This is a genomic window from Dyadobacter sandarakinus (assembly GCF_016894445.1).
Lineage (GTDB): Bacteria > Bacteroidota > Bacteroidia > Cytophagales > Spirosomataceae > Dyadobacter > Dyadobacter sandarakinus.
The window spans coordinates 2,772,247-3,002,932 of sequence record NZ_CP056775.1 but is presented as its reverse complement, the minus strand read 5'-3'; the positions used below and the strand labels follow the sequence as shown (position 1 = coordinate 3,002,932).

At 45.2% G+C, this 230,686-nt stretch carries 189 protein-coding genes, 1 tRNA gene and 1 pseudogene (1 of these 191 cut by a window edge); 92 read left to right on the top strand and 99 right to left on the bottom strand.

The window, feature by feature from the left end:
* Window positions 1–609: the final stretch of a BamG family beta-barrel-assembly machinery protein gene (bamG, locus tag HWI92_RS11980; protein ID WP_229249335.1), read on the top strand. Its footprint begins 684 nt before the window's first position; only the last 609 of its 1,293 coding nucleotides appear in the window; its start codon lies beyond the left edge, outside the window; the stop codon is at window positions 607–609.
* Window positions 610–679: 70 nt separating this feature from the next.
* Window positions 680–1,198, top strand: coding sequence for an LPS export ABC transporter periplasmic protein LptC (gene lptC, locus HWI92_RS11975; protein ID WP_204664504.1), 519 nt, complete (start codon window positions 680–682; stop codon window positions 1,196–1,198).
* Here lptC and HWI92_RS11970 read toward each other — a convergent pair.
* The 11 genes from HWI92_RS11970 to HWI92_RS11920 all read right to left on the bottom strand — a co-directional run bounded on the left by HWI92_RS11970 (window position 1,192) and on the right by HWI92_RS11920 (window position 10,607).
* A complete protein-coding gene (locus tag HWI92_RS11970) occupies window positions 1,192–1,605 on the bottom strand; it encodes a c-type cytochrome (RefSeq protein ID WP_204664055.1) in 414 nt (137 codons plus the stop codon). The genes lptC and HWI92_RS11970 overlap by 7 nt on opposite strands.
* A gap of 10 nt (window positions 1,606–1,615) precedes the next feature.
* Complete coding sequence (locus HWI92_RS11965) at window positions 1,616–2,275, bottom strand: SCO family protein (RefSeq protein ID WP_374757888.1); 660 nt, start codon at window positions 2,273–2,275, stop codon at window positions 1,616–1,618.
* 7 nt (window positions 2,276–2,282) lie between these two features.
* Window positions 2,283–2,714, bottom strand: coding sequence for a viral A-type inclusion protein (locus HWI92_RS11960; protein ID WP_204664053.1), 432 nt, complete (start codon window positions 2,712–2,714; stop codon window positions 2,283–2,285).
* 18 nt (window positions 2,715–2,732) lie between these two features.
* On the bottom strand, window positions 2,733–4,388 hold the full coding sequence (recN, locus tag HWI92_RS11955) for a DNA repair protein RecN (RefSeq protein WP_204664051.1): 1,656 nt from the start codon (window positions 4,386–4,388) through the stop codon (window positions 2,733–2,735).
* Between the two features lie 104 nt (window positions 4,389–4,492).
* Entirely contained in the window at window positions 4,493–4,717 is a 225-nt protein-coding gene (locus HWI92_RS11950; RefSeq protein ID WP_204664049.1) for a hypothetical protein, read from the bottom strand.
* Between the two features lie 21 nt (window positions 4,718–4,738).
* Complete coding sequence (porD, locus tag HWI92_RS11945; RefSeq protein ID WP_445447113.1) at window positions 4,739–5,650, bottom strand: type IX secretion system protein PorD; 912 nt, start codon at window positions 5,648–5,650, stop codon at window positions 4,739–4,741.
* Window positions 5,650–6,855 (bottom strand): bifunctional phosphopantothenoylcysteine decarboxylase/phosphopantothenate--cysteine ligase CoaBC, encoded by a 1,206-nt coding sequence (gene coaBC, locus HWI92_RS11940; protein ID WP_204664044.1) that lies wholly within the window; start codon window positions 6,853–6,855, stop codon window positions 5,650–5,652. Before coaBC ends, porD begins: the two co-directional genes overlap by 1 nt.
* 129 nt (window positions 6,856–6,984) lie before the next feature.
* Window positions 6,985–7,296, bottom strand: a complete 312-nt coding sequence (locus tag HWI92_RS11935) for a DNA-directed RNA polymerase subunit omega (protein WP_204664500.1) — start codon at window positions 7,294–7,296, stop codon at window positions 6,985–6,987.
* A 47-nt stretch (window positions 7,297–7,343) separates the two neighbouring features.
* Complete coding sequence (locus HWI92_RS11930; protein ID WP_204664042.1) at window positions 7,344–8,252, bottom strand: outer membrane protein assembly factor BamD; 909 nt, start codon at window positions 8,250–8,252, stop codon at window positions 7,344–7,346.
* A gap of 73 nt (window positions 8,253–8,325) precedes the next feature.
* A complete protein-coding gene (locus HWI92_RS11925; RefSeq protein ID WP_204664040.1) occupies window positions 8,326–8,937 on the bottom strand; it encodes a T9SS type A sorting domain-containing protein in 612 nt (203 codons plus the stop codon).
* A gap of 167 nt (window positions 8,938–9,104) precedes the next feature.
* Entirely contained in the window at window positions 9,105–10,607 is a 1,503-nt protein-coding gene (locus tag HWI92_RS11920) for an OstA-like protein (protein ID WP_229249333.1), read from the bottom strand.
* 213 nt (window positions 10,608–10,820) lie between these two features.
* Here HWI92_RS11920 and tilS point away from each other — a divergent pair, with 213 nt between their 5' ends.
* The 4 genes from tilS to HWI92_RS11900 all read left to right on the top strand — a co-directional run bounded on the left by tilS (window position 10,821) and on the right by HWI92_RS11900 (window position 15,142).
* Window positions 10,821–12,167: a tRNA lysidine(34) synthetase TilS gene (gene tilS, locus HWI92_RS11915; protein WP_204664036.1), complete on the top strand. Its 1,347-nt coding sequence runs from the start codon at window positions 10,821–10,823 to the stop codon at window positions 12,165–12,167.
* 68 nt (window positions 12,168–12,235) lie between these two features.
* Window positions 12,236–12,320, top strand: a tRNA-Ser gene (locus HWI92_RS11910).
* A gap of 251 nt (window positions 12,321–12,571) precedes the next feature.
* Complete coding sequence (locus tag HWI92_RS11905; protein WP_204664028.1) at window positions 12,572–13,798, top strand: site-specific integrase; 1,227 nt, start codon at window positions 12,572–12,574, stop codon at window positions 13,796–13,798.
* Window positions 13,799–14,089: 291 nt separating this feature from the next.
* On the top strand, window positions 14,090–15,142 hold the full coding sequence (locus HWI92_RS11900) for a DUF932 domain-containing protein (protein WP_204664026.1): 1,053 nt from the start codon (window positions 14,090–14,092) through the stop codon (window positions 15,140–15,142).
* 740 nt (window positions 15,143–15,882) lie between these two features.
* Here HWI92_RS11900 and HWI92_RS11895 read toward each other — a convergent pair.
* The 10 genes from HWI92_RS11895 to HWI92_RS11850 are packed head-to-tail and all read right to left on the bottom strand — an operon-like array spanning window position 15,883 to window position 22,465.
* On the bottom strand, window positions 15,883–16,155 hold the full coding sequence (locus tag HWI92_RS11895) for a helix-turn-helix domain-containing protein (RefSeq protein ID WP_204664024.1): 273 nt from the start codon (window positions 16,153–16,155) through the stop codon (window positions 15,883–15,885).
* Between the two features lie 19 nt (window positions 16,156–16,174).
* Window positions 16,175–16,465 carry a hypothetical protein gene (locus HWI92_RS11890; RefSeq protein WP_204664022.1) on the bottom strand — a complete coding sequence of 97 codons (291 nt, stop codon included), beginning with the start codon at window positions 16,463–16,465 and terminating at the stop codon, window positions 16,175–16,177.
* Window positions 16,466–16,468: 3 nt separating this feature from the next.
* A complete protein-coding gene (locus HWI92_RS11885) occupies window positions 16,469–17,263 on the bottom strand; it encodes a hypothetical protein (protein ID WP_204664020.1) in 795 nt (264 codons plus the stop codon).
* A 28-nt stretch (window positions 17,264–17,291) separates the two neighbouring features.
* Window positions 17,292–18,119, bottom strand: coding sequence for a conjugative transposon protein TraN (gene traN / locus HWI92_RS11880; RefSeq protein ID WP_204664018.1), 828 nt, complete (start codon window positions 18,117–18,119; stop codon window positions 17,292–17,294).
* A gap of 28 nt (window positions 18,120–18,147) precedes the next feature.
* Window positions 18,148–19,455: a conjugative transposon protein TraM gene (traM, locus tag HWI92_RS11875; protein ID WP_204664016.1), complete on the bottom strand. Its 1,308-nt coding sequence runs from the start codon at window positions 19,453–19,455 to the stop codon at window positions 18,148–18,150.
* A complete protein-coding gene (locus tag HWI92_RS11870) occupies window positions 19,430–19,855 on the bottom strand; it encodes a hypothetical protein (protein ID WP_204664014.1) in 426 nt (141 codons plus the stop codon). The genes traM and HWI92_RS11870 overlap by 26 nt, the downstream gene beginning before the upstream one ends.
* A gap of 3 nt (window positions 19,856–19,858) precedes the next feature.
* Window positions 19,859–20,476: a conjugative transposon protein TraK gene (gene traK / locus HWI92_RS11865; RefSeq protein WP_204664012.1), complete on the bottom strand. Its 618-nt coding sequence runs from the start codon at window positions 20,474–20,476 to the stop codon at window positions 19,859–19,861.
* A gap of 12 nt (window positions 20,477–20,488) precedes the next feature.
* Window positions 20,489–21,610, bottom strand: a complete 1,122-nt coding sequence (traJ, locus tag HWI92_RS11860; RefSeq protein ID WP_204664010.1) for a conjugative transposon protein TraJ — start codon at window positions 21,608–21,610, stop codon at window positions 20,489–20,491.
* Window positions 21,611–21,620: 10 nt separating this feature from the next.
* The gene (locus HWI92_RS11855) at window positions 21,621–22,220 is read right to left on the bottom strand and encodes a TerB family tellurite resistance protein (protein WP_229249331.1); all 600 of its coding nucleotides are present in this window, start codon (window positions 22,218–22,220) and stop codon (window positions 21,621–21,623) included.
* 41 nt (window positions 22,221–22,261) lie between these two features.
* Window positions 22,262–22,465: a hypothetical protein gene (locus tag HWI92_RS11850; protein ID WP_204664006.1), complete on the bottom strand. Its 204-nt coding sequence runs from the start codon at window positions 22,463–22,465 to the stop codon at window positions 22,262–22,264.
* Between HWI92_RS11850 and HWI92_RS11845 the strand changes: the two genes are divergently transcribed.
* Window positions 22,429–22,911: an SOS response-associated peptidase family protein gene (locus tag HWI92_RS11845; protein ID WP_262897699.1), complete on the top strand. Its 483-nt coding sequence runs from the start codon at window positions 22,429–22,431 to the stop codon at window positions 22,909–22,911. The two genes, HWI92_RS11850 and HWI92_RS11845, sit on opposite strands and share 37 nt — an antisense overlap.
* A gap of 33 nt (window positions 22,912–22,944) precedes the next feature.
* Here the strand turns inward: HWI92_RS11845 and HWI92_RS11840 are convergent, their stop codons facing one another.
* From HWI92_RS11840 to HWI92_RS11830, 3 genes are read right to left on the bottom strand one after another with little or no spacing between them, the layout of a single operon-like run.
* Window positions 22,945–23,685, bottom strand: a complete 741-nt coding sequence (locus HWI92_RS11840; protein WP_204664002.1) for a hypothetical protein — start codon at window positions 23,683–23,685, stop codon at window positions 22,945–22,947.
* Between the two features lie 27 nt (window positions 23,686–23,712).
* Window positions 23,713–24,285, bottom strand: a complete 573-nt coding sequence (locus HWI92_RS11835; protein WP_204664000.1) for a hypothetical protein — start codon at window positions 24,283–24,285, stop codon at window positions 23,713–23,715.
* 44 nt (window positions 24,286–24,329) lie between these two features.
* The gene (locus HWI92_RS11830) at window positions 24,330–25,214 is read right to left on the bottom strand and encodes a HEPN domain-containing protein (protein WP_204663998.1); all 885 of its coding nucleotides are present in this window, start codon (window positions 25,212–25,214) and stop codon (window positions 24,330–24,332) included.
* A 508-nt stretch (window positions 25,215–25,722) separates the two neighbouring features.
* On the opposite strand from HWI92_RS11830, the gene HWI92_RS11825 reads away from it, so the two are divergent.
* The 8 genes from HWI92_RS11825 (at window position 25,723) to HWI92_RS11790 (ending at window position 37,419) form a co-directional block, all read left to right on the top strand.
* On the top strand, window positions 25,723–26,043 hold the full coding sequence (locus HWI92_RS11825) for a DUF6660 family protein (protein WP_204663996.1): 321 nt from the start codon (window positions 25,723–25,725) through the stop codon (window positions 26,041–26,043).
* Window positions 26,044–26,129: 86 nt separating this feature from the next.
* Window positions 26,130–30,521, top strand: coding sequence for a CusA/CzcA family heavy metal efflux RND transporter (locus tag HWI92_RS11820; protein ID WP_204663994.1), 4,392 nt, complete (start codon window positions 26,130–26,132; stop codon window positions 30,519–30,521).
* 37 nt (window positions 30,522–30,558) lie between these two features.
* Window positions 30,559–31,767 carry an efflux RND transporter periplasmic adaptor subunit gene (locus tag HWI92_RS11815; RefSeq protein ID WP_204663992.1) on the top strand — a complete coding sequence of 403 codons (1,209 nt, stop codon included), beginning with the start codon at window positions 30,559–30,561 and terminating at the stop codon, window positions 31,765–31,767.
* 3 nt (window positions 31,768–31,770) lie between these two features.
* Entirely contained in the window at window positions 31,771–32,391 is a 621-nt protein-coding gene (locus HWI92_RS11810; RefSeq protein ID WP_204663990.1) for a hypothetical protein, read from the top strand.
* Window positions 32,392–32,404: 13 nt separating this feature from the next.
* On the top strand, window positions 32,405–34,420 hold the full coding sequence (locus tag HWI92_RS11805) for a heavy metal translocating P-type ATPase (RefSeq protein WP_204663988.1): 2,016 nt from the start codon (window positions 32,405–32,407) through the stop codon (window positions 34,418–34,420).
* 134 nt (window positions 34,421–34,554) lie between these two features.
* Window positions 34,555–35,751 (top strand): di-heme oxidoredictase family protein, encoded by a 1,197-nt coding sequence (locus HWI92_RS11800; RefSeq protein WP_204663986.1) that lies wholly within the window; start codon window positions 34,555–34,557, stop codon window positions 35,749–35,751.
* 1 nt (window position 35,752) lies between these two features.
* Window positions 35,753–36,196, top strand: coding sequence for a QcrA and Rieske domain-containing protein (locus HWI92_RS11795; RefSeq protein ID WP_204663984.1), 444 nt, complete (start codon window positions 35,753–35,755; stop codon window positions 36,194–36,196).
* Window positions 36,193–37,419, top strand: a complete 1,227-nt coding sequence (locus tag HWI92_RS11790; RefSeq protein ID WP_204663982.1) for a hypothetical protein — start codon at window positions 36,193–36,195, stop codon at window positions 37,417–37,419. The genes HWI92_RS11795 and HWI92_RS11790 overlap by 4 nt, the downstream gene beginning before the upstream one ends.
* Window positions 37,420–37,573: 154 nt before the next feature.
* On the opposite strand, the gene HWI92_RS25715 is transcribed toward HWI92_RS11790, so the two are convergent.
* The 5 genes from HWI92_RS25715 to HWI92_RS11765 form a co-directional block, all read right to left on the bottom strand.
* Window positions 37,574–37,918, bottom strand: coding sequence for a four-helix bundle copper-binding protein (locus HWI92_RS25715; protein WP_204663980.1), 345 nt, complete (start codon window positions 37,916–37,918; stop codon window positions 37,574–37,576).
* 23 nt (window positions 37,919–37,941) lie between these two features.
* Window positions 37,942–38,565, bottom strand: a complete 624-nt coding sequence (locus HWI92_RS11780) for a DUF305 domain-containing protein (RefSeq protein WP_204663978.1) — start codon at window positions 38,563–38,565, stop codon at window positions 37,942–37,944.
* 90 nt (window positions 38,566–38,655) lie between these two features.
* Window positions 38,656–40,713 carry a heavy metal translocating P-type ATPase gene (locus HWI92_RS11775; RefSeq protein WP_204664498.1) on the bottom strand — a complete coding sequence of 686 codons (2,058 nt, stop codon included), beginning with the start codon at window positions 40,711–40,713 and terminating at the stop codon, window positions 38,656–38,658.
* Between the two features lie 42 nt (window positions 40,714–40,755).
* Window positions 40,756–43,050, bottom strand: coding sequence for a multicopper oxidase domain-containing protein (locus HWI92_RS11770; protein WP_204663976.1), 2,295 nt, complete (start codon window positions 43,048–43,050; stop codon window positions 40,756–40,758).
* Between the two features lie 96 nt (window positions 43,051–43,146).
* Window positions 43,147–44,007, bottom strand: coding sequence for a DUF3347 domain-containing protein (locus tag HWI92_RS11765; protein WP_204663966.1), 861 nt, complete (start codon window positions 44,005–44,007; stop codon window positions 43,147–43,149).
* A 648-nt stretch (window positions 44,008–44,655) separates the two neighbouring features.
* Between HWI92_RS11765 and HWI92_RS11760 the strand changes: the two genes are divergently transcribed.
* From HWI92_RS11760 to HWI92_RS11745, 5 genes are all read left to right on the top strand, one after another.
* Window positions 44,656–45,627: a sialidase family protein gene (locus HWI92_RS11760; RefSeq protein WP_204663964.1), complete on the top strand. Its 972-nt coding sequence runs from the start codon at window positions 44,656–44,658 to the stop codon at window positions 45,625–45,627.
* Window positions 45,628–46,032: 405 nt separating this feature from the next.
* On the top strand, window positions 46,033–46,416 hold the full coding sequence (locus HWI92_RS11755; protein ID WP_204663962.1) for an ArsR/SmtB family transcription factor: 384 nt from the start codon (window positions 46,033–46,035) through the stop codon (window positions 46,414–46,416).
* Window positions 46,417–46,436: 20 nt separating this feature from the next.
* Window positions 46,437–47,027, top strand: coding sequence for a mercuric transport protein MerTP (merTP, locus tag HWI92_RS11750; RefSeq protein ID WP_204663960.1), 591 nt, complete (start codon window positions 46,437–46,439; stop codon window positions 47,025–47,027).
* 1 nt (window position 47,028) lies between these two features.
* Window positions 47,029–47,238 (top strand): GDCCVxC domain-containing (seleno)protein, encoded by a 210-nt coding sequence (locus tag HWI92_RS25325; RefSeq protein WP_229249329.1) that lies wholly within the window; start codon window positions 47,029–47,031, stop codon window positions 47,236–47,238.
* A gap of 11 nt (window positions 47,239–47,249) precedes the next feature.
* Entirely contained in the window at window positions 47,250–47,987 is a 738-nt protein-coding gene (locus HWI92_RS11745; protein ID WP_204663958.1) for an ankyrin repeat domain-containing protein, read from the top strand.
* A gap of 144 nt (window positions 47,988–48,131) precedes the next feature.
* Here HWI92_RS11745 and HWI92_RS11740 read toward each other — a convergent pair whose 3' ends face one another.
* The 3 genes from HWI92_RS11740 to HWI92_RS11730 form a co-directional block, all read right to left on the bottom strand.
* Window positions 48,132–50,300, bottom strand: a complete 2,169-nt coding sequence (locus tag HWI92_RS11740) for a TonB-dependent receptor (RefSeq protein ID WP_204663956.1) — start codon at window positions 50,298–50,300, stop codon at window positions 48,132–48,134.
* A gap of 74 nt (window positions 50,301–50,374) precedes the next feature.
* A complete protein-coding gene (locus tag HWI92_RS11735) occupies window positions 50,375–50,689 on the bottom strand; it encodes a hypothetical protein (protein WP_204663954.1) in 315 nt (104 codons plus the stop codon).
* Between the two features lie 144 nt (window positions 50,690–50,833).
* Window positions 50,834–51,535 carry a low molecular weight phosphatase family protein gene (locus HWI92_RS11730; protein ID WP_229249327.1) on the bottom strand — a complete coding sequence of 234 codons (702 nt, stop codon included), beginning with the start codon at window positions 51,533–51,535 and terminating at the stop codon, window positions 50,834–50,836.
* Between the two features lie 108 nt (window positions 51,536–51,643).
* On the opposite strand from HWI92_RS11730, the gene HWI92_RS11725 reads away from it, so the two are divergent.
* Genes HWI92_RS11725 through HWI92_RS11685 form a run of 9 tightly spaced genes read left to right on the top strand, consistent with a single transcriptional unit; the run spans window position 51,644 to window position 58,168 of the window.
* A complete protein-coding gene (locus HWI92_RS11725) occupies window positions 51,644–51,976 on the top strand; it encodes an ArsR/SmtB family transcription factor (protein WP_204663952.1) in 333 nt (110 codons plus the stop codon).
* Window positions 51,977–52,030: 54 nt separating this feature from the next.
* Window positions 52,031–52,588, top strand: a complete 558-nt coding sequence (locus HWI92_RS11720; protein ID WP_229249325.1) for a DUF6428 family protein — start codon at window positions 52,031–52,033, stop codon at window positions 52,586–52,588.
* Between the two features lie 16 nt (window positions 52,589–52,604).
* Window positions 52,605–53,054, top strand: a complete 450-nt coding sequence (gene arsN2 / locus HWI92_RS11715) for an arsenic resistance N-acetyltransferase ArsN2 (RefSeq protein WP_204663950.1) — start codon at window positions 52,605–52,607, stop codon at window positions 53,052–53,054.
* A complete protein-coding gene (arsB, locus tag HWI92_RS11710; RefSeq protein ID WP_204663948.1) occupies window positions 53,051–54,088 on the top strand; it encodes an ACR3 family arsenite efflux transporter in 1,038 nt (345 codons plus the stop codon). The genes arsN2 and arsB overlap by 4 nt, the downstream gene beginning before the upstream one ends.
* Before the next feature lie 14 nt (window positions 54,089–54,102).
* Entirely contained in the window at window positions 54,103–55,161 is a 1,059-nt protein-coding gene (locus tag HWI92_RS11705; protein WP_204663946.1) for an ArsO family NAD(P)H-dependent flavin-containing monooxygenase, read from the top strand.
* Entirely contained in the window at window positions 55,158–55,934 is a 777-nt protein-coding gene (locus HWI92_RS11700; protein ID WP_204663944.1) for a metallophosphoesterase family protein, read from the top strand. Before HWI92_RS11705 ends, HWI92_RS11700 begins: the two co-directional genes overlap by 4 nt.
* Window positions 55,931–56,680: a metallophosphoesterase family protein gene (locus HWI92_RS11695; RefSeq protein ID WP_204663942.1), complete on the top strand. Its 750-nt coding sequence runs from the start codon at window positions 55,931–55,933 to the stop codon at window positions 56,678–56,680. The genes HWI92_RS11700 and HWI92_RS11695 overlap by 4 nt, the downstream gene beginning before the upstream one ends.
* Window positions 56,681–56,690: 10 nt before the next feature.
* On the top strand, window positions 56,691–57,038 hold the full coding sequence (locus HWI92_RS11690; protein ID WP_204663940.1) for a hypothetical protein: 348 nt from the start codon (window positions 56,691–56,693) through the stop codon (window positions 57,036–57,038).
* Window positions 57,035–58,168 (top strand): MFS transporter, encoded by a 1,134-nt coding sequence (locus HWI92_RS11685; RefSeq protein ID WP_204663938.1) that lies wholly within the window; start codon window positions 57,035–57,037, stop codon window positions 58,166–58,168. The genes HWI92_RS11690 and HWI92_RS11685 overlap by 4 nt, the downstream gene beginning before the upstream one ends.
* A 1-nt stretch (window position 58,169) precedes the next feature.
* On the opposite strand, the gene HWI92_RS11680 is transcribed toward HWI92_RS11685, so the two are convergent.
* The 4 genes from HWI92_RS11680 to HWI92_RS11665 all read right to left on the bottom strand — a co-directional run bounded on the left by HWI92_RS11680 (window position 58,170) and on the right by HWI92_RS11665 (window position 60,976).
* On the bottom strand, window positions 58,170–58,847 hold the full coding sequence (locus tag HWI92_RS11680) for a TIGR04282 family arsenosugar biosynthesis glycosyltransferase (RefSeq protein ID WP_229249323.1): 678 nt from the start codon (window positions 58,845–58,847) through the stop codon (window positions 58,170–58,172).
* Window positions 58,798–59,844, bottom strand: a complete 1,047-nt coding sequence (gene arsS / locus HWI92_RS11675; protein WP_204663936.1) for an arsenosugar biosynthesis radical SAM (seleno)protein ArsS — start codon at window positions 59,842–59,844, stop codon at window positions 58,798–58,800. The genes HWI92_RS11680 and arsS overlap by 50 nt, the downstream gene beginning before the upstream one ends.
* Before the next feature lie 38 nt (window positions 59,845–59,882).
* Window positions 59,883–60,215: an arsenosugar biosynthesis-associated peroxidase-like protein gene (locus HWI92_RS11670; protein WP_204663934.1), complete on the bottom strand. Its 333-nt coding sequence runs from the start codon at window positions 60,213–60,215 to the stop codon at window positions 59,883–59,885.
* 68 nt (window positions 60,216–60,283) lie between these two features.
* Complete coding sequence (locus HWI92_RS11665; RefSeq protein WP_204663932.1) at window positions 60,284–60,976, bottom strand: TIGR04283 family arsenosugar biosynthesis glycosyltransferase; 693 nt, start codon at window positions 60,974–60,976, stop codon at window positions 60,284–60,286.
* 155 nt (window positions 60,977–61,131) lie between these two features.
* Here HWI92_RS11665 and HWI92_RS11660 point away from each other — a divergent pair, with 155 nt between their 5' ends.
* The 4 genes from HWI92_RS11660 (at window position 61,132) to tnpB (HWI92_RS25620) (ending at window position 63,903) form a co-directional block, all read left to right on the top strand.
* The gene (locus tag HWI92_RS11660; protein ID WP_204663930.1) at window positions 61,132–61,905 is read left to right on the top strand and encodes a DUF547 domain-containing protein; all 774 of its coding nucleotides are present in this window, start codon (window positions 61,132–61,134) and stop codon (window positions 61,903–61,905) included.
* A 20-nt stretch (window positions 61,906–61,925) separates the two neighbouring features.
* Window positions 61,926–62,915: a phosphotransferase gene (locus HWI92_RS11655; RefSeq protein WP_204663928.1), complete on the top strand. Its 990-nt coding sequence runs from the start codon at window positions 61,926–61,928 to the stop codon at window positions 62,913–62,915.
* A 365-nt stretch (window positions 62,916–63,280) separates the two neighbouring features.
* Window positions 63,281–63,559 carry an IS66 family insertion sequence element accessory protein TnpA gene (gene tnpA / locus HWI92_RS11650; RefSeq protein ID WP_204663926.1) on the top strand — a complete coding sequence of 93 codons (279 nt, stop codon included), beginning with the start codon at window positions 63,281–63,283 and terminating at the stop codon, window positions 63,557–63,559.
* Window positions 63,559–63,903 carry an IS66 family insertion sequence element accessory protein TnpB gene (gene tnpB, locus HWI92_RS25620; RefSeq protein ID WP_374757887.1) on the top strand — a complete coding sequence of 115 codons (345 nt, stop codon included), beginning with the start codon at window positions 63,559–63,561 and terminating at the stop codon, window positions 63,901–63,903. The genes tnpA and tnpB (HWI92_RS25620) overlap by 1 nt, the downstream gene beginning before the upstream one ends.
* Before the next feature lie 198 nt (window positions 63,904–64,101).
* Here the strand turns inward: tnpB (HWI92_RS25620) and HWI92_RS11640 are convergent, their stop codons facing one another.
* The 3 genes from HWI92_RS11640 to HWI92_RS11630 all read right to left on the bottom strand — a co-directional run bounded on the left by HWI92_RS11640 (window position 64,102) and on the right by HWI92_RS11630 (window position 66,379).
* Window positions 64,102–64,395, bottom strand: coding sequence for a putative quinol monooxygenase (locus HWI92_RS11640; protein ID WP_204663924.1), 294 nt, complete (start codon window positions 64,393–64,395; stop codon window positions 64,102–64,104).
* A gap of 58 nt (window positions 64,396–64,453) precedes the next feature.
* Window positions 64,454–65,104: a TMEM175 family protein gene (locus HWI92_RS11635; RefSeq protein WP_204663922.1), complete on the bottom strand. Its 651-nt coding sequence runs from the start codon at window positions 65,102–65,104 to the stop codon at window positions 64,454–64,456.
* 111 nt (window positions 65,105–65,215) lie between these two features.
* Window positions 65,216–66,379, bottom strand: a complete 1,164-nt coding sequence (locus tag HWI92_RS11630; protein ID WP_204663920.1) for a glutathione-independent formaldehyde dehydrogenase — start codon at window positions 66,377–66,379, stop codon at window positions 65,216–65,218.
* Between the two features lie 382 nt (window positions 66,380–66,761).
* Between HWI92_RS11630 and tnpB (HWI92_RS25615) the strand changes: the two genes are divergently transcribed.
* Together tnpB (HWI92_RS25615) and tnpC are read left to right on the top strand one after the other, a co-directional pair.
* Window positions 66,762–67,100, top strand: coding sequence for an IS66 family insertion sequence element accessory protein TnpB (gene tnpB / locus HWI92_RS25615; RefSeq protein WP_374757886.1), 339 nt, complete (start codon window positions 66,762–66,764; stop codon window positions 67,098–67,100).
* Between the two features lie 45 nt (window positions 67,101–67,145).
* The gene (gene tnpC, locus HWI92_RS11620; RefSeq protein WP_204663916.1) at window positions 67,146–68,630 is read left to right on the top strand and encodes an IS66 family transposase; all 1,485 of its coding nucleotides are present in this window, start codon (window positions 67,146–67,148) and stop codon (window positions 68,628–68,630) included.
* Here tnpC and HWI92_RS11615 read toward each other — a convergent pair.
* On the bottom strand, window positions 68,544–69,572 hold the full coding sequence (locus HWI92_RS11615) for a transposase (protein WP_204663907.1): 1,029 nt from the start codon (window positions 69,570–69,572) through the stop codon (window positions 68,544–68,546). The genes tnpC and HWI92_RS11615 overlap by 87 nt on opposite strands.
* A gap of 545 nt (window positions 69,573–70,117) precedes the next feature.
* On the opposite strand from HWI92_RS11615, the gene HWI92_RS11610 reads away from it, so the two are divergent.
* The 3 genes from HWI92_RS11610 (at window position 70,118) to HWI92_RS11600 (ending at window position 73,963) form a co-directional block, all read left to right on the top strand.
* Window positions 70,118–71,338 carry a site-specific integrase gene (locus HWI92_RS11610; protein ID WP_204663905.1) on the top strand — a complete coding sequence of 407 codons (1,221 nt, stop codon included), beginning with the start codon at window positions 70,118–70,120 and terminating at the stop codon, window positions 71,336–71,338.
* A gap of 358 nt (window positions 71,339–71,696) precedes the next feature.
* On the top strand, window positions 71,697–72,614 hold the full coding sequence (locus HWI92_RS11605) for a hypothetical protein (protein ID WP_204663903.1): 918 nt from the start codon (window positions 71,697–71,699) through the stop codon (window positions 72,612–72,614).
* Between the two features lie 203 nt (window positions 72,615–72,817).
* Window positions 72,818–73,963: a cysteine desulfurase family protein gene (locus HWI92_RS11600; protein ID WP_229249321.1), complete on the top strand. Its 1,146-nt coding sequence runs from the start codon at window positions 72,818–72,820 to the stop codon at window positions 73,961–73,963.
* Between the two features lie 328 nt (window positions 73,964–74,291).
* Here the strand turns inward: HWI92_RS11600 and HWI92_RS11595 are convergent, their stop codons facing one another.
* Genes HWI92_RS11595 through HWI92_RS11575 form a run of 5 tightly spaced genes read right to left on the bottom strand, consistent with a single transcriptional unit; the run spans window position 74,292 to window position 81,661 of the window.
* A complete protein-coding gene (locus HWI92_RS11595) occupies window positions 74,292–75,308 on the bottom strand; it encodes a protein kinase domain-containing protein (RefSeq protein WP_204663901.1) in 1,017 nt (338 codons plus the stop codon).
* A 1-nt stretch (window position 75,309) separates the two neighbouring features.
* Window positions 75,310–76,431 (bottom strand): DUF262 domain-containing protein, encoded by a 1,122-nt coding sequence (locus HWI92_RS11590; protein WP_204663884.1) that lies wholly within the window; start codon window positions 76,429–76,431, stop codon window positions 75,310–75,312.
* Window positions 76,432–76,445: 14 nt separating this feature from the next.
* Entirely contained in the window at window positions 76,446–77,549 is a 1,104-nt protein-coding gene (locus tag HWI92_RS11585; protein ID WP_204663882.1) for a phosphoadenosine phosphosulfate reductase family protein, read from the bottom strand.
* A complete protein-coding gene (locus tag HWI92_RS11580; protein ID WP_204663880.1) occupies window positions 77,539–80,799 on the bottom strand; it encodes a hypothetical protein in 3,261 nt (1,086 codons plus the stop codon). Before HWI92_RS11580 ends, HWI92_RS11585 begins: the two co-directional genes overlap by 11 nt.
* Window positions 80,777–81,661 carry a DUF4007 family protein gene (locus tag HWI92_RS11575; protein WP_204663878.1) on the bottom strand — a complete coding sequence of 295 codons (885 nt, stop codon included), beginning with the start codon at window positions 81,659–81,661 and terminating at the stop codon, window positions 80,777–80,779. Before HWI92_RS11575 ends, HWI92_RS11580 begins: the two co-directional genes overlap by 23 nt.
* Before the next feature lie 527 nt (window positions 81,662–82,188).
* Between HWI92_RS11575 and HWI92_RS11570 the strand changes: the two genes are divergently transcribed.
* The 6 genes from HWI92_RS11570 (at window position 82,189) to HWI92_RS11545 (ending at window position 86,315) form a co-directional block, all read left to right on the top strand.
* The gene (locus HWI92_RS11570; RefSeq protein ID WP_204663876.1) at window positions 82,189–82,587 is read left to right on the top strand and encodes a hypothetical protein; all 399 of its coding nucleotides are present in this window, start codon (window positions 82,189–82,191) and stop codon (window positions 82,585–82,587) included.
* Window positions 82,577–83,275 carry a P-loop NTPase family protein gene (locus tag HWI92_RS11565; protein WP_204663874.1) on the top strand — a complete coding sequence of 233 codons (699 nt, stop codon included), beginning with the start codon at window positions 82,577–82,579 and terminating at the stop codon, window positions 83,273–83,275. The genes HWI92_RS11570 and HWI92_RS11565 overlap by 11 nt, the downstream gene beginning before the upstream one ends.
* The gene (locus tag HWI92_RS11560) at window positions 83,268–83,786 is read left to right on the top strand and encodes a hypothetical protein (RefSeq protein WP_204663872.1); all 519 of its coding nucleotides are present in this window, start codon (window positions 83,268–83,270) and stop codon (window positions 83,784–83,786) included. The genes HWI92_RS11565 and HWI92_RS11560 overlap by 8 nt, the downstream gene beginning before the upstream one ends.
* A gap of 204 nt (window positions 83,787–83,990) precedes the next feature.
* A complete protein-coding gene (locus HWI92_RS11555; RefSeq protein ID WP_204663870.1) occupies window positions 83,991–84,653 on the top strand; it encodes a plasmid mobilization protein in 663 nt (220 codons plus the stop codon).
* On the top strand, window positions 84,650–85,495 hold the full coding sequence (locus HWI92_RS11550; RefSeq protein WP_204663868.1) for a relaxase/mobilization nuclease domain-containing protein: 846 nt from the start codon (window positions 84,650–84,652) through the stop codon (window positions 85,493–85,495). The genes HWI92_RS11555 and HWI92_RS11550 overlap by 4 nt, the downstream gene beginning before the upstream one ends.
* Before the next feature lie 262 nt (window positions 85,496–85,757).
* Window positions 85,758–86,315 carry an antirestriction protein ArdA gene (locus HWI92_RS11545; protein WP_204663866.1) on the top strand — a complete coding sequence of 186 codons (558 nt, stop codon included), beginning with the start codon at window positions 85,758–85,760 and terminating at the stop codon, window positions 86,313–86,315.
* Window positions 86,316–86,803: 488 nt separating this feature from the next.
* Here HWI92_RS11545 and HWI92_RS11540 read toward each other — a convergent pair whose 3' ends face one another.
* The 13 genes from HWI92_RS11540 to HWI92_RS11480 form a co-directional block, all read right to left on the bottom strand.
* Entirely contained in the window at window positions 86,804–88,132 is a 1,329-nt protein-coding gene (locus tag HWI92_RS11540) for a hypothetical protein (RefSeq protein ID WP_204663864.1), read from the bottom strand.
* Window positions 88,129–88,503, bottom strand: coding sequence for a hypothetical protein (locus tag HWI92_RS11535; RefSeq protein ID WP_204663862.1), 375 nt, complete (start codon window positions 88,501–88,503; stop codon window positions 88,129–88,131). The genes HWI92_RS11540 and HWI92_RS11535 overlap by 4 nt, the downstream gene beginning before the upstream one ends.
* 1,121 nt (window positions 88,504–89,624) lie before the next feature.
* A complete protein-coding gene (locus tag HWI92_RS11530; protein ID WP_204663860.1) occupies window positions 89,625–91,964 on the bottom strand; it encodes a GMC family oxidoreductase N-terminal domain-containing protein in 2,340 nt (779 codons plus the stop codon).
* Complete coding sequence (locus HWI92_RS11525) at window positions 91,921–93,708, bottom strand: metallophosphoesterase family protein (RefSeq protein ID WP_204663859.1); 1,788 nt, start codon at window positions 93,706–93,708, stop codon at window positions 91,921–91,923. The genes HWI92_RS11530 and HWI92_RS11525 overlap by 44 nt, the downstream gene beginning before the upstream one ends.
* 19 nt (window positions 93,709–93,727) lie before the next feature.
* Window positions 93,728–95,119, bottom strand: coding sequence for a patatin-like phospholipase family protein (locus HWI92_RS11520; RefSeq protein WP_204663856.1), 1,392 nt, complete (start codon window positions 95,117–95,119; stop codon window positions 93,728–93,730).
* Window positions 95,091–95,405, bottom strand: a complete 315-nt coding sequence (locus HWI92_RS11515; RefSeq protein WP_204663854.1) for a DUF4345 family protein — start codon at window positions 95,403–95,405, stop codon at window positions 95,091–95,093. The genes HWI92_RS11520 and HWI92_RS11515 overlap by 29 nt, the downstream gene beginning before the upstream one ends.
* 109 nt (window positions 95,406–95,514) lie before the next feature.
* Window positions 95,515–95,892: a patatin gene (locus HWI92_RS11510; protein WP_204663852.1), complete on the bottom strand. Its 378-nt coding sequence runs from the start codon at window positions 95,890–95,892 to the stop codon at window positions 95,515–95,517.
* Window positions 95,876–96,358: a DUF1772 domain-containing protein gene (locus tag HWI92_RS11505; protein ID WP_204663850.1), complete on the bottom strand. Its 483-nt coding sequence runs from the start codon at window positions 96,356–96,358 to the stop codon at window positions 95,876–95,878. The genes HWI92_RS11510 and HWI92_RS11505 overlap by 17 nt, the downstream gene beginning before the upstream one ends.
* 1 nt (window position 96,359) lies before the next feature.
* A complete protein-coding gene (locus tag HWI92_RS11500; protein WP_204663848.1) occupies window positions 96,360–97,250 on the bottom strand; it encodes an acetoacetate decarboxylase family protein in 891 nt (296 codons plus the stop codon).
* A gap of 8 nt (window positions 97,251–97,258) precedes the next feature.
* On the bottom strand, window positions 97,259–98,269 hold the full coding sequence (locus HWI92_RS11495; protein WP_204663846.1) for an alpha/beta fold hydrolase: 1,011 nt from the start codon (window positions 98,267–98,269) through the stop codon (window positions 97,259–97,261).
* Between the two features lie 262 nt (window positions 98,270–98,531).
* Window positions 98,532–102,608, bottom strand: a complete 4,077-nt coding sequence (locus tag HWI92_RS11490; RefSeq protein WP_204663844.1) for a cache domain-containing protein — start codon at window positions 102,606–102,608, stop codon at window positions 98,532–98,534.
* A gap of 9 nt (window positions 102,609–102,617) precedes the next feature.
* Window positions 102,618–103,415, bottom strand: a complete 798-nt coding sequence (locus HWI92_RS11485) for a peptidoglycan recognition protein family protein (RefSeq protein WP_204663842.1) — start codon at window positions 103,413–103,415, stop codon at window positions 102,618–102,620.
* Window positions 103,412–104,665 (bottom strand): hypothetical protein, encoded by a 1,254-nt coding sequence (locus tag HWI92_RS11480; RefSeq protein WP_204663840.1) that lies wholly within the window; start codon window positions 104,663–104,665, stop codon window positions 103,412–103,414. The genes HWI92_RS11485 and HWI92_RS11480 overlap by 4 nt, the downstream gene beginning before the upstream one ends.
* Before the next feature lie 2,041 nt (window positions 104,666–106,706).
* On the opposite strand from HWI92_RS11480, the gene HWI92_RS11475 reads away from it, so the two are divergent.
* The 3 genes from HWI92_RS11475 to HWI92_RS11465 are packed head-to-tail and all read left to right on the top strand — an operon-like array spanning window position 106,707 to window position 109,121.
* The gene (locus HWI92_RS11475) at window positions 106,707–108,098 is read left to right on the top strand and encodes a serine hydrolase domain-containing protein (protein ID WP_204663837.1); all 1,392 of its coding nucleotides are present in this window, start codon (window positions 106,707–106,709) and stop codon (window positions 108,096–108,098) included.
* A gap of 1 nt (window position 108,099) precedes the next feature.
* A complete protein-coding gene (locus tag HWI92_RS11470; RefSeq protein ID WP_204663835.1) occupies window positions 108,100–108,579 on the top strand; it encodes an RNA polymerase sigma factor in 480 nt (159 codons plus the stop codon).
* On the top strand, window positions 108,576–109,121 hold the full coding sequence (locus HWI92_RS11465; protein ID WP_204663833.1) for a hypothetical protein: 546 nt from the start codon (window positions 108,576–108,578) through the stop codon (window positions 109,119–109,121). Before HWI92_RS11470 ends, HWI92_RS11465 begins: the two co-directional genes overlap by 4 nt.
* Window positions 109,122–109,166: 45 nt before the next feature.
* Here the strand turns inward: HWI92_RS11465 and HWI92_RS25610 are convergent, their stop codons facing one another.
* From HWI92_RS25610 to HWI92_RS11455, 3 genes and pseudogenes are all read right to left on the bottom strand, one after another.
* Window positions 109,167–109,358: a helix-turn-helix domain-containing protein gene (locus HWI92_RS25610; RefSeq protein ID WP_374757900.1), complete on the bottom strand. Its 192-nt coding sequence runs from the start codon at window positions 109,356–109,358 to the stop codon at window positions 109,167–109,169.
* Window positions 109,335–109,472, bottom strand: a pseudogene (locus tag HWI92_RS25605) (recombinase family protein); the annotation flags it as partial. The gene HWI92_RS25610 and the pseudogene HWI92_RS25605, both read right to left, overlap by 24 nt.
* Window positions 109,473–109,669: 197 nt before the next feature.
* Window positions 109,670–110,044, bottom strand: a complete 375-nt coding sequence (locus HWI92_RS11455; RefSeq protein ID WP_204663831.1) for a hypothetical protein — start codon at window positions 110,042–110,044, stop codon at window positions 109,670–109,672.
* 325 nt (window positions 110,045–110,369) lie between these two features.
* On the opposite strand from HWI92_RS11455, the gene HWI92_RS11450 reads away from it, so the two are divergent.
* Both HWI92_RS11450 and HWI92_RS11445 read left to right on the top strand, forming a co-directional pair.
* Complete coding sequence (locus tag HWI92_RS11450; RefSeq protein ID WP_204663829.1) at window positions 110,370–110,624, top strand: hypothetical protein; 255 nt, start codon at window positions 110,370–110,372, stop codon at window positions 110,622–110,624.
* Window positions 110,625–110,802: 178 nt separating this feature from the next.
* Entirely contained in the window at window positions 110,803–111,162 is a 360-nt protein-coding gene (locus HWI92_RS11445; protein WP_204663827.1) for a hypothetical protein, read from the top strand.
* A 648-nt stretch (window positions 111,163–111,810) separates the two neighbouring features.
* Here the strand turns inward: HWI92_RS11445 and HWI92_RS11440 are convergent.
* The 3 genes from HWI92_RS11440 to HWI92_RS11430 all read right to left on the bottom strand — a co-directional run bounded on the left by HWI92_RS11440 (window position 111,811) and on the right by HWI92_RS11430 (window position 115,183).
* Window positions 111,811–113,118, bottom strand: a complete 1,308-nt coding sequence (locus HWI92_RS11440; RefSeq protein ID WP_204663825.1) for a hypothetical protein — start codon at window positions 113,116–113,118, stop codon at window positions 111,811–111,813.
* Between the two features lie 248 nt (window positions 113,119–113,366).
* Window positions 113,367–113,837 carry a hypothetical protein gene (locus HWI92_RS11435; protein WP_204663822.1) on the bottom strand — a complete coding sequence of 157 codons (471 nt, stop codon included), beginning with the start codon at window positions 113,835–113,837 and terminating at the stop codon, window positions 113,367–113,369.
* A 719-nt stretch (window positions 113,838–114,556) separates the two neighbouring features.
* Entirely contained in the window at window positions 114,557–115,183 is a 627-nt protein-coding gene (locus tag HWI92_RS11430) for a hypothetical protein (RefSeq protein WP_204663820.1), read from the bottom strand.
* 491 nt (window positions 115,184–115,674) lie between these two features.
* Between HWI92_RS11430 and HWI92_RS11425 the strand changes: the two genes are divergently transcribed.
* Both HWI92_RS11425 and HWI92_RS11420 read left to right on the top strand, forming a co-directional pair.
* Window positions 115,675–116,217 (top strand): FG-GAP repeat domain-containing protein, encoded by a 543-nt coding sequence (locus HWI92_RS11425; RefSeq protein WP_204663818.1) that lies wholly within the window; start codon window positions 115,675–115,677, stop codon window positions 116,215–116,217.
* Between the two features lie 380 nt (window positions 116,218–116,597).
* Window positions 116,598–117,260 carry a spheroidene monooxygenase gene (locus tag HWI92_RS11420; RefSeq protein ID WP_204663815.1) on the top strand — a complete coding sequence of 221 codons (663 nt, stop codon included), beginning with the start codon at window positions 116,598–116,600 and terminating at the stop codon, window positions 117,258–117,260.
* 33 nt (window positions 117,261–117,293) lie between these two features.
* Here HWI92_RS11420 and HWI92_RS11415 read toward each other — a convergent pair whose 3' ends face one another.
* Window positions 117,294–117,947: a carotenoid biosynthesis protein gene (locus tag HWI92_RS11415; protein ID WP_204663813.1), complete on the bottom strand. Its 654-nt coding sequence runs from the start codon at window positions 117,945–117,947 to the stop codon at window positions 117,294–117,296.
* Window positions 117,944–119,413, bottom strand: a complete 1,470-nt coding sequence (gene crtD, locus HWI92_RS11410) for a 1-hydroxycarotenoid 3,4-desaturase CrtD (RefSeq protein WP_204663812.1) — start codon at window positions 119,411–119,413, stop codon at window positions 117,944–117,946. The genes HWI92_RS11415 and crtD overlap by 4 nt, the downstream gene beginning before the upstream one ends.
* 287 nt (window positions 119,414–119,700) lie before the next feature.
* Between crtD and HWI92_RS11405 the strand changes: the two genes are divergently transcribed.
* The 3 genes from HWI92_RS11405 to HWI92_RS11395 are packed head-to-tail and all read left to right on the top strand — an operon-like array spanning window position 119,701 to window position 122,171.
* Entirely contained in the window at window positions 119,701–120,837 is a 1,137-nt protein-coding gene (locus HWI92_RS11405) for an acyl-CoA dehydrogenase family protein (protein WP_204663810.1), read from the top strand.
* Entirely contained in the window at window positions 120,828–121,574 is a 747-nt protein-coding gene (locus HWI92_RS11400) for a PIG-L deacetylase family protein (protein WP_204663808.1), read from the top strand. The genes HWI92_RS11405 and HWI92_RS11400 overlap by 10 nt, the downstream gene beginning before the upstream one ends.
* Before the next feature lie 3 nt (window positions 121,575–121,577).
* On the top strand, window positions 121,578–122,171 hold the full coding sequence (locus HWI92_RS11395) for an SAM-dependent methyltransferase (RefSeq protein WP_204663806.1): 594 nt from the start codon (window positions 121,578–121,580) through the stop codon (window positions 122,169–122,171).
* Here HWI92_RS11395 and HWI92_RS11390 read toward each other — a convergent pair.
* Window positions 122,110–123,336, bottom strand: a complete 1,227-nt coding sequence (locus tag HWI92_RS11390; protein WP_204663804.1) for a glycosyltransferase family 2 protein — start codon at window positions 123,334–123,336, stop codon at window positions 122,110–122,112. The two genes, HWI92_RS11395 and HWI92_RS11390, sit on opposite strands and share 62 nt — an antisense overlap.
* 799 nt (window positions 123,337–124,135) lie before the next feature.
* Here HWI92_RS11390 and HWI92_RS11385 point away from each other — a divergent pair.
* From HWI92_RS11385 to HWI92_RS11350, 8 genes are all read left to right on the top strand, one after another.
* Window positions 124,136–126,196, top strand: a complete 2,061-nt coding sequence (locus HWI92_RS11385; RefSeq protein ID WP_204663802.1) for an Ig-like domain-containing protein — start codon at window positions 124,136–124,138, stop codon at window positions 126,194–126,196.
* A gap of 282 nt (window positions 126,197–126,478) precedes the next feature.
* Window positions 126,479–128,377, top strand: coding sequence for a T9SS type A sorting domain-containing protein (locus HWI92_RS11380; RefSeq protein ID WP_204663800.1), 1,899 nt, complete (start codon window positions 126,479–126,481; stop codon window positions 128,375–128,377).
* Window positions 128,378–128,758: 381 nt separating this feature from the next.
* Window positions 128,759–129,253 carry a hypothetical protein gene (locus HWI92_RS11375; RefSeq protein ID WP_204663798.1) on the top strand — a complete coding sequence of 165 codons (495 nt, stop codon included), beginning with the start codon at window positions 128,759–128,761 and terminating at the stop codon, window positions 129,251–129,253.
* 190 nt (window positions 129,254–129,443) lie between these two features.
* Complete coding sequence (locus HWI92_RS11370; protein WP_204663796.1) at window positions 129,444–131,315, top strand: CBM96 family carbohydrate-binding protein; 1,872 nt, start codon at window positions 129,444–129,446, stop codon at window positions 131,313–131,315.
* A gap of 184 nt (window positions 131,316–131,499) precedes the next feature.
* Window positions 131,500–133,302 (top strand): T9SS type A sorting domain-containing protein, encoded by a 1,803-nt coding sequence (locus HWI92_RS11365; protein ID WP_204663794.1) that lies wholly within the window; start codon window positions 131,500–131,502, stop codon window positions 133,300–133,302.
* A gap of 284 nt (window positions 133,303–133,586) precedes the next feature.
* Window positions 133,587–133,814: a hypothetical protein gene (locus HWI92_RS11360; RefSeq protein WP_204663792.1), complete on the top strand. Its 228-nt coding sequence runs from the start codon at window positions 133,587–133,589 to the stop codon at window positions 133,812–133,814.
* 44 nt (window positions 133,815–133,858) lie between these two features.
* On the top strand, window positions 133,859–135,781 hold the full coding sequence (locus HWI92_RS11355; RefSeq protein ID WP_204663790.1) for a CBM96 family carbohydrate-binding protein: 1,923 nt from the start codon (window positions 133,859–133,861) through the stop codon (window positions 135,779–135,781).
* A 157-nt stretch (window positions 135,782–135,938) separates the two neighbouring features.
* Window positions 135,939–139,541 carry a T9SS type A sorting domain-containing protein gene (locus tag HWI92_RS11350; RefSeq protein ID WP_204663788.1) on the top strand — a complete coding sequence of 1,201 codons (3,603 nt, stop codon included), beginning with the start codon at window positions 135,939–135,941 and terminating at the stop codon, window positions 139,539–139,541.
* 286 nt (window positions 139,542–139,827) lie between these two features.
* Here the strand turns inward: HWI92_RS11350 and HWI92_RS11345 are convergent, their stop codons facing one another.
* Complete coding sequence (locus tag HWI92_RS11345) at window positions 139,828–140,031, bottom strand: hypothetical protein (protein WP_204663786.1); 204 nt, start codon at window positions 140,029–140,031, stop codon at window positions 139,828–139,830.
* Window positions 140,028–140,222, bottom strand: coding sequence for a hypothetical protein (locus tag HWI92_RS11340; RefSeq protein ID WP_204663784.1), 195 nt, complete (start codon window positions 140,220–140,222; stop codon window positions 140,028–140,030). Before HWI92_RS11340 ends, HWI92_RS11345 begins: the two co-directional genes overlap by 4 nt.
* Before the next feature lie 52 nt (window positions 140,223–140,274).
* Between HWI92_RS11340 and HWI92_RS11335 the strand changes: the two genes are divergently transcribed.
* Together HWI92_RS11335 and HWI92_RS11330 are read left to right on the top strand one after the other, a co-directional pair.
* Window positions 140,275–140,691 carry an EVE domain-containing protein gene (locus tag HWI92_RS11335; protein ID WP_204663782.1) on the top strand — a complete coding sequence of 139 codons (417 nt, stop codon included), beginning with the start codon at window positions 140,275–140,277 and terminating at the stop codon, window positions 140,689–140,691.
* On the top strand, window positions 140,654–141,385 hold the full coding sequence (locus HWI92_RS11330; RefSeq protein WP_204663780.1) for a type II restriction enzyme NmeDI-related protein: 732 nt from the start codon (window positions 140,654–140,656) through the stop codon (window positions 141,383–141,385). Before HWI92_RS11335 ends, HWI92_RS11330 begins: the two co-directional genes overlap by 38 nt.
* A gap of 162 nt (window positions 141,386–141,547) precedes the next feature.
* Here HWI92_RS11330 and HWI92_RS11325 read toward each other — a convergent pair whose 3' ends face one another.
* On the bottom strand, window positions 141,548–143,119 hold the full coding sequence (locus HWI92_RS11325) for an SIR2 family protein (RefSeq protein ID WP_204663778.1): 1,572 nt from the start codon (window positions 143,117–143,119) through the stop codon (window positions 141,548–141,550).
* A gap of 176 nt (window positions 143,120–143,295) precedes the next feature.
* Between HWI92_RS11325 and HWI92_RS11320 the strand changes: the two genes are divergently transcribed.
* From HWI92_RS11320 to HWI92_RS11310, 3 genes are all read left to right on the top strand, one after another.
* Window positions 143,296–145,374, top strand: coding sequence for a RecQ family ATP-dependent DNA helicase (locus HWI92_RS11320; RefSeq protein ID WP_204663776.1), 2,079 nt, complete (start codon window positions 143,296–143,298; stop codon window positions 145,372–145,374).
* The gene (locus HWI92_RS11315; protein ID WP_204663774.1) at window positions 145,371–146,651 is read left to right on the top strand and encodes a DNA-processing protein DprA; all 1,281 of its coding nucleotides are present in this window, start codon (window positions 145,371–145,373) and stop codon (window positions 146,649–146,651) included. Before HWI92_RS11320 ends, HWI92_RS11315 begins: the two co-directional genes overlap by 4 nt.
* A 485-nt stretch (window positions 146,652–147,136) precedes the next feature.
* Window positions 147,137–147,370: a hypothetical protein gene (locus HWI92_RS11310; protein WP_204663772.1), complete on the top strand. Its 234-nt coding sequence runs from the start codon at window positions 147,137–147,139 to the stop codon at window positions 147,368–147,370.
* 79 nt (window positions 147,371–147,449) lie between these two features.
* Here HWI92_RS11310 and HWI92_RS11305 read toward each other — a convergent pair whose 3' ends face one another.
* The 9 genes from HWI92_RS11305 to HWI92_RS11270 form a co-directional block, all read right to left on the bottom strand.
* The gene (locus HWI92_RS11305) at window positions 147,450–148,361 is read right to left on the bottom strand and encodes a helix-turn-helix domain-containing protein (RefSeq protein WP_204663770.1); all 912 of its coding nucleotides are present in this window, start codon (window positions 148,359–148,361) and stop codon (window positions 147,450–147,452) included.
* A 107-nt stretch (window positions 148,362–148,468) separates the two neighbouring features.
* Entirely contained in the window at window positions 148,469–149,227 is a 759-nt protein-coding gene (locus HWI92_RS11300) for an SDR family oxidoreductase (protein WP_229249318.1), read from the bottom strand.
* A 900-nt stretch (window positions 149,228–150,127) separates the two neighbouring features.
* A complete protein-coding gene (locus HWI92_RS11295) occupies window positions 150,128–151,303 on the bottom strand; it encodes an acyltransferase family protein (RefSeq protein WP_204663768.1) in 1,176 nt (391 codons plus the stop codon).
* On the bottom strand, window positions 151,287–153,533 hold the full coding sequence (locus tag HWI92_RS11290) for an alpha-N-acetylglucosaminidase (protein ID WP_229249316.1): 2,247 nt from the start codon (window positions 153,531–153,533) through the stop codon (window positions 151,287–151,289). The genes HWI92_RS11295 and HWI92_RS11290 overlap by 17 nt, the downstream gene beginning before the upstream one ends.
* A 62-nt stretch (window positions 153,534–153,595) precedes the next feature.
* Window positions 153,596–155,212: a RagB/SusD family nutrient uptake outer membrane protein gene (locus HWI92_RS11285; protein WP_204663766.1), complete on the bottom strand. Its 1,617-nt coding sequence runs from the start codon at window positions 155,210–155,212 to the stop codon at window positions 153,596–153,598.
* Window positions 155,213–155,227: 15 nt separating this feature from the next.
* On the bottom strand, window positions 155,228–156,094 hold the full coding sequence (locus tag HWI92_RS25320) for a SusC/RagA family TonB-linked outer membrane protein (protein WP_229249315.1): 867 nt from the start codon (window positions 156,092–156,094) through the stop codon (window positions 155,228–155,230).
* Window positions 156,095–156,107: 13 nt separating this feature from the next.
* Entirely contained in the window at window positions 156,108–158,492 is a 2,385-nt protein-coding gene (locus HWI92_RS11280; RefSeq protein WP_229249314.1) for a SusC/RagA family TonB-linked outer membrane protein, read from the bottom strand.
* 247 nt (window positions 158,493–158,739) lie between these two features.
* Complete coding sequence (locus tag HWI92_RS11275) at window positions 158,740–159,930, bottom strand: FecR domain-containing protein (protein ID WP_204663764.1); 1,191 nt, start codon at window positions 159,928–159,930, stop codon at window positions 158,740–158,742.
* Between the two features lie 233 nt (window positions 159,931–160,163).
* Window positions 160,164–160,787: an RNA polymerase sigma factor gene (locus HWI92_RS11270; RefSeq protein ID WP_204663762.1), complete on the bottom strand. Its 624-nt coding sequence runs from the start codon at window positions 160,785–160,787 to the stop codon at window positions 160,164–160,166.
* 390 nt (window positions 160,788–161,177) lie between these two features.
* Between HWI92_RS11270 and HWI92_RS11265 the strand changes: the two genes are divergently transcribed.
* The 11 genes from HWI92_RS11265 (at window position 161,178) to HWI92_RS11215 (ending at window position 184,263) form a co-directional block, all read left to right on the top strand.
* A complete protein-coding gene (locus tag HWI92_RS11265; protein WP_204663760.1) occupies window positions 161,178–164,213 on the top strand; it encodes a CBM96 family carbohydrate-binding protein in 3,036 nt (1,011 codons plus the stop codon).
* A gap of 759 nt (window positions 164,214–164,972) precedes the next feature.
* Window positions 164,973–166,181: a phage tail-like protein gene (locus HWI92_RS11260; protein ID WP_204663758.1), complete on the top strand. Its 1,209-nt coding sequence runs from the start codon at window positions 164,973–164,975 to the stop codon at window positions 166,179–166,181.
* A 13-nt stretch (window positions 166,182–166,194) separates the two neighbouring features.
* Window positions 166,195–167,631 (top strand): T9SS type A sorting domain-containing protein, encoded by a 1,437-nt coding sequence (locus HWI92_RS11255; RefSeq protein ID WP_204663756.1) that lies wholly within the window; start codon window positions 166,195–166,197, stop codon window positions 167,629–167,631.
* A 291-nt stretch (window positions 167,632–167,922) separates the two neighbouring features.
* Window positions 167,923–169,311 carry a CBM96 family carbohydrate-binding protein gene (locus HWI92_RS11250; protein WP_204663754.1) on the top strand — a complete coding sequence of 463 codons (1,389 nt, stop codon included), beginning with the start codon at window positions 167,923–167,925 and terminating at the stop codon, window positions 169,309–169,311.
* A gap of 184 nt (window positions 169,312–169,495) precedes the next feature.
* Entirely contained in the window at window positions 169,496–171,388 is a 1,893-nt protein-coding gene (locus HWI92_RS11245; protein ID WP_204663752.1) for a T9SS type A sorting domain-containing protein, read from the top strand.
* Window positions 171,389–171,531: 143 nt separating this feature from the next.
* The gene (locus HWI92_RS11240; RefSeq protein ID WP_204663750.1) at window positions 171,532–173,697 is read left to right on the top strand and encodes a CBM96 family carbohydrate-binding protein; all 2,166 of its coding nucleotides are present in this window, start codon (window positions 171,532–171,534) and stop codon (window positions 173,695–173,697) included.
* 69 nt (window positions 173,698–173,766) lie between these two features.
* Entirely contained in the window at window positions 173,767–176,385 is a 2,619-nt protein-coding gene (locus tag HWI92_RS11235; protein ID WP_204663748.1) for a CBM96 family carbohydrate-binding protein, read from the top strand.
* Window positions 176,386–176,544: 159 nt separating this feature from the next.
* Window positions 176,545–178,425 carry a T9SS type A sorting domain-containing protein gene (locus HWI92_RS11230; RefSeq protein ID WP_204663746.1) on the top strand — a complete coding sequence of 627 codons (1,881 nt, stop codon included), beginning with the start codon at window positions 176,545–176,547 and terminating at the stop codon, window positions 178,423–178,425.
* 285 nt (window positions 178,426–178,710) lie between these two features.
* Window positions 178,711–180,921 (top strand): CBM96 family carbohydrate-binding protein, encoded by a 2,211-nt coding sequence (locus tag HWI92_RS11225; RefSeq protein ID WP_204663744.1) that lies wholly within the window; start codon window positions 178,711–178,713, stop codon window positions 180,919–180,921.
* Between the two features lie 183 nt (window positions 180,922–181,104).
* Window positions 181,105–182,991, top strand: coding sequence for a T9SS type A sorting domain-containing protein (locus HWI92_RS11220; protein ID WP_204663742.1), 1,887 nt, complete (start codon window positions 181,105–181,107; stop codon window positions 182,989–182,991).
* Between the two features lie 201 nt (window positions 182,992–183,192).
* Entirely contained in the window at window positions 183,193–184,263 is a 1,071-nt protein-coding gene (locus HWI92_RS11215; RefSeq protein ID WP_374757899.1) for an alpha/beta hydrolase-fold protein, read from the top strand.
* A 106-nt stretch (window positions 184,264–184,369) separates the two neighbouring features.
* Here HWI92_RS11215 and HWI92_RS11210 read toward each other — a convergent pair whose 3' ends face one another.
* Window positions 184,370–186,979, bottom strand: coding sequence for a CBM96 family carbohydrate-binding protein (locus tag HWI92_RS11210; RefSeq protein ID WP_204663738.1), 2,610 nt, complete (start codon window positions 186,977–186,979; stop codon window positions 184,370–184,372).
* Between the two features lie 463 nt (window positions 186,980–187,442).
* Here HWI92_RS11210 and HWI92_RS11205 point away from each other — a divergent pair, with 463 nt between their 5' ends.
* From HWI92_RS11205 to HWI92_RS11200, 3 genes are read left to right on the top strand one after another with little or no spacing between them, the layout of a single operon-like run.
* A complete protein-coding gene (locus HWI92_RS11205; RefSeq protein WP_310589531.1) occupies window positions 187,443–188,303 on the top strand; it encodes an NAD(P)-dependent alcohol dehydrogenase in 861 nt (286 codons plus the stop codon).
* Window positions 188,300–188,482 carry a hypothetical protein gene (locus tag HWI92_RS25485; RefSeq protein ID WP_310589530.1) on the top strand — a complete coding sequence of 61 codons (183 nt, stop codon included), beginning with the start codon at window positions 188,300–188,302 and terminating at the stop codon, window positions 188,480–188,482. The genes HWI92_RS11205 and HWI92_RS25485 overlap by 4 nt, the downstream gene beginning before the upstream one ends.
* 9 nt (window positions 188,483–188,491) lie before the next feature.
* On the top strand, window positions 188,492–189,388 hold the full coding sequence (locus HWI92_RS11200; protein WP_204663736.1) for a helix-turn-helix domain-containing protein: 897 nt from the start codon (window positions 188,492–188,494) through the stop codon (window positions 189,386–189,388).
* 168 nt (window positions 189,389–189,556) lie between these two features.
* On the opposite strand, the gene HWI92_RS11195 is transcribed toward HWI92_RS11200, so the two are convergent.
* Complete coding sequence (locus HWI92_RS11195; protein ID WP_204663734.1) at window positions 189,557–190,462, bottom strand: alpha/beta fold hydrolase; 906 nt, start codon at window positions 190,460–190,462, stop codon at window positions 189,557–189,559.
* Between the two features lie 428 nt (window positions 190,463–190,890).
* Between HWI92_RS11195 and HWI92_RS11190 the strand changes: the two genes are divergently transcribed.
* A complete protein-coding gene (locus HWI92_RS11190; protein ID WP_204663732.1) occupies window positions 190,891–193,449 on the top strand; it encodes a galactose oxidase in 2,559 nt (852 codons plus the stop codon).
* On the opposite strand, the gene HWI92_RS11185 is transcribed toward HWI92_RS11190, so the two are convergent.
* The 4 genes from HWI92_RS11185 to HWI92_RS11170 all read right to left on the bottom strand — a co-directional run bounded on the left by HWI92_RS11185 (window position 193,446) and on the right by HWI92_RS11170 (window position 200,899).
* Window positions 193,446–194,741 (bottom strand): glycoside hydrolase family 99 protein, encoded by a 1,296-nt coding sequence (locus HWI92_RS11185; protein WP_204663730.1) that lies wholly within the window; start codon window positions 194,739–194,741, stop codon window positions 193,446–193,448. The genes HWI92_RS11190 and HWI92_RS11185 overlap by 4 nt on opposite strands.
* 271 nt (window positions 194,742–195,012) lie before the next feature.
* Window positions 195,013–195,702, bottom strand: coding sequence for a DUF3823 domain-containing protein (locus HWI92_RS11180; protein WP_204663727.1), 690 nt, complete (start codon window positions 195,700–195,702; stop codon window positions 195,013–195,015).
* Between the two features lie 185 nt (window positions 195,703–195,887).
* Complete coding sequence (locus HWI92_RS11175; RefSeq protein ID WP_204663725.1) at window positions 195,888–197,780, bottom strand: RagB/SusD family nutrient uptake outer membrane protein; 1,893 nt, start codon at window positions 197,778–197,780, stop codon at window positions 195,888–195,890.
* Window positions 197,781–197,791: 11 nt separating this feature from the next.
* Window positions 197,792–200,899, bottom strand: a complete 3,108-nt coding sequence (locus HWI92_RS11170; protein WP_204663723.1) for a SusC/RagA family TonB-linked outer membrane protein — start codon at window positions 200,897–200,899, stop codon at window positions 197,792–197,794.
* A gap of 226 nt (window positions 200,900–201,125) precedes the next feature.
* Between HWI92_RS11170 and HWI92_RS11165 the strand changes: the two genes are divergently transcribed.
* Entirely contained in the window at window positions 201,126–202,211 is a 1,086-nt protein-coding gene (locus tag HWI92_RS11165; protein WP_204663721.1) for a T9SS type A sorting domain-containing protein, read from the top strand.
* Window positions 202,212–202,284: 73 nt separating this feature from the next.
* On the opposite strand, the gene HWI92_RS11160 is transcribed toward HWI92_RS11165, so the two are convergent.
* From HWI92_RS11160 to HWI92_RS11150, 3 genes are all read right to left on the bottom strand, one after another.
* On the bottom strand, window positions 202,285–202,620 hold the full coding sequence (locus tag HWI92_RS11160; RefSeq protein ID WP_204663719.1) for a hypothetical protein: 336 nt from the start codon (window positions 202,618–202,620) through the stop codon (window positions 202,285–202,287).
* A gap of 195 nt (window positions 202,621–202,815) precedes the next feature.
* Window positions 202,816–204,078 carry an NAD(P)/FAD-dependent oxidoreductase gene (locus tag HWI92_RS11155; RefSeq protein ID WP_204663717.1) on the bottom strand — a complete coding sequence of 421 codons (1,263 nt, stop codon included), beginning with the start codon at window positions 204,076–204,078 and terminating at the stop codon, window positions 202,816–202,818.
* 1 nt (window position 204,079) lies between these two features.
* A complete protein-coding gene (locus HWI92_RS11150; protein WP_204663715.1) occupies window positions 204,080–204,796 on the bottom strand; it encodes an SDR family NAD(P)-dependent oxidoreductase in 717 nt (238 codons plus the stop codon).
* Window positions 204,797–205,318: 522 nt separating this feature from the next.
* Between HWI92_RS11150 and HWI92_RS11145 the strand changes: the two genes are divergently transcribed.
* Complete coding sequence (locus HWI92_RS11145) at window positions 205,319–205,774, top strand: hypothetical protein (protein ID WP_204663713.1); 456 nt, start codon at window positions 205,319–205,321, stop codon at window positions 205,772–205,774.
* A gap of 182 nt (window positions 205,775–205,956) precedes the next feature.
* Here HWI92_RS11145 and HWI92_RS25600 read toward each other — a convergent pair whose 3' ends face one another.
* The 3 genes from HWI92_RS25600 to HWI92_RS11130 form a co-directional block, all read right to left on the bottom strand.
* Window positions 205,957–206,043: a winged helix-turn-helix transcriptional regulator gene (locus tag HWI92_RS25600; RefSeq protein WP_204664482.1), complete on the bottom strand. Its 87-nt coding sequence runs from the start codon at window positions 206,041–206,043 to the stop codon at window positions 205,957–205,959.
* A 166-nt stretch (window positions 206,044–206,209) separates the two neighbouring features.
* On the bottom strand, window positions 206,210–207,118 hold the full coding sequence (locus HWI92_RS11135) for a helix-turn-helix domain-containing protein (protein WP_204663711.1): 909 nt from the start codon (window positions 207,116–207,118) through the stop codon (window positions 206,210–206,212).
* A 34-nt stretch (window positions 207,119–207,152) separates the two neighbouring features.
* Window positions 207,153–207,968: an SDR family oxidoreductase gene (locus tag HWI92_RS11130; RefSeq protein WP_204663709.1), complete on the bottom strand. Its 816-nt coding sequence runs from the start codon at window positions 207,966–207,968 to the stop codon at window positions 207,153–207,155.
* Window positions 207,969–208,282: 314 nt separating this feature from the next.
* Between HWI92_RS11130 and HWI92_RS11125 the strand changes: the two genes are divergently transcribed.
* From HWI92_RS11125 to HWI92_RS11110, 4 genes are all read left to right on the top strand, one after another.
* Window positions 208,283–209,239 carry a cation diffusion facilitator family transporter gene (locus HWI92_RS11125; protein ID WP_204663707.1) on the top strand — a complete coding sequence of 319 codons (957 nt, stop codon included), beginning with the start codon at window positions 208,283–208,285 and terminating at the stop codon, window positions 209,237–209,239.
* A gap of 364 nt (window positions 209,240–209,603) precedes the next feature.
* Window positions 209,604–211,778 (top strand): CBM96 family carbohydrate-binding protein, encoded by a 2,175-nt coding sequence (locus tag HWI92_RS11120; protein WP_204663705.1) that lies wholly within the window; start codon window positions 209,604–209,606, stop codon window positions 211,776–211,778.
* Window positions 211,779–211,882: 104 nt separating this feature from the next.
* Window positions 211,883–213,856, top strand: coding sequence for a T9SS type A sorting domain-containing protein (locus tag HWI92_RS11115; RefSeq protein WP_204663703.1), 1,974 nt, complete (start codon window positions 211,883–211,885; stop codon window positions 213,854–213,856).
* Window positions 213,857–214,013: 157 nt separating this feature from the next.
* Window positions 214,014–214,568: a DUF1572 family protein gene (locus HWI92_RS11110; protein WP_204663701.1), complete on the top strand. Its 555-nt coding sequence runs from the start codon at window positions 214,014–214,016 to the stop codon at window positions 214,566–214,568.
* A gap of 133 nt (window positions 214,569–214,701) precedes the next feature.
* Here the strand turns inward: HWI92_RS11110 and HWI92_RS11105 are convergent, their stop codons facing one another.
* The gene (locus HWI92_RS11105; protein ID WP_204663699.1) at window positions 214,702–214,887 is read right to left on the bottom strand and encodes a hypothetical protein; all 186 of its coding nucleotides are present in this window, start codon (window positions 214,885–214,887) and stop codon (window positions 214,702–214,704) included.
* Window positions 214,888–216,094: 1,207 nt separating this feature from the next.
* Between HWI92_RS11105 and HWI92_RS11100 the strand changes: the two genes are divergently transcribed.
* Window positions 216,095–216,367: a hypothetical protein gene (locus HWI92_RS11100; RefSeq protein WP_204663697.1), complete on the top strand. Its 273-nt coding sequence runs from the start codon at window positions 216,095–216,097 to the stop codon at window positions 216,365–216,367.
* Between the two features lie 15 nt (window positions 216,368–216,382).
* Here HWI92_RS11100 and HWI92_RS11095 read toward each other — a convergent pair whose 3' ends face one another.
* Together HWI92_RS11095 and HWI92_RS11090 are read right to left on the bottom strand one after the other, a co-directional pair.
* Window positions 216,383–219,400: a T9SS type A sorting domain-containing protein gene (locus HWI92_RS11095; protein WP_204663695.1), complete on the bottom strand. Its 3,018-nt coding sequence runs from the start codon at window positions 219,398–219,400 to the stop codon at window positions 216,383–216,385.
* A gap of 258 nt (window positions 219,401–219,658) precedes the next feature.
* On the bottom strand, window positions 219,659–221,431 hold the full coding sequence (locus HWI92_RS11090; RefSeq protein ID WP_204663693.1) for a tetratricopeptide repeat protein: 1,773 nt from the start codon (window positions 221,429–221,431) through the stop codon (window positions 219,659–219,661).
* Between the two features lie 391 nt (window positions 221,432–221,822).
* Here HWI92_RS11090 and HWI92_RS11085 point away from each other — a divergent pair, with 391 nt between their 5' ends.
* Together HWI92_RS11085 and HWI92_RS11080 are read left to right on the top strand one after the other, a co-directional pair.
* Window positions 221,823–223,274 (top strand): hypothetical protein, encoded by a 1,452-nt coding sequence (locus HWI92_RS11085; protein ID WP_204663691.1) that lies wholly within the window; start codon window positions 221,823–221,825, stop codon window positions 223,272–223,274.
* A 51-nt stretch (window positions 223,275–223,325) separates the two neighbouring features.
* A complete protein-coding gene (locus tag HWI92_RS11080; protein WP_204663689.1) occupies window positions 223,326–223,775 on the top strand; it encodes a D-Ala-D-Ala carboxypeptidase family metallohydrolase in 450 nt (149 codons plus the stop codon).
* Window positions 223,776–223,881: 106 nt separating this feature from the next.
* Here HWI92_RS11080 and HWI92_RS25450 read toward each other — a convergent pair whose 3' ends face one another.
* Genes HWI92_RS25450 through HWI92_RS11065 form a run of 3 tightly spaced genes read right to left on the bottom strand, consistent with a single transcriptional unit; the run spans window position 223,882 to window position 228,969 of the window.
* The gene (locus HWI92_RS25450; protein ID WP_204663687.1) at window positions 223,882–224,415 is read right to left on the bottom strand and encodes a phospholipase effector Tle1 domain-containing protein; all 534 of its coding nucleotides are present in this window, start codon (window positions 224,413–224,415) and stop codon (window positions 223,882–223,884) included.
* A gap of 17 nt (window positions 224,416–224,432) precedes the next feature.
* Window positions 224,433–225,083 carry a phospholipase effector Tle1 domain-containing protein gene (locus HWI92_RS25445; RefSeq protein WP_262897698.1) on the bottom strand — a complete coding sequence of 217 codons (651 nt, stop codon included), beginning with the start codon at window positions 225,081–225,083 and terminating at the stop codon, window positions 224,433–224,435.
* Between the two features lie 28 nt (window positions 225,084–225,111).
* On the bottom strand, window positions 225,112–228,969 hold the full coding sequence (locus HWI92_RS11065) for a cache domain-containing protein (RefSeq protein WP_204663685.1): 3,858 nt from the start codon (window positions 228,967–228,969) through the stop codon (window positions 225,112–225,114).
* 475 nt (window positions 228,970–229,444) lie between these two features.
* On the opposite strand from HWI92_RS11065, the gene HWI92_RS11060 reads away from it, so the two are divergent.
* Window positions 229,445–229,831 (top strand): VOC family protein, encoded by a 387-nt coding sequence (locus HWI92_RS11060; RefSeq protein WP_204663683.1) that lies wholly within the window; start codon window positions 229,445–229,447, stop codon window positions 229,829–229,831.
* Window positions 229,832–229,840: 9 nt separating this feature from the next.
* On the opposite strand, the gene HWI92_RS11055 is transcribed toward HWI92_RS11060, so the two are convergent.
* Window positions 229,841–230,245 carry a hypothetical protein gene (locus HWI92_RS11055; protein ID WP_204663681.1) on the bottom strand — a complete coding sequence of 135 codons (405 nt, stop codon included), beginning with the start codon at window positions 230,243–230,245 and terminating at the stop codon, window positions 229,841–229,843.
* A gap of 50 nt (window positions 230,246–230,295) precedes the next feature.
* A complete protein-coding gene (locus tag HWI92_RS11050) occupies window positions 230,296–230,652 on the bottom strand; it encodes a winged helix-turn-helix transcriptional regulator (RefSeq protein WP_229249312.1) in 357 nt (118 codons plus the stop codon).
* Window positions 230,653–230,686: the final 34 nt, after the last annotated feature.

The window sequence follows — 230,686 nt, the reverse complement described above, 5'->3', positions numbered from 1 at the left end:
GTTCCATTGAAAAAAAATAAGGTGAACCTGAACCTGGGCGGAGCATATAGTTTTGGTGCAAATATCAATTCCAACCAGACAACCTCTTTTGAGGTTACCCAGAATTCCTTTCCTGTTTTACAGCCCGATACATTGTCGAATAACTTAGGCGGCATTCTTAAAACACCTAATCAGTTTCAGGCTGGTGCAAGTCTCGAGTGGCCATTGAAATTTGTCATTTCAGCCGACTATAACAGACAGTACTGGTCGCAATACCGGGGATTTGCTGGTGCCGACGATAACCTTCGTGATGTTGGCCGCATTAATGTGGGTGCCGAGTGGCTTCCTAAGTTTACCTCTCTGAAATATCTGGATATCGTACGTTATCGCATAGGTTTCAGTTATGGATCTACTCCTTATATGATCAACAATCGAGACATAAAGGATGCGAGCGTGAGCCTGGGAATTACATTTCCGATGGGCCGGGGTTATCAGAACCTTATTTCGTTTGCCTTCGTCGGCGGACAGCGCGGAGGTACCGGCTCAGGTTTGATACGCGAGCGATACGGTCGCGTGGTGTTAGGAATTACCCTGTTGGAAAGATGGTTCCAGAAACAGAAAATTGACTAGAATGCATTACAGGTCAGATTTTATACAAGCATGGAAAGAAGATAAATTTTTATCTTCTTTTTGTATTTTGATGGTACTGAGTTCGGTCTTTTTCCAGTCGTGTACCGAAAAGCCGAATAAAGAAGGTGCTGTGTATACGGGACCTATCGAAATCATCAACAACGTAGAGGTCAAATACAGTGAGCAGGGTAAATCCAAGGTGGTGGTACGGACACCACGTTCATTTGGTTATCAGAATGAATCCAAAGTATTCCCGGATACCATTAACATCAGCTTCTATGATACACTTGGGACGGTACAAACTACGCTGCGCTCCGACTCTGGCCGGTACGACCATAATGCCGACGTGTACATTGTAAAAGGAAATGTGCGGGTTGTAAAATCAGAGACACAGGAAATACTGACCACTTCGGAGTTGTTCTGGAGTCCGCGAACCAGGAAAGTATTTACGGAAAAAGCATTGTCCGTCAGAAACAAGAGGACGGCAGAAGTGACCGATGCTATCGGCATGGATGCAGAGCAGGACTTTACCCGTATCAAATTCAGGAAAGCTACCGGCGTGTATAAATTTTCCGGAGTACCTCAGTAAGGTTTGCAGGCAGCCAGTGCAGTCGTAACCTGATCGACGGGCGTGTACAGGCTGTCTTTTCCCCACTTCATATTCACGTAAGTGATAATTTCTGCAATTTCAAGGTCTTTCAGGCGTGGGTTGGCAGGCATTGGACGATTAAATGGTTTTCCATTTACCGAAATGGTACCCTGCATTCCATTCCGGATAATGCATGCGAGCTGCGCCTTGCCAGCAATTATATTCGAGCCGGAAATGGGCGGATACAAGTTAGACATTCCCTTTCCATCAGCCTGGTGACAGTTTGCACAATGCGTAGTAAAAAGCTGGTAGCCTTCCGCAAAGTACTGTTCACTTTTCAGCTCTTCTTTGCTTTGGCAAGCGTAAACAAACGGGCATAACAGTAAGAAAAATGCTCTTTTTATCATTATACCGACGTTATTTACTGTACTCTACCCGTAGCTTTTCAATGTCAGCAATCAGCTTCTGCGCGCCTTCGTCAGTAGTGCCGTCGTACATGCCACGTACTCGTTTGTCTTTGTCTACCAATACAAACGCACCGCTGTGGATGAAGCCTCCTTCTGCGGTTTTATCCTCTTTGAGTGTCGACAAATAATGTTTTTCGCCTATTTCATACACCTTCTCCTTCGGCCCGTTCAGGAATTGCCACTGGGTACCGGTAATCCCCAGGTCCGTAGCATACTTATCGAGCACCTGCGGCGTATCATGTTCAGGATCAATGGTATGTGACAGGATCATGACATCCGGGCTGCCTTTGATTTTATCATAAACTTTAATCATCTGCCTTTTCATAATCGGGCAAATGGTTGGGCAACTCGTAAAAAAGAAGTCGGCTACGTAAATTTTGTCTTTAACAATTGCCTCCGAAACCGTATCTCCTTTTTGATTGACGAATGAAAATGGCGGAATGGTATTGTAAATGGTATCCGTAACTTCCTTGCCTTCAGCATTATTTTTAACCACATCCCGCTCGCCATAGATCGGGAGCTTATTATCGGAGCCGCCACAGGAAAATAGCATGATCGCAAGCGCCGGCAGTAGCAGGAAAGGCATGAGCCTGTGAACCTTGAAATACATAATTTATTTACTCTAAAAAAGTTTTTGCGTCCTGTACGGACTTCAATGTAACTTGTTTGACTTGCAGGATTTTTTCTCTTTCCTTTTCAAAATAGGCAGTAGCCTCAGCTCCTTTCAGCTTTTTAGCTGAATCACCCCGGTACGCATGCATCCAATCCATCATAAGTTTATCAGCGTCACTTAATTTCTGGTTCAAATCCACAGCCTTTATGCGTTCTCCGGCAACCGTATTGCTGCTGATACCTTCATTCTGCAGACTGTCCATATTCTGAATTTTCTTTGACAGTTTGGCTTTCAGCGACATGATAGCGTCCATTTGCGGCATTACCTCGTCGTGGATTGCCAGTACTTCTGCTTCCAGATCCGCAACTTTGTCTTTCTCGGCCTGGTTGCTGCAGGCCAGTGTTGTCATCAGCAGGAGGGGTAATATTCTTTTCATTACAAAATGTTCGTTAGGCTATTCTTTTAAAATCATTTCGCGCGCATTAGTCAGGACTGCCTGGGACGGATTGTGACCGCCGATCATCTGCGCTATTTCCTGAACGCGCTCTTCGATTGTAAGCTTACGGATATTGCTGACCGTTTTATCTGACGAATGATCTTTATATACAAAGTAATGGGCAGTTCCGTTGCTGGCAATCTGATGAAGGTGTGTGATGGCGATAATCTGGTGCTTACCGGACATGTTCTGCATCATTTTACCCATTTTCTTCGCAATTTCTCCCGAAACGCCCGTATCAATTTCGTCAAAAATGATGGTCGGAAGCTGACGTTTGTCGGCCAGTATGTATTTAATAACCATCATGAGGCGGGAAAATTCCCCGCCGGATGCTATAAATTTCAATTCTTGTGGCGCAATACCCTTATTGGCACTGAAAAGCAGTGAAACGGAATCAATTCCGTGTGATGAAGGTGCAATTTCAGTGATATGCACCGAAAGGGAAGCATTCGGGATGCCTAGCTCTATCAGGCGTTCCAGTATCTGTTTTTCGATCGCGGCCGTAACCTGATGCCTTTTGCGGGACAGGTTTGCTGCACTTTTGAGCATAGCTTCCCGGGCAGATAGCGCCGCTTTCTCGGCTTTCGCAAGTTCTTCATCCAGGTTCAGTACAATGCCGATTTTTTCTTCGAGTTGCTCCTGAATCGCGATCAGTTCCTCGACGGCGCTTGCCTGGTGTTTTTTCAGCAGGGTATAAATGGCATTCAGCCGTTCCTGTACAATATCGGCCCGCGCCGGATCTACGTCTACGGCGTGATTCGTCTGGTCAATTTCATCAGCAAGGTCACGCAGCTCGATCAGCGCACTTTGCGCCCGCTCGCGCAAGGCATCGTACGACGGAACAAGCCGGGCAGCCTGTCCGAGCGCACTGACTGACGATTTCAGCAGTTCTAAAATTGCATTCTCGGGACTGTCCAGGTAGGCATGTGCGAGTTGTAAGCGCTCTTTGATCTCCACCGCATTTTCGAGCAGTGTCAGTTCCTGTTCCAGTTGCTCCTGCTCGCCGCTGCGTAAATTGGCATTGCTTAGTTCCTGGTACAAGAATGTATCATAATCCGACTCTTTCCGTAGTTGATGTGCTCTGCTTTTAAGCTGTTCAAAAGCCTTTGCGGCATCCTGGTATTTCCGGTATTTTTCAGAATATGACCTGACCAGCTCACCGTTTCCGGCAAATGTATCGACTACCTGCAACTGAAATTCGTTGTTCCCCAGCATCACCGAGTCGTGCTGGGAATGGATATCGAGCAGTTGCCCGCCTACACGTTTCAGCGTGTCGAGATTTACGGGTGTATCATTGATAAATGCGCGGGACTTACCCTGGGCGGAAATTTCACGCCGGATAATGCATTCACTTGTAAAATCAAGATTCTCGTCCTCGAAGGAGGCACCCAGGTCATAGCCGGAAAGGTCAAAGTAACCCTCAATCACGCACTTTTCACTTTTATCATAAAGTGCTTTTACGTCGGCCCGGTTGCCCAGAAGCAGTCCGATTGCGCCCAGCATAATGGACTTACCTGCTCCTGTTTCGCCTGTGATAATGTTTAGGCCGGGATCCGGGGACATTTCCAGGTGCTTAATGAGCGCGTAATTTTTAATCAGCAGATTCGAAAGCATATTGATATAGGAGAAGCGGCCGGTGTGCGACGACCATTACCATCGCTGGCCATTGGGTACGAATATAATCAGCGTATTCGTATTTCAAAATTCCTTTTCATACCTCATGCTTCCACCTTGTCGTACACAATCTCATAAAGGTCGGTAAAAGCAAAATAATGCTGATGAAATCTGGTGTCGGTCAGGGTTATACCACCCACTTGTACCGATTCTATTTTTCCAAAAACCGAATTTCCCCGGCGGGTCACGGCGTGGACCATAATAGGCGGAAGTTCGCGAAGTGCATCGTGAAAGCCGGGGGCAGAAATCCTGACTAATCTTTTACTCATAAGTTATCAGATACTCCCTGCTTACAGCGACAGGCGCTCGTAAAGCTGGGTTTTGGAAGGATCAAGGCTTGTTAGTATAGCATAGGCACGGTTACGTTCTTCCTGCTGTCCCTCAATCATAATCTTGAACAGTTCTTCCGATTTGGCATCAAAAAAAGAGTTTACCACCACGCTCGCCGGCCTGAGTCTGGCGACTTCCTGTACAATGTTGAGAAAGTCCAGTACGCGTGTCCGGGTCTCTGCCGGATTTTGCGTTGCCACGTCAAGCCCCAGCCTGTAATATTGGTAAAGACCTTCACGGAAGGGGGTAAACTGCTGGCTCATCAAGTTCTCTACCAGCCAATACCTGTTTTTTGAATCACCATTGGAATCCCAGCCTCTTTTTGCCGGTGACGAGTTGCGGGCCTGATTTACAAGGTTAAATGCCTTTTGAACATAAGGACTCCCGCCCAGGTTGCTGAACGAATCATAATCGAAAATCAGAGCTACATTGGCGTAAAATGCAAGGATGTAAGGCAGCTCTTCCGTGTAGGTATTTTCATTAAAGTACAGCTGTGTATTAGGCAGATATGTAAATGTGAAGTTCTTATCTACATACGTGAAAAGGACGGTTTCGTAGTTGGAGTTATAAACAGGCCGTGAAACGATCAGCTGCGCATTTCCTTCATAATTTCCCTGACTTACCGAGCGGGTAAGGTTGACATTGAGCTTGCACTTGATCTTCTCCTCTTTCCCGAACTCATCATTGGTCCACCGGGTATTATTCAGAAAATCGTTCATGTAGGTTTGCAGCTGACCCATGGATTGCGGGTCGGTTTTCTGCTGCGATACCAGTTGTTCGTAGTTCAGGTTTACAGTAAACTGAAATTCCTGTCCTATCGCATTGATTTGCCATGCAAACATGCTGATACAAGTCAATAGCAGCTTTTTCATCATGCTTCGCTCCATTTTTCCAAAACTATATTCAGGATATCCAAGGCTACTTCATCTTTCGGTTTCAAGCTGAAATGCCTTACATTTTCATTCCTGTCAATAACGGTAATTTTGTTGGTATCGTGTATAAATCCTGCACCAGGGTCGTTGAGTGAATTTAAGATAACATAATCAAAGTTTTTGGCAGTGAGCTTGCGCCTGGCATGTTCCAGCTCATTTTCGGTTTCGAGTGCAAATCCAATGATCAGCTGACCTTGTTTTTTCTGCTTGCCCAGTGTAGCCGCAATGTCGGGGGTGCGTGTCAGTTCCAGGCTCATCATTTCTTCCGATTTTTTGATCTTCTGCACAGCGCGATGGGCGGGCTTATAGTCTGCCACGGCGGCCGCAAAAATAACCAGGTCACTTTGGTCAAAGTGGCCCTGTGCAGCGTCAAGCATTTCGTCCGCACTGTTTACGTTAACCACATTCACATTTTCCATACTTGCTTTCACGGCTGTAGGGCCGCTGATCACGGTAACCTGTGCACCCGCGGCTGCAAATGCATCGGCAATTGCATAACCCATTTTTCCTGAAGACCGGTTGCTGATAAACCGAACCGGATCGAGGGCTTCCACCGTCGGGCCTGCGGTGATCAGGACACGCTTGCCAGCTGCCACTGTTTGCCGGGAAAAAAAAGCATTGAGCTGCGATACAATGGACTCCGGTTCAGCTAGGCGGCCTTCGCCGGATAATCCGCTGGCAAGTTCTCCCGCGCCCGGGTGGATCAGATAATTGCCAAATGAAAGCAGATTTGCAATGTTTTGCCTGGTGGAGGGATGCTGGTACATGTCCAGATCCATAGCAGGCGCAAAAAAAACAGGGCATCTCGCGGAAAGATAAACCGCTGTGAGCAGATCGTCGCAATGACCGGTAGCACAGCGGGACAATGCTTTTGCGGTTGCCGGAGCAATCACCATCACATCTGCCCAAAAGCCCAGCTCAACATGGTTGTTCCAGGTGCCGTCTTCATTGGCAAACTGGCTGGATACCGGATTTTTGGAAAGTACTGAGAGCGTGAGGGGAGTGATAAAGTCCTTTGCCGCCTCCGTCATGATGACTTTCACCTCGGCATGTGCTTTCACAAGCAATCGTACCACCAAGGCAGCTTTATAGGCAGCAATGCTTCCGCAAACGCCAAGCAGAATTTTCTTTCCCTGAAGATTCAATGTAGAAATGCGATTTCAATGGATCAATTAGGCAGGAAAGTTAATCAAGTAATCGTGAATGCATTGCTACAAAAAGCAAAAAACCAGCTGCAATTAGATTACAGCTGGCTTTCGTAGATGTTGGTTCAACTACTCTTCGGTTTGTTCGCGGTAGTTAAAGTACGTTTTTCCCTCGATAAACTCATCAATGGCGATGCTTCCCGCTTTCGGCATTCTTTCGTAGAATTTCGAAATTTCAATTTGCTCACGGTTTTCAAATACTTCTTCCAGGTTATCCACGCCTGATGCAAATTCAGCAAGCTTGTTGTTAAGCTCTTCTTTCATTTTGCTTGAAATCTGGCGGGCCCTTTTAGAAATCACTGAAACTGATTCGTAGAGGTTACCGGTAACATCCGCGATTTTATCAGTATCGCGAGTTATAATGGATGGATTGGTGGCCATATTCACTTCTTTCTTGTTTAATGTCATGTCAGTTGGTTTTCAGTTGTCTAAGGAGTTGCAGGAGTAGTCACCTTGGTAGGTCTGTTGGTGGAATCCGGCTGCGTTTCTTTTTGCTTAAGTTTTTCAACTTCTACTTTCGCGATTACGTCCAGGTGTTTCTGGCTGTCATCGAACATCTTCTCGGCATCCCGGTTGTACTTACCAGTCGGGTATTTATCGATCAATTCCTGATAAAATTTTACAACTTCCTGGTAGCGCTCTTTCTGCTTATCAACAAAACTGTTGCTGGCCAGATTGTATTGTGAATCCACTTTCAAAAAGGCAAGTTCCTCATTGAACTGTGAATCAGGAAAGTCCTTACGGAAATTGTCAATTGAGATCACCGCCGATTTCAGCGACATCATATTAAAGTCACTCACTTTATGATAAAGCTTTGCCTTTTCGTAGGCTTTCCTTTCCAGCTTGGCCCTCAGGTCGAGGATGTAGCGTGTACACTCTTCACGGAAAGGACTTTCGGGATATGTATTGATAAAGTCCTGCATAGCTGCAATGGCAGTATGCGTGCTGGTCTGGTCCAGTGTGTAGGGTGCGGAATCTTTATAAAGTGAAAAAGCATGCATGTACAACGCTTCCTGCGCATAATCGCTTCGGGCGTAAGTATCATAAAACTTTTTGAACAAAAACTGACTCGTGTTATACTGGCCCTGATGGTACTGGGAATATGCATAGTAGAACTGCGCCAGCTCGGACTCGGTACTTCCTTTCAGGAGGGGGATAAGCTCTTCGAAAAGCAGGCCGGAGTGATAGAAATCACCCTTTTTGTAGTACGCCATGGCAGCGTCATACTTCTGCTGATCTGTACCGGTTTTCTGCAGCTTGGAAAATTTACTGCATGATGTAATCGCAACAACGAAGAGGAATTGCAAGAAATAACTTGCCGGACTGTTTTTTCGCATATTAATGCAAAGATAATAAAAAAGCTACACCATCCATAACGAATGTGTAGCCTGTATAGTGTTAAATCTAAGCCTATTGCTGGTGTCTGACAAGCATTTTTTTGGTAGCTACCTTCTGACCATCCAGTGACAATTGGTAAAAGTAAAGTCCGGTAGGCATGTCCTTTGTGTTTACCCGCAGCTTGCGACCACTTTTATTTAGCGGAAGTTCTGCCATTTGAGATCCCAGCACATTGTAAATGATCAGCTTTGCATCCCGAACATTCGACATAATGTTATAATCCACATCAGCAAACTCGCTGGCAGGATTGGGATAAATATTGGACACTGAAATTTTTTCGTTTGCATATAGCTGCTCGTCAGCCCTGACCTGTCCTTCGGGAGATATATTTCTTCTTTCAGATGTTTTTTCAACAACTTCGGATGTGTTCACGCCCGTGCTTTCCGGAGCAGGTGTCGAAAACAGGATTGAGCGATAAAAATTGTTCAGAACGCCCGGGTTTTGAAGCGACAGCGGCTTGTAGCTCATACCAGAAGCAAGACCAGAAAATTTAACTTGGCCTGTTTGTGCCGCTTTTTTCTGGCCGGCCATATTCAGGCGGCTGCCTCCCGACACTGCCTGAGCACTAAGATCCAAGGAGATCATAGCCGAGATAAACATTAAAAAGAGTATAGTTTTTTTCATAGCGTATTATCAGGAATTCAGCACTTTACGTCATTTTTCAGTATAAGTGCACATTACAAAAATATACAGAAATAATTGTATGTTCAAAACATATTGTGCGAACAGCAAACTTTATTTTCTATCGGTAAAAAATCGTGCCTGCGCGCACCTAACTTGTTCTGTTTCACCTACGGCTCCTGCCACATGGTTTTTGCTTTGGTCGGCTTGTCTTTAATGCGCCAGTTAAACCCTTCCAGTTCCCGCTCCGTCTGTTTGATCTTAGAAGGTGGAATGAGGCGGCCGTCTGGCTTGCCGATGAATGCAATGCGACTTACTTTGCTATCCTGAAATAACAGGTTCATTCTTCCGCATTCCACCCGGTTTAATCCAATGCTTTTATTCTTATTATCAATCGCATAGTAGGCACTTTCTCCATTACCATCCACCAGAACCTGTTTCAGCTGATTATTTTTCTGAAAATAGGCATTGATGGTCCTGCCTTTTACCTGATTAAACTGCCGCACCAGCGTGTCTTCACTGATGACGAAGGACTTACTTTTAAGCAGCATGCGGTTGATCGCATTGTTGACCAGAAAAGCAGTAATCGAGTCAGCTTCCATTTGATAATGCTGGTCGCTCCAAAGCACAGGCTTCTGAAAAAACCGGATAACGGAGTCGGCCGAAGTATAGCTGATCGAATCACATTTGCCCTGAAAATCAGACTTGTAAATAAAAACATTCTTATGGCCAACAAGCTTACGCGTGCTGTCAACCTTGTTTTCGTACGAATAAAGCGTATCCGCCCGGATGTACAGCGTATCCTCTGAAACTACATTTCTCACGTATGCATGTCCAAATATTTTAGAAAAACCTTCGGCTTTCCAGTAGTATCCCTGATCTCCGTTGAGTACTGTTTTGTCTTTCTTGGCAACAATTACTACGTTGCCCTTTCCTTGCCCGTTGTTGCTTTTTCCATCCACTACCAGCGAATCTGCCGTAAGCGTGTAGGTTTCATTATCCACGGTGGTCCGGTTATGGAATGCAGATTCGGCGGATTCGGTATTGTACCTGCCCCGGGTTCCGGTTACTGTCCCATCCTTGTTGACAATTTTGGTCGCTCCGTTGAAGTATGACCATTTTGTAATGGAGTTGTAAAGGAGGGTATCCGTGGTAAGTGTATATTTTTTATTTACCAGCCTGACATTCTTGTAGTATGTGAATTCCTTCGTCTGCGTATTGTAGAATCCTTCTTTGCTGGTAAGTATATTTTCTTCGTCCACTGTACGTCCCGGCAGCTTGTAATTGGCAATACCCGACGCCATATTGTATTCAATTTTGCGCGTAGTCAATGTACGTTTACGATCTTTCATAATCGTTTTATTGCCACTCACGATCGCCAGGCGTGTGTTTCCATAGTAAAAAAGCGTATCGCCCGTGATTGTCACGGTATCACCCTGTACAATCTTTACATTCCCAAAAGCCTCAATAACATTCGTGTTGATGTTCTGAATTGCGAGATTGCTATACAACATCGCCCCCTTGTGCCTGAACACACCGTTTGTCACGCGTCTGGAGTCCACACCATTTTCATTAATGATTTCCAGCTCGTCTGATTTCAGGATTTCCACAAGATCCTCGTTCTTGGTTTGAGCTAGTACATTGGCGTTGAACCAGAAAGGAGATAAAAACATGAAAACAAAGAACGCCTTTTGCAAAATATTACCTTTGATAAGGATGACGCACAAATGTTTAAAAGGGTTGCACTTTATGTTGTAATTTTTTTGAATCATATCGCTTTACTTCTCTTTACCTTTGCCACATCAAACAACTTTTCCGCACTTCCGGAAGGACTTCAGATCAAACTTATATACGTCAAAAGTACAGTCAAATACGTCTTTTCGGCCATGCTGGATTCATTTTTAACTTTTATTAACCAATATGCTATCAGCCTTCGGGGACAACGTTGCCTGCTTACTGTCAGCGGCGGAATAGACTCTGTTGTGCTGGCGAATTTATTCTACAAATCGGGAATTCAAAGCGTAGTAGCGCATTGCAATTTTGGATTGAGGGGGGAGGAGTCGGAGGGGGACGAATTGTTTGTTCAGGAGCTTTCCGCGCAGTATGGTTTTTCGTTTTATGTAAAACATTTTGAAATTAAATCCTATGCCAAGTCGGAAGGTATAAGCACCCAGATGGCGGCACGTACACTCAGGTACGCATGGTTTGAAAGTCTTCGGCAGGAGCTGGCTTTGGACTGGATTGTGACAGGGCACCATTTGGACGATGTCCTTGAAACAACGCTTTTGAATCTTACGAGAGGGACGGGGATAGCGGGACTGCCGGGGATTGCGCCCGTTCATGGCGCGCTGCTAAGGCCATTGATCAATAGTTCGCGCGAGGAGATCATGCAATATGCATTGGAAAACAAACTTGTATGGCGAAACGACAGCTCGAATGATTCGGATGCATATCATCGTAATAAAATCCGCCACCATGTAGTACCGGTAATGAAAGGTGTCAATCCGTCATTGCAATCAACCTTTCTGCAGACGGCCAATCGTCTCCGCTCAGCGACTGCATTGATAAAGGAATTACTGGAAGCATGGAAAACAGCAGCGGTGCGGATAGAGAAGGGCAAAATAAAGATCTCCATATACCAACTTACAACAGCCAGTGAAAACGTATATAGACTATGGTGGGTTTTAAACGAAGTGGGTTTCACCTACGTCCAATCACAACAAATTATCAGCAGTCTTGAATTTTCCGGCAAAACCTTCATATCGCAATCGCATATACTGCTGGTAGACCGCGACGATCTGATCGTTAAGAAAAAAGAAAATTCTTCTCAGACATTGGAAGTGCACATCAATGACGTGGAGGCTGAGTACTTAGCAGGAAAATGGAGCATTTCCATTAAAAGACAGGAGAACCCGGCCGGCGAGATCGGGCGGACGAGCCATACCCTGTACATTCCCTGGAACAAGCTGATATTTCCGCTTCATGTACGTCGGTGGAAAGAGGGTGACCGGTTTGCGCCGCTGGGGATGGGCGGTAAGACGAAGAAGGTAAGTGACCTGCTGACCGATATGAAAGTGGACCGGTTTGCCAAGGAAGAGGTGTTTGTTTTGGTAAATGGAAATGCTGATATCATGTGGATAATGGGGTTTCGTTCCGATGAACGCTACAAAATGTCGGAGCAAACCAGTGAAGCGGCGGTAATCCGTATTTTGGAACATACTTCAAATTTTTAGTAGAGAGTATTGCGCCTGAACAAAATGTTTTTAATTTTGCACCATGATTCGCACACGGCGAAACAATTAGAGAGATGGCAGAGTGGTCGATTGCGACGGTCTTGAAAACCGTTGACTGTAACAGGTCCGGGGGTTCGAATCCCTCTCTCTCTGCGGAAATCAATAAAAAAACACATCAAAAGTCTGCAAATCAACGATTTGCAGACTTTTTTTCTTTCCGCGCTATGCCAAAATGTTCAAAAAATCCCAATATGTTGGTGAGCAGTTCGGTGAGCAATTTGAGAGATAGAAAAGTGCTCACCAGAACTGCCGTAACATGCTAATTACGAACCTGTTCACGGCGTGTACATCTTGATTTAGATAAGCTGTAGTCATATTTTTAATCACTTAAAAAACTGATTGCTATGTTATCAAAAAGCTTCACGTTGCTGTTTTACCTTAAGAAACGCAACAACTATGTCAAAGGAGGATTGCCAATCTATATGAGATTGACGATTGATGGTCAACGGATTGAAATCAGTACCAAAAGGGACTGTGAACCCGAAAAATGGAATTCCATCGCTGGGAGGAAGAATGGAGTCAAGGAAGATGTCAAACTTCTAAACGCCTATTTGGACACCCTACAATCGAAAGTTTACGAAGTCCACAGACAATTAATTGAGTCTGGTCGACAAATTACCGCTGAGTCGGTAAAAAATTTGCTTGTCGGCAATACTGTTAAGCCAAGGATGATCTTGGAGATTTTTCAGGAGCACAATGAGAAGATGGCCAAACTTGTGGGGCTAGATTATGCTCCCGGGACTCTCGAAAGGTATAAAACCTCGTTTGAGCATACGCGTGACTTTATCAAATACAAATATAAAGTTACTGACCTCGCCATCGAAAAATTAGACTATGAGTTCATAGCTGATTACGAATTCTGGATGAAGACAGTGAGAAAATGCAGCCACAATACGACGATGAAATATTTGTCAAATTTCAAGAAAATCGTTCTGCTATGTATAAAAAGAGGATGGATTGCACGGGATCCATTTCATGCCTACAAAATGACCAAGCACGAAGTTGACCGACAGGCTTTGACGGCCACAGAATTACAATTGATAGCCAACCGTGATTTTGGGCAGGGGCGGTTGGATCAGGTGAGGGATATTTTCTTGTTTTGCTGCTATACGGGATTGGCGTACGCAGATGTACATAAGTTGAAACGATCGGAGATTGTAGAAGGCGGTGATGGCGAAAAATGGGTAGTCATTAAACGACAAAAAACAGATTCTCCTTCGAGAATACCACTTTTGCCTCAGGCTTTGTCGATAGTCTCAGAATATGATGAGCATCCTCAATGTGTTAATCAAGACAGGGTCTTACCCGTTCTATCAAACCAAAAGATGAACTCATATCTAAAAGAAATTTCTGATTTGTGCGGTATTGCGAAACCGGTCACATTTCATCTTGCGAGGCATACATTTGCCACGACTGTAACTTTGACAAACGGCGTTCCGATCGAGAGTGTTTCGAAAATGTTAGGACATCGAAATATTAAGACCACACAGCTTTATGCCAAGATCGTTGACAAGAAAATTGGTGATGATATGAGAAAGCTAAAAGAGGTACTGGCGGATACGCATATTTGATTGTTTGACAACCAAACTCGGAAAAGCGCAGCTAAACTAGTGGCCCTATGTTCCGCAGATTATTAAAAGCCGCCAAAAGCTTACGGCATAATGGCGGCTTTTCTATTGTTTTAGGTTTCGCAAATTCAGCCGCCAGCCTATCGGGCACTTATTCCGTTTCCTTTTGGCTTATTCAGGGCCACTGTTAGAAGGGCTTTCTTTTTTCTCGTTTTTTCTTTGTCAAACATTCATTTTAAAGGAAGCGAGAGGAAGAAGAAAGAGAGTTATTTCCAATTTCTAACATGTAAGATCATGGCTCACAACATCAGTTTCAACGAAAACACCGACAGATATAGCTTTTTTTCTGTCAAAGAAAAAGCCTGGCACGGGCTCGGAGAAATAGTCAATCAGTACCCTAACAGCCGAGAGGCTATCGTTCATGCCGGATTAGATTACCAAGTTGAAAAGACCAAGCTTTTTACCGAAAGGCTCCTTAAAAATGAAGGACAAGATATGCCTGTAGTTTCAGTCCCCGGCTACTTCGCGACAATGCGGACGGATAACAATGCTGTTCTTGGAGTAGTAGGTAAGGACTATCAAATTGTTCAAAACCGCGACGCATTCACTTTTTTCGATAGCATTATTGGCAGCGATGGCATCATGTATGAAACAGCCGGGGCGTTGGGCAAAGGCGAGCGAATTTTCATTACTGCTAAACTGCCTGGATATATCAAGGTCGGTAATGACGATTTGATTGAAAAATATTTGTTCCTGACAACTTCCCACGACGGTAGCGGAAGTATTACAGCTGCATTTACGCCTATTCGCATTGTCTGCGCAAACACATTAAATGCGGCTATGAAAAATATGACCAATGTTGTCAAAATCAGGCACACTAGCAACGCTGCTGAACGGTTGAGAACGGCACATAAAGTGATGGGCATAGCGAGCCGGTTTAGTGACGAAATTGGCGAAACTTTCAATCAATGGGTAAAAAGGCCAATCGCTGATCCGCAGCTTAAAAAGCTGATTGAGATTGCTATGGCACCTAATAAGGAAGTGTTGGGAAATTTGAAAGATGGGAAAGTAAATGCTCTCTCAACCCAATTTTTAAATATTGTCGAGGATGTTTATGAATATGCCCTTTCTAATCCAACCCAGCAATTGCCCACCACGATGGGTACCCTGTTCGGTGCATACAATGCTGTTACTGGCTATTTTCAGAATGTCAGAAAGTTTCAAGACGAGGAAACAAAACTAAAATCGATAATACTCGGCGGCACTGCCCAGCTCCGTGCACAAGCTGCCTTCAACATTTGCGCCGAATTTGCTCGTGTTGGGTCAGCGGCCCTTAGTCTCAATTAGGTTGGGGGGGCTTGTCTCCCCTTTTCCCTTTGATCATCAAAGCCGACCGCCGCGGATGTGAAGCTGATTGAAGCTTCGCATCCGCGGCGGTTAACTGTTTAAGATAATAGTAGTTTAATTTACTGTCGATTGTTGAAAAGCTCAATAATGGTTAAAAATATCCCTGATACTATTGCCAACGCTGAGATAATCATCAACAGACCTTCCATAGTTGACGTTACAACTGCCGACCAGTAGCTACTATATTGTTGTGTCCCCCCAATGCCTCTTCGGCTAAACCTGCGTTGCCCCACAAAGAACCGCAGTCCTACGCCAACAAAAATCAAAACCGCTCCATAGATCGTCACCGACGTGATGCCAAATGCTAGAATCATAGCCTTAATATTTATTAATGAATGATTAAGACAAATTTGAAGATTGTTGGCAGAATGATCAAGATCTGATACAGGCCTGCACGGAATTTCATTCAACTAGCCAGATCTTACTTCCTTTTTTAGGATGATATGAAGGCAAGTATTTGATGTAGCCGAGCATCTCAAGCTCCTTCAAATACTTATGATATGTCATCGCACTTCGGGCTCGGGATAGTTGCATGATCGTCCTACGGCTTACCTGGAAAGGGCTTGACTGTCTGTTTTTATCCCAAAGAAGCACAAGAGCAACGTAAGTCCCGACGTGCCAGATCCTGACCCTTTGGTCTGTAAGGATCCGGTTGAAAAATTTTGAAATCGATTTTTCCATCACTTTGTTCGTTTTGTATCACCCAGCATCAATAATTGGATGTCTTGAAATGCATAATAAAATGATCCACCGATCTTGCTAGGTTTTAGTTGTCCGTTTATTCTCAGATTTTGTAGCGTACCAGGCGAGATGTTCAGCATTTTCCTCACATCAGCGCTCCGTAGCCATTTTTTAGGTTCTTGTTTTGAGCTGGACAGAAATTGCTTTAGATCTTCAAGCAGTTCTCTCCGTAGGACTTGCAAGTCTTCCTTGGTTATTACCTCAATATTCATCTTTCAAAAATTTTGTTGATTAATAACTAGACTCCGGCAGCGAAATTCTGCTTGGTTTGTTTTTCTTGAATGATGGCTCATAATTGATATAACCAAATTCATTGAGTTCGCGAACCGCTTTGTAGTACGTTTTTCCGCTTGATATTTTAGCGACCTGCATCAATTCAAAACCAAACATTGATATATGGTCTGTTCCCAGTCTCCGCAAGCTTTGGAGGATGGCAGCGTAGACGCTAATGTGAGTCACTGTTACGCGGGCGTCTACACTGATGTCCCTGAAAAACCGGTCAAGGTGCGTTGCAATATCCATAGCTTATTGGCTTATCGACATACCTTTTTCTTTCTTGGCTTTCTTTCCGGAATGGTGATCCCTCTCTTCATCCCCCGCAATCTCCGGTCCATTTTTCTGTTCCTGCTTGTTAGCATTTGACTTCTGTACCTGCTGAGATTGCCGGTTATGGATTTTGTGCATGCTGGCATCATAGACTGTCACAGATTTAAACTGCGGGTTAGCCTCCATGTAGCGGCGCTGCTCATTGCCGTTCTCGATAAAAGTTACTGCCTGGCGGTTCCCCTTTTGAAGCGAATCCAGAAGCCTGGATTTGTCCTGCGTATTTTGGAGCTCCTTGACAGGATGCTTAGAAACCTCTTTTTCAAGGTCAAACCCATAGTTTGAGTGAAATTGTTTGAGTTTGAAGTTTCCCGCGTTATCCGTCTGCTTGAAATCCATTTGAAGCCAGGCATTATAAATCTTTCCTTCTTTATTAGTTAAGTCTTTGTTGATTGCCCGGCCATTCATCAGGTTATAACCTTCTTTCAAAGTAATGTTGTTGTCTTTACCTACATAAAAAGTCTGGTTCATTTTCTCGGTCGCCTGTTCCTGTTTCATGGAGGCCATATAGCTATTAAAGAAATACATATCAGTCGTGGCCGAACGCTTGAAGTGCAGAGCGCTGTTGACTTCATCTTTGCCGAACGTGGCCTGGTGTTGAAGCGAAAATTCAGGCGGCTGCCTTTTGATGTTTTCTTTTAGCTGGTTTTCCAGACCTTCGCCAAAGCCGGAATATTTGACTTGATCGCGCAGATATTCGAAGTTTTTTTCATTCATGATTTCTAAAATTTAGTTGGTTGGATGATTATTGACGGATTGGAAGGGCTTTAAGAAGGTGTCGGTTTCTGACCTTCAGGGTCATGTGTCTACCCCCATTTTTTTCCTGGACCTGGACGGCCAGGTATTTTTTGTTTGGGATAGTCATTTTAGGAAGAACGAAGACGAAAGTTTGCGACGTTTGAGGTGAGACAGCACTGGTATCACCAAGAATATGAAGCAGGGTTATCCCAGTTTCTTGGATCGCCGTTCGTTTGCGGTACTTTTTGTCCCTGACGAAAAACCTCAGGTTTTCAATCTCGTATTTTAATGCAGAGTTATTAGAAAGCTCAATTCTGTATAGTAGCAAATCGTCATCGACAAAAATGCTTGACAGTACTAGTTCTGACTGCGACGATCTGTCTTTGACGGAAACATTATGCGCTGGATTGCGCTGTGCTAAAAGTGCTGACTGAGCTACCCTGGCATCATTGAGATCTCCATTTCCAAAGGTTGCAACATCGACAGCGGCACTATTGATTCGAATGTTCAGCGATAACGGCTGATCCGCATAGCCAACCAAAAATGAAAACAGCTTTCCATCGGTTGTGATAACTGTCAAGTTGGTCGTATCGAAATCAACTTTCGCAGCTTTTACTTGCAATATATTCTCGACTCCAGTCGCCTTTTGAGCGATAATGTCGCGGCTTCCCCGGTCTACGGTTTTGATCCCGAATGGAAAGATCAGATGGGTGGTCTTAGTTGTCGTCACTTCCAGTGGGAAGGGATCAATGACGCTGGTTCCATTAACCTGGCAGAAGCCTTGCATCTGAAAGAACGGGCAAAGCAGTAGCTGGCACAGAAGAAAAATTCTCATGATAATAGTTGATTAGGACGTAATTGAATTAGATTGACTTCGCGTTAGTGTCTTTGAGGAGCACCTTGTAACCAGCTTTCACACCAACTTGTATGAGTTTGGTTTTCCTGCCCAAGAATGTTTTCGCCGCTTCAATCCCGGCGCTGGCAGCCTGGGCACCGATTGATGGATCAATGATTGGAATATTTACGCTTTGGATAGCGCGGTCAGATGATTGCTTGCCGACATCTCTTGAGAGTGCGCCCGGAATGTAGATGCCCTCAATGCCGTCCATATCGTAAACCGACAAATCAACTGGTAACAGGGTATTGTTCAACCTGATCGACTCGATGTTAACCCGCAACCGCTCTTGGTTTAAACTGACCTTTCCATACAGAAAGCTTCCTGCCAGCACACGATTGCCCGCAATGAAAACATCGGTAGCCAATCTAAGCTTGATCGTTGCGCCGGTTACCAAAGTCTGATTTTGATCAATGACAGCTTCAATCGCATTCTGAGTTACGGCAACTGACTGTTGGTCATCAAGAGAATAAAAGCCGGTCACTGAGGTGACACTGTTCTGTAAAGAATCCGAATCTGGTTGTGCGCTCGTCAGCACTGTGTAATTGACATTTTCGCCAGCAGCAATCACTGGAAAAACTTGCTTTGCATTTGCCAATGATTGCACTTTTAACTTTTCCTCAGCCAAGGCCGGATTCTGAATTTGCATGATTTTGTCAAGCATCCCACTGAGCTCAGTTATTTCCGGATCTTCTTCCGTTGTCGGCTCTTCCAATTCTAATCCTGCCATCATCTGCTCCAAGCGCATCATTTCAGGGCTTAGGTTTTTCTTTTCGCTTTCCGATAGCTTGTCTGATTGTGAATCAAATTTCGGGTTACTGGTTTGCGAAAGAACTTTGTCAAGCTCTTTTAGCTTTTTATGCACCTGTTGGTCTGGTTTTTCGGAGCTGTCCGTCTGAGCAGACTGTCCAGAAGCTCTGCGCCCTTTACCTGGCCCGTCCAAATCTTTTAATGGTACTCCTAGCGGTCCAGTCTTGGAAGCAAGTAAAGTATCCTGGTAATACGGATCCTTCTCGATGAGATCGCGAAGACGTGCCGAATCCTCGGCGGCTTTCTTGTAATAACCCAGCTTATTTAAATCTTTGTCATCCTTTAAAAATGCTTCCGGCAATTTCAGGATCAACCCTTTTTGATCGTTACCCTGGGCTGCTGTCCCATTATTTTTGCGAATCAGCATCCAAAAAAAGATTGTTAAAAAAGGCAAAACGATTAGCGGTAGGAAGGTGTAAAATTTGCGCTGCTGCAAAAACTTACGGGTGTATGCTTTTTGGTGCATGATCTTCGATGGTTTGCTGTGACTGAAATAAACTGTCTGCGACCAGTGCCCTCTCTAAACTATCCAGGTACTGCTGGAAGGCCTGTTGCTTTGGGCTTGGCTCCGCCGCATGAATTGTTTGGGGAGAGCCCCTTAATTCTGCCAGTAAATATTCACTTTGTTGTAAGAAAGAATGAGGCAGGATTAAGTTGATGCAGTATCCTGCTCCAAATCCCAATGCAGCTAAAAAGATGGGTAGCCGCAGGCTGACTGGCACTCGGAACATCTTACGGATCATCCGGCTAGTTAAGCGCCGCTGACATTCTCTTCTGTGCTCACGATATTTTCTTACCAATTCCTCCATTGGAACGGCTTTTGACTCAGTGGCTTGCTGTTTGTGCCTATTGAAATTGTAAAACATAGCTTACCTGTTTTGTACATTGATGTCTTTGTTTTCAAGTGTTGTCCAGCGTTCGATCAGAAACCCGTGAGGGTTATTGTCGCTACGGGATACGGTTCTGAGAAATCCTTCTGTCACTAGCCTTCGGGTGACAATGCTGGTTGATCGGATGATTCGCTGGGATGCTACGCAGTGAAAGCGGTATGGATAATCGTTCGTTTTAACTTCGACTGTGTCCACGCTGATCTGCTGACTGATATTTCCGGAAATAATGCTGGAATAGAACCCTGACTCTTTCAGGTTTTCATACTGGGCTTTCGCAGATCCATCGGCCAGATACAGTGCTTTGACCAGGTTAGACTGGATCACTTTGTCATCAGGGTCGAGTGTAAAGAAGAAGCGGTGAAAAGTGGCAACATGATCGCGGGCTTCGACCGGAATGTTCTCCTTTCGCTCTGAGGCATAAGCATCGAGCACTTTTCCGCTTGCCAGGATGTACACTTTGTCCTGCGTTTCATCCACGAGCTGATAGCTTTTATAGATGGCGAAGCAGCAGAAACCTATACAGCCGATGATCACAAGCAATGTAAAGCTGCGCACATGTCGGAATGCGGTTTCCAAATTTTTGGCTTTCGTAAACATAACATTGTTTGGTTATTGGTTTTGAGATTTTGGTATCGCTGTGTTTCTCGGTAGTGAGCCAAAGCCACCACTCGCTGGAAAGGCCCGGTTGCCAAAGCCAGTGGCGGTTTGCGAAAAAAGGGTCGTAATTTTGTAAAGGAATGGATTACCACCTCCCGCCTGAATGATGAAGTTGGCCGTCGCTGGCACTGCGAAGTACCCCACGATGCCAATGACCAAGAAGATCAGGTAAGCCATATCTGTGGAGCTAAAGAAAGTTTCGCCCGAGCCTTCTACCTGGCTTATATCCAGGGTAAGCATCATCTCCTGAATCTTGCCAATGATTGCGCCGAAAATGTTGGCGACAGGTAGCCACAAAAAGATATTAATGTAGCGGGCTATCCAACCAGTGAGCGTGTGTTGGAAACCATCGAAAACTGAAATCCCAAATGCAATCGGGCCAACAATGGCAAGGACGATCAATTGAAATGTGCGGAGCGTGTTGATACAAAGTGCCGCCGCTTCAAATAGCAGCCTGAGTATTTCGCTCATCCATTCTTTGATGGAATTCCGGAAATTGTAGGATGCCTTGGCCATTGAAAACTTGATGTCATTGCCAACACTTGCCATGATGCCTTCACCAGATGGATCTTCATTTCCATGCGTGTACTTGTACCATTTGTCCCGATCGCCATTCCCAGTTGCGCCGACATACATTTGCCAGGCATTAGTCTTCATAATCGCCTCTTCTTTCTTCTTCAACAGCAAAGTGATTGCCTCGTTCGATCCTTCGACCATCGCAGACGTAGCTCGGACGACTGGAGACATGACGCCGTTGATCATGGCCAGAACTGACGGAAAAATTAGGATAGCAAAGCCTATTACAAATGGCCTGAAAAGCGGATAGAAGTCAATCGGCTCCGCGTTAGCCAGGTGCCGCCAGATCCGTGAGGCGATATACCATATTGCTGCAAAGCCAGCGATACCGCGTCCGACGCTAATCAACTTCGCACACATGGGCATCATCTCGTCGTAGAGTTTGTCAAGCACACTATGCAGGCCGTTGATCTGTTCCGGAAAACCTTGCGCAAAGGAAAGTTGGGGCAAAGCGGTAGCTAACACCGCTATCAAAGCGGCTCTTTTAAATGCATTCATAATTTTGAGATTAGAGCTGGATGCCGTTTAACTGTGCGCTCGATTCAACTTCAACCGAAACTTTGGCACGTTGCATGCCAAGTGTTGCCGCGGTGGAATTGAAGTGACGCAGGAAGACAAGCTTGTCCTGCATTTCTTCGTGGATTTTGTCAATGGCTGACAGACGTTCATCGTCAGACATTCTCATTTTCTTGGCTGTCACGACCATAGTTAGAGCATCCAGATTTTTCAAACTTTGGTTGATTAACCGGGCATAGACACGCTCCATATAATCAAGTTCATCCTTGTTGAAGTATTTCCCAGATTGAAAATGGCCGAACGCTGCCCTATATTCGGAGACCAGTTTTAGTTGAAAGTCGATGATCTCGGCAATCCTTTTGTAGCGTTTTACGGCTGGGCTCACTTCCAGTAATCCGTCCAGAAAGGCTTCGTGCAACTTGAAGTTCCCTTTCGAAATATCCTTGATCGTTGTGTAACCTTTGAAGAGAATATCATAACCCGCTTTCAGCTCTTTCAGGATTTTCCGAAGTTGGTTTAGCTTCTGGATATTCAGAATTAGCTGAGTGACTTCCGGTGTCTGGGCTGATGCTCGATTTAGGGAAATAAGCATCGTGCCCAATAGAATAAGTATCAATAAATGTCTCATTGCTTTCAATTTATGCCGTGCAGTCTCCGGCCGGTTGTCGCATCCTCTTTCTCCTTCATTCTGGCAGCCGCCAGTACCGCCGACTCGTTACAAAATGCCTTGGAAAACGCGAGGTTAAACAGCGTTTGCTGATACAGCGCCTCGATTCGCTTTACCCGCTCATCGTCGGTCATTGCCAGATTGCAGTCAATGGTCACTTCTTTTAACATGCCGGAAGTATGCGAATCACAATCGCTGCCTGGTGCTCTGTACGGGATTTTTCGAGCCTCACTATCCGGATTTGAACAACAAGAAGAATTATGAATCCTGGTACATCAAACCATTGGAAAAAAAGTTTTTCGCTATGGGGGGGATCTACTCGACCTGGAAGGGTATGAATACTTTTGCCATTGTCACGCAGGACGCGAGTCCTTTGCTCGGAGCGATACATAACGATGGGAAGCGACAGCCACTGATTTTGAAAGGTGACGCTGCACTGTCCTGGATGATTCCCGGTTTGAATGAAAATGAGATTATGGATTTGACATATTTTCAGTATCCTGATGATAAGCTTTCGGCCTATCGGGTGATTGATGGAGTTTACAGCAACCAGATAGATACTAATTTGCCTCAGGTGTTAGATCCGTACCGATATCCACTAAAAAAGGCTGCTTGATTTTATGCTGCAATCCGTCTGGATTTTGATAGGTTATTCAGCTATACTGCCCTCAATTTTACTTTGAAGATATAAGTTAATGTGATCTAAAATTGAAGTTAAATATTTGTAAGTTAATAAATTATCAGTAAAAATTGGCTTATCATAACTAACATATTTGAATGAACCTGTCTGAGATTTAATTCTTAGCACCGGTATGAAATCTGGCGACAAAAAGAACAAAATTCCATGTGTAAAAGAGTCTCTATCTTCTATGTAGTTCTTGTAAACCGTTGTATAGTTTTTTCTGTCTTCCTTTGATTTAAGTCCTTCAAAAACTTGCAAATCTGGATCCGTTTTAATGATACAACTTAGAATGTTTCTAAGATTGCCAAATGTAAGCTTGGAAAAGTTTTCTTGTATGTTATACTCTCGTAACACTCGACAGTCAGCATTTCTATCCAGAACTTCATCAACTGGATGGATTGCGAAGTATCTTTCTATAACACCTATCAGTGTGTCTAAATTTAACTCTGCGAGTCGATTTAATCTCGCAATGCTATTACTTCGGAGAACAAAATTTTTGTAAATATCCTCATCAAACATTTGTGAGCTTATTGGAAGTTCAGTTACCAACCCTTCGAATCCGTCTGGTAATACAAGAGTAGGTGCGATCAAGATGTCGAGCAAATTGTCTTCGTCGTCATAAATAAATGTGGGCACGGATAATTCTACCCTCACTTTTAGATCATTAAATTCTATATTTTGAGGACGCCTAATGTCTTGGTGTTTCATATATTTAACGATAATTATTCCAAATTACTATAAGTTTGAAACTCGTTCCAATTCTTGTTGTCTAAGTACTTCTTTAAGCTCGCTGATCTTTGATTCAGTAAATCCAAGCCGCCGAACTTGAAACTGATAATAAGAGTTCATATTTTGTATTAACTCAATTGTTTTGTCGATAAAATCGCAAAAAAAGTTAATCATTTCTAGTTGGCCAATTTCGGTATAGAATTTTTCTATATGAAGCTTAAAATATTTATGAGCTAAATAATTTCGTTTTTCTAATAAATTTGACAATAATTGAGCATGCCCATTCTGAATGGCGTAAGCTTTCTTTACTTCATTTATTAATTGTCCCATAGTTTTTTTTGACTTATCCATTTCAGCGTTAATCGCCTCAACATCCTCTTTCGAAGATGGTTTATTATTAATGATACGATTCGTCCATAACATCAAGGAAAATTCTTCTTCCAGGCATTGGGCATAATAGATCGCAAGCCCAAAATATGCGTAAACCAGGCGATGTTTTCCATCGTCATTCTCTCTAACAAATTCCAGCTTTGCATCGATAAAGCGTTCTTTTAAATTGTTTGAAATGATATTAGCCATTAAATTGAATAAATTTGAGGTTTATTAAAGCTATTACTCCCAAATTAAGATTTTGGGTAAAACTCGGGACCAAGAAGCCGAATCCGCTCTCGACAAATCCGCTCCGTCAAATCTCTCAACAAAGCCACCCGACTCCCCAAAAACTCCAACTCCGACTTCTCAATCTTGTAATTCCGGTTATACCTCGCATCTATATACGCCTTTTTGAGAAGCAAAAACAGCCGCTTCTCCTCCTCGGTATACATTGGAAAGACACTCGCGAGCTCGGCGTGTTGCTTAACGACCTGATTTCCCAGTATCTCAATGTCATGGATTCTTGGCTTGTAGTCGGTGAAGACGAGCAAAATCGCTGCATAAAATCTTTCAGTGGCTTGATGAAGTTGAAATGCTGAGATTTTATAATAGTCTACATCAGTCTCACCCTTTGTAACGAAAATCTCGTAAGCTTCTAAAAAGTGTAAAGCAGATTTGAACCAATGCTCAAATTCCTCAGTCGATTTTTCAACTCGTTGAGTCGGATTAAGATCTTTTGGCTCAGATAAGGTGAATTTTCCAGAATCGAAAAGCATGACACCTTCTTTCAGAATATCGACAAAGAAGTAGTAATTCCGCTCGATCTTGTCGTTTACAAAACCAATGCTGTGATATATGATGCTCGTTCTCGTGATTTCTTCATTGGCCATCAGTTCCTCTTCCAGCTCCCGCGATTTCTTGACTTGCTTCGCTGAATTTTTGTCTTTGGTGACAATCAGAATGTCGAAGTCGCTTACATACTCGTATTTCTCCTGATAATCCTCGACCCAGTCACCACGGGCATAGCTGCCGAATAGAATGATCATTTCAGCCGCGACTTTGTCGAGTACAATTTGGGTTAGCGCTCTTAACTGGTCTTGTTTGTTTTGTGGTAGATGAAAGAGGGAGGTCTTCATTCGTGTGTGGGGATTTTGAAATTTTGGTAAGATACAAAATTTCAAAAATCATTGATGGCATACCCGATCGCTCAGTCACCTTCGGAGAGCCAGCTTACATCTGTGTGCATGTAAATTGATCCGCCGTTTTTCAAAGTCCTGTAACAGCTGCCACAGCAGTGTTTGACATTTCATGAGAGTGTTGGTTCTCAATGAGCAATAAAGTAATGCCTTATTCTCAAAATGATCGCAGCTAAAAGCAAAGAACCTACTATGCCGTAAAGGATCATCATCAAAACCGATGGTCTGGATGATTTTGAAACTTTCATAAATGAGCGGTATGGAGACTTCGCCGGTTTATTACGATTAAGTGAGTTTGGGATTACCTTTTTGCTTCTCATGTGACTCAGCAGTAGAAATTCGCCCTATTATTATAGGTGGTAGGGTGCTAGACTTACAAAGATCGCTCGAATCTTATTTTGTTTTTGCCTACCTGTTGCACTTTTAATTGAGCTAATTTTGCAGTATTATGAGATTAGCTCTTTACATATTAGCTTTTTACACGGTAGTACTTTCCTGCATTCCATGCCAGGACGAAGTATTGCGTGTCTCATATGAGCAAACTACGACTACCCTCAATACCAATGCCGATCATCAGGATCAGGGCATTGTTGACCTTTGCTCCCCATTTTGTATTTGTGCATGCTGTGCTGGCATAACGCTCCAAGATCCGGTTATGTCTTTGCCGGAAGTAGCATCTACTGCTTTTTTTAGTGACCCGGATTTTACCTACGCCGCTCGCAATGATGGCGGTGAGATGAAATCGATCTGGCAACCTCCCAGGATTTAGTGTAACCCATTATTTATGGTTTGCCTTGTTGCTGTGTCTTTTAAAGTCACGGTTATAGGCTCATTCTACACTAATTCTAAGTCCAGATGTTAGATAAGGTCATTCATTTTTCAATTCATAATAAGCTTGTTATCTGCATATTTACCCTGGCACTTATCGCCTGGGGCATTTATTCGCTGACTCAGCTGCCCATTGATGCAGTGCCGGATATTACCAATAACCAGGTACAAATCATTACAAGCAGCCCTTCCCTGGCCGCGCAGGAAGTAGAACGTTTAGTTACGTTTCCTGTTGAGACGGCCATGGCCACCATCCCGAGCACGGAGGAAATTCGCTCAATTTCAAGGTTTGGACTGTCAGTCGTAACCATCGTTTTCAAAGATAATATTGATGTTTATTGGGCGCGGCAGCAGGTCTCAGAGCGCCTGCAAAGTGCTGTGGAGCAGATACCGCCAGGCGCCGGATCGCCCGAGCTTGCGCCGGTAACAACCGGTCTTGGCGAAATATACCAGTATGTTCTGCACACCAAAAAAGGGTACGAGAAGAAGTACCCACCTATGGAGCTGCGGAGCATCCAGGACTGGATTGTCAGAAGGCAGCTTTTGGGCACCGAAGGGATTGCAGACGTAAGCAGCTTTGGCGGTTTTTTGAAGCAGTACGAGATAGCAATCGACCCTTTCAAATTAAGAAGTGCCCAGATCTCGATGGCTGAGATATTCTCGGCACTTGAACGCAACAATCAAAATACCGGCGGGGCTTACATTGACAAAAAGCCCAATGCCTATTTTATCAGAAGCGAGGGACTGATCACAAACCTGAAAGACATTGAAAGTATCCAGGTCAAAGAAACTTCAAACGGTCTTCCCATACTGATCCGCGATATCGCAACGGTGCAGTACGGCACCGCCGTGCGGTATGGCGCAATGACCCGCAACGATGAAGGCGAAGTGGTAGGCGGGCTGGTATTGATGCTTAAAGGAGCAAACGCTGCCAAGGTAATCGGCAATGTAAAGGAAAGGATAGAGCAGATCAGCAAATCGCTTCCGGAAGGCGTAGTCATCGAGCCTTTCCTGGACCGCACCAAACTGGTCAACAATGCCATTGGCACCGTTTCAAAAAACCTGATCGAAGGTGCTCTTATTGTCATTTTCGTGCTGATCCTGCTGCTAGGTAACCTTCGCGCCGGGCTTGTAGTTGCTTCGGTAATCCCGCTGGCAATGCTTTTTGCGGTCAGTATGATGAACCTTTTTGGTGTGTCAGGTAACCTGATGAGCCTGGGCGCAATTGATTTCGGCCTGATTGTCGATGGTGCCGTTATCATTGTTGAAGCCACCCTGCACCACATCATGGGAAAGAAATATACCCACCGGCTTTCCCAGCAGGAAATGGATAATGAGGTCTATGAATCCGCTTCCAAGATCAGGAACTCGGCTGCATTTGGTGAAATTATTATCCTGATTGTTTACCTGCCGATCCTTGCCCTGGTAGGCATTGAAGGAAAGATGTTCCGGCCCATGGCGCAAACCGTAAGTTTTGCCATACTCGGCGCTTTCATTCTTTCATTGACTTACGTGCCGATGGTGTCAGCTTTGTTTTTAAGCAAGCAAAATGAGCATAAGCCCAATATTTCAGACCGCATTATTGCCTTTTTTCACCGGCTCTACCTACCTGCATTAGCCTTTGCACTTCGTAGAAGGGTGATTGTGGTCGCGAGTGCTTTGACACTTTTTGGTATCAGCCTATGGATGTTTTTGAATATGGGTGGCGAGTTTATCCCACAGCTCGACGAAGGTGATTTTGCTGTCGAGATGCGAGTGCTGACGGGTAGTTCGCTATCTGAGTCCGTGGATGCCGTCCAGAAGGCGGCTGGCGTGCTGCGAAAGAATTTTCCAGATGAAGTCGTGGAAGTGGTTGGCAAGATCGGTGCTTCGGAGATCCCCACAGACCCCATGCCGGTAGAAGCCGCAGATGTAATGGTCATATTAAAAGAAAGATCCATGTGGACAAAAGCCAAAGGAAGGGAAGAGCTCGCAGAAAAAATGCAGGCCACCCTTACCCAGACCATCCCAGGCGTAACATTTGGTTTTCAACAGCCTATCCAGATGCGGTTCAATGAGCTGATCTCAGGTGTAAAACAGGATGTCGCGATCAAGATATTTGGAGAAGACCTGGATGTACTGGCCCAGCAGGCAGCCAAGATAGGCAAACTGGTTGCTTCTGTTGAAGGTGCCGAAGATTTGTATGTGGAAGAAGTAAGCGGTCTGCCACAAATCGTGGTTAATTTTGACCGTGCCCGTATGTCGCAGTTTGGCATCAGCATTGAAGATGCCAACCGCACCATTAATACGGGCTTTGCTGGAAGCAGTGCAGGCCTGGTCTATGAAGGTGAAAAGAGGTATGATTTGGTAGTCAGGCTTAAAAGCGAAAACAGGCAAGCCCTTGAAGATGTGCAAGCCTTATTTGTGACTACACCGCACGGAGAGCAAGTCCCGCTGAGCCAGATTGCTACCGTAGAGATGAAAACAGGCGCTAACCAGATCCAAAGGGAGGATGCAAAACGGCGGATAACGGTGGCATTCAATGTCCGTGGCAGGGATGTAGAAAGCATAGTAAAGGAGCTTCAAACTAAAATTGATAACCAAATTAAACTGCCTACGGGTTACTATACCACCTACGGGGGCCAGTTCCAAAACTTGCAGGAGGCCAACACCCGTTTGGGTGTTGCAGTGCCGATCGCGCTGTTGCTAATTTTTGTCCTGCTCTATTTTACATTTCACTCGCTGCGCCAAAGCCTGTTGATCCTTTCAGCGATCCCGCTTTCAGCAATTGGCGGTATCATTGCCCTTTCACTACGGGGAATGCCTTTCAGTATTTCAGCTGGCATCGGCTTTATCGCCCTTTTTGGCGTGGCCGTATTAAATGGCATTGTGCTGATCGCAGAATTTAATTCTCTTCGTAAAGACGGAATGACCGACTTAAGGCAGGTAATTTTTCAAGGAACTGAGACCCGTCTTCGCCCGGTATTGATGACTGCTCTGGTGGCATCACTTGGATTTTTACCAATGGCCCTATCTAACAGCTCAGGGGCGGAAGTGCAACGGCCACTGGCGACCGTGGTAATCGGGGGCCTCGTGTCGGCAACACTTTTGACGCTGCTGGTACTTCCTGTACTCTACCTGATCGTCGAGAAGCGTTTCGGTGGTGCTGCCATTAAACAGACCGGGGCACTTCTGGTTGTTTTTGCGGCATTTACCTTTTCCGCCCCAGCAGCCCAAGCACAGGATTCCACACTTGCGAGCAGGAAAATTTCACTGGAAACAGCCATTAAAGAAGCAACCGACAAAAACCTGGAAGTAAAGGCGAGTATTTACCAAATCGATTACCAACGTTCATTGGTTGGTACTTCTGTCGAAATTGCAAAAACGGATATTTCCTGGATGGGCGGGCAATACAATAGCAACAGGTTTGATAACCAGTTCAATATTTCCCAAAGTTTGCCCCACCCGAAGGTCGGCAACAAAAGAAAGGCACTATTGTCCGCTCAGATCAACGGTGTACAAGCCAGGCTTGAAGTGACTAAGGCCGAGTTAATCCGGCAAATCAAAAGCAATTATTATCAGCAGGTACGCTTCAAACAGCAGCAACAGTTGCTGATTGCCGAGGGCCTGCGGGCAGACCGGTTTGTCAAGGCCGCAGCTCTGCGTTTCAAGACCGGCGAAACAAGCCAGCTTGAATATTCGGTGGCCGAAAGTGAGCAGGGGGAAATCCAGGCACAGATTATTCGAAACCGGGGTAATTTGTTAGTCTTACAACGGCAACTGCAGACGCTTGTCAATGGCACGGGGTTGGTGGAAGCCAAGACAGACACGCTGGCAAGACGTGAGTTTGGTCAGATACTGACAGATACATCGGGTATTAGTTTAAATCCCTATTTGCAGTATCTAAGCCAACAAGTTGCCATCGAAAAACAGGCAACAGCCGTTGCGCGTACCAGTCTGCTACCTGATTTCAGCATAGGATACTTCAACCAGTCTTTAATTGGGGGACAAAATATCAACGGGACCGAAGTTTTTTATGGGGCTGGAAAGCGTTTCCAGGGTTTTCAGCTTGGCGTGTCAATCCCCGTGTTTAACGGTGCCTCCAGAGCACGCATTAAAGCCTCGGAGCTCAATGAAAAGGTGGCGCAGAACCAAGTGGATCTTGCCAGGTTGCAGCTACAAGGCAGTTTTCAGCAGGCAGTTCATACCTACCAGAGCGCGAGCCAGAGCCTGGCTTTATATGAGCAAAAAACACTGGTTTTGGCCGGTGTCATTGCAAGCAATGCCACAAAGGCTTATGAAGCAGGCGAAATTGGCTATGTTGAATTCTCGCAGGCACTCACAAGGGCTTTAAACATCAGGTCTACTTACCTGGACTTACTTGACAGTTATAACCAGTCGGTCATAGAAATTGAATTTCTGCTCGCTGGGCGGCAATGACTCTTTTAAATTATCAATCATTACAATGATCCATACAATGAAAAACATATTAATTGTCTTGTTTCTTCTGACAGGGATTTGGGCCTGTGGTAAGAAACAGGAGGAAAAGCAGCAGGAGGCAGAGACAGCCCATCAGGACGAAGAGCACCATGAGGGCGAAGGCAATGTGGTCGAGCTCACAAAAGCACAGTATGAGACGGCAGGTGTTGAGCTGGGCACAGCCAGCACCCGTAATTTGAGCGCTGTTGTCACGGCTAATGGTGTGATCGATATCCCACCCCAAAATCTTGTGAGCATATCAGCACCATTGGGCGGATTTGTAAGAAAAACTGAGCTGTTACAGGGTATGCACGTCAGGAAAGGCCAGGTGCTGGCCACAATCGAAAACCCTGACTTTATTCAAATCCAGCAAGACTTTTTGGAAACGGAAAGTAAACTCGAATATGCGCAGCAAGAGTACAGCCGTCAGCTGGAATTGAGCAAGGAAAATATCAACGCTCAGAAAGTATTGCAGCAAGCAACATCGGAGGTAAAGACCCAGAAAGCACGACTGGCGGGCCTAAAAGAAAGGCTTGTTACGGCAGGTATAAACCTGAGTACTTTACAGAAAGGCACCATTGTCAATAGCGCGACAATACATTCCCCTATTAGCGGATCTGTCACGACTGTGAATGTGAACCTTGGTAAGTATGTAAACCCGACCGATGTCATGTTTGAAATCGTTGACACCGACCATTTGCACGTGGAGCTTTCCATTTTTGAGCAGGATATCCCTAAAATCAAGTTGGGCCAGCTGGTGCGCTTTACGGTTAGTAACAACCCTGGCAAAGAGTACCTGGCAAAAGTTTACCTGATCAACCAGAAAATCAATGAAGACCGAACCGTGCGTGTGCATTGCCACCTTGAAAAAGACGAGCCAGGCTTGTTGCCGCAAAACTTTGTGAAGGCAGTGATTGAGATAGGAGCAAATCCAGTGCTTGCCCTTCCTGATCAAGCCATTGTTGATTTTGAAGGTGCATCCTATGTTTTCATACAGCGCCCGGAAGCCGCTGGCACTGATAGTACTTCCAAGGAATCTGAGGGAACGACTTTTGAAATGATCCAGGTGACCAAGGGCGTATCAGAAAACGGGTATACCCAGATCAAATCCCCGCAGGGCTTTGAGAGCCAGAAGATTGTGCTTAAGGGAGCCTATGCGCTGCTGTCAACACTTAAAAATTCTGAGGAAGAAGAAGGAGGCCACTAACCTATGAACCAGATCATTCTTGGCAGTATAGCACTTAGCCTGATACATGCGCTGATCCCCAGCCATTGGCTCCCTTTTGTGACCATTGGCAGGTCTATGGGGTGGAACAAAAGGCAGGTTTTAAATACGACCTTTTTGGCCGGGGCGGCGCATACATTAAGTACGACCATCTTTGGTTTGATGGTCAGCTTTGCAGGCTTTCAGCTTTCAGAGAACCAAAGCGTTATTGCAAGCAAAATTGTACCCTTGTTTTTACTGCTCTTGGGAACTTGGTTTATCATGCAGCATTACCGGCAACAGGCACATAGCCATATCGATGAAAAGTTATTGAAATATGGCAGCCACCGCAGGATACTTCTGTCACTGATGCTGATGATGTTCTTGTCACCCTGTTTTGAGATCAATGCCTATTTCTTAAACGCGGGGGCAATTGGATGGTATGCGGTTTTGACAATTGTGTTGATCTACAATGTGCTGACCCTGTCAGGTATGATGCTGATGGTGAGTCTGGGAAGCAAAGGGATTAAAAGTATCAATATACACTGGTTAGAACACTACGAGCAGCTCATCACCGGGCTGACTCTCATTGGCCTGGCCATATTAAACTTTATTGTAGAAATCTAAAAGGGACTATATCATGGAAAAAAGCCAAAACAAGGAGCCTGAAAAGCAGGAGCCAATTGATACAGAATTAGCAAAAAAACAACAACACGAAGGCCATGATCATGCAGAAGGGGAAGATGATGATGACCACGACCACAGTGAAGGCGACGGGCACGATCATAGCGGTCAAGGGGGTAGCGAGAGCCTGATTAAAAGCCGCTGGGCATTATGGCTGAGCCTTGTAATCCTGCTTGGTTTTTTGCTGGTAAGCAAAGTGCTCGAAATCCCGGTGGCAAAGCCCGTCGAGATTGGGTTAATGGTGGCTGCCTATGTGCTGGCAGGCTACAAAACAATTCAAATTGCGTTCAGAAGGGTCAAGCGCGCAGATTTTTTCAACGAATTCACCTTGATGACAACTGCCACGCTTGGGGCGTTCTATATTGGCGAGTTTGCCGAAGGCGTTGCTGTGATGATCTTTTACGAGCTGGGCGAGCTCTTTCAGGATCTGGCTGTTAACCGATCCAAACGTTCTATCAAAGCATTGCTGGACGTTCGTCCCGATAAGGTGACAGTCAAGAGAAGCGAGGGCAATAAAGTCATTAACCCATCTGATGCTGCCATAGGCGATATCATCATGGTCAAGCCAGGTGAGAAAGTTGCCCTTGACAGTGAATTGCTGACGGAATCGGCCAGTTTCAATACTGCTGCGCTGACGGGCGAGTCCAAGCCGGATACCAAAGAAAAGGGAAGCGCAGTGCTAGCCGGGATGATCAACCTGGACAGGCCGATCGAACTAAAAGTGACAACTGCTTTTAAGGATTCGAAGCTTTCCAGGATACTGGAAATGGTGCAGGATGCTACGGCCAGAAAAGCGCCGACACAGCTTTTTATCAGCAAGTTTGCTAAAATTTATACGCCAATTGTTTTCTTTTTGGCGCTGGCCATTACGGTGCTTCCCTACTTTTTTGTAGATGACTATGTGTTCAATCAATGGCTTTACCGAGGTATGGTGTTCCTGGTTATTTCCTGTCCATGCGCGCTGACGATTTCTATTCCCCTGGGCTATTTTGGCGGCATCGGCCTGGCTTCCCGGAATGGAATTTTGTTTAAAGGCTCCAATTTCCTGGATGTGATGACCAAGGTGGACACCATTGTCATGGACAAGACGGGTACACTTACCAAAGGGGTATTCAAAGTACAGCAGGTTGTTAGTGATATGGACAAGGAAGAATTCCTAAGATTGACCGCATCATTGGAGAATGTATCCACGCACCCGGTGGCAAGGGCGGTTATCGAGTACCAGCAAAGTAAAAAATTGGAAGATCCTACCGATGTAGAAGAGATAGCTGGGCATGGCTTAAAGGGCAAGGTTGCAGGTAGGGAGCTGCTAGCCGGTAATCTGAAATTACTAGATAAATTCTCAATCTCTTACCCTGATGATATCAAGCAGATTCAGGAGACAATCGTCGTTGTAGCAGTTGACGGCAAATATTCTGGCTACATCACCATTGCCGATGAAATCAAGGAAGATGCCGCGCAGGCCATCAAGGATATGCATGCCTTGGGCATCAAGACGGTAATGCTTTCTGGCGACAAGAATGCTGTTGCCCAGAAAGTGGCCAAAGAACTGGGCATCGATGAAGCATATGGGGATTTGTTGCCGGAAGGCAAGGTTGAGAAAGTACAGGCCTTCAAAGATGCGGGCAAACGCTTGGCCTTTGTCGGGGACGGAGTCAATGATGCCCCCGTTGTCGCCCTTGCCGATGCGGGCATTGCCATGGGCGGGCTGGGATCTGATGCGACTATTGAAACAGCGGATGTGGTTATCCAGAATGATCAGCCATCCAGGATTGTTTCTGCCATCCGGGCTGGTAAGATCACGCGCTCTATTGTTTGGCAAAACATTATCCTTGCTATGTCTGTAAAGGCAATCGTCCTGCTTTTAGGTGCAGGCGGGATCGCAACTTTGTGGGAGGCTGTTTTCGCTGATGTTGGCGTAGCGCTACTGGCGATCTTAAATGCTTTCCGCATTCAAAGAAAAAATATCTAACCTACTCTGATGCAATAGCAAACCTCCGGGCTCCATCCGGAGGTTTTTTTATGCCAAATATTTGCATTGTAAAAATTTAAACTACCTTTATAAAAAATTTAGGCTTATCTAAAACTTTGTTAAGAATAATCTAAATGAATAGACGGTTACTTATTTTCACAATCATTCTCGAAGCCATCTTGATCGTATCGTGTGAGCGTATCACGCCAAGTGTACCAGCTGACGACCAGATCCTGGACGGCCCGATTGATGGGCTTTCATCAGCGGAAAAGACCCGGTTTTTAGCAGGCGATGCGGCTTTCAACGATGAAATTTTTACCAGGGAGACCGGTTTAGGTTCTGTCTTTGTAGCCACAAGCTGTGGAAGCTGCCATGCAGGTGATGGAAAGGGTACATTGTTTACGACCCTGACCAGGTTCGGGCAAACGGATGAAACAGGCAATAAATTCCTGCATTTGGGAGGGCCGCAACTTCAAAACAGGGCAATCCCTGGCTATACCCCTGAGTCGATCCCAGCCGGGGCTACTTTTTCCAGATTTACGCCTCCTTCTAATACAGGACTTGGGTTTATTGAGCTGGTTTCCGATGAAGATATTTTGGCGATGGCCGATCCGTCTGACATAGATAAAGATGGGATATCAGGCGTGCCTAATTATAGTACCCTGCCATCATTTATAAATGCCTTGCCCAATGCAGTCCCCAAGAATGGCAAATACATCCATCGTTTCGGCAAGAAAGCAGCGGCTTATAGTCTGCTTCACCAGACCGTAAATGCATACAGCCAGGATATTGGGATCAGCTCTGCTTTTGCACCCAATGATGTCTACTCAGGCCAAGAAATAGATCCCGAAATTTCAAACCTGACGATTAACAATGTGGTCTTTTATTTACAAACCTTAAAAGCGCCTATCCAAAGGGACCAAAACGACACGCAGGTACAGCAGGGAAAGCAAACGTTTATAGACCTGGGTTGCCAGGGTTGCCACAAGCAAACCCTAAAAACGGGGCTTTCCCCGATAGCAGCCCTTTCCAATAAAGCCTTTCATCCCTATACCGATCTGCTACTTCATGATATGGGCAGCGGACTCGATGATGGTTATACTGAAGGGAGCGCAAAAACCGCCGAATGGAGAACGCCACCACTTTGGGGGCTTGGTCTGTCGCCTAACTCGCAAGGTGGGCAGTACTTTCTGATGCACGATGGCAGGGCAAGAAGTATCGAGCAGGCTATCGAAATGCATGGTGGGGAAGCGGGTGCGAGCCGGGACCGTTTCAAAAAGCTGGCTCAGGGTGAGCAGGCAGATCTTATCAAATTTTTAAAATCCCTGTAAAATGGACAGAAAGCAATTCATTACGGCCTGCGGAATTTCATGCCTTGGAATCTCAACCGCAACTTTTTCCCTAACCGGATGCGCCAGCGTCTATTCGGTGCAAGGCGCCGTTTCGGACAAGACCATTTCTTTTCCCAAGGATTCATTTATTCAAACAAAAAAGTCAGGTGAGAAACTAGCACGTCAGGTTGTGGTTGTCAATGTGGAAAACCTGAAATTTCCTGTGGCCGTTTATGACGACGGTAATGACAAATACACCGCAGTTTGGCTCAAATGCAGCCATCAAGGTAATGAAGTCAGCGTGCACGGTGACTCGCTTTCATGCTCTGCACATGGCAGTGAGTACGACCGCAGTGGAAAGGTGACTAAGGGTCCTGCAAAAGAGGATTTAAGAAAATTCAGCGTCCGTAGTGATGAAAACTCGATCTACATTCTATTGGCATGAAGAAACATCTATTTTCCCTTTATCTGATCTTTATTTGCCAGGTCGTTTACGGGCAGACCGATACCAGTTTTTTCTTTACCCGCGTCAAGCAGGATTCCAGCAAGCTAAAACTGAATATGGACGCGGTCTATAACCGGCCGTTCTTACAAATGGGAAAGTTGCCCGTTTCGCTAGGCGGGTACCTGGAAGCCAACAGTAGCTATTTCAGCACAGATGGGGTAAGTGATGGCCTTTCTTTCCAATTGCCACGGCTTACGATGTTCATGTCCGCAAGTATCCGGCAGCGCATCAAGTTTATGACTGAAATTGAATTTGAGGAAGGAGGCCGAGAAATCAATATCGAATTTGCTGCCTTAGACCTGGAATTTAACCCGCTATTTAACCTGCGGGGCGGGGTGATCATGAACCCGATCGGCTCTTTCAACCAAAACCATGACGGCCCCAAATGGGAATTTGTAAGCCGACCGGTCTCATCGACAACCATCATTCCCAGTACGTGGAGCAATGTGGGCTTTGGGGTTTTTGGCAAGTATTCAAGAAAGAACTGGGTTTGGGCTTATGAGGCCTATCTATCCAACGGGTTTGATGACAACATTATCAACAATAATCAGAACCGGACTTGGTTTCCGGCCAGTAAGGCCAATGGGGATCGGTTCGAAGAAAGCTTTAATGGAGTTCCATTGAAGACCATCAAAATGGCTTTGAAACATAGGAAGATCGCGGAGATTGGGATATCGTGGATGGGAGGAGTCTATAACAAGTTCAAAGATGACGGAATTATCCTTGACAAGAAAAGGCACCTTAACTTTATTGCCTTAGATATCAATTCGACAATTCTGAAAGACACCTACCTGAACGGTGAATGGGTTTGGGCATATGTCGATGTTCCCGATACTTACATCCAGCAATTTGGCAACCGTCAGCAAGGTGGGTTTCTGGATATCGTCCAGCCAATAAAAAAAGGTAAAATGCTGGGCTGGTCTGAAAGTGTGCTCAATATTGCCCTGCGCCTGGAATATGCAGATTACAACGTAGGAAATTTTCAGGAGCTTGGGCTCAGAATAGCTGATCACATGTATGCACTGGTTCCGGCTATCAGTTTCAGGCCATCGGCGCAAACAGTTATCCGGGCAAATTACCGGTATGAACGGCATACAGATTTATTAAGAAATCCGGCCTCGCAGACTGCCGGATTTCAATTTGGATTCTCAACGTATTTTTAAATCAATTAATGAGACATAATTGCTGATTGGCCTTTTTAGCAACCAGTAATTTCATAAGTACCATGAATTATTATTAACATTCAATTACTCAACTATCGGCTCTGGTTACTTTAGTCAGATCGCATAGTTGTTTTAGTAGCTACGAACCAGGGTTTCAGACCGGAGTAGCCATTTCTTCACAAACCTGAGCACACTTGCGGCAAGCTTCTGCACACTGGCGGCAGTGATCCATGCCCATTTCCGCATGTTTTTCGCATTCTTCTGCACAAGCATTGCAGGCATCTGCACATACACGGCATAGGTGCGCACTAAAACTGCTGCCAAGGCTCATTACTTCGGCTGCACCACGGCAGATAGCGGCGCACTCTAAATCAAGTTGGATGCACTTTGCCATATGTCCTACGTGCTCTTCTTTCAAACATTCAGTTGCACAGTGGCTACAAGCGATAGCGCATGCCACACAAGCATCGATACATTCTTTAAATTGTTGATGTGCCATAATAATTAAGGTTAGATTCGTGGTTAATTATTTCTATTAGTCAGCAGCCAAGTCTGGAAATCGGCTATTTCTTTGTTCTGCTCTTCAATGATCATGGAAGACATTTCTTTCAAGCCAGCATCTTTCCCCATTAATAAGTGCATCTGTGCCATTTCGGTAGCACTTTTGTGATGTTCGATCATTAAGGTTGCAAAGTCCTGGTCTATATTCCCATTGATGATTTGAAGGTCCGATTGCTTGCCCATGCGGTTCATTCCTTCCATCATTTTCATATGAAAGTCCATGTTCATGGTAGTGGGCTTAGCGTTTGCAAGGAAAGAATCAAATTCTGATATTTCTTTCTGCTGGGCATCAATGATTGCCTGGGCTTTTGCCTTCATTTCGCTATTGCTCCCGGACTTCAATTCCAGCTCTGCCATGTCGATAGCACCCATGTGATGCATTCTCATCATACTTGCATAATCGATATCGGGATCTTGCGTCACTTTCATGGTATGCATCTCATCCATCATCTGATGCATAAGTATCATCATTTGATTTTCGTCATGGGCCTGAATGGAAATTTGATTGTTATCGTCATCATCCGAACAGGCAGTCGAAAAGGCTATCATTGCAGCGAGTCCTAAAATTTTGTACGTTGGTTTCATGTGTTTGCTATTTAAATAAGTGGTTTATTTTGTTGAAATTCAGTGGGATGTACTTAAAATTTTTATGCCATTATGTATTAAAAACTTTCCTTAATTCACTTTAAGCAGTTTTGCATTAATGGCCACGACAATGGTGGATGCACTCATTAAGACCGCACCCATTGCCGGGCTTAACATGAAGGATGGGTATAAAACACCGGCAGCCAATGGAATGGCTATTACGTTGTAGCCAATGGCCCAAGCTAGGTTCTGCACCATTTTTCTGTATGTCGCCCTGCCAAAGGTGATCATTTGCACTACGTCCATGGGGTCACTATTGACCAGGATGATATCAGCTGTTTCAGCGGCTACATCGGTTCCCGAGCCAACGGCAATGCCTACATCCGCCTGAGCTAGCGCAGGGGCATCGTTTACACCATCCCCTGTCATGGCCACAATCTCGCCTTTGTTTTGAAAATCTTTGACTTTGTCCTGCTTTTGATGTGGCAGCACACCTGCCAGATAACCGTCCATGTCCAGCTTTTTGCAGACCGCTTCGGCAATCTTCTCATTGTCGCCAGTCAATAGGAATGATTTGATGTTCATCTTTTTCAATTCAGCAATAGCCTGGGCCGCATTCTCCCGGATGCTGTCTGCAAAGGTGATCAGACCAACCAGCTTGCCATCAACAAGTACGAAATTCAACGTGTCGGTGGCCTGATCAACCTGGTCTGGAATGGCAGGTATTGGTTTACTTTCATGCTTGAAATAATTAGGTCCGGCTGCTACCACTTCCTTTCCATTTACGATGCCGGTCACGCCAATGCCCTGCATGTACTTGAAATCGGTAGACCCCCAGAGTTCAAGCTTTTTTTCTTTCAATTTCCTGATCACCCCGTGGGCAATGTGGTGTTCAGAATTTTGTTGTACCGCTGCGGCATACTGCAAAATCTGGTCTGATGATAGCTGATCATCAACTGGTATAATCTGTTGAATTTCATGAGAGCCTTTGGTAAGTGTGCCCGTTTTATCGAAGATGATTGTTGTTAATTTACGGGCATTCTCAAAGGCCGTGCGGTTGCGGATCAAAAGGCCATGTGTTGCCGACAAGGTTGTTGAAATAGCGATTACAAGGGGAATGGCCACGCCTAATGCATGCGGGCAGGAAGTTACCATCACAGTAACCATTCTTTCCAGGGCAAATGCAAGATCCTGACCGCCGGTATACCAGACAATGAAAGTAACGATACCAACTGTAATTGAAACCAATGTTAGCCAGCCAGCCACCCGGTCTGCCAGATTCTGTGTATTTGATTTAGCACCCTGGGCAGTTTTGACCATATTGATCACCTTTTGCAGGTAACTATCATTGCCTGCACCGGTGACCTGGACTTTTATTACACCGTCACCATTGATAGCGCCGGCAATCACTTTACTGTCCTTCTGCTTTTGAACAGGCACACTTTCGCCGGTGAGCATGCTTTCGTTCACAAAAGAGATGCCATCAATGACCAATCCGTCAGCAGCTACCTTTTCTCCTGGTTTGACAAGTAACGAGTCCCCGGTGCGAAGGTCTTTTAAAGGGATATCAGTTACCTGGTTGTCCTTTTCTACATGGACAACTGAGGGCAGCAAGGCTACCAGGGATTCCAAGGCTTTTGAAGCAGCCATCTGGGATTTCATTTCCAGCCAATGCCCAATGAGCATAATATCAATCAGGGTTGCAAGCTCCCAAAAGAAGTCCATGCCTTCCAGTCCAAACACGACGGCCGAGCTATATAAGTAGGCCGTCGTGATGGCAACCGCTACCAGCGTCATCATGCCTAAGGTTTTACTTTTCAGCTCCCTGACAAGACCGGTTAAAAATGGCCACCCTCCATAGAAGTAGATTATGGTGCCAAGGGCCAGAAGCACATATTTGTCACCAGAGAATGTCCAGTTAAAACCCGCCCACTGCTGGATCATGTGGGACAGCAACAGGATCGGGATGGTGATGACCATACAAATCCAGAAGCGTTTTAAGAAATCTTCAGTATGGTGCCCTGCATGTTTGTCATGGCCGCCATGGTCATCGGCATGCCCATGATGATGCTCATGAGCTTCTTTCATTGCATGCACATCTTCCGGTTTGTTTTCCGGGTGATGGCCGTGGTGATGTTGGTTTTCCATTGTCACTGGTTTTATATGGTGCCTAAGTAATCACATCTACTATCAGTAATTTAAAGTCAATCCAACCCCAAATCCCATATCGCTGTCATAGTGCGCCGTGGCGCCAACATATCTGGTAAAAATGTACCGGAGTGCGGCCATGTATTCCTTATCGGTGTTGACCATTAGGTTCATTCTCAGACGTTTGGAAACAGGTATATCCATTCGTTCCAACTGAAAACGAAGATTGCCATCTGTAAAGATTTCGGCTTGTGCTGTCACGAGCATGGGCAAAACATAGTTGACACCAGCGCTAAACACGGATCTTTGGTCCTTGGTGTTGCGCTGGCCAAAAAGGTTGGTTTCTACTTCGTCCATTCCCATTTTGCGGTATCGCCAGTCAAAACCGATAAAAGGCATCAGCCACTGCATTTTGCCAATGTAGCGGCCTAAATGCGTTTCAACCTCATAACCGTGGTGGTCATTATAGCCTAGCCTCCATTCAGAACCAATACTCCACCGGGTGCTTTGCAGCATGGCTTCACCATCGTTTCCGTTAGTAGCAATATCATTCTCGGCCATAAAATGGAACGCGCGGTCGTCGGCAAACAACTTACGCTGAGCTAAACGTGGATTAGGTATTTCCGGGTTAGGCGGGGAATTCTCATAGGAGAAAATTGCGCCCATACCACTCATCATATGGTAAAGGATATGGCAGTGAAAAAACCAGTCACCACTTTCGGTTGCGGCAAATTCCAGCGTGTCGGTTTCCATGGGCATGATGTCAATGATGTTTTTCATTGGTGCATTAATCCCCTTGCCATTTAGTACCCTGAAATCATGGCCATGAAGGTGCATCGGGTGCCGCATCATCGAATTGTTGTAAATGATCATGCGGACGTTTTCCCCTTTTTTAATCAGGATCTTATCGCGTTCAGAAACTACTTTGTTGTCCATGCTCCAAACGTACCGGTTCATGTTGCCAGTCAATTCAAAGCGAAGCTCTTTCACTGGTGCGTTTTTTGGCAAAGAGGTGTTACCGGGTGATTTGAGCATGGCATAGTTCAGGGTAGTAATCGATGACAATGCATTGCTGTTGTACATATTATGACCGGCATGCTCATTTCCACCACCCTTCTTTTCATTCATTTTCATCTCACCCATATCCATCGACTTGCCTGCGTCCTTCTTCTTACTTTTTAAACCCCCGGTAATTTCCGGGTACATCACCACGTTCATATCCATCTGGTTCAGGCTCATATTCATGCCCATGTCGTCCAAATCACCATTCATTTTCATCATGCCATTCATCATCTTCATGCCCTCAAAGTATTTAAGCCTGGGCAGCGGTGACGCTAGTTGTCTTACTCCTTTACCCAGGTACAGGGAAGTAGATTTGGTCCGGTCTTCTGACGTAGCAAGGAACTCATAGGCAGTTGGGGCAGATCCAGCTTTAACAGCTGGAATGGTAACGATCACATCGTAGGTTTCCGAAACGGCTATAATCAGCCGGTCTACTTCTACCGGCTCAACATCATTGCCATCATTTGCGACGACAGTCATCTTACCACCTGCGTAGGTAAGCCAGAAATAAGTAGAAGCACCACCGTTAGAGATCCTTAAACGTACCTTGTCGCCTGGCTTGAATTGAGAAAGCTGGCTTTCATTTTTCCCATTAATAAGAAACCGGTCATAGTACACATCACTGACGTCCATGGCAGTCATCCGCTTGAATTCATTCCCTACTTTGGTCTTAAAGTAGCCCTGACTAATTGCTTCTGAGTAGCTTTGGGTCGCGCCCTTTTTGATGGCAAACCAGTCATTGGCATTATGCAACATCCGGTGGACATTTTTGGGGTTCATATCTGTCCACTCGCTTAGTATGATAGGCACCGTGGGGATAGTTGGCTCTTTTTTCTTGTTCAGGATCATCGATCCATACATGCCTATCTGCTCCTGTAACTCGGTATGGCTATGGTACCAGTGCGTGCCATTCTGAATAATAGGGAACCGGTATAAGTGCGTTGTATGAGGCTTAATAGGCATCTGTGTCAGATTGGGTACCCCATCATACTTATTGGGCAAGAACAGTCCATGCCAGTGCAGGGATGTTTCTTCGTCCAGCTCATTGTGCACATATATTTCGGCAGTGTCCCCTTCTGTAAAAGTCAGGGTAGGCATGGGAATTTGCCCGTTAACTGCAATTGCGCGTTTGGGTGTCCCTGTAAAATTTACTGTTGTGTCTTTGACGTATAGGTCATACCGTACGATCTTTTGGCCGTAAATGTGATCAGAAAATAATAACAGAAAGAAAGCAGGGCAAATGGCTTTCAGTACAGGGATCTTAAGAAAATCCATTGTGTGATTTTAGTTAAATGAAATGAGAATGCTGTCCTGAACCACACGACTGCCAGTCGCTGTTAGTATATTGATGTACGCCCAGGACAGCAATAACTATTTAAGTGTTTCAGTGGTTTTGCCGCAGTTTAGCATTTGGGCACCATAGTAGGGGTTCTTGATTTCCGACACCTGACTGAGCCAGTTAGCACCTTTTCCCTCTTTGGCCATCGGGCAATGTTGATAATAGACCGCTTGTGCAGGTTTTGCAGACTTGATGAGTTTATACATGTTCTCGGAAAGAGAAGAGAAATGATCTCTTTGGTGAGATAGATCTTTGGTTTCTTCAATATGTTCGGCATCAAAGTTCAGGTCTTTCATCACCTTCATCCAGACCATGTGCTGCTCACTGCCCAGCTCGTCCATTTTAACTGTTTTGAGCGCCTTTACAAGGCTTGTTGCTATTGCAGAAGTGGCATTTCCGTCAGAACTGACCAAAGCATCCTTTACGGCATAGTAAGCATCCAAAACTGGTTTCAACGGGTCTGCGTCAGCCGAAGCAGGCTTCGTAGCTGTTTCCATTGAAGCTGCACCATGCTCATGCACAGTTGTTTTCTTTTCAGCCACCAGCTGATTTTTCCCAATGCGCTCATAACGGCAGCATTCTTCCAGTTTGGCATATGCATCATCGGGTGCTAGATAGGCTTTGTTATCGTAGCCTGCTAGCGCAATCTTTTTCAGGATTGCATCCAAGGAAGTTTTTTTGCTGTCGTAAGTGACAGCGGCAACCTTCGTTTCTTTATCCCAGTCTGCTTTCGAAATGTTCTTCTCAAATGCAGCGGCTTCAATCCCTTGTTTGCACTGGGCGCATTTTCCGGCTACTTCTACATTCTCTGTGGTGACATTTTTGATTTCTGCATAGGACAGAGTAGTGGACAGCAATAGCAGGATTGCCATCAATATCTTCATTGATTTCATCGGAATGGAATTTGGATTTAAAATAAGTTTTTTGTCCGAAGTGAAAAGAGCTCCGGAGGGACGTACCTGTGGCTACAGGGGACTTATCAACCTATATTGGGGGGCATCCACAGTGCAAGGTACACTGGCTTAGGAGAAGTTTCCTGGAAGAACCAGGAGGTAGAATTATCAACAGCAGCAAGGGTTTTTTGGATTAACCCTGTCGGCTGGACTTTTAATGCAAAAACGGGAAGTGAGTGGGCGCAATCACAGCCAGATTCATTACAGCTATGGCTGCATTTATTATCACTGTCTCCTGATCTATGGTTTCGGTGCCTGATGCAGCACGCTTTTTTATGGGTAGCCACATGTTGATGGGCAGCGATATGCCTCAATTCTTTTTTTGCAGGAATGTGTTTGCTACCGCACGCCTGACTAACACCCGCTGGTAGCAGCAGGCATATTATCATCAGCAGCAATAAAACACAACCTTTCATATCAAAATATACGGTTTTAGGCACCACAAAGATTGCCGGTTCCTGTGGGAATTTTCTACATAATTATTACTACGGATTGCATAATTATGGAAGTCAAGAGTTAAAAAAGGTAAATCGGTGTGTTTGCACCTTTTAAAACTGTGTATCTCATTATCGATTTAAATCTATAGTTATGTTATTAAAATTATATACCACCGTTTTTGCCCTTCTTGCAATTTGGACAGGTGGCAACGCTTTGAAGCAGGATAACCTTGCCCCATCCCAGCAGACATTCTGGACAGGTAGCCAACCGGAAATAAGTGTTGATCAGAAAGGGATCATACATATTGTATATGGGACCAAAGCCGGAAGAGAGCGGGATCTGTACTATTTATCATCAAGCGATGGTGGCAAATCGTATTCAAAACCTTTGCTGCTGGGCAGCTTCTCCCAGATGGGCCTGGGGATGGGCAGGGGGCCACAGATTACAACAACAATGGAGTATACCGTTGTTACAGTTGGTGACCATCATGGAGACTTGTTTGCCATGCGACTTTCCGCTGAAAACAATCAATGGTCTTCCCCTGTAAAGATCAATGATGCCGATACAACCGCCAAAGAAGCTCTTTCCGGACTAAGTGCTGGAAAAGGCAACGATGTATATACCGTTTGGCTGGATACCAGGCTGGGAAACAACAATTTGTATGGTGCCTTATCCAAAGATGGCGGGTTAACATGGGGTAAGAACCAACTGATCTATCAAGGTGAGCAAAACGGGATTTGTGACTGCTGTAAACCATCGGTTGCGATAAGCCGGAACGGTGATCTGCATGTTATGTTCCGTAACAAGGTCAGTGGCGCTCGAAATATGTACCTGACTAGCTCAAAGGACTATGGCGGGCATTTTGATAAGCCACAAAAGATTGGAACCGGGGACTTCATGATTGATGGATGTCCTATGGATGGCGGAGATTTATCAGCTGATGCGACAGGCAAGGTTACCACCGTATTCAGACGTCAGATGGAAATCTATGTAGCTGAGCCTTCCAAACCCGAGATAAAACTGGGCAGTGGCCGTACCCCTGTAATCTTGCAAACCAGTCAAGGGCCAGCAATTGCTTGGGAGCAACAAGGGACAATCCAATTTCGTAGTCCTAATGATTAAAAAGCCGTAACGCTCGCAAAGGGGCAATATCCTAAGCTGGCACTAGGTCCAGACAGAGAATCAATTTTTTGTGTGTATGAGGTGGATGGTCAGGTTATGGTAAAATCAATCCCGCTATAAGGAGTGCTGCAGCTAACAGTTGGGTTTTCCTATTTGCTAGTATCCAAGTAGTTTGCATGAAGTGGTTCACGGAAATTGGTTGCATATTAGAATGCTATGCAGAGCAAAAATTTATGGGGCGAACTGAATAGCTGATAGAATGACAAGGATTGCCAATGGCACAGAAAGCGGTAGTTAAGACTTTATAACAGTTGCACCATACAGGGAAGGATAAGAATTAAACTGTATTTAATCATTTGCTTAAATACTTAATTGTTGTGTATCTTAGCAGTCTAAATAATGTAAATGAGCGATCAGCAAAGTTGTGTCCGGCTTTTTGAAGATCAAGAAAAAATCCAGCAGTACACAGAAACCATAAAGGAATTTCAGCCATCCTTCGCACGGCTGGCCCAGGTGATGGACTTGGCAGGAAATGAAAACCGTTTAAAAATCGTTTATCTTCTGCGAGAGGAGAACAATCTATGTGTCTGCGATTTATCCGACATTTTAAGCATGAGTATTCCGGCCGTTTCCCAGCACTTACGTAAGCTTAAAGATGCACAACTGATCCAGGCCAGAAAGGACGGGCAAACCGTTTTTTATTCCCTGAGGGAAGAATCCTCAGATATTTTGAATTTGATTTTAGGACACCTCACCACTTTACAAAAGTCGTCAGAGCTAGGGGTTTAGCCTGAGTTAAAAATTGAACTATGAGAACGACAGGATTGATTGGACTTTTTACTGCATTTGCTTCTTCGCTCTGCTGCACAATTCCGCTATTAGCTGTAATTCTGGGTACTTCTGGCTCGGCGAGTGGTTTCGCGTGGCTGGAATCTTTTCGTCCATATAGCATTGCTCTGACGATTGGAGCATTAGGTTGGGCCTGGTATGAACAATTTAAATCCAAAAAAATGAAAGACTGCGCTTGCGATACAGACAAAACCTTCTTTTGGCAAACAAAGGGGTTTTTAGGCATGATAACAGCAATAGCGCTGCTATTAATAACCTTTCCATCCTATTCAAATCTGCTTTACCAAGAGAAGGTTCAGCAAGTTTTACAACCTGCACAGGATGGGCAGCAAAAAGTGGTGTATGTAACCATAAAAGGGATGTCCTGTGAAAGCTGTGAGCATCACGTCAAAAAGGAGGTTGCTAAATTGAAAGGCGTTTCACAGGTTGATGTTTCGTACGCAAAAGGGGCGGCCACTGTCAAATTCGATAATAAGAAAACCTCGATTGCTGACATTAAAAAAGCCGTCGATGCGACCGGTTATAAAGCAACAAGCACAAAAACACTATAAAATGGTTGCCATACTTGAATCCGTAATTAAATGCCCGAACTGTGGGCATCAAGAAGCAGAAACGATGCCAACGGATGCATGCATGTATTTTTATGAATGTGCTTCCTGTAAGATCGTATTAAAGCCTCTAAGCGGTGACTGCTGTGTGTTCTGTTCATATGGATCTGAAAAATGCCCGCCTATTCAGGAGCAAAAAAGCTGTTGCAAATAAGCCTATAATCAATGAACTATATTGATACCCGTGATCCTATTGCGGTTGCAGTAGTCAACGCTATTCAAACAGGCGATATCCCGACCCTTACACAATTACTGGCCGATAATCCTGGATTATCAAAAGCGAGGCTTGGTGATAATGACCCTTGTGGCATGTCGCGTACGTTACTACACGTTGCCACAGACTGGCCTGGCCACTTCCCTAATGTAGCTCAGACGATCAAAACGCTTGTTGAAGCCGGAAGCGACGTGAATGCACAATTCACCGGTCCACACATTGAAACTCCCCTGCATTGGGCGGCCAGCAGCAATGACATCGAGGCGCTTGATGCTTTGATTGATGCCGGAGCCAATATAGAAGCCGAAGGCGCAGTCATTTCCGGGGGAACCCCGCTTACTGATGCAAGAGCTTTTGGACAATGGAAAGCTGCACACAGGCTTGTCGAGCTCGGCGCACGAACTAATTTAACGGATGCCGCTACCCTTGGCTTGATGGATCGATTAGAGGGTTATTTTACTGAAAATTCAAGACCCGAAAAGGAAGAGATCGACCGCGCTTTTTGGGGCAGTTGTCATGGTGGACAAAAAACAGCAGCTGCTTTCTTACTTGAACAGGGCGCCAACATCAATTGGATTCCGGAATGGGAGAATCTATCACCGCTAGACGCTGCACACCGGGAAGAAGCAAACGAGTTGGTTGAATGGTTACGTAGTCAAGGGGCAAAATCGGCAAAGGAGTTAATTTAACTGTTAGATTTCTACGTTCGGCTGAATAGCACAACTCCTTTGGAAATTTGATGGTAGATAATTAATGGTTCTCTCAATATAGCTACATATCCCGGTTCTGTGTTTTTCAACGAAGGACCGGGATATGTAAGCTCAAATGGATTACTACAAATTTAGTTTGATACCGCCATTAACCACAAATCCATCCAAGGGTGCATAGATATCCTTAAAAACTGGGTTAGTAACCGTACCGCTGTAAATGGAGCCGAAGCGTGTCTGCCGGGTATCGGTAAAGTTTTCGAAATTGACGAACAATGAAAATTTCTCCCAGATCCGCTCGGCCATGAAACCAGTGATCCAATATGGTTTACCGACCGTCCCATCGCTGAGCGTTTGTTTGCTGTAATAGTAAGCTTCCAAACCTATTTTCCATTTGTCTTCCACTTCGTACATCAGCACATTGTTAAGCCGGTGTTTGGCTGTCAATGGGTTAACACGTTTAATGCCGCCCTCATTGAGCTGGGCACTTGTGAGTGTATAACCAACAAAGAGCTTGAAGTCGCCATAGCCTAATTTCAAATTCGTTTCAGTCCCCTTTGTGTCAACAAAGCCATCGGCATTAAGCAGTTTGGTGACGGCGGGGTCACGGGTGGCTTCCAATAGGAGCGGGTCATTAATCCGCGTGTAGAAGAACATTTGGTTCAAACTAAAACTGAGCTCACCAAAATGAGTTGAGTAATTTATGTCAAAATTAGCACCGTAAGATTTTTCCAGCTTGTTGTCGTCTGGATTGGTCGGAAGTACTGCGCGGAACTGCCTGCGCTCGGTTTCCTCGGTGAAAATAGTAGGTGCTTTATAACCCAAGCCGCCGCCGAGCCGAGAGCTCAACTTGGGTGTAATCTTAAAAAGCCCTGAAATGCGCGGAAGCAGGACAAATCCGTAGTCAAACACATAGTCTCCACGAACACCAGTTTCGATGGAAAGCCAGGGGGCAGTCTGCCAGGTGTTCTGAACAAAGCCACCAAGCGTGCTCTGGGTATAATCCCTTTTTACAAAATTGTCGGAGGGCGATTCACGGAACTGATCGGTGTACAGGTTGACGCCAGTCACCCAGTCGGAGCGCTCATGATTGCTGTTGAATGCAACTTCTGAATATGTCGAAAGCTGCTTTCCGTCAAAAACATAGCCCGGAATGCTGATCCGGCGATCAAAACTGTTGACCGAATTCTTGAAGGTCAACCGGTTTTGTTCACTGAAGTCATGCTCGAAGCTTATCTGCGTAGAAAAGCGGCTGCTTTTGTTTTTTTCAAAATAGCTGTGCACCGCATCGCCTTCGTCCTTAATGTACTTGATATCCCCACCAATTCGATTTTCAAAGACCGTATTCAAGCCAACGTTCAGGCGCGTCCTGTCGCTGAAATAGACGAACAGTTTTGGGTTGAAAACATAGCGCTCGGTTTTCGGGATGGCCGTGAAACCTTCATCGGAGGGATCATAGGGTCGGCTGCTATTTCGGGAAGCAAAAAGCGTGAGCCCTACTTTATTAAACTTCTGGCTGTAAAACCCATTCACATCCAGCCCACCGGCCGACGTTCCATTGATCAGAAAGCGCAGCTCGCGCTCGTCGGTGGGAACCTTGGAAACCAGGTTTACTAGTCCCGCGATTGCGCCGCCCCCATACAAGGTTGAAGACGCGCCCTTGATGACTTCGACCTGTTTGAGGTCCAGGGGCGGAGTTTGTAACAGACCCAATCCGCCTGAAAACCCAGCATAAAGTGGGAAGCCGTCTTTGAGTATTTGGGTATACCGCCCATCGAGCCCCTGGATGCGGATACTCGAATTGGCCGAAGTGGCCGAGACCTGCTGGGTCTGGATGCCCGTACTTTCATTGAGCATCATCCGGATATCGCCCGGCTTCATGTTACCTTTTTCTTCGAGCTCTTCTCCGCCGATCAATTCCACGCGGGTAGGAATACTCTGGATCGTGCGCGAGCTTCGGGTAGTAGTGATAACTACTTCTTCGAGCTCTTCATCATCGGCCGCTAGCAAGACAATTAGCGTGTCACTTGCAGTAGGGAAAATGATATTTTGTTCTTGCGGCTCATAGCCGACAAAACTGAAACTGAGCTGCTGACTGCCTGCGAGTATACCTGTCAGGTTAATTATACCTTTCTCATCAGCTGTAGCGCCGATGCCGGTGTTTGAAATCTTTGCAGTTGCGCCAGGGAGTGGCTGATTGCTAACCGCGTCGCGGATAATTGCTGTCAAAGTATACTGCGCCGTAGCTACACTGCTAATCAGCAGCAATAGCACAATGCCAAATGCTTTTTTCATTTGAATTATTTGTAAATAAATAGAATAGCTAAATATGGGCGCGAAATCAGCCCGAGAAGTTGAAAGTGAAATTATTAGCTTATCTGCGGCGGTTGCCAGATCCAGCCTGGCGCATTGGTCCAGGCCGTTTCGAGGTAGTAAAAAGGCACGCTGTCGATGGCTGACACTTTTTCAGGCAAACTAACTAATATTTCATTTGGCAGAATGCTGTTGCAAGCCCCGCAGGCCAGAAACGGGACACACGTGCCATGCGTTTGATGTTCGTCGCCGTGATGAGTGGAGCTCGATTGCTGAGTCCGCTGATCACTACAGCAGTCACTGTCACCTTCGCAAGTAAAGCCTGAAAGTGTCAGCAGGTAAAGTGAGAACAAGTAAACAAACCACTTCATGCTTCAAAGCTAAGGCAGAGTTGAGTAACTGGCAACTTTTTTCCAACAACAAAGTCCTTACATGTCCTTTCGCAAATTAAGATCTAGCCAGGCATTATCATTATTCACAACCATTAAGTTGCTGGTCGAAGGCTAATAATGAGCTCAGATTTTCACTTTTGAAAAAACATACATTGTTTCGGTTGCGATCTGTTTGCAGCGCTCATCATATTTTACTGTTTCCTGCGATGTACCATCGAAGGCTTTCGGGTCATCATAAGGAACAGCAACCCTGGCAGCTGCGCCTTTCACAACCGGGCACGCTTCATCAGCCTGGGAACAGGTCATAATAGCACAGAAATTACTTTGAGGGTTGCGGGCGTCGTCATATTTTTTTGAAAAAGCTTTCATGGGTTCAGCTCCGGCCCCATAGCTTACATGATAGATTGGGTTTTTGCCATCTGATGTTTTTGTGATATCAAAACCAGCCCTTTCGCAAGCAGCAACCGCCCGCTCGTTGAATGCGGTGGCCTCAGTACCGCCAGAGTATGTTTTCACATTAGGGATGTCGTAATATGCAGCAGCAGTAGCAGCCCAAATTTGACCGAAATGACTGCGGCGAGAATTGTGGGTACAAATGTAAGTGAGCTGTACAGGCTGGCCGGCTTTAACCTGCTTTTGGATAAATGCCGCTATTTTGTCAAGCTCTTCTCTTCGCTCGTCTGGAATTTTTGAAATGTCGTCTTTAATCGTGTTGATGTAGGAAGAGAGCTTTGGGTTTAGTGCTTTTTTGTTGTCTAAGTTGCTAGCTGGCATGATTGCGGCAGTGGTAAAAAAGGTTATTAGTAAAATTTGGATCAGGCTCATATTTATCAGGTAAGTTGTATTCTATCGTAAAGATACGATAGAATTTATCAGACAAAAAAATATTAATCGTAATATTGCAATTGAGAGAATGCTATCTATATTTGCAGCATGGGAGTAACTAAAACTGAAATATTCACAGAGCAGCAGAACCGTATTGCAGATTTGGCAAAGGCGTTTTCGCACCCAGCCAGGGTTGCGATCTTGCAACTGCTGATTTCCAGAAAAGCATGCGTTTGCGGTGATTTGGTGGATGAGCTCGAACTTGCCCAGGCAACTGTTTCTCAGCATTTGAAGGAGCTTAAAAGGATAGGGATAATCCATGGAGAAATCAATCCACCAAGGGTATGCTATTGCATAAACCCAGTCGTGTGGTCAGAAGCGCAGAAAACTTTCGGTGCGTTGCTTGATACATTTGCCCTAAGTGAATCCTGTTGCAATTAGCAGGGCTTTTTTTGATAATATCAATCGCAATAATACATTTAACCAATAGAAACTATGAGCCAATCTAATCCGATGAGCTGGGGTGATTTCAAAAATACCCTTAAACAAAATCCTGATCTGCACCTGCGATTCCAATATGAGGAAGGCAAGTTTGTGGACAGCTCTTACCACATTACCGAGATCAAACAAGCACCCATCGTTTCGGTTGATTGCGGCGGGGTAATGAATAGCTGGACAGAAGTGATCGTGCAGCTATGGGAAGCCTCAGAGAAAGAAGTAGACCGTTCAATGAAAGTTGACAAAGCGCTAAAGATTGTCGACCTGGTTGAAAAATCGCTTCCCCTGAACCCTAATGCAACCGTTAAAATTGAGTTCGGTAATTCCAGGTTTGATACACGCCAGATGTACCCCGGAGAGTTTGCTTCCGATGGGGAAACGTTTACCGTTAACCTGGTTCCGGACTTCACCCAATGCAAGGCACTTACCCGAAACCAAAGCTGCGGCACACCGTCAGCAGAAACTTCCTGCTGCGCGCCTGCCCCTGTCAAACAGGAATTGGAACTGGTCACCTCCGATGGTGACAGCTGCAAGCCAGGCTCTGGGTGCTGCTAATCAAAAACAACCAGCTATGAAACTACAAATTGATAAAGCAGTGGCAGCAGACAAGGAAGTCGTAACCAGCCTGCTGAAAGAAGCAGACCTTCTTACGGAAGACTTGCCTGCTGGGTTGTCCAATTTTCTTTTAGCAAGAGAAGAAGGGTCACCTGTTGGTGTCGCTGGAATGGAGCTGTATGAAGAAGTTGCACTATTACGCTCAATTGCAGTTAGCCCTGATCATCAAGGTAAGGGCATTGCTCGAAAATTGGTCGAGCAGCTTCTGGCAGGTGCTGACAAACAAGAAGTTCAAGCAGTATACCTGATCACAACTACGGCTGACCATTATTTTGACCGTTATGGTTTTGCGGTAGTAAACCGTGAGCAGGTGCCGGAAGCCATTCAGCAAACCAAGCAGTTTAGCAGCCTTTGCCCAACATCTGCTGTAGTTATGAAAAGAGACTTAAAGCATACAACCGCATGAATAACCCACGTCTTTCTTTTTTAGACCGTTACCTGACTTTATGGATCTTTTTGGCCATGCTGATCGGTGTGTCAATCGGCTATTTCTTGCCCGGCACGCCTGATTTCATCAACCAGTTTAATTCGGGGTCAGGTGTGAACGTCCCATTGGCCATTGGCCTTGTGCTGATGATGTACCCGCCACTGGCCAAGGTACGCTACGCAGAGCTGCCAAAGGTGTTCAGCAACACCAAGATCCTGGGGCTTTCCCTGCTTCAAAACTGGATCATTGGCCCGCTGCTGATGTTTGGCCTAGCCGTTATCTTCCTTCCTGATAAGCCAGAATACATGACTGGCCTGATCATGATTGGCATTGCCCGCTGCATTGCCATGGTCATTGTCTGGAACGACTTGGCTAATGGTGACCGTCTGTATGCGGCAGGGCTGGTGGCGTTCAACAGCATTTTTCAGGTCTTGTTTTATTCGGTCTATGCCTATGTATTTGTAACAGTATTGCCACCGCTCTTTGGACTAAAAGGATTTGAAGTGAATATTACGATTGGCCAGGTCGCCCAAAGCGTCTTTATTTATCTGGGCATCCCGTTCCTGGCTGGCATTATTTCCCGGATCGTATTAACAAAGCTGTTTAGTAAGCAGTGGTATGAGAACAAATTCCTTCCAGCCATCAGCCCAATCACTTTAATTGCCTTGCTCTTTACGATTGTGGTCATGTTCAGTTTGAAAGGTCAGCTGATCGTGAGTATCCCCTTTGATGTGCTGCGCATTGCGCTGCCGCTGACAATCTATTTTGTAATCATGTTTTTCTCTGCTTTTTATCTGTCCAAACGTGCAGGCGCTGATTACGCCAAATCAACATCGCTGGCCTTCACCGCCGCAGGTAACAACTTCGAGCTTGGGATAGCGGTTGCTATCGCGGTTTTCGGGATTGATTCGGGGGCTGCATTTGCTGCTGTCATCGGCCCACTAATCGAAGTGCCGGTATTAATCCTGATGGTGAATTTTGCACTCAAACAGCAAAAGAAGTTTTCTGTATAGCCCGCTGATCAGAAATGGAATTATACGACCTGATTATTATTGGTGGCGGGCAAAGTGCCTTGGCTTGCGGCTATTTTCTGCGCAGGGCCAAAGTGAAATATATCATCCTGGATGACCAACAGCATAGTGGTGGCGCGTGGCAACACGCCTGGGATTCGCTTACCTTGTTTTCGCCTGCTGAGCAGAGTTCCTTGCCCGGTTGGATGATGCCTAAATGCAGGGAAGGTTTTCCATCAAAGCAGCAGGTGCTGGACTATTTGAGGGCTTATCAGGATAGGTGCCAGATACATATACAGCATGGTACAAAAGTAACCGGCGTAAAAAAAAAGAATGGCATTTTTATAGTATCCTCTGGTCAGGGTGAATATCAGAGTAAGACAGTTATCTCAGCTACAGGTACTTTTCAAAATCCATTTATTCCACAAATTCCAGGAAAGCACTTGTTCAAGGGCCAGCAGCTACATTCATCCAAGTATAGAAATGCTCTCCCGTTTGAAGGTAAGTCGGTGTTGATAGTAGGCGGTGGGAATTCCGGGGCGCAAATCCTGGCCGAAGTCTCCCAGGTGGCAGCCACGATCTGGGCAACAGCCAAAACGCCGCAATTCTTACCTGATGATGTGGATGGCAGGGTACTTTTTGATGTGGCATCGGCTAAATACCATGCAATGAAGGAAGGCAAGGAGTTTAGTGCTGCCCAATACAACATTGGCAATATTGTCATGGTACCACCGGTAAAACAAGCGCGCGAACGTGGCGTGCTCAAATCCCAGGAAACCTTTAAGGAGTTTTATGAAGACGGTGTCATTTGGCCCGATTGCAGCAGCCAACCATTTGATGTAGTGATCTGGTGTACCGGGTTTGGCTTTGCAACAGGGCACCTGAAAGAGCTGGGAATCATACATGAAGACGGAAAAGTTGACTGTGAAGGTACGAAGGCCTTAAAGGTAAGTGGGGTTTGGTTGGTCGGTTATGGAAGCTTCACAGGTTTTGCATCCGCCACCTTAATTGGCGTTGGCCGCTCTGCGCGTCAGACAGTCAATGAGATTATCGAATACTTAAATAACGATTTATGAGAATTGCCCTTTTTTCAGACATTCACGCAAACCTACCAGCATTAGAGGCGTTTTTTAAGGATGTTGATTCAAGAGACACTGATGCTATTTATTGCCTGGGTGATCTGGTTGGTTACAACATCTGGCCAAACGAAGTAATCGATCAGATCAGGAAACGTGGCATCCCTACCATTGCCGGAAATTACGACTTCGGGATCGGAAGGAGCAGTGACGATTGTGGCTGCGCTTACAAAACGGACGATGAAAAAGAGAATGGCAAGGTATCGATTGCTTATACAAACGAAATTGTAAAAGATGACCAGCGTGCTTATCTAAGAACGTTGCCGGCACACATTCGTTTGGATTTCCAGTTGAACGACAAACCTCTGTCAGTTCTTCTGGTGCATGGTAGCCCACGCAGGATCAACGAATACTTGTTTGAAGACCGAGATGAAAAAAGTTTGCTACGAATCATGGAGCAGGCCACGGCTGATGTGATGCTTTTCGGCCATACCCACAAACCATATCACCGGCTCCTGAACTCCGTGCAAACAGATGGCACAGACCATTTCCGGCATGCGATCAACATTGGTTCCATCGGTAAGCCGAAAGATGGTGACCAAAGGGGCGGCTATGTGATCCTGCACATTGATGCAGATGCACTGGCATCAAGCAAGGAAAGCATTACAGTAGAGTTTATACGTTTTGAATATGATGTAGAAGCAGCAGCCAAAGCCGTAGAAGGCAGTATCCTTCCGAATGCATATGCAGAATCATTACGCCGGGGAAAATGAAAATAGCATTACTCTCTGATATCCATGCAAACCTTCCCGCTTTTGAGGCGGTATTGGAAGATCTGGAAAAACAACAACCTGATGCTGTTTATTGCCTAGGTGATCTTGTAGGCTACAACGTTTGGCCTAACCAGGTAATTGGTCTGGTACGTAAGTATGGCATTGCGACCATTGCAGGAAACCACGACCTGAAAGTTTCTAAGATAATGCCTTCCGAGGGTGATTGCAGCAAAGAAGAAAGCAGTGAGTATGCCTACAGGCTGGTAGGGAAAAAGGAAAGGGACTACCTGTTAACACTTCCCAGGCATTTGCGAATAGAGTTTCAGCTTAATGATCAGCCATTGAACATGCTGCTTGTCCATGGAAGCCCACGAAGCATCAATGAATATCTTTTACATGATCTGCCAGAGCAGTACATGCTGGAACTAGTCAGGGAATTTAAAGCGGATATCCTTTGCTTCGGACACTCGCACAAGCCATATCACCGCGTTATTAATTCTGGCGAGAACAGCATTGAGCATTTTCATCACCTGATTAACACTGGTTCTGTCGGTAAACCTAAGGATGGCGACGCGCGCGCTTGTTACGTACTCATCACGATTGATCAGACAGCTAGTACAACAACTCAAGATGCTGTTCAGGTTGAATTTGTAAGGGTCAAATACGATGTAGAAAAGGCGGCAAAGGCCGTAGAGCTTAGCCTTCTTCCTAATGCTTTTGCAGATAATTTAAGAAAAGCATATTAACTTTATCCAGATGAAAGGCTTGATAGTTTTGTTTTTGATCTTCCTTCCCATTGTGTCATCGGTCTATTCTTTTGGAGCACGGGAACAGCCAAAGGACATAGGCAATCAATTATCCCACCTTCTTGACTATCCTTCTGTTCTTGGTGAAACTGGCGGAATCGTTGTAATTCAGTTTTCTATTGGCGAAGGTAGCGCCATAGGTAAAGTGAAAGTATTCACCCATGATGATAAGCTTAATAACGATTTGATCCGGCAGCTGACTGGAAAGAGGGTATTTTTGCCTGATCGTCATCCAGCCGCAAACTATACCGTTAAATTAAGGTTTATAAGGCTAAATAAACCGCTTGGGAAGGAATGAGAAAGCATATTGCCGAAATGAAATTACCCATGTATGCGTCTTTCAGCCTGAGCTTCGCTTTAATGGGTGATGCATTTCTATATTCTTTTCTGCCAATAAATGCTTCCAGCATCCACGTTCCATTCATTTGGATAGGAACAATCTTGTCAATCAACCGCTTTACACGGATTTTGCTTAACCCACTTATTTTGCGCGTTTTCAGTCTTGTGGGCTTTCGTATACCTATAATCGTTGCGGCAACTGTGTCCGTATTGGCCACGGCTGGCTATGGTGCAGGTTTTGGCATTGCGATTTTAGTACTGCTTAGGATCTTGTGGGGCATATCGTATTCTGTCCTTCGCGTTGGGGCAATTACCTATGCCATGGATTACCCTAAGAAAGGCTTTGCACTAGGAATGAGCCAAAGCATCATCGAATCAGGCCCACTACTAGCATTGTTGGTTGGCCCACTGCTTTTTGAAGAGATCAGCCCTAGCTCGATTTTTTTAGCAATTGCGCTCCTCTCGACGCCAGGAGTTTACTTCGCGTTTAAACTCAGAGAAAGGGATCAGCGGCCTGCCCAGCAATTTAGCTTCCAAATATCATTTCCATCAGTCTTTAACCGGTTAGCTTTTTTGGCAGCTTTTGCAGTGGAAGGTATGCTTGTGGTTTTAATTGGAGCGCTGTTAATGGATGCACACCCCTATTGGTCGGCAGTTGAAATTACTGCCACTGTCGCCGGATTTCTTATTTTCCGACGGATTTGCTCGCTTTTAATTTCACCTTTTGCGGGTTGGTCCGCTGACCGGTATGGGCTTGCTAACATATACTCAGGGTCAATTCTCTTGATCTGCCTGGGTGTGCTGCTGGCAACAAGCGGCTGGGTAATGCCGGGATTAATCCTTGTATTTACCTTTTATAATGTTAATGCATCGCTAGCAGCTGGCGCGGCATCAGCTGGGAAAGACGATGTGACTCGCGCTGTCTCAATTAATGCCACTTTCAGGGATGCTGGTTCCGCATTTGGCGCATTGGCGGGCGGCTTTTTATTGACCAATAACCATTTGAGCCTGATCTTTACTGCTCTCACTTTGCTTCTAATAGTTCATACCTGGGTTTATCAAAAACGAAACAAGACATTACTTGTATAGATCATGATTCTCTGGACTGATTAATTTTTATCCATTCATTCCATGAATTCAGATCACTTTCATCATCTATGTCCGAAAGTTCTTCGAGGAGCGTATAACTAAGCCCATGCATGGCGCATTTTTGAAGCGTTAACTCCAGGACACTTGAAGTACTCCATGGTACATCTTCGAAAAGAAAGCTATGGAAGCGGCTCATTCCAAGAAGATAATAACCTCCGTCGTTTGCTGGCCCTATCACAACTTGCTGCATATCAAGTGCATCAAAAGCCTGCTCGATAATAGATGCATCCAGTCCAGGACAGTCAGTTCCTATAATAAGTACTTTCTCAGCAGACGACTCGAAGACTTCTTTGAAAGCATTTGACATTCTCTCTCCCAGGTCGCCCCCGTGTTGCTGGCGAAGCAGAAAATCTTGTCCAATTACAGGCAGGTCACTATGCAGGTTATCGGAAAAGTAAAGCAATTTCTCATGTTCAGTCCTGCTTACCTGCTTGAAAGTATGTTCAACAAGTTGGCTATAAATTTCTAAGGCCTTCTGGTCGCCAATGGTAGCCGCCAATCTGGTTTTAACTTTTCCAAGCGTTAAATTCTTCAAAAAAACAATTACAGCGTTGTTCATGGGAAACGGGCTAAATCGTATTGCCGCCACAGCTTGAACCAGCACCAGCTGTGCAGCCATAGCAATGCTGGCCAGTCTTAATTTCACGGTTATCGATCAGCTCCTGGTCATAGCGACTAATGTGGTTGTATGCAGGATCAAACTGCATATCCAGCATTTGATTAAAATCACAATCATATAATGAGCCATCCCAACCGACCGAAACCATTGACCGGCACATGACACCGCTTGCTGCTATGGGATTGAAGGCGTTAACAAGTTTTTCCATGTAGCCATCATAATTTCCCGAGCTGATCAGGTAATCCAGGTACCGGCTGACAGGAATATTGGTTATTGCAAAAAGCTCATTGAATACAATACCGAATTCGTCATGCAGTGCCTTTTTGAATTGGCGCTGCAAGCCCTGTTGTGGTGCAGGCATGAATGCCCCATTTGGGTTGTAAACCAAATTAAGGATGAGTCCGCTGCCTTCCACTCCATAGCCTCTCGTATTTAGCATTCTTAGTGCCTTCACAGAATCCTCAAAAACGCCTTTTCCTCTCTGCCGGTCTGTTTTGTCGGCGTTATAGAAGGGCAGCGAGCTGACTACTTCAACCTGGTGCTGCTTAAAAAAGTCAGGCAGGTCATGATATTTTGGGTTGGCTACGATAATAGTCAAATTGCAGCGGACAATAACCTGTTTACCAATTGCAGTCAGCTCTGCAACAAACCAGCGGAAATCGGGATTCATCTCAGGTGCCCCTCCCGTAAGATCGACGGTAGTAATTTCAGAACCCGCAAGTTTATCTAGGCACTGCTGCATGGTGTGCCTGGTCATAATCTCCTTCCGGTCAGGACCTGCATCCACATGACAATGTTTGCAAATCTGATTGCACATTTTACCTACATTAATCTGCATGGTGGTGGTGCGGGCCGGTTTTAAAGGATACAGGGATGCAGCCTCCATTTTTTGATCAAAAAGAGGAAGCTGCAACTTATCAAACACCTGGTCATGCAAGGTCTTGATCTGCGATGCAGAATCCGAGAGCAAATGCCCGCTTGCCTTGAGTGATTTCATTGCTTTACTGGGGTTACTGGTGAAACGCCGACAATCGCTTACATGGAAAGATCTTTTGCTTTATTCATCATCTGGACACCATGTACCAAAGTCGCTCCACCTTTTATAGCGGCCGCCACATGCACAGCTTCCATCATTTCTGCTTCCGAACACCCTTTTTCCAAAGTATCTGTCGTGTAGGCATCAATGCAATAAGGACACTGGACAGTATGGGAAACAGCCAGTGCAATCAGCGATTTCTCCCTGGCTGTGAGTGCACCTTCGGCAAATACAGAACCATAATAAGAGAAAAATTTATCAGCCAGTTCTTTTTGAAATTCACCAATTGAACCAAATTTTTTTAGGTCTTCGGGATTATAATAGGTATTCATCTTTGGCAGGTTAAGGTTGGCATTTATATACGATGATCAGAATAGCAAAGATTAAGGGGCCCCGTGGCTCACCGGTAATCCAGCATGGATTTATATTTTAAGGCAATGCTAGATGGTTCTCTTTTTAAATAAAACATGGTAAAAGCAGTTAAGTTAGCAATTTGGACACGCAGCCAGCTATTGTTCTGGTACTTTCTGGCAGAAACGGTTACCTCTTTTGGGATGATCTTAAACCGGGCTACTTTCCAGATCCTGATGATGATATCATAATCCTCCATAATGGTATAATATTCATCAAAGCCATTTAGCTGATCAAACAGCTTTCTGGTTACAAAAAGGGTTTGATCGCCACCGCGGCACATCAGCCTGTTAAAACGGGTAAAATAACTGTTGATTTTAAGGATTGCCCGGTTTGAATCAAAGCGGAACCGGTAACAGCCCGCTTCAAACCCATCTGACACAGCCCGCTCAATGTCTTTAAAATAATCCCGATTTATGCCAACATCGGCGTGAACAAAGTAAAGCACATCTCCATTTGCAAAACCAGAAGCATAATTCATTTGTGCTGCCCTGCCCGGCCTGGGAGATTTGAGCACGCTTGCACCGGCTTGGAGCGCTATTTCCAAGGTAGCATCTTTGCTTCCGCCATCCGAAACAATGACTTCAATCGACTGATCGCCTGAATATCTGAACAAATCCTGTACCAGGCGTGCAATGTTAGTTGCCTCATTGTAGGTTGGAATGATAATACTGAGCTTCATAGGGATAGGCACGATTTCAGTGAGCAATCTAATTAATTTCACTACGCGTATGTACGGGGACAAGAAGTAAACAGTTTTGTTACCAGGGTCACTTCTAAAAAATTATGTCGAGTTAGTTTCCTGCGTGATATATTGATGGTTTAATGGCAAAAAGAATGAAATGGATATTGGTAATAGCAGGCCTTGTTTTGGTTATATGGGCAGTTGGATTACTACCCGTTGCCGGCCAATCGAACAAAGAACCTGATCAAAAGATGATTGCACTATCAGGAAAGCTACTCATGCAGGTGAAGATGGACGAGCCGGTAGATAGTCTTCGCAAGGCTTTGGCAACGATCAAAACCGATAGCCTGATTTCTGGATTGGCTGACGATGATGCACGTAAAACATTCTGGATCAATATCTACAATGCTTATTTTCAGATCCTTGCTACAAAGGAAAAGAAAACCAGGCCAGCCATTTTTGAGGAAAAACTGATAACGATCGGAGGGGTAAAACTGAGCCTTGACCAGATCGAACATGGTATCCTCAGACGTTACCGGGCGAAATTGAGTCTGGGGTATCTGCCCCAGTTTTTTCCTGGAAAAACTATTAAACAATTAGCTGTTTCTAAAATAGATTATCGCATTCATTTTGCCCTTAACTGTGGTGCGACCAGTTGTCCTCCAATCGCTTTCTATGACTATGGTAAAATCGACAAACAACTCAGCATTGCAGCATCATCGTTTTTGAAGACGGATACACAGATCAACCCGCAGAAAAAAACAGTAATGGTTAGCCGGATATTGCAGTGGTTCAAAGCAGATTTTGGTGGAAACAATGGCATTAAGATAATTTTGGAGAAATACCTGGGTGAAGACTTTTCAGAATATTCCTTGAAATTCAAAGAGTATGACTGGACGCAAAAAATGAAAAACTTTGATTCATAATTTATCCTAAACAGCTGTACATGTTTATTCTAAGTGCAAACGACATTGCTACGCTCGAAACTTACCTGCAAAACCAGGGCTGGTTAATAAATGGGGAGCGGGTCAGTCAGGTTTCCGTGCCGGGAGAAGGAAATATGAACTATGTTCTCCGGATAACTACCGCGGACAGATCCTTTATTGTCAAGCAATCCAGGGGATATGTCGAAAAGTACCCGCATGTGAGTGCTCCCGCTGACAGGGTCTTAATGGAAGGTGTTTTTTACAAAACGACAAGCGTTGACCGATTGATTGCAGACTTCACCCCGGAGTTGATTGGCATTGATCCGGTAAACAATGTTATGGCCTTAGAAGACTTGGGCACGGCCAGCGATTTTATACCACTATATAATTCGCTCAAAGCTCTTGAAATCACCCAAGTCGCACAGTTGACAGATTTTTTAAGCACGCTTCATACACGTTTTTCCTGCGAATCGCCTCCAGATTCGCTCAAAAACAAAGCTATGAGGGCGCTGAACCATCAACACATATTTGAATACCCGTTTATGAAAGAGAACGGGTTTGATCTCGATACGGTCCAGCCAGGATTGCAAGCTGTCGCTACTGTTTACAAGAGTGATGATGAACTGAAAACTCAGGTGGCACATTTGGGGCAAACCTATCTTTCTGATGGAAAATGTCTTTTACATGGAGATTTTTATCCAGGAAGCTGGCTTGATACGACGCAGGGAATAAAGATTATTGACCCTGAGTTCTGCTTTTATGGGCCTGCCGAGTTTGATCTGGGCGTTATGATCGCGCACCTACATCTGGCAGGTCAAAATAAAGCAATGGTAGATTTTACACTAGACAGGTATAGCTCTATCAATCAAATAAATTACAATAGTCTGAACGGATTTATTGGGATCGAAATCATCCGGCGGTTAATAGGATTGGCACAACTGCCTCTGCAAAGAACGTTACAGCAAAAGCAACAGCTATTAAGATTTGCGAGAACTCTAATAATGTCATAGGTACTTACACTGCATATCTTTAATTTATAAAGCGTATCAGGTTTAAGCGGCCCGCAACTATGTATTCTCCAAAACCTTCGACAGGCTTGGCCTAATTTTGGATACGGATTCAATACAATTCCATTGCAGCTAAGATAAACTGGTACATCTGATGGGCATTGTCAGCCCTAGACGATTGCTAGTAATGACTTAGACTAAGCCGCTTAAACCCGTCATTGGCTCCTTAAACGCTATGTTGTTATTGACACAGGAAAAGACCCTGTGAATGAGTTTGTTTCTTATTGCATTGAGAACGTATCCGGCCTACCAAGCGCATATTTTCCGACTAAGCACTGATAGTTATTTTTGGCAAAAAACAATCAGTTATGGATCTGTCAGAAAAGATGTTCGAATTAGTCCGGTTATGGCGTGAAAGTGGTCTTAGCCAGAGAGAATTTTGCAAACAACACCAAATCGGTATGGCCAAACTTGGCTATTGGGTCGGAAAAGAGAAACAATCCGTTAATGGGGTTGGATTTTTAGAGCTATCTGCTCGGCATAGTACACCAAGTGTAGGTTATGAAGTTGTCTATCCCAATAGTGTGAGGGTGAGTTATCAGGGTAACGATCTTACTATACTTTCACAACTGATCCGCCTTTACTGATGTTTGGTCTGGGCTCATCCCACCAATATTTTCTTTATCGAGGGAGTTGCGATATGCGCAAGGGCTTCGATGGACTTTGTGGCATAGTAGACTCTGAGCTTGGCCGAGTGGCCACCAGTGGGGAAGTCTTCATCTTTGTCAACCGCAGGCGCACGCAGCTAAAAATGCTTAGATGGGAGCCCGGAGGCTTCATACTATATCATAAAAGACTTGAAAGTGGGACATTCCCAATACCCAAAAAGGTCTCCTCGGGTAGCATCTTCTGGGCAGATTTAGTTCTGATGATCGAGGGAATCCAGATACTAAAAAGCCGCCGAAGAAAGCGGTTTAATTTGCAGCAATAAGTCTCTTTTTTAGCTCCAGTGGCAGTTTTTTCGTACTTTTAAAGGAATGGCTACCGTAAACATCTCGCTGTAATTTTTTATGGGAAGTTTTATTAAGTTGATCGACGATCGCCATCAAATGCCCGTGACGTGACGGGCATCTATACTTTCCATGAAGAGCCAAAAAATAATTAATGTGAAGGGTAGTATTTTATTGTTTTACTTGACTGCCAGCAAGTCGACCATTTCAAGGACCGGTTCAACTGCAAGCAGGTCCGGTGCATTTGCCATCAATGCTTTGGCGATCGCGCCGCCTAAATGTGCCTCTCTGCCCTCCTGAGTTTCGAATGTATCGAAGATCCCGAATGTGGAAGGACCTATTTGCAGGGCAAACCAGTTGATGGTACCTGCTTCCTCCATCGCCAAAGGCAAGGCACCTTTGAGAAAGTCCGCGACGTCTTGTTCTTTACCTGGCTTAGCTTCGAGCCTTGCCAGAATTGCCAATTTTACCATAACTGTTTGATTAGTTTAAATGAAATTAATACATTCTTGTGATGGAATGGTATTTAAGTTAAGCGTTAATCTTTGGAATTATACTGCTGGTATTGGTCTTCTTGTCATTTATCTTTTTTTCACTAAGACGTGGCAGGGCGAAATAAATGTATAACAATATAATAGGTATAATACTTAGTGCTACACTCCACAAACAAATGATCAAGGCAGCCAAATGCAGTGCGGGGGCAATTGCATATTCCCTGGTCAGCAGTTGAATGAGCCTTGGATCGGCATTTTCTTCCAAAAGGTCTTTCTTTTTGATTGCATACCACCAGACGCAGTTATAAAGCAATGTCATAAGCACCAATGTTGTGTGATAGATTAATGCTGCCGTTCGTTCGTCCGGCTTACCTACCTGGCGGGCCAATAATCCTGTGGTGAAAGATTGCAGCGTTACGAACATTAAAAACAAGACATTCAATATAAGTAGGTGCTGATTGGTCTGTTTTATATAAATATACATGTTGTGATGGTTGGACCAGGCAATGCATATAAACAGGAAAGACGCGGCGAATGCAGCATAGTGAGGCCACTCTTTGATAAGTTCCTGCAGTAAGTCGGTTCCGGCTTCAGGTTTGGGCAATTCCGTAGCAAGCAACGTTGCCGCTATAGCTAAAACAGCGTCGCTAAAATATTCGAGTCTGTCAGTTGGCCGGTGATTGTGCATAAGAATTGCTGAAAAATTCAATTAAACAGGAAAGTCTGTATTCCTGAGTATCAGGCTTTCCTGATTTATAAACCGCAGTTACTTTTTTATACAGTTACTGACTCTCGTTCTTCAACTTGTTTTTTTTGCAACGCCTTGCTTACCCGGTTTCAAGATCACCTTCGTCCAACCTGAGTCGCGTGCATCAAAATGCTGGTAACCATCCGGTGCTTCGTCTAATGAAAGCTCATGCGAAATAATGACAGATGGTTTGGCTTTGCCCGAAGATATCAAACCGCAAAGCTGACGGTTATAGGATTTGACGTTTGCCTGACCTGTTGCAATGCTTTGGCCTTTCAACCAAAAATTACCAAAGTCAAAATCCATGTGGCCTTTTTTCGCAAGAGGGTCTTCCGCTTTTGGGTCTGGTGCCACAAAAACACCTACGACACCAATGGAACCTGTGAACTTAACGGCTTGCACGAGTTCGTTCATTGTTATATTATTATGTTCGTGCCCGTGCTTATCACAACACTGGTAACCTACGCATTCGCAACCTCTGTCAGCGCCGACACCATCGGTTAATTCAAGGACCTGGTCAACTGCTGGTGCTTTTGAAAAGTCAATAGGTATGCCGCCCAATTCTTCGGCCAGTTTCAGCCTGTCAGGATGGTCATCTACCACCATTATTTTGTTTGCACCTTTTATCCCAGCCGAAATCGTTGCCATTAGGCCCACCGGGCCGGCACCATAAATGACCACATTATCCCCGGGCTTAACGCCTGCCAACTGAGTTGCATGAAAGCCGGTAGGGAAAATATCAGATAGCATTACGTAATCGTTTTCCTTCTCTTTGGCATCTTCGGGAAGTTTTAAACAGTTAAAGTCCGCAAATGGCACCCGCAGGTATTCAGCCTGTCCTCCGTTGTAGGGGCCCATTCCGGCAAAACCGTAAGCGGCACCTGCAAACCCGGGGTTCATGGTTAAACAAAAGGCGGTGAGTCCACTTTCGCAATTCTTGCAATGACCGCAGCTAATATTAAAAGGCATACACACCATGTCACCGACTTTGATGTTGACCACCGCATTACCTACCTCAACTACTTCCCCGAGATTTTCGTGGCCAAAAATCCGTCCTTCTTCCATATTGGTCCTGCCTTCGTACATATGCAGGTCCGAGCCACAGATGTTAGTCGTTGTGATCCTCACCAATACGTCAGTAGGTTGTTCAATTTCCGGGTCCGGCATCTCTGCTACTCTTACGTTTTTAGGACCGTAATACACTAGTGCTTTCATGATAGTTTTGATTAAGTGAATAATTTATTCTTTTGTTTGTTGCCATCGCTTTTGATTTAAGTAAGTGGAAAGCGCAACGCCAAAACTGATTTGCACCTGATGATAAAGCCGGTGCAGATCCGGCAATCGCTGCATGAAGTATTGTAGGACCGTGGCTAAAAAAACTGAATCCCAGCCAATTCAAGATTGGTACGCGAATTTCTGAGGTCTTAGTTAGCTGTATATTAATATGTTAAGTAATTACCCAATTGTTTCAAGTAGACATAATTCCCTATTCCGCCGTTAAAAATGCCCCTTAGATTATCTGGCTCGGTTGCACTGAGGTTTGCTACAAAGCCTTGCGTCTGGCAAATGATACGCACAATCCAAGCTGTACAATACATTGCAAACTGTACAGTACCAATATTTTCTTTATCGAGGGAGTTGCGATATGCGCAAGGGCTTCGATGGACTTTGTGGCATAGTAGACTCTGAGCTTGGCCGAGTGGCCACCAGTGGGGAAGTCTTCATCTTTGTCAACCGCAGGCGCACGCAGCTAAAAATGCTTAGATGGGAGCCCGGAGGCTTCATACTATATCATAAAAGACTTGAAAGTGGGACATTCCCAATACCCAAAAAGGTCTCCTCGGGTAGCATCTTCTGGGCAGATTTAGTTCTGATGATCGAGGGAATCCAGATACTAAAAAGCCGCCGAAGAAAGCGGTTTAATTTGCAGCAATAAGTCTCTTTTTTAGCTCCAGTGGCAGTTTTTTCGTACTTTTAAAGTATGCAAACGGCTCTGGAATCGCTGGAAAAAGAAGAGTTGATCGCCCTGGTCAAACAGCGGGAGCAGGAGAACGCCTACCTGAAATCTCAGATAGAAATGTACCGCCGGATGCAGTTTGGCCAGAAGCGCGAACGTTTCGAAGGTGACCCGGCACAGATTGCGCTTCCCTTTGAAGCCACTACCGAGCAGACTGCTGAGCAAGAAGAAATCCTGCAAGAAAAAATCAACTATATCCGTAAAAGGCCTAATCATAAGGGCCGTGCGGCGCTGCCCTCTCATTTACCTGTCGAAGAAATCGAGATTTACCCCGCTGGTGATCTTTCTGAAATGGTATGTATCGGCAAGGAAGTTACCGAAGAGCTCGATTATGAACCTGCCCGCTTTTTGATCAAAAGATATATACGCTATAAGTATGCGCCTAAAAACGGTGATGGTGTCAGAATCGGTCAGCTTCCGGAGCGGGTTATCGACAAGGGGATACCATCTGCCGGACTGCTAGCCAGCATTTTAACCGATAAATATCAAGACCACCTGCCACTTTATCGCCAGAAGCAACGTTTTGCCCGGGACAGCATCCAAATTGCTTCATCAACCATTGAAGGCTGGACCAAAGAAGCCCTGACCAAGCTCGAACCGCTCTACGAGCGACTGGTCTTCGATATCAAGACAAAAGGATATCTTCAGGTGGATGAGAGTCCAATAAAAGTACTGGAAAGCGAGAAGAAGGGCGCTTGTCATCAGGGATACTATTGGGTGTACCACAGCCCCTTGGATGGCGTAGTTCTCTTTGATTATCAACCCACAAGAGGATCAGCAGGAGCGAAAACGATGCTAGAAAGCTTCAGAGGCTATCTGCAGACGGATGGGTACGCAGTTTACGAAAAGCACGGAAAACGGAAAGATGTTATCCATCTTGCTTGCTGGGCGCATGCGCGAAGAGAATTTGAACGAGCCCTGGATAATGACAAAACCAGGGCACAAATAGCACTATCGATGATCCAGCAATTATACGTTGTGGAGCGGAAGGCCAGTCAGCTGATGCTGGATGCTGCTAAAATCAAAGAGCTGCGGCTGAAAGAATCCCTTCCGGTTATCAACGAGCTGGGCAAATGGATCTTCGAACAAATTAAAAGCACGCTCCCAAAAAGCCAGATTGGAAAGGCGATGCAGTACAGTTATGGTCGCTGGGATGCGCTCAGTGCGTATTTACATGATGGAAATCTGCTGATCGATAATAATCAAATTGAAAATTCCATACGCGGCTTGGCCCTGGGTCGAAAAAATTACCTTTTTGCCGGATCACACGAAGCAGCACAGCGAGCTGCCATGATATACTCTTTCTTTGCTATCTGCAAAAAACACAATGTCAATCCCTACAATTGGCTAAAAAGCACCCTGCTAAACATCTCCACAATCAATCATAAAAACATCACTGACCTGTATCCGCAAAACTTTAACAAAGTTCAGCAATTGACAAATATGTAGTTGATAGGCCGGATACTTGAGAACACTCATTTTATTTTTCCCTTCTTTCACCTTTCTTTGATAATAGCCAGCCAATGAGTATCCTCCATATTTCACATTCCGCATCGCAGCAATATGAAGTAGAGCTTTGATTTCCCTGTTTGCGTAGAAAGAAATTTTGTTTTTTCCGGCTACACTGATTCCAGACGACCAGGGGAATGGCGCCACTCCGCAGAAGCTAGCAAACTTTCTTGCATCCGTGAAGTCCTTAAATTCATTTGTATGGATGATTAACTGGTTTCCGATGATCGTGCCAATGCCAGGAACAGAAGTAACCAAATCAAATAGATGCTTCAAACGTTCATCCGAATGTATGATCGATACCATCTTGTATTCCACATCCATAATGTCCCTGGTGACAGCGTCCAAACTACGAGAGCTATATTCTGCCAACGTGCTAGCTGCTGTTGAATCAAGGTAAAACTTTTCAATTTTCGAATTACCCTTCAAGATCACCTTAATCTTCAAAAGGCGTTTTCTGATCGCGTGCAGATCTTTCAATTCATTTATGCATGGCCTTGGTGGTTCCCATGCTTTAAGGGTAGGAAGATTTTTTCTTGCGTATTGAGCAATTCGTACAGCATCTGCCTTGTCGGTCTTACCTCGCTGTAAGCCAAGGGATCTTTTTATTTGTAATGCCGATTCAAGGAATAAAGTCACCCTGAGCTTTAAGAGGACATCAGTTAAAAACTTGCCATACAACCCCATATTTTCTGCACAGAAGGCGAGGTCGGAATAACGCAGTTTGAATTTTGTTTTGACTTCTTTAACCAAGTCAAGAATCTCAGAATGGTTATTGGCAATCTTGTAGGACAATATTTCACTACTCTCTGAGATTAACGCAATATCCAGAGTATGTTTTGAGATATCAACTCCTGCAATGATCTTGAACTGGGTTTTCATGATCGTAATGCTCTACATACTCATTTAAGCAAAATACATGCCGAACACAACTTCGTTTAGCATATTTTACCAATGTATTATCCGAACGTGAGTTCTGTCCCTGGAACGCGATAGTTTAAGAGTAGAGATTGTCGGTAGTAAACTTGTTTGCCTTTCTATCAAATCATCACTAAATTTGTGCGAAGTTGCAGCCCAAATAAAATCAAGGTGAGCAAATCGGTGAGCAGATTTTTTATGTTTTTATATAGATTTGGTTTTCAGTTAGTTAGAGGTAAGTTTCATGTCCCTCTCTCTCTGCAGGACATGATGTCAAAACATTCAAAAACCCCGTTTAAACGCTTTAAACGGGGTTTTTGCGTTTTTGGGCTATGCCAAAATATTCAAAAATTGCCGATTAAAATGTAGCGATTCGTGGAAGTAGGTTAACTCAAAAAAACTTCCACGATTAGGTGCTTAACTAGCTGGTTAGCAACCTGTTTACCCCGTAAACATCTTGCGTTTCAATGGTAACAATTCGATTTTTGTTCATCTTAAACATTTTTACCATGTTAGAAACAAGCTTCGGGTTGATTTTCTTTTTGAAAAGACCCAAACCAGAATTAGCGGAGGGAATGCGTTACGTTTACTGTCGCGTCACCGTCAACGGCATTCCGAAGGACATCTCAACCAAACGCATTTGGCATCCGTCCAAGTGGAGCGTAGGTGCCGGCCGGGCGACCGGAAACAAGGAGGACACTAAAACATTGAATGCCTACCTCGATACGCTCACGTCCAAAATTTACGAGGCAAAGCGATCCTTGATTGAGGAAAATAAAGAAGTCACCTCGGAGGCTATCAAGAATATTCTTCTCGGAAGAACGGAAGGTGGCAAAACCATACTACCCATCTTCCGCGAGCACAACGATCAGATCGCGGCTTTGATCGGAGCAGACTTTGCATCCGGCACCTTAGAGCGGTATGAGACTTGCATGAAACATACTCGTGATTTCATCAAATGGAAATATCAGACAGATGATTTTGAAATCAAGAAACTGGACTACGAATTCATATCGCAGTATGAATTCTGGCTTAAAGCAGTTAAGAAGATCAGCCATAACACTACGATGAAATATCTAGCGAACTTTAAGAAGATCGTTCTTTTGTGTGTTAAAAGAGGATGGCTCCTACGTGATCCATTCTATGCTTTCAAATTTTCGAAGCGAGAGGTAGACCGACAGGCATTAACTGAGGCCGAGTTGAAGAAGGTATGGGAGAAAGATATGGGTGACGGTCGCCTTGCTCTTGTCAAGGATATTTTCCTTTTCTGCTGCTACACCGGCCTTGCTTACGCAGATATTTATAAATTGAAGCGGACTGAGGTTGCGGAAGGGGTAGATGGAGGAAAGTGGATAACAACTAAGCGCCAGAAGACTGATACTCCCTCGCGGATACCTATATTGCCGATGGCGATGGAGATCATGGAGCGGTATGAGGATCATCCTCAGTGCGAGAATGAGAATCGCGTGCTGCCAGTGCTTTCGAATCAGAAAATGAATGCATACTTGAAGGAGATTGCGGATTTGTGCGGGATTAACAAGAATATTACTTTCCACTTGGCCCGCCATACTTTCGCTACCACGGTCACTTTGACTAATGGGGTGCCGATTGAGAGCGTTTCTAAGATGCTAGGGCATCGGAATATTAAGACTACTCAGCAGTATGCGAAAATTGTCGATAGGAAGATTAGCGATGACATGGCGAGGTTGAAGGATATTTTACGAAAATGATTTGTCCGGATCCTGAGTATTGGTTTCAGTGGGATCACGGGATTCTTTAAACTATTGCCCTGCAAGACAATCACTTGCAGGGCGTCTTTTCTCACCGGTACAACAGCCTCGGACCCTTTGCAGTATAAGCATATTAATTAAACGGACAGGGTTCTCTCGGGGCGTATTAGGGCGAAACGTCCAAGGTTTCAATGCATGTTGATATATTGCTTCAATTGAATTACGTACTTTTCAGTTTCATTTCGGGCAATCAATAAAACTGCATTGTAACCGATTAATGGCCCAACTGAGTGGTTGTGATTGTAAGGTCGTCTGAAGATTAGGAGAAGCTTTCGTCAACACTAAACCCTGATAGAATATGAAGATCTATTTACGCGGTACGTTCCTGCTAGACTTAAGAGACGATGCGTCTATTGAATTCTGTCCATTTGATTCTTTAACCTCAAAAGACGGCTGTAAACTCTCTTATTACATCGAAACCGGTTCATTTGAAGTTAAGCGAAGTATAGACGGTGACCAAAAGTGGATAGAATATTTACAAGACAAAGACGTTTTGCTTGCTAAAAATTCACAACACGACAGCGTGATAGCATCACTGAAGAGTTTTATGATTTTATTCATAGAACATATAAAATATTTTTTTGGTGTTGAGGAAATCGACGAATTTCTTTCAACGAAGGAAACTTTTGAGTGGTCTATTGATCAAACATCTTGGCAAACTATACCCGATAGAAGAGAAACTATGTGGGTTGGCACTGGAAAAATGTATTCGGTTGATGGAACTTTTACGTCGTGGATACCATGGCTTCTTGAAAATAATATCAGACCATTTTTTGCATTCCACCACCTACACAAGGCGCTCAGTGAAGACGACACAAGACACAAATGGATCAATGCTACGATAGCTGCTGAATTAGCATTTAAAGAGTTTTTATCAACACTCGATCCAAAAACATCAGCCTTAATTATAAATGTACCTTCACCACCATTGAAAAAGCTCTACAAAGACGTCCTAAAAGAATATACGGGATTCGAATCACCGATGGCAAATGCACTTGAAAAAGGGTCGGCGACGAGAAATTCATTAGTGCACAAAACGAACTTCGCGCGTCCAGGGCTATACGATACAAATGTATACGTTGCGCAGGTGCAGGTGGCTATCTTTCACTTGTATACTTGCCTGTATCCTGATAACGATTTCTTTCTTGGATTACTGAATGACGCCGATTCAAAGCTAGCACAAATCATTTGGGAAAAAAGAGCTTTCACCTCGTGAAAGGCAAGCAACATCGTTCCGGCGTAGTCTAACATGCTTTGCGCTAAGAACCTCTGTCAACCACCTTGGCACTATTCCATTACAGCCATCGAGACAAGGCTTCTAATAGTATGGGGCGAGTGAGCAAATATAAAATTGGTATACCTGGTTTGATGTTTACTATCCAAACCGTGGAGTAATATTCTAATTTCGCCAGTCACGCAATGGACGATAAGAAAATGATCTATTTAGACAACAATTCAACCACTCAACTTGATCCACGAGTTTTGGAAGTAATGATGCCTTTTCTTACCTCAGAATTCGGGAATGCAGCAAGCAGCCATACATTTGGCCGACGAATTAATAATCATGTAAAGTCTGCAAGGGAAAATATTGCAGCGTTGTTGCAGTGCGATCCCGGAGAAGTCGTCTTTACCTCGGGTGCAACAGAGGCGGTAAATTTAGGCTTAAAAGGCGTTGCAAAGAATTACAGAAGCAAGGGAAATCACATCATTACAGCGAACACCGAGCATCCGGCAGTACTAGATACCTGCAAAAGCCTAGAGGCAGATGGATACGACATTACTTATCTTCCAGTGGACCGAGATGGTTTGATCGACTTAATGGAGTTAAAAGCTGCAATTAAGGAAGCAACTATTCTTATTTGTGTCATGTATGTAAACAATGAAACCGGAGTTATTCAGCCAATAAGTGATATCGCTGACACCGCTCACGAGCACGGTGCGTTATTTATGTGTGATGCGACACAAGCTATTGGAAGGATTCCGATCAATGTTTATTCTCTAGGAATCGATTTATTAGCTTTCTCAGCTCACAAGTTCTACGGCCCAAAAGGAATCGGTGGCCTTTTCATACAGCATAAGCAACCCAAAGTCAAGATGTCACCTATTCTTCATGGCGGTGGGCACGAACATGGCTTACGCAGCGGGACCCTCAATGTTCCGGGAATCGTGGGAATGGCGATGGCGGCACAGTTAGCGATGAATGAGATGCAACGGGACGCCGATCATGTCACAATGTTGAGAACCTATCTCGAGGAAAGTCTTTTGAAAGAAGAAAACGCTTTTCTCAATGGCAGCTATGACCACAGGCTTTATAATACTGCCAACTTAGGATTTAAAGGCATTGATGCAAACGTAGTAATTGGAAGACTACAAGGAATAGCTTTATCAAACGGCTCTGCATGTACATCTGCAATTATGGAACCTTCGCACGTCCTCAAAGCTATGGGGCTGAGCAATGAAGACGCTTATTCGTCTATCCGATTTAGCTTGGGTCGATTCAATTCCCTTATGGACATTGAGACAACCATATCAACAATAAAACCACTTCTAGTAAACGCATTTTAACATTTGTAATAAATAAGAAGGCCTCCTAAACCCGGGCTCTTCAAAATCAATATTAAATGCCATAAAACAAATAGTTTATAAAAGAACTAGAACAAGTCTTTCTTTAATTCGTTGACATGCTCGCAAAATATGCTATAATACCCCCGAATATCTGGACAGCTACTTAAATTTTTAAATTAGTGAATCGATTTTAATCTCTTCGCTTTCCTGTAAGTCGATTTCTTCCATTTCTAATGAATTCTCCACGATCTTTCTATCATTGCTTGAAAGCATGGGACAACTATCCGAATATTTTGTAAACTCTCAGCCTGCCCAGCTTCCTAAGTATCTATGCCACCAATTGTCTAAATGCCTTTACCTCGCAAGTTTTTAAAAGCTTGATAATTTCATCAATATTTTTATATCGTTTAGATTTTGAATGACTTAGCATAGTCTTTAATATGCTGTAAATCACAGAGTTTCTTACCTGGAAATCACTCTCTTTCACTGATCCTATTGGAGCATTATGTTGAAAAATGTACCAAAATACCTTACCAAGCTGAAAAATGTCAGATTGATGATCGATGCAACAATTGTGCTTGTATCTGAATCCCTTTCCTTCACATAAGTATTTGTTCATTGCCTCAGGTGACATCCACCCTTTTGGACCAATGAAATCTGCTATTCTATCAACTTCCTCAACACCATCCCGCTCGGATATTAATCCTAGATCACCAATTTTCCATTCACTCCCGATTATGAAAATGTTGTCTGGCTTTATATCCCGATGATAATAGCCGACCGTATAAAGTTCTTTTAATCCCTCACAAAGACTTAAACAAAGTCGTATCTTTTCATCAGTGCCCATTTCTCGGTTGTTTTGCTCGATATAAGATTTCAGGTCGGCTTGGGCAAACTCCATGGTGTAGAATTGGTGTTGATCGTACCCATTTCGCCACTGATTCAATATTCGGCAAACACCAGATTGAAATATATTTATCACATTCTGAAAACTCTTCTCATTACATCTTTTGAGAGCATCAATTTCCTTTGTAAATCTCTTTTCAGAGTTATTAGGAAATTTGGTTATCTTGCTCTTCGATATCTTCAGAATGCGTTCCGGCTCTCCGTATTCAATATCATCCGTGTCAAAAAATTGACTTTCATACAGTTTCAAAATTATGGAGTTACCTCCTTTATTGCCAGACGTGGAACCTAAATATGTATAGTAATAGCTGATACCATTGATTTCTATTAAGTTGTCTTGTGGTACGAGTGTATTTATATCAACAAAAGTATTTCTCGGGCCGAAGTTTTTAAGAGCGCCATTGACGATAGTAGCGTTGTCAGGGAAGGTGAAGCTCATTCTAATTCTCTTTTAAGGAATCTACATCTAGTAAGTTATAGTTTCCTATTGTTTTAAAATTGATTCGCTCTTCCCCATAGACTGAGGACAGATAAGTTAACACATCTACTAAGGTATCATTTCCGTTATCTACCGTATTTTTAAGAATCGAATTAAAGAAAGACAACCTTCGATCTCGAGCGTATTTAGAATTTGATTGTGTTATGCAGTTGTTTGCATACTCCTTAAGAGCCAAACACTCCTCATTAGACGGTCGTATAAATTGCCTCCCCTCATCATCCCTTCCGTCGAGAATTAGTAAAATTTCATATTGATATTCGAGAATATCCCGGCTATCCTCCGACTCATTGATAAAAGAAAACAAGGTGTAAAAGTCATTCTTCTGCTTGTACCTTGTTTTATCAATTGGATGTTTAGTATTGAGATGATGAATCTCATCAATGACTCTTTTGAATTGTGTACTAAATATTTCATACTCTTCATGAGAGATGTCGGAATTAAATAGACTAGCAACAGCCTTCTTTTTATCTTTTGCCGCGCCGGAAATTAAATAACCAAGCAGCTCCTCGACATAGGCTCTATCATTCATCCTCTTGGTAGCCGCCTCTGTAAATAAATTCAAATCAATAAAGTTTTGATAAGAAAGAAGATCGTTAGCTAAACGCAGGAAATTCGTATCGTGGAATTCAGACTTATTTACCTCCGCTGTATTTAGATGGACTCCTTTTTTATTAATCAAGACATAAAAATCTTGCAGGGAGTCGCTGGGTAAAAGGTTCTTAATTACTATAATGGATAGTCTATAAGCGAGAAATCGAGTCGTATCAATATCATTAAATGACACACCACCGAACAATTTCGATGATGTTATAATACCTTTAATAAATCGATATATTGTTTTTGTTCTTTGCTGTCCATCAACCATCTCATAATTACCGTCGCCCTTGGCGTACAAAAACAACGATGGCAGTGGATATCCTAGCAGGATCGTGTCGATAAGTTCTTTTTGATTTATTGTGGACCATATAAAATTTCTTTGATAAGAGGGATTCAGATCTATCTTGTCTTTATCAACAAGATCATATAACTGTTCTATAGGGAATTCAGAAACATAATATTCCATCGTAAAGGGTTTTGTTATATAAAGCAGCTAGCGCATCCTTCGCCATCTGACTCGTCTAAGATGTCGATAAGATAAGAAGATTTTTTATTATTTGCTTTGCTAGCCTTTTTTATCTGATCTTCCTTAATCTGCCGAATACGATCAGGTCTAATAATGTCTTCGAGTCGCTCATCCTGCATCCACGTATATCCATCCTTTTCATATTCCATAGCTAATTTGAATTTCTCCGGATGTTGTTCATACAACCATACCCATTCAATCTTCTGCTGGAAAAAGCAAAAATAACAACCCGAACGACTTCGGGCATACTCTCCCTTCTGACCATTTACTTCAAAACTTACCTTTTCATAGTATTGAGGAACGCCAACGCCGCTATCCCGTAAAACACGGAAAATATCCTCGCGTATTAATACCTCTTCATTATCCGTCAACTCAAACTCATTGCAGTTTGACAGCGGATAATGGGTGGTTTTCAAATACTCAAATACCATCTGGTTGAAAGCGCGGGTGTCCAGATCAAGCAACGCATCTAATTTTTCGTTTTGAGTAAATTTACCTGATATCGGCTCCTCTACAATTTCTAGTATTCGCGGTAGTTTTCCTGCTCCGGTTAAGGCGTACCAATTAGCCATGTTTGAGATCTGCTCATTTTTCAACAACTTGCTAATTACGTCTTCACTCCAGATGTTCTTACGAAATGGGAAAATTGATTGGATGTTTGTCTTTTTAGAAATGTATCCTTCTCGACTTTCGTCACCACGAATACCCACGTACGAGATCACAGGATCGTCCCCGACCCATTTTTCAAAGGGATCTAACTTCAGTTTCCGTGTACACCACCGAGAACCTGAGGACGGTAAGTATCCGCCGTAGAGCTTTAGAAAATGGTCAAAAGGGTCTTCATGACTCTTGTTTGCTGCCTCAAGAAGAATTATCTTCTTACCAAGGTATATTTCAAGATTCTTGATTAGTTGATAAGTTGCTTCTAGCTCTTTGCCAGTATCACAGGTATAATACTCGATATCGAGTTGCGGATATTTATTAAAAAGATATATAGCAAGTGCTGCACTATCCTTGCCTCCAGAAATACCTAAAACGTGCCTTACTTTATTTTTCATCTTTCAAAAGCTCTTCCAGCAATGTTGCTAAGGTGGCAATATTGAGTTGTCTGTCGTTGGTTAGTTTTGACTTCATGACACTCTGTAATCGAACAAAATCTTTACTCTTTGTCTTAGGGAGTCTTACAAGGTTGCTTTGTAAGCCTTTGACAAAAGAAGTGACTTCAAGCTTGAACGCAATTTCTTTGTTTTCATCGAAACCACTCATACTTATCTCACACAGATTATCTAATTCATGTATAGTGTCTTTGAATTTTTCAAAAAGCAAATCTTTATCCTCATCCTTAATAGCGTCTAACGCCTTACCGATACAAGCTTGCGCAATTGAGTTGAGCCATGCGTTCCGATCATTTAGCTCCGAATTTATACGTTGTATAAAGACACGTTGATATGAAGATAGCAAATGACGCTTTATCTGATTAAAACGCTTTTGCAAATTCATCTTATAAGCTGGAAACTCTTCTTGATCACCTGTCGCTTCCTCCCAGATGAAGCTCTCGAAATCATTTAACAGCTCGTCATAGGCACTTCGAATCTCTTTGATCCCCTCTTTCAATTGGTGAACAAACAATTCCAGCTCGCTCTCACTTTTTTGCAGTTGCGGTATAGTAAAGCCTAGCGCCTTGGGAAAGTGATCAAAGAACGTTTCCTCAGGATCCTTTGAAAAAGCAATGGCTTGTCTGATAGCAATCGCACTTTTACTTATTCTGTTTGTTGCCTTCGCATAACCTGGCAAATCTCGATAGAAAGTAAGAAACGGCCTTATGGTCTCGATGAAAGTTGTCCCTTTTGGATTCTCATGTTCTGCCTGATTTAGCAAGACGCGATACCTGTTAAAGATGTTGAGTTTTACTCCTTCAATATCAAATGATTTGATGGTATAATCGCCTGGCGCCCTGCTCACAAGGTCTAACGTATCACCAGTGAGTTTCGGGATATACCCATCACGTCCAAAAAGTGCAAAATCATCACGACGGGAAAAAAGGAAAATGGGAATCCAAAAGTCTACAAAGCCCTTTTTCAGTTTAAAAGGCCGCGCGAGCAAAATTTCGGATAATTCCCTAACATCCCGTTTTCCGCTTCTAGCGCTGTTCAAGAAGTCAGAGCTGGCACGCCACAATTCCGAGAACGTATCGTCATCGGGCTCAGAAAGAGTAAAGCCTTCTAGAAATTCGCGATGAATGCCAGTTTCTCGGAGCAAAGAAAGGTAAACTGTTTTTTCAGGTGGAAATTTGTTCGCCTCAAAACCCAAGTCGCGCTTGTTCCAATTTTCGGTGAGATTTCTCAGCAAATTTTTCTTAGCAACAGAAAGTGCTCCGGAAAGCCTAGTTTTGTTAACCATCTCGTTTCGGTACGCTGGCGTACAGGGGTATACTTCACGACATATCTCTGATAATAGCCGGTTGAAGGATTTCTGACCTGTTACGTCCTGCCTTACACCATTAAAGTACCATGTAATAGAAGACTTTTGGGCGTAAATATTTTCCCATACGAAATGATTCAACAGCTTGATCTGATGTTGCAATATTCCGTCTAACTCACGTATTGCCACTTTATCATCGATATTGTTTTGCTTCACCTTTTCAATTTTTTCTATCTCGAAGAGGAGGTTGCGTATGTCGTCGGTATTTTCATACAATCCATACAAAACTGCTTCTTTATTCTCGTCAGAGACCTCCCTGAGATCTCTTTCGGACACAAACTCGGAGAAGATAAGATTTATAAATCCATCAACTTCTCCAGAAGGAGACAGTTTCTCCGGAAACTCACTTAAATGAAAAGCAAAGAAACGAGGGGTACCGTTTTCATAGAAAATAGCCTTTGCTGCGAGATAAGGAAATTCAAAGTGCTTGTTTAGATGGTGAACTACATTTGTTACCCTCTCTACAAAATTCCCTGCCTCGTCAATCGCCAGTTCAATATCAAGGTCAGTCCCTTCGAAGAGAATATACTTACTGCTGTACTTTACAAAGCGGATAATCCTAAGCCCTTCAAGCTTCTTTATCGTTTGCTCAGGAGATGATACACCAAGGCTTTGCTTCGCATAGTTTGTTAAAAAATCTTGGTCGATGCGCGCCGAGGCAGACGCAAATATATTGAGTAGACCAATGGTCTTTACAAGAGCAATCGCGGAGTTCACACCCTCGGTGAATGTACCTTCAATCCTCTCAACAGCGACACGTATGGCTGCCCAATGTGCGTAATGCGGATTATATTTAGTGGTAATGAAAGAATAGTGGCTATACATCAGATAATCATACACACACGCCAGGTTATAATACGGAGCCTTTTCCGCGCTAAAGTCGCGTACACCGAAATGATCATTCGACTCAATAAACGAAAAGAGGGAGCGTTCGTTCTGCCCGTATTTCTGCAAACTTAGGGTCAGTACTGCTGCTGAGAGGATGTCAAAAGGCAAAAGTTTCTCAGCAACAGATTCTGAAAAGTAATCTCTTAACGGAAAGGCTTTTGAAGCTTCGATTGTTTTGAAAAGCTTCGAAAAAGTAGCAGTCTTTTTTGATATTCCTAACTCTGGCAACCGTTCCGACGCAAGAAACAAAAGCTGTTCTACCGGCTCATTAAAAGTAATTTCCTTCAGACGTCCTTTGACTTTGTCCCACTCTTTTTGCTGCCCTGATGTCAGTGCCCGTGAGTAACCGTTGAAATCCTGGTGAAGTGTTGTAATGAAGAAAATGTTCTTGGAAGAGTCGTTAACAAATTCTGCTAATTGCTGGATAAAATAAAGTTCAATTTCTGGATTGTTGCTAGCTGCATATTCTAAAAACTTGCCAAACTCATCTATGACAATTACTAAACCTTTTTCTGATTCGATTAAAGATTGATGGTAATTTTCCAGTGCAGAGAAAACGTCGTTTGAAGCGTAATCATCTTTATTAACTCCCATTTTCGCAGCGAAAGCTGATCTCACTGACCCGAAGTCTCCAATTATCCGAACGACATCGAACTTTTGCAAACTAGAAAGACCGTTCTTCGAAACCGGAAAATACTGCTTCTTGCCGTTTAATGTTTGTTCAAATGCCCAAAGAAAAGCTGACTTTCCAATTCCGTAGGCGCCTACAATTGCAAACGACCGGACACCTATATGGTAATCATTAATAAGTTGATTATAGGCCTGTCTAGCATTAGGGGTGGCGATATAATTCAGGGTAGTATCAGCATCCCTAATAATGTTCACCGATGGCGAAAAGCTTATTGTTTGTTTTTTCTTAGTATTGTTGATAGTAGTCATTCAGAATGTCAAACTTGTTAGGCAATGTTTTGAATTGCAGCACTTGATTTCCTGCCGTCTCTGTATAAGTAGCCGGTTTGTAATTTTCTGATATTTGTTTGAGTTTGTGATATAGGCCATCGGCATTAAGAGCAAATACTGCCCCGGGCGAATTACGCCCCACAAGCAACTCTTTGAAAGTGATTGACTTTTGCTCGGCGTAATTGTCCAAAATTGCAAACAAGACAAGCTGATAAGGCAATCCTACACGGTCCTCGGACTCAATTTTATACCATTCTGTTAGTTTGCCATCTAAGCCACGTTGTTTATATCGTTTTATCAACTCAAGGTCAATAAGTACGCCAGTGAAATCATCCTCGATTTCAATATTCTCGCCTCGTTGCGGCTTCGAATACATTCGAATGAACACATTTGCATCCCGGTCAATACTGTTCTCATTATCGGTATTTGATTCGTACTCTTTCGCCTTTCTGAGTAAGAAATTTGCAAGTTGCTCCTTAGTGAACTCAATTCTGTCTTTACGGAACTCGTTAAAGACCAACGATGCAGCCGAGAATCGGTTAGTTTTAATCAAATAATAGTGAAGTAACCAGATTGTCGCAAAATCCTCGAGGTAGACATCTTGTCCCGCTTCACCAAAGATATATTCAGCTATCTGCGTGGGCTTATCGTTCTCGTTGATCGTGCCAAAAGCTCTTCCCCAGTAACGCAGGGAGGCAACCATATTTTTACCAACACCTAACTCAACGACCGCTAAATCGTCCCCAAACGTCCTGTGAGTGCTGGTATAATCAAATATTTTCCTAAGCCAAAACTGCTTGCAGATGAACGACTCATGACCAGAAAATGATATCTTATCCATAAACTGAAGGTAGTAATATTAATGTAAAGGTACAATGCCAGCAGCAGATAAACATTGTCATCTCTCATCATCTCGCAGAACTTATCTGAGTACTAGTCGCCCGTTGTTAATCGCTACTGGCCGCATACTAACGGGGTCAAAAACACGCAACACCGTGCTGCAATGATCCTAAATTGCGTTGGCACTTGTTGTAAGAGCTTAACCTTCTATGTACAAATCCAAACAAAGTCCAGCTTTCTGAAGGACTGTATCGTGGTCGATCGTCAGTGCCGTTTGCATTTAACCCTCAAGACTGTAACCTGTCCACCAGGTAAACATCTTGATTTTCAATAACAACAATTCGACTTTTGTTCCTCTAAACAACAATGTTATGCGAGGAAACAAATTCGAGTTGATCTTCTACTTGAAGATCTCAGATTTCATCGGTGATGGTGGCACGAGAGCGATCTATTTGCCCAAAACGGTTAGTCGTCCCAGAGATATTGCCGGTAAGCAACGCCAGCAATTATTCAAACTGAGTCTGCGCTGTGAAGGTCGATAAGAATATCCTCATTGACCTTTTCGAAAGGAAGGACAAGAAACGGCGGAAGATTTTGTATGAGCTCTATGCGGAGCTAGTAATGACATCGCTTTCGGCTTACTACGTCGCTGAGATGATCTGTTCAGATTTGCAAAAGCCCGAGCTGGTCGATGCTGATGACGTGCGGTATTGTCGATTCTATTTCCGCAAAAAGCCTAAGAGGCATTCAAGTGCTCCGATGAGGGAGGAGCAGCTTCTTTCTTCACCAGCTCCTAAACGAGAGCAGCTGGTTACTCAGGAAAAAGTTAAAGACTTATCCAAGGCGGTATGGTCGGATGGGGAGATGATGGATATGCAAGACAATTTTTTTAGAGGAACCAAACTATGTAAGAAAAATGAAACGTAGATTCAATTTAATACTTCAAGCAAAGGGTGGAGTCGGCAAAAGTCTGCACACCTATCTGCGAGCCTTATCCGAGAAGGATAAATCTTCGCTTTTTGTCGATCTCGACAGTTCTACACAAACATCTACGAGACAGCTCGCCTTTTTGGGCAACGACCGACTAGAAACCGTGTCACTGATTGACAACCGCGATATGCTCGTTCGGGATATTTTTGTCGGGTATATAGAGAGCTTGATGGAGGCACCCTACAGTGAAATCTACTTCGATTTTGGGGCACCAGAGAGTGAACAATTTCCTGCACTTATTTCGCGTGACCTGGATTTTGAGGAATGGTGCGAGGAAGTAGACGCCGAAGCGATTTTCCATATCGTGATAGGGGGCGGTGGAGCCTACCGGCCAAGTGTCGAATACCTACAAAAAATGATCGAGGTGCTCAGAGACAAGTTTCGAATTTTGGTGTGGGAAAATGTTTTTAGTTTCAGACAATTCCCGAAGCTTTCTGATGAATTAGCCGCCAACTGTGCGACACTGGGATTGGAACATGTAGGGTTTGGCGATTTCGAGGCTAACTCTTTGCTGGGTAGCCAGATTTTAGATGGTATCCGGAAAGGCTTTCCTTTGGAGAATTACGGCCCTGGGGCAAGATTGAGGCTGAAAAAGGAGATCCGTGAAAACTTTTGCCATGACTGATAGAGCTGAATTGAATCATATCAAAGGAAAATACGTGCAAAAGTATGCGCAGGAAATCGATGACTGGTCTGCGTTGTTGCTGGCCGAAGTCGAGGAAAACTTTGACCGCATGAAGTCAGATCTGGATCAATCCATAAATGCAATTGACAAAGCGGCTGCTGCAATTAAAAGCAATCAGCGTCCGGTACATTTTTCTGACAAAAAGCTAGCTTTCTGGCATGGCTTGGCAGTGAGTCTTCCGTGGTCTATTGTCGCTATTGTTTTGTTGTGTCTGTTTTCCTGGCTGATATCAACCGGCGAGGAGTATCGCGAGCTTCGCAGAATTGTCGACGCCTACAAGAATGCACCACATTACCGACTGTTAATGGAGAACGGAGAGATCTTGCAGAAAGATGGCAGCAACTATTTGAAGCTCCGACCTCAGGCGAATAAAGAGGATTTGCTGATCGGGCGAGAGTATATTTTTGACAAGAAGAGCAAGGAGATGCTTGTTCCACTTGGACGGAAATAACGCATTGTGTGTTGGAGATCAGACTTTCGAACATTTTCAAACAAAGACAAACAAACTCAAACATTTTCGGGAACCACGGTGGTTTTTCCACAGCCAGCTATCGCCGGTACGTCGCAAAATGCGACTACCCGGCGGCTGGCCATGGGAAAACCCCTGGACCCCTGCTATTCGCCTCGCGGCTCATAGCTCAACTTGGAAGATAATATGGAAAGTAAAAGAAAAGGAAGACCACCGAAAGAGGAGAAGGTTGTGCGAAGGGACCACTTTTCTGTATGGGTTACGAAAGACGAAAAAGCGAGGATCAACCAGTTGATCGAGAATAGTGGACTTTCTGCAAGTCAGTTCTTTCTGACACTTGCTTTGGATACGCCCATCAAACGACCGCAAAAAAAGACACTCCCCGCCAGGACGGCAGAGATGATCCGGACGCTTGAACAGCTCAGCGGGATTCTGTCGCTTGCGGTTTTGAAAACGAAAGATCAGCAAATGCAAAGTCAACAATGGATGCAAAGCAGTCGGTACGTGCGGCTACTTTCACAAATCATAACCTTGTGGGTGTTTGAAGATTTTGAGATCAGGACGTTCTCAAAGACGCTCAACAAAGTTCAAGAATGGATGCGTCAGCTAGGGTTATACATCCGCCGCGTGTTGCCGGACTCTCATAACAAAACAAGCATTATGGATACGACCGAGAATCTGTTCAGTAGTGTTAAGGAGCTGCTAGCAAAATATGAGCGCCACTACCAACCAGCTGAACTGACCGCCCAGCTTTCGTCATGGAAATCTGATACATCGAGCAATCCGGATCGAGTGCATCGGATGATTGAAGAACAGGTTACGGCAATGCTTAAACGTCTTGATGCATGATAGGAAAAGTCGGACTGGGAAATTTCGCGAAAGGAATATTGAGCTATTGCTACTATGAAAAGGAATTGTCGGCAAAACAAGCGAATAAAATGACGCTCGGCGATGTTCGAGGAGAGCTCATCTATATCCAGCATCTTGGCATCAGCACATTGAAGGACGGCAGACTGGATTTGGATTATCTGGCAAAGCAGATGTTGGACAATAGGGACAAGAACAGAAACCTGAATAAATATGTATGGCATCAGTCGTTCAGCTTTCCACCAGGCGAAGATCCGCCCAAAGAGAAGTTGACTACTCTGGCGCAGGAGTTTGCAAAGGAATTCGGTTTCTCAGAAAATCAAATGCTTGTATTCCGGCACAACGACACGAAACACAAACATATCCACATTGTGGCCAACCGTATCAACTACAATGGCAAAAACACCGCAGATCATTTCAAAAACTATGCACGGACGGGTGAGTTCTCAAGAAGAATGGAGATGGAGCTCGGGCTGACCATAACTCCTGGCATGAGCCTGAATCAAAAAGGGAAGCAGCAAGCGCCAAGACAGGATGCCGCAATCTTCAACCTCAGGAGTTTGATAGATCAAGTTTTATCAAAAACAACTTCGATTGACGAGTTCGGAAAGCAAATGCAATCATGCGGATTCAAGACGTATATAGGAAGAGGTATAGCTTTTTTTAATATGCAGAATCGGATGAAGGTGAAAGGTTCTGACCTGGGTAAGGACTACTCATTGCAGAATCTTGAAAAGCGACTGGGGTTGGAGATGTCGCAGGCTTTTGTGCCTGTAAAAAAGAAGAAAAAGTCTCGCCGGAAGCGACTAGGATTAAGTATCTAACAATTTGCAGTAGACAGGCAGCTGTTAATATGCATTACTGAGTTTAAAACCACGCACACACTTGTCAGTCAGTGCAACGAAAGTTACGAAGCAAAAAGTGACGCGTGCAAAGTTTCCGGCTATTTACCGCGGCAATTGCCGCTCCTTAAACCGCCTCCCGACTTTGCACCCAAGGGGCAAGCCCCGTCACTTTTTCTTCGATAGGAGAAGGCGATTGCCCTGAGCACAAAGCCGGGGCTCGTAACTTCAAAGACTTTCAATCATGAAATCATTAGAAAATGCTCCAAGAATCTATGTAGGTACTTACGGAATGTACAACAGCGGTTCACTCTTCGGGAAATGGTTTGATTTGACAGACTATGCTGATGCAAAGGAATTTTACCAGGATTGCTATGAATATCATCGGAATGAATTCGATCCAGAGCTGATGTTCCAAGACTGGGAAAACATTCCGGATTTCCTGATTTCCGAGTGCAGCTTGGATGATATGGCGTTTGAGTACTTCCAGGCGCTGGACGAAATGGATGATGATACAGCGGAAGCTTTCAAGATTTACTGCGAACAAGTTAGGTCCTGGCCTGGGAATGGGAAGGCATTAGACGAACAAATCGAGAGTTTTCAGGAGAGCTATCGCGGGTACTTTCGTGGATCGATGAAGGACGCGAAAATAGAGTACGCTTACCAGTACGTTGATGAAACTGGAATGCTGGCTAACACCCCTTCTGTGCTCGAACGGTATTTTGACTATGACGCTTTTGCTCGGGACTTATTCCTGGAAGGATATACTGAGGTGGACGGGTACGTTTTTGCTGACTACTAAGTTTTTATAGCGATATAACCGGTTAACCGGTTATATCGCTATAAATTAATCTCTTTAAGCTTTATCAGAGTGGGAAAAGCGATCTCGAGACGTGAATCATGGATTACAACTTGTTTGGGACTTGAACTGGTTGACGAGCAGCTGATTGATTTTCTCGTTCCAATCCCCGCTGCCACGATATGACACTAACAACCCGGTACCGTCAAGATTGCTGCAACACCTGAGGCAATGATCCAAGCCAATTCAATCGATGATTGATTAATGAAGACTAAAGGCGGTGGCCAGCAATCACTACGAAAACCTGGGTATTAGTTGTTGATTGCAGAATTATTTTTATATTTTCAATAATGGCAAGGGTTAGTTTATTGCTTCCGAGCCGCTGTTCGAGCATGATTATCAAGCGATTTTGATGATCGATGGCACATTGTTTGTTAGGTCAAAGATATCATGATTTGTTTAAAGTCTAAAAGCTCATAAATCCCTCCCTATCACCACCCTAATAGCGATGTGATTGAATAACGGGTGACTAGTCCGAACTGAAACCTTTTTATGGCACGAGACGGTGCAGTTTTTTCCAGTAGCTCCGTCACTTTTCCCGACGTATCAGGTAACTGAAAATAAAGTCCTCCCAAAAATTTCCCATCGTTTTTGTGCAAATACACGCCCAACCCAAAATCCGATCTATTCGGATATCTAACTTTGTCCTCCGATCCAGCTGTGAAGCGTCCGTATAAGTTAATAACCATCATGTCACGAGGCGAAAGTGGAGCATAGCCAATCAAGTCAACGTTTACCTCCTTTGCTTTTATGCGCTGAAAATCGCCCTGGTATGCAGTAATTTTTTTCTCACTAACAAGAACTGCTTTCCCATCGTCCTGAGTCGTCGTGGTTCGTAGGGTGTATTCAACCTTGTCTATATATTTAAAATTTGACGTCTTAACAAATGCAAGCGTCGATCCGAGCTGCAAAAATGCTCTGCGTAAATTGAAGCCAACTCCATAATCATAGCCACGTAACATCTTATCTTCAAAGTTTCCTGACAGCTTTTTTGTGTCTGTGCCCGATGCTAATTTGAATGATGAGCCAGTGAGGCCGTAAAATGCGAAGGGGATAAATTCAATGTAAGGGTCTTGATCAGGATTGTCAGCAAAAATGAGTTTATCGATTCGCTCATTCAAATCCGCAAAGTCATTCTTCCCTTCATTGATGACAGGTGTAAGTAACGTTTCAAAAACTTTTTTTGCTTGTTGAACCTCGGCTGGATCGCCATTCTCAATCTTAAAAATGCCCAAGATTGTAAGCACCTTATTATTTCCATTCAAAAATGCTTCAACTGCATCGATCATTTTCTTCTCTGCTGCTGGATTTAAATTCTGCCTTGATGTCTTTATTCGATTTCGAATTTTATCCTTTAAGTCATTCTCGAGATCTACAAATTCAACTGTCAACTTACTCTCTATTTCTTTTACACCGGATTCGGCTGACTTAGGAAGTCGAGCGTTACTCCATCTCCAACCAAGATTAAGCCTCCCGACTGCACCGGCAGCAGGTATTCCCTCGGAAAAAATATTGACAATTCCTTCCTCGCTTTTTCCTTGTAGATATCCACCATATACAAAATTGCTCGTCTCTGTTATGTTTTTAAGAGTTAGATTATTAATTCCGAGTGAGACTTCGGGTTTCGTAGGGTCCAAGCTGATATACGTACCATGGTTTAAGATCGTTCCCTTACCCGTAGCGTCCTGAGTAGTTGGCTGGCCAATAATTTTGATGGAATTCATCATTAGGATGATGATTAAAGTGACCAAACTTTTCATGGTAGTTCTACGGTTTCTGCTCCTTCAAAACGCCCATCCGACTTAATTCTAAACTCTATTGGGTTCTCTGGAAATTTTTCGTCATTCAATTCGAGAGTGAAGGACCAAGATCTAAATGGCGTGCCTACGGACTTAACTCGTACCCTCACTGTGTCGTCGAGAATAATCACATCTTTCATTGTTCCTTCAATAATATCCGGATCATCATTTTCATCAAACAATTGCTCCATTTCATCAGCATCGAAAAATGCATTGTTGATACCGAACAGAGTAATCCCAGCGTGACCGTTTAGGTTAATGGTAAATTTTACATCAGTTGTCATAATTTTGATTTTTTGTAATGGTTCGAAATAGCTTATTACCTTGCGCATTTTGCACATTAAAAGTTAACCTCTTACACTTTAAAGTAGAAGGGATTTTTTATAAAACTATCGAACGATCTCTTTTTGGAAGAAAGCTTATTGAATAAGATGTCATGAATTCTCGATACACGAAGACTTTGTTAGCATGTCTATGTCTAAACACTAGTTAGGATACAAATTTTACTTCCCCAGGGTTTTGAAATAACTTATTCAAGCGACTACCATAACTATCGTGTCTTAAATGACGATAACTTCAAAATTTTTACCAGCTATTTGAGATCTTCGAATACATTTGTAGCTACTTTTCAAAAAGTTTTAAGATATCGTAGCCACTAAGTAATTCTCTAAGATAAAATTGTAGATTGACACAACCTTGATTTTTCGTCACTACATTTGGTGCCGATGTGATAAGACATCGGCTAAGGCAAACCGATGAGTATTTCCTCGACCTCTCTTCGTATTGCCTTCTTTTCTTACCACGTATGCCGAGTTGATTCAAATTATCCCCGCACCCCGTAGTTAGTCAGATGGATTTCTAAGAGTAAAATCATCTGTAATTCGCTACGACAATTCCATCCAAATTATTAAAACGGATTTCACCAAAATTCACGCAGAAAAATTAGTAACTTAACCTATGTCCGATCGACAAAGTGAAAATTCAACAATATGCCCATCATGGGTCATCAGTTCAGAACCAGAATTTCAATGATTAGTTAAAGCGGGCCGATAGATTTCAAGTTGATTGGTAGCGTTTCAACGAATAGTAGATCTTTACTTCTAAGCGTAAATATAATTGTTTGCTGGTAAAATTAATATTTGAGCACTTGTTCTACGAGTTTATAATTACTATTTGAGTTGTTTAAAAAAAAACTCTACTATTAATTTCAAGCAAGGATATGATTCTAAAAAATAAGAGACCGCTAAGACACGCTGAACGGTTATCCAGCTTTCGGAATATAGCTAAATATTCAAAATTTACATTTTAAGAATATAGCCCATTTAGAGTAATAATATAATTAGTTACCTAATCAAGCAGTCTGAGTCTGAGAATATTTCTTAAAATAGAGTGACAAACTTTCCAAAAATGTAAAGTATAATACTTAAGTGCTACCATCGAATCAGTTGAATTGTTATAAAATACTTTGGCAATACGTTTGTAAAATATTCTGACCGAAAAACTGGCTGAATATTGTTATTGCTTCGAGAGATTGGTATGGAGTTGTTGCGTTTAGCGCACGCACGGTTGCAATTTGGGTTACAAGATCGGAAGGGACAATTTGGAGGATGCCTTTTCCAATAAGGTCCCCCCCAGGCGCCATTCCCTTGTATAAGGTGACGAAAAGTTTTGTGGTATCATTCCAGACATCCAGCCCTGGATCATTATGCATTAATTTATATCCGACGAAATAAAATTGTTCTCCGTTATGACTATTCAAAACCATTTGATATTGCATTAATTTATCGGTTGAAGTAGTAGATTTATCGATCATCAAATTAAATATACCATCACTTGTTGTCAGAGGTTCAGACGAAAGTGCGGGCGCAATAACAGTTCCGGCCATCCGACCTTCATGCATTGGATTTGACACAAAACTCTCAATATCCCCGGTCTGGATTGTGAGCGTAAACAGCATTGGAGAGCCGGCCTCTTTTCCCTTTAGAAAAGCTTCGTCGAACCCGCTTTTTTCCACTAGGCTGAAATAACCACGCATGGTTTCAGTAAATTGTACAGCAGGTAGCTTTTGCTCCTCTTTAATAATCGGTGTCGGTGAATCGTACATTAGCGTTCTTCCCGTTTTTTCAATAATGATTTTACAGGCTCGTTCCGTTAATGCCGAAATGGTTAGTAATGGATTGGTGCCGACCGGGCGCGGTATAATAGCACCATCCAAAACATATAATCCGGGATGTACCTCATCATTTGTATTGCCCGAAAATACATTACCGATATGATTGGTCACACCGGAACTGCCGCTTTCGGACATGCAACATCCTCCGAGTGGATGTACGGTCACCAGTCCGTGTTTCATGCGTTCGTTCCAGATACTGCTTCTGATAAAAGTTCCGCCCAATACCCTGGTTGCTTCCAGCATTTTTTCATTTGCCAATTCAAAAACAGGCTGGCTGCCCACGCCAGGCCATTTTATATCCAGCTTATTGTTTTTTAAAAATAATTGCCCCTTTCCGTCATCGTGCGACATGATCAAAAAAGTTTGCATTTTATTTGTTGCACCTGCGTAAGGTCCTTCGATCAGACTCACCACCTCGGCAGCGGATTCCCTTAACCAGTCCGAGAAACCGCCATCAGTATCAATGCCAATCTGGTTTTCGAGGGATAACATACTGATATTGATCATGTCAGCAATCGCCCCAGGCACACTTCCTTCTTCAAGCGTTATGCCTTTTTCAAGTTGCTCTTGATGGCGCATGTCCACGATCGATGTAATGCAGGGCCCAACCCCGCCGACGGCTTCTTTATTTTGTTTGAGAAATTTGCCGGTTCCGATTCCTGATATGGGTTTTTCACAGTTATAAGCAAAGCCAAGTACATCACCATTGCCCGTGAACCTTTGCCCCAATTGTGCCGATAAAGGCAAACCGTTTTGGCCCGATCGCAGCAAAATTTCAGTACTTCCCAAAGCACCACCGGAAACAATGACGATGGCAGATTGACAAAAAAGAAGCGGAGCCTTGAACTTTTCACGGAACGAATCAAATACTTCGTAATAGACCAGCCATTTATCACCCGATTTCGAGATATGACTTACGTCGATATTGCAATAAATTTCAGCACCGTATCCGACAGCATAGGGAAGATAATTCATTAGAAGTGTATTTTTTGCGTCAGAATTACATCCCGTAACGCAATCACCGCAGTTGTTACATTTATTTTGAAACACGCCGACATGGTTGGTTCCGGTTTCAAAATTGACATTGATTTCTGCAAGTTGGAACGGCTCGTCCAGGGCGCCCGCTATTTCCCGCATAGCTTCTGTTTTGGGAAGCACAGGATAACCATGTTTGCCTTCAGGATATTTCGTTGGGCGAAGCATGTTTCTGGCACGCTCAAATCCATCATTTAATGATGTAAGATCTTCGCGAATTTCGGATGGCCAGGTAACGTCTGTAAAAACTCTGTCCTCAGGACGAATGGATACGTTTGCATTAACAAGCGATGTTCCTCCCAAACCACAGCCTTTGAATACTGAAATATTTTCACTGAAATGGAAGTCGTAAAGCCCATTGGTCCGCGCTTCAAAGAAATCCGAATTAATCTGCATTTCCTTTGCGGATGATTCGATGGTATCCGGAAATTTTCCGGATAAAAACTCCTTACCTCTTTCCAAAAGACAGACCCTCATTCCCGAGCTCGCAAATCTTGCTGCTGCAATGCTTCCTCCATAGCCACTGCCAATGACAATGACATCATAGCTTGCTTTTATCTCCGTAAACGGCCTTGATAGTTTCATTTTCTTGAAAGGTTATTTTGATAGGATCTGATATGAGCACGCACTCCGGCAATTCTCCTTCGAAAGCCGGAGTGCCGTTTTGCATACGGGTTTTCCATTTCTTTGTCACTTTTCTTATGCCGATAGGATAAATGGTAAGGGAATCGGACGAGATTTTTAATCTCAGAAAATTTTTAAAATCTTCACCAATCAATGCAGAAGACGATTCGTCAATGTGTGTTTTGAAAATACGGTTCGAGATAAATAGGTACAAGCCCATGATAGTACCTGAGAAGAGGGTACCGGTCAGCCAGATTGTACCTACCAGAAACAGCCATTCCACCTGCTTTATGGAATACTCTTCCAATGTCAGCTGAATACTGGTGTAAATGGCCATGAGAACAGCGACTAATTCAATAAGGCCGTGTAGTAGTCCCCATAGTTTAGCAAGCCAGGATATTTTGCTGCTTCTCACGTCGGTAAACAGGAAGAATCCGGAGACGAGCAGTAAAGCAATTAGCATGGATGCCGGAGAATGCAACATACTTGTGTAAACAATGTGCAAGTAGATTGGTATACTTTGATTGATAGCGCTCAGTAAGAAATTGGAACCTTGCAGTGGGCCGTGTGAATTATTAATCAGAAACCAGAAAAATAATACGTGAAAGCCCCCAATCAATGCGGAAAAGTAAAAATTGAAGCCGGCGAAAAATAGTATTTTCCATGTCATATTCTCCGATTCATTTCTTGACGGAAATGCTTTTTTAAAACTTAATGTTCCTGCTTCTTTTAAGATTGACTGGTCGGGCAAATTATTGGTAAGATGCATGAACGCACCACCACCACCCGCCACAAAGTAGTGCAGGTCGCCCCACTTGCCACCAATGGATTCATAGTGTGAATAGTGATGCAGGTCGCCGGTTAAAACTACTGCCAGCTTATGTTTATTCCCATTTTCATAATCTTCATTTCTAATGTATTTGCTAATGAAAAATTCCAGCCTTTCAAATGACGTATCGTCGGAATGCAGCATATTGTAAATCCACGCGGGCTCAGAAGTGCACAGGATCACTTTGCTGCCATCATTCATTTTTTCTCTGGAAACGTTTTTAAAGTAGTCGAGCTGTGGCTTATCTATATCTTCGCTTAACTGGATGTCAATTGCCCACAGCCAATAGTCGTGCGGCAAGGGAATAGCAAAGTAACTTCTTAACTGATATGTCTTCCAATTTCCTATCCAGCGTTGCTGACAAAATACTTTTAAGAAATTACCCAGGCCATCATACCAGTCATGGTTTCCTGGAATTGCGTAGAGATGTGCCGGCTTTTCGCCTGGTTCACATTTTGGAAACGCGGCCTCGAAGGGTACCTTAAATTTGTTTTCATAGCCTTCTTTTGTGGGTGTCGGATAAATCTGGTCGCCGCCCAATATGAGAATATCACCGCGTGGAATTTCCGTGGAAGTTTCGTTTACAATAAAGTTTAATAAGGGTTGCGCCGCAGTGACGGCCACAGAATAGGTTGCATTAAATCCATCCCCGGTGTCGCTGATGTAGTCGACCCAGATTTCATCCATGTTTTTGTATTCGTCGGTGGCTTTATTCCATTCTAACTGTGCTGCGGGGTCATCCAGCGTTGCCAGAATTTCCCGGCGATCAGCATAATTACCAAATAGTTTTGACACGACGGATTTTATTCCCGATCGCGCAAGGATAGAAGGATAAAACCAATTGATCATTGGTGCCTGGCGGTATTCATTTTCCATACTTTTATTGTCGTTAATTTCAGTGACTACATATAATCTTGAATAATCGGATCTTCGCCTTCATGCCAGCCAGCCAGCTGCTTGCACCAGAGACATTTTGATAAAACAAGTTTCTGATGCGGTCCCGGATTGGCTGAGTTAAAACATATTCACTTGTGTTGCCGTTTTCAGATTTTAATGTGGCGTGTGCTGTTTTGAACGCCAATCCAGTCAGCATATCAAATAAATATGGCCGCTCGAAAGCTAGTGATACGTTCAGAATCTCTCCGGAGCATTTAAATTTCATTGTACAATGCAGATCTGATTTGTTGCAGGTAATGGAATTGTCGTAACCAGAAAGGACAAGTTCGTCTGACAATTGTATCGAAGATGACGAGTCGGTTTCAATCTTGCCATTCGCTTCTCTGATAACCATGTTTAGATGTACCTTAGCGGGCCTTTCGGCATTATTGAAATAGATATTACCGGTAAATTCGTGGGAGAAAGCTACGGATATGCCCGGCTCCTCCATGGACGTAGCGGTCGGTATGTTATCCCAGTTTGAAAAGGGTTTTCTGGATTGTAGCATTCGCACAGTATCCGCATATCCCCTGTTGATCAGCGTGTCTGCATTGACCTTATTAAAGAAAAAGTCGGGATCGAGTTCCTGTGGATATTTAGGTTTAATAATATAAATAGCTATTGGTTTTAAATTCTTTTCTAATCGGTTTTCATTTTCCTTTTTTATAAGTTCCAGATCAGCAAATAATCCGCTGTTCGCGCTGATTTCAATCATATTTACATACTGCCGGAAGGTCCCGTTGGCGTATTCGCTTGTATTGCCAATGCACCAGACGAGCCATATTTCATCTGCGCCCTGTCGGATTGCTTCGGACATATTGGCATCTTTTATCCATACCGCATCAGTGTACCAGTAGTCACCTATTTTTATAGCGGGCATAAACATCGGAAGTGACATTCCTGCCAGTAAATGGTTTTCAGTCACGATATTATTACTGATCGATTCCAGGTTTTTCCGAGAGAAATTACAGACATTGAAGGTGGCAGTGAATGCACTGTTTGCGTTAATGGCCGCAATGTCAATGCCAAGTGCCGGAAATATTTTTTTGCGGATCCCGTCTTCACTTGCCATGGCGGGAAGCTGCGAGATATGCAGGTATTTACGAAAGGGTAGAAAAGAAACGAATCCCATCAAATTGAGTGCGCGCCACCGTTTGGCTATTTCAACCGGCCGTATACCCGATGCGAGCATAGCGGTACCAAATATCCCGCCGGATGTGCCATCAATATGGTTAAACTCAATCGCTGCTTCCTCCAAAGCCATGAGGACGCCGGCGTGATATGCCAACCTGATGCCGCCGCCTGCCAATACCAGGGAACGATTATACTGCTGCGTGTCTGCCTGAGCCATAAAGCTTATGTGTATCAAGAAGTATCACTGCTATACCGATTAATTCATATCCCCAGAAAAAGTAGGAGAGTCGTGATGGAGCGCCGTCCATGATCATTCCAACAGCTCTTGCTAAGACTCCCGAAGTCATAATGCACAGAAATATGAAATTCATGTTCTTTGTGTTGAGAATCTCTTTTGCCCGGATAATTGAGACCACACCAAATCCAAGCTCCAATGCCCTGAGAAATCTGTATTGACTTAAAAGTGTGTTTTTTTGAAGATCAGTTAACTCGGACACTTCCATCTAAAAAGGATTCTGAAATCATAAACGGGATTAATGAATGCTCCCCAAAAACCGGCCAGGACAACTGTTCCGATATACGTATAGAAGAAAAATTTGCCGATCGCGTGTATCATGCCCGTTTGCTCGATAAGTAGTGGTATGCGATCAGTATCCCTGAAAAGAAGTCAAAAATGGCTACGGCCAATGCGAGGAAGTTGAATAACTCCCTGTGCACCCCATATATCACTGCCACACATGCGCCAAATTTCTGAACTGCGCACCATAATACTGCTGCCCGGTTTGGAAAGGGGCTGTACAATGCATGCAGTAATAATGTGCCGAAAATAGCCATGAACATGCCGATCGTAGCAAATAACTGCCCGTCCAGTGTACTGTTTGTAAGACTGATCTTGCTTAGGACAAAAGCTGGTGCAATGATCTGAGCAATACCGGACGCAATGGTGATCAGTGATATTGTAATCAGGAGGGGATTAATGAGTTTTTTCATATCGAAAGACATTTATTGAAAAATAGAACATTACCACCAGCCACTGTACCGTCCAGATCGCTACCCTCAAAATGTTCAGATCAATCCAATCGTTGAGTACAATCTGTAATTCATTGATTTCTTTGATCCCGGAAGACATTTTTTCATTATATGGAAATATAAATTTCATTGTTAGAAAAGTCGAAGCCAGGATGCATATCAAGCCGGTGATAGGAACCCATTTTTCTCTGCTTCGCCATTTTTCGATAATGAATATGCCGTAACAGGCGATCATCACCATTGTCATATAAGTGAAGAAATGCGTAGCGGCGGTAACTTGTGGTACAAATTGTAAGTAGTAGTTGTCCGGCGTCAGTGATTTTGCAATTGGAAATGAGAACAGGACAAGCGACCAGCCTGTGCCGAAGTACATTGAGCATGCAGCAAACAATAAACCTTTCGCAACAGCATAGAAAATATTTTTCATATCAGATTTTGAATTTCTGGTAATCTGTGAATTTGGGTGGAGCAAGCCATTCTTCGTTTAATTTTAGATTTACTATACTGTCGAGGCCATCAGATTTCATCGTAGCCGGCATACTATCATAGGTGACGAACCAGCAGTCAAAATGATCATCAAGGACACCATGTATTTCGGGAAGGTACATCGTGAAGAAAGGGCTGCTTTCTATTTTTAGATCGCGTAGGTATCGGGTACGCGGATGATCGCCGACATAAATACTGCCGACCGCGCTTTTTCCTATTTGTAGTCCCGCCTTGCTTTTAAAATAGATGTACGAAGCAACCAGCATATTCCTGAAATGACTATAATTCACACTTGCGAGGGACACTGGCAACCATATTTTCTGAGGCTTTTCGATTTCAATCCGAAATGCAAATTCGCCGTCCTTTTCGTACTGCGACGATATCTGGTTTGCCTCTATTTTAAAGTCCAGTGATGCCTGGTGTTTAGGCATTCCCCATATACCTTTGCCGCCTTTTACCGATATTTCTGAACTGACCGGAAGATCCAGAACATACTGACCTGTACCATAGGATTTCATAAAAACTGCCGGTAATAATTTAGGACCCGGGCGCGCGCCCTTAGTGCATGCGATGGCCAGACTGTACTCTATATATTTTCCTATCGTTGTCACACGATAATCGATTACCGTGACGATAAACAGCGCCTTTCCATTTATATACTTGAAAGGGTGTAACTCATTCCCCGGCATCAGTTCGGTGGCTTTTTCATAATCGCAAAAGAAGCCGGCCATAATTGCTGGGGACTTCGTGGCTTCAACGGGAAGGGTAAACGGGATGCCGTCAACTAGGGACTTTTTGCCTGTGTAATCCCTGATCCTTTTTGGAATCTTCATATCAGCATTTATTGGTTTAGCTCTTTAATAATGTCACTGAAAATATCCGAATTGGCTTCCTCCCCGAAAAAGACGTCAAGGTGGCTGTAAGTAGGGTAAAGATATAATTGATGAAAACCGCTTCGAAAACCGTTGAAGTACTTGTACGTTTTGACCTGGCTTTGGTAGCTGAAACATTTATTTAGTTTTCCGGCAAAAAATGCGAACCGGCTATCTGTTAATGGTTTAACTGTCGCATAAGACTGGCTTCCGTTGAAGGATACCAGCTCACCTGCATTAATGCATTTCTTAATGTGCTTAAAAAATGATAGTGGCACTTTCCCGAATTCACCCCTGATCCAGTCAATTGTCGTTGCAGATAGATTGGGTAATTCCCACAGCGCAGGATATCCACTTCCGTATATGATGCTGACGATTTTTCCGATATCCGAATCGTGCTCTCTATGACTTATTTTAGCCAAAATCCGAAACAAATGACCAACGCCACCTTCCGGGTTTTCACCCCATTGCGGATCCAGGTATTTAACAAATGGTTCGAGCAGCGGGACAAATGCATTAATTTTAATATTGGCAGCGGGTGACACTATTGGATGGAGGGAAACCGCATTGGACACAATTGTTTTGACGTCGGGCAACAATCCCTGCACAGCGGCAATCATAAAGCTTGTGGATCCCTGGCAATGGACGATTGCTTTGATGGACTCGGCCCCGGTTTGCGCACGTACCTCTCTGACTGCCGCCGGATGGTCAAACATTGCAACCTGGTCAAGGTCCCATTCATTGGCTTTGCACGCGATACTTCCCCGCCAGTTACTAAGCCAGACGTCATAGCCCTGTTCTGCCAGAGCGGACAACAGATTGAATCGCGTTGGGGGATTGAACAGGTTGCTTCTGACTCCCGCCCCGTGCACGAGCAATACCGGCCCACGTAGCGCCGGGCTGCTCCGTTTGAGTCGCCAAAGTGAACAGGCAAAACCGTCCAGTGCCGCAAATGGGTATATCTCGAATTCGATCGCCATATCAATAAATCCAGTAATATGTGAGCTAATGTTATCCTTTCAGGTAGCTAACATTGTAATTCCGATAAGAATGTAGTGAGATCTTCGTATGGTGGTACCGGCATTCAAATGCCAGTCTAAAGTGTTAAAAATTAAATATATACGAAGTGTAAAGCTAACTTTTCCTGAAAATTTGAGTATTCGGTAAAGTCATTTGCGAGGAAACAAATTAGGCGATAAAATGAGACCGATCTATGTGTCAAATGTTTGGTGTTTCATCAACCTAGCTTGTGTTACTTTTTCGATCGCCCAATAAGTTCTTTGCTGCAAATACACTTTCCAATGCTCCGAATATTTTGTAAACTGTTGGTACTACGACTGTAATGACCCCGACGTATTTAATTATCTCTGAATAAACTTCGTTTTGAGATGCGTAAAGAAAAACCAGCACCGCCACAGCGATTACGGTCAGTGGCGTTTTCAGCTTACCCCAGTTTCCACTTTCCCTGATCTGATTTCGGATGAGCCTCACTTCAGAATTCCCAATAGCCGTTAGGATAAAGTTTCTGAACCCCTCATTGAACAATTTTAATAGCCCGTTTTTCCGGATGATCAGCCCTTTACTGATCAGAATGGTAATGTTATAATCGTCGTACGGATTAATCAGCCCATCTTCGGCCAGATCATACAGCAGGAATTTCTCTTCTTTTGTGAGCGATTGCCATACATATGTATAAAAGTAGTGCGCAGATATGCCGATTTTTGCCGCCACCCCGCTTCCTTCCGCATTGGTGAGAGCCGTCATTTTTTTAAATTCTGTTTGGATCGGATCCTGCATTTTAACCAGAAAGTGACCGTGGTTCGTTTCCTCGGACAATATCCGAAGTCCCTGCGGGTAGGTTATTGCGTCCTCCCATGTGCCGACTTTGAGTTGATGAACAACAATCCTGAAATGTCCGAGAATCACCTGCCATCTTTCGCGGTCATTCTGAGTGAGGCTTTCACTAGGTTTCCCGGGTTGAAGCTGATTACTGAGCGAATCTAAAAAATGCATCGGATGAACCGTAGAGACGATCATAATCTTTGAGTCTTTCTTTTGCATCAGCTTTTCAAGAAGTTCCAGCTTATAATGGTTGGTTGCCGGATTTTTAATGTCATACTCAAAGTGATTGACGATGATAAGGGGTTTTTCGGACAGGTAAACTCTGCTAACACTTTTCTTCCACTCCTTTACTTCCTCGTCATCTAAATTTTCCGGGATTTGAAATAAGTCCAGCTCCTCATAATCATCGCAAGTTACGGGCACTGACTTAAATTCATCAGAATCTTCTTTCTTTACCAGGCGAGGAAACTTGTTATCAGCCAGCATTTTCTTAATAACTCTCATTTTCCCCGAACCAGGTGCGCCTAATATAAAAAGCAGTGAATTGAGATCCGGTTTGCTTAGGATAAGGTCATCAACCTTGTTCCAGTAATCCTGTGCAGGAAAGTCCATTGCAAATAATTTTCTTAGAATCTGATGCAGAATGGCCCAACAAGCGAAGAGAGTTAATGCAAACACCGACAAGTACAAAAGCGCGTTTTTCTTGTTATTTGCAATATCCAGTGAGTTCTCATATTGCAAGCGGGTCGACGTTATGCGTAGATAATTTCCGGATTGTAAGCGCAAATAGGTAATGTTTAATCCATCATCATAATAGTAGGAATAGCCCGTTGAACTTGAATGGTTAAACTCGCTTAAATTAGGCGTTACATCGGCATGGTATGGTATGAGCTGATAATACATAGTGTCTAAACGAGCCTTCTCAACAAATTCCGTGTCGCGGGATGTCTCGAAATTCAACGTGTTGACAATGGCAACATCTTTAATCCAATTACCGTCAGAAAACGCATTTGGAATCTTGATTTTACTGGATTTTGCCGCAGGTTGCACATCCATATAGCCTAGGGTCGGGTACTGTCTGATGAGCTCATCTGCAAATTGCTTATGCCGATATCTGGCCAACATTTTAAGCTCCTGGGTGTTCGAAACTATAAAAAGCACAGCAACCGGAATTCCGCTGGTAATAATCAGGGCGGAAAATACCATGACGGAAAAACTGTGACTTAAATCCCTGACTGGTTGGAACCTCCATCTCTTATCCAGGATCCACTCCCACTTGTACCTGGATACCCTTATAATGCCGATAAGCATAATAAGACAGAGCTCGTATATAAGTAGGGAAACCGGACACTTGGGTAAGAAAAACAGGGCAATTAATGTGATAAAAAGGATCATGCCGATCAAAGCCCACGAAACCCAGGTTTTGAATTTCGCAGTATCTGCCTGCTTGTTCTTGTAGAAGAACTGATATTGATAATTCAAAAAAAGAACAATGGTTGTAACCGATACTAACTGGATTGCCAGAAATTCTAGAAAATGAACATAATTATAAATCACCCACAATAGCAGAATATTCAAGATATTCCAACCAATTGAAAGAACATATTGGTTATGAAACCGTACGTCCGGGCCGATCCATGAAATATCGAAGTAATGTTTCTTGAAATAAGAACTCTGATAAGAAAGCAAGAAAACCAACAGCAACTCTACAATAATGATCAAGAATAAAACCAGCAGCATGAAAAAGCAGAAGTAGGAAACGTTCATATCCCTGTTGACCTTCATTTGTGTATCCTCGAAAACAACGACATAAAATGGGAGGTTATCGAATGATTTTGCATAAATGTCATATCTTTTACCGCGGTAGCTGGACTTGAAAAACACATTGCTTCTTGCCAGTACCGAAGATCTCAGCGTTTCTGGCTCCGTCAATTCAGAGAACAGATCTTCGTTCAGGTTTCTTGAAGAATTGGAATGATAGAGCACTTTGCCTTTTTCGTCAATGATGCAATACGAAAGCCCCGAAGGAAGAATGGACTGATCTGAAGTTTTTAGATTGAAAGACATTGCTGCAATCGTATCTTCGCCGGACGGTTTTGAAATAGCCGAAACGAATTTTCCTGAAACCCAGGAAATTACAGGTTCAAGATACATGGAGGATTTTTCGCCTTTTTTCAGGAAGAAAGGTTTGCCAACTTTGATATTCTTAAAATATTCTCGATTTGAGAAAATACCTGCTGGGGCATTTTGGGCAAATGATGTCCAACTGGCTAATTCATGACCTGAACCGTCCAGCCAGAATACCCTGTCGATATTCCTTTCGTTGAATATTTTTTTGATCATCCCCAGGCCTGGAATTACGTTTTCGCCGGTAAGCGATTCTTTTCTGCTGCATTCGCGAAATCGTTTATCCAGTAGTGTCAGGTCATTATAGGCTTGTTTTACATCCCTCATAAATGCACTTTCCAGTTCGGCTGCCAGCTTTTTCTTACTATCCTCAGAATTAGGCCTGGCACGCCCGAAACCGAAATTGTATTTGAATGAGGTGAAGAAGAGAATTGATATAAATAGCATGGCGATTGGGAACGTCAGCATTCCGTCCGCAGCGGTAAGCCGGTCCTGTCCGCCTATCTGATACAATTTGATCCAGGGCAGAATCAGGATTGTGGTTATTGAAATGATCATCAGAAAAATAACCACATTACCCGGTAGCTCATTCTTTTCTTCCTGATAAGTCTGTTTTTTCAGCAAGCCAATTACAGTGAGCACCGATGCTTTGTCGAGGTTCAACTGTTGCGCAAACAGCTTGTATTGTGTACCCCCGATGACTACATCTTTTACCTGATCTCTAGAAAAAGCACCTTGTCTAGTAGGCAAAGAGTCCGCCTGGATTTTAGTGATACCAGTCTCAAACGTCTGGTAAATGATCGAAGTGTCGAGCAACACCAAGTATTGGTCATAAGTATCAAGAGGCAGCAACGTGCCAAAAAATTGATTCAAGGTGTATTTCATTCCAATGCTGTATTCACCTTTGGTAAGGAAAATATTGAGCTGGTCATGAATCAGTGTAATCATTACATTGTCGGCGTACTTTGCGTCAATCGCTTCAAGGGTATGGTCTGGAATATTTTTGATTTCTGTATCAATTCCCGGCACACCTTTGGCAGGACTGGGCTGCATCAAGGTGAAATTGTCCATGGAGTATTCGGAGATGTAGTTCCGAAGAGTACGCCTGTCGTAATTTTCTCTGTTCAGCATATGGGTCACCAGCAGGTTTTTCAGCAGTGCAACCGAATTGTCCCTTTTAGCCTTAATATTGGCCTGTACATTTTGTAAGCACCTGAACCTCAGCTCTTCAACTCTTCTTTTGTGGTTTGGGATATATATAAAGATGTACGCTGCGCCCAAGATCAGCATGACTGACACGGTGATTATGATAATTACTTGAGTCCGGCTAAAAGAGAATAGTTTGCTCATCAGCGGTGCTTAGGGCTGTGAATCGAGTAATGCCCACGTTTTCGGGCCGACAATGCCATCAGGAACTAACCCGTTTTTTAATTGAAATGCGCGCGCGGCTGCCTCCGTTTTTGGTCCAAAATCACCGTCGACTGTTATATCAAGTTTCGTTTGCAGTTCGATAATTAAATTTTCAGGGTAGTCACCTCCTCTTCTGATGGTCCGCTTACCGGTTGTATTTGCTGCTGGTATGAGTACGGGTGCAGGTGCTCTACCACTCAGAATTGCAGCCACGTGCGACCGAAAGATGTCCATATCCAGGCTTGGATCAGGTTTTCGTCCTTTTGGTAAGGCGTATTCTTTATGCCCTGCACAGAATTCGGCACCTTTTCCAACATGCTTTAATATCGCTGCTACTCCTCTGTGATATGCGTCCAATTGCACTGCTGGCCAAGGGAAGTCATCGGCACCGCCGGTGTTTTCAGCTTCTATACCAATGAAATTAGAATTGCCATTGGAAAAATTCTGCCAGATACCTCTTCCCGCATGATTGCATCTACCGGCGGAGATGATATAATAAGTTCCATCACGACCCAAGCCTAATTGTGATAGCGGTCCTGGTAGCGGGTGCGTTCCGCCAACCCGACCATTGACAAGCACGTTGAGGCTTGGCATGTTGCCTGTTTTCGGCCCCACCGTATTGTGACAGATCACACCGAAGATATTCCCCACATCACGACTACCACGGGTTTCCCACCCATCTACCAAAGCTATTTTAAGGTCCGCTGCGGCAAGCACATCGGGTAACCAGATCAGTGAATGGCTCATTTTGCTACACCTCCTTGTGATTGTGGTAAATCATAATCCTCTGTGACTTCTGCTACTGTTAACGCATGGTTGTGCCCATCGCACGAATCAATTGTACTCTCATCATCTGGAGGAGTAGGTACGGAAATCATTTGCTGGCGATCAGGATATCTTGGAAAACCTAATCCGGTGCCCTGATTTGAACCCGGTTTCGGCTCGGATCGATATCGTTCGTTGCCGGATAACTGACGATCTTCGGAATCCTCTTCCAGACTCTTCTCATGAGGTTTTACAGTCGACCTGATCACCATGAATTTGTTAAGAAGGTCGAACCAAAAGGGAGCTCCCATTGTAACTGCTAATGCCGTTAAGAGCCAGCCCAGTAGCGGTAGCACAACGTAGTCCCACCAGCCCCGTTTAACACCGACTTTTGTCCATATCCCGCCTGTTTTAATGTAGCTTTTACGAACGGTACCAGGAAAACCGATATCAACACGATCCCACCCAAGTGGCAGTGAAAGTGAATTGAGTTCACTCATAGCTTGCCGATAACCTTTATTGATATACGTTTGGTCTTTAGCTGCTTCTTCCACCCGCGCTATAAGTGCCTGCCGTGTTGGCTTGTCGCGGTAAAGATGATTGGCAACGGTAATAATATTGACATTTAAAGAAACTGAGACGAAAAGCCCTATCCAGAAAAGAACCCAACCTGTAGATCGTTTATACCATCCTGAAACTCGGTCCATACCACTGTTATACCATTCTTCTATGTTCGTCTGCATCACATTCAAATCGCCGCCCGCAGAATCCAGCGCGATCAGCAATATCCTCTGAACACCAGGATTACCAAGATTGAGGATATTCATCCGGATGTTCTGCGGCGACAGTATTGGCGAGTTAGGATCACTGCTTACTACGCTTGTCTCTGGCCCCCTCGCGGCCATATCCATTAATGCCCTTGCAAAATTTTTAGAAGGAATGTAAGAAGGAAGATTCCGGCCGCTGGCCAGCAAACCCGGCTTTTCGCCTTTGTCCTGCGGCGCATAGCTTTTTGCAAACAAACTATATATCAGCGGGTGTTCAAAAAAGTGCTTCGCAAGACCCGTCGCATCGGGATCATGCAATAACTCCCTGATACCATATTCAAGGTAAGCCGCACGTGTCTTAAACCAACCTTCTAGGCCTTCGCGAATTGCCGAACATATCACACTAACGATTAGGAAAACAAAAATGATTCCTATCGCGACGTCCAAAGTTTCAGAGCCGAGCATATTTATGCTGTTTAAAGTTCCATAGATTCTGATCCTACCAATGGTAATCTCTTGAAAATGTTAGTGTGTCAGATGGAGAACTTTACTTAGCTTATGATGAAGGATAAACTTCCTATTAGATTAGGTTTTTTGGAAAGATGCATAAGTGTGCGTGTCAATATTTAGCGGCTGCGGCTCCTTATTTTGAATTGTTAATTTAGAGAAAAATAGATTGATACTGCTGTCAGTAATCCAATATATCACGAAAAGTTATTTACCGGTTGCGTTGAATCGGTAAATCGTGAAAGTGCTGCTTATGCTGCGCAATTATTGGTTACTATCAGTCACGCAATGCCACAAACATCTTGCTGCCTTTTCATACTCCCGGCGAATGCTTTTAATACTGGGGCCAGCTTCACCATCTTGCCATTGTCGGCACACTCAATCATTCGGATACATGGAAATAAGTTAATTATCCCGTCACCGGTAAACTCTCGTGGACCTGGTATCGTCGTAATTTACAGCGGGATAAAGTTTGATCATTGAGTAGGAAGATTTTGCAATCCAGTAGATTTTTGATTCCTAGCCAGCAATCTAGTTTTGATCTGTGAAGGATATCTACCAGCTCGAAAGTTTCCCAGTTTACCACCACATTTCCTTAATGAGCACAATATCCTTTTACAACAGCCTCGTCTAATCGCTTTTATGAACGACGCGCAGTGCTTAGATTACGATGGCAAGATCCTATACTAAAATCTGTAAATTCACAATACGGTCAAGTTTTACCAAAGTCCAACTTTTGTAAGTATTCTGACACTAACAATCTTTCTTAGGGCGTGGTGTAACGTTACTATCCGTAAGCACTAACCTAATCACTGTCTTGTATCAGTACAATTCACCGTGCATAACTTAATTTTGTTGATTATCGTTGTTTGATCAAGTTTCTATATTTGATGGATCTTTTATAGGTACCAAGAGCTCATTAATTAATTTACCTCTTGTATTACCAAGTGGGTATGAAATCGATGAAAAAGTAGTAGATATTACTTTGGCCATGGAATCTGCGAACATTATCTTTGGCAAACTTCTGCGAATGGAACATCCTTAAACCGATTCAATAGATGTATGAGATTATGAATAATTTACAAATAGAATAAAAAGTTTCCACGAATCACGCAAGGCTTTTTGAAGTCAAAAATCAAGTCATTAACTTTACAAACATAGAGAATTGTTTGCTATTGATAATCAGTTAGTTAGAAGAATAGCATTTATCGGAATTTTGGACGCTTCGTTCATCATGGAAGGGACTCTTGAAAACAAATATTAGTCTGATTCTCAGAACATTAAGTCAATCGTTCGAATCCCTCTCTCTCTGCTGGGGGCATAAGTGATTAGAATTCAATTAGTTATAGCGGAGGCGTTTCCTCCGCTATAACTGTTTTAAGGCATTTAACTACTTAACTGTCAATATTGTTTTTGACGCTCCATGTTAAAAAGTTGTGCGAATTGGTGAGCAATTCGGTGAGCATTTTGCTGGAAAGTCAAGTGCTCACCGGAAGAGAAACCTGTGCTTTCAGTGCTGGTAAGTGACGTGATTAGCGATAAGACCTGCAAGAAGACTTCAGTTAAACCAAGTTCCTAAACCCTTATCATCCATTGCCTGTCATTTCAGGAGACTTACATTCAAGATAGGGAATGGGTAGTATGAGTTTACCGTTGCCAAAACTCATACCTTCCTGAGCTATCTCAAAGTTCAAAACTCTGCATGCTTTGATTTAGGAAACCTGGCTCAAAAAATAGGTTCAGTCAACATTTTGATTTCACATTTGTGAGACGAACTTTTTGATACTAGTCATGACGAGTAGGTGGTAAGTCTTATGGGGAGCTGCCAACATTTGTACGAAATTTCCCATCAACTTAATTTAAATCTGGAATTTGATTGTTAAGTTTCATCAGATCGTACAGGTCCAGTAATATTTGTATTCAGTAATTAAATATTTCTTTACTACCTGTCATCTTTTTCAATAAATCGCTACTAATGGTGCTGATTAAAAAGAAAAAGATGAACAGACTACAAATATTTATACTCGTTTTTATTTGTTTGCCAGGCTTTCCCACCAGGTCCATAGCCCAGATTCAAAAAGAACGGACAGACTTGATTGACCGTTATTTGAGCGTACAGCAGCAATTAATCGGCTTTAACGGTACAGTCATGATTGCCGGCAATGATAGTGTAATCTATCGACGGTCCGTAGGAAAAGCATCATTTGAACTTGACGTAAATTTTTCCGCAGATCCTGTTTTTCGAATAGCATCAATCACCAAACAGTTTACTGCTATGTTGGTTGTTTTGGCCGCCGAAGAGAACAAGTTAGCACTTGGCGATCAACTCAATAAATATTACCCCCAACTCGGTCAATCAGATTGGAGTAATATAACTATCAGGCAATTGCTTACCCACACCTCCGGCCTTCCGCACAACGAAGGGATAGCAAATTACTGGCAGGAAGTTTCGTTTCTTCCACTCTCGGACCGGCAGGCCACGGACGAGATTTTCAAACTAAAACTATTGTCTGTTCCAGGGACAAAGACGCAATATTCCAGTCCTGGATACTTTATTCTGGCAAGTATTCTGGAAATCATTTACCATAAAAGCTATGGTGCCATCCTAAGGGAGAAAATTACACATCCATTGCGTATGGATCACACAGGAGTAAGCAATGCAGCAGACGTTATCAGTGGAATGGTTTCCCCTTATCATCAATTAGCAGATCGACTTATCGCGACACCACATCGAGACTACGCTTTAATGAAGGGATCAGGCAACCTGTATTCAACTGTGAGCGATCTATTAAAATGGAACAATGCCATAAATGGTGGCCACTTCAACAAAATGGTCACAGACCAGCTATTCGCAATTCAAAATTCACAACCGGTTAATGGACGTAGCGAATCTTATGGTTATGGCTGGTTTCTTAGGAGAACTTCAAACCGAGAAAGAGATTTTAATTTTACCGGTGGGGGTACTTTTGGATGTTCTGCTATTTCGGGATACTATCGAAATGCAAAGATTTCTGTGGTTATCCTAAGTAATGTTTCCACTTTGCCTGTCGGGGAAATGCAGTCTAATATTGAAAGCATCGTTTTCGGAGACAGGTTTGATATGCCGGTTTTACGTACCTCTATAATAATGGAAGAATCGCAGCTTGATAAATTCCAAGGAACATACACTGCGGACAATGGCCACCAACTAGCGATTTTTTTAAAAGGAGCACAGCTCTATGCGAAAATGGGCCAAAATCCATTCTTTGAATTGTATCCTTCGGATAGCTCTGTGTTTTTTGGCAAAAAGGTATCAGTGCAGATTGAATTTGAAAAAGATTCAGATGACACCATTAAAGGTTTCAAAGCCAACCTAAAGGGACAATCAATTCATTTTGTCAAAAACAAATAGCATGGAAAAACAGTTTTTGGAGATGATCGCCATGCATAAAGCCACCATTCACAAGGTGTCACGACTTTACCGGGACAGCCCTGAGGATCGAGAGGATCTTTTTCAAGAGATAGTTTTACAGTTGTGGCAGTCTTTCCCAAAATTCGAGGGAAAGTCCAAGCAAAGTACTTGGATATACAGGATCGCCCTTAACACCGCAATGGCATGCTATCGAAAGAAGCGTATAATTTTATCATTTACCGAGCGGTTACCGGATAAAGAAGACAGCAACATTGATTGTGAAAACCGGGAAAGAGAAGAGCAGCTGTTTATGATACTAAAAAAGCTAAATGAAGCAGACAGGGCTTTACTAGCATTGTATTTTGAAGACGTCGACTACCGCGAGATGGCAGAAATTACAGGACTGAGCGAAAATCTTATTGCCGTAAAGATGGGAAGAATAAGATCCAGGTTAAAAAAAATCTTAAATCCAGCAAAATGAATATAGATGAACTTAAAAACGATTGGAAAAACCTTCAGCCAGACAATACCGGCATGAAAGAACAGTCAATGCTAAAAAACGGAAAAGGAAATAGTCAGTTAAATGCTATCAGACTGCGGCTTGCGATAGAAATGGTGTCTTACGTCTTATTTCTGGCTGTTTACTATACGATGTTTGATGGGGACAAAAAACCATTATACGCCAATTTGTTACTTGTCGGATCTTTTCTCATGGTCATCATCCATAGCTTGACAGGCTACCTGGCCGCAAAAAACATCATATCCGGAAAAAATATTTTACAGTCAATGAGCAGATATCACAAAAAGCTTAAAGGATACGCTATGGTATCTTTGCTTACACGGACGGTCTCATTGATTTGTCTGTTAATCTTCTTTGTTTCCTCCATTGAGCTCAATACTACGAAAAGCTGGATGCTTGTTGGTTTGGTCTTGCTCGTCGCCACTCAGGCTTATATAAATTATAACATTTGGTCAGCCAGAATAAAAAAAATAGGTGATTGCATTGAAAATTGGCAATCCTAAACATAAAACAATAGGCAACCATATCAACTACGCATTGATCGTAAACTACTGTTTTGGGTTTGCCCTTATGTATGCGTAAAGGGTAGGCTTACTGATCTCAAGCATTTCACATATTTTTTTGACAGATGTCTTTTTAGCTTCATAAAGCTGAATGGCCAGCTGCTGTTTATCTGCATTAAGTGTTTGGGGGCGCCCTCCCAATCGGCCCCGGGAACGGGCAGCTGACAATCCGATCATGGTTCGCTCCTGGATCAGGTTGCGTTCAAATTCAGCAAGAGCTCCAAAGAGGTGAAACACCAATTTGGCCGTCGAAGTGGATGTATCAATAGATTCGTGCAGGCTACGCTGCGCTACACCTTGATTTTTTCAGGTAGGCCACCCAGTCAATCAGGTCTTTCAGTGATCGACCCAGCATATATAGCAATTCAAAGACGCGACTCGTATAACTTTTGCTATGCTAAATAGATATTTATGGTTTTCGCTTTTTAGGTCACCCACCCTGCACACTTTTTTCATTAGTGGAAACCATTGGCTGCATAAGTCATGAGTTAATTGCCATTCGCTAAAAGCAGCGTCTCGTATCTGGCCACGGTACCAACATTGCGGATCAGATAATTGTCACCTGTAAGTAAGACTTCAAGATTTTGCGTGCTGTAAGGCAGCATAAGCATATCACTGCCAAACCTTTCAAGATCAAATATAAATTTGGCCAACATATCCTTGTCAGTACACTGAAAGCACGAGAGATAGAATGTTGCTCGGTCCCGGCCAGGAAATACCCTGATCAAATCTCTGGATCCAGGTTCAAGTAAGAACCAATATGAAGACGGCTCACCAAGCCTGCTTTGATTCCGCCGGAGCATTAAGGCATCTGGCCAGAACTGCCTTATAGCAATTTCAAGCCTGCTGATAACTTCGTTCATTGTTGCCAGTGAGTTTACGCTTGTCAATGAAGTCTTTTGCTTCCCTGCCTAAAAGTTCTTTAAAGTGTTTCGTTCTGTGCTGGTCATAGTAGTACAGCCAGACCATTTCTCTGAAACAATAGTGTAAAATAACTCTTTGCCATTTGCTGTCTCAACGTAACAAATATATGGAATATATCCACTAGTGTGGATATATTCCATATTAAAGATGCATCCAAGTCACTGTTTACCCGCAGGATTTGTCTGGATATATAACAAGAATCTGATACCAAATACCTTGGTTATAAAGCATTTAAATTGCCATCTTGCGAGAAATATGCGTGGTATGGAGGAATACAAATTTCTAGAAGAAGTCCGTGATGTTGATCTTGACGATTACATCGGCCTGATTGGATGGATCGGCAACAAGCCGAAAAAAATTTATGCATCGAGCGATTACCAATCTTTCTTCCTGCATGACGAGATAATTGACCGATTTTTCAAATTCGAAGCTGAGCTGGCCAGTGTTCGTGGCAAAGGAAAGTATGGAAGCATAATTAGGGCCTACGAGGGATGTTCTCAGAAAAAGAGGGTTTTATGAAACTACCAATTTATTGTCAAGCAACTATATTGTTATAGTTAGTAAGCTAACACAGAACGAGAGGCTATTTGGGGTATTGTAGAAGTTATTGGTTTTGTACAATGAAGTGACACTTGCTTGAAAATTCCAACCATTTTGTTTTAGCGGGGTCATCGTTGTTGTATCTAACTAACAATTTATGCATTCAATCTTTAAAGCCGCATTCCTCATCTTACTAGTTTCGTTGTTCGCCTTATCATGCTCAAAAGAAAATATAGATGAAGATTGCGGGTGTGGTGGTTCAACAAGTCAGGTTCTAGAAAATCGAAAAGCCAGATATATTGGTGAAGGCACTTTTTTTGTCCCTGATACATTAACTGGCGGCTTGAGCGTACATGCTTGTGATGTAGATGCTTCTTGGGAAATAGGTAAGGATGAAAATACCTGGAATTATACAATCTCCGGCAATATTAAATCCACGTGTCTAGGCCCTAATCCAGAGTTAAGACTTCGGGCTCCTGGGGGACCAATACAGATTACGAGCATCAAAGAAATGTGAGTACTGTCTTATAAAACCTCCCAGATATGTGGCGGATCTGGGCAGTCAGTGAATGGTACTAGTCGTCTTACGAAGGAGCGTTATTTGCGATACTTTTGGTGCTAACGATCAGACTGTAAACGTTTACATAAAACTCAGGTTTTGTTTAAATAACCCTTTTTATGTTAAATGACGAAACATAGAACAAGCGGGAAAATCGACTTTTAGGGAAGTTCTTCGAATAGTGCAAGAAGAACGCACTCTTCACTTTGCGATCTAGGATTCGTCGCATACAAGACTACGTATATTAACCATGATCACCCGCGGCAAGAAAAACAACATAACCGTCTATTTATTAATTGGCTACAGATAACGGTTGATACATGAACTATTAGCCTAGACAAAGACTGATCGCAGGGTTGCGCACTTACAAATGTGTTTTTCAAATGAATGTTATTTGTAACACCATCGCTTGTTAAAGATCCTTTAATAAGCTTTTAGGTAAACCATTTAAGAAGTCATAGCTAATCGCGGCTACATTTTTGGATCAATCATGAAGAACACTGCGAATCGCCCATCAAAATAACGTCTTTCGTAGAAGGGGATTTTTGTCACCATTAATGCAGGGAAGAATACTTCTGGATTAAATTGATAATCCATTACAATGAACTACGGATTGTTTGCTTTTGCCCACTTGGCAAAGCCATCTGAACTCATATTCTGTTTATGGCAATAAAGTTTATAATTCTCGTGAGCTAGTAACCTTGTAAATTGATTGTAATCATTGTAAAAAAAGGTTAATGGAACAACTCCAAGGGAGGATTTTGGCAGTTGCTTTGAGATCTCATGGTAAGTATTTGGTAAATAACCTAATTTCCAATTTTTATACACCAACTGGCCCGATCCATAAATTCCAATTGTAAAGTATAAAGCAAGCATCCATTTGAAATTGGGGGTGATTGGGCTTAGGATGTATAGTTCATATATTGATACAAGCATTAATGGAATAAATAATACCAAGTACATGCCTGCATTTGCCTTTGATACTATCCAAAATGATGCAATTAGGAGAACCGTATACTTGCTTAAAAATGCTGGAAGCATAGCCAGCATTTTCCGTCTAAGCCATAAAAAATATACAAGCAGAACAGAAAGTGAAAGCTGTTCAGGCGATTGAAAAAACATCCGAGGATATGTCACGATCTGAATAAGTTTTTGAGTAAAATTGAATGAAGCTTGGGTTGCAGGATCATTTCTAAATTGAAACCACCATGTTGACATTCCATTGTCAACCGATAAAATATCAATCAAATACATGGAGCCGCTTAACGTTGCTCCTAGTAAAAAAAAGCACATTCGACTAATCTTGATTGGGCGTCCCCACAACGCAAGTACGCCTGCTATGACGTAGATGACTCCATTAAGGTGAGTTAAGAAAGAAAGGCCTGCTAGAAATCCACTAAGTAATACAAATGTTCTTTGCTCCCGCTTGAAGTTCAGTAACAGAAACGATCCAAATCCAAATGCTGCAACCATCATTTCAGGTCTGTTCTCAAAACTCATTTTAATGAGCAACCTATTGCTAAATACCAGAATAAGTATTGCTACAATGTAATGACAAAGGTTTTGTTTCTCTCTTTGACGGATATAAGCAATCAACTCAATAATTAGTATGAGGAAAAAGAAGAAACCAGAGATTTTTAAAATTGGCAAGTCATAACCAAACCAACTTATAAGCATTGAACCAAAGGCAAGGAACAGCTTATGGCTGACCAAAAGGCCATTTTCCCACCCAGCAATTCCCCGAAAGAATTCCGACCTAATAATACCTTGGTGGTAAAGCCAATAAGATTGTTCCGCGAACCACCCGTCGTCGCCAGTGGGGAATCTGTTAATGTAGGTTGCAATAGTCAAGGCAACAAATGACAAAAGAATGATTAATAGAGTGTTAACTCGATATTTTGTGATTGGAAGCATTAATTGGCAAATTGATGTTAAATGCGAAAATACTCACTTCTAGAATGAAGGCGCAGCCTTTCTTATATTTTGAAATTTTGTAAAACGTCCGTTTTGTGAGATTGCAGCTTGGATATTATTATTTCAGGATAAGTGACTTTTTAAGATTCAAATAGAGCCATATTCAGAGGGATAACCATCGATGTGCCAAATATAATTTAGACTCTACGCTCTATCTACACATTAGCAACTGCACGAAACCCGAAATGCTACGGTTTTTGACGGATAGCAACTATGCTCTTTTGCAAATTTGCAGGATTCTTTGTGCTGTCTGGTATACCGCTCAGGTGTAATGTATCATCATGCATTGTAAAATCAAATTTACCTATAATGTCGTTGGAGAAGAACCAACTTTGGCCGTTTAAGCTTCCAGCGTCTTCACAACCCTTTTCACTACTTGTAAATTGCACTGTTGCCTCGGTTTCATTGACAGCAATTGCGCCGGCACAGCCGCATTCGGGTCGGTTGAAATTTACGCCCTCGATTTCAAATTTTATAGTATGTTTTTCTGTGGGGTATTCGGGGTCAACATTGCCTGATCCATCAAGACCAACATAAGTAACTTCCCCAATGTAAACTCCTGAAAGTGGGTTGTATAGGGGCACAGGGATGGAGTTTTCTTTTTCGCATCCAGTTAGTACTGTTATTGATGCTAACAACATCATAGGGTAAATTTTCATGGCTATACCAAGTTTCGAGTAAATACGGTTAGATATTTTCTATATTACTATAATAAATTGATCTACGTTGCAATTTCGTTAAAACGAACTGCTTTCACATATATCTTACTTACTTTGATGTACTAGTAGTAACTATAATTTAAAGTACAACTATGGAAGACCATTTTGATAGATCTAGTATGGAACAGTCTGATCAAAACTCAGATCGGATTACTTATGCGTGTATGGCCCTTCTTCTCGCTGTCAACCTTGGTTTGTTATTATGGGTATCGTTATGAACTCGAACGCCTAAGTACAGGTCATTTTTACACGTATCTGAGTACTCTATCTTTACTTCGTTTAACTCGTGCTCTCCAAGTTTATTGTGTGGCCCGCACAAATCAAATTGCACCTGTGATCGTAAGTTGTGCAATGCCCACGTCACTTCTGTGGTATTAACGTTGTAGCTGATTGCAGTAGTTTAAAACGAGGGTTTTATGAGAAAAGATGCTATCTTCTGACCATACAAATTCATTTCAAGCAAATAACAAAATATTACTATTTTTATGGTATCTCGAAATTGTATTTTTACAGTATGAAGCAAGTGCTTCCCAAAAGGGAAATATTGAGTATACCTTCCAACTCCATACTTTTAAGGCTTCCTCCCAATCGAATCATCGTTCGATTATGTGATTTATCACTATTTTATCGTTTGATCGAATAAGAAATGATTTGATATCTCAAAATTGAATACAATCCCCAGTCCTACTATATACCCTGTCTGATTTTATTTGAAAATCACCATTGTACTTAATACTAAATAATATCGACTCAAATGTTTCAGGGCAATTGTTGTACTTTAAAAGCTTCATGGCATACCCGAACTTAGTAGCAATGTAGGATCCTCCTTTTTTGTTTCGTGTATCGATCGATAGACCTTCCGCCATTCCTATCAATATCGCCTCTGAGATATTATCCACATGTCCTATAAATTTTTGGAATGAATCTTTGTCAGAGACATAATGTAATCCACTGCTGTCAGCGTAAACTATATATGAGTAACTAACCACCATGTGGCCGTTATCAAAAAAGCCCTTATTCGGATCTTCTATTGTATAAGCTGACAAAGTTGATTTGTCGCCAGCCTCTCGAATAATCATATTTGACACTTTGTCAACATACCTCCAATAACGCACAGTGGTATCTGGGATAATATTTTTAACCAGGTAACTCCTGTCCCTATATTTTCTGCCAATTCGTTCTTTGTCCTGCTGTTCTTCATTTAATAATCTAACTACAAAAAAAGCAGCCGCAAGACAGCTTGCGACACAATAGAAGTACAGTAATTGTGTATGTCGATCAGTCATCACACATTCCTTTTAAAGTGGAATATACAGATAAATTATATATACTGATTTATTTTCCGAAAAATAGTTTAAAATAACGCCCGTTTTCTGCGGCACTAGCCGTCAGCCTCTTTTTACCGCGGAACCAGGGCATTTACCCTCTCAAATCGTCATCTCACATTTATATGTAACATTTTTAAACCTTTGCCTGAGTACGTGAGACAAAACCTATGATTTTTGGATATGTCAGGGTGTCATTTTGTTTGATGACTCACTACTTCTATTCCTGAACTACGCTAATATTCCGCACTATCTGGTGATTTGCATTAATATTCATCCTTAAAAGGGCAGTTAAGCCTTTTCCACCCCATTTCTTCTTTTACTCAAGTTTAGCCAACAACATTTAAGAGTAGAAATACCTTTAAATATCACATGTAATTACTATTTATGTTTATGTGTGATACTACCAACAAACATTATACATTTTGATGCGACAATTTTATTCGTTCCATATGACTTTCCAGATCAAGCCGTTTTATGCTACCCTCTTGGTAACCCTTTTCTGTACTGGCTTGCAGACACGAGGCCAGGTAAAATTTGTACAGCAACCGCTACCAACAGGCTTAGAATACACACCACAACCCGGAACTGGCTTTGTTCAGGTAGCTGATATCAATGGTGACGGCTTTCCTGATGTTTTATATACGGCCACAACGGCAGGAACATTGGTTTACTTGCAGAATAACAATGGTGAATCCTTCGGCACTCCGCAGCCTAATCCCTTTGCTGACTTTGTTTCATCTACTCCGCCGGGATTTGCATTAAATATTTCGTGCAGCATTGCTGATTTTGATGGCGATGGCGATCTGGATATATGGAACAGGTTACCTGGTGCCAGTAACGATAATTACTTACTCAATGATAAAGGTGTATACCACATCAGTCCAGTTCCACAAGGCATGGAATTTACATTGGGCGGTGTTGGTTTTGTCCAGGTAGCTGACATCAATGGAGATGGCTATTTTCTACTACTTCTAAGAAATTGCAATATGTAAGTGCAGCTACTGATCAGCTAGGCCTCCTTGTTGTTGGACGACATGGGAGAGATTGAAAACAGTAAGGGTTATATAAAAGCATTACCCATTTAACATCATTTATTTGAAGGAAAATGGTGGTATTTTGTACTCTTCGATACATTGGCTCGTCTCAAAAGGTATGATCATTACTTATTTCAAAGGAAATGCTGTCAGCATAAAAGTAAGGACCACATCTAAGGCAATTTTTGATTCCGTAAACTTCTCTGAGTACGTTTGCATGGTCAATTATTTTTTATCTTAATGCAAATGAAATCTAGTTTGTATCGGTTGCTTTGCCATTTCTAATGAGTTCCATCACTACGCTTACTTTGTTTCAGTTTCACAATTCACGATCTAAAATGTGGGCTTTCGGACAAATGCAGTTTGCACATGCTCATATCAGTAGAACGCCCGGGTTGCAATTTTACAAACTCATGGGTAGCGGTCGCGAGCCAGGTTTTAGCCCATTGCCCGACTGGGGTGTATATGCCATGTTGGGTGTTTGGGCCAACGAGCAAAGCGCTGATCAGTTTTTCAAAAATGCTGAAATTTTTAAGCGATACCAGGCGAAGAGCAGTGAACAGTGGACCATTTATATGAAACCCAAACAGGTAAAGGGCCTTTGGTCGGGCTGTAATCCATTTACCCCCTCTACTGATTTGGATAGTGACAACCCGCTGATTGCAGTCATTACGCGTGCGACCATTAAGGCGGGTAAACTGATAAGATTCTGGGACTACGTACCAACGTCGCAGAGGCCTATCATGCAAGGTTGTAAAGGACTGATTTATACTAAAGGAATTGGAGAAGCACCACTGGTTCAGATGGCCACGTTCAGTTTATGGGAAAATATAGATGCGCTGAAAAACTATGCCTACAATAGCCCCGAACATCAGGAGGCCATCCGGAAAACCCGGAAAATAGATTGGTACAAAGAAGAGTTATTTGCGCGCTTTCAGCCTTATCGTTCCGAAGGAACCTGGGGTGGTAAGAATGTTTTGGCTTCCTATTTGAACCAATGACGCTTTGCTTAATCGATTTTGGCTATCTCGTAATTATCTGTTGATTGCATAGAAGAAAACAAAAAACAAAACCTGAGATGCAAAGTGGTGTAGCGGAAGCGGATACTTTGCTTGCGGTACGTAATCTCTTACAAGCACCTGAAATACTAATGAAACTACAAACCAGTCTATGTAGTTGCGTAACGGTGCGTAACCTGCATTCCAATGCCAGTAATCAAATAGTGAAGCCACGGGTTCAATAAAAAAATCGAGCGCAACCATTAGCGCAGCTCCGAAAACAGGTGCCATCCATGGGCTACGTATAAAACGTTTTGCGATAGTGGCTGTTATAAAAGTAAGCACCACCCAGTTGATGCCAATCAGCAAGGGAACATTACCTAGTTTAGGCCCCATATTTTCACCGTACCAATAGTTTCCGAAAAGCAAGCCTGTGTTTACTCCAATCATTTCAACGCCCATACCGGTGATGTAAACAAGTGACCAGATGAAGATGCCTGGCCAAACATTCTTAAGCGGAAAATTCCAGTACAAAAGCACTACGCCAAGCAGCAGGTTAAATGGTGTTTTTGGTAAAAACCAAGCGCCATAACCCAGCCAAATGCCTATCATGCCTGAAATGGTTACCAGCCATATAGCAAAAATGGAACTGTTGCTTTGCACAACCGAAAATGAAAGTTCTTTATTCATAAAGCCGAAATGATGAGCTTTGAAGTAATCTTTGCCGAATGCATGCACAAAGGAATACCGCCACCGGGGTGGACGGATCCTCCGCAAAAATAGAGCTGTTTTATTTTATTTGAAAAATTGGGGTGTCTAAGGAAGGCCGCGAGTTTAGAATTGCTTGCCGCACCATATAATGCGCCACGGTAACTGCTCGTCCGTTTTTCAATAAGCGGGGGTGTCAGCACATCTTCTGCCATGATGCGTGGGGCAATGTCAGTGCCTAGCAGGCGGTTTAATTTGCTGATGATATTCTGGCGCGCCTGTGCCACCAATGTCTCCCAGTTTTGACCATAGTCGCCCGGTGCATTAATCATCACAAACCAATTTTCGCATCCCTCAGGTGCATCACCCGGAGTTTCTTTACTGGTAATGTTTACATAGACCGTAGGATCATTGAAAAGACTTTTGTGTTCGAACAAATGCGCAAACTCCTGCTGATAATTGCTGCTGAAAAATATGTTGTGCAAGTCCAACTGCGTAAAACTGCCGCGAATGCCCCAATAAAATATTACTGCCGAACTTGATCGTTCCTGCCTAAGCGTACGCTCGGGGTGCGGTTGTGATGCCAACAGTTTTTTGTAGGTAGAAAATACGTCCATGTTTGACACGATGCAATCTGCAAAATGCTGGTTGCTTGCCGCTTTAACCCCAATTGCTTTATTCTTCTCAACCAGTATTTGTTCTATTTTTTGATTAAAATGAAATCGGATGCCTTGCCGAAGTGCCAGTTGATACAGACTGGTAGTGATACTGTGCATACCACCATTTGGATAATAAGCGCCCAGGTAAAGTTCAAGATGTGGGATCATACTCATGATACCCGGTGTGAGGTATGGCGATGAGCCGTTATAGGTAGCATATCGGTTAAACAATTGAACCAGATGTGGCTCACCGATAGCCGCTTCATTAAGCGCATCCAAACTAGTGCCCAAATTCATTTCTGATAGGTGAGCCATGGCCTTGAGCGTCTCCACAGAAAGATAAGTGCCCATTTTATGCAACGATTTCTCAATGAATAAAGGAGCGGTTAACTCATATTTCTTCTGGCCGTTTTTCAAATAAGATAGTATCGCTGTGGCTTCAATTCCAAATTTTGCTGCGGCCTCTTCTGCGAAAACGTCGCGATCGGCATCAACAGTAAAGCGCATGCCGTCTTCCCAAAAATAGTTGCACACTGATTTCAGGCGGTGATACTGAAAAAAATCTGTGGGTTGTTCACCAAACAATTCGAAAAGCTCAGTGATAAGCTGTGGCATGGTGAAGAGCGAAGGCCCGGCATCAAAACGATAGCCGTTTACTTCGAAGGCATGTAGCTTGCCTCCGGGATAATCGTTGCTCTCAAATACATCCACTTCAAAGCCTGCGGCCCGTAAATGCAGTGCAGTGGCCATGCCGGCAATTCCTGAACCAATAATAATTGCTGATGGCATTTTACAGATGTAATGTTATAATTAGTTTTTGATTTGTTCGAAGTGTATAAATGTACGAAAGAGCTGCATTGTAAGCTCCCCTGGAATTGTAAGCTTTCCTGAAATTGTAACCTTCCCCGTATTTTTAAATGAAGCTCTTACCATCATTTGTCTGATCTGTAATTTAGAGTGAAGCTAGTCACAGGGATAGCAACATGGTTTTGACCGATAAGCTAGGTTCCTGGTACACTTTTAACAGTTCTATGATGAGCCCCGCTAAAATGCGCTATCCGGGATAATTCGGCATAATGATCAACACAACAAATTCTACAATTCAGGATCAATTATATAATGAACGGTTATTTGCAGAAATCGCAGCAGCTTCGGCTGCATCTGATTATGACGGAGGTTTTCCCGCTCACGAATTTGCGTTGCTAAGAGCCTCAGGGCTACTCACCATCACACTTCCCGGACAAGCCTTGTGTTATGATAAAGCCAGCACACCTGGTTTGCTGCAGCTTTTGAAAAACATTGGTAAGTCGAGCTTGCCTGTCGGGCGGATTTATGAGGGACATATCAATGCATTGCTGCTGATCGCTTCGTTTGGCAGCCAGGATCAGAAAAGCAGGTGGTTTGAAGATGCCGGAGCTAATTTGTTTGGCGTTTGGAACACGCAGGATGCCGGCGGTCTGGAAATTGAGGACACAGGAAATGGACGTTACCGGTTGACCGGATCAAAAACCTTTTGCTCAGGGGCAGGATGGATCGGCAGGCCCCTTGTCACGGGCAAGCTGATTTCGCCTGAAAAGTCAGGCTGGCAGATGTGCATTATTCCCACGGAGACTGTAAAGCCCATCCTGGCGGACAGCAGTTTCTGGAAGCCGCTTGGCATGCAGGCTTCGGCCAGTTACCGGATGGATCTGACAGGAATAGAGATCGGTGAACAGGACTTATTGGGCTTACCCGATGATTATTACCGGCAACCCCTCTTTGGCTCGGGGGCTTTACGGTTTGCTGCCGTACAGTTAGGCGGAGCAGAAGCAGTTCTCGAAGAAACACATCGCCTGCTTAATGATTTCAAGCGGACAGAGGATCCCTTCCAACAGTCCAGAATCGCAGAAATAAGCTATTTGATTGAAACCGGGAATCTGTGGCTCAATCAGGCAGGTGAGCTTTATGACCGGTGGCTGCATATGCCGGGTTCGGCTGAGAAGTTGATTGCCTATGCGAACATGACGCGCACCATTATTGAGGATGCGTGTCTTCGCTCCATGCAGCTGGCAGAACGCTCGGTAGGCTCCCGGGGGTTGATGCGACCGGGCATATTGGAGCGCATGCATCGTGACCTGACTACCTATTTACGTCAGCCTGCCCCGGATGCTATCCAGGCATATGTTGGAAAATATGTGCTTGACCAACAAAATACGACTTCATTGTGGACTTAACAGAAGCAGATCGCCTGGTAAAATATGCCCGGCAGCACGCTGGTAGCGAGCTGTCGATGTGGGGTAAGACATTAGTTGTTGCACCCCATCAAGATGACGAGTCACTGGGCTGCGGAGGAATTATTTACCTGCTTACTCAGCTCAAAATGCCCGTGCATGTGGTATTTGTGAGTGATGGTAGCATGTCTCATCCGAACTCTGCAAAATTCCCTTCTCAAACATTGGTTGTGCTCAGGGAACATGAAGCTGTAAAAGCATTGGCTATCCTTGGGGTGGATCAGGAAAACATTACTTTTCTCAGGTTAAAAGATAGTCGGCTTCCTGATGGCGGAGCTCCTGATTTTGATGCTGCAGTTCGTGTATTGGCTCCTGTACTATCCGGTTTTGAGCCTGCTACCATTCTTTGTCCCTGGCAGCGGGACCCGCATAAGGATCACCGTGCTACCTGGCAGATCGTGGATCAGGCAATTGCAAAGCATACCGATACCGTACGAAGGTTTGAATATTTTGTGTGGCTTTGGGAGCGGGCCAAGCCGGGCGACCTTCCCGATGTTGACGAAGGGCTGATCTGGAAAGTGAATATTGAAAAAGCAAAGGAGCTGAAAAAGAAAGCGATCAGTGCACATATTTCCCAGACAACATCTCTGATCGACGATGATCCGGAGGGCTTTACATTGTCAGATGAAGTGCTGGCGCATTTCGATACCGATTTTGAAATAATATTTGAAAGAATATAGGACATGGCTGACCAGATGGAAACATTAACCGAAGAGTATTTTAATTACGTTTACCAAAACAGCCATGATCCCTGGAACTTCGAATCCAGTGAATATGAGCTGAATAAGTACGCGGTAACCATCAGCTCGCTGATTAAAGAACGCTACGGGCGTGCATTTGAAATCGGTTGTTCAATCGGTGTGCTGACCCAAATGCTTGCTGTCCGGTGCAATACGTTGCTGTCGGTGGATGTGGCCGAGGCCCCGCTTGTAAAAGCACGAAGCAGGCTGAGCGAATTTCCGCATGTAGAGATTCAAAAAATGACTGTTCCTGCGCAATTTCCTGAACAAAGCTTTGATCTGATCGTGATGTCGGAAGTAGGTTACTACTTTACAATGCCCGATCTGTTGCAATTACAGCAGCGGATACTGGACCACCTGGAAGAAGGCGGACAATTACTGTTGGTACACTGGACCCCCGAAGTTCATGACTACCCCTTGACCGGAGACCAGGTCCATGAGGCATTCTTATCTTTGAGTAAAGACCTGCAGCCTCTCAGATTGGTGCAAAGTTTGCGGGCGGAAACCTATCGGCTGGACTCTTTTGTGAGGCGTTAAGGGCCGGATCTTTTACAAACTTCCGCAATTGCATAATTGCCTGTTTGATGGGCTGAAAAGTGACAGTCCGGTTCTGGCTGTGGGCAGTCACCTGCAAGAGTGTATGCCAGAATTGCCCGAAGTACGCTGATTCCACCATCAGGTTTTCAAGCTTTGTTAAATCCATTTCAAGCATTGATGCAGCCTGCCTCACATCGTGCGGATGTACGATCCTGGTTTGTTGATAGGACGACCACATTTTACGCAATATACTTCTGGTCTGATACATATGAAGCAGTACCTGCACGTCTTCAACCATTTGCATCTGATACAGTTTCTCATCGTGCTGCCATCGCCGGAGCTGCTCGGAAAAACCAATATGAACACGCCCGTCCCTGCGCGAAGATGTATATACTTTTACATCGAAGGAATTTCGGATTCTGGCATCATGGCTGATCAAAGCTTTGTGAAATGCAACATCTTCCAGAAAAGGAACGATGGGAAGCCTTCCTGCCTGCGCATACATTTTTGCAGTAACAGCAAAATTGGCGCCAAAGTACTGGTGATGACATGGATACGGATTGTGTGCCAACGGATCTATCATGCATTCGGCCTGCGCCAGTAAACAGCGGTATGTAACATCTCTCAAATGATAAGCCCGACCATCCCCGCGCTCCGGCCTGGTCAGTATTCTGCCTCCCACAGCATCATTACCCCTGTCTATTTCGGCAGTAATACGCGTAATCCAATGTTTGTCAACCATTGTATCGCCATCAGTAGAGGCAATAATGCCGCCCTTCCGGCAGGACTTGGTAAGGCGGGTGTAGGCTTCATCCATCAGTAATCTTCTGACAGTGCCGATGTGCGCATCCGCGTCTGTTAGATCAATGTTGGCTACTGACATGGCAAAATCAGGGAAGGTGTCTGCATACCGGCGGGCAATCGCCAGGGATTCATCCGAGCTGTTATTGACCAGTACAAGAACTTCGTAGCTGTCTTGCGGTAATGGAATCTGATCGGCACCAAGCTGAATTCTTAGTGCTTCCAGCGTTTGATGCAGATGGTCTGCCTCATTGCGAACAGGAACGATCACGCAAACTTTGTAGGCAAGATTAGTGTCGTACTTGCTTCCGGAGTAGAAACTTAAAGTCGTATTTTCAACTAGTAAATTCTGAGGTTCGGGCACGTAAGTCTGGGATGAAGGATCTTTGACCTACTACTATATAACCGTACCTGATCGTTTTGCCCTTGTATTTCCCCAGAAGTCGCCAATGCGATTCCAGATATAGTTTTACCACTGGTAGAGTACTTTACTGATTGACCCTTGAACAGTACAGCGGCATCTTGCAACAGCAAACTGGTTAGAACAACCAAAGGCCAGAGTTTGCTGTATACAAATGCAATACGAAAATGAATAGTAAGGATTTATTCAGGCATCGATAAATCTAAGGCTTTTGTCTTACCGCTGCACGATGCTTTACAAACAACGCACTCACTAGCAACAGCGAGGATGAAACATCGGAGGAAGAAAAATTGGCTGCCGTAAAGCGCATTGCCGAGGACTATGAACATGACCTCCGGATATCCATAATGGCAGTGAACCTCTTACCTGTCTGTCAGGACATTAATTGCCACGTTTCCAGGCTTAGGCATCATAGATCATTCGTAAATCTTTCAGCGCCTTACGCACCTTTGATTTTACATTCCCAAGGGAAGCCATAGGTACTTGGCTGTCTCTTCATGTGTGTATCCTTGAAAATAGACCGTTTCGATTAACAGGCATTTTTAGTGGGTGAGGCTATACACAAAGAAATGCAGGTCCATATTGATCATTCTAGACGAGAGCGTATCTAAAACCGTGATATATCGCTTCCGTTTGGGATCCATTAGTAGATAGTTCAAAAAATAAAATAAATGATTGATATCAAATACAACAAAATCACCAAATAGAATTAGTTTTATATCTTATATAAACATCTAGTTACATGAAAAAACGTTACTTCACAAAGAAGCTTTACAAGTTTTTATTTATTGTACCTATACTCTTTGTAGGCATATCTAACGTTAAGGCTGCCTTGTCAGCGGGCGACCTTGCTGTTATCGGGATGAATGGCGATACCGATCCGGCAACTTCGATACGCAGTTTCGCAGTTGTTGCATTGAATGACATTGCCGCACAAGAGGTGATATATTTTACTGATCGTGGCTGGGTCAATGCTTTTGACGCCACACCGGGGCATTTTGTTGGTGCATTGGGAAATCCGCCACTTTCAGCAACCTATACTAATGAAGGGACATTTCAATGGAAACCGTCGGCAAGTATTCCAAAGGGTACTGTCATTGTATTCAAAATAGACCTGGCCACAAGGACTGTATCGGGTATGACCGGTGGTGGCACAGCACTTCCATCACCAGACCTGATGATACAACCCGGTACCTGGATCAATACCACTCTTTCTGCTAACCCATGGCCGGCAACGATTGGTGATCAGATATTGATATACCAAGGGACAATAGGCAGCCCATCCTTTATTTTTGCGTTTAATAATTTGAGGTCTACTGCTACAAACGTATCAAATGGATGGTATGTCAATCCTGACAATACCGAACCAACAACAAGCTTCCCAATATACTCGGAGTTACCAGCAAGCTTGCCAGCTAATTGCTCCCTTGGTTTTTTAACCAACCCAAACACCAATCCGCGCTATCCTAATGCCAAATATAATCCTGGATTAAAGACAAGTGGTTCAAAAGCTGATTGGTTAGAAGACATTACCGATCCAACCAACTGGAACAATACGACCACCGCGAATACACCATATAACTTTCGCCTGGGTTTTGGATCCGGGAATTTAACGGAGTTTGGCTTTCCTGCCGCAGCCCCTGTTGTTACTGCATCGAATATTAGTATTAGCGGAGCTACGGGGACAAATGGTGCATTCAGAATAGGCGATGTTGTTACGGCTACCTGGAATAACACAGCAAATGGAGACAATAATACCGGTATTACAGAGGTAACCATAGACTTTGGTCCATTTGGTGGAACATCTGTCTCAGCGACAAACAATGCTCAGACGTGGACTGCAACCTACACTATCATCAGCGGCGATATTAACGGCGTATCTAATTTAAATGTGTCAGTTACCGCTGCTGCCGGGGCAGGAAATAGCAGTACTGTATCCGGGGCATCAAATGAAACGGTTGACAATCAAGCGCCATCTGTTGCAATTACCAGTAGCGCAGGCGCGTCGGGCGGATTCACATACAATTCACCTATTCCGGTAACCATTACCTTTTCTGAGACAGTAACAGGTTTTGATGCCAATGATGTTTTAGTTAGTAACGGTGCAATAAGTGGATTTTCAGGAAGCGGGACAACCTACACTTTTGATCTGATCCCTGCCACGTATGGTATTGTGACAGTTAATGTTGCCGACAACGTCGCTGATGATCCCGCTGCAAACGCAAACACTGCTGCACTTCCATTTGAAATTGACTATCAGGTTAACCTGCCAGTTTCACTAATCCGTTACACGGCCATTGCAGAAGGTAATGCAGCTAAGATTGAATGGTCCACAGCTACCGAAACGGATAATAGTCATTTTGAAATAGAGCATGCAACAGATGCTAAAAATTTCACAGTTATTGGATTGATAGAGGCCAGTGGGAACTCAATGGTGAATCGAAATTATTCGTGGTATGACAAATCGCCAGCAAACGGCAAAAACTATTACAGACTTGTCCAGGTCGATTATGACGGAACTACCACCAGGTATGGGATCAAATCACTGACCTTTGGTGCTTCTAACGAAGTTTTGGCAAAAGTCTACCCTAATCCGGCAGTTGAGAAGGTGATGATCGCATTGCCAGAGAATACCCGGATCGCCCAACTACTGGACGCATATGGTAAAATTCTTTGTAACCTTGCCACTGATGCAAATCAGACAGAAATCACCGTCCCGGTAGATAACTTGTCGCCAGGCATTTACCTGATTCATCTGATAACAGCTAGCGGCATACAATCAGGCAAATTTGTGAAATTTTAAGTCAGTGGCACGTTTTTAGAAGCCGTATGATTTTGATCATACGGCTTTTTCTTATAAAGCTTAACTGATTCCGGATTGCAGAATACACCAACCCCTTTGCCAATACTTTCCCATCCAAGGTAGAGCTGGTGATATCATTGATGGGATTTGTATTATTATTTTTTAAATCCCAGTTTAAACAATTAGTATTCAGCACTGTAAGGCGGGTACAGGTGATTGTTTCCAACCTTCTGTCTAAAAGTAAATTGACGTTCATTTTACATACTCAACAACTATCTACCTATGATAAAATTTTTGCTTCAAATTGTTTTGTTGACTATGGGCTTCCCAACAGACCTGTTGGCACAACTCATTATTAAATCGCAGAAAAGCTTTGGAACTACGGTTGAATATCAATATACCCTGAATCCAATAGTGCACAGGATCTCGGACGGCAACTTCATTATGTTAGCAAAATCCACCGGGCCGGCCGGAGGTGATAAGTCCCAGGATGGCGTGGGAGACTCTGACCCCTGGATCGTCAAGTTTTCCCCAGAGGGCGCAAAATTATGGGATCTTACGCTGCGTGCCGATTATGCTTATGGTGAAAGGGGGGATATCAAAGAGACACCTGATGGAGGGTTCATCATTTGTGCATCAAGTTCAGGTGGTGCATCCTGGGACCAAAGCGAAGCGACTCATGGATTAGGCGACTACTGGGTTATTAAAATAGATAAGAATGGTCTGAAAGAATGGGATATCGTGCTTGGCGGCTCAGAAACAGATGAAGCTAGTTCCATTGTACTGACTGCAGATGGGGGATACCTGGTTGGTGGAAAGTCCACTTCTGGAATTAGTGGTAATAAAACCACTGCCGGACAAGGTGATTATGATTACTGGATAGTGAAACTGACTTCGACCGGGCAGAAAGAATGGGACAAATCATTTGGAGGAACAGGTGCCGATAATTTGAAAGAAATTGTAAAAAGCGCTGACGGTGGGTATATGCTGGCAGGAGACTCAAATTCGCCTGTGGGCAAGAGTAAGGCCGAGTCGAAAGGCTTTTATGACTTTTGGGTTATTAGCATTGATAGCCTGGGAAATCAGCTTTGGGAAAAAACGCTGGGCGCAACCAGAGATGAAACGCTTCAATACGTATATAGCTACCCGGACGGAAGCATCGTTTTGCTGGGAAGTTCTTGGTCCGAAGCCGGATTTGATAGAAGCGAACCATCAAGGGGTGCCGAGGATGGCTGGATGGTAAAACTAGGTTCTAATGGTGTCAAAGAATGGGACAAAAGATTGGGCGGTTCCGGCCGGGAAAATTTTTTTTACATCGAACCTTCACTTGATGGAGGATATTTACTCTCGGCGTTTAGCACATCCCCGGCAGGTGGAGACAAAACCGAGCCTAATAAAGAATACGCAGATTCCGACTACCAGGGTGACTTTTGGTTCATAAAGTTGAATGAAGCTTTTGAAAAAGTTTGGGACAAAACAATCGGGGGAAGCGGAATTGATATTTTGTTGTATACAACGGAGACCGAGCAAGGGAAATATTTACTTCTGGGGGAATCAAATTCTTACACAGGTTATAAGCCACAGGACAGAACTGCACCTTTAAAAGGTAGCTCAGATATCTGGATGGTGTTTGCTGAGCAACAGCCGCTACCAGTTATTCTATCAAAATTCGCCGCCGAAAAAGAAAACACCACTGCGCTGCTTACCTGGCAAACCACCTCGGAAACGCACAGCGATCGCTTCGAAGTTCAGCACAGCACAGACGGCAAGGCCTGGAATTTATTAGCCATGATCAATGCGGCAGGGGAAAGTACAAAATCGAAAACTTACCACTATTCACATACTAACCCTGTTTCGGGAGACAACTATTATCGCCTGAAAATGGTGGATGCTGACGGAGCTTTTACCTATTCAAGAGTGGAGCATCTGAAATTTGATCAAGGTGTTTCTGTATCAGTATACCCCAATCCTGTCACAGAAACTATTCATTTGCAAACTGCTCACTGGTCAAAAGTAAAAGGCTTGCAGATCCTCAACAACCAAGGGAAAGAGCTATATAGCTCAGGAAATAAGCCTTCTCAGGATATTAATGCCAGGTCACTTAAACCGGGCTTGTACTTTATCAAATTAACCCTGACAGACGGCACGGAAACAACCCGAAAGATTGCGGTAGGGCAGTAATGCAGAGGGCTACTTAATCAGTAGCCCTTTTTCATTGCCTGTATACTTGATTGATATAAGCCTGGATTACCTCCTCCGGTCTCATCTCCTTTCCTTCTTCTCTGTCATAAACGTATATCAATGAGCCTATCAAGCTGCTAAGACAGTACAGGCTCGTCTGCGCTGTTTAACTGGTAAATTCAGGGATCTCTGAAACTATTTTCATGCCCGGCAGTATCTAGGTGAATTGTAGTCTAATGGTTAAAAATGCCCAATGGTACCTTCAACCTCTTACACCCGATGAGAAAATTTTTTCTTCACTTTATTATTCTTTTTTCATGTTTTTCCTCCACCCTCATTGCACAGCCAGCAATTCAGTAGGATAAGACATTTGGCTCTCCGTTGAATACCGCCTCATTCAGCAGACCTAAGAACAAGATAATTGAGCAAACTAATGATGGAGGATACATTTTAGTATACTTATCCAACTCTCGTATTGCAGGTGATAAATCTGAAATCAGCCGCGGCGGCTCTGATTTCTGGATAGTCAAAATATCGGCGACCGGAACAAAAGAATGGGACAAAACAGTAGGCGGCCCAGGTGCAGAATATGACCCTTCGATTCATCAAACCTCAGATGGGGGTTATATTATAGGCGGCACATCAAGTTCATCGGCAGGCGGTGAAAAGTCAGAAAATCTCCGAGGTGCTTTAGATTACTGGATAGTAAAGCTAGACAAAAATGGTAACAAGGTGTGGGATAAAACCATTGGAAGCACTTATGACGACTATCTGGTCGATGTGCAGCAAACGGTTGACGGCAACTATATATTGGCAGGATGGTCAATTGGGGGGTATTGGAGGCGAGAAGACAGAGCCTTCACTAGGAGGAGATAAGGATTGGTACCCGAGCATGTTTGATTATTGGATTGTAAAAGTATCGGCTACTGGCAGTATTATTTGGGACAAGACCCTAGGAACGCCGGACTGTGACCACATGCGATGTATAACACAAACCTCTGATGGAGGCTTTGTTTTGGCGGGTGGGGATCAACAATTTGAATATGGAGACAGTGGCTATAACCTTATGAAAGTATCTGCGAATGGTACTAAAATGTGGGAAAGGATTATCCAAGGGACTGGCGGTGCGGAAATTTATGATATAGAGCAAACACCCGATAACGGGTTTATCCTTGGCGGCGTATCTAATCAACGCGCCGGCGGAGATCAGACAGAAGATTCAAGTGGCGGTGATTACTGGATTGTCAAGTTAAATGCAGACCTCAGTATTGCTTGGAACAACGTATTAAATACACTTTTTTACGATAATGGAAGAGGACAAAACACTTTCACGGACCTTACCCAGACCCCTGATGGCGGATATGCTGTGCTTGGCTATTCAAGCGAACCGGGTTTAGGGGACAAATCAGAAGATGCTCACAACGAAAGTGCCGATTTCTGGCTTGTAAAGCTCAATGCATCCGGTACTCAGGTTTGGGATAAGGTAATTGGTGGAGCCGGAAACGAGTTTGATGGTTCAATTGCCAGCACATCCGATGGCGGTCTAATAATCGCAGGAAGATCTAGTTCAGATATAAGCTTCGACAAAACGGAAAATAAGAAAAGTAATTCTGATTTTTGGATTGTTAAACTCGCGCCCGAATACGTAACGACCACACCAACTACAATGCGCATCAACTCGGGCGGGCCAGAATTCACAACCGCTACAAAAAAGACATTTGTTTCTGATAAGTATTATTCAGGAATTGACCGTACCAGCTCCATTCCTTCCGGCGACATTTTGAACACAACCAATGACGTACTTTACCGCTCGGGCCGGAGCTCGCCTTCATTCAGCTATAATATTCCGGTAGTGAATGGACAGGTAAACGTTACCCTGCACTTTGCCGAGGTTTACTTTGGGGCGCCGGGCAAGAAGGGTGGAACAGGCAGCCGCCGGTTCCACGTCAACATGGAAGGCAGCCGCAAGCTGACCAACTATGACATCTTCGTCGCGGCAGGCGGCGCGCTGCGCGCCAACCAGGTTACTTTTCCGGTTATGGTGACTGACGGTGTATTGAACATTGATTTTCTGACAGGTGCGGCAGACCAGCCCAGGGTTTGTGCCATTGAAGTAGTTCCGGTCAGCGTTACGCTCACGCCGGTTGCTGATGCTTATGTGAGGGGCGGAAGTTACAGCGTGACCAACTTTGGGCTCACTGGTAGTCTGGAAGTGAAGTCGCTGTCCACTGATCCTGCGGTGAACCGTGCCTTCTATCTCAAATTCCAGCTGCCTGCGCAAACACCCGTAGTGTCTGCCAAGTTGCGCGTGTATGGCCGTAACCATGAAAACACAAAACCGATATCCCTTCACGCTTATGGGGTTAATACTGACACTTGGGCAGAAAGCGCCATTAACCAATCAAATGCCCCGGCCGCATCGACGGCCTCGCTTGGATTTGCGGCAGTAAATAATGTTTACCAATACTACGAAATCGATGTGACCAGCTACGTAAGAGCCCGGCAGCAGGCCGGTGAAGCTTTGGTCAGCCTGCTTTTAAATGACCCCAACAGTCGCAATACCAGGCTAATCTTTAATAGCCGGGAAGCCGCCTCCAATCCGCCCCAGCTAGTGATTCAAACTACAAACCCCGGCGCACGTTTCGGCCTGGAAGAGGTATTCTCAGAAGCAGCAGAAAAGCAGCCGTCAACTGTTTACCCCAATCCGGTAAAAGATCAGTTCACGGTATCGCTTTCTCCGGAACATGGCGGACAGATTTCTTTTGAAATGATCAATGCAGCTGGTAAAAGCCGCTCTGTCCCGGCACCTCGGAACATCAAACCGGGTGAAAACACAGAACTTAACATTGCCGGACAATCATTTAACACCGGCATTTATTCATTGAAAGTAAAATCGGACGCATTTACTGAAGTGATCAGAATTCTCATAGCAGAGTGACAGCTTAAGTAAATAAATCAGCTTTCAACCCAAAGAAGCCGCCTGTCAGGTAAGATGAGGTGGCTTCTTCTCTTACAAGCCTGAGTTGATTCTGGAATTTTTCAAAGAATTTACTATTCAATGCAGTATCTACCCTGAGGTACTGTCTAACAGGATTTAAATGAAACATCTTAAACCAAGAGAAATGAAATACATTTTACTCAACGTCGCTATTTTCTTCCTTGCTATGACAAGTCTGCTTGCACAGCCAGCCATACAGTGGGACAGCGCACTCGGAATTGGTGTTCCCACTGTTGTAATTAATACGGCTGATGGCGGTTACCTGATTGGTGGCAGTTCAAATGCTGGTGCCAGTGAACATAAAACAGAAGCCTCACGGGGAGAGGATGATTACTGGCTTGTAAAAGTTTCAGCAGCCGGAACCAGGGAGTGGGATAAGACAATTGGTGGCACGAAATCTGACTTACTTAGAAGTGTTCGTCAGACCTTGGACGGAGGCTACGTTCTTGGAGGCCTCTCGTACTCGGATGCCGGAGGTGATAAAACACAAGATAACAGAAGCACGCCAAGCCCGTTCAGTGAAATTGGTGATATGTGGATCGTTAAATTGTCTCCAGACGGAACAATAGAATGGGACCGGACACTCGGCGGAAATAACTCAGATCGTTGTGTTTCCGTACATCAAACCCCCGATGGCAGCTTTATCGCTGCTGGTTACTCTGATTCCGACATCAGTGGCGAAAAATCACAAAGCCGATTGGGTTCCTACTATGATTTCTGGATCGTAAAGTTAGATGCCGCAGGAAACAAAATCTGGGACAAGGTAGTATATCCGGGTAATCTCAGAGCTGTGGAACCCCTGCAGGACGGAGGGATGCTTATGCTCGGGCGACCATCAGAGACCCATATTATCAGGGTATCGGCAGAAGGCGAGCTGATTTCCGACCTGTCTGTTCCAGGTCTCGACTATGAAGCAACAACCTTTCATCAAACTGCTGACAAGGGCTATATTCTGGGCGGGGAGCTTATTGGTGATTATCGTGTGACGAAAATTGATGCTGATGCTGCCATACAATGGGACAAAACGCTAACTGGCGCTCTTACAGAGGATCCATGGGGAGGAGCTTACGGACGCGACCAGCTTACTGATGTTGTCCAGACAGCATCCGGCGAATATCTAGTAGGTGGAAGCAGCGGCAGCGGTGCCGGATTTGACAAAATGAGTGATAATACTGTGGACAAATTTGAGAGTGACATCTGGTTAGTGAAGCTGGCCGCTGACGGTACAAAGGTATGGGATAAAAATGTGGGTGGTTCCAGTTACGATGGTTTAGAAGCACTGGTAATTGCTAAAGACGGCGGTCTCGTCCTGGCAAGCTACTCTTTCAAGGAAGGTGTGACAGGGTTTGATGCAGGCTACTGGCTTGTCAAACTTGCACCGGAAAATCCACTTCCCGTAATCCTAAAAACTTTTTCAGCGTCCAAAGAAAGCGAAACCGCAGCTCTTACCTGGGAAACAACTTCCGAAACCAACAGCGACCACTTTGAGATACAGCACAGCCTGGACGGTAAAGCTTGGGAGATGCTAGCCATGATCAATGCACAGGGGGAGAGTAAGAAAATGAGCTTCTATAACTATACACACACGACCCCTGTGCTTGGATCAGACAACCTTTACCGGCTTAAAATGGTAGATGCGGATGGGACTTTTGCTTACAGCAAGATCCAGCATGTAAAATTTGAGGAAGACTTTGCAATTACCGTCTATCCTAATCCGGCAGTGGAGAATATTCATTTAAAGGCAGCCGACTGGTCGCGAGTAAAAGGCTTGCAGATCCTCAACAACCAAGGGAAAATGCTTTACAGCGCAGAAAATAAGCCGTCTAAGGATATCAACGCGAGATCACTTCGGCCTGGGTTGTACTTTATCAAATTAACTCTTGTGGATGGTACGGAGACGATTCGGAAGATCGCGGTAGGGCAGTAACATTGAAGGGCTACTTAATTAGTAGCCCTTTTTTGATTCTCTCCCAAGCAAATTTGCGCTGAAATGTTTCTTTACTGCAAAAGCTTGAGACAGCCGGAATGGAAGATTTACTATTTTCAAGAGAGCCGTTATTTCAGGTAGTACAGGAATATTGAGGCGATTCGAAGTGTAGCTGTAAGACAGCAGAAAAAATAATCTTCATTTGTACAGTATCTAGCATGAGCTGTTGTCTGATAGCAATAACTAACAACCGTCTCAACTAACCGAACAACCTAATTTATTTTATGAAAAAGATTTTACTCATCGTCTTATTATTTGCATACTCGACCGTTATCACACGGTCGCAGACATGCAGTGTTGCAGCACTGAAAACCCAGGCCGAGGTTGATAATTTCAGCACTACTTATCCGGGCTGCAAGGTTATCAGCAGTAATCTGCAAATCACTTCGCCTGAGATCACAAACCTGGACGGTCTGCGAGGTATCACCCGCATTAACCTATCTCTAAAATAGAGGGTAACCCCAATCTGACCAGCATAGCAGCGCTGTCTTCTCTTGTGCAAGTCGATGCGAGTATCAGCATTACCAGCAACAACGGCCTGCTTTCGCTGGAAGGGCTTCAAAATCTTGTGACTTTGCAGGGTAGCCTGAACATTGCTAATAATAACAAGCTCATTAATCTGAATGGCCTGAGGGGCATGACCCGGATTTTGGGAAATTTATCTGTTGGTTCAAACGGATCCTTAACCGCTTTGGAGGGCCTGCACAATTTAAGCCGGGTCCGGGGTTCTCTAACGATTTCATCAAATGGAAAAATTGCGGATTTGAACGGCCTGAGAAGGCTCAGGGAAATAAACTGGTGGAGCAAAATAAGCAACAACCAAAGTCTCAAGAGTCTGAAAGGGCTGGAACGCCTTAAAATTGCGGAGGACGAGCTTGAAATTACCGGCAATCCGGCATTGACCAGTATTTCGGAACTGGCCCAGTTGAAAACTGCATCACAAATAACCATTACCAATAATCCTCTCTTATCCGATTGTGCAATTAAAATTGTTTGTGAAAGGATTGCATACGGATCAGCTACTATTTCCGGGAATGCTGCGGGATGTGCAAATACTGAGGAAGTAAGGCTCACTGCAACGTGTTCGCCGCAAACACTGGTTCGCATCAATGCAGGCGGGCCGGATTTTACAACAGCAACCCAAAAATTGTTTGTCGCAGATCAATACTACGCCGGCATTGATCGCACGAGCTCGATTGCATCGGGCGACATTCTGAACACTACCAACGACGTACTCTACCGCTCCGCCCGCAGCGCTTCGTCATTTAGCTACAATATCCCGGTCGTCAATGAGTTGGTGAACGTAACTTTACACTTTGCTGAAACTTATTTTGGGGTTCCGGGCACCAAAGGTGAAAAGGGCGGGCCAGGCAGCAGGCGATTCCATGTCAACATAGAGGGAAGTCGTAAACTGACTAATTACGACATCTTCACCGAGGCTGGCGGGGCACTGCGCGCAAATCAGCTGACCATTCCTGTCACTGTCACCGACGGGATACTGAACATTGACTTTCTTACCGGCGCGGCTGATATTCCAAGGGTTTCGGCCATTGAAGTTACTGCAAGCCCAACTTTGATCCCAGTTGAAGATGGCATGGTGGCATCTGGTAGCAATACCAACTATGTGGATTCTGACAATCTCTACGTCAGGGAGGGACCCTATAGAGATTATCCTACTTTGCCCTGGCATTCATATTTTAAATTTCAGCTGCCTGCCGGAAAGGCGGAGATAACTTCTGCTAAACTGCGCGTTTACGGGCATAATAACGATGTCTACGGGGATAATACCGATAATAATCCAAATACTGAAATTCATGTATATGGCGTCAATGACGATTCCTGGACTGAGAAAGCGATTACCGGTGCCAACGCGCCTGCCGCATCACTGCCGTCACTTGGATCTGTGGGAGTCAATGATGTTTTAAAATATTATGAAATTGATGTGACCAACTATGTAAATGCGCAACGCCAATCCGGTGATCAGATTATCAGCCTGATGTTGGGTAATCCTGCAAATCAAAGTACAGCAGTAACTTTTAGCAGCAAGGAAGGCGGTTTTTATCCGCCGCAGCTGATTTATCAGACTACAAAAATTTTTCAGCCGACCAATATGACCGCGCGCATCGGGCAGGAAGAAGTATTTCCAGAAGCCCAAAAAAGGCAGCAGTCAACCGTCTATCCAAATCCAATTCAAGATCAATTCACTGTTTCAGTTTCGCCTGAACATACCGGTCCGATTTCATTTGAAATGATCAATACAGCCGGGAAAAGCCATTTCATTCCGGCACCTCAAAATGCCAAACCGGGTGAGAACACAGAACTTAACATTGCCGGACAATCATTCCATACAGGCATTTATTTGTTGAAGGTGAAATCAGATGCATTTACGGAAGCTATTAAGGTGCTCGTGGCAGAGTGACACTTAGAGAGATAAAATACTTTTGTCTCAAAGAAGCCGCCAGTCAGGTAAGATGGGCGGCTTCTTCGTTAACCAAGCTGGGTTGATTCAGCTATTTTTCAAAGAATTTACTATTCAATGCAGTATCTGCCCCGAGCCTCTGTCTAACAGGATTTAAATGAAACATCTTAAACCAAGAGAAATGAAATGCATTGTACTTAACGTCAGTATTTTCTTCCTGACTATTACAAGCCTGCTTGCCCAGCCCGCCATTGAATGGGACAAAACCTTCGGTGGGGAACATAGCGATTTCGCGCCGATTGTAAGGTTGTGCGCGGATGGGGGATATATCGCAGGCGGCTCATCGGTTTCTGAAACAATTAGTGGCGACAAAAGTCAGCCTACGCGGGGCGATATGGATTACTGGGTTGTTAAGTTTTCAAAAGACGGCACAAAACAGTGGGATAAGCGTTTTGGAGGCTCAAAAACGGATCAGCTTACCACACTCATTGCTACTTCGGATGGTGGATATTTGATGGGAGGAACTTCCTGGTCAGATCAGGGAGGGGATAAAAGTGACGCTTTGAACGGCATTAATGATATCTGGATTGTAAAGATCGATTCGTCCGGTACGAAAGAATGGGACAAAAGCTATGGCGGAATGGGAGGAGACCGGCTGGGTTCCATCAGCCAAACCAGGGATGGAGGTTTTATCCTGGGTGCAGCTGGTAATTACGATGGTGCAGACCCATCCACTTCCGTCCCAAAGAGCTTTTTCTGGTTGGTAAAGATTACGGACACCGGAATTGTTCTATGGGACAAGTCACCAGGCGATAAGCTATCTGCTGTAAGCTTCATAGAAGAAACACCAGATCTCGGCTATATCATGGCAGGTAGTGCAAGTTTTGGAGCAAAAGGATATAAAAGTGAGCCAGGTTACGGAGGAGGAGATTATTGGATTGTTAAAGTAGACTCAAATTTAAATAAGGTTTGGGACAGAACGATTGGAGGGACCAGCTCCGATATCGTCTCACATATGGAACAAACTGACGATGGCGGATACATCTTAGGTGGTTATTCCAACTCCCCGATCGGGGGGCTCAAAACAGAAAGCAGTCGTGGCTACTCTGATTATTGGGTCGTAAAAATATCCAGGGACGGCTTAGTGGAATGGGATAAAACACTTGGCGGCAATGAGGATGATTGGTTGATAGATCTTCGTGAGACCGCCGACGGAAATTTTTTTGTGGCCGGTTCGTCCTTTTCCGGTATAAATGGAGATAAAACGCAGTCATCGGGTGGTTTTGGCTATTGGTCAGTCAAGTTATCAAAAACTGGAGTGAAGATGTGGGATAAGGCGATCCGGTCTTCCGATCACGACGACTTATCATCTGTTGAGTATGTCCCTGATGGCGGCTACCTTCTTGCAGGAGTGTCGATCAGCGATAAAGGATGGGATAAATCCGAAGACTCACGCGGTTCGCATGACTACTGGATTGTCAAACTACAATCGGACGAGACGCCCAAACCATTCAGACTGTCCTACTTCAAAGCGCAGAAAGCAGCGACGCAGGTTGACCTGGTGTGGGAGACCAAAACGGAAAGAGGCTCGGATCGCTTTGAAGTGCAGCACAGTCTTAATAAATCTGCCTGGCAGGTATTGGCTTCTGTCCATGCAAAAGATACCAGCTATCTCAGATCACGCTATCAGTATGCCCATGCAAATCCCGCCCTGGTCAAACATTACTATCGTCTCCGGATGACTGCCAGCAACGGAAAGCGCACTTACAGCGCCATCGACAGTGCCGACTACACGCCGCCTGCGCCATGGGTTTCGCCCTACGTTATTGCATGGGACAAAACGCTGGGCGGGGCTGACAGCGATTCCCCTAACGCCGTGGAGCAAACCATTGACGGCGGCTTCATTTTAGGCGGTTCCTCCTCGGAAAACTCTGCCGAAACTGGTGACCGGACCGAGCCCAGCCGTGGCGGGCTGGATTACTGGATTGTAAAGATTTCAGCAGACGGTCAGAAGGAATGGGACAAGACTTTCGGTGGCAGTGATACTGATGCCCTGCGATCGGTGCAGCAAACCGCAGATGGCGGTTATATCCTGGGGGGTGGTTCGTATTCGTCAGCAAGCGGTGATAAAAGTGAGGATAATGGGGGGACGAGCAACCCAGAGGATCGCCAGCCCGACTTCTGGATCATCAAGACATCTTCCACGGGTGCGATGGAGTGGGAGAGATCGATCGTGCGGCGTGGCGAGGAATTATTGCGGTATGTTAGAGCTACGAAAGATGGCGGCTACCTGGCCTGGGGCACGTATTATATGGTAAAACTTTCACCTACCGGCAAGATCGAATGGGAAAGAGATGATGTCAGGGACGTAGTATGGGACTGGGATGAAAATTTTGAGCAGGCTGATGGAAGCTTTTATGCATTAGGTATGAAAAGTGGCGGATTCAACATCGTAAAGCTCAGTGCAAATGGCAATATTGAATCTGACCGCATGTATGCTGCGTCGACGCCGATGCCTTACCGCGATTATGGTGACTATGCCTTCACCAGGCTTACGAGCGATGGCGGTATGATCATGGTCGGTACGACAGAGACCGGCATTTTCGGTGATAAAACCGAGCCTTCCAGGGGCGGAAAAGATATTTGGGTGATCAAAGTGGCTGCTGACGGAACCAAGCAGTGGGACAAAACCTTTGGCGGCAGCGGCAATGACCAGCGGGGCTCAATAGCACCAACCTCTGATGGAGGCTATATGGTTTCGGTACAGTCCGACTCGCCCGTCAGCGGAGATAAGTCCGGGGGGATCAACGGCACGTACGACGCCTGGCTGATTAAAATTACTGCCGACGGAACCAAGCAGTGGGATCAATCCTACGGTGGCAGCAAATACCAGGTGCAGGACACTTATTACACGGGCAACAGTGCCCTGGGCTTATTGGAAGAACGCGCTGACGGCTACATTGTAAGCGGATCGTCATCAGGTAAATCAAGTGACGACAAAACGAGCGACGTGCCGGGCGCATGGACCTTGAAACTGGCATTGGACGGTACCAAAATCTGGGACAAAACTTTTGAAGGCCCGTCTGGTCTGGGTAAGGCCTTTAACGGCGGATACTATACTTACGCGTCGAGTGCTGCCAATGCAGGGAATGTAAAAACCGAAGATTCAAAAGGGAAAACTGATTTCTGGATCGTAAGGATTGCCTCCATTGACGATAAAGATCCACTCCCGGTTACCCTCACCACCTTCACCGCCCGAAAAGAATCCACCACCGCATTGCTTACCTGGCAAACCACGTCCGAAACCCGCAGCAGCCACTTTGAAATCGAGCATAGTGTAAATGCAAAAACCTGGAACCACCTTACCAGCGTAAATGCATTGGGCGAAAGTGCGCAGCTGCACAATTACCAGTTTGTACACCAGAATCCTGTAAACGGAGATAACTACTACCGCCTGAAAATGGTGGATACGGATGGAAGTTTCACGTATTCAAAAGTAGAGCAGGTGAGCTTTGTATTGGATTTTGACGTCAACGTTTATCCCAACCCGGCATCTGAGATAATTCATTTCCAAGCTTCGGATTGGACAAAAGTGAAGCGCGTCGAGGTGTTGAATGCACAGGGAAAAGTGGTTTACAGATCAGGCAAAAAGCCTGTCCAGCAATTGAATGCAGAAGCTTTTGGGACGGGCCTTTATTTTGTAAAAATCATAGATATAAATGGAAGTGAGACCGTCCGGAAGATTGTGGTGGGAAGGTAGAGGGATATTTCAGGAGAAGAACAAAATTTATTCATCCCGCATCGAGAGTTGGTGCGGGATTTTCGCATTCCAAAACTAAATGAAGGTTCAAATTACTCAACAACTGACCAGTATGCTAAAAGCATTATGAAACCGGAAATGTCATCCGTAATTTCACGGTCGTGGTGGTTGGCTCGACCAACACCAGGCAAATAGCAAGGTAGCCGGGCTGAATTAATAATTGGCTGAAAGTGCGCCTGAAAACTGATTCTGTGAAAGTTTTTGTAGAAAAATCAACTTTCTGATTTCAATGCATTAACTGCTCGATATCAGCCAGCTCATCGAATATTACGAGCACTTCGTCGTCACGCATCATCGTCTCCGGCGTGGCAATCCCGGACGCACGGCGGAATATTTTGGCCAATCCATCCTCGGAACCCTTTGACAACGTGAGTACGGTGAGCACGATTACATTGTACCTTTTCGTGAGGTGCGCCTGCGCCAGCGTCATGTCGGTGTAGCGTTTGGGAACCTTGGTTTCGATAATGCTGTATTTTCCGAAATCTCGAAGGAATCGATAATTCCTGAGTTGGCAAACCGCTCGGCGGATTCTTCTTCCGGCATAAAAAACTTCTCAATTGCATTGCCTCCAACAGCGTGCGCTGTAAGTCTGAAACGACGTGCCCGATGATGTTTTGACATGCAGCTGTTTCAACAACCATTGCCACTATCTTGTTTTCCTGAAAACCGCAAAATGGCTTACTACATCACCCTCTTCTCTCCCGACACCTACAAGACATTCACTGAAACCGAGCGCTCCATCTCTGGTTTTCGTGAAAATCAGAAGACGCAGGCAAATGCGATCAAAAAGGGTAACAAGTTGATTGCTTACGTCACCAAATTGTCGCGCTGGGCTGGCATTCTGGAAGTTACGGGGGAATATTTTATCGACAATACGCCGGTTTATTCGGAAGATGATGTGTATACCCTGCGGTTTCCGGTGAAGGAAATTGCCTGGCTCCCGCTCGACCACGCGCTTCCTGTGGACGATGAGGAATGCTGGACGAGCCTTTCTTTTACCAAAAATCTGCCCAAGGAAAAGCACCGCGTGGACCAATATGGTGCGCGGCAATTTGCGCCGTTTCGAAGAGGCGGACGGAGCCTGGATTGAAGCCTATTTGAAAAAACAATTATCGGCCCCCAAAACTTTCCCGCTCAGTGAAAGCGACCATCGCAAGCTGGTCACATTGACCGTTAAAACGCAGGAAAGCAAGGAAGTGGAAGTATCAGTACCCGCGAAAGAAGAGCAGGAACCTGCCCCAACGTCCGAAAAAGACGATGTCCGCGAGTCGATCCGGGTGCAGGCAATGTTGTCGCGCATTGGAGAGAGGATGAAGCTGAAAATTTGGCTGCCGAAAAGTGACAGACAAAGAGTGCTGGCAGTTTGGAAACCTGAAACTGACTCACTCCTTACCACGCTACCCCTGTACTATGACAACATTACGCTGAAAACCATTGAAAATATCGATGTACTCTGGATCAAAGGCCGGTCGATCGTCCGTGCTTTTGAAGTGGAACATACCACTTCCATCTATTCCGGCATCCTCCGAATGGCCGATCTGATGGCCTTGCAGCCCAATCTGGACATCAGCGCCCACATTGTAGCCCCAGCCGAGCGGCGCGAAAAGGTACTGCAAGAAATCTCCCGGCCCGTTTTCGCACTTTTAGAGAAAGGGCCTTTGAAAGAGTCTTGTACTTTTATTTCCTATGAAGCAGTTACGGAATTGTCGGCGGAGAAGAGGCTTGAATATATGAATGATAAGGTGTTGGATGAATATCAGGAGCGAGCGGGGGATTTGGATTGAAAGGCTTGACACCCTCTTTCAACTCGCTCGCATTTCTTCTCATGGGCAGTTATTCGAAAATTTCGAATAACTGAAATTTCTTCAAGCTGTTGTCTAAAATCCTGATTAAATACTACTGCATAAGAGATAAGCGCGTTGAAAATAGCACGAAGTCTTTTCCTACTATTCTAATTCCGGTAATTTGTATTTCAGATAGTCATAAAGACAAATCGCTTTCTTCATAAAGGGACTTTTCTTTTTATCCGCTGTATAGTTCTGTTGTAAGAAAGTCAGCAAAGTGTCTAAATTTATTTTTTCAGTAGAAAGGAGAGGGATATGAATCAATGCTTGATCAGTGGTTTCACCAGCAATGAGTTCTTCAAGTGTTTGATATTTTTCATTAATACTGACTTTACGACGATCGTAAGTAGCACCAGGAAAGAATTTTTTTATGGTTGTCTTCACAACTTTATCTTTGAACTCCTCTGTAAAAGGGCAATCGGTATCGTCGAGTATTAAATTGCCTGTGTCGTCCAATAGATTAGCGTTTCTCAAATGTTTAAAAAAGGGAAAGTACACACCGGTGATATTTTGTAGCAAATCTTTGCAAATAACCTTTGAGTCGAACTTCTCATTTGGGTTTATAATGTCGTCTAATAGATCTTGCTGTGCAACTCCTTTTACGCCGATTTTAGCAAGCTTTTCCCTAGTTCCTACTCCAAAAAAGAACTCAACATTTTTCAAATCGAGTTGGTCTAGATCAAAGTTATCATCCACATAAATTCTTGATTTGGAGTCAGAATTCTTAACGAAATCAAACACCATATCCTTCATGTGTTTAAGGATTTTTATCGGTAGTCTTCGTGCGTTTTCACCTAACACAGAATACACGTCAATCAATGATTTATACTTAACAATAGTAATTGGCAGATTTATATCAGCGATCATCATGCTTGTATTGGACATAGTACAACTTGTCACATTTCGGTCGTACTCACAGAAAATAAGGCGATCTCTAAGTTTATCTACATTTTGCCGACTTAGACACAGCATAACTGATCTTAGTATTTCCTGGATATTTGGATCATGGAGACTATAACCCAAGAAAATGACAGGGTGCTCCATGAATATGGTTAAAAGTTTTGCAGCGAGGTAAGGGTTTTTTGCATTAAACTGATGATAATCCTCTTCGGTCAATGTAAGAGTATTGGGTGATTCTACGCATCCGTGAATTTTATAAATCTCACCAATAGATATTGTATTGTTAAATATTAAGTTGTCTTGTCCAATATATACCGAGAAATTTGGAAACACATTTTGTAAAAGTGTATCCCAGTTGGTTGTTATAATTCCGTCAATATTAACCTTCTTTAAAAGCTCAAATTCCGTAGCATATGGTGCTTTCGGGATTATTCCGAACCTCTTTATGTATTGAGCGATCTCATATTTCAGTGGACTAAACTCATTGATTACATCTTGTTCAAAGTTGCTTCTGCTTTCTTGAAACAAAGGTTTGTCCCACCACTGTTCATGAAACTCACTACCCATTAGAGAAGCAACTCTGGGAAGATCACCGTTTGCTTTGGATAGATAGAAGTTAAAGTTTCTTTGAAGTTCAATACTTGATGAAATTGTTTGAAGTAAGTTATGCCAAGTTCCAATTTCCAAATATCTATTTGAAAGCCCAGATCCTACAAAAAGATAAGGTGCAGTCGAAAAAGACCGCATTCGGTCCAAAAATTGTTCTACAAACATTGATTTAATTATCAGAGGGATTTTTAATGATTTAAAGATAAGAATGATTTGGATAAGTCAAGAGTTTAACCGATCACTCAATGCATATACTTGCAACGGGGAGTTTTGGGTGCATTGCTGCTTTACCGCTCAAAGGTATCACTACTTAACACCATTCTTTTCAAACCCTCAACTATATGCCCTATTCATCACCACAAGCGCTTCGTCTACTACGTCTTGGCACCCAGAATCCCTTTGCTACATTCAGAGAGGACCAAGAATTGGCTATTTCACAAATAGTAGATCGTCCTTCCAGACTTTTGTTGGTTCAGAAGACCGGATGGGGAAAGAGTTCTGTGTATTTTATAGCTACTAAGCTTCTTAGGGAAGCGGGAGGCGGCCCTGCCTTGTTAATATCGCCTTTACTTGCTTTGATGCGAAATCAAATTGCTGCGGCAAATAGAATGGGCGTTAGAGCTAGAACTATTAATTCCGACAACCAAGATGAGTGGGATGAAGTTGAAAGAGCCATTAGGAATAACGAGGTCGACATTCTATTAATATCGCCGGAAAGACTGGCTAATGGTCACTTCCGCGAGAAAGTATTAGGTCCAGTTGCCAGTCAGATTTCGATGCTTGTAATTGATGAAGCTCATTGTATTTCTGACTGGGGACATGACTTTCGCCCTCATTACAGGCTTTTGGAGCGTATTGTCAAGACGTTGCCAAGTAATCTGAGATTACTGGCAACGACAGCAACTGCTAATGAACGAGTAATGAATGACTTAGTTGCAGTTTTAGGACCGAATATTAGCGTTGTTAGAGGTGACCTCAATCGTCCATCATTATCACTACAAACTATACATATTCCTAGTCAAGCCGAAAGATTGGCCTGGCTCGCGGAATATGTTCCCAAAATTGAAGGCCACGGAATTATTTACACATTGACGGTGAGAGATGCAAATCTAGTTTCAAGTTGGCTTAAATCATCAGGTGTAAATGTTGAAGCTTATACCGGTGAGAGCGGGGACGCTAGAGAGGAATTGGAACAAGCCCTACTTGATAACAGGGTGAAGGCTTTGGTGGCAACAATGGCACTAGGCATGGGATTCGATAAACCCGATCTCGCTTTTGTAATTCATTATCAGCTTCCAGGGTCTATTGTTGCTTATTATCAACAGGTTGGCAGAGCTGGCAGAGGAATTGATAGTGCTCGTGGTATACTTCTAATTGGAGAGGAGGATAAGACTATCACAAATTGGTTTATAGAATCTGCATTTCCGACGCCAGATGAGGTTCAAGAGATATTATCAGCTTTGGAGAAATCTCAATTTGGATTGTCAGTGCCAGATCTAATGACGAAAGTGAATATTTCAAAGGGGCGTATTGAAAAGACCATTTCGCTTCTATCGTTAGAATCACCTGCTCCAATTGTGAAGGAGGGCAGCAAATGGCAACTAACAGTTTCACATCTGGCACCGGAATTTTGGGAGCGCGCACAGCGCTTGACCGCTTTAAGAAAGGAAGAGCAAGCTCAGATGGAAGAATACTCAAGATTAGAGTCAGGCCATATGGATTTCTTAATTGCTGGGCTGGATGGAGAGCCAAATACAATAAACGCATCACGAGTTCTCTCGCCATTACCTTCGACGGTAAATAGTAAATTGGTTACAGCCGCGATCTCATTTTTAAAGAGGTCAGACTTACCCATCGAACCCCGTAAGCAATGGCCAACTGGCGGACTATCTGGCTACGGTGTGAGCGGCAAAATTAATCCCTTTTATCAAACACAAAATGGGAAAGCCTTATGTATTTGGGGCGATGCAGGGTGGGGAAAATTAGTGAAAGAAGGGAAATATTATACAAAAAGATTTGATGATGAGCTTGTTAAGGCTTGCGTAGATTTAATATTGCGATGGAAACCCACTCCCGCTCCGGTTTGGGTTACATGCATTCCATCAACAAGACATCCAGAACTTGTCCCTGATTTTGCTGCGCGTATTGCAAATGAGCTTAAATTGCCTTTCAAACCAGTGTTGATCAAAACTGATGAGCGTCCTGCACAAAAAGCAATGGCAAATAGCACTCAGCAGGCTAAAAACCTTGATGGTTCTTTGGCAATCAATGATCAAAGTATTCCAAATGGTCCCGTTTTATTAATTGATGACATGGTGGATTCTAGGTGGACATTGACAGTCGCAGCTTGGTTGCTGCGCTTAAAAGGAAGCGGAGAGGTTTGGCCTCTCGCCCTCGCGCAAACAGGAAATGAACAATGAAAAATAGTGTCTCTGAAAATACAAAAGCAGTTTTGCTGCTCACAAGTCCTTTGATTGTGGGTAAGGGTAAAAACTATGCAGATTTATTGTCGATAAGTGAATACAACCGGCTCGCGCGGTTTTTACATGAAGACAAAAAACAGCCATTAGATCTTCTTAAACCAGATGCTGATGATCTTTTAAAGTCTTGTGCAAAGGTTTGTGACGTCGATAAATTGAGACGCTTGCTTAGCCGCGGGTTCTTACTAAGTCAAGTGCTCACCGATTGGCAAAATCGGTCAATATGGGTGGTCAGCAGAGCTGATGATAGCTATCCAAAGAAGATTAAAAAGAAGCTGAAAGAGGATGCGCCACCTATCCTATATGGTTGTGGCAATATATCACTCGTTGAGAGCGAAGGATTGGGAGTAGTTGGTTCAAGAGATGTGGATGACAGTTTAGTCGATTACACAAAGGCGGTGGCGAAACTTGCTGTGAAAGCAGGGAAAGTAATATATTCTGGTGGTGCACGTGGAATTGATCAAGCAGCGATGGTCGGAGCTATTGAAAACTTAGGTGCAGCTGTGGGAATTGTAGCAGATAGTCTTGAAAAGTCTGCCACCAGCCGATTATATCGAGAAGCATTAATGAATGACCGTATGCTTTTACTGTCACCTTATGACCCGAAAGCTGGTTTCAATGTTGGTAATGCAATGAATAGAAATAAGCTGATCTATGCATTATCCAGTGCTACCCTTGTGGTGAATTCTGATTTCAATAAAGGCGGGACTTGGAATGGTGCTGTTGAGCAATTGACAAAACTACATTACAGCAAAGTTTACGTTCGCTCGACTGGCCAACCGAGCAAAGGTTTGGAAGCTCTGACTAGAAAGGGGGCGTTTGTTTGGCCTAATCCTGCCGATATTGAGTCGTTTGCGAGTGCTATAAAGGGAGATTACAGCCAACTCTCGGAAAAGCCTTTGGAAAAATTATTTGTGAAGGAGGTAGAAATCTCTTCAAAAGTAGACGATGTAACTTCTACGCCGCCGCCTTCGAATATTCTTCCAAAGAATAATCTAAATCCTGGGGAAGAGCTCTTTTTAAAGGTAAAAGAATTGATTTTTACACAATTGTCAGCACCGAAATCCATTGAGGAGGTTGCGAAGATTCTTTGTGTTTCAAATCCGCAAGCCAAGGCGTGGATTGATAGACTTATTAAAGAACAAACGGTGCTGAAACAGCCAAAGACTAAAAGATATATGCTGAAAACTCAGTTGGCGCTATCTTCAACTTTATAATGGTAGAATTGCTTCAACTATCTCATCATAAGAGATTGTGTTTGCCGCAAGACTTATTTTAAGTGCGATACCTCTTGCCATATTAATGTTTGATATCGGAAAACATTTATCAATGTTTTCCGATGTATTTGCAATCTGGAATTCAGATTTAGAATAGTGCTCCATAAAACGAACTATTATCGATACGGAATGCTCTCTGTATACTGGCAGCTCAACCGCCCGCTCATTCCCCACGCTGCCATCCAAATCTTTCCCCTATATTTGCCCCGCAAACTCTTAGTAGAATACGTATGATTAATTTAAGGAAAGCCAGGCCTAAATGGCCTTGGAGAGGCATACGGGTGCAAGTCCCGAGACCTGGCCGAAGTATTCTTCGTTAGAGTTTGCGGTGACCTCTCCTTTTCATTCACTTTTTTAAAAACCATTGCCAAATGCAAACTCTAGATGGTTCAGGTGTTGGTTCGGATTCAAACCCAGTCAACCCAATGAATGATCCACGTCACGCATCAAATGCTAGCACTCCGCTGACAGATTCACAGGCCGAGTTTTGGTATCTCGTAGAATGTCAGGGCTGCAAGGAGCTCGCGCATTCGCTTAAAATGGTGCATGATCTGGCGCTTTATCATTCGGATGTTCCGTTTGATACGGCTGAGAAGTCGGCGCTTTTTGATGTGAACTTGCTCGTGGAGGGATTCCAGAAGATGGGAGCGAAAATGTAGGAACTGAGGGACTGTTGGCGACAGTCCTTTTTTGTTTTTATGCTGATCCACAACGAAACGCAGTGCCGGTAAGAGGCCGCTAATTCATATTCCTAAACGCCACCGGCGTCTTCCCGGTCTTCTGCTTAAAAAGCTTATTGAAATACTGAGGATATTCAAAGCCCAGGCCATAGGCGATTTCGCCGACTGAGCGGCTGCTGCTTAAAAGAATGTTTTTGGCTTCTTCGATCAGGTGAAAGTGGATATGGTCCTGGGCGTTTTTGCCGGTTTCTTTTTTCAGGAGGTCGCTCAGGTAATTGGGCGATAGATTTACCCGTTCTGCAAGATATCTGACGGTTGGCAGGCCACGTTCGCTGAGATCGCCCAGGCTGAAATATTCGTTTAACAGCTTTTCCACCTGGACAATTACCGCATTATTGGAGGTTTTTCTGGTAATAAACTGTCTGCCGTAAAACCGGGAGCAATAGTTTAGCAGCATTTCAATGCCCGATACGAGGATCGACTGGCTGTGTATATCAATGTTTTCGTGCAGTTCGACTTCGATCTTCTGGACGCAGTGTGTCAGAATCCGTTTTTCCTTTTCCGACAAATGCAGTGCTTCCGAAACTTCGTAGGAGAAAAAGCTGTAACTCTTCATTTTATCGCCCAGCGACGTGCCCCGGATCAAATCGGGATGAAAGCCCAGGCCCCAACCCAATGGCTGGGCTGATCCCTCGATTTCGTCATCCATTTCCAGCACCTGGTTGGGCGCCAGGCAGATCAGACTTCCATTTGTAAAATCGACCAGCTTCCGCCCGTATTTGACGTGATTCCGGTTGTAAGTCTTGTAAATCAGCGTGTAGAAGTCCGTCGAAATTTTGGTATGCCCGATGTCCGCCTCACAAACCTGGCTGAAATCGATGATCGCCACGAGCGGGTGGTGCACAGGCTGGTCAAGCCTGAAAAATTTCAGCAATTCATCAACGGTATGCAGGTGAATATTTGTGCTCATAAAAACAAAGATAACCTCATTGCGTGGGCAATGAGGTGTAAATGATTGCTAAATTATAAACCGAATTGTGACTTAATGATCCCGTTAAAAGTGGCGTCGTCGGCCTGCTAGCGCTGCGCAATAATGGCTTTGGCATCTTCGCCCGCCGCGTACCGCAATTGATCTGTGCCGTCGGTGGCGGCTTCATAAATCACACCGGCCACGACACTCGCCGGGGAGGCGTCTCCGAACATCGCTTCCGTGGCTGCCAGCAGTTTACCGATGATCGGCTGGTATTCCGTCATGCTTTCATCATTGCTGAAATCCAGCGAGCGGCCCGTAAAATCGGTAGCAATTGCACCCGGTTCTACAATTTTAACCTTTCCGCCAAACTCCTGCACCTCATAGTTCAGCGATTCGGAAATGCCTTCGACCGCGAATTTCGTCCCGTGATATAAGGTCCCGAGCGGAAAGCTCATCTTGCCACCGATCGACGAAATATTGATAATGAGCCCGCTTTTGTTGCTGCGGAAATGTGGCAGCAAAGCCCGGGTCACATCCAGCAGGCCGATCACATTTGTATCAAACTGGCGAATGATCTGCTCCCTCGTAAAAGATTCCAGCACACCATAAGCGCCATAACCGGCATTATTTAATAAAACATCAATCTGCCCGAACCTGGCAATGCCTTCTTCTACTGCATGATTAATGGAGGAAGGATCGAGCACATCGAGTTTGGTAACCAATATATTTTCCAATTCCCCTAATTCAGTTTCGGATTCCGGATTCCGCATGGTAGCGATGACGTTCCAGCCTTTTGCGTGAAATAATTTGGCGGTTTCTTTCCCGATGCCGCTGCTTGCCCCTGTAATTAAAATGGTTTTCATGATCTCTGATTGTTAAAATAATGCATCAAAGGTCGGGGTGAAAACGGGGCTGGTATGAATACGAATTCAGGGTTGTTGTATACTTTTTACCGATTTCTGGTCGCGCCGTCATGCATCAAATTTTAGCTTGTCGATGACGTAATCCCAAGCCGAGTCTTAGTATCACGTAAAATGTGAGGGCTGCGAGGAGCTGGTGGATCAGCTAAAAATGATCTATGGTCTGGCACCTTGTCATTCGGATATTCCGTTTGATATGATTGAAAAGTCGGCGCTTTTTGATGTCAACTTGCTTTTTGAGTGCCTTTGCTTTTGCGCTTAAATAATTGGAAGACCGGCACAGGTATAAAGGATATGACGTCAATTGGAAGGTTTCTAGGCCACCTTTTCCAACTGGAAGAAAAAGATGGTGAAATGGGTGTTGCTTAGCTTCGAGAATTGCGTCAGTTGGGGAGAAAAACGCTTAGCTGAGTTGACGACGTTGCGGTTGAACTAGCTAGGATCTACCTGATTGTAGGATGTCGCCCGAAGAAAATTCAATGTAGCAATAGTAGTTATTCATTTCGAAGAATATGGATTTATGGGCATATCCAAACAGTGTAATACTCGACTTTTCAAGACCTGCGAATCTCACTGATAATCCCTACATTAAAACATTTAATGGAAAGCCCGGATGAGCGCCTTTTCGTAAATTGGTTCTTATCATCAGACGATGCTTAAAACAAAATTGAAGACTTCCAATGGGAATACAAACTACTTCAAGCCACACAGCACACTAATTATTTAACCCGAATAAGGGCTATTTCTGAACCAATTAGGAAAAGAATCCTATGGTGTTGAGCGTACAGAAAAACCACCATTTTCATCAAAACCATTAATTAGTATCAACAAACCCATCACCTCCTACACTTTCAAAAAAATCTTGTTTTTATAAAGAAAATAAAGGCCCAGCAGCTCGACCAGAATAACCGACACTATTTTAAGCAGTTCTTCAAAACGATCCGGGACCAGCCGAATCAGCCCGCCTAAAAAGAACTGAGCCGTATGGTCAAATCCTATCATACCTTCCACAGCCAGGTAGATGAGGATCGAGTTTGTTCCGATCAGGATGAAAGGGAATGTCCATCTTTTCCAGCCTGCCACGTCGATGATGAGGTAAAAAACGGCAAAAAAAGCCAGGCTCCACCCGCCGACAAACAACACAAACGAGCTGGTCCAGAGGCGCTTGTTGATCGGGAAAATGCCATCCCACAGAAGCCCTGCCACCATGAGTGCCAGTGCAGCCATCAGCATAAAATAGACACTCTTTAATGGGTCAAAGGTCTTTGATCGCACAAACACACCTGTAAAAATGCCCAGAAGTCCCGTGGCCACCGCCGGAATCGTAGAAAGGATGCCCTCCGGATCGTGGACCTTGCTATGCAGCCTGCCTGGCAGCAGCAGTCTGTCAATGTAAGATTCCAGGGAACCCTCCATTGACATATCCCCGGCCCCGAATCCGGGCACCGGAATAAAAGACATCGCCAGCCAGTAGCCGGTCAGGATCACAAAGAACCACACAAGCTGCTTGCGCAAACTGAAATGCAGGTGGATCAGGCCGGCAAAAAACCACGCGATCCCGATCCTGCCCAGCACGCTGGCGAACCGGGTGTTTTCGTACCCATTGAATTTGAACAAACCATTGACCACCATGCCAAGGAAAACCAGGATCAGCATCCTCCTCAGATTGGCTTTAAGTATCTGACGCTTGACCGTCGCCGGTAACTGATAGGCATAATCCACACCCGACAGCCCCATTTTTTTGCCCAGCGAGTAGGGGAGGGACACACCCGAAATAAATAGAAACAGGGGGAAAATCATGTCATAAAAAGTGCAGCCATTCCAGACGGTATGGTGCATCTGGGCGGAGAGCCATATCATTACCGGCCAGCCCGTCAGTTCAGCCAGCGCATGGATCAGGTGCTCACCGCCGATAATCCAGAACATGTCAAAGCCACGCAGCGCATCCAGTGACACAAGCCGTTGCGACGTATTCACCTGCATGTCCGCAGGGGAGGAGCGGTTAGTTTTTGTAGTCATGGCTGATTTGCTGAGCATATTTCCGATGTAGTTTCAGGGCCGCCTCAATGCTGTTGCCTGCCGGTTTCGTAGGGAAAGCTTTTTGCTCATTGACCCACTGCCACTCCCATTGTGCAATGCTTTTTTCAAAGGTTTTGAAATCCGCCTTCGTGTGATTTGCCAGGCTGCCGTCGAGCATGGCGAAGAATTTTTCCCAGCGTACCCTGTAAAAATCATTGAGCAGGCCGCTCCATTGCCGGTTGGAATATTCGTGCAGCGGACTGTCGGCATCACCCCACAGCGTGATCAGGTCGCGGGCATTTTGTTCGTAAAGTGCCTTTTCCTGCGCATTCGTGCCCCATTTTCTGGCATCTGCGATCCAGGGTCCGAGCATGAAATCTTTTCTGGTTGCCAGCAGCGCATCCATATCGTCGATCAAGTCAATAAACTCGCGGCTGTGCTTTTTGAAACCAATTTGGTCTCCCTTTCTGAATGCAGTTACCCATTTTTTCTGAACAACCAATGCATAATTGGCCAGAATCTGTCTGGAAACATCCACCAGATCGTAGCTAAATCCGTCTGTTTTTACACCCTTATTTGCAGCCTTGACTAGCAGATCCCAAGCCGGCAAAAGTTTTTCCGGCGCATAATTCAATTTCGTTCTGGTCCAGATCGTGGAAGAATCCAGGGTTGGCCTGCCCGTCACAATTGACTCTGCACCGTCGCGGATTTCCTTTCCATTGTAAACCGTTTTTCTTAAAATCTGCCAGGCCAGGTTAAGATCCGAATCGTTTTTCCCATACCTGTTTCTTGCGTATTTTTTCAACCATTGATCGAGGTCGATAGGAGTAGTCCGCCAGGTGTGGTCCATCATCAATTCATAAATGACCGGGTTTTGCTCGATGGCTTCCATCGTCAGGCCGATGCCTTCCAATCGTTTTTTACCGGGATCGTTCCAGGCCTGGGCAGGTCCTGCCGCGACACCTTCCATTCTGCCGAACAGATTGACATTACCCCCAAAATTGTTCAGCATGTTCCAGATCCACGGTTTACCGTAAAATGCACCTGTCCGCTTCCAGACCGGCTCGATTTCGGCTGCCAGGTCGAGCAGGATCATTTTATCGTCGGGTACTGCTTTCAAAAGTGCTTCAATCTGCGGGGCTTTCCAGAATTTCCGGTCGCTGTAAAACAACCAGCCCTGCATCACCCAAACTGCATTCGGGTCCGCCTGGCGCATGCCGTCGTAGATCCTTTCGCTCAGTTTTGATAAATATTCGGGATCGTCGGTGGGTGGTTCGTTTTCGTTAAATGTATCGGCCGAATATAAATGGTCGGTGCCGTAAAGCTGGGTCTGCTTGTCCAGGAATTTCTTGCCGATTTCTGCAAAAAGCGGGTCCTGTGAATCGAGAATGTAAGTATTTCCAAATCCATTGGTCCAGTTAGTCGCCTTCAACTGTGCATTGGGAAATTTCTTCTTGAATGCAGCCGGAACGTGCCCCGTAAAAGCCGGCAAAACGGGTTTCATGCCCAGCTCACGCTCTCTTTTCACAATTTGCTGCTGCAAAGTCTTGTGGCTTTCCATCCAGCTCAGCGGTAGCGGGCCACCCCAGCCGTCCAGATTTCCCATCCAGAACCAGCCGAAATAAGCCGGGCCGCTGAAAAAATCTTTCAGGTCATTTTCACTGAAACCCATGTCTTTATACACTTCCAGCCAGGTGTATTCCTCGCCGGTGATCGCCAGCGGCATATTGATCCCGTGCATGGCCATCCAGTCAATTTCTTTTTGCCAGCGCTCCCAGTCCCACCAGCTCATGGTGTAATTAAACGTGCAGTAGTTCAGATTGTAACGATAATTGTAAACCGTCGATTTGGTGATTTTCGAGGGTAGGGCAGGCAGTTTTGCCGGAAGCGATAAGTTGGTCCCATTCCAGGTGATCTGGCAGTGCGCATAGTTTGTCAGATAATAATAAAGCGCAGAAGCCACCGCCACGCCGCTCGATCCGCGCAGCACGATTTTGCTGCCTTTACTTTCAATTTCAAATTCGTCTTTGCCGGATTTGGAAGTCAGCTGCTCCACCTCGAAATGAGAGGCATGGGATGGGACTACCCGTGCAATCAGGGCTTTGCCGGAGGTCGCGATGGTTTGCGCTTTAACATTTATCCCTGTAAAAAAGAAGCAAATGATCAGGCACAAGGGGTTGACCCTCTTCAAAATACGAAGAGAAAAACAACCTGTTCGGATGTCGTTCATTTTGAAAAAAGATGATGAAAAAGCACCCGCACGAAATGCGCGGGTGCCAGGATTTTACGAAATCAATAACCGGGGTTTTGTACCAGTGCCGGATTCAACTGCAAGGCTACTCTTGGGATCGGGAAAATGCGTTTGTTCACATCCGAATCGGTTTTGTAACCCCATTTGCCCTCGAATTTTCCAAAACGGATCATATCGTTTCTTCTCCAACCTTCCCACGCAAACTCGCGTGCTCTTTCGGCATAGATGAAGTCCAGATTCACGCTGGTCAATGCAGGCGACGTGGTGCGCTGTGCTCTTAGGTCATTGACCAGCGAAAGTGCAGTGCTCCCCAATGTCGGCGTGCCGCCTCTAAGGATGGCCTCAGCTTTCATCAGCACAACATCCGAATACCTGAAAACCGGGATGTCGTTGTTCTGGTTTCTGTTCAGGGAACTGGCATCCGGGTAAAACTTCATATTGCGATAGCCCATGTGCCACGCGATCTCGTCATTTCCGGCGTCGAATGCGGATACACTCTGGCGCAAAACCACTTCCGGCGTAATGTTCACCTGGTAAGTGTAAGGCGCCGACGGGTTGCTGCCGGTATAAAACTGGTCGTAACCAATGTTGGTTGTGGTGACGGTCACGGGCGTCACGCCGTCGTTCATGAATTGCGGTCCTTTGAGCCACTGACCATTCCTGACATCGTTTGGATCATTGAAATTTGCATAGTATTCCGGCAATGTGGAAGCCGAACCGGCGGGCGTAAACGGCAGGCTGAACTTCTTCGTCTCGCTTCTCGGAATATCGTACCGCGAGCGGTTGTTCACGCTCCGGAACGGGAATGTGTTCGTCTGCGCCGGGTCGTAAGGAATCGCAAAAATGAATTCCTTCATCTGCGGTCCGTTCGTCGGATAAAACATGTTCAGGTAGCTGCTTTTCGGTTCGAGGCTGTACAATCCGGAGGCGGTGATTTTATCGCAGGCCGCAATGCAGTCGTCGTAGCGCTTCGTCCCGGTGTAATATTCCGCATTGAGGTACATTTTCGCAAGCAGCGCGTAAGCCGCCCATTTGTTGGGCCTTCCATACTGTGACACGCCCGATACTTCGTTCAGGTTTGGCATTGCTTCCAGGATTTCCTTTTCGATAAAATTGAAAACCTCTGTCCTCGGCGTGTTGGTTTTAGGTGCAAAATCACCGTATTCTGTATAAATCGGCACATTTCCGAAGGCATCCATCATCATAAAATAGGCGAATGCACGCACCGTTCTGATCTCCGAAAGCATCGTCTGTTTCGCTGCACCTTCCGGCATTTTTCCTTCCAGAATGGAGATAGACTGGTTGGCCACGCCTATAATGGTCGATAGCCAGGTCCAGTGACCATTTACATAGCCGTTGTCTACCGTCCAGGTGTGCAGGTGCAATGTCTGGTTTTGTCCACCGTCGTACCAGTTTCCGCCCCGGGCCGGCATAATGCCCTCATCGGTGCTGTATGACGCAATCTGAAATGCTTCCGCTCCGAAATTGCCTCTTAATGCTACATAAACAGGCCCGGCTGCGGAAATGAATTGTTCATCCGTGCTCGGGAAAACGTCGGTCGTCAGTGCGGTCGTAACCGGCACATCCAGGTCGTGGCAGGAGAACAGGGTCGCTGCCGCCAGTGTTGAGAAAAGTAGTTTTATATATGAAATCTTCATGATGCTGCTTCGATGTTAGATGGAGATATTCAGGCCAAACAGGAACGTGCGCGTCTTCGGATAGAAGTTGTTATAATCAACCCCCGGCGCAATCCCGCCCTGATTCACTTCCGGGTCAACACCCTTGTATTTGGTGATGACAAACAAATTATTGACGGAAGTATAAACCCTCAGGTTTTTGACAAATGGACCCAGCTTCCTGAAATTATAGCCCAGCGTAGCATTGTCAAACCGTACGAAACTTCCGCTTTCGAGGAAACGCGACGAGTAAACGTAAGCATTGAAATCGCTGGCCGGCTCGTCAGCCGCATCCACCAGGATATTGGAATACTGCGCAGTACTAGGTCTGAACAGATCGGCCCGGGTTGCATTGAAAACCTTGTTTCCGAATACCCCTCTGATGAAGACATTCAGATCAAAGTTTTTGTACCGCAGGCTGTTGGTCCAGCCCAGCATCAGCTTGGGCTGTGCGCTGCCCAGGTAGTAATAGTCTTTTCCTACTACCGGCGTGGTCGTCAGACTGCCGTCCGCGGCATAAAACTGGGATACACCCGCTTCATTTTTTCCGGCATATTTGAATGAGAAGTATTGTCCCAGTGGCCTGCCCGCTTTCAGAATCTGAAGCGACCTTCCGGATTGCCCGCCGCCCTCCGGACGCGAGAGCAATACTGAGTCGCCGCCCGCAAATAATGGGTTGGTGAGGCTGGTGATCTCGTTTTTGTTGTGCGCCAGGTTGATTCCGCTCGTCCAGCTCAGATTGGTTCGGTCAACGATTTTCGCATTTACATTGAATTCAATACCCTTGTTGTTCACGCTTCCGCCATTGGCTACAATGCTGCCGGACGGTACCAGGATCGGGTTCACGGTGTAGGAATAGATCATGCCCGTGGTGTTTTTAATCATATACTTCCAGCGAGCCGTTGATACGGTTACCCAGCACAGCAAAGTCGAGACCGATATTGGTCGTGGCCGTTTTCTCCCATTTCAAATCTGGGTTTTCGGATTTGGTAGGACCATAAGCGCCTGTGAGTGCCCCATTGTAATAGTAGGTACCCAAAGCACCGGAGATGAATTGGGCCGTGTAGGCATTGAATCCACTCGCATTACCAGTAACCCCATAACTTGCTCTCAGTTTCAGGTCGCTGAATATATGCTGGTTTTCCATGAAACCTTCCTGGCTGATCCGCCACGCGGCACCCACGGACGGAAAGTAGCCCCACTGGTTATTGGCGCCAAATACCGAGCTGCCGTCCCTTCTCACCGAGCCTTGCAGCAAATATTTGCTTTTGTAGTTATAATTAAATCTGGCAAAATCCGAGATCAGCTGTACTTCCTGGTAAACACCATCGGGCCCAAAGCCGATCTGGTAGCCGGCCGTACCGTAAGGATTGCTCAGTGCGAGGTTGTTGTAGGTAACGTTATCAACCGGGAAATTGCTGGTCGTCACCTGAAAACCCTGACCCACGCGGTTGTTCTGCCATGAGTAACCCACTACCGCATTAATGGAATGATCTCCGAATTCCTTGTTCCAGGTCAGGTAGGTTTCCAGGATTTTGCTCGTATTCTGGTACGAACTTCTGTTGGCCTGGCCGTTTTTGCCGAACGATTGTACCGCATGAAATCCCAAGCCCGGATCGGGGTTGTCGTACATGTTGTTATAATTGTTCGTAAAATATTTGTTGTAGTACGTGCCCTGCAAAGTGCTGGTGTTCAGGTAGGAAATATCCAGATTGTAAGTCAGCCCGAAAGGCAGCTCCACCTGCGTTTTAAAACTTCCGATGAGATTGTTTGACTTCGTATTCATCTCACTGTTGTTGATCATCGCTACCGGATTGTAGTAGTTCGTATTCTGAAAGTTTTCAAAATAAGAACCGTCTGCATTTCTGATCGGGGAAACAGGGAGGTAAGAAGCCGATTGCAGCAACACCGTGTTGCGGTAAGGAATGTCATTCGCATCGCTATGCGAGTTGGTCACCGAGAAGCCGAATTTCAGTTTATCCTTCAATGCACGCTGCTCGATCGAGAGGCGGCCAATGACGCGGGTCAGGTCACTGTTCAGCAGGATACCGTCTTTTTTAACATAGTTCAAGCTCGCCGCGTAAGTCGTGTGCTCGGTACCACCATTGAAAGAAAGATTGTGGTTGGTAGAAATCGCTGTCTTCTTCTGGATCGATGACTGCCAGTCTGTATTGGCACCTTTGTCGTCCGCCGGCGTAAATCCAACACCGTTTTTTTCCAGAAACGCCCTCAGCTGGTCACCTGTCATCATGTCGAGTTTGTTCGAAATTTTCTCGATCCCCACATAACCATTGTACGAAATCTGCATCGTGCCTGCCTTTCCTTTTTTGGTAGTGACCATGATCACCCCATTGGCAGCGCGGTTACCATAAATAGCGGTTGCTGCCGCATCTTTCAGCACGTCGATGGAAGCAATATCATCGGGCGCGATGGTCGCAATATCAGCACCGGGCACACCGTCGATCACGTAAAATGGTCCCTGCGCACTGTTGATGGTCGACGCACCACGCATCACCACTGCTGCCGGCCTGTTCGGGTCGCCGCTGGCGGTGATATTGAGTCCCGGTACTTTTCCCTGCAACAACTGTCCGACGTCGGTGATAGCACCATTATTCAGCTCTTCTCTTTTGACCGTGCTCACGGCACTCGTCAGGTTTTTGCGCGACTGCTGACCGTAACCTACGACCGCCACTTCGTTCAGGGTTGTATTGCTTTCTGCGAGGCTCACGGAGATGGTGCTTTGTTTGCCTACAGCTACTTCCTTTGTATCAAAACCGATGTAGGAAAACACCAGCACATCCGTATCCGCAGCATTCACAGAGAAATTGCCATCCAGGTCGGTGGTTGTCCCCATTTTGGTCGCTTTCACAATAACGGTCACGCCTACCAGTGGTTTTCCGTCGGCTCCCAGTACCTGGCCTTTGATAAGTTCCAGAAGTTCTTTGGCAGGCGCCAGGATCTTAGGCTCCTTTTTTGCCTGCAATACCACCGTTTCATCCACAATGGAATAGTCCACCGGCTGATTCCTGAGCACCTTGGCCAGCGCATCTTCCAGGTTGGCGTCTTTGATGGCCACGGAAACCTTGTTCGTATTGGTCAGCAGCTGGGTTTTGTACCAGAACGAATAGCCACTCTGACGCTCGATTTCTTTCAGCACCTTCGGCAGGGGTGCATTCTGGGCAACCAGTGTAATCTTCTGTGCCGAGCTGAAAGCGCTTGCCTGCAGACAAAAAACGAGGGAGAAAATAAAGATCAGTTTCATTACCAAAAAAGTTTTGGTGGCAAGAGGCTTGCGGTAACTGTCACCTATATACGACAGCCAGGACCCCTTTTGGATAAAATGGTCGTGATTCATACTTTTGTTTTGAGTTGATTAAATACTTTCGGAGAAATTGTAGTTAATGCCGGCTCATTTGAGCGGGAGCGCGCCAACGTTCCCGCTTTTTTATGAAGACAGCACCTGCACTTGGATGGCTGGTCTTTATCTTCTCATAGGCGCTCGAATGGTTTTATGGGTTTACGATAATGGACTTTCCTTCAATGCGGCATTTCACACCGCTGAGCGATAATATTTTAAAGACTTTTGACACGTTTGCATTTCTGGGTAGCCGGCCTGTAAACGTTTCCTTTCCCGGTGTACCTTCATAAACAACCTCCACATCGTACCAGCGGGATATCTGCCGCATGACCTGTTCAAGGTTGTCATCCTGAAACTGGAAGTACCCGTTTTTCCAGGCCATTTCCTTTTCAATATCAATGTCATCCGCAATCCCGATCTGGCCGGACACGGTTTTGATCCGGGCCTGTTGCCCGGGGATCAGCATGGCCGACTTGCCTGCATGATTGCTTACCCTTACCGAGCCTTCCAGCAGCGTAGTCTTCAATACATTTTCATCCGGGTAGGCCATCACGTTAAAATGCGTCCCCAAAACAGTCACCTGCGCCTGGGAAGTAGCGACGACAAAGGGCATTTTTGCATTATGCGCTACCTCGAAATAAACTTCCCCGGTAATTTCCACCTTTCTTTCTTTACCTGTGAAAGCAGTGGGAAACCGGAGGGAGGATACCGCATTGAGCCAGGCTTTGGATCCGTCAGGTAGTACAATATGATATTGACCGCCTTTTGGAGTAGCGACGGTATTGAAGACCGCGGCCATCCTGCCTTCCCCGGAAGCGCTGTAAACCAGCTCTCCTTTTCTGGATTTGATGACATTGGTGCCTCCCTGGCTGGCCAGACTGCCGTTTTCGGCCCCGTCGAGGACAATGCTTGAACCGTCGCCGAGCGTTAGTGTTGCCTTATTGCCGCCGGGAGGAAGGTCAGCTTCCTTTAATACCGGAGCCTGCAACCGGGCAATCGGGCGCTGGTCTTTTCCCGACCACCAGTAAATCCCCAGTGACAGGATCAGCACGGCGGCGGCTGCCATCCTGAGCCACAAGTGCCGCACCGAACGGTCTTCTGCCGGTTCTTCCACGATCGTATCCTTGTTGTCCTGATCAAAGATGTTGCCCAGGATACGTCCGGACATATGCTCCGGCATTCTGATGTCCGACTTAAATTCGCTCCACTCGTTTTCCAGCACCCCGCCCAGCTCATGATCGGGATGCTGCCGGACCCATTCGGCCAGTTCCAGCTTTTCCTCCGGGCTGCATGTACCCGCAAATAATTTGCTGGTTAGGTATTGTATTCGGTCCGTATGCATAGATAATCCTTTCGTTCTCGAAAAATAACTTGTGTGTCTGATGCTTTTGCTGGTAAATGGCAAAGGATTATAAAGCCTGAATGATCAACTACCAAATAAAAGACAAATGGGAAGCGCGCAGGAACTAGTGGAGATACGAAAAAAGATGAATTAATTTCAAAACCTGGGCCCGGAGGCTGCAAAGGGCATTTATGCAGATCAAAAATTACTTCCAACCTAGAAAAAAGTATACCTCAGGCTGAAAAACAGGGACACTTGGTGAGGGAAATGGCCAGGGCGGCCAGCAGGTACACGTCAGCCTGGCTTCTCAGCTGGGTGCGGATCGTAGCCATCGCCTGCACCATGTGGTTGCGCACCGTATGAACAGAAATTTTCAACAGATCCGCGATTTCTTCATGGCTGTGCCCCTGATGGCGGCTCAGCTCGTAAACCGCTCTTTGCTGTGCGGGCAATTTCTCGATAGCCGCTGCCAGCAGGCGCTCGGTTTCCTGCAATGCAATGGAGTCGTCGGTCAGATTTTGTGAAGGGTCTGCCTTGAAAACTTCGGAAATAATCAGTGCCTCCTGCGACATCCTGCGAAAGTGGTTGATCGCATGGTTCTTCGACATCCGGAACAGGTAACTATCAAAGTTTCTGACATCGGCCAAGCTCTCCCGGTCTGTCCAAATTTTGATAAAAACATCCTGCACAATATCCTCCGCAAGCATTTCTGAGCCGGTGAGGCTGAGCAGATAGCCATAAAGCTTATGCTTGTAACGATCAAAAAGGGTTGTAAAAGCGGCTTCATCTGCCCTTGATGAAAGCATTAAAATCGAGTTGTCGATATCAGAATTCTTTTCAGGCACAAATTCAGGCATGATGCAGGGTTTCAAAATAACAGTATTTTATTTTAATCTTTCGTGAAATCAGAAAATATAATTCCACAACATGCTGGTGGAATCTGTTGACCATTAACCCGTTTTTGATGTATAGAGGACGTGTGAGAGGGGAGCTGCGATCCGGACGTTTGCAACAGCTACATATCCTCCCCAGCTTCGTGAATGTAATCCTGTTCATATATGTATAATGCGCTGCCGGTCAGCCTTTTGAAGTAAGTGAGGCATTTACTTTTCGGCAGGCATTTCACGGCTATCAGCAAACGTATACACGGCTTCGTTTCTATTGCTTTTATAGCGCACACGCAGCACTTCTGCACTTTACCGATTACCGCTGACTTATTATCCACTTCAATCAACGCTCAACTTTTTATGGAATCAATGCTACCTACTTTCTTTTGCCGGGCAAAAAGAATTTTCCGCCGGCTTGTTTTAACAACTGGATCTTCAAATGGGGGATCTGATTTTAAAACCCGCCTGAATTCGAAGTTTGCGGGACCCTGGCTGATGATCTTCCTTTTTATTGCGGCTAACCTGAGTGCGCAGCCTGCCTTAATGTGGAACAAAACCTTTGGCGGTAATAACAGGGACGTGCTTCGTCAAATGGAGCAGACCACCGACGGCGGCTACATCCTGGGTGGAACGACCGAGTCGGATATCAGTGGTGACAAGACACAGGCCAGTAAGGGCAGTGCTGACTTCTGGGTAGTAAAGGTGTCGGCAAATGGTACGAAAGAGTGGGACAAAACCTTTGGGGGCAGTGGCTTCGATGAGCTTATAGCTGTTCACCAGACGAGGGACGGCGGCTACATTCTGGGGGGAAGGTCCGACTCCAATGCGGGCGGTGATAAAAGCAGCAACGACCGCAGGCTTACCGCAGGCGGACGAGGTGATTACTGGATTGTGAAAATATCAGCGACCGGGATCAAACAGTGGGATAAAACCATTGGCGGAACAGGCAGTGACTATCTTACATCGGTCAGGCAGACGCCCGATAATGGATACCTCCTGGCCGGGTTTTCTGAATCTGGTGTCGGCGGTGAAAAGTCGCAGCCTGCGCTGGAAACTACATTCCCGCGTGATAATTGGCTTGTGAAGATTTCTGAAACCGGCAATAAGGTCTGGGACCGGACTTTTGGTACAACCTACCAGGATGCCATGCTTTCCATGGATGTAACCGAAGATGGCGGATGCCTTGTTTCCGGCAATGTGATTGGTCAGGAAACAAACCTGCAATGGTACCTGGCCAAATTCAGCCCGACGGGTACACGTCTTTGGGAAAAATTAATTTCAACAAACGGAAATGACCTCTTACAGGAAGCCCACATGACCAGCGATGGCGGGTATATCCTGGGTGCGAGTGCCCAGCGACCACACAATGATTACATTGTTGCAAAATTGAATACAAATGCAGAGGTCGTCTGGAACAAGGCATTCAGCGGTCTGGCTACCGATTTCTCGACCAGTATTGACATCCTGGCGAGTGTAATACAAACCAAAGATGGAGGGTATCTGGTAGGGGGGTATTCCTCAGGGGATGCGGGTAGTGCCAAATCGGAGGACTCGAAAGGACTTGATGACTATTGGGTGATCAAACTTTATCCTGACGGCACCAAGCAGTGGGACAAGTCAGTGGGAGGTACTTCTTACGATTATCTCGCCAGCGTGATCCAGACCAAAGATGACGGCTATGCCTTGGGCGGATACTCCACTTCACCAGCCGGAAAGGACAAAACAGAAGGTTCCAGGGGCGGCTTTGATATGTGGATCACGAAGCTGGCGCCGGAGTCAAACAACAAATACCTTATTTTTTCAAGTGGTACTCTGAATTTCAGACTCGAAAATGGTACCAGTAAGGCGTCTAAGACAGTCATGCTCGCGGCCAGTGCGGATTCTACTGCCGTAACCTTTACCAAATCGGCCAATAGTAACTGGCTTACACTTCCTGCGGCTGCGCTGGGTCAGCTTACGTTCGGGATTAATGCGGCTGGCCTGTCGCCTGGAAGTTACACTGCCAAAGTCACTGCATCAGCCCCAGGGTACCGGAACGCCATACTTATGGTGGAACTTACCGTGAAGCCGGTCAATACCGGTACGACGGTGCGCATCAATGCAGGTGGTGCCGCATTTACTACTGTGGGCGGGAAATTGTTCAGTGCAGACCGATATTTCAGCGGCATTGATCGCATTCATACCATCCCTGCCGGCGATATTCTGAAAACAGAGGATGATGCACTCTACCGCTCTGAGCGGAGCGCAACTTCGTTCAGCTACAATATTCCGGTTAAAAATGGGGAATACGTGGTCGTACTGCACTTTGCAGAGATCTACTTTGGTGCGCCGGGAGGGCCCAAGGCTTCACCCCGCCAGCGTCTTTTCAACATTGATATCGAAGGTCTCAACCGTGCTTCGGAATACAATATTTCAGCCTATGCAGGCGGGCCAATGCGTGCGGTACAGGAGGAATATACCCAGGTGGTGGTATCCGACGGCTTACTGAACATTGATTTTCTGAATGCGGGTGCCAACCTGCCTTCTGTGGCTGCCATTGAAGTAGTGCCCGCGTCGGAATATATCAGCACGATCGTATTATCGCCGCTGGCCGATGTGCATGTGCGCGACAGTGAGCTGGCCGCTCAGAACTTTGGGGCTTCCGAGTTACTTGAAGTAAAGTCAGCCAACGGAAATGGAAACCGCAATACCTATCTGCAATTTTCTGTCACCGGATTGTACGAGCCCAAACTGATCATTTCGGCAAAGCTGCGTGTGTATGGTTATAACGTTGAAAATAATACGAACGTAAATGTATCTGCCTACGGGATTGATAACGACGAGTGGACCGAGTCGGGCATTAACTGGCAAAATGCACCTATGGCAGGCTTAATTCCTGAGGGTTACACGAATGTCAACGCTGAAAATAAGTACTACGAAATTGATGTGACAAACTATGTCCGCGCGCAGGTTGGAGATGACGGTTTTGTAAGCCTGATGCTTAAAAATCCAACACTTCGAAATCGCAAGCTGTATTTTCACAGTAAGGAAAATCCTTCCGGCAATGCGCCCCAGCTCGTTATTCTGACGAACGGTGCATACACGACTCCCAACCGTATGAATATGGAAAGGACAAATCCTGCAACTACCCTGAAACAGGAAAACAAAAAATCGATCATATACCCCAATCCGGTTAAAAAACAGTTGGTACTCACCCTGTCAGACAAGCACCAGGGTGCAGTGCGGTTACAGCTGATCAATGGACTGGGTACGGCTTACGAGCTTGCGGCGCCCCGTGTGAATGAGGGCAAGGTAGAAGTGGACATTTCAGGGTTGCCGCTAAGCAAAGGGATCTATCTTTTGAAAGTAGGCTCAGCTACCGCAACAGAAGTTCTCAAAGTACTCGTCACTCAGTAGCACAGCATTGCACATTTTTGACAAGGCCATCCAAGTTTACTTTGGATGGCTTTCGTATTTCATGAGGGTATTCAGCGTTAAAAACATATAAACCTGTAATGCAGAAATGCCGGCGCGGAGAGCTGCAATTTATCTAGCGAAGAGCAGCCTTTGAATAACTTATACCTGTGCCGGACACAGGATGCATTAAGGCAGGCTAAGGAAAAGGGGTATGAATTCGAATGATAGTTTGAGAATAGCTGTATGCTTACGTTCGAAATTCTCGCCTAAGGCATAAATACCATACATAGATTTACTTCGACTACCTCAATACAACTTAGGCCAAAGATTGCAAACACACGCTCATAGCCAGAGACTTTGTTCTTTGGCTTTCTTTTTTGTTTAAAGAGTATTCGTGATGATACCCACGACCGCAATTTAGCTTTTATTCTCGCAAATGGTATGGATCTCAAAAGGCCCAGGATCTGGATAGGCAGTGTTGCTCGGAAAACGTTAGCCTGTCATGCGACATCACGGCGTATATACACGTCCGGTAATGCCCTGCCTTGATCTGGCTTAGCCCTTATTAAGCGTGTAAAATGTCGGGATATAGAAAGTGGACTTCCAATGCACTGTGACGGTTCGTTCCATTTATTAAGGACCAACTCAAATAACATTTAAAGAAATAAAGAAATAATTTTATGTTCAGGCTTGCTGTATGTGGCATTATTTTGATATTACATGTGATTAGAATTTGTAACAACCAAAATAGTCCTATCAATGAAAAAGCTTTTCTTGTTCCTCTTGTTGGCAGTAGCCTCGGCAAACATGGCTCACGCTCAAAAGAATGTAGGTATCAACACCCAAAATCCGGACCCTTCGGCTGCACTCGATATCAGCAGTACGGATAAGGGTGTTTTGATTCCGCGGATGAGTAAAGGTCAGCGGGATGCCATACCTTCTCCTGCTGCCGGATTAATGATCTACCAAAATGATGGCGATGCCGGATTTTATTATTTCAATGGTACTACCTGGGAGGCATTAAGTAAAAGTGGAGGAGGAGGCACGGGCACCGGATCTTCGAGTATTTACGGGGATGGTTCTGCGGGTGCATTGAATATTACCTCAGATGTGGATTGGACGACATCACCCCCCACGAGTTTAAACTTCCAGTTTTCGGAAATTACAGTCGCTTCAAACGCTACATTCAAAATTCCGAGCGGTACAAAGCTGCGGTGCAATGGAAATGTTAATATCAATGGCACGATTAATATTGAAGGTGCCGAGACGATTGTAGGGGTGGTCAGCGCGGGATGGATTGGAGGTATCGCCCGAACAGTAGCAGGTAGCGGAGAAACGATTTCCTATGGTGTTCTCACAACTTCGGTAACCAGTTTGATTAATATTCCTGTTTTTGGTGGCGGTACCGGCGCTAACGGAGGTGTAGGAAGTTTGAATTACGGAGGTGAAGGAGGAGGCTCGTTTGCAATTTATGCAAATGGCCAGATCAACATCAATGCAAGTGGAGTAATCGCGGCCAATGGTGGAAATGGCGTTACTAATGCAGGGACTGCAACAAGTTCGAATGGTAATGGTGGCGGTGGTGGTGGAATTGTGGTACTATTATCAAAGTCTGGCGTCAACAATGCAGGAACAATCAGCGCTACAGGCGGTTCTGGTTCTGACGCAACATTAGGAAATGGTCCGCGGCCTGGCGGTGGCGGTGGTGGCGGCGGAATTGTCCTTTTACTAGGATCGACGGTATCGGCGGGAAATGTACAGGTAAGTGGTGGAGCAACTGGTAATAACTTAGCAATGGCCGGAACGGGATCTTCCAATGGTGGTGCTGGCGGCGGCAGCGGAGGCAATGGCGGTGCAGGCGGTGTCGTCAATGTCAGCCAATCGAAAAATATAAATAATCCTCCGGCAGCTGGTTCACCGGGAATTTTCAGGGTTTTTGCTACGCCGAATCCTGAAAACCTATACTAATTTCTGCAAGAGGATGAAAAAGACATTATCAACAGCAATTTTCACTGCATTAAGCGGTATTGCTTCTGCTCAGCTGCCTGCTTTGTACAATAACGGTGCTATACTATACGTCTCGAAAGATACTTACGTACAGGTCAATGGTGATTTTATCAATCGGGAGGGTAGCAACCTCGAAAATGGCGGTATTCTTGCCACCAACGGGAACGTAATCAATGATGTACCCATGACGCAGGCCGATGCCGGAGAGCTGCTTTTAGAGGGTAATACGCCGGCGATCATCGGGGGAAGTCCCATCTTTGCTACCAATGTGACCGTTAACAATCCCGCCGGTTTCACGCTGAACACACCCTTGCGCATTAGCGGTCAGATGACATTCACCGCAGGTGTGCTAACGATTCCTGACTCAATCAATGCTTTCATATTTGAATCAGGCGCGTCCGTCAACCCGTCCGTTTCGCCTTCTAACCTGAGTCACATCAATGGCTTCATCAGCAGGGAAGGTAACGGACCATTTACCTATCCGAGCGGGAATGGTGCTATTTACCAGCCAGTCGGTGTAAATTTAACTGCTAACAGCGATGGCCTGGTAGCCCGGTACGTAGCGGGGAATGCAGGTGATGGACCGTTTACCACTAAAGGAAGCAGTTCAACACCACTAGTTGCGCGCAATATGCTTGAGTACTGGTCACTCTCACCAGTGGGAAACGCTACGGGTACTGTCACCATCTATTGGGACGAAGACAATAATACCGGTATTGCCAATACGGCCGACCTGGCAGTAGCGCACCTGTCTGGTGGCAACTGGTTAAATGAAGGTGCAAATGGAACGTCGGGCACAACCAATACAGGATTTGTTGTCAGTAATAGCATAAGCACATGGAGTCCGTTTACCCTGGGAAGTACTGCCAATTCCTCACCCCTGCCTGTCAGATTGATTGCCTTTACAGCGCGCCAGACAGAAGGTGCCGTTGCGCTGAAATGGCGAATTGCCGACGCGAAAGCGTTCAGTCATTTTGAGATTGAGCGGGCTTTGAACGCGAAAGCATTCGAGAAAGTGGGGCAGGTTGCATATGATGGAAGTATGGATTTCAACTTTACAGATATAAAGGCAATGTCATCCCTGGCAACCGAGCTGTACTACCGCCTGAAGCTGGTTGACAGTGATGGCTCCTTTGCGTACTCCGGAATTGAAAGTGTGAGTACACAAGATGCCTTTGATGTGGTAGCCTATCCCAATCCGGTCGTGGAAACGATTTACCTGAAAGCCCCGGAATGGTCGAAGGTATCCGGCGTAAAACTGTTTAACAGCCAGGGTCAGGTGCTGTACAGCTCCGGCAGTAATCCTCCGCAGCATATCAGTGCCAAAGCTTTGAAAACGGGCTTTTACTTCGTCAGGCTCACCCATGCAGACGGGACCGAGACGACGCGAAAGATTGCTATTGAACATTAAACAACAGGAGGGCTACTTAATCGGTAGCCCTTTTTTATTGTCCTTTACTATAAACCGGATTGTAATATGCCTCAGTACCTCTTTGAACCTCATTTCGTCTCCATTTTAGCTGTGTCCTAAACGAATGTCGATGAGGCTACTTGGCAGCATTAGGCCGAATGATCCCGCCTCTGCTACAAATGGGTAAATTCAGGAATTGCCAAAAGTATTTTCTAGCCAGGCAGTATCCGGCTCTGCCTTTCGTCTAATCGTTTATGAAACCGATTTCGAATACTTAACAACTATCTACCTATGAGACAATTTTTACTTCGCTTACAATTTCTGATGATTTGCCTCGGCTTGTCTGCAACGCTGTGTGCCCAGTCTGACGAAACCCCATCATTCTCACAAACCACCCTTCGCATCAATGCCGGCGGCGATAACTTCACTACGGGCACCAAACAGCATTATATCAGCGACATGTACTACGCCGGCATTAACCGCACCACCTACAATCCAGGAGCCATCATCGTGGGCACGACCAGCGATGCACTTTACTGGACAGCGCGTAGCTCGCCTGCATTCAGCTATAATATTCCGGTGGTTAATGGTGAGGTAACCGTCACGCTGCATTTTGCAGAAACGTATTTCGGGGTTCCCGGTACGAAGGGCGAAAAGGGTGGCGTGGGCAGCCGAAGGTTCCACGTCAATGTAGAAGGCAAGCGTCAGCTGACCAACTATGACATCTTTGCAAAGGCGGGCGGAGCGATGCGCGCCAACAAGATCTCTTTTCCGGCAACAGTTACGGACAATGTTCTGAATATTGATTTTCTGACCGGAGCAGCCGATCAGCCCAAGGTTTGCGCCATTGAAGTGCGGACTCAAAATTTGACATTTTCACCGATTGCAGATGCATTTGTGCGGGGCGGTATTTACAGTGATGCCAATTTTGGAACAAGCCCAAATCTGGATGTCAAGACCCTCTCCAACGATCCTGAAATAAGTCGCGACTCCTACATCAAGTTTCCAATGCCTTCGCCGGAAACACCCATCGTTTCTGCCAAGCTGCGCCTTTACGGGCATAACCATCAGGATGCAAGAAAGATTGACGTTTTTGTATACGAGGTCAATGATAATAGCTGGACCGAAACCGGCATAACCCTAAACAACGCTCCGGAACTATCGCCTCGCGCCCATGGTATCACGACTGTCAATGATGGTTACCAATACTATGAATTCAATGTGACACGCTTTGTGAGTGAAAGCCGGCAGCTTGGTAGCACTGAGGTAAGCTTCCGTATCAGTGATCCCAATGACCGGAATGCCAGGTTTATCTTCAACAGCAAAGAAGCAGGATCAAATCCACCGCAGCTCGTTATCCAGACTGTCTATGGTAACGCGAGACTTGGCCAGGAAGAGATCGTTTCGGAAGCGCAGGAGAAGCAGCCTTCAACTGTTTTCCCCAATCCCATTAAAGGTCAGTTTACAGTAGCGCTGTCTGCGGAACATGCCGGGCCGATTTCGTTCGAAATGATCAACGCAGCTGGTAAAAGCCGCACGATCTCGGCACCTCAAAATGCCAAGCCTGGTGAAAGTGCAGAATTTAACATCGCCGGACAATCATTTAACACCGGCATTTATCTCCTGAAAATAAAGTCGGATACGTTCACTGAGGTAGTTAAGACGCTTATATCAGAGTGACAGCTTAGGTAAGTAAAACACACTTATATTTCAAAGAAGCCGCCTGTGGAGTAGGATGAGGTGGCTTCTTCTTGTACAGACCTAAGTCGATTCAACGATTTTTCTAAAAAATCCCCTTTATAGCAGTATCTATCCTGAGCCTTTGTCTAACAGGATTTAAATGAAACATCTTAAACCAGGAGATATGAAATACATTTTACTCAACGTTACCCTTTTCTTCCTGTCTATCACAATCCTTCTAGCTCAGCCCGCCATTCAGTGGGATAAGACCATCGGCTCTCCGTCTAATACAACCACATTCGCTATCACAAAGAATACGATAGTTGTGCAAACCAGTGATGGAGGATATATTTTCGCTCAGGTGTCTAACGCTGGTATTGCCGGTGATAAAACTGAAAACAGCCGTGGGGAAAGGGATTTCTGGATTGTTAAGGTGTCCGCCAATGGTACCAAACAGTGGGATAAGACGATCGGCGGTCCGGATGCAGATTATGACCCTTCAATACATCAGACGACCGATGGGGGCTTTATAATTGGTGGGACATCAGGTTCGTCGATAGGCGGCGAGAAGTCAGAAAGTAGCCGCGGATTGTCTGATTATTGGGTAGTCAAGCTGGATCAAGACGGCAACAAGGCTTGGGACAAAACAATAGGAAGCACTGACAGTGACTATCTGGTTGATGTTCAACAAACTTCCGATGGCGGATATATTTTGGGGGGATGGACGAACGGAGGTATCGGAGGAGACAAGACGGAGCCGGCGTTAGAAGTTGAAGATCACTGGCGAAACTGTGATTATTGGATCGTGAAGCTATCGCCTACCGGCAATATCGTTTGGGATAAGACGCTTGGCACCCCCGATCCAGATAGGATGCGGTGTATGACGCTAACTTCTGATGGAGGATTTATTTTTGCTGGTGGCGATGAGTCGTGGATTGAATATGAAGACAGTGGTTACAGGCTGATGAAAGTTGCTGCGAGTGGCACCAAGGTTTGGGAAAAGGTCGTTCAGGGAACTGGTAGCGCCGAAATTCATGACATTGAACAAACACCGGATGGAGGTTTTATACTTGGCGGGACATCTAATCAACGTGCAGGTGGAGACCAGGCCGAAGACTCTCATTCTGATTACTGGATTGTAAAACTTAATGCAGATTTGACTGTTGCCTGGACTAATTTATTAAATACGCTATTTTATGACGATGCGAGGGGGCCCAATTATTTTGCAGATCTGGCCCAAACTTCAGATGGCGGGTACGCGGTACTTGGTTATTCGAGTGAGCCGGGGTTGGGAGATAAATCAGAAAATTCACGTAATGGAACGTGGGACTATTGGCTAGTAAAGCTAAATGCATCAGGTACGCAGGTATGGGATAAGGTCCTCGGCGGGGGCGGGTACGATAATGCAAGAGCTATTATCAGCACAGCAGACGGTGGATTATTGCTGGCGGGCAATTCAAATTCAGATGCCGGCTTTGAAAAAACGGACAATAAGAAAGGTTTGTCTGATTTATGGATAGTCAAACTTGCGCCGGAACCTCCGCTGCCTGTCAGGCTCGCAAGTTTCACTGCCCGAAAGGAATTGAGCAGCACAAGTCTTTCCTGGCAAACTTCCTCCGAAACCCAAAGCGACCACTTTGAAATTGAGCATAGTGTAAATGCAAAAACCTGGAACCACATTGCCAGCGTGAATGCATTGGGTGAAAGTGAAGTGCTGCACAATTACCATTTTACCCATGTCAATCCGGCAAATGGCAACAACTACTATCGCCTGAAAATGGTGGATACAGATGGAAGTTTCACTTACTCAAAAGCGGAGCAGGTGAGCTTTCAATTTGAGTTTGACGTCAACGTTTATCCCAACCCGGTAGCGGAGTACATTCATGTAGAGGCAGCCGACTGGTCAAAAGTAAAAGGCCTGCAAGTCCTGAACAACCAGGGAAAAGCACTTTACAGCTCAGGAAGCAGACCTTCTTACGATATCAGTGCCAGGTCATTGGCACCCGGCTTATATTTTATCAAAGTAACCCTTACGGACGGCTCGGAAACAACCCGAAAGATTGTGGTAGGGCAGTAATTCGCCTCTGCCGCATAATGGTAAATGCAGGGATCTCTGAAAGTATTTTCTCACCAGGCAGTATTGGGCTCTATCTTTTGTCTAACAGGTAAAAAGACGCCTGGTCTATATCCTTAGTCGTTCACATTTACTTAGATCATTTTATGAACAAGATTTTACAAATTGTATTACTGCTGGTCCTTTCAACAATCCCGGGCTGGTCGCAGACATGTAGTGTTCCTGTGTTTAAAACGCAGGCGGAAGTTGACAATTTTAGCACTAACTATCCGGGTTGTACTGTCCTTGGCGGTGTGGGTATCATTTCAACAAATATTACAAACCTGGACGGACTGCGCAATGTGACACGGATCACCGGAAATCTGAGGATTGAGCATAATCCAGATCTGGTCAGCATTGCAGGTTTGTCTTCCCTGGAGCAACTGGACGGCTCACTTAATATCGAAGACAATGATAACCTGCTTACCCTTGCCGGCTTGGAAAAACTTGTGCGGCCGCTACAGGATATCAGCGTTGTTTCCAATGAGAAGCTTACAAATATCACTGCACTGAGTGGCGTCACCCGAATCATGAAGAGTTTGTCCGTCGGAGCAAATCCGGCATTGACCAGCCTGGAGGGACTTCACAATGTCAGCAAGGTATTTAAAGCCGTTTCCATAACGCAAAACGACATGATCAGGGATTTGAACGGCCTCAGGAGACTTAAAGAAGTTGATTATTTGTGGGTCGGTAATAACAAGAACATCAAAAACCTGAAAGGATTAGCGCGGCTTGAATCAGTGAATTCAAATCTTGAAATTTCAGGCAATAGCACATTAACCGGCATTTCGGAGCTGGCTCAATTGAAAAATGCCAATTCTACTGTTATTACCAACAACCCGCTCTTGTCCGATTGTGCTGTCAGGATCGTTTGTGATAAGGTTAAATCGGGCAATATCAGAGTATCAGGAAATGCGCCGGGTTGTGCTACCAATGACGAAGTCAGGTTGTATGCGATCTGTAATCCTCAAACGCTGGTGCGCATCAATGCCGGCGGACCGGCTTTTACGACTGCGACCCAGAAGCTGTTTGTCGCTGATCAGTATTATGCCGGTATCGACCGGACGAGTTCCATAGCATCGGGAGATATTCTCTATACGACCAATGATGTGCTTTACCGCTCCGGACGCTGCTCGCCTTCCTTCAGCTATAACATTCCGGTGATCAATGAGGTGGTGAATGTGACCCTTCACTTCGCAGAGACCTATTTTGGCGCGCCGGGCAAAAAAGGCGGTGCAGGCAGCAGGCAGTTTAATGTTGACATAGAAGGAAGCCGCAAGCTGACCAATTATGACATTTTTGCCCAGGCGGGCGGAGCACTGCGTGCAGTTCAGCTAACAATTCCGGTAACGGTCACCGACGGCATGCTAAACATCGATTTTCTCACGGGAGCGGCTGACCTTCCAAGAGTGTCGGCCATCGAAGTTACTCCTGCTCCTTTGGTACCCGTGGCTGATGCTATGGTGAATACGGGTGCGCGTAAAAGTGAGAATTTCAGCCAAAGGTACTATTTAAGTGTTGTTCATTTGCTCAATGCAGGATCCAACAATAACGGCAACGACTTAGCCTATTTGAAATTCCAGCTCCCTGCCAAAAAGGCTGAAATTACCTCAGCCAAACTACGCCTTTATACGTATAACGGGGTCAGTAAAAGTGTCGTTGACATTCATGCTTATGGCGTCAATGACGATAGCTGGACGGAGCAGGCCATTACCGGAAACAATGCACCTGCCGCGTCAACTTCGTCACTTGGATCAATGACCGTCGATAATGCTCCTCAATACCGTGAGATAGATGTGACCAGTTATGTCAATGCACAGCGGCAATCCGGTGACGTACTGGTAAGTTTTGTGTTAGACGATCCAAACAAAACGGGTACCCGGGTGATCATCAACAGCAAGGAAGCGGGCAGCAACCCGCCCCAGCTCATCTATCAGACTACACCCATTGTCCAGACTCAAAATGGTACTGCACGCGTAGGACAGGAAGAAGTTGTGACCGAAGCTCAGGAAAAACAATTTTCAACTGTTTACCCTAATCCTGTCAAAGATCAGTTTACGATTTCCCTTTCGCCTGAACATGCCGGGCCCATTACATTTGAAATGGTAAATGCAGCTGGTAAAAGTTATTTTATCTCGGTAAACCACAATGTGAAACCTGGTGAAAAAGCAGAAGTTAATCTGGGCGGAAAAGCTCTCAGCGCGGGTATTTATTTGTTGAAAGTAAAGTCTGATGCATTGACAGAGGTAGTGAAAGTGCTTGTGACGGAATAGCATTTCCAGGAGTGAAATGTAAAGGAAACGATTGATTTTGAACTTCAAAACTTAATAAATTTCTTACCTATGCGACAATTTTTTCTTCGCTTACAATTTTTAATGCTTTGTCTGTCGCTGTCTGCAAGCCTTTTTGCCCAGCCCGCTATTCAGTGGCAGCGGACATTGGGCGGGTCTGACGAAGAGTATGTAAGGAGTGTAATTCAAACCGCCGACGGGGGATACCTCCTGAGCGGACGCTCGGCAAGCCCCGCAGGATTTGATAAGTCTGATTCACTGAGAGGACGCGTGGATGCCTGGATTGTTAAATTAAATGCAGCCGGTGAGAAAGAGTGGGATAAAACGCTGGGCGGCATTTATGGTGACGATCTCGGGAAAGTTGCTCAGACTCCCGATGGCGGATACTTTCTGGCAGGAGCTTCCTATCCGGGAGGCGGCGGTGATAAAGCTGAAACGTCAGAGACCGGTGAACTTTGGGTTGTTAAACTCAATGCCACCGGCAACATCTTGTGGCAGAAACAACTTGGCGTAGAAAACTACTACAATGCAGGCGTCAGGGATATGAAAATGCTGCCTGACGGCGGATTTATCCTGGCGGTAGGAGCACAGGATATCGGGGGATATGACAATTTGAATCAGGCTTTTCTGATGCGACTATCTGCGGATGCAAAAGTGCAATGGGTTAAAAGGTACGACGGTTTGCAGCCCCGCGATGCGGTGAGCGTTCAATGCGTGAGCCTTACTTCTGATGGTGGTTTTGTCCTTGGGCTGGAAACAACTTACTTCGAGGATCATCCGGATGTGTATCACATTGTAAAAACGGATGCGCAGGGCATTGTCCAGTGGAAAAGAGTTCTCGGCGTTTTGGAAGACGGCCAGGCAAGCGTTGTCAGGTCCGTTTCGCAAACAAGGGACGGTGGCTACATTGTAGGGGGAACCTCTAAGGCCCTTGCTTTTTCTGAAAAATCGGAAAGGAGCCTAAGTACCGACTATTGGGTAGTTAAACTGGATCGTTCGGGGCAGAAGATCGAGTGGGAAAAAACGATCCAGGCAGACCGTCCTGAAAACCTCATCGATGTACTGGAATTAGCCGACGGATTTGTCGTGGTCGGGGATTCGGAATCAAGCAACACAGGCGGGTTGGATAAAACGGAACCAAACCGGGGCGTACTAAGTACGTGGCTTGTCAAGCTTTCGAATGCTGGCCAGATCATGTGGGACAAAACACTGGGCGGCAGTTTCTATGACACGCCCAATGCATCGACAGCTACCCGGGACGGAGGATTTGTGTTTGTGGCCAATTCAGCCTCCCCTGTTTCCGGTGACAAGACCGAACCCTCGCGCGGCGGCGCCGATTACTGGATTGTCAAACTTGCCCCCGAAAACCTGCCGCTCCCTCAAACCACCCTCCGCATCAACGCCGGCGGGCCGGACTTCACTACCGCGACCAAAAAACTCTTCATTGCAGACAAGTACTACGCAGGCACAGACCGCACCAGCTCCATTGCATCAGGCGATATCCTGGGTACGACCAATGACGTGCTCTACCGCTCGGCGCGCAGCGCGCCTTCATTCAGCTACAACATTCCGGTACAAAATGGACAGGTGAATGTCACCCTGCACTTTGCTGAAACGTACTTCGGAGTACCTGGCACGAAGGGCGAAAAGGGTGGGACAAGCAGCCGCCGGTTCCACGTCAACATGGAAGGCAGCCGCATTCTGACCAACTATGACATCTTCGCCCAGGCAGGCGGGGCACTTCGCGCCAACCAGGTTACTTTTCCGGTCATGGTGACTGATGGCATTTTGAACATTGATTTCCTGACCGGAGCGGCTGACCAGCCTAGGGTTTCTGCCATCGAAGTAATTTCAACGGGGCTGAACCTGGCACCGGTTGCCGATACTTATATACAGGCCGCACAGTTTCTCAACACCAACTTTGGAACAAGCTCAACTTTCGAGGTTAAATATTCATCCGGCGACATCTCAAAAAGACGGGCTTCCTACCTTAAATTTCAACTGCCTGCACAAACCCCTGTCATTTCGGCCAAACTGCGCGTCTACGGCCATAACCATGAAAACAACAAAGGTATTCTCCTGCATGCTTATGGCGTTAACGACGACAGCTGGACCGAAACAGGCATAACCAAACAAAATGCGCCGGCAGCATCGACTGCCTCATTGGGATTTGTAGCCGTAAATGATGTTTACCAATATTACGAAATTGATGTGACCAGCTTTGTAAAAGCCCAGCAGCAATCGGGTGAAACATTGGTCAGCCTGCTTTTAAACGATCCCAGTAACCAGAATACCCGGCTAATTTTCAACAGCAAAGAAGCAGGTTCCAACTTTCCGCAGCTGGTGATCCAGACTACAAATAGTAGTGCACGTTTGGGAGAGGAGGAAGTTTTGGTGGAGTCTAAGGATAAGCAACCTTCAATTGTTTTCCCCAATCCGGTCAAAGACCATTTTACGGTATCGCTTTCACCGGAACATGCCGGGCCGATTTCGTTCGAAATGATCAATGCAGCTGGTAAAAGCCGCTCTGTCCCGGCACCTCAGAACATCAAACCGGGTGAAAACACAGAACTTAACATTTCCGGAGAATCATTCCATACAGGCATTTATTTGTTGAAAGTAAAATCAGATGCATTTACGGAGGTTGTCAAGGTGCTCGTAGCCGAGTGACAGCTTAGGTAAGTAAAACAACTTTGAACATAAAGAAGCCGCCTGTCAGGTAAGATGGGTGGCTTCTTCTTGTACAGACCTAAGTCAAATCAATGATTTTTCTAAAAAATTCCCCTTTATAGCAGTATTTGCCCCAAGCCTTTGTCTAACAGGAATCAAATGAAACATCTTAATCTAAGAGATATGAAATGCATTTTACTCAACGTTACCCTTTTCTTCCTAGCTATCACCAGCCTGCTTGCCCAGCCGGCTATTCAGTGGGACAAAACTATTGGCGGCAATAGTGTAGATCGCTTGAACTCGGTCCAGCAGACCCTTGATGGGGGATATATTGTTGGAGGAACTTCTTATAGTGGTGTTTCGGGTGAAAAATCCGATTCGGCACGAGGAAATGGGGACTATTGGATCGTCAAACTAGCCGCCGACGGGACTAAGCAATGGGACAGGACACTGGGCGGAACCGGGGATGAAACTTTTAGCACGATCCGTCAGGCAAACGACGGGAGTTATTTTGTTGCCGGGTATTCGAACTCCGGGATCAGCGGAGACAAAACCGATCCCAGTAACAGCGGATATAGTGATCTCTGGATTTTAAACCTGGCCGCGGACGGAAAGATTAATTGGCAAAAAACGATTGGTACGGGAAATAATGACTTCATGGAAGATATGGAGGTTGCTCCCGATGGGGGGCTGGCAATCGCGGGAACTTCCTCCGAGATTTTTTTCAATGAATCTGTATCTAACCATGGCTGGTTTGTGAAGTTAAGTGCAACCGGCGAGTTGGAATGGAGCAGAGACTACAAGGTTAATTTTAACACCATGCTCTTGACATCCATTACGCTCGCTCCGGGTGGAGGTTACCTTCTTGGCGCCGATACCAGTGGCAATGAAGGCATATTTGGCTCTTATTATTTAATTAGGGTATCTGACGATGGCACTACGCTTTGGACTAAGAGGATAAGAGGGGGGGCAAGTAATGATACCTTTACCAACAGCGAACTGCGGTCTGTTTTAGCTACACAAGATGGAGGCTTTCTTGTGGGCGGTCATTCCCGGGATGGTAAAGGTTTGGACAAATCAGAAGACAGCTTTAATGAAGATTTCTGGGTGGTAAAAGTGAATAGCAATGGGGTAATTGAATGGGAAAATACAATTCAAGCTAACGATCGGGAAAATTTGGCAGGCATGCAAATGACAAATGATGGCGGGTATCTCCTTTTCGGCGGCACCCGGTCCGGTGTCGATCTTGATAAAAAAGCAGTGAATTCAGGTTTATTAAATTATTGGCTAGTTAAACTTTCGAATGATGGAACCGTCCTTTGGGATAAAGTAATCGGCGGTATTAGAGTAAACTACTCAGTAGATATAGCAAAAGACATAGTTCCGACCCGGGATGGCGGCTTTATGCTGGGCGGGTACTCAAATTCGCCAATTGGCGCAGATAAAACAGAACCATCTCGTGGTAGTGAAGACTACTGGATCGTCAAATTGGCTCCTGAAGCGCCACTACCTATCAGGTTAGCAAACTTTATGGTGCGAAAAGAATTGGATATTGCGAATCTTGCCTGGCAAACCGATTCAGAAACCAACAGTGACCACTTCAAAGTACAGCACAGCACAGACGGCAAGGCCTGGGCTTTATTAGCCTTAATCAATGCAGCAGGGGAAAGTACGAAATCGACTACTTACCACTATTCACACACTAACCCTGTTGCAGGAGACAACTACTACCGCCTGAAAATGGTCGACACAGACGGCACTTTTACCTATTCAAAAGTGGAGCACTTAAAGTTTGATCAAAGCATTTCTGTATCAGTATACCCCAATCCTGTCACAAAAACTATTCATTTGCAAACTGCCGACTGGTCAAAAGTAAAGGGTGTACAAGTGGTTAACAACCAGGGAAAAACACTTTACAGCTCGGGAAATAAGCCATCTCAGGATATTAATGCCAGGTCACTTACGCCTGGCTTATACTTTATCAAATTAACCCTTGCCGACGGCACGGAAACAACCCGAAAGATTGCGGTAGGGCAGTAACATCGAGGGGCTACTTAATTGGTAGCCCTTTCGCTATAAACCTGATTTTCATACAGCTCAGTACCTCTTTGAGCCTCATCATCTTTCCTGTTGTCTGAATCGTAAACGAATGACGATGAGGCTACTTGGCGGCGTAAGCCGAATGATCCAGTCTCTGCTGCAAACTGGCAAATTCAGGAATTGCTGAAAGTATTTTCCAGCCAGGCAGTATCCGGCTCTGCCTTTTGTCTAATGGTGAACAGACGCTCTATATCCCCAGCCATTCACATTTACTTAGCCCACTTTATGAAAATGTTTTTACCTCTGGTTTTTTTATTGGCATTTGCAACTGTCCCGGCCTGGTCGCAGACGTGCAGTGTTCCCGTTTTAAGAACGCAGGCTGATGTTGACAATTTTAGTACTGCCTATCCAGGTTGCACAGTTATCAATAGTGATCTGGAAATTTCATCACCTACCATCACGAATCTGGATGGATTGCGTAACGTGACACGTGTTACCCGATCGTTGAAGATTACTCAAAATCCGAATCTGACCAATATAGCCGGTTTGTCCTCTTTGACGATAGTAGATATTAGATTGAGCATAAATAATAATGACAATCTGCTCACATTAGAGGGGCTTGATCATCTGACATCAACAAAAAATATCGACGTTTTCAATAATAAGAAACTTACAAGCATTTCATCGTTAAGTGGCCTTAACAGAATTTTTGGTGGTTTGACTATTGCTTCAAATCCGGCTCTCACCACTTTACAAGGGCTGCAAAATATAAGCTTCATAGGTGGTCTGGATTTAAGAAAAAATGACAATCTCCTAAATCTGAACGGTCTTCGAAGACTTAGGCAAATAGGTGAGACCATGCACATTGGCAATAATAACAGCCTTAAAAATCTGAAAGGACTGGAGCGGCTTGAAACCTTGACTTCCCAATCTAGTGGGTATATTGAAATTACCGGCAATAAAGCATTGACCAGCATCTCAGAAATTGGGCAAATGGAAAGTCGAGTACCCATACGTATTACCAATAACCCGCTCCTTTCCGATTGTGCGATCAAAATCGTTTGCTCCAGTATTCCATTTGCAAATGCTACGATTTCCGGAAATGCTGCCGGATGTGCAAGTACTGAGGAGGTCAGGACATCGCAAGTCTGCACCCCTCAAACGCTGGTTCGCATCAATGCCGGCGGACAGGCTTTTACGACTGCGACCCAAAAACTGTTTGTCGCTGATCAGTATTATGCCGGTATTGATCGTACCAGCTCCATCGCATCGGGTGACATCCTGAACACAACCAACGACGTAATATATCGCTCTGCCCGCAGCGCTTCGTCATTTAGCTACAACATTCCAGTCGTCAATGAGTTGGTCAACGTAACGTTACACTTTGCTGAAACTTATTTCGGGGTTCCGGGCACCAAGGGTGAAAAGGGCGGGCCAGGCAGCAGGCAGTTTAATGTCAACATAGAAGGCGGCCGTAAACTGACCAATTACGACATCTTCGCCGAGGCTGGCGGGGCACTGCGCGCAGTTCAACTGACGATCCCGGTGAGTGTCACCGACGGCATGCTAAACATCGATTTCCTCACGGGAGCGGCTGACCTCCCACGCATTTCGGCCATTGAAGTGACTGCAACTCCAACGTTGATCCCAATCGAAGACGGCATGGTGAATGGAGGGCTTTATAAATCTAACAACTATGCGAATTCCGACCATCTTTATATCAGGCAGGTACCCAGTGGTGGAGATTACGCTAATCTCACCTGGCGTTCTTATTTTAAATTCCAGCTACCTGCCGGAAAGGCGGCGATAACTTCTGCTAAACTGCGCGTTTACGGGCATAATGACGATGTCTACGACAATAATCCCGATAATACTCAGAATACTGAAATTCATGCATATGGCGTCAATAACGATTCCTGGACTGAGAAAGCGATTACCGGGACCAACGCACCTGCCGCATCCACTGCATCACTTGGGTCTGTGGGAGTCAATGATGTTTTAAAATATTATGAAATTGATGTGACGAGCTATGTAAATGCGCAGCGCCAATCCGGTGATCAGACTGTCAGCCTGATGTTAGATAATCCTGCTAATCAAAGTACAGCAGTAACTTTTAGCAGCAAGGAAGGCGGTTTTTATCCGCCGCAGCTGATCTATCAGACTACAAAGATTGTTCAGCCGACCAATATGACCGCGCGCATCGGGCAGGAAGAAGTATTTCCAGAAGCCCAAAAAAGGCAGCAGTCAACCGTCTATCCAAATCCAATTCAAGATCAATTCACTGTTTCAGTTTCGCCTGAACATACCGGGCCAATTACATTTGAAATGATCAATACAGCCGGGAAAAGCCATTTCATTCCGGCACCTCAAAATGCCAAACCGGGTGAAAACACAAAAATTAACATCGCCGGAGAATCATTCAACACCGGCATTTATTCATTGAAAGTAAAATCGGATGCATTTACCGAAGTGATCAGAATTCTCATAGCAGAGTAAAAGCTTAGGTTAGTAAATCATATATCAACTCAAAGAAGCCGCCTGTCACGTAAGATGGGCAGCTTCTTCTATTACAAGCCTGAGTTGATTCAGCAATTTTTCAAAGAATTTACTATTCAATGCAGTATCTATCCTAAGCCTTTGTCTAACAGGATTTAAATGAAACATGTTAAACTAAATGATATGAAATACATTTTACTCAACGCTATTATTTTCTTCCTGGCTATCACCAGCCTTCTTGCCCAGCCAGCCATTCAATGGGACAAGACGATCGGCAGCTTACAAAACGATGCCCCCGGTTCCATGGAACAAACCAGTGATGGCGGCTTTATTCTGGTTGGTACATCAGGCGGAGGGATAGGAGGGGATAAATCTGAACCCAGCAAGGGAAGTTCAGATTTCTGGATTGTTAAACTTGCGGCGGATGGTACAAAGCAATGGGACAAGACCATTGGCAGCCCAGGCTCAGAAACCGCAGCTGCAATTCGTCAAACGTCAGATGGGGGCTACATCGTGGGCGGCAGCTCAGGTGGGCCTGCGGGGAGTGACAAATCTGAGCGAAGTAGGGGCGGCTCCGATTTCTGGGTGGTAAAGCTGGATGCTAGCGGAAATAAGATTTGGGATAAAACATTTGGTGGAGATAATGGAGACGGGATGGTTGATCTAAGGCAAACGCCTGATGGAGGGTATGTGCTTGCAGGTGTGTCCACATCAGGCATCAGCGGCGAAAAAAGTGAGCCCAGACTGGACGATTTTTATAATGATTTCTGGGTGGTAAAAATCAATGCAGCTGGCACGCTGGAATGGGAAAGGACACTGGGCACATCGGGCCCGGACCGAATGCGCTGCATGACACTTACAGCGGACGGAGGAGCGGTTTTCGGTGGTGAGCAAGGTTACGAGGAACAATCAAGCGGCTACTATCTCGTCAAAGTTTCCGGATTGGGAGTGAAGGAGTGGGATCGACGCATTGGCGGCACTATTCATAGTGCAGATGAAATTGAAGGCTGGGCAGATATCAGTGACATTCAACAAACACCCGATGGTGGTTTTATCCTGGGTGGTACTTCGATAGGTAGGGCAAGCGGAGACCAATCTGAACCATCAATTAATGACTACTGGATCGTGAAATTGGATGCCGACCGCGCAGTTGAATGGGACAATGTGATTGCGACCGATTTTGTGGACGGTGATAAGTTTAGCAATACGTTCGTGAAGCTGGCGCAGGCAGTAGACGGTGGATATTTACTGCTTGGGTATTCAGCATCATTTGCAAGTGGTGAAAAATCCGAAGACAGCCATAATTTAGTTCCTGATTTCTGGCTTGTCAAACTGAATTCCGCCGGTGCATTTGTTTGGGACAAAACGATTGGTGGACCGGGCTACGAGCGTGCCCTGTCCATTGTTAATACCTCTGACAAAGGTTTCGCCTTATTGGGATTGTCCGTCTCTGATGCCGGGTTCGAGAAAACAGAAAACGCAAAAGGCGCAAATGATTTATGGATCGTCAAGCTGGCAGCCGAAGAACCGCCGCTTCCCGTCACCCTCAAAAACTTCTCGTCAGCCAAAGAAAACACAACTGCACTCCTTACCTGGGAAACAACCTCCGAAACCAACAGTGACCACTTCGAAGTGCAGCATAGCCTGGATGGTAAAGACTGGAACCAGCTTACAAGCATTAACGCACAAGGGGAGAGTACGAAAATGAGCTTCTACAACTATACACACACAACCCCTGTATCTGGTTCAGAAAACTTTTACCGGCTGAAAATGGTAGATGCGGATGGAGCTTTTGCTTACAGCAAGATCCAGCATTTGAGGTTTGATCAAAGCATTTCTGTGTCAGTATACCCCAATCCTGTCACAGAAACTATTCATTTGCAAACTGCCGACTGGTCGAAAGTAAAGGGTGTACAAGTGGTTAACAACCAGGGGAAAACACTTTATAACTCAGGGAATAAGCCTTCTCAGGATATTAATGCCAAATCATTCAAGCCTGGCTTATACTTTATCAAAGTAACCCTCACGGACGGTAGAGAAACAACCCGAAAGGTCGTGGTAGGGCAGTAACAGGAATTGGGGCGATCACGACAATGAAATCCGAAGTTTCGTGTATCAAGTAGGTTTGTCATCTGACTTCTTTTAACCGGAAACCAGTGCCCAATTTGATTTTAGCTAAAAGATCAAAAAGCACTACATTCTGATCGTTATTTTAACGGAAAGCACATGAACAAACAATGTTATTCCCTGATGCTGGCAGCTTCGCTGACAATGGGAGCCGCATGGGCACAGGTGGAAAAGCCGGCTGTCAAGGACGACTTCAAGCCCTCAGAACTCAATCAGCCCGGCCAGGAATATCCTCAGGTGAATTCCCAGGGATACGTCCGTTTCCGGATCAAGGCACCGCAGGCAGATAGTGTAAGGGTAAGCCTCGGACTGGGTGGAAGGGGAGGCACCAGACTTACCAAAGATCCGGAAGGTTTTTTTACCGGAACGACGGAAGGACCCCTGGACGAGGGTTTTCACTATTACCACCTGAATGTGGATGGAGGCACCTTTAATGATCCGGGTACGCTCAACTATTACGGCTCGGTTCGCTGGGAAAGCGGTATCGAAATCCCGGCGCATGACCAGGATTTTTATCAGCTGAAGAATGTGCCTCACGGCCATGTGCAGCAGGTATTGTTCCCGTCCAAAAGCACAAATACTTCCCGCCGCGCATTTGTTTATACGCCTCCCGGCTATGAAAAGGGAAATAAACGCTACCCGGTACTGTACCTGCAGCACGGATGGGGAGAAGACGAAACTGCATGGAGCAACCAGGGCCGTGCAAACCTGATCATGGACAACCTGATTGCAGACGGCAAAATCAAGCCGTTCATCATTGTGATGACGTATGGAATGACCAATGAGGTGAAATTCGGAAAGATCAGGGAATTTAAGATCGAACCTTTCCAGACCGTACTGGTCGACGAGCTTGTTCCATATGTGGACGCTACTTTCAGAACAATGGCCAGCCGGGACAAACGTGCAATGGCGGGCCTTTCCATGGGAGGAATGGAAACCCGGAATATTACGGTTAACAAGCCGGACGTTTTCGGATACTATGCGCTACTCAGCGGAGGCGTGTATTCACCGGAGGATCTGAAAGACAAAGCCAGGCCTGAACTCGTTTTTCTCAGTGCAGGCAGTAAAGAGAAACCCGATGGCGTGAGGAATGCGGCAGCTGCGCTCAAAACGGCGGGATACAATTCGGTTTCATACGTTTCGGAGGGCACAGCGCACGAATTCCTTACCTGGCGCCGCAGCCTGTATCAGATGGCACCCCTTTTATTTAAATAAAACCTCACAGGTAAATGGGATAACCGGTGATCCACGGAGACCATTAAATAACTGAGCGGGAAGATTACAAAAAGTGATCTTCCCGCTCAGCAGATTTTCGAATTTCTTACTTCGCAATAAGCAGTTTCACTACCTCTGAAAAACCTTCCGAGTCAACTTTTAATAAGTAAATACCTGCGTTAACCGGAATTTTATCAACATCAAACCGTACTTTCTCTCCCGGCCTGACACGCTCAGCTGCCTGGATGGGATTACTTTCTCCTGCGTTGTTAACAAGCTGAAAGGAGATGTTTCCGGCATGCTGCCTGGAAATTAAGACCGTAAATTCGTCGGTTGCCGGATTTGGAAACACTACCGACAGCTCTTTCTCCTGCTGCTCAAATGTCGCTTCTTCCTGACTTAGCCTTGCAGTACTATTGGCAACGTTCTGGATGATCAATTGCGGAGGTTTGGAAATTGCCTCTTTACTATTGAAGACCATTCTGGTATTGCGATTGCTGGGGTCGCGCAGCAGCAGGCTTACGATCTCGTCGCCGGATTGTTGCTGTGCTTTGACGTAGCTGGTCACATCAATTTCATAGTACTTGTATACATTGTTTACGGATGCATAGCCCAATGAAGCCGTCGATGCGGCGGGTGCATTGTTTTTGACAATGCTGCCTTCTGTCCAGCTATCGTTGTTAACCCCGTATGCATGTACGGAAATACTCTTCGTGTCTTCATGATTATGGCCGTAAATCCGCAGTTTGGCAGCAGCAATCGTCAGTGCCTGCGGTACTTTGAATTTCAGGTAGGAACTCCGGTTGGCCGAAGGATCACCCGATGTGCTTTTGATATCCAGACTTGAACCATTGAAGTTGGTCGTACTGAAATTTCCATCCCGCACATAAGCATCAGCAAGAGGACCCAAAGTATAATTTGTGGAAACGACCTCAATCGCACAAATGCTGGGCTGGCCGGCCGCTCCGGTTCCAAAGTTAATGTCCAGTATGCCATCCGCAACCGTCACAGGGATCGTAATCTGAACAGCACGCATGGCTCCGCCCGCTGCGGCAAAGATGTCGTAGTTGGTCAGTACGCGCTTTCCCTCTATATCGACATTAAACCGCCTGCTGCCTGCACCGCCTCCTTTGCCGGGTGTCCCGTAATATGTTTCAGCAAAATGCAGGGTGACATTTACCTGGATATTTTTGACCGGAATCTCGTAAAAACAATATGGTGAATTGCGGGCGGTGCGGTAAAGCACATCATTGGTCGTATTAAGAATGTCGCCGGATGGAATGGAGCTGGTAACATTGAATGCGTCAGAATAATATTGATCCGCGATAAAAAGCTTTTTAGTAGCAGTAGTGAAATCGGGTCCGCCGGCATTGATACGGACCAAAGTCTGAGGGGACGGAACATTTTCGGGAGCGAGTTTGATAATCCAGAAGTCTGACCCCCCTCTTGAATCCTGCGTTTTGTCTCCATGAATGCCATTTTCCGATGAGGTTGCTAATAAATAACCGCCGTCGGGTGCCTGTACGATGGACTGCAAATGATTCCAATCACCGCTTCCTACCGTTTTGTCCCATTCCTTCGTGCCGTCAGCAGCAAGTTTGACGACCCATAAATCAATGGATTCAAAATCCTTTCCTTCCTCCGATTTATCGATACCAGCTGCCGAATCGGACGTCCCACCGATCAGATACCCTCCATCAGCAGTTTGAATAATCACCGAGAACGATTCGCCGTCAGCTCCTTCCGTGTAATCTTTGCCCGAAAGGTCCTGGTCCCATTGCACTTGTCCGGTTGCAGACAGCTTTACAGCCCAGTAGTCAGCACCATTGGAGTTTTCAGATTTATCCCCGCCAGCAGTACCACTTGTGATCCCGCCCACTATATAGCCCCCGTCAGGAGTCTGGCTTATTTGTGCATGCCCATCTCCTCCCGGTCCACCTATGGTTTTATCCCATTGCTTGTTACCAGACGGATCAAGCTTTAAAATCCAGAAATCTCCATAGCCTTTTGCCGGGTCTGACTTATCGCCACCCTTGCCCGAATTAGAGGCACCCGCAACAATGTATCCCTTATCTGACGTTGCCTGAAGAGATTCCAGTTGGTCTGAGCCTGCACCGCCGTATACCTTCTCCCACTGTGTTCTGCCATTGACGTCTATTTTTACGATCCAGTAGTCATATCCCTTGATAGGTCCCTGGCTTTGTGATTCATCCAGCAGGGAAGTAAACCCCAGTATGTAGCCGCCGTCAGGGGCCTTTTCCATTGCTTCGAAATCTGTAGTCTTCCCGCGAGCGTAACGCCTGAGCCACTGTCTCACCCCGTTTTTATCAATTTTGATAACCACATTTACATCATCGTCTGTTATTACGCCTCCCAGCAGATAGCCGCCATCGCTGGTGAGTAACAACTTTCGTAACCCTATACCTGTATCTCCAATGCCAATTGTTTTATCCCACTCTTTTATGCCGGTGGAATTGGTCTTAACAAGCCAGATCTTAGAGCCATTTGAATTTTCGGATTTTTCCCCACTGATATTTGAATCGGAACTACCACCAAGAAGGTAACCTCCATCCGGAGTCCGGACCGCGGCATACAAAAAATCATTACCGCTACCACCGATTGTCCGGTCCCACTGGATTGCTGGCTGAGCAAGAAGTTTTCCGGAAATGGCGGCGGAAAACATGAAGAGAATTAAATAAGGCACAAGTGTTTTCATAGCTATTAGTTTTGTTTAAAAATGGTAAACTGTTATCTGATCATTGAATTATCAATTCATCAAAGTAATGACTAATGCACGATGACTTGGTTGGAAAATGGAATCTATTTATTTTATGGAATATGAATTATATCGGAGTTACATGATTTACCATGATTGAAAAGGATAATCAATTGCCGATTCTATTAATAGAGGTATACGTATTTGAGTACCTTGAATTATGAAGTAGCCGTTATTATAAAATGGTAATGATTGGAATGGAGCGGGTCAGGTATTTATAGATTATGATCTTTATATCAGGAGTAATGGGTCGAAAAAGTCTTTAAACATGCATTGTCAGAATCTACTGAAGTATGGCTGCTGTTCCCGGATGAAACCCTTAGTAAAACCGGATACTTTTCTCCCGGATTTGGATAATCGCCGGTTTGAGATGCTTCCTAAGTTTGTGCTATAAACTTTTATTATGATAGCAGCAAAAGGATATGCGGCGCAAACGGCAGAAAGCCCACTTGCGCCCTGGCAATTTGAAAGGCGCGACATCGGCGCGCATGATGTACAGATCGAAATCCTGTACTGCGGGGTTTGTCATACCGACATACACCTGACCCGCAACGAATGGTTTCCCGGTATCTTCCCGATGGTTCCCGGCCATGAGATCGTGGGCCGCATCAGCGCAGTGGGAGCCCATGCCGGAAAGTTCGCCATCGGCGATCTGGGTGGGGTGGGTGTAATGGTGGATTCATGCCGCGAATGCCCGGATTGTAAAAATGGTCAGGAGCAATTTTGCTCGGTGGCCGCAGTTCAAACCTACAACAACCTGGATCACGACAATTTGCCTGCATACGGCGGGTATTCCAACACCATCGTTGTCAATGAGGACTTTGTGCATCACATTTCGGAAAAGCTGGACCTGGCAGGTGTGGCGCCACTGCTTTGTGCAGGCATCACGACCTACTCGCCGCTAAAAAGATGGCATGTTGGCAAGGGCCATAAGCTGGCTGTCGTCGGTCTGGGCGGACTGGGGCATATGGCCGTGAAGTTTGGGAATGCATTGGGCGCGGAAGTAACCGTGCTGAGCACTTCTCCGGGCAAGCAGGAAGCTGCAAAACAGCTCGGAGCATCCCATTTTATTATTTCCAGGGATGAAGAGCAGATGAAAGCAGCTTTTAAAACCTTCGATTTTGTGCTGGATACCGTTTCCGGAAACAGTGATGTCAATCCGTATCTTTCCATCCTCAAAACCAATGGGATTTATGTAAATGTAGGGATGCCGGCCAAGCCCTGGGAGGTGAGCTCCTTTTCATTGGAACTGGTAATAAGGTGATTGCCGGGTCTGGCGCGGGTGGCCTGCCGGAAACACAGGAGATGCTGGATTTTTGTGCGGAACACGGGATTGTCTCTGATATTGAACTGATTGACATCAAAGACATTCATCATGCATTCGACCGGATGCAAAAGGGCGATGTCCGGTACCGCTTTGTCATTGATATGCAAACCTTGTAATTTTAGTAAGTGAACAAGCCATACCTGATCAACTCCATATCCGAGCAGCACAGACTGCTCGGGTTGCCTAAGCCCAAACATCCCCTGATCAGCATTTTCCGCCACGAAGATGCCGATTTCAACGTTTTGACCGAATTGCAGCATTTTACCTTAAATTTTTACTGCATTTCCATAAAGAAGGATTACGATGGCAAGTTGAAATACGGTCACCGGCATTATGACTTTGATGAAGGGATGATGGCTTTTATTTCCCCCAATCAGCTCCTGTTAAAGCTAAGCACCGGCACCAAACCGCCGGGCGGCACTACCTTCATGTTTCATCCGGATTTTATCGCAAATACGCCACTCGCTGCCAGGATCAGGAACTTTCACTTTTTCTCGTACGAACTACACGAAGCATTGCATTTGTCTGAGCAGGAAGAAGCGAAAATTGAAGGCATATTTTCCAGCATAGAAAGTGAATATCAGGGCGGTATTGATAATTTCAGCCAGGACGTAATGATTGCTCAGATTGAGCTCCTGCTCCAATACAGCAGCCGGTTTTATGCGCGTCAGTTCATCACCCGCAAAGTTGCCAACGATGAGATACTGATCCGCCTGGAAAATGTACTTGACCAATACCTGAACCTGCAAAAAGGATTGCCGACTGTCCGGCAAATTGCCGAAGAATTAAATTTGTCCGCTGACTACCTAAGCGATATGCTCCGTATTACTTCGGGTCAGACCGCCCAGCAACATATTCAGGCGAAAGTAATTGAAAAGGCAAAGCAGTTGTTGACTACTACTGATTTGCAGATTAGTGAGATCGCTTACCAGATGGGTTTTGAGTACCCTCAATCTTTTCACAAACTTTTCAAGAACAAAACCAAAATGTCGCCAATGAAATACCGGTCGAGCTTTAATTAATAGTATGTGTTTCGTCTTTGAAAATGACCGGATATGTAAGCCCTATTCAAACGAAGTCAGACTGTACGCACGGCTAAATACGCTGATTAATGCCTGGTCTTTTTAAGTTTTGTAAATAATAAAATGTACCTGCAATGCATGGACAGCTTTGCAGGTACATTTGGTTAATCAGTTTCTTGCGAATTTTTCGAGTTCGGTGTTGAATTTGTCCATTTCTTCCACGAAAAACCCGTGGCCTCCTTTTTCAAATTTGATGATGTGCGAACCTTGAATGGCTTTTTGCAGCTGCTCTGCGCCAGCGAAATCACACAGTTTATCATTCACACCATGGAATATCGCGACCGGAATTTTGATGTTTGACAAAACAGGACGAAGGTCCAGATCTCTCAATGCACTGATTGCCTGTATGGTAGCATAAGGTGAAGCATTCAGATTGATGCTTTCCAACCATTTCATCGTTTCTTCGGAAAGTCCGCCTTCCTGTCCGGCAAATGCTTTTCCAAAACCTGCCACCAGCTGCTCACGGTTTGTTTTAGTCTGCTTGATCAGATCGGCTGCACCCTGGTCGGTGATTCCGTACGGATAACCTCCACGTTGTTTCCACGACGGGCCGGTGGCGCCGAATACGGCCAGCTTGCTGATATGCGCACTGTTGTATTTGGTTACATAATGCAATACCACTGCACTTCCCATTGAAAATCCGCCGAGCGTGGCATTTTCGATCTTCAGTTTTTCCAACACCACTTTAATGTCGTCGGAGAAGGTATCAAAGTCATATTTTCCATAAGGTCTGTCCGATTTTCCGAAACCACGGAGGGAAATGCCGATCACCCGGAACCCTTTCTCCACCAGATACTGGTACTGATATTCATACATCTCGTTGTTCAGCGGCCACCCGTGAATGAGTACCACAGGCTGACCTTCGCCCAGGTCGATCACGTGCAGTTTTACATTTTTTTCAACTTCAATGTACTCTTCTCTTCCCAGGGATGCGGGCTTGCGTGTTTGTGCAAAAGTGATTTGGCTCTGAATCAATGTAAATACAAGAGCGATGGTCAGGGTAAGCGTTTTCATGTGAGCAGTAAGTTTGAGTTTTCGGGTTAACCTGCTAACCGTAAGCAGATTGTCATTTAGTTTCGACATGACAAAGGTGGTGCATGAAACCGCCGGAAAGAATGGACAAAAGTCAAGACGGCTTGTACATTTTTCCCGGAGCGCATAATTGCTCATTTTTAAAACCTGCGATCCCAGCCGATCGCTTCGCCTGCTCATTTTTCATCAGTTCAAGTGGTGCGACTTCCGCATTGTCCCGCCATTTCTACCAGGATAGTGTAGTAAGGTTGTTTTATCAACATAAAATCATTTAATTTTAATAGAATTGTAAATCCGGAACATCACATTCCGATTCACCCGCAGACGGGTTTACGCAAATCAGGATTAAGTAAATCGGTGTTTATAGAAGCTTAATATTACCTCGATCCGTTGCCAGAATTTTCATCAACATGCTGTCACGTTTATTACTGTTCATTTTTCTGCTGATATCCTCTCTGTCCGGGTGCACGCGCGTCTGGGCGCAATCCTATGGGCTGGGGTTCCGGAGTTTTGAGGTGGTGCAGGACAAGCGTACCGCGCTGGATCTGAGTCCGGGTACTACTTTATGCCCCGGCAACAACTTCGAAATCGCCTTCGACCTCGCCTTTTTACCCGACCAGAAAAACTATTTCGGCTACATTCTCCGCCTGATCGGGGACAATAACCGGAATGTGGATATTCTTTACGACAACTCGGACACCGCTTCCCAGCGTTTTAAAGTGGTGACCGGTGATCGTTTTTCGAGCATTGCATTTGACATTACCGGCGCGCAGCTTTACGAATGGAACCGCCTGAGGTTGTTTTTTGACCAGAAGAAACAGCAGATTGTGCTGCATGCGGGTAACAAAACCTTTACACACCCGTACCAGGTAAGTGACAAAACCTGCTATAAAATCCTCTTCGGCGCAGCCCAGTACAAGAATTTCCATACAACTGACGTGCCGCCGATGAAAGTGCGTGACGTACAGATCAGCCAGGACGGAAAAGTAAAATACCAGTGGCCGCTCGATGAAATGGCAGGTGCAGAAGCTGCCGAAACGATCCGGCACGCAAATGCACAAACAAGTAACCCGGTCTGGATCAAAAAAATGCATCACAGCTGGCAGCCGCTGCAAAACTTCACGATCACCGGCCCGGCGCGGGTTACGGGCGATCCTGCAACCGGTTCTGTATATGTGGTAGGGCAGGATTCGCTTTACAGCTACCGCATTGCCACCGGGCAGTTGTCGGTGAAAGCTTATGCCCGGCAGTCACTTTTCATGGATAATCAGGTTTTGTTTGAAAAATCCTCCGGCCGGATTTACAATCTGTTTATCAATGAAAAATCTGTCTCCGAGCTGGACCTTACTTCCGGCGCCTGGAACCAGAATGTAACCCAGCCCGCACTGAAAACGCATTTTCTGCATGCCAATAAGTTTTTCTCGCCCGCAGATTCATCAATTTACATCCTCGGTGGCTACGGGCATCTGGAATACAAAGGCAATATCCAGAAATACGACCTGCGCAGCGGCGCCTGGATGGATTTGTCGCGGCGCGATACGCTTTTTACGCCCCGCTACCTGGCCTCGCTCGGCGTGGCGACCGGTGGTGCTTATGTGATCGGCGGCTACGGAAGTACGACGGGCAGGCAGGTCCTGAATCCGCGCAATCTGTACGATCTGCTTTTTTACAATGTGAAAGACAATACTTTCAAGCGCATTTACGAGTTGAAAGTGCCGGGCGAAGATTTTGTATTTGCTAATTCAATGGTAGTCAATGAAAAAGACAGCACGTTTTATGCCTTGATTTTTCCAAAAGACAAGTTTGCCACCCAACTTCAGCTCATCAGGGGTTCGCTGGTGAAGCCGGAGATCAGGCGCGTGGGCTCACCGATTCAGTACCAGTTTGTGGATACCAAATCCTTCGCCGACCTGTTTTTCGACGCGCATTCCAATCGCTTTGTGGCCGTCACGCAGTTTACTAACGAGCACGGACAAACGAATGTGGCAATCCACTCCCTCTACGCTCCGCCACTTGATACCGAAGTGCGGACCCAGGATCCGGGAATGCACACCCGGGTGATGTTAACATTGATTCTGGTCGCAATATTGATCATGCTGGGCGCAATTGCCGCGTGGCGCGTCTGGGGCATGATGCGCAGGACAGACCGTAATGTGGCGCAGCCGGATCCGGTGGTTCTGGCTGAGCCTGAAAGCGAGCTGGCGGCTGAGCTTATTGCGGTCCCCGATACAGCTCCCCGGCATTTTCCGGCTACTAACAGCATTACGCTTTTCGGGAATTTTCAGATTTTCGACGAACAGGGGAATGAGATCACCAAATCGTTCACGCCGCTGTTAAAAGAGCTTTTTCTTGTTTTGTTGCTGCATTCGCTGCGGCGGCCCGGTATCAGTTCGGAGAAATTGAAAGAGCTGCTTTGGTTTGATAAAAATCCCGAAAGTGCGCGCAATAACCGGTCTGTGAATATTGCTAAGCTAAAAAGCATTCTGGACAAACTTCACCACTGCCAGGTCTCGAAAGAGACTGGCTACTGGCGCATTGATATTGACGAAAAGCATATTCACGTGGATTATGCGCATTACCTCGACCTTGTTTCCGGCAAGGAGCTGACGAAAGAAAACATTGCGCAGCTGGCCGACATTACCAAGCGCGGCAGCTTTTTGTCCAACCAGAATTACGAGTGGCTGGATCCCTTCAAATCGGAAGTTTCGAATGAAATTGTTGATACTTACCTGCGCTACGCCGGTTCGGTGAAGGTAGCCGATGATCCCGAATTCCTGGTCAGGCTCGCCAATTACATCTTCTATTTTGATCCGGTGAATGAAGAGGCCATGACGCTGAAATGCAAGGCACTCGCGCATTTGGGCAAGCACTCCCTGGCCAAATCTACCTACGAGAATTTTGCCAGAGAGTACAGCCGCATTTATGCGGAAGAGTTCAGGAAGGATATGCCCGAGGTGATGCATTCCTAGCGGACAGGCTTTTGCGCGCTGTATCCCGCCGCCCCGTGAAACCATTTTGCGCCTTGCCCGGTGAGCCATAAATAATGGTCGGCAGGGAGGTCGGCTTCAATGCCCACAAACTTTCCTTCGGCATTCAGGGGCGTTTCGCCTTCTTTTTTGGTTTTAAAGATCGCAGTACCCTCGTCTACTTCATCAAACATTGCTACGTACAGCGACTGCGCGCCTGATCCTTTTGCACCAGCGATCTGCTGCCACAAAAAGTCACCTTTCGCCCGGGGAATTTGATTATACAGTGACTTGTCATTTTTCAGGTTTCCCCAGCTGAAACCGGGAAACACGAGCGGCGCATAGTCAATATTGTTTGTTTTGCACCAGGCAATATCCCCGGGCAAAGTAGGCCCGGCAACCGAAGTGTAGCTGCCTGCATTGTACCTGCCCACCGCCCACGGCATGATGATATCCGCCGACTTAATCAGCTGATGCAGCAGCGGCGTGTTCTCGGTATCTTTTTCCAGCGTCCGCCAGTAATAGGGCACCCCCAGCAGCACCGAGGCTTTTTTGGTCGGGCCTTTTACCTTTTCCATCAGCTTCTGAATGTCGGCTACGGTGTAATTTCGTCCGTCATTGAAGCCCACACCCCATATAGCGAGGAGCGGGCGACCGTTGTGGCGCAGGTAGGTGGGGTTTTTTATGTTGTCAAAAAGTGCAAATTGCTGTTGCAGCTCTTCCCAATCCTTTGCCAGGAAATCCATATCCGCCGACGAAGACCCGCTCAGGTCATACATGATAGAAAGCGCACGTCCGTATTTTTTGGAGGCCTTCAATGCATTTGCCAGCACTTTATTAAAATGGTTTTTGCCTTTCTCGCTTTTCACTTCGCCAACAAACCGCTGCATATACACCCCGTCAATATCATGCTCCTTCATCCATTTGAAATGCAGGTCGACACTTTCTTCATCATAGGGGCTGTAAACCTTTGCCACCTCGCCATTCGCGTACTTGAATGCAGTATTGTAGGTTTTGGCATACTCCGTCACATCCGGCCAGAAATCCACCGAAGCAAATCCCGGCTCAAACCTGCCGCTCTTCTGATAATGGTGCCACCCCCGGTCAGCCCCATCACCCTCTGCGGTGAACCAGCCCTGGTACCCCGCCATAACGAGGCCTTTGTAGGATTTGAAAAGTACGCCTGTTTCATCGTATTTAACTTCGTCGACGGGCGTGGGGCCTGGTTCAGCAGCAGGCTCAGTGCCCCCACAACAAAATGTTAAGAGAATTAAAGGAAGTAGGAATAGTCGCATTTTCAATTATAATGTTTGGATTAATACTTTTTTTTGTCACCCTGAGCGGAGTCGAAGGGCTGATGCGGCAGCCAAAGCGCTCATAGGGTCAAGGCGTTTATTAGTTTACTTTTTAAAAACTAGTAGCTATGTTGCCTCATTGAACATTATATCTGCCGCATCAGCCCTTCGACTCCGCTCAGGGTGACAAGGCATTTTGGTTAGGCCATTAAATGCCCGGGCCGCTCAGGGTGAAAATTGTGAAGGTGCAGAGCACCGGTCGATCCGCCCGTCAAAGCCCAAGCCGCACCGCCTTTGCGTAATTAAACTTCGACTCGGGCGCGTCGATCAGTGCACCTACGCGGAAGAAGTATTGGCTGCCTGTTTTCAGCACGTTTGCATTGGCGGCTGCGTCGAGTTCCAGGGTGTACGTTTTGTTTGGATCAGTGGTTGCATTGATTTCCTGCTCCACCAGCGCCACGCGCATGGGCTCGCCTACGGAGGGCTGCGGGTGCGCGTACAAGCCAATTTTGCGCACATTGTTGATCATTGTCTGCTGCAATTTGAAAGTAGCCACAATCTTGCTGCCAACTTTTTCAATTTTCGCATCTTTTACCCGGATGTACGGCTGCACCTTGAAGTCGAGCTGCGTTTCGCCGGCCACCTGCACCTCCTGGGGTGAAAGCGGCACGAAGTTGCCGCGTACGGGGGCAATGGAGTAAGTATTGGCAAAAATCAGATTGTTACGGTAGGTGCCATCGTTTTTTACGATCATCGTCTGCTTCGTTTGAGATGCGTATCCCTGCTCAATGTACTCAATCACACTGCCGCGGATAATATCTTGTTCCACAGGTTCATTGGTTTCAGCATCGAGGAAAGTACCGTAAAGCTGCGCGTCAGGGGCAGGATAATTGTCGATACTGCAAGCCGCCGCCACGATGATCAGCAGCAGTACGGAAAAGAAGGTTGTTATTTTTTTCATAATAGTTGTTTTAAAGGGAGAAAGGACGAAAGGGATGAAGGAGGAAGGGAGGGATGGAGGAAGGGAGGAAGGGAGGAAGGGAGGAAGGGAGGAAGGGAGGAGCGAGACTGCGGCAAGAAAGAGAGCCATCCTCCTTTCCTCCATTCCTCCTTTCCTCCTTTCCTCCATCCTCCTTTCCTCCATCCCTAATACTGCGGATTCTGCACCAGACCATTCGCGCCGATTCCCGGAATGTACCGGTAGTACTGCTTGTAATCGAAGGTCGACGGGTTGCTGCGGGGCACATTCGTGCGGACAAAAATGTACTGTGCAGGCGTCACACGCAGGTCGAGCACAGGCAGGATCGCGTGGCGGATCGTGTTGTTGAACATCGTGTGATATTCACGCCTGCGGATCAGGTCCCAGAAACGCTTGTTCTCAAAAGCCAGCTCCACCCGGCGCTCGCGGATTACATTGTCAATCGTGAGCGGAACATCCGTTTTGTGGGCGGCACGATGGCGGATATCGTTCAGCGCCTTTGCACCTTTTACTTTATCACCCTGGCCGCTTTCCACGATCGCCTCGGCGTAGTTCAGCAGAATTTCGGCGTAACGGAAGTCTGCAAAATCGGTCGTAGTCTGGTTCCAGCCCGGCGGTATATTCTGGCCTTCGTTCAGGAACTTCTTGAAGCTCACACCTGTGCGGGTATTGTTGCCGCCCCAGGTATCGAAGCCCGAATATTGCGTGCGGTCGGCCGCGCCGTAGGTATAGTAAGTCTTTCCATTTAAAGTAAATGGATCGCCACCCATGATCTGCGTACCGCCGTCGGGTTTTACAAAACCAGCCTGGATCACAATTTTCTGACCTTTCCAGCTCGTGCCGGGCAAAATCATGGTCGCCCACATCCGTGCATCTTTTCCTTCAAAAATGCCCGCCGGATCGTTGTAGCGTTTGTATTGCTTCGCTGCATTGAATCCATTGTAATCGGTCAGGTCATTGGCAGCGGCAGAAGTGACAATAGGTGCGCTTTGACCGGGTTTGTCGTAGCTTTCATACACATCCATTAATTCCAGCGTCGGGTTCATGCGGCCGGGGTGCGGCCACCCGTTGGCGGTTTGGTTCGGCTGGTACCAGATGCCGTAGTTATGTCCGGTGCCGGAACCTGGCCGTGCATAACCTTTGATGAAAATTGCTTCTTCCGGCGCATTGTTCGGATCTTCGAAAAGCAGACGGTAATTGTTAGCCGCTTCTGCCGGGGTTGCCGGGTTGGGTTTAAACAAGCCGAATTTGCTGGAATTGATGATCGCTTCCGAAGCTTCAATCGCTGCTTTGTAATATTCAGCTGCGGCGGATTTGTCCAAACCAACCAGCTTCTGATCTACCGCCGTACCGGAGATCGGGGAGCGGTCGCCGTATTTGGCAATAGAGGCTGCGTGTAAGGCAGCGCGCGATTTTAATGCATAGGCCACCCATTTTGTAGCCCTGCGCTCGCCGCCCGGCCAGGAGTCGGCCAGGTTGGAAATTGCTGTGTCGCATTCTTTCAGTACAAAATCCCAGGTTTCCTTTTCGGTACTGCGGGGCACTTTCAGCGACTCCACATCGCCTTCATATTTCTGCACAGCTGTAATCAGCGGCACGCCGCCGTAGCGTTTGGCCAGCGCGAAATAGGCATAGGCGCGGATAAATGCACTTTCGCCTACGAGCGCCTTGTTTTCTTCCTCCGTAATATCCAGCGTCGGAATAATATCAATCAGTATATTCACGTCACGGATCAGCTTGTAGCCCTGGTCCCACCATTGAAAATCATCGTTCCCGATAAAGTCGCCAAACTCGGTATGTACTGCCTCGTCGGTGATCATGGCCGGGGCGAAGCCACCATTGTTCGGGTCGCCGGTATTCCAGTTGAAACCCTGGCGGAAAAAGGTAAAATCCTCGATCGGCAGCTGGTAGTACAGGTTCGCCATGTACAGCTTCACGCCCTCCGGATTGGAGAAAAGCGCCTCGCCCTGCAATTTGTCCAGCGGCTGCTTGTCGAGCACATTGCAGCTCGCTGCGGTCAGGATCAGGGTGGTGATGAATATTTGTTTCAAAAATCTCATTTTTATCAAAACTAAAATTTGATGTTAATACCAAAGTTGTAGCTGCGCGTCACCGGGTAAGTGAGTCCTGCACCGAACAATCCCTCTACTTTTTCAGGATCAAAAGGTTTGACGAACTTGTCGGCCCAGGTGAAAATATTGTGCGCATTTGCGTACAAACGCACGTCCTGGATACCGATCTTTTTCAGCCATTCGAGCTTCACAGTGTAGCCCAGCTGCGCGCTTTTGAAGCGCAGGTAGGAAGCATCTTTCCGCCACGCACCGCTCTCTGCGTACATCGCGCCTACATTATAGTTGAAGCGCGAAGCGGGCCAGGTCCCTGCAATCCATTGGTTATCGTCCGACAAATGCCAGCGGTCATAGAAGTACTCGGGCGTATTGCCGCGGAAGGCGAACACTTCGGCATATACCTCACGGAAACGCACGCTGTACTTGCCCGAACCCTGGAACAATGCCGTGAAATCGAAGTTTTTCCAGGATGCATTCAGCGTCACACCATAATACATCTTCGGGTCGCCGCCGTAGAAAAGCGGGGTCGCATCATTACCGTCGATCACGCCATTTCCATCCACGTCTTTATATTTGAAATCGCCGGGCAGCTCGCGGGTATTTCCCAGGTCGCCGTTTTGAATAGGCGCGTAAATCACCTCGTCGGTGTTCTGAAACTGACCTTCGAGCTGGTAAGCCCATACGACGTCGTTCCAGCGGTTAGCCGCACCATTGCGCCAGCGGTCCATGCTGCTCAGGAACTCACCGCGCTCCACGTAGCGGTTCATGGTGCGCGCATAGTTGAAGTTTCCGGAAATGCCGTATTTAAAATCACGGATCTGCCCGCTGTAAGAAGCCGAGAATTCAATCCCGCGCACGCGGTCACTGTTCAGGTTTTCTTCCGGTAATGTACCCCCGAAGGTATTGGGCAGGGACACATTTCTTCGCGCCAGCAAACCTTTACGATCACGCTGGTAAATGTCGAACGTGAAGTCAATGCGGTTGTCCCAAAGACCAAGGTCAATACCGACATCTTTGATATTTGACTTAAACCAGGTCAGGTTTTCATTCACAATGGCGGGAGAAGCTGCGCCAGTGGTATAGTTTCCATTGGTAAACTCATAACCGCCACCACCCGTGAGCGAGAAGCCCGGCACATACTGGAACGGCGCACCGGCATCCGCACCCACCAGTCCATAAGAACCGCGGAGTTTCAGCGTGGAAATCAGTGGAATGGACTTCATGAAATTCTCCTCAGAAACGCGCCAGCCGCCGGAAACTACCGGGAACAAGCCCCAGCGACGGTCGGGGTGGTAGCGGTAGGAACCATCGTAGCGGGCTGCGATTTCGAGCAGGTATTTCTCGCGAAAATCATAATTAAACCGGCCTACAAACGACTGGCTCGCATATTCAGACTCCGAGCCGCTGGTAGTCTGGTTATTCAACCCCGCCTGGTCGATCTGGTCATTTGTGTAAAATGCATATTCACGGCCCAGTCCCGCCCAGCGGTTGTGCGACTCCTGCTGCTCGTACACCAGCGTAGCGCCGACATTGTGCGCTTTTGCAATCACAGTATTGTAAAAAAGCTGCGCTTGCAGGGTCACGCGGTTATTATCCGAGAAGTTGTTGCCAATGCGGGATGGATTGCGCTGCTCGTGCGGCGTGTATTTGTCGGTTATGGCGTCGTAGGTGTAGAGGTTATAGGCTTTTGAAAGCGATTTGTTGCGATAGTTGTTGCTGTCATAGCCGATTTGCCCTTTTACCTTCAATCCCGGCACAAATGGGACTGTGTAAGTCAGGGCGAAAGTGGACTGGAAGAACTTGTTCACTTCTTCATTATAACCGGTCAGTTCGCAATCGGCGAGGGCCACGGGATTGTAGCCGCCGCTGAGCAATGCGGGGTATTTAGGGTTATTGTTGGCAAAAGGCCGCTCAGTCGCAAGGGCAATGCGGGTTCCTTTGTAGATATTGAAGAAATTGTCGCCTGGCTGGTCGCGCTTGTCAAACAGGCCGGAAAGGATCAGGTCTGCGCGCAGGTTTTTAGTCAGGTCCAAACCGATATTGGAGCGCAAGGTGTACTTCTGATAACCCATATCGTTGCTTTTCAGCAAACCGTTTTCTTTTTGATAACCAAAACTGGTGAAGTAGGTAGCCGACCCCGAGCCGCCCGAAGCCGACAGGAAATGCTGCTGCTGGCTTGCAGAACGTTTGAGGGTTTCTTTGTACCAGTCGGTACTTTCGTAACCGGGCGCATTATCGCGGAACTTCTGGATTTCTTCGGGCGAGTACACCGGATTTTCACCCAGATTTTTAGCGGCATCGTTCCGCATTTCGGCCCATTGCAATGCGCTGGTCATATTAGGAACGTCGGTCGGGCTTTGGCGGCCGTACACGGCATTGTAGCTGAACTGCGGTTTACCCTGTTTTCCCTTCCGCGTAGTCACAATCACCACCCCGTTTCCTGCACGAATGCCGAAGATGGCTGCGGAAGCATCTTTTAGTACAGAAATACTTTCAATATCATCGGGGTTGATTTTCTGGAACTCGTAACCTCCATCCCGCGCAATCCCGTCGACCACATAAAGCGGCTCGCCGAAGCCACGTATATTAATATTCGTGCTGAAAGAACCGGGCTCGCCGGAGTTCTGGCGGATCTGCACGCCGGCCACTTTTCCCTGCAAGCTTTGTGCTAAGCTGGTGTGGGTGGTGGTTTTGATTTCATCGGTGGTAATATTGGAAATCGCGCCCGTGAGTGTCTGCTTGCGCTGGGTACCATAACCGACCACGACCACTTCCTGCAAATCGTCGGTACTGGCTTCGAGCTTGATGTCGAAAATCGTTTTCGTGCCCACGGCAATTTCCTGTCGTTTGTAGCCGAGGAAACTGACGATCAGGACGGAGCCCGTTTTGGGGACGGACAATGAAAACTTTCCGCTGGCATCCGTGGTCGTACCCTTGGCAGTGCCTTGCAGCACCACACTTGCGCCGGGTACAATCTCATTTTTTTCGTCGCGGATTTCGCCGGAGACGGACACTTCATTGGTCTGGGCGAAGGCGACGGTGAGGGTCAGCAGCCAGAGGAGCAGCAGGCTCGTCCCCGTCCGCAGGTTTAGTAAATGTTTTCTTCTCATACAGATTGGATTGATCAGGTTTTGGTCGGCCGACCGTGGGATCAAAGAAATCCGCAGAGGGTTAAGAATTCGTTAATATTCGATTAATGGAGCTTTAATGGGCCATAAATTTTCATTAATTCCATGAAATACAGGCTTTTTTGATGAATTTGCTACTAGATAGAATTACTTGTATTGTTTCTGTAAAAATCTTGTTTATTTGTCCTGAACAACAATGACAGCACTCATGAAAAGAATTTTTACGACGATCTGCATTACGCTAATTACAATGGTGGCGGTAAGTGCCCAGACATTTGAATTCAATACCAAGTTTGCAGCAAATGAGAATGGTGGAGCCATTGTATCCGAGGTATACACAGAAAACCAGAACGAACTTCGTATCACGGCCGAAGAGTATGGCAAGGATGCTTGCGATTATGCCTGGTTTTACAACTCGGAAGGTAGCCTGGTTCTAACAGGCTGCGGTGCTAGTAATGCTTCTGATATCACCAAGATACTTACTCTGGAAAAAGTCGACAGATCGACATTCAGTCCTGTTTCAATCAATTTCCGACCCATCGCTTACCGGCCTTACCCGACTTCCCCTTACGAGCTGACCAATCTGGAAGTGCAAGGTTTCCGGAATGGTGCTCAGGTCGGTATCGTCTACTACAACAATCTTCCGGCGGAGCAGGATGTGAATCTTGTGTTTAATGCAGACTTTGTAAATATCGATCAGGTGAAATTTAAGGTCTACCACCAGGATCTGATGGTGAATCAGTTTGTCATGTCAGCCAGTTTGCCCGTGACGCTGGTTTCCTTCCAGGCCGAGCCCACGGACGCAGGTACGCTGCTGACCTGGAATACCGTGGACGAGTTTCAGGCTTCAAATTTTGAAGTGCAGGGGAGTGGGGATGGAAAATCTTTCCAGACGGTGGGCTCAGTGCAGGCTGGCAGCACGCATGGCGCATACGAGTTCCTATATTCAAATGGTCCGTTGAAAAAGTACTTCCGGCTTAAAATGAATGATGAGGATGGATCCTATGCTTACAGTAAGATTGTGGCTGTGGGCTTTGTTGAAAAAGGACCGAAAGTTCAGTTTGTTGCTTTCCCGAATCCTGTCAAAGGAAGCCTGCGTATCCACGTACCCGACAAGGGGCTGCCGGAGACCAGCGTAGCGATTCTGGATATCCATGGAAAGTCGATCCTGGTACAAAATCGGCTCGTGCTGCGTGCAGGTGAAGGAACCATCGAATGCCCGTCACACCTGGCTCCTGGCAGTTATATTATCAAGGTAGGGAACTATCAGGCGCAGCGTATTTCGATCCAGTAGGGGTGCGGACAGACTTGCATTGTCTTAATTGCACCATCACAACCAATTTCTCCGTCATGCTACACCTAATTGCTTAATATCCGTAGGCCACACCTGACTGAAAACTTTCCGGGTTTTTTCCATAAGATCCGCCAGTAGTCTCATGCTGCTGAATATAAACAAGGTGGCCGCCACGTTTTGCAGCTTCCCGCTTAATTCTTTCAGTAGCTTTTCTGTCACTGCCTTGTGTGGTGCGCAATGACGCATATCCGCCAGCTTTGCTTTTTATTTCACCCAATCGTTTCAGCCCGACAATGTCATTACGATTGTTTGTAATCAAAACGTTTTGCCATCCATCTTCACCATCTATCGTAACCATCTCACTGACCATTTCCTCCCTGCCTGATTCATATTTGATCTTTGCAACCAATGGCTTGCCAATGGTATTAACGGTTGTTTCATCAGGGTAGGAAAAGGAAATGCTGTTTTCGTTAACACTAAGCACTTTGACATTCAGTTCCTCACCTTATGTTTAAAGATTACATCTTAGGCAAATAGTGGTGAGGATGAACGCAGTTAATAAGTTAGGAGATGTAATCGGCTCGTTTGATTTTCATTTTAAGTATTATTTCTGGCTTGTAATAATCGCTTCCGCCGCGAGCCTCCCGCTCTTCATGGCGGCGTTGATTGAGCCGTTCAGGAGATGGTCCCCGCAAATAAAACATTCCTCGTTTAGCCGGTTTGCATGGTTGGCAGGCTCGTCAATTACGGTATCATCATTGGGTAGCGCGTAGTCGATATGAAAGGTTTTCAAATGCTTCCATTGCAGTGCATCCGGAAACCAGGCATGGAGTTCACGTAACACTTCTGATTGTAACTGAGCGGCATCTGTGCCGGAATGGTCTCCGATCAGCGATAAAGAAATTAAGGCATCGCCATTTTTGGAATAATGGGGCGCCACCTGGTTCATTACAGCCATGTTGTTTACCAGTTTGTTGGGTAATGCATTTAAAGCAATCAATGGCAACGCATACGGTGTGCGGCCTGCGGTAAAATACATGTTGGTAACCGAATGGAAAGAAGCGGGTGCCTGCCGGAACGGACCCGGAATGTTGAGCTCATTCGTGGCGATGAGAATATTTGTTGCTTCACAGACTTCCCCGAAAGCTGTGGTGACTTTATTCCCGTCTATAGATACTACTTTCTGATCAAATGCAATCTCATGGGCTGCAAGTCCGCTGGCTAACTGGATCGGAATCATGCCCATGCCTTTGGCGGGAACTGCCGTAGCATCCTGGCTGAACATTTTAAATACAAATTCAAACATCCGGCTCGAAGTGCTCAGCTGATCTTCCAGGAAAATACCGCTCATAAACGGTTTGAAAAACTGGCCAATCATCCGCTGGCTGAATCCAAATTCGTTCAGATAGGCCAAAGTAGTTGCTTCATGGCTGGCAAATATCTCATCAATGCTTTTGCCAGTCAGTTTCAGCTTCAATCCCAGCATCCGGAGTTTATCGGACAGTGTTCCTGCGGATGATGTCAGTGTGCTGATCAATGCAGCAGGCTTCCTGAGCGGATCTTCGATTTTTGTAATGCCGGTTTCATTTAAGATCAATGCACCAGGATCAAATTTTTGCAGGTCAAGTGATTCGTAATTTAGAAACCTTTGCGTTTCAGGGTAGGCTGTTAACAACACCTGGAATCCTCTGTCCAGCAGAAATCCATCCACTTCCTCGGTTCTCACCCTGCCACCCGGCCGGTCGGATGCTTCCAGTATTCTGACTGATTTTCCAGCGGCCTTCAACACTTTTGCAGCTGTTAATCCGGCTAATCCCGCACCGATAATGATGACGTCGGGATTGCCCTTTTTTATCTCAGTATCCATATTACGCTGTTTTCAGTTTGCCCAAACCTCCGTCAATCCCGATGATCTGCCCGGTTATCCAGCTGCTGTCATCCGACAACAAAAATGCGATGGCCTTGCTGATATCCTCAGGTTGTCCATATCTGGCCAGCGGATGCCTTTTTGCAGAGGCTTCACGCTTTTCGGGGGAGCTCAGCAGGTTTTGTGCCATGGGCGTATCGGTGAGGGAGGGAGCCACTACGTTAACCCGGGTTTTCTGGCCAGCCAGCTCTGCAGCCAGCGAAATAGCCAATCCCTGTACGCCACCTTTGGCTGCCGAGATACTCGCGTGGTAAGGCAACCCGGTATTCGCTGCAACCGAACTGATCAAAACGATCGAAGCGCCTGCTGCATTCTTTAATGGCTTTGCCGCGTGCTGAATAATTTGCGCAGCGCCCAGCACATTGAGGCGGTAGTCATTTAAAAAATCGTCGGGCGTCAGGCGGTTGAATGGTTTCAGGTTAATGCTGCCGACCGAATAGACCAAGCCATGCAGCTGATCCGGTAAAAACCCGCTGACCGCTCCAAGATCACCGGTCACATCGGCCTGTAAGTGTGTGATACCTTGGGGAAGTTCGGCTGGCTTTGATCTTGAAATCACATACACCGACGCATTATTTTCGTGTAAGAACTCAACCAGTGACAAGCCGATGCCGGAGCTTCCGCCTACAACCAGGATATTTTTTCCATTAAAATTCATTGACGCATTGATTTAAAATTAAGCAGTTTCCCGGATGCAGCACTCGGAGTTTGATAAGCAACAGAGGACATATTGTCTGGTATAGACCATGATTGTGAAAATGGTATAAGATCGTACCAAAACAAAAAATGTGATATGCCTATTTGAAAGATAGGCAGGCCGGCATCAAATCACGCATTCGCAACATGGACAGCAGCCGCAGCGTACAGGTAATGAAAACTAAAACGATCAAATGCTCTTTCCAAGACGTATACTCACCCTGGTTATTTTTCTTATTGCGGAATTGGAGTGCGCTTCCCAGCATGTAGTTGTCAGCAGGGTTGTTGATGTTTTCGGGCACCTGACCAACCATACTCCTTAAAATTCTTTAATGGAGCTTTTTAAAATATGTACTTTCATACTCATCACAGTAGTAGAGCCATAATCGTGATTGTTTCTTTGATGAAATGTTATTATTCGGCTTGACTTTAATTGCTCACCTTCAGTAAGTTTACTTTGATGCCACCTTTAGATATATGTAAAATGAATGACTACTCTGAAAAATCTCAGGAGGTAAAAAATGAGTTGAAAAAAGAACTGCGCCTGCGGTCAAGGTGGGAGACAATAGATTTCTGCCTGGCTCACACATTCCTCTGGATATCAATAATCGCAAGCTTTTCGTCGGCCATATTTGTTGCTCAGGATATATACATTTTTGGCAGTAAACTTTGGACAGCTGTTGTAAGTGGCACTCCCGGATTAGTAATTATTGTTGATAAAACTTTCGACTTTGCGAGACGTGCTTCTTGGGGTTCTATGTATAAGATAGAATTATTACAGCTTAAAGATGACTTTGAATTTGGGATAATTGAGCCGCAAAAAGCCGCAAAGAAATTTCGTTACTTAATGAAAAAACATACAATCTACTTTCAGAGAATCGGTTTTTTTTCTGGCCGGAAAGATAGTCCCGCAAAGGATGATAAGCTGGAAGTACATTGATTGGCTGAGCTTATTGTAATTAGAAAGAAAAGCACCGGAGTTACTAAGTTAAAAAAGTACCTTCATTCGTATTCATAAAACAGGTGTCAGTCTACGTAAATCCACCTGAATCAGCCGCTTTTTTCCGAAGCAGCCTTCTTTACTGACCATTCAAACAATTCAGAGAGTGCTTCATTTAAATCTTATCTGGCCGGTGTCAGACTATATTTAACCATCGGGGGCATTACCGGATAAACTTTGCGTTGAATGAGATCGGCTGCTTTAATCATGGCCGCTCGGGAGCGCTTGCTGATTGCTGGTCCTCATTTCAAATTCCCGGCTTTAATTATGTTAAAGAGCAGGGTACAGGCTTCCGGCTGATATCGAAGCAATGGATTTAAGATTCTATTACAAAACGCATTTACAAACAATTTTTCAGCCTGCGGACATTAATTTTCAGGCTAGGCCCCGGGTGCGGAAGTCGCTTGGGGACTGTCCAGTTTTGTTTTTAAATAAACGCGTGAATTGCGAAGGATAAGTAAATCCCAGCTCGTAGGCAATCTCGCTCACCGGCTTGGCACTACCCCAAAGCAGGTTTTTGGCCCGGTCTATAACATGGGCATGAATGTGGTCCAAAGTACCCTTGCCGGTAAAACGATGCAGCAGGTCGGTGAGGTAATTCGGGGACAAATTCAGCCGGCCTGCAAAATAGCCCACCCCGGGCAGGCTGGTTTCGATCAGGTGGTCCTGCCCGAAGTAATCATCCAGCAAGGCTTCGAACTGCTGGACAATATCCGCATTCACCTTTTCCCTGGTGTAAAACTGCCTGTCGTAAAAGCGTGCGCAGTAGTTGAGCAGCAGTTCCAGGTTGCTGCGGATCAATACAGCCGTATGTTTGTCGATGTGCTGCGCATATTCCTTGCTGATATTTCCCAGGCATGCTTCCAGTGTTCTACGCTCTTCTTCGGAAACATGTAAAGCCTCATTCGCCTGGTATTGAAAGAAAGAATAATCAGCCATTTTCCGGCCGAGGGGCGAAGGATGGACCAGATCGCTATGGAAAAACAAACCCCAGCCCGATCCGGCTGGGCCTGCCGGACCGGGTGTTATCACCTGCCCAGGCGCTGTAAACATCACGGAGCCTTCGGTAAAATCGTAGTTTGCCCTGCCATATTTCATGCTTCCGCCCGTCTCCTTGAAGTACATGGTGTACAGGTCCAGCCGGTAGCTGGCTTCCCTTTGTTCGCTTCCAATCCCGTAAGCCGCCAGATCAATTACCGTAATCAGCGGATGCCGGGGTGCCGGTGCGTCGTACAGTGCATTGAACTGGGCGATCGAGCGGATGTCAATGATCTGATTTTGCATGTCAGAAATGGTAGGAGGGTGATTTGGAATCGCCTCAGTTTACAAAATATTCGCGGATTGCAGTCACAAAAGCCTCGTCTGTCTGCTTGTACTTTTGGTCAATGTAAAACTGTGCATCGTCGCCAATTACGTACCGCAACTGCTGCTTACCGTCTGTGGCTGCAAGATAGATCGTTTGTGCAACCTGCTCTTCCGTGGCTTTTTGCAGGTGAGCGGTCGGCGTTGCTGATCGCGAAAAGAATGAGGACACGACAGGGGAGTAGTCGTCGATCTGGGTGGGAACGAACTGCATGGAATTACGGAAATTGGTGGCAATGCTGCCCGGCTCGACAATCTTGACGGTAATGCCCAGGGGATAAAGCTCATGGGAAAGTGACTCCGAAAATCCTTCCACCGCAAATTTGCTGGCGGCATAGGCGGTAGCAAATGGTAAAGCCACCTGGCCGCCGTAGGACGAGATATTGATAATCACCCCGGTTTTTTGCGCACGAAAAACGGGTAGCACTGCCCGTACCATCTCCATCAGTCCAAAAACATTGACATCGAATTGCTGTTGAAAATGCGGGCGGTCAATGGATTCGAATGCACCGAACAAGCCATAACCCGCGCTATTCACGAGCGCGTCAATCGTGCCGAAGCGGGCTATCCCTTCCGAAATAGTCCGGTCGATGCTTGCCTGGTCTGTAACATCCAGTCTGCTCACCCATACATTTTCCAATGCATTCAATTCCGTCTCGTTTTCAGGGTTACGCATGCTGGCTATCACATTCCACCCATTTTGCCGGAACAACCTGGCCGTCTGCCGGCCGATACCTGAGGATGCACCTGTTACTAACACTGTCTTTTTCATTGCTGATCTTGTTTTCTTGTTAGCACAAAGTTCCTGATCCGGGCGGCCTGAGACTTGACAAAATCCACGCAATGCTTGCCATTTTCCACGGGAACCTGTGCCGGACATGCATACCAGAAGAACTGACCAACAAAGGTTTAAGTCATTTAACCATCGTAACCGCAAACCGGCTGAAAACTTTTATCCTGAATTTTTTGTGTTAATCTGCTTCAAAACAAGGATCCGGGCATGGCATTATCTGAGAGTTAAAGCACAGGTAACGGGATTACGATCCTGCGTATCTGAATCACTTTTTACAAGCCTCACAGACCTACATGTCATCTTCTAAAACTTCTATATACAGTGCGCTCGGCGCTAATCTTCTGATTTCTGTTACAAAATTTGTGGCAGGAAGTTTCAGCAACAGTGCATCGATGATTTCCGAGGGCATCCATTCCCTGGTCGACACGGTCAATCAGTTGCTGTTGCTGCTGGGAATCAGCCGGAGCCACAAAGAGCCCGATGCTACGCACCCTTTCGGATATGGTAAAGAGCTGTATTTCTGGTCGTTTATCGTTTCGATCCTGATCTTTGGATTGGGTGGGGGATTGTCGGTTTACCAGGGTATCATTCATATCATCCGGCCGGAGGCGCTGGGAAATCCTAAGCTGAGTTATATTGTATTGGTACTGTCCATTTTATTCGAAGGTACGTCCCTGGTCATTGCTGCAAAGGAATTTAACCATGTGAAAGGCGATTTGGGCTGGTGGGAAGCGATTGTGAAAAGCAAAGATCCGTCTACATTTCTGGTCCTTTTCGAAGATTTAGCCGCCGTGATTGGTCTGGTGATTGTGGGTGTTTGCCTTTACCTGGGACATTTGCTCAACATGCCGGTATTGGATGGGGTTGCATCGCTGCTGGTTGGTATCCTGTTGATTATTGTATCCATCATCCTGGCCCGGGAAAGCAGAAGTCTGTTAATGGGTGAAGGTGTTGCCCGGGAAACGAAAGTGAAGATCAAAGCGCTGGTAGACGAGGTCAACGGTGTAGTCTCAGTCCCGGAAATTCTTTCCAATTATCTGTCCCCCAATGAAATCGTTATGATTGTCATGGTCGTTTTCCGTGACGATATGACAAGTGCAGAGATAAACGCTGCCATCCATGAAATAAGAAGTAAAATCAAGGAAAAGTCCGCCTTGGTGAAGTTTGTTTTCGTGCAACCGACGGATCATTTGTATTTAAACTCTTTCTTTCCCGGACGATCTTCGTCGAGGTCAGACCGTCCTGTTTGACCTGACTGAGCAGCTTGTTGTGCTCGTAACCAGGATACCTTCAACTGCTTAGCCTTCGCGTTCCAGTCTGTCGGGCCGCCGATCGCAGGCCCACGAAGCTGGACAGCCATTTCTCTGATGCTAACTGCAACGTCCAGCATTTGATTTTAAGGGCAAAAGAGATCCTTACGAACGCCACGGAAACAACCCGAAAGATTGTGATAGGGCAGTAACATGGATGGGCTACTTGATCGGTAGCCTGTAACATGGTAAATGCAGGGATTTCTGAAAATGTTTTCTTGCCAGGCAGTATCCGGCTCCCCCTTTCGTCTAATGGTGAACAGGCGCTCTATATGCCTAGCCATCACATTTACTTAGAAAATTTATGAAAAAGATTCTACCTCTCGTTTTTTTATTGGCATTGTTAACATCCCGCGCCTGGTCACAGACATGCAGCGTAGCAAAATTTCAAACGCAGGCGGAGATTGACAATTTTAGCACTAACTATCCGGGTTGCTCTGTGCTTACCGGCAATGTGAGCATCGTTTCAACGGACATTACAAACCTGGACGGGCTGCGCAACGTGACCCGGATTGCCGGAAGACTGAGTATTGATCATAACCCGAATCTGGTCAGCATAGCAGGTTTGTCCTCCCTGGAACAACTGGACGGCTCACTCAATATCGAAGACAATGATAACCTTCTTACCCTGACCGGCCTGGAAAAACTTGTGCGGCCGCTACGGGGTATCAGGGTTGTTTCCAATGAGAAGCTTACAAGTATCACTGCACTGAGTGGCGTCACCCGGATCTATAGCTCATTGTCCATCGGTGCAAATCCGGCATTGACCAGCCTGGAGGGACTTCACAATGTGAGCACGGTATTTAAAGCCGTTTCCATAGGGCAAAACGACATGATCAGGGATTTGAACGGCCTCAGGAGACTTAAAGAAGTTGATTATTATTTGTATGTCGGTAATAACAAGAACATCAAAAACCTGAAAGGATTAGCTCGGCTGCAATCAGTGCATTCATATCTTCAAATTACAGGCAACGGAGCATTAACCAGCATTTCGGAGCTGAGTCAATTGAAAAGCGCCAATTCTGTAACCATTACGAATAATCCTCTTCTGTCCGATTGTGCTGTCAGGATCGTCTGTGATCAGGTTGCATCAGGAAACACCAGCATTTCAGGAAATGCTGCGGGTTGTTCCAATAATGAGGAAGTGAGGTTGTCGGCAACCTGTACACCTCAAACACTGGTGCGCATCAATGCCGGCGGACCGGCTTTTACAACTGCGACCCAGAAACTGTTTGTCGCTGATCAGTATTATGCCGGTATCGACCGCACCAGCTCCATTGCCTCGGGCGATATTCTCAATACGACCAATGATGTGCTTTACCGCTCAGGACGCTGTTCGCCTTCTTTCAGCTACAACATTCCGGTTGTCAATGAGCTGGTGAATGTAACCCTGCACTTTGCTGAAACGTATTTTGGCGCGCCAGGAAAAAAAGGCGGCGCGGGTAGCAGACAGTTTAATGTTGATATCGAGGGAAGCCGCAAGCTGACGAATTACGACATTTTTGCCGAGGCTGGCGGAGCGCTGCGTGCAGTTCAGCTGACGATCCCGGTGAGGGTTACCGACGGCATACTAAACATCGATTTCCTCACGGGAGCGGCTGACCTTCCACGCGTTTCGGCCATTGAAGTTACTGCGAGTCCAACTTTGTCACCAGTGGCCGATGGTATGATAAATATGGGTAAGTATAGCAATACGAATTACGGTTCCGGGTCATATATAGACGTTCGTCGGTTTCTTAACCCAGGACCCACCTATATCGGTGATGCCTTAACCTATATAAAATTTCAGCTCCCTGCCGGAAAGGCTGAAATCACCTCGGCCAAACTGCGAATCTATGGTTATACTCCTGAAAGCAATGCAAGCGTTGCCATTCACGCCTATGGCGTCAATGATGATAGCTGGACAGAGGAGACCCTTACCGGAAACAATGCGCCTGCCGCCTCAACTTCGTCACTTGGATTCATGACCGTGAATGATGTTGGCCAATATCGTGAAATTGATGTGACCAGTTATGTTAATGCACAGCGGCAATCTGGCGACGTACTGGTAAGTTTTGTGTTAGACGATCCGAACAAAACGAGTGTCACGGCAACTGTGAACAGCAAGGAATCAGGCGCTCTGGGGCCTCAGCTCGTGTATCAGACTACTCCGATTGTACAGGCTCAAAATGGCATTGCGCGCATAGGCCAGGAAGAAGTTATTACGGAAGTTCAAGAAAAGCAGCACTCGACCATTTTTCCCAATCCTGTAAAAGATCAGTTTATAGTTTCCCTTTCACCGGAACATGCCGGGTCAATTTCTTTTGAAATGGTTAATGCAGCTGGTAAAAGCCGCACTATTTCAGCAGTCCAAAATGCCAGGCCTGGCGCAAATGCAGAAGTTAATATTGCCGGACAATCATTCCATCCAGGCATTTATTTGCTGAAAATAAAATCAGATGCATTTACGGAGGTAGTGAATGTGCTTGTGACGGATTAAATTCTGACAACAGACAAGGTTAAAAGCCACTCAGAGATGGGTGACTTTGCTATATAAGTTGTGCGCATTTCCCATCTTTTTAGATGGATCATAACTGGTTGATATTGAAGAAAAAACTTTTTTCTCTTCCTTCCAGTATGTATCGCGAGGCTTCGTCTAATAGGATTAAAACCAAACATCCTAAACGGACTTCAATGAAACATCTTTTACTCAGCATTACCCTTCTGTCACTAACAACAGTCGCAATCGCTCAGACTCCTGTTGTAAAGTGGGACAAAACTTTCGGGGTCGGCGGAGCAGTTAAGGCTGTTCCCTCCAAAGACGGTGGATACCTGTTGGCTGGCCAGTCAGGTTCTAATGCAGCATTTGACAAAACAGAAGACAGTCGCGGCGGAATAGACTACTGGATAATAAAGATCGATAAGAGCGGCAATAAACAATGGGATAAAACCTTTGGAGGCACAGCCGATGATGTTCTTACGGTAGCAGCTTCAACTTCTGATGGCGGTTACATTATAGCAGGCAACTCAAAATCCGGATCAGGCGGCGATAAGACCGAACCCGTTAAGCCAGGCAAACAAACCCCGCAGGATATTTGGATTGTCAAAATCGACGCATTGGGGAACAAACAATGGGATCGGACGATAGGAACAAACCAGCCTGATGGAATAATCGGTATCCACGAAGCAGTGGGCGGAGGTTACTTATTGGTTGGGCCGACATATGGGCCTCCGAGCGGTGACAAGACCGCATCTTCTGTTGGCGGGGATAATTTCGTTGAGGAGTGGATTGTAAAGCTTGCGCCAAATGGTTTGATCTTATGGGATAAAGTCGTCGGAACAGGTGGGTTATGCCGACCGGTTACTTCTCAGATTCTTGCAGATGGTGGATTGTTAATTGGCAATGTTACCACTTACGAAGGGTATAATGACTGGTTTAACATGATGCGGGTCGACGCTAATGGAAACAAGATGTGGTTTAAGCAGCTGGGTGGGCAGATAAGTTTGGCGGAATGTCTGGAAATAAAACAATCCTTAGACGGCGGATTTCTTCTCGGCGGATCCATCAGCGGCCCGGCAAATGGTGACCAATCTCAAAGTGCATCCGGGTTAGACTACTGGATAGTAAAAACAGATTCCTCACTCAACAAAATATGGGACCGGGTGTTAGGTAGCATTGACACGGGGGATGATTATAATCCAGTAGGATACGACCTGTTTTATAGTTTGATAGAGACGCCTGATAAGGGAGTAATAGCAGTTGGAATGTCTGACTTCGGCGATCGCGGGAAAGACAAAACAGAACCTGGCTACGGCAGTTCGGACATTTGGGCTATTCGACTGGATTCAAACGGAACAACCAAATGGGATAAGACTATTGGAGGCATCGAGGCTGATGTAGCTTACTCAATTATCCCGGCTTCTGATGGAGGTTATCTTCTTGCAGGATATTCCCGCTCACCAAAGAATATCTATAAATCAGAGGATCCCAAAGGAATCAATGATATGTGGGTTTTAAAACTGGTTGAAGAGCAGCCACCTCTCCCCGTAATCCTGAAAAGTTTCACAGCTGCCAAAGAGAACGAAAACGCAGCTCTTATTTGGCAAACTACATCCGAAACCAACAGTGACTACTTTGAAATACAGCATAGCCTGGATGGAAAAGCATGGACAAACCTAACCAAGGTTCATGCACAAGGGGAGAGTAAAAAGTTGAACGTTTACCACTATACACACACTACCCCTGTATTAGGATCCGATAACCTGTACCGGCTTAAAATGGTAGATGCAGACGGATCATTTGCTTACAGCAAAATCCGGCATGTGCAGTTTGGGGCGGAATTTACTGTATCCGTTTATCCCAATCCGGCAGTGGAGAACATCCACTTAAAGGCTCGGGACTGGTCGAAAGTAAATGGTGTACAAGTCCTTGATAACCAAGGAAAGTTACTTTACAGCTCAGGAGATAAACCTTCCGTGGATATTAATATCAAATCATTTACACCTGGCTTATACTTTGTCAAGGTAACCCTTGTGGATGGCATAGAAATAACCCGAAAGATCGCAATACGCCAATAAGATGGAAGGGCTACTTAATCGATAGCCCTTTTCACTTTGCTTTCTGTATACCTGATTGACAAGAGTCTGGATTGCGTTCTCCAATTTCGTCTCCTGGTTTTCTTTTTAGTAACAAGGTTACAATTCCAATGCAGGTTATTTTTAAATATTCAGAGCCATGAATAACAGCTATTTGTCAAGTGCCATCAAGCAATTTGAATATTATAAAATGCTGGGTGATAAAGCGATGGCACAGGTATCAGATGAGTCGCTTTTTTGGCAGTATAATCCTGAAAGCAATAGTATCGCAATGGTCGTCAATCACCTGGCTGGCAATATGCTTTCCCGCTTTACAGATTTCCTGACGACCGACGGCGAGAAAACCTGGCGCAACAGGGACCTGGAATTTGAGCCGTATTTAAGCAGCCGGGAACAAATGATTCAGCATTGGAACAACGGTTGGGATTGTTTGCTGTCGACCCTACGCAATCTTGATGAACGTGATCTGGAAAAGATCGTTTATATCCGAAATGAAGGTCATACCGTGATAGAAGCAATCAACCGGCAACTGGCACATTATCCTTATCACATTGGCCAGATTGTTTATGTTGCAAAAATGGTAAATGATGAGAACTGGAAAACGTTGTCTATCGCCAGAAAAGCGTCGGACGAATACAACGCCAGAAAATTTAACCAGGAAAAAGGCCGGCGTCATTTTACTGACAATCCCTGAAAAAAATGGGATTAACAAAGTATAATTAACACATTCAAAAACGTATTTGAAAAGTTTCGCCTGTTTAATCGACTTTTCAACCTGCTGGGCATCTGGGAAAGCGATTGCTTTTAAGCCTTATAAAACCCTCACATCAATCAGGTAGTGTGGCATACATAACCACACCTGATCCGGGCGTGTATTCGACGCGGCCCTTGGAAAAGTTGCAATCCTGATCTCCTGTGGCGATGTCGACCCTGAACTTCTTATTTGTATTCCAGATGGTGAGCTTCTTTGTTTTGATGTCAAGAGTAGCTTTATCTGCCCGCTGAACAGTCATTCCGCATGACTTGACGGAGACGTTGCCTGTATAGGTTACAATTTGCCCATCCGTGGATATTTGGTTCGCATTAATTATAGTGGTTTCATTTACGCCTTTCTTTCTAATGGAGCTTTTGTCAGCATGAAAGTTCTGGCCAAAGGCAAAATCCGATAGTGTAAGTGCGAGACAGATGGCCAGTATCCCGGTAAATCTCATCGTAGTATAAATCAATTAGATGGAAATTATTACCTGCGAAGATAGGGTACTAAATGAACGAGAAAATATTCGTAAAGCTCTTTTAACGTAATTTAACTTGTGCAGCCGCTATGTCTGTTTTTGGATTGAACAAATGTTTCACACTGTTTTGAAGGTTTATCCTTGTCATGTGAAAATTGGGCATCAAAAATATATTGTATCAGAAATAAAAAGGAGTGTGTGAAAGTTTGTAGATTTTGTCAACCAAGATGTTTGAATAAAATATATTGCTAGCCATCTGGATTACTTTTGCCGGACAGGCTGGTGTTAGTTCAACAGCATTTTAAAGCGTATATAAACGATGGATCAATTAAAGAAGCTGGAATCGCAAAAAGATTGGTGGCGGTTTATGATCATGGGAAGCGTGCTGTTTTCGATATTCGAAACGCTTTTTAGAAGAAATTTCGATACGGAAAGACTTCCATTCCAGTACTATTTAATGGCCGGTACTGCAGCTTTCGCAGTGGAGGTCTTGCTTTATTATTGTATCCGAAATTGGCCGGGGCGCTGGAAGACATCCGTGATATGGCTGTTTGTCTTTATATGGCTGGCTATTTGCCTGACATACAAGAGGTAGTAAGTTCACGTTGATAACTTTGGATGGATGTTATGACTAGCTTACAGTTAACGCCAATCTTAAATACACAGTGCTGGTTTGCCACCTTCTATCTCCAAAAAAATCAATTGCAATATTTCTACGTTAACGTTTAGGTGTAAACGTTAACCTGCTTTCAGAAAGTTAGTCCATCTTGCCAAAGATCATACGACTAACTGCCAGGTCTGAGCCATCCTATTTCACGGGCTTGGTTCTTCAATGTCAAACATCGGCCCAATGCAATTTCGATAATATTTAATTAGCATCAGGAAATGTTCCGAAGTGCATCATCTCAGGTGGTGGCATCCAAATTGATATATCGGTTGCCGTCAATATCGCGTAAGGTGAACTGACGCCGCCAACTGCCGGCACAGCATGCATGAAGCCTACCCAGCTGATTTGATAATGCCGGATCGCGTAGGAGCAGAGAATGCAGGGCTCGTGGGTCGTGTACTTGGCGCAGCCGACAATTTTATCTGTGGCAATAAACTTCAAAAAGCTCACAGTTTGATTCAACACCCTGAATCCAAGGCATTGAATCAAATTGTAAGTGCTAATTACCTGACTGAATATACCCTGAAGGCAATGAAGGGGATATTACACGACTTTGATATTCTTCCTTGGCCATTTCAGAAGATGCGAAGTTGAATTGCATCCCGGGATTTATCTGGCAACAACCACCTTCCTGAGCATACTGGTACCATCGCGTTTCACAATACGCACAATGTAGGTACCTGCAATAAGGTGGCTGGTTGTGATCCCTTCTGCTGATAGCCCGGAGGAGGATGCCACAGATCTGCCCGATGCATTCATGATACTTACGGATGCGATTTTATCGGCCGCTACGGCAGAGATGAACAACCTGTCTACTACCGGATTAGGGTAAATCGTCATTTCCTCGGTGGCCGATTGCTCTTCCTCGTTTTCTACACCGAAAGAAAATTCGCTTGTACGTGCCGCGGTAGAAGGTTGGCTGTGGAAAATGGATGCCGCTCCTGCTCCGGGAAGTGGATTTTGTTCGTTTGCGTCACGGCTGTCGTCAGGTGATCCGGCAATGGCGTAGGTATCACTGATACTGACCGAATAACCAAACCGGTCGCCAGGATGGCGGTTCAATGCAGTGATTTTCTGGACTTCTCCCCAGGCATTGGATCCGTTCTGGTCGCGGCGGAAAATGTAAGCCGAACCCGACATGGCGGCAGTTCCGTAACCAAGGGCATTTTCATCTTCCTGGTACGCACCCACAATCACCCAGTTTCCGCTGATCGAGACGGAGTACCCAAAATAATCATCCGCCGCACGGTCACTGGCCGTCAGTTTTTTTAATTGTCCCCAATTTTCAGTCCCGCCCTGGTCTTTTTTGAAAATGTATGCCGAGCCGGATGCGTGGTGCGAGTCGGCTTCAAGACTGTTCTCTGACTCCGCATAAGCCCCCACGATAGCCGTAGTTCCGCTGATTGCGACTGAAAAACCAAAGCGGTCCAGGGCAGTGTGGGCATTCGCGTAGATCTTTTTTACCAAAGTCCAGGCACTCCCGGCGCTTGTATTTTTTTTGAAAACATAGGCTGCGCCGGTCCACGGAATCATCGATCCGCCGCTATTGAATGAGTCGCCCGGCGCACCAACAATCACGTAATTTCCGCTGATCGAGACCGACTGGCCGAAGTTGCTGTCAGCCAGTCTTATAGGTGCCGCCAGTTCAGTCACCTGTCCCCAGCTATTAACGCTCCCCTGATCTTTGGCAAAAATGTATGCAGAGCCATATTGATGTACCCCCTCGGTACCATCGGTGAGGGGCGCGCCGACGATGGCCACATTTTCGCCCATAGATACCGATTTGCCGAACAGGTCATTTGCATGACGGTTCAATGCTGCCAATTTTTTTACCTGCCCCCAATTTCCTGCACCGCCCTGGTCCATGTAAAAAATGTAGGCAGCCCCCGCATTTTCCAGATAACCCTCTTCGATTCCGTTCAGATTGCCCTGGGGCGCGCCGACAATCGCGTATTTTCCATTGATAGAGACTGACTGCCCAAAGTTGTCATTAGCCCAGCGTGTCACCGCCGTAATCTTTTTAACCTGTGACCATTTGCTACCATTGTTGTACAAAATATAAGCAGCCCCGGCATCCAGTATGGCATTTCCACCTTGCTGGTCATGGTCTTCAAAAGGAGCACCTACGATTGCATATTTGCCGCTGATGGACACCGAGTAGCCAAAATGATCGTCCGGCGTTGAGCCTTCCATGACCATTTTCTTTAAAAATCCCCAATTATCCGCCCCACCATTGCCTGCCTTGTAGGCATAAGCCGATCCTGCACTGAAAAGCTGGTTTGCCTCTTCCTCGTCATCGTCTTCATTGGGTGCACCTACGATCACATTATCGCCATAAACAGCAACCGCACTGCCAAATTGATCGTCTTGCTGACGGAAAGACGCGGTGATTTTTCTCACCTGGCCCCAGTTGTCGGCGCTGCCCTGGTTCCGCTTGAAAATATAAGCCGAGCCGGATTTATACACGGTGTTTTCCTCATTGCTGTTCTGGGATTCAAACGGAGCACCCACGGTTGCATAGTCGCCCTGAATGGAAACAGATTGCCCGAAATTGTCGGTATTGGCAGGAAAGGGAGCAGTCAGTTTTTTGACGACGCCCCAGAAGCCGGCACCTCCTTTGTATTTGTTATAGATGTATGCAGCCCCGGCATCCTTTTGGGCACCTACGATTACGTTATCTCCGTCAATCGCCACGCTTTCCCCGAATTTTCCGTTTTCCAACAAGGTCGTGGCTGTCAGCTTTCTTGCCTGGCCCCAGTTGTCGGTACCGCCCTGCATTCTGTTGAAAATATAGGCCGAACCGGCATCCCATACGGTGCTTCCGGCTGAATTGATCACGTCGTCGAGGTAGGCCCCCACCACAATGTTATCCCCGCTCACCGCCACTGAAACCCCGAAGAGGTCGGTGACAGCACGGTCGATGGAAGCAATTTTTCTGGCCAGTCCCCAATTGTTCAGACCGCCCAGGTCGCGCCTGAAAATATAGGCCGATCCTGCCTGACTTTTTGTATTGGCTTCTGCCGCATCCTGGGCGTCGAGGGGCGCGCCAACCACCAGAAATTCTCCGCTGATGGATACAGAGTACCCAAATGAATCGGAAGCATCCGGTACCGATGCGGTCAGTCTTTTAACCTCGCCCCAGTTACTTTCTCCTCCCTGGTCTTTCTGAAAAATGTATACTGCGCCGGCATTGATCAGGGTAGGAAGTCCTATGCTGATCCGGGATTCACCATAGGCACCCACTACGATGTAGCTCCCGCTGATCGACACCGAAGAACCAAAATTGTTTTCAGCCGCTCTAAACGACGGAACAAGTTTCCTGACCTGTTTCCAGCTGCCGTTTTCAAAATGCAGTACGTATGCTGCTCCTGCGTTGTTCAGGGTGCTTTTGCCGGATGCATTTTCATCTTCTTTTGGCGCGCCGATCACCGCATAGTTGCCGTAAACGGCTACCGCATAGCCATAAGCGTCGTCTGCGGAGCGGGTGCCTGAGGGTTTACTGTTTCTGTCGCCCGCATTGGCCTTGATAATCTGGTCCCAGTTCTGGGCAAAAGCACCCAGGTGGATTGCAGAAAACAGGACCCATGCGAACAATGCTTTTTTTGATGATTGTAAAAGAGTTTTCATGACGTTGCTTGTTACCGTTTCAGGTTTAAGTGATGGGAAATTTTGTGAACATGCAAACGTAACAAGGCGGAGAGGTGGCACCTATTTCAGCGGGTATACAAAAGGATTACTGACCCCAAAATGCAGGTGTACAAAAGGTGTACAAGGTAGTAAAGTGATTGATGTTCAAGCATATATGGAAAAATGGATGTGTGCGCAGAGCCTATGCCGAATACGGCATTTTAAGAAAAGAGAGAAGTGTTTTTTGCAGTAGTTAAATCAAATGGTCATCAGGTAATCCAGCAGATTACTTTCTTCGCTGAGTTTGAGTTTTTTCCGGAGCCTGTGCCGGGCGGTTTTGACGCTGTCGGGAGAAATATTGAGCAAGCCTGCGGATTCTTTCAGGTTCAGGTTGAGCCTTACCAATGCACAGAGCCGAAGTTCGCCGGCGCTCAGTTCGGGCGTGGCTTTTTTTAGTTTTGTAAAAAAATCCGGATGGACGCTCTCGAAATACGTCTTGAACTCATCCCAGTCCTTATCAAGATTGAAGCTGTAATCAATCAGGTTGATCAGCTTGTTGAATAAAGGCGTGTTTGCGTCTTTGGGGCCTGATTTAAGCGCCTGTAAAATCGTTTCCCGGATATCTTCAAGAATGCTGTTTTTCTGGATCAGGTTGAGCGTGTGGGTGGTGAGTGCCTTGTTGCGGAATGCAAGTTCGTCGCGGAGCAGCTGCTCTTTTTCCAGGCTGTTACGGATTTCGGTATCTGCAAGTGCTTTCTGGGCAATATGCAGCTCCCGGTTTTTAGCCGCCCTGATCCGCTGCTGGTTGAATGCCAGCGCCACCATCGCAAGTACCGCCGCTAGTGCCACCAGCATCGTATTGCGTGCCGCATCGCCCAGGTCTTTTTCCTTTTGCAATAATTTCAGCTCGGCTTCTTTGCGCTCATTTTCGTAATGTACGCGCATGTTGGTCATTTTCGCCGTGTTTTCTTCATTGTAGATAGAGTCTTTCAGCGCAATTGCTTTTTCCTGAAAATGAAATGCATTCGCAAAATTTCCCTTCTGTCCATACACAACCGCGAGCCCTTCATAGGCCAGCTGCAATGCCGGTCGGATCCCGTTTGCTTCTGCAAGTTCTTTTGCTTTCTGATAGCTTTCCAAAGCCTTGTCGCTTTTGCCGGTTTTGGCATAAATATGCCCTAATCCGTTATAAGAACTTACCAGCGCAGGCTTACGCTGAAAATCTTTATTGATCGCCAGAGCTGCATTATATTCCGCAGCAGCCAGGTCATATTTAGCGGTTTGATAATAAATTTCGCCCAGGTTATTATGACAAATAATCTGACCGTTAAAATCTTTAAACGTTTCGAATATTTGCAAAGCTTTTTGCGCGTTGGTCAGGGCAGCCTGGAAGTTTTTTTGCCGGATGTATATCGATGCAATATTTACGTAAGATCCGGCCGTTGATTTTTTATCTCCCAACTTGATCCAGATTGCCTGCGCGCGCTTGTAAAATACAAGTGCTTCATCGTAATTTTTCTGATTTTTATGAACATTTCCAATGCTGTTGAAGATATTTGAGCTCCGTTTCTGATCATTCATTCCCTCGAAAATAGCCAGCGCCTGCAAATAATTGTCCAATGCCTGACTGTAATTTCCCTGCTCTCCATAAATAAGGCCCGCACTGGAAATTGCTTTGGCAATACCGACCTGATCTTGGTTCCGTTTGTAAATTTTTCCGCTTTCAGCATAATGCGCCAGGGCCTCGGGATACTTATTTTTCTGCCAGTAGTACACGCCCAACGCATATTCTCCTTCCGCCAGCCCTTTTTGATAGCTGATCTTTTTTGACATGGATAGGATCTTCTCAGCATTTGCCAGTGTGTTTTCGGGTAACGTGCTCCATGATTCCATGGCAATTTCAAACAGCAAATTGATCCTTATTGTGTCAGCATGCGCGCTGGCTAAAAGATTTTTAAGGCTGTCCATTTTGGAAGTCTGCGAGATGGCAGGAAATGCGATAAATAAAGAGAGATAGAGCGCAACTTTCATCGGAACGTTTTTGGCTGGATTTTGAAGGTTTGGGAACGTAAATCTTGCCGGCCTCTACATGTTCCGCTCAGCCGGCCTAATAAAAGCGGATTACGGTTCAAACGTACTGTATGGATCACCAGCCATGTTCTAAATAGTCAAGAAGATCAGGCATCAATCACGTCTTCCCAATATGGTGTTTGGGCGTTTATTCTCAACATAAATAAAGAAATTTCGATACGTGGTCAGCGTCCCTTCATTTACATTATCTATTACATTCAATATCCGGATATGTTAATTATGGTTAAAAGATTTTGGATTAAATACCATTAAGTAAGTTTCATTTTTTAATAGCATTTATGCACCACAAAGGAGCTAATTTGTTATACGTTTTTTCTAAACCTTTTCGAAAATGAAAACAAACCGATTTGGAATTAAATCCGGAATGGGGAATGGTAAAGTATGTGTTTCAGGCATGGACATCATTTGTAACTGTTTGGCACTGCAACTATTCTTATTAATCCAGGCTGTCCCTATTGTTACGCTGGCCTTTTCAATGCCTCTGGACACAGTACGGCAAAATGACAGCCCGAACGCTGCGGCTAAGGTTATTGATGCTCCCGCGAAAGTTAAAGAGCAACCAGGTGCTGACCGTGTCAATCCTCCAAAAGCTAACAAAAAAGAACCTTGTGTCAAGAGTGTTGTTAGATACGGCAATAGCGAGAAGAAGGAAGAAGATCGAAACTTTGCGGGTATCGGCGACCTGATAGAGGTAAAAGTTGAACATTTAAAGGAGCTTACAAACAGGTCAAAATGTCTTGATAATGATGAAAATCCGATTGAATCGAACAAGTGCAGTCCCAAAAAGATAATGCTTTATCTCGACGGGCGCCAGGTGGAAGGTATTAACCCCGAATCCGGGGCTCCCAGCCCCTCAGAGCAGATCCTGCGATTCAGGTTGGAAAGGGCAGTGGGAGTAAATGATAAAATCTGGGCTGACCTGCTTGGCGCGCCGCCGATAGGGCTTCTTTTCTTTAACAAGCCGACCAAAGTGAGTGTTGGTCTGGAAGGCGAATTTCCTATACCCATTGAGCCCACGTGCAATAAATTTAACCTCATCCGAATTAGAAAAGCCTGGTTCTGGGTGGGCACAGTCCTTATGGGTTTTCTTCTTTTCTATACATTCAGGCTGGCCAGAAAAAGTGATATCCTGCGTGACTCCGGTCCGATTGTGACGGATGCAGTAGGTAACGAAGTTCCCAAACCGTATAGTCTGGCCCGTTGCCAGATGGCATTCTGGTTTTTCTGGGTGATTTGCTCCTTCATATATCTTTGGTTGATTACCGGCGCATACGATATTATTACGTCTGAGGCGTTGATTTTGATAGGGATCGGCTCCGCCACTGCATTGGGAGCAACCAGCATCGACTCCGGCAAATCGGAGGAAGTCGCCTCCAAACAAAAAAGCCTGGAAATGGAAAAATTAAAGTTGACGGAAGAAATAACCGCACTTGACACTAACTTAAACACTGTTCCGCCTCCTCCTAATATTCAGGTTTTAACGCAACAAAGGATCGCCGGGCAAGTTCGTCTTTCGTTGGTGGATAATCAGCTGGCAGATTTGAATGTCGTTTCAAGGCCAAGATCATCGGCAGGCTGGCTCAGCGATATTCTCAGGGACAACACCGGCGTAAGTTTTCACCGGTTCCAGATACTTGTATGGACGATGGTATTAGGGATACTTTTTGTCTTTTCGGTCTGGAAGAGATTGTCTATGCCTGAATTTGGTGCAACACTTCTGGCATTACAGGGGTTAAGTGCGGCTACCTACATTGGTTTTAAGATTCCGGAAAAGCGCGCGTAACATGCGCTTTTCTGCGTGTTCATTTTTGATTTAATTAAAAAACTGATCGAAATGGCAACTTTCCTTACCCAACATTTTACATTGGAAGAGATGCTCGAAAGCCAGACAGCGGCGAGGTTTCGTTTTGACGAACAATTTGCACCTCCGGTAACAGTCATTGAAAACCTGGTGGCATTGTGTGAAAATGTTTTGGTGCCGCTGAGGGAATCCACCAATGCGACAGTCCTGATTTCCAGCGGTTACAGGTGTCCCCGTGTCAATGCAAAAGTGGGCGGGGCGCTTAAAAGTCAACATTTAATTGGGCAGGCAGCAGACATTTTTTCCACAAAATTCGAGGTGGAAGAATTGTTTCGTTTTATCCGGAACGGCAGCCTGCCTTTTGACCAGGTAATACAGGAATTTGGCCGGTGGGTTCACGTTTCTTTTGGCCCCGAAAATCGCAGGCAGCCTTTACGTGCTATTAAATTAGGAAACGGACGAACGAAGTACCTGCCTGGCTGATAGCATCGCATTTGTCCTGGTTGAATAGAAAAAGCTAAGCATTTGTTCATTGCTCTTTGCTTAGCTTTTTCACAATCTGATAAAGAAAATGAAATAAGGGAGAGCCTCAGAACCTGGGCTCCCGCCTGGCGTTTATTAATTCATCTGAAAGCATGTATTTAACTTTGCATATATCCGACAAAGTTCTTTTGTAAGCGCTTTCCGCAATCACAACATCGATATGTGCCTTCGCACAAAGATCAATAATGGATCTGGATGCAGGAGTATAAATTAATTTTTTGTTCCATTTTCTGCGTTCGTCGCGCATCTCACCATAGAACGAATCTGCATTCACCCGGCGATGGAGGTAAGTTTTATTAAATTTAAGATTGTGGTTTTTACTCGCCTTGTCAATCATCCATAATAATGCATTGTCGGAGAGTCCACTATCAGCATATCCGCCTCCCACATTACAATGCACACCAGCGAACCAAACCTGGCTGAGAATTTGATCGGAGGGAGCATCGGGACTTTTTTCCCATAATGTCGGCAGGAATGCTTTTCGGTTTTCATCAATGGAAAGCGCATGATAGGCCGCTTTCACCTTACTTCCGAGTTGTACGTTTAAAAAGCAGTACTTTCCCAGTCGCATTTGCTCCATACGTTTATTGAGCCAGTTTAATATTTGAATCTTGGGAGTGGCAGAGGAATGCCCAAGCTACCTACTGTATCCCATACGCCAATCATTTCAATTTCTGGATAATGAGCGTCTGTCTGCTCCCGGTATGTGTCAACGATTTCATGTCTTTTATCTTCAGATGCTGATTTGTACTGCACGTATTGCTTTGTTATCGATTTGAGCTCCTGCGGAACATCCTTCGTACGGGTCTGTGAGACTTTACCTGCTGATGCTGGCGTGCTTGCCTTTGCTAATTGCGCTGCGTTCAACGACTTGTCAATCCCGAACCGCTCAATTAGTCCACCCAGGCTGCGTACCGTGTAAGCTCCGCGACTAAATCCGAAAAGGTAAATTTTATCACCGGGATTGTAGTGCTGGGCGATAAAGCCATAGCCATCGAAAATATTTTTGATGAGGCCCTTTCCAAATAAACCACCAAAATATCTGTCCAAGAAATTACCGGTTCCAACACCCTGGTCGTAAAATATTTTTTGATCAGCCTGATCCGCCAGGGCAAGCGCTCTTGCAAATTTAACAACATTGGTGGGGACCAGGCTTCCGCGGTCCAGCTGTTCAGGATCATTCCAGGTACCGTCGGAGCATACTATTATCTTTTTTGGAGTTGTATTGTTTGTTTCCATTGCTGTCATCCAATTTTAGGTTTAGCGTTACAAAATCTCAATTAGCAGGTTTCTTATTCGTTCCCGAAATCGCCGAAAGCAAATTGATCAGTGCCGGAATTGCGGTAGCGAGCGCACCAAGCGTCGTCAAAAGCTTTATGCTGGCTTCCCGTTGTGAAGAAATGATGAAAACAAGGATGGCAACAGACACCAGCATGAGCGGAATGCGGGTTTTATTCCAATTCGTATTATCATTTACCTTTTCCATAATTGCCGCCAGTTCACTGCGGCTCAGTCCGTTAAGAATAAAATTGCGGAAACTTTGGTCAAATACTTTAAAACGGCCGCTCCGCTCTGCGATAAGCCCCTTCCTGAGCAGCATCCTGAATGCATCCTGATCATAGGTGTTCACCAATCCATCCTCGGCAAGGTCGAAGAGTACAAACTTTTCCTCATCAGGCAGTGACTGCCAAATGGCGGAATATTGGTGGTAATGTGCGACATAACCATCAAAAACCTGGTTATCTGAAAGCGTTTTGCTCCCCGCGGACCCACTTATGGTAATCGGATTAATTTCAATATTGAATAAACGTAACAGGCTATGCCAGCGCTCTTCGTATTTATAAATATCATCTTTCAGCTTGTCGGTATTTTCTTGTGGCTGGACTTTACTGTCGGCAAGCATGTGCGTGGGGTGAATCGCAGAGCAAATCAAAATCTTTCTGTTCCCGGCCGACAATTTTTCAAGAAGATTCAATTTTCTATTATTGGTCTCGACCGACTTAAAATCGTAATCGAAATGATCCAAAATGATGGGCCTTTGCGTGTCGCTGATTGCACTTTTTGTTTTCCTCCACCATTTGCTTCCAGGCAAGTCCTTTATTGGAGGAATTTCTGCAACGTTGAATATAAGGGCCGAAGATGGGAGCATTGCATTGGAAGAATATCCCCCACGAAAGCAGATCAGAAATATCTTGTCAGGGCCGTTTGCAAGCCAGGTTACAGGATCGAATTGGGGTGACCTGTTTTCCCCGATCATATCGAGTGAGAAAATCTTCCTGACTAATCCGAATAAGACGAAGCAAAAAGCCACCAATGCCAGCAAGAAGATCAGCCAGGGAATCAGTCCGCCGAATTGACGAATATCGGGCAGGTGAAAATCGAGTGCAGCCGACTTAATAACAAGATCGATTCCATTGGACAAATTGTAATAGGTAACGCTGGCTCCTTGTTCCCCGGGGTTTTGCCGAAGCAGGTTGTTAAAATAAAAGGAGAAGTCAAAAGAAAAGGAATTATAAATAGGAAGGCGGTCGGGGATTTTATCGCTGGAATATAAGTGAAAGCTTCGCATGAGATTGATCGCCGCCTCATCCGCATCGTTTACCCGGTCTTTGGCAGCACCAACACATACACTATCAATCCAATAGTGATCTTTATAAAAGCTGTTTTTAATATCACTTATTCGTGCGTTATTTAATGTATCGCCACTTACGCGAAGCATACGTGCGGTTTCTCCGACATTGGATTCAGCCATTTCCAGCTGCATAAAGCGTGCAATCATATGCTGGTCATAGTTGTAGGCGGCATTAAAAAATAGCACGATCGGCAATCCCATACTCACCAGTAGCCACGAAGCCAGCATTCCCGTATAGGCTTTTTTAAAACAGAAAAACTTACGAAATGAGGCGCTTTGAGGAAGATTTTGAACTTCAAAGTATAGGATGGAGCCGAAATAAAGCGCAATCAATTGAAAATCGATAAGTTTAGCGAAAGATTGATTGGGCAATATGTAAGCCGATAGCTCAATTGGAATAATGAAAGCGGCAGCCACGCAAGCAGATCTAAATTTTACGGTAGCCAGGGGCCTCGTTGCGGCACTTCTTGAATATCTTTTGAAGTATAGCATACTCAGAAATGCAGGCAAGATGGCAAGAGCCGACAAGAGCATAAAAATCCTAGTAAGTATCGTTTCGTTCATAAAAAATACTTGGAGGATGACGAACATTCCCAGGTTGAATAGCATCGCAATAAAGTATTCTTTCCGAATGTTAGATTTAGGCCCAAGCCAGCCGGTTTCAAATGAGCGACCCTTGGTTTTGAGCAGTCGGGTAGACGACAGGAAGATAGCAAGTACCTGGATAATGATGAGCCCAAACAGAATGAACTGCATAGAAAACGTAAATGTGTATACGTTGACGTCGCGAAATTCCTCAAACATCAGGTCTTCCATAATTACAATGTAGAATGGGATACCACCGCCGACGGGCTGCATCTGTACCTCGTACTCACGGCCGTAGTACATTGTATTAAAAGGATGGTGCTGACTGATGCCCGATTTGATGCTCGATTGCAAATTCCTCTGCTCCGAAAACTCGTCGAACAAATTCTCATTCAATGGCTTCGTTGAATCCGAATGGTACAGAACGCGCCCATTGTAATCGATCATAGCGAATGCATAGCCGGGAGGGATTTTAGTCTTTTTCAGGCTTTGTTCGTTAAAAAGAAAAACTGCTGCAACGGCTTTATCTGACAAGGCTGGTTTTGCTATGACCGTCAAAAATTTTCCGGATACCCAGGATACAATCTGGTCTATGTATAGCTGTGAATTACTAAGTCCGTCAATCGCGTAGGTGCGCCGATCTCTCGTATTTTTAAAATAAGGTCTCTCTTTAAAATTGCCGGGGATGAAACTACTGTCACTCTCGGAAGTCCAGGTTTTTATCTCCTCCCCATCACTATCCATCCAGAAAACCCGGTCAAATAATGTTTTTCCCATTACTAAATTCAGGTTTTCTTTCTGTGCTGATAAATCTTTGGCAAGCTTTCCTACATCATAAAAGTTCGGCTTGAATTGCGGGTACCGCGCACTCCACCTATCCAGCAATGCAAGTTTAAGGTAATTCTCCTTTATCTCTTTTTTGAATGCTCCGGATATCGTTTCCGCTAAATTTTGCTTTGCATGCCGCTTATCCTCCGAGGATACTGTACTGTATTTTACAAAACAGAAAAAAATCAAAGAAACCAGCAGAGAAGTTATGATGGTGACGGAAATAACATCGCTGATAGTGAGCCGGTCTCCCTCAGCTAATTGATATAATTTAATGATTGGAAACGTTACGAGAATGCAGGTGAATAAAGTGATCAGAAGTAAAATCAGCCGGGGAGGAAGCCTTGTTTTTGCTTCTGAGAAATGGTCGGCGGTCAGCAGTCCGACGAGTAAGATCTTTGTATCTGCATTCAGATCGATTGGAAGGACAAAAAGCTTGTAAAGTTTGCCAGCATATTCTCGATCCGTAATCAGTGCGCCTTGAAGCTTACCGCAGGTCCGAAACAGCGAGTCTTGTCCGGGATCAAGGCCTGACGCAAAGTCTTCGTACAGAACAGCATCTTCGCCAATAACGAAGTATTGATCAAATACTTGCTTGGAAAGCAACGGCTTAATGAATTTATCGAAATCGTAAGTAAGCCTTAATTCATAAAAGCCGCTTTTTACCGCCAAGGTATCAGCTAGCGTTATTTTCTTTGGATTGGTAGATGGATCCAGAAACTCACTGACAAAGACCTTGTTGCTGTCTCCTGGTAAAAGATTTGAAATGGGTAAATTGTCGGTTAGCAATTTTTTTAGGAATCCATTGAGATCCTTTATTGAAGAAGATTTCTTAAATGCTCGGGTATGGCTAGTGGTAGCATCTTTTACTTTCTTCGAATGAAGGTAGGTTTTTAACTGCTTGTGGCCGGTACCAATCTTTTCCTGAATATTGTGGCCTGTATGCGTTAGCGCCCGAAATTTCCATTCTTTAATATCCTTTTCATTGCCGGGGATGTACACAAAATAGTATCCTGATCCAAGAAAAATGACAATCACCAGCGTTATGATTATTGGAATCCGCTCAGCAGAAATATTAAGGAATTTCATAACAGAGATATCCAGATATGAGGGTTGTCGATATCGTATTCTTCCTGAGAAATAGCTGTGGATATTTGCGTAGGACTTACGCTATAAGGAAATTAAGTATAAATAATAATTTAAAATCTATTTCTATAATTTATTGATTTACCGGCTGTTGCAACTATCGGCGACATGTCAGAGCATCTGAGTTTGATTTACAGGATTGACGCAACCGCTGTAAAAAGTGGCAAGATCGGTATACTTCATTACTTGATGAATGAATTGCTGGAAATCATCCACAAGCATATTATCGCATTAGATGATACAGGGCTGAGAAGCCCGATTGGCTTACTATGTGAGGCTGAATGCAGGAAAAACAGAATTCAACAAAGGCTATTCAATGGGGCGGCCCCCCTAAATTCAATGCCGCCCGTTTCCTGCTGACATACTGTTGTCACCACGCGTCATTTTATTTGTGCTCTAATCATTAAACAGATAGCAAATGAGATTGGCATCAGCCCGCATTATTACTGCGGATATTAAACCGATGGTTGACTTTTACCGGACGGCGGCAGATATGGACTTGATACAGTATACAGAAGACTTTGCCGAGCTGCGTACAGAAACGGCGGTACTGGCAATCGGAAGCATTCGCACCTTGCAGCTTTTTGGAGGCGGGCATATCGCTACGCCGGGTACGAACCGCGCAGTGATCATCGAGTTCCAGGTCGATGATGTTGACGCCCATTACAACCGTCTGGCCGGTTTCCTGGGCGAGCAAGTTGTACAGGTTCCGACAACCATGCCCTGGGGAAACCGGTCATTACTGTTCCGCGACCCGGACGGAAATTTGGTAAACTTCTTTACACCTTTGACTGGAAAACAATGACAATAGGATTTAGAGATCCCACTCACTGATAAAACTCTGATCGTTACCCTGTGCTGGATAGTAATAGAACCCAAATAGCAGCTTACTCCCGGCGGGAACCGTGTTTTTCAATCCATCGATAAGAATCCGGTTACTAACCCAATGCGCTTCCCGTAAAATTGATCCAAGTTGGTTGTCCAGTTCGGGGGTGAAACCGGTTATGGTTTTCACAGTGTCTACATGCAGGTCTTTTGAAAATGTGATTTCGTAAATGGCGAAGCTTTTGTCGAGCCTGTTACCGGTCAGACTTCCAGTCTTATCATGCAGGTCTGCTCCGTAGAAAGTTTTGTCGGTCGTTTTGATCTTACTTCGATTCAGAAAATCCAACATTTCGAGCTCGCGGGCTTCACCTGAGCGTTTTGCCTTTGTAAGCACCTGGTAACCTGAACATGAATTAAAAGTATATTGTCCAGCGCCGTCCAATTTTAAGATGCCTCCTCAACCATTTCCTTTTTGATCTGCTTCTCTCCCCATTGCCGGAGGTGTTCAATAAAAGGGATCAGCTCCTGCCCGACATCGGTCAATGTATATTCCACTTTCGGCGGCACCTCGTGGTATACTTTCCGGCTGATCAGCTTGTCGGCTTCCAGTTCCCGTAGCGTTTGCGTCAGCATTTTGGTTGTCACGTCCGGCAAGGTCCTGCCCAGTTCCCCATAGCGCAGGATCGAATGTTCATGCAGGTACCATAAGATCCTGCCTTTGTATTTTCCGCCAATCCGCCTGAATGCATAATCAACCGAGCAGGTCGGCATATCGGGACATATTTTCTTCGTTTTCTTCATTTTTAAATCACTGATAATCAACAATAGATTCTTT

Bases quoted from the DNA above. Each gene is read 5' to 3' on its own strand.
- HWI92_RS11565 (WP_204663874.1), top strand. From the start codon at position 82,577: ATGAAACGTAGATTCAATTTAATACTTCAAGCAAAGGGTGGAGTCGGC.
- HWI92_RS11445 (WP_204663827.1), top strand. From the start codon at position 110,803: ATGCATTCAATCTTTAAAGCCGCATTCCTCATCTTACTAGTTTCGTTG.
- HWI92_RS11490 (WP_204663844.1), bottom strand. From the start codon at position 102,608: ATGAGCAAACTATTCTCTTTTAGCCGGACTCAAGTAATTATCATAATC.
- merTP (WP_204663960.1), top strand. From the start codon at position 46,437: ATGAGAACGACAGGATTGATTGGACTTTTTACTGCATTTGCTTCTTCG.
- HWI92_RS11090 (WP_204663693.1), bottom strand. From the start codon at position 221,431: ATGAAAGTTGCGCTCTATCTCTCTTTATTTATCGCATTTCCTGCCATC.
- HWI92_RS11205 (WP_310589531.1), top strand. From the start codon at position 187,443: ATGATAGCAGCAAAAGGATATGCGGCGCAAACGGCAGAAAGCCCACTT.
- HWI92_RS11670 (WP_204663934.1), bottom strand. From the start codon at position 60,215: ATGAATACCTATTATAATCCCGAAGACCTAAAAAAATTTGGTTCAATT.
- HWI92_RS11665 (WP_204663932.1), bottom strand. From the start codon at position 60,976: ATGAAGCTCAGTATTATCATTCCAACCTACAATGAGGCAACTAACATT.
- HWI92_RS11085 (WP_204663691.1), top strand. From the start codon at position 221,823: ATGAAAACAAACCGATTTGGAATTAAATCCGGAATGGGGAATGGTAAA.
- arsN2 (WP_204663950.1), top strand. From the start codon at position 52,605: ATGAAACTACAAATTGATAAAGCAGTGGCAGCAGACAAGGAAGTCGTA.
- HWI92_RS11760 (WP_204663964.1), top strand. From the start codon at position 44,656: ATGTTATTAAAATTATATACCACCGTTTTTGCCCTTCTTGCAATTTGG.
- HWI92_RS11270 (WP_204663762.1), bottom strand. From the start codon at position 160,787: ATGCCTGAATTTGTGCCTGAAAAGAATTCTGATATCGACAACTCGATT.
- HWI92_RS11230 (WP_204663746.1), top strand. From the start codon at position 176,545: ATGAAACATCTTAATCTAAGAGATATGAAATGCATTTTACTCAACGTT.
- HWI92_RS11590 (WP_204663884.1), bottom strand. From the start codon at position 76,431: ATGGAATATTATGTTTCTGAATTCCCTATAGAACAGTTATATGATCTT.
- HWI92_RS11555 (WP_204663870.1), top strand. From the start codon at position 83,991: ATGGAAAGTAAAAGAAAAGGAAGACCACCGAAAGAGGAGAAGGTTGTG.
- HWI92_RS11680 (WP_229249323.1), bottom strand. From the start codon at position 58,847: ATGGCTGCACAGCTGGTGCTGGTTCAAGCTGTGGCGGCAATACGATTT.
- HWI92_RS11950 (WP_204664049.1), bottom strand. From the start codon at position 4,717: ATGAGTAAAAGATTAGTCAGGATTTCTGCCCCCGGCTTTCACGATGCA.
- HWI92_RS11350 (WP_204663788.1), top strand. From the start codon at position 135,939: ATGAAACATCTTAAACCAAGAGAAATGAAATGCATTGTACTTAACGTC.
- HWI92_RS11290 (WP_229249316.1), bottom strand. From the start codon at position 153,533: ATGAACGACATCCGAACAGGTTGTTTTTCTCTTCGTATTTTGAAGAGG.
- HWI92_RS11595 (WP_204663901.1), bottom strand. From the start codon at position 75,308: ATGAGCTTCACCTTCCCTGACAACGCTACTATCGTCAATGGCGCTCTT.
- HWI92_RS11480 (WP_204663840.1), bottom strand. From the start codon at position 104,665: ATGCTCGGCTCTGAAACTTTGGACGTCGCGATAGGAATCATTTTTGTT.
- HWI92_RS11695 (WP_204663942.1), top strand. From the start codon at position 55,931: ATGAAAATAGCATTACTCTCTGATATCCATGCAAACCTTCCCGCTTTT.
- HWI92_RS11960 (WP_204664053.1), bottom strand. From the start codon at position 2,714: ATGAAAAGAATATTACCCCTCCTGCTGATGACAACACTGGCCTGCAGC.
- HWI92_RS11415 (WP_204663813.1), bottom strand. From the start codon at position 117,947: ATGAATAAAGAACTTTCATTTTCGGTTGTGCAAAGCAACAGTTCCATT.
- HWI92_RS11725 (WP_204663952.1), top strand. From the start codon at position 51,644: ATGGGAGTAACTAAAACTGAAATATTCACAGAGCAGCAGAACCGTATT.
- HWI92_RS11515 (WP_204663854.1), bottom strand. From the start codon at position 95,405: ATGGAAGTGTCCGAGTTAACTGATCTTCAAAAAAACACACTTTTAAGT.
- HWI92_RS11965 (WP_374757888.1), bottom strand. From the start codon at position 2,275: ATGTATTTCAAGGTTCACAGGCTCATGCCTTTCCTGCTACTGCCGGCG.
- HWI92_RS11810 (WP_204663990.1), top strand. From the start codon at position 31,771: ATGAACCAGATCATTCTTGGCAGTATAGCACTTAGCCTGATACATGCG.
- HWI92_RS11920 (WP_229249333.1), bottom strand. From the start codon at position 10,607: ATGTTTTTATCTCCTTTCTGGTTCAACGCCAATGTACTAGCTCAAACC.
- HWI92_RS11435 (WP_204663822.1), bottom strand. From the start codon at position 113,837: ATGAAAATTTACCCTATGATGTTGTTAGCATCAATAACAGTACTAACT.
- HWI92_RS11835 (WP_204664000.1), bottom strand. From the start codon at position 24,285: ATGGCTAATATCATTTCAAACAATTTAAAAGAACGCTTTATCGATGCA.
- HWI92_RS11405 (WP_204663810.1), top strand. From the start codon at position 119,701: ATGATCAACACAACAAATTCTACAATTCAGGATCAATTATATAATGAA.
- HWI92_RS11120 (WP_204663705.1), top strand. From the start codon at position 209,604: ATGAAAAAGATTCTACCTCTCGTTTTTTTATTGGCATTGTTAACATCC.
- HWI92_RS11150 (WP_204663715.1), bottom strand. From the start codon at position 204,796: ATGAATTTTAATGGAAAAAATATCCTGGTTGTAGGCGGAAGCTCCGGC.
- HWI92_RS11095 (WP_204663695.1), bottom strand. From the start codon at position 219,400: ATGAAAACTCTTTTACAATCATCAAAAAAAGCATTGTTCGCATGGGTC.
- HWI92_RS11370 (WP_204663796.1), top strand. From the start codon at position 129,444: ATGAAAGTATCTGCGAATGGTACTAAAATGTGGGAAAGGATTATCCAA.
- HWI92_RS11280 (WP_229249314.1), bottom strand. From the start codon at position 158,492: ATGAAACTGATCTTTATTTTCTCCCTCGTTTTTTGTCTGCAGGCAAGC.
- HWI92_RS11345 (WP_204663786.1), bottom strand. From the start codon at position 140,031: ATGACGCTGGCGCAGGCGCACCTCACGAAAAGGTACAATGTAATCGTG.
- HWI92_RS11935 (WP_204664500.1), bottom strand. From the start codon at position 7,296: ATGGCCACCAATCCATCCATTATAACTCGCGATACTGATAAAATCGCG.
- HWI92_RS11080 (WP_204663689.1), top strand. From the start codon at position 223,326: ATGGCAACTTTCCTTACCCAACATTTTACATTGGAAGAGATGCTCGAA.
- lptC (WP_204664504.1), top strand. From the start codon at position 680: ATGGTACTGAGTTCGGTCTTTTTCCAGTCGTGTACCGAAAAGCCGAAT.
- HWI92_RS11825 (WP_204663996.1), top strand. From the start codon at position 25,723: ATGAGATTAGCTCTTTACATATTAGCTTTTTACACGGTAGTACTTTCC.
- HWI92_RS11545 (WP_204663866.1), top strand. From the start codon at position 85,758: ATGAAATCATTAGAAAATGCTCCAAGAATCTATGTAGGTACTTACGGA.
- HWI92_RS11235 (WP_204663748.1), top strand. From the start codon at position 173,767: ATGCGACAATTTTTTCTTCGCTTACAATTTTTAATGCTTTGTCTGTCG.
- HWI92_RS11740 (WP_204663956.1), bottom strand. From the start codon at position 50,300: ATGAAAAAAGCATTTGGCATTGTGCTATTGCTGCTGATTAGCAGTGTA.
- HWI92_RS11720 (WP_229249325.1), top strand. From the start codon at position 52,031: ATGAGCCAATCTAATCCGATGAGCTGGGGTGATTTCAAAAATACCCTT.
- HWI92_RS11170 (WP_204663723.1), bottom strand. From the start codon at position 200,899: ATGAGAAGAAAACATTTACTAAACCTGCGGACGGGGACGAGCCTGCTG.
- HWI92_RS11060 (WP_204663683.1), top strand. From the start codon at position 229,445: ATGAGATTGGCATCAGCCCGCATTATTACTGCGGATATTAAACCGATG.
- HWI92_RS11495 (WP_204663846.1), bottom strand. From the start codon at position 98,269: ATGGCGATCGAATTCGAGATATACCCATTTGCGGCACTGGACGGTTTT.
- HWI92_RS11260 (WP_204663758.1), top strand. From the start codon at position 164,973: ATGAAAAAGCTTTTCTTGTTCCTCTTGTTGGCAGTAGCCTCGGCAAAC.
- HWI92_RS11220 (WP_204663742.1), top strand. From the start codon at position 181,105: ATGAAATACATTTTACTCAACGCTATTATTTTCTTCCTGGCTATCACC.
- HWI92_RS11925 (WP_204664040.1), bottom strand. From the start codon at position 8,937: ATGAAAAAAACTATACTCTTTTTAATGTTTATCTCGGCTATGATCTCC.
- HWI92_RS11180 (WP_204663727.1), bottom strand. From the start codon at position 195,702: ATGAAAAAAATAACAACCTTCTTTTCCGTACTGCTGCTGATCATCGTG.
- porD (WP_445447113.1), bottom strand. From the start codon at position 5,650: ATGAAAAAGCTGCTATTGACTTGTATCAGCATGTTTGCATGGCAAATC.
- HWI92_RS11525 (WP_204663859.1), bottom strand. From the start codon at position 93,708: ATGGAAAATGAATACCGCCAGGCACCAATGATCAATTGGTTTTATCCT.
- HWI92_RS11175 (WP_204663725.1), bottom strand. From the start codon at position 197,780: ATGAGATTTTTGAAACAAATATTCATCACCACCCTGATCCTGACCGCA.
- HWI92_RS11655 (WP_204663928.1), top strand. From the start codon at position 61,926: ATGTTTATTCTAAGTGCAAACGACATTGCTACGCTCGAAACTTACCTG.
- HWI92_RS11190 (WP_204663732.1), top strand. From the start codon at position 190,891: ATGCTGTCACGTTTATTACTGTTCATTTTTCTGCTGATATCCTCTCTG.
- HWI92_RS11600 (WP_229249321.1), top strand. From the start codon at position 72,818: ATGGACGATAAGAAAATGATCTATTTAGACAACAATTCAACCACTCAA.
- HWI92_RS11470 (WP_204663835.1), top strand. From the start codon at position 108,100: ATGGAAAAACAGTTTTTGGAGATGATCGCCATGCATAAAGCCACCATT.
- traJ (WP_204664010.1), bottom strand. From the start codon at position 21,610: ATGAATGCATTTAAAAGAGCCGCTTTGATAGCGGTGTTAGCTACCGCT.
- HWI92_RS25600 (WP_204664482.1), bottom strand. From the start codon at position 206,043: ATGATTAAAGCAGCCGATCTCATTCAACGCAAAGTTTATCCGGTAATG.
- HWI92_RS11285 (WP_204663766.1), bottom strand. From the start codon at position 155,212: ATGAAGATTTCATATATAAAACTACTTTTCTCAACACTGGCGGCAGCG.
- recN (WP_204664051.1), bottom strand. From the start codon at position 4,388: ATGCTTTCGAATCTGCTGATTAAAAATTACGCGCTCATTAAGCACCTG.
- HWI92_RS11310 (WP_204663772.1), top strand. From the start codon at position 147,137: ATGAATGATCCACGTCACGCATCAAATGCTAGCACTCCGCTGACAGAT.
- HWI92_RS11520 (WP_204663856.1), bottom strand. From the start codon at position 95,119: ATGGCTCAGGCAGACACGCAGCAGTATAATCGTTCCCTGGTATTGGCA.
- tnpC (WP_204663916.1), top strand. From the start codon at position 67,146: ATGCAAACGGCTCTGGAATCGCTGGAAAAAGAAGAGTTGATCGCCCTG.
- HWI92_RS25715 (WP_204663980.1), bottom strand. From the start codon at position 37,918: ATGGCACATCAACAATTTAAAGAATGTATCGATGCTTGTGTGGCATGC.
- HWI92_RS11215 (WP_374757899.1), top strand. From the start codon at position 183,193: ATGGGAGCCGCATGGGCACAGGTGGAAAAGCCGGCTGTCAAGGACGAC.
- HWI92_RS11705 (WP_204663946.1), top strand. From the start codon at position 54,103: ATGGAATTATACGACCTGATTATTATTGGTGGCGGGCAAAGTGCCTTG.
- HWI92_RS25445 (WP_262897698.1), bottom strand. From the start codon at position 225,083: ATGACAGCAATGGAAACAAACAATACAACTCCAAAAAAGATAATAGTA.
- HWI92_RS11295 (WP_204663768.1), bottom strand. From the start codon at position 151,303: ATGACTACAAAAACTAACCGCTCCTCCCCTGCGGACATGCAGGTGAAT.
- HWI92_RS11360 (WP_204663792.1), top strand. From the start codon at position 133,587: ATGAAAAAGATTTTACTCATCGTCTTATTATTTGCATACTCGACCGTT.
- HWI92_RS11770 (WP_204663976.1), bottom strand. From the start codon at position 43,050: ATGGATTTTCTTAAGATCCCTGTACTGAAAGCCATTTGCCCTGCTTTC.
- HWI92_RS11340 (WP_204663784.1), bottom strand. From the start codon at position 140,222: ATGTCAAAACATCATCGGGCACGTCGTTTCAGACTTACAGCGCACGCT.
- HWI92_RS11820 (WP_204663994.1), top strand. From the start codon at position 26,130: ATGTTAGATAAGGTCATTCATTTTTCAATTCATAATAAGCTTGTTATC.
- HWI92_RS11315 (WP_204663774.1), top strand. From the start codon at position 145,371: ATGAAAAATAGTGTCTCTGAAAATACAAAAGCAGTTTTGCTGCTCACA.
- tilS (WP_204664036.1), top strand. From the start codon at position 10,821: ATGCTGGATTCATTTTTAACTTTTATTAACCAATATGCTATCAGCCTT.
- HWI92_RS11970 (WP_204664055.1), bottom strand. From the start codon at position 1,605: ATGATAAAAAGAGCATTTTTCTTACTGTTATGCCCGTTTGTTTACGCT.
- HWI92_RS11905 (WP_204664028.1), top strand. From the start codon at position 12,572: ATGTTATCAAAAAGCTTCACGTTGCTGTTTTACCTTAAGAAACGCAAC.
- HWI92_RS11730 (WP_229249327.1), bottom strand. From the start codon at position 51,535: ATGAGCCTGATCCAAATTTTACTAATAACCTTTTTTACCACTGCCGCA.
- HWI92_RS11855 (WP_229249331.1), bottom strand. From the start codon at position 22,220: ATGCTTATTTCCCTAAATCGAGCATCAGCCCAGACACCGGAAGTCACT.
- HWI92_RS11255 (WP_204663756.1), top strand. From the start codon at position 166,195: ATGAAAAAGACATTATCAACAGCAATTTTCACTGCATTAAGCGGTATT.
- HWI92_RS11630 (WP_204663920.1), bottom strand. From the start codon at position 66,379: ATGAAAGCACTAGTGTATTACGGTCCTAAAAACGTAAGAGTAGCAGAG.
- arsS (WP_204663936.1), bottom strand. From the start codon at position 59,844: ATGAAATCACTCAAGGCAAGCGGGCATTTGCTCTCGGATTCTGCATCG.
- HWI92_RS11815 (WP_204663992.1), top strand. From the start codon at position 30,559: ATGAAAAACATATTAATTGTCTTGTTTCTTCTGACAGGGATTTGGGCC.
- HWI92_RS11105 (WP_204663699.1), bottom strand. From the start codon at position 214,887: ATGACTGTTCAGCGGGCAGATAAAGCTACTCTTGACATCAAAACAAAG.
- HWI92_RS11325 (WP_204663778.1), bottom strand. From the start codon at position 143,119: ATGTTTGTAGAACAATTTTTGGACCGAATGCGGTCTTTTTCGACTGCA.
- HWI92_RS11380 (WP_204663800.1), top strand. From the start codon at position 126,479: ATGATAAAATTTTTGCTTCAAATTGTTTTGTTGACTATGGGCTTCCCA.
- HWI92_RS11795 (WP_204663984.1), top strand. From the start codon at position 35,753: ATGGACAGAAAGCAATTCATTACGGCCTGCGGAATTTCATGCCTTGGA.
- HWI92_RS11745 (WP_204663958.1), top strand. From the start codon at position 47,250: ATGAACTATATTGATACCCGTGATCCTATTGCGGTTGCAGTAGTCAAC.
- HWI92_RS11890 (WP_204664022.1), bottom strand. From the start codon at position 16,465: ATGGATATTGCAACGCACCTTGACCGGTTTTTCAGGGACATCAGTGTA.
- HWI92_RS11690 (WP_204663940.1), top strand. From the start codon at position 56,691: ATGAAAGGCTTGATAGTTTTGTTTTTGATCTTCCTTCCCATTGTGTCA.
- HWI92_RS11450 (WP_204663829.1), top strand. From the start codon at position 110,370: ATGGAGGAATACAAATTTCTAGAAGAAGTCCGTGATGTTGATCTTGAC.
- HWI92_RS11685 (WP_204663938.1), top strand. From the start codon at position 57,035: ATGAGAAAGCATATTGCCGAAATGAAATTACCCATGTATGCGTCTTTC.
- HWI92_RS11605 (WP_204663903.1), top strand. From the start codon at position 71,697: ATGAAGATCTATTTACGCGGTACGTTCCTGCTAGACTTAAGAGACGAT.
- HWI92_RS11250 (WP_204663754.1), top strand. From the start codon at position 167,923: ATGAGACAATTTTTACTTCGCTTACAATTTCTGATGATTTGCCTCGGC.
- HWI92_RS11640 (WP_204663924.1), bottom strand. From the start codon at position 64,395: ATGGTAAAATTGGCAATTCTGGCAAGGCTCGAAGCTAAGCCAGGTAAA.
- HWI92_RS11155 (WP_204663717.1), bottom strand. From the start codon at position 204,078: ATGGATACTGAGATAAAAAAGGGCAATCCCGACGTCATCATTATCGGT.
- HWI92_RS11540 (WP_204663864.1), bottom strand. From the start codon at position 88,132: ATGAAAAGTTTGGTCACTTTAATCATCATCCTAATGATGAATTCCATC.
- HWI92_RS11165 (WP_204663721.1), top strand. From the start codon at position 201,126: ATGAAAAGAATTTTTACGACGATCTGCATTACGCTAATTACAATGGTG.
- HWI92_RS11610 (WP_204663905.1), top strand. From the start codon at position 70,118: ATGTTAGAAACAAGCTTCGGGTTGATTTTCTTTTTGAAAAGACCCAAA.
- HWI92_RS11870 (WP_204664014.1), bottom strand. From the start codon at position 19,855: ATGTTTTACAATTTCAATAGGCACAAACAGCAAGCCACTGAGTCAAAA.
- HWI92_RS11475 (WP_204663837.1), top strand. From the start codon at position 106,707: ATGAACAGACTACAAATATTTATACTCGTTTTTATTTGTTTGCCAGGC.
- HWI92_RS11660 (WP_204663930.1), top strand. From the start codon at position 61,132: ATGAAATGGATATTGGTAATAGCAGGCCTTGTTTTGGTTATATGGGCA.
- HWI92_RS11500 (WP_204663848.1), bottom strand. From the start codon at position 97,250: ATGAAGATTCCAAAAAGGATCAGGGATTACACAGGCAAAAAGTCCCTA.
- HWI92_RS11800 (WP_204663986.1), top strand. From the start codon at position 34,555: ATGAATAGACGGTTACTTATTTTCACAATCATTCTCGAAGCCATCTTG.
- HWI92_RS25450 (WP_204663687.1), bottom strand. From the start codon at position 224,415: ATGGAGCAAATGCGACTGGGAAAGTACTGCTTTTTAAACGTACAACTC.
- HWI92_RS11465 (WP_204663833.1), top strand. From the start codon at position 108,576: ATGAATATAGATGAACTTAAAAACGATTGGAAAAACCTTCAGCCAGAC.
- HWI92_RS11130 (WP_204663709.1), bottom strand. From the start codon at position 207,968: ATGAAAAAGACAGTGTTAGTAACAGGTGCATCCTCAGGTATCGGCCGG.
- HWI92_RS11780 (WP_204663978.1), bottom strand. From the start codon at position 38,565: ATGAAACCAACGTACAAAATTTTAGGACTCGCTGCAATGATAGCCTTT.
- HWI92_RS11585 (WP_204663882.1), bottom strand. From the start codon at position 77,549: ATGAAAAATAAAGTAAGGCACGTTTTAGGTATTTCTGGAGGCAAGGAT.
- HWI92_RS11145 (WP_204663713.1), top strand. From the start codon at position 205,319: ATGAATGACTACTCTGAAAAATCTCAGGAGGTAAAAAATGAGTTGAAA.
- HWI92_RS11385 (WP_204663802.1), top strand. From the start codon at position 124,136: ATGAAAAAACGTTACTTCACAAAGAAGCTTTACAAGTTTTTATTTATT.
- HWI92_RS11805 (WP_204663988.1), top strand. From the start codon at position 32,405: ATGGAAAAAAGCCAAAACAAGGAGCCTGAAAAGCAGGAGCCAATTGAT.
- HWI92_RS11455 (WP_204663831.1), bottom strand. From the start codon at position 110,044: ATGAACGAAGTTATCAGCAGGCTTGAAATTGCTATAAGGCAGTTCTGG.
- HWI92_RS11530 (WP_204663860.1), bottom strand. From the start codon at position 91,964: ATGAAACTATCAAGGCCGTTTACGGAGATAAAAGCAAGCTATGATGTC.
- HWI92_RS25325 (WP_229249329.1), top strand. From the start codon at position 47,029: ATGGTTGCCATACTTGAATCCGTAATTAAATGCCCGAACTGTGGGCAT.
- HWI92_RS11775 (WP_204664498.1), bottom strand. From the start codon at position 40,713: ATGGAAAACCAACATCACCACGGCCATCACCCGGAAAACAAACCGGAA.
- HWI92_RS11065 (WP_204663685.1), bottom strand. From the start codon at position 228,969: ATGAAATTCCTTAATATTTCTGCTGAGCGGATTCCAATAATCATAACG.
- HWI92_RS11895 (WP_204664024.1), bottom strand. From the start codon at position 16,155: ATGAATATTGAGGTAATAACCAAGGAAGACTTGCAAGTCCTACGGAGA.
- HWI92_RS11885 (WP_204664020.1), bottom strand. From the start codon at position 17,263: ATGAATGAAAAAAACTTCGAATATCTGCGCGATCAAGTCAAATATTCC.
- HWI92_RS11440 (WP_204663825.1), bottom strand. From the start codon at position 113,118: ATGCTTCCAATCACAAAATATCGAGTTAACACTCTATTAATCATTCTT.
- HWI92_RS11050 (WP_229249312.1), bottom strand. From the start codon at position 230,652: ATGAAGAAAACGAAGAAAATATGTCCCGATATGCCGACCTGCTCGGTT.
- HWI92_RS11425 (WP_204663818.1), top strand. From the start codon at position 115,675: ATGACTTTCCAGATCAAGCCGTTTTATGCTACCCTCTTGGTAACCCTT.
- HWI92_RS11265 (WP_204663760.1), top strand. From the start codon at position 161,178: ATGGAATCAATGCTACCTACTTTCTTTTGCCGGGCAAAAAGAATTTTC.
- traK (WP_204664012.1), bottom strand. From the start codon at position 20,476: ATGTTTACGAAAGCCAAAAATTTGGAAACCGCATTCCGACATGTGCGC.
- HWI92_RS11420 (WP_204663815.1), top strand. From the start codon at position 116,598: ATGTGGGCTTTCGGACAAATGCAGTTTGCACATGCTCATATCAGTAGA.
- HWI92_RS11135 (WP_204663711.1), bottom strand. From the start codon at position 207,118: ATGCAAAATCAGATCATTGACATCCGCTCGATCGCCCAGTTCAATGCA.
- HWI92_RS11505 (WP_204663850.1), bottom strand. From the start codon at position 96,358: ATGAAAAATATTTTCTATGCTGTTGCGAAAGGTTTATTGTTTGCTGCA.
- HWI92_RS11395 (WP_204663806.1), top strand. From the start codon at position 121,578: ATGGCTGACCAGATGGAAACATTAACCGAAGAGTATTTTAATTACGTT.
- HWI92_RS11225 (WP_204663744.1), top strand. From the start codon at position 178,711: ATGAAAATGTTTTTACCTCTGGTTTTTTTATTGGCATTTGCAACTGTC.
- HWI92_RS11210 (WP_204663738.1), bottom strand. From the start codon at position 186,979: ATGAAAACACTTGTGCCTTATTTAATTCTCTTCATGTTTTCCGCCGCC.
- tnpB (WP_374757887.1), top strand. From the start codon at position 63,559: ATGTTTGGTCTGGGCTCATCCCACCAATATTTTCTTTATCGAGGGAGT.
- HWI92_RS11765 (WP_204663966.1), bottom strand. From the start codon at position 44,007: ATGAAATCAATGAAGATATTGATGGCAATCCTGCTATTGCTGTCCACT.
- HWI92_RS25610 (WP_374757900.1), bottom strand. From the start codon at position 109,358: ATGATCGGATTGTCAGCTGCCCGTTCCCGGGGCCGATTGGGAGGGCGC.
- HWI92_RS11790 (WP_204663982.1), top strand. From the start codon at position 36,193: ATGAAGAAACATCTATTTTCCCTTTATCTGATCTTTATTTGCCAGGTC.
- HWI92_RS11245 (WP_204663752.1), top strand. From the start codon at position 169,496: ATGAAATACATTTTACTCAACGTTACCCTTTTCTTCCTGTCTATCACA.
- traN (WP_204664018.1), bottom strand. From the start codon at position 18,119: ATGAGAATTTTTCTTCTGTGCCAGCTACTGCTTTGCCCGTTCTTTCAG.
- HWI92_RS11535 (WP_204663862.1), bottom strand. From the start codon at position 88,503: ATGCGCAAGGTAATAAGCTATTTCGAACCATTACAAAAAATCAAAATT.
- HWI92_RS11100 (WP_204663697.1), top strand. From the start codon at position 216,095: ATGCATGAAGCCTACCCAGCTGATTTGATAATGCCGGATCGCGTAGGA.
- HWI92_RS11300 (WP_229249318.1), bottom strand. From the start codon at position 149,227: ATGAAAACCATTTTAATTACAGGGGCAAGCAGCGGCATCGGGAAAGAA.
- tnpA (WP_204663926.1), top strand. From the start codon at position 63,281: ATGGATCTGTCAGAAAAGATGTTCGAATTAGTCCGGTTATGGCGTGAA.
- HWI92_RS11275 (WP_204663764.1), bottom strand. From the start codon at position 159,930: ATGCATACGGACCGAATACAATACCTAACCAGCAAATTATTTGCGGGT.
- HWI92_RS11185 (WP_204663730.1), bottom strand. From the start codon at position 194,741: ATGCGACTATTCCTACTTCCTTTAATTCTCTTAACATTTTGTTGTGGG.
- HWI92_RS11830 (WP_204663998.1), bottom strand. From the start codon at position 25,214: ATGAAGACCTCCCTCTTTCATCTACCACAAAACAAACAAGACCAGTTA.
- HWI92_RS11195 (WP_204663734.1), bottom strand. From the start codon at position 190,462: ATGAAAACGCTTACCCTGACCATCGCTCTTGTATTTACATTGATTCAG.
- HWI92_RS11485 (WP_204663842.1), bottom strand. From the start codon at position 103,415: ATGAGCCATTCACTGATCTGGTTACCCGATGTGCTTGCCGCAGCGGAC.
- HWI92_RS11305 (WP_204663770.1), bottom strand. From the start codon at position 148,361: ATGAGCACAAATATTCACCTGCATACCGTTGATGAATTGCTGAAATTT.
- HWI92_RS11930 (WP_204664042.1), bottom strand. From the start codon at position 8,252: ATGCGAAAAAACAGTCCGGCAAGTTATTTCTTGCAATTCCTCTTCGTT.
- crtD (WP_204663812.1), bottom strand. From the start codon at position 119,413: ATGCCATCAGCAATTATTATTGGTTCAGGAATTGCCGGCATGGCCACT.
- HWI92_RS11365 (WP_204663794.1), top strand. From the start codon at position 131,500: ATGAAATACATTTTACTCAACGTCGCTATTTTCTTCCTTGCTATGACA.
- HWI92_RS11510 (WP_204663852.1), bottom strand. From the start codon at position 95,892: ATGAAAAAACTCATTAATCCCCTCCTGATTACAATATCACTGATCACC.
- HWI92_RS11615 (WP_204663907.1), bottom strand. From the start codon at position 69,572: ATGAAAACCCAGTTCAAGATCATTGCAGGAGTTGATATCTCAAAACAT.
- HWI92_RS11735 (WP_204663954.1), bottom strand. From the start codon at position 50,689: ATGAAGTGGTTTGTTTACTTGTTCTCACTTTACCTGCTGACACTTTCA.
- HWI92_RS11335 (WP_204663782.1), top strand. From the start codon at position 140,275: ATGGCTTACTACATCACCCTCTTCTCTCCCGACACCTACAAGACATTC.
- traM (WP_204664016.1), bottom strand. From the start codon at position 19,455: ATGCACCAAAAAGCATACACCCGTAAGTTTTTGCAGCAGCGCAAATTT.
- HWI92_RS11900 (WP_204664026.1), top strand. From the start codon at position 14,090: ATGGCTCACAACATCAGTTTCAACGAAAACACCGACAGATATAGCTTT.
- HWI92_RS11635 (WP_204663922.1), bottom strand. From the start codon at position 65,104: ATGCACAATCACCGGCCAACTGACAGACTCGAATATTTTAGCGACGCT.
- HWI92_RS25320 (WP_229249315.1), bottom strand. From the start codon at position 156,094: ATGATCTATTCCTACACCGTGAACCCGATCCTGGTACCGTCCGGCAGC.
- HWI92_RS11755 (WP_204663962.1), top strand. From the start codon at position 46,033: ATGAGCGATCAGCAAAGTTGTGTCCGGCTTTTTGAAGATCAAGAAAAA.
- HWI92_RS11700 (WP_204663944.1), top strand. From the start codon at position 55,158: ATGAGAATTGCCCTTTTTTCAGACATTCACGCAAACCTACCAGCATTA.
- HWI92_RS11430 (WP_204663820.1), bottom strand. From the start codon at position 115,183: ATGACTGATCGACATACACAATTACTGTACTTCTATTGTGTCGCAAGC.
- HWI92_RS11240 (WP_204663750.1), top strand. From the start codon at position 171,532: ATGAACAAGATTTTACAAATTGTATTACTGCTGGTCCTTTCAACAATC.
- arsB (WP_204663948.1), top strand. From the start codon at position 53,051: ATGAATAACCCACGTCTTTCTTTTTTAGACCGTTACCTGACTTTATGG.
- HWI92_RS11125 (WP_204663707.1), top strand. From the start codon at position 208,283: ATGTCATCTTCTAAAACTTCTATATACAGTGCGCTCGGCGCTAATCTT.
- HWI92_RS11580 (WP_204663880.1), bottom strand. From the start codon at position 80,799: ATGACTACTATCAACAATACTAAGAAAAAACAAACAATAAGCTTTTCG.
- HWI92_RS11840 (WP_204664002.1), bottom strand. From the start codon at position 23,685: ATGAAACACCAAGACATTAGGCGTCCTCAAAATATAGAATTTAATGAT.
- HWI92_RS11560 (WP_204663872.1), top strand. From the start codon at position 83,268: ATGACTGATAGAGCTGAATTGAATCATATCAAAGGAAAATACGTGCAA.
- HWI92_RS11320 (WP_204663776.1), top strand. From the start codon at position 143,296: ATGCCCTATTCATCACCACAAGCGCTTCGTCTACTACGTCTTGGCACC.
- HWI92_RS11850 (WP_204664006.1), bottom strand. From the start codon at position 22,465: ATGTTAAAAGAAGTGACCATTGACTGCAATCTGGCAATGACCGACGAT.
- HWI92_RS11110 (WP_204663701.1), top strand. From the start codon at position 214,014: ATGAATAACAGCTATTTGTCAAGTGCCATCAAGCAATTTGAATATTAT.
- HWI92_RS11575 (WP_204663878.1), bottom strand. From the start codon at position 81,661: ATGGATAAGATATCATTTTCTGGTCATGAGTCGTTCATCTGCAAGCAG.
- HWI92_RS11550 (WP_204663868.1), top strand. From the start codon at position 84,650: ATGATAGGAAAAGTCGGACTGGGAAATTTCGCGAAAGGAATATTGAGC.